Raw genomic sequence first — 224,527 nt, forward strand, 5'->3', positions numbered from 1 at the left:
CACGAACCATGACACCATGCCGGGATTGGCTCCGCAGCAGGAAACGGCGGTGGAACCCAGACCCAGCTTCTTCTTCAGCGCCAGCATTTGCTCGCGCATGGCATAGTTGGTGCGGTCGGCGTTGCTGAGCTTGGGATTGTAGTAGAAGCCCGGCCACGGCTCGATCACCGTGTCGATGTAGAGCGCACCAGTGTCGCGCGCCAGTTGCATGATGTCGAGGCTGCCGACATCCACCGAGAGGTTGACGATCAACGCCTTACCTGTGCCCGCCGTGAGAAGCGGTTTCAGCACATCCTTGTAATTCCTTTTCGTCAGGCCCTGCTGGATGAATTTTACGCCCTGTTGTTCCGCCAGCTGGCTCCACGATGCGTCAGGATCGAGAATGGTGATCTGGTTTTTGTCGCAGGCAATGTGGCGCAAGATCAGGGGCAGGGTGCCCCGGCCGATTGAGCCAAAGCCGATCATCACGATAGGTCCAGTCCATGTCGCATACACGGGCCAAGTGGTCATTTCATCGGAACTCCTGTGAGGGTTGAAAACAGCAGCGGAAATAAAGGATATGACCGCGCAATGACAGGAGAATTTTTAGGCAGCTATTGCACGCGCACGTAGGCGTAGCGCGTGCCGGATGACGAGACGAAGACGGTTCCGGCGCCATCCACCATCACATCATAGCAGGACCAGTGCTCGCTGGGCGGCCATTGCGAACAATAGTGATCGCCGTCCACTTTCCAGAACCCTTGCTGCATCGCGCCGTCCACCGTGTAGTAAGTGACGCCAGCGGCCTGGAAAATCTGCTCGATCTTGCGCGTATCGGAAACACCGCTGAAGGCATGATCCGCAAGCCACGTCTGAATGTCTGCCGCCAAGAGCCTGTGCTCCGCCGCCTGCGCGGGAAGCGAGAGGAGAAAGAGCCATATGATGGCAGGAATTTTATGGCTCCAATGCCATTGTGATGGTGTCGAAAAAGCAGACGGTTATTTGCCAAAGGTCTTATCCAACTGAAGGCATTCCTTGCCATTCTTGGCGCCATTCTTTACCCAGCAACTTGCTGCTGCCGGATTCTTTTCAAATCCAAATTTTCCCTCCGAATAGGCGTAAGACCAGATTTCAGCCAGTCTCCTGTCAGAAATGGCCTGCGCCGTGTGAGGTAATATAGGCGTTTTGTCTTGCTTCCCCCATAGAATCACCGTTGCCTGAACGACAAAAATGCGAAACTGCTCCCTATCATATCCGCAATATTCGCGTTTTTTGCTCAGATGTTCCATCAGTTCATCCAGAAAAACAACGACACCGAGTGGAGCTTTCTGATTTTCGGGAACCGCGATGTCAATTTTCGCATCGATTAAAAGGCTGTCGATTTTCCTGCAGTTTTCGGCGGCGATTGCGGGCGACAAAGAGGCGATAAAAATACAGAGCGCTGCCGCAAGTTGTAGAACGTGCACACGAAATGGTTTCACGCCTTGTGCTCCTCGGCATAGCGCCATGTTTCATAGCGGATGCGCGCGTGCTTGTAGGCGTCGAACACCGCCATCGCGTAGACAAAGATGCCGCCTGCGAACTTTCCCACCAGCGAAACATTTGGGGATGCCGTGATGAGCGTGAAGCCGCCCAGCAGCAGCATGAAGAACACGAAGATCAGCCCCCGCACCGGCTGGCGGTTGATGACCTGCCCGGAGCCCGGAAGAATGATGGCCGAGAGCAGGACGAGAAGAGGCTGTAGCGGGCGCGTCACGGACTGGTTTCTCCGGCATGGGCAATAAGATCATCCCTGATCGCAATCAGCTTGTCGAGAAGCGCCGTCACCGTGGCGGCGGGAATGGCGGCGCTCCCCATGTCGCTGTCGCGGAAGATCAGATAGCGGGTGCGATGCGCTTCTTCCGCCATCCATGTCAGGCGCAGCCCTGCGGGCGCGATCACCAGTTCCTTCACGCGATCATCCTGAAACAGGGCCAGATGCCGCCGCAGCATATGCTCATCAGGCAAATTTCCCGGCGCATCGATGCGGATGGCGCAATCCTCAGGGAAGCCATGGGGCGGCGTCACCTGCACAGGCAGGTCCGAAAAGCCCGAGAAAGGCTCAATGCCGCGCGGGCGCATCATCATGTCAAAGCGCCCTTTGACGGGCACCGGTGCGGCGATCGTGATCAACAGCCACAGCACCGGCAGCTTGCGGAAATTCAGCGCGTCTTTCTCGAAGCGGAGGGAAACGGGGACGCCGCGATAGGTTCCGGCCAGGCGCGGATAGCCGGTCAGATCGATTGTCATCTCTGCTGGTTGAAACGCAGCCTCGCAATGCTCAAGCATCGCCTTGCGCAGGATGCGGGTTTCGCGACTTCTTTGCCAGCTCTGCCACAGGCTCACCAGCAGCGCCAGGCAAGCTGCAGCCGCAAGCGCGGATTTGACCAGCATCTCCATCACTTCCGGGCCCTATGACGGATATGGCCCGCCACGGGGCGGGCCATAAATTCATGCAGGAAGCGCAGCGTCAGTATCCGTTCGGCCTTGGCCACGGCATGGTGAACTGCTTGCCACGGCTCACGAAGCGGTAGCGCCAGAAGTGGAACCACAGCGACACCACGATATAGAATCCCACCATGGCGATCAGCTGCGTGCCGTAGCCCAGGAACACCGCGAAATAGGTGACGGCGCACAGGCACAGCAGCACGATGGCCGGCAGCGGATGGAAAGGGTGCACATAACCGCGCTTGATAGAGTCGAGCGGCCACTTCTTGCGGAACATGATCACGTTGATCGGCATGAACGTATATTCCAGCAGCCCCGACAGGATCGAGAAGGTAACAACCTGATCGAGAGCACCGCCCAGTGCGAAGATGAGCGCGATCGGAACCAGGAACACGATTGACCGGTAGGGCGTGCGAAACTTCGGATGCACAGCGCCGAACCATGCCGGCAGATAATGGTCACGTCCCATGCCGAACCACGCGCGTGACGCATCGTTGATACAGCCGTTGGCTGAGGCCAGCGTCGAGAACATGGTGCCGATGCCCAGCATGAACAGCAGGAACTGCGATCCCGTGAGGCGGCTGGCGTCAAACAGCGGCGCCACCGATCCGTTCACGCCATCGCCGAGGAATTCCCACGGCAGCAGGCCGGAGCACACATACCAGGTAAGTGTCGCGGCAATCAGCAGCGTGATGATGCCGGCCATGGTGCCGAAGGGCAGGGCGCGGGCGGGCGAGCGCACTTCTTCCGCCGCCTGCGTCGTGCCTTCAATGCCCAGATAATACCACAGGCCGAAATGCATCGCCGCCACGACGCCGATGGCGCCATAAGGCAAGGCGGCGCTGCCCGACATCAATTGCGCATGCTTCAATGGCGTTGCAGCACTCCAAGGCGTCACGCCGATGAACAGCAGGATGATGGCAATGAAGGCTATCGCCGTGATGACGAGGTTGAAATTAAGCGTCGCCAGCACGCCGCGGTAATTCAGCCACGCCAGGAACAGGATGGTCAGCACGATGAATGGCGATTGATTAAGCTCGCCTGTATAGCCGGAAAGGGTCGCCACCTGCGAGACGAGATAGCCGAGCGTAATGGCATTCGCCGCCTCGAGCATCGTATAGGCGAACACCAGATAGAGGCCGACGTTGAAGGCCATCAGCGGCCCGATGATGTGTTTGGCCTGGGTGAACTGGCCGCCGGCCGCGGCGACGGTGGAGGTCACCTCGGAATCGATCATGGCCACGCAGGTATAGAGAAGGCCTGCGAACCAGCAGGCGATGAGCGCCGCATAGGCGCCGCCTTTGCCGACGGCGAAATTCCAGCCCATATATTCGCCGACCAGCACGATGCCGACGCCAAGCGCCCAGACATGGGCGGGACCAAGCACGCGCAGCAGGTTGATCTTTTGCGGCGCGGGGGCTGTAGCAGTGGTTGTTGTTTTTGCCATTGTCCCGGCCCTCAGATGTTGTGTTTTTCGGTCAGCGCCTCAAGCTCGCCTTCCTGCGACGAGGTGAGAACGTCTTCCGAATAGCTGGAGTCGGTGCGCAGCCAGTCGACGACGATATAGAGGCCGAAGATCGCCGAGAGGACCCACGCGCCATATTCCATGATGTGCCAGAATTCCATTGCCGCCCCCGCTATTTCTTGCCGCCGAATTTCTCGTCGATCACCTCGCGGTACTCCTTGTCGGAGAAGCGGATGACCATGAAGAAATAGCCGATGACGACGATCACCATGATCGCCAGTTCGATGGAGTTGATGGTGTAGTCGTAGCGCGCGGTGATGATGTTCTGCAGCGCTTCGTTCTTGGGATCGGTGAAGCCCAGCGCGTTCCACGCCGCGATTTTCTCGGGCGTGTCCTGCCCGAGAGACTGCCACGTGGCATTGGCGTCGACGGGCGCTGCAGTCTTGGATCCGCCCGCCAGATCGAACCACAGGGGCAGGCGCAGGGCGCCGATGATCAGGACCAGAAGCACCAGAACGTCGATGATCTGGCCGATCTTGCTTTGCTTCGGCGGCACGTATTTCGCCATCTCAGCCTCCCGCCTTGCGGTTGCGCATTTCGTCGAGATATTTGAGATCGAGCGTGTAGATGAAGTGCTTGTCTTCCTTGTAGTGCTTCACCAGCGCGCCGATCGAGGCGGTGTTGAAAAGAAGCACGGCCACGCCGCCGATGAGCAGGATGATGTGCCACGGGCCTTCGGGGGCCAGCTTCCATGTAGCGATGGCGACGAAGATGACGGCGAACCAGAGCCCGATGACAAACGCCCAGGCGATGATGACATCGCGTTTGTACACCGCCTCAATCCGCTGATTGAGATCGGACATTGTGTTTCCCCTCCGCAGGCCCGCGATTATCCCCGCCGCGTGCTGGCCCGACCCCAATGTTGTTTGCTGCGGGGCAACTTTGTTGTCTGTCAGGAAACAGCGGGTGTGCACAATTGTCAAGCACAATGCCGCGATCAGGGCGGTGAATAGTGGATGAATGGGCGATTCAGCATCGATGCAGCGGCGGGGCTTGTGCTGGCGGTGAGCGTCGGTGTGGCGCGGTCGGAAAAGGTGTGGGCCGAATCGGCGGTCCGGCTTCCGGTTTCCGGCGATGCGATCACCGTGCCGCATCAGGGCTATGAGCCTTTTGATCCTCGCCGCGTGCCGCAGTCCGGCGGCATGGCCAGCCGGCTGCTCGCTGGGATCAGTGTGAAGCACGGCTGATTTGCGGTTTCCCCTTTGCATCGCCATATTGGCAGAAACGATTCGGGAACAATCCGCATGGCCAAATCTGCCAAATCCGCCGACCTCTTCGGCGACCTTCCCGCTGTGCCGAAGGCGAAAGTCTCGGCGAAACAGCGCGGCGAGGAGAGCTACACCGCCGCCGACATCGAGGTGCTGGAGGGGCTTGAGCCGGTGCGCCGCCGCCCCGGCATGTATATCGGCGGCACGGATGAGAAGGCGCTGCACCACCTCTTCGCCGAGGTGCTTGACAATTCCATGGACGAAGCCGTGGCAGGCCACGCCTCATGGATCGAGGTGAATTATTCCGCCGATGGCTATCTGACCGTCACCGACAATGGCCGCGGTATCCCCATCGACCCCCATCCCAAGTTCAAGGATAAATCCGCCCTCGAAGTCATCATGACGACGCTCCATGCGGGCGGCAAGTTTGACTCCGGCGCCTATGAAACCTCGGGCGGCCTGCATGGCGTGGGCGTTTCGGTGGTGAATGCGCTGTCGGACCATGTGATCGTCGAGGTGGCGCGCGGCCAGCAGCTCTACCGGCAGGAATTCCGGCGCGGCAAGCCCACGGTGAAGCTGCAGGAACTGGGCAAGGTCTCGGGCCGCCGCGGCACCAAGGTGTCATTCCACCCCGATGAGCAGATTTTCGGCAAGGGCAACACGGCCTTCTCCGCCGCGCGTCTTTACAAGATGGCGCGCTCCAAATCCTATCTCTTTGGCGGGGTTGAAATCCGCTGGTCCTGCGATCCCTCCCTCATCAGGGACAAGGAGACGCCGGAGAAGGCGACGCTGCATTTCCCCGGCGGACTCAAGGACTTCCTGGCCGAGCGGCTGGACGGCATGACGCGCGTGGTGGACGAGAGTTTCGCAGGCCGCGTCGAGAAGGAAGGAAGCCACGGCACGGTCGAATGGGCGGTGGCCTGGTTCGGCGGCGATGACGGCTTCATGTCTTCCTATTGCAACACCATCCCGACGCCCGAGGGCGGAACCCACGAGCAGGGCTTCCGCACGGCGCTCACCCGCTCGCTCAAGAACTATGCCGAACTCTCCAACAACAAGCGCGCCGCCGTGGTGACGGCTGATGACGTGATGACCTCGTCCGGCGCGCTGCTCTCGGTGTTCATCCGCGAGCCCGAATTCCAGGGCCAGACCAAGGACAAGCTGGCGACGCTCGAAGCCGCGCGCATCGTCGAGAATGCGGTGCGCGATCATTTCGACCACTGGCTGACGGGCCATCCCGCACAGGCCGACAAGCTGCTGGGCTGGATCATCGAGCGCGCCGAGGAACGCATCCGCAGGCGGCAGGAAAAGGAAGTGGGCCGCAAGACGGCTGTCAGGAAGCTCAGGCTTCCCGGCAAGCTGGCCGATTGCTCCGCCACCCAGCATGAAGGCTCGGAACTCTTCATCGTCGAGGGTGACTCGGCGGGCGGCTCCGCCAAGCAGGCGCGGAACCGCGCCACCCAGGCCGTTCTCCCTTTACGCGGCAAGATCCTGAACGTCGCCAGCGCCACCAAGGACAAGCTCTCCGCCAACCAGCAACTGGCCGATCTCATCCAGGCGCTGGGCTGCGGCACGGGGGCCTCCTACCGCGAGGAGGATCTGCGCTACGAGAAGGTGATCGTGATGACCGACGCCGATGTGGATGGCGCCCATATCGCCAGCCTCCTCATCACCTTCTTCTACCGCCAGATGCCGGCGCTGATCGACCAGGGCCATCTCTATCTGGCCGTGCCGCCGCTCTACAAGCTGGCGCAGGGGGCGAAGGTCGCCTATGCGCGCGACGATGCCCACAAGAACGAATTGCTGCGCACCGAACTGACGGGCCGCGGCAAGGTGGAGCTGAGCCGCTTCAAGGGCCTTGGCGAAATGCTGCCCGCCCAGCTCAAGGAAACGACGATGGACCCGGCGCGGCGGCTCCTGCTGCGCGTAAGCCTCGCCGACGCCCAGCGCGCCGCCACCCAGCGCACGGTGGAACAGCTCATGGGTAACAAGCCCGAGGAGCGGTTCAATTTCATCTCCGAACGCGCGGAATTCGTGAGTGAAGAGGGTCTGGATATTTGAGGGGCTGGCAGGCGCGTTTCACGTGGAACATTTTCCTATTTCGGCCTCGCGAGGCAGCGATTTCAAGGCTTTGGCAACACAGGTTTTGATGCATCCGGGGTGAATGCACGCGGTTTTGGTGTGCAAAATACATGCTGTTTGTAGCATTAAGATGCCAAATCCGGCGCGGGGAAATTGACTGAGTCAATTTGTGAAAAGTGGCAATATTCTCAAACCGCTGTTTCTGGACACATGGTAGAATGCGGCTAATGAAGGCGGTATTGACAACGATTCTGGGGACGCGAGGCAGTTCCGACATTTCGCGCCAATTGAACTAGATTAGGTGAAACGAAATGCGCAACGAATTTAGTATGCCGTCCCGCATATTTCAGGTTGCGCCTGAGCCAATAGCAGACTCATATTGGCGCCGCTGCCACCGCGTACTCCACATGCTTGGTGTTCTTCATGGCAAAGGATTTCACGGCCTTCGTATTTTTCCCCACAATTACCCATTGGCATACCGCATTGAGATCTACTCATCTCTCTACATGAGCGCGGACGGCGTAAAATATCGACCCGAAGCGATACCCACGGGTGTGGACAGCCGTATAATCGCGCGCCATTCAGGTGCGGATGGGGCCAGCTTTTTTGGTTGGGATGACGCTCAAGAGGCAAATGCGCAACAGTTGGCATTGCTCTTTATAAGCCGCTTCCCCGATCTTTGCCGTGAATCATACAGGCTCGATTTTGCTTATGCTGGGTGGTTCGCAACACTGTTGGCGCACTGTGACTACGGATTTTTACCTTATTTATTTGCTGAGAATGAAGAAGAGATTGGTGTGTTGCGAATGAATCAGATCGGTGGCGGCGGCCTTGAATACTTTCCGTTGCCTCCTGGAACGAATTTTGGCCAAACCTTTGTTCCTGTACCAAGCGCTAAGTGGCTCAAATGATAATATCGCTTTGCAAAGAGACGGAGTTGAACCTCAATTATCGCTGTGGCGAGTAGGCAAACACGAGGAACGATTATATACAACGGCCATTGGCAGGGGTAATAACGCGAACGTCAATTTGCTGTTTTGCTTGCCAAAACAAAAAAGGCTGGATTTTCATCCAGCCTTTTTCCGCGCCGGGGTGACCGGCATATGTTGTGTAAATCAGGCGGCCTTGCGGCGCTTGCGGGCCATGAGGCCGACGCCGATGAGGCCGGAGGCCAGGAGCGGCAGGGCGCCCGGCACCGGCACGGCGGCCGGGATGGACGGATCACGCGAATAGGCCTGCACGCGCACGGCCAAATCGTCATAATCCTTGTCGCAGTCGCAGGTGTCGTTGAAGAGGATGATCCAGCTCGTCGCCGTTTCCTTGAAGAGGGCGATCGAGTTGAGGTAGACGTTGCTCGTGCCCTGGTTCGAGATGCTGCTGCCCACCGTCGCGTCCTTGAACAGGAAGCTCAACAGGCCAGCCGCCGACTGATAGATCGTCGTGGCGGTGTTGGTGCTCGACGTGTTGTCGAAAATGGTGGTGCCGCCAACGCTGAACTTGAACTCGTTGTGGTTGGAGGCTTCGCTGCCCAGATAGGAGAATGTGAGCCAGCCCGCCGTATCAAGAGCAAGGCCGCCGCCGGTAAGCCGCTTCACCGTGGTGCCGGTAGCAAGGCCGGTTTCACTGGAGAGGCTGAAATTGTTAGGCAGGTTGTAGTTGGCAGAGCTTCCGCTGATGGACAGCGTGATGGCCTGTGCGGCCGATACTGTGCCAAGCAGAGCGCCAGCACAAACGGCGAGCGCTGCAAGAGTGCGTTTCATGGTCGTACCCCGGACTAAACAGACATTGATGCAATTATTTGCACCAATCTTAACTTGAAATTAACTAGTTTTTATGGCGCGTCAATAAGAATCAGCGAATTTTAGTAAAAAAGCAACCTTAACGTGATTGTTGCCGTAACCGTTAGATTTAACGGCGGATTTCGGGGGTCCGGGAGCTGCATATGTTGACGGAAACGTCAAGTTATGCGTGAAAGCAAGACTTGATGACCAGCAAAATAAGCCTCCGGCTGCAGCGCCAGCGTGAATTTGAGGTGCGACAGCCGGATAAACAGGCATGTATTATGCGGGCGCTTCAGCCTGAATCCTCAGCTTGCCGCGCAAACCGCTGGGAGCGGCTGATTTCCGAACCACAGCTCAAACGTGTTGGGCCGCACCTGCTTAGCACCCGCCCAGCGGCCTTCCAGGTTCACAACTTCCGTAGGGAAACCCAGCCCGTTCAGCCAGCCGGCGATGGCCTGGGCCTTGTCCATGTCGGACGTCCGCATAGCGCGGATCTCGTTCACCTTGCCGTCCCACTTGGCGAGGGAAATGGAGGGCACGGTGATCGACGCGCCGTCACTATCCTTGAGCGACGACAGCAGCTTTGAAAAGCAGGCGCGCTGCGGCTCGTTCATCACGCTCACGAAGACGCGCGAGGGCAGGCGGTCTACGGCTTCCGTAAAGACCTTTTCCACCCGCTCGTTCACCTGCGCGGCATTGGAGAGCGCCCGCTCCATGGAATTGAGAAGCTGGGGATCAGACGCGTTGTTGGCATATTCAAGCTGCGCCGCCACGAACTCCACCGGCACCTTGTCGTTCTTGAGCAGGTACTCGAACATGGCGATGCCGTATTTCTGGCGCTCCGCCTTGTCGTCGGAGATGAGATCGATCATCGTCTTCAGGTCGTTCACGTTCTGCTGCCAGCGCGTATAATAAAGACCCATGCCGGCGATGCTGACCGGGATCATGATCGAGGTGGTGATCTGGATGGCGAGGTCACGCAGGTTGCGGCGGCTCTCGCGCCGTTCGGCGGCCTTCTCGGCGGCTTTGTCTGCGGCGGTGGGCATGGCTCAACTCCGGGAATGGGCCCCGGCAGATGACCGGGCTTTGCAGCCAAAACGTGGCCAGCCTGTGCTGTCCCGCATGGATGGAAGCCGTGATACCCGTAAAGACGGGCGATTCTCAATTTCCGGGCCAGGTGCCTGCCTAGCCCGGTTTTGCCAGTGAGCGGGGTCAGGGCACCCGGACAGTCACGCGCAGGAACGATGCCGGGATCACCGTGGTGTCATTGGTGCTGGCCTGGTTCTGGCGGTTGAACAGCAGGTCCAGTTCCTGCTGCAAATCCGAAGCCTTGCCATTTTTGGCCGCCGCGTCGAAGGCATTCATGGTGGGCCCGTAGAAATTGCGGAACTGCTCCAGCAGTTTTGAGGCAGGGGCGGGATAGACGAACCGATAAGTGTCCTTCGTGCAGTTGATGTTGGCGGCGGGGACACCGGCGGCCCCGAACCGCGCGATGACATCTGACTCCGAACCCCAGCTCATCGGGCTGACGAAGCCCTCGGGCGGGGGCGGCGAATACGCCGAACTGATCTTGAGAATCTGCGCCACCAGCGTGGGATCACCCGGGATCCAGTTGCCCATCACGATCTTGCCGCCGGAGCGGGTGACACGCACCATCTCACTCGCGACATCGAACGGCTTCGGCGCGAACATGGCGCCAAAGATGCTGATGGCGAGATCGAAGCTCTTGGCGGCGAGATTGCCGAGCTGGCTGGCGTCGCCTTCCTCGAAGCGGATATTGGAAAGCTGAAGGGCCTTGGCGCGGGCGTTCCCGGCGGCCACAAGATTGCGCGCAATGTCGACGCCCAGCACCTCCGCTCCGGCCTCGGCTGCCGGGATGGCGGTGGTGCCATCGCCGCATCCGAGATCGAGCACCTTCATGCCTTTCGTGATGCCAAGCGATTTGACAAGCGCTTCACCGCTTTCGCGCATCGCTGCCGCGATGCGGGTGAAGTCGCCTTTTTCCCAGAGCGCCCTGTTGGCATTGGGAACGGTGATTGCTGCGGTATTCATGTCTGGTTTCTCCTGAGTTTGAGGAGGCCCAGACATCATGCCGGCGCGGGAGGGGCTAGTGCAGGAAGTGTAGCCGGCCGGTACAGATTGCGGAGCGTCAGGCGACAGCCCTTTGTTCGGCCTGCCTGGCATAGCCACTTGTCACCATCCATTTTTCCAGCCGCATGATCAGCTTCTGGTCGCCCACCAGATTGATGCGGTTGGCGGCGATTTCGGTGCGAAGGCTCGACCATCCCATCCATGCGGCGGTCATCGCCTTCAGATTGGCGCGGATGAAGAGATCGACGTCATGGCCGGGATCGAGCAGGCAAAGATCGACGGGCCTGCCGGGGCGCGCCACCAGCCAGTAGTGGCGCTCTTCCTCGGCGAGTTCGGGATAGGTGAATTGCACGACGCTCGTCTTGCCATGCGGCAGCGCCGAGGTGTCGATCTTGCGGCGGATGTTCCACATCAGCAGACGCGCATCGAGCTTCTTCAGCGAGACTTCCACATCAATGTTGTGATGTGCCCATTTGCCCAGCGCCTGCACCATGGGCGCCAGCCCGTCGGCCAGCGGCGTGGTGGCATAACCCGCCTCCCCGCCCTCAAGTTCGGTACGGCGGACGAGGCCGCGGCGCTCCATGTCCTTCAGGCGTTTTGACAGCAGCGTGGGTGAAATTCCGGGGATGCCGCGGCGGATTTCATTGAAGCGCGTGCTGCCCTGCCAAAGCTCGCACAGCACCAGCAGCGTCCAGCGCGGCTCGATGATCTCGCACGCCTTGGCCACCGGGCAAAAGCTGTTGTAACTGTCATTTGACCTGACTTCAGCCATGGTGATGCTCCAAAAAATTCCATGTGAGGCCGTAAATGGCCGAGAGTCCAGTCCAGAAAGTGTAGCGCTGCGATTGAAAGGGGGCTGGTGCCGGAAGAGGGGATTGACCTCCCGAGCTTCGCTTTACAAAATAGCGGAGCCAATCCGGCGCGGCGGATCAAATAGCGTGCAACTGCTGGTCTTGAGGAACAGGACCGGCATGGCTGCCAACTATCGACGGGCTGGCAGACATGCGATAGGTTCCCGCTCTGCTTAGCAGGTAAGTTTGTCGGGCGAAGCGCACTGACGGCGATTCCGCCTTTATGAAAAGAGGGAGAGTGCTTCCATGCCGCACTGGTTCATCGACAGCAGCAATTCGGTTCGCGACGATACGAGTGGCGGTGGCCAGGGCTATGCTTTTGGCCTGGGGACGAGCGACAGCCTTTACATACTCAATACCGGGTACATCGTGGAAACGGCCGCGAACAGCGACGGACTTCGTGTTACCGACACAGCGATGAATTGCCAGGTTCACATCGACGGGCTGATTGCGGGCACCAGGTACGGGATTCAAAATTTTGGCCTGAGAACCTTCATCGAAATCAGCGGCAGGGTCATCGGCGGTAGCGTTGGCATCTGGGATAAGGGCGGCGCCAGTATCGCGATCGATAGCAGTGGCACCATCCAGGGCGAGCAAGCGCTTGTGCTCGGGCTTGGAAGTTCGCTCTTGAACAATGGGACAATCATCAACACCGGCACTGACTCGGCGGAGGTCAATGGCGGTTCGGTCACCAACAATGGGCTCATCTCTTCGATGAACGCCGAAGCGTTTTCCTTCAAGGGCGGTTCCGCGCAAAATTTCCAGAATACAGGCACGATTCAGGGTGGCATCTCTACGCCTGACCCGACCACATCAAGGATTTCCATCGACAATTCGGGCCTGTGGACGGGCAATTTTGTTTTAACCGACGGCGCCGACAGGGTTATCAATTCCGGCCGCGTCGACGGGAACATCTATCTGAACGGCGGCGGCGACGCGCTGACCAATACCGGCCGCATCAACGGTTCCGTCAATCTCGGCGACGGCGACAACCAGCTGGACTCGCGATACGGCATCATCACCGGCGCGATCATCTGCGGGAATGGCAAAGACTCCATTCAGGCAGGCGCCGGGGACGATATCATCCGCCCGGGAGCCGGCGCCGATAACGTGGATGGCGGAGCAGGCGTCAATACGATCGACTACGGTACCTCGGCCAAGGCGGTGAAGGTCAATCTGCTGAACGGAATTGCGCAGGGAGGCGACGCCCAGGGCGATCATCTTCTCCATATACAGAATGTCACAGGCTCCGCGTTCGACGACATTCTGATCGGCGACGATGGCGACAATACGCTCTATGGCGTGCTGGGGCGTGACCGCATCCACGCCTTGATCGCGGGTAGGTGGATGAAGGGGTGGTCATTGCCGCGGATAATCCAAGCGCAGATCGATAGGAACCCGCAGACAAATGTTCGCACCACCATCCGAAACACGCTGGAGCTGATCGAAAACCAGGTTCGATTCCAGGTGGCTAGGATGTTCGGATGCTACACCAATCTTCTGGTGTACGCGCTGGATCAAGCGGGACACTTGGATCTTGTCGAGAGCATCCCAGGCCTGCCGCTGTTTCTCGAAGTCGGGGCATCGGACCAAACGATGATTAGTTTCATGAGTTCTTGGTCTGTCCCGCGTAACCGCGATGAGGCTGAACGAGGTGGCCTCGGACAAGAACATGGACGTCGCTGCGGCCCGGAGATGGCTGGCGAACCAGCCCATCGAAAACCTGGGCATCTCTCCGCTCCTTCTTCGCGAGGTCGGTCAGGCCCTTTCGGCGCGCGGAGGTGAGAACGCAGATTAACTACCCGGAGAAGACAATCACCGAGAAAATGGTGCCGGGTGAGGGGATCGAACCCCCGACCTTCGGTTTACAAAACCGCTGCACTACCGCTGTGCTAACCCGGCCCTCGGACACCGAAACTCGGTGCCTATTCGGTACTCGCCCGGACCGCGCGCCGCCTAAGCGCATGATCCGACTCGCCTTCTCGCCTCCAGGCCCTCCGATTACAAAACCGCTGCTCTACCGCTGAGCTAATCCGGCGCTGGCCGCGTTCCATAAAGCCTGATGGCGCGCGCCGCAAGGCGTCAGCGGGTCAAGGCGTAGAGCGCCACGGCGCAGGCGTTGGAGACGTTGAGGCTCTTGATCGGCCCGTCGAGATCGAGCCTCACGAATTCGTCGCAGGTGTCGCGCGTCAACTGGCGGAGGCCCTTGCCCTCCGCCCCCAGCACGATGGCCAAGGGCGGCGTGCGGGCCGCTTCGCCAATTAAGGCTGTGGCTTCACTGTCGAGTCCAAGAATATGAAATCCATACTCTTTCAGCTCGTTCATGGCGCGGGCGAGATTGGTGACCTTCACATAGGGCACATGCTCATAGGCGCCCGACGCCGACTTGAAGAGCACGCCCGAGCCTTCCGGGCTGTGCCGCGCGGTGGCGACCAGCGCCGTCACGTTGAAAGCCGCGCAGGTGCGTAGAATGGCGCCGACATTGTGAGGGTCCGTCACCTGGTCGAGCAGCACGACGACGCCCGATTTCTCGATCTGGTCGAGGCGCGGCTGGGCGAGGGCCTTGGCCGCCAGCAGCAGGCCCTGGTGCACGGTGTCGCTGCCAAGCTGCCGGTCGAGATCGCGCGGGTGAACGATCTCCGGCGTGAGCCCCGCGGCGGCGATCTCCCCGGCCAGCCGGTCGGCGGCGTTCTTCGAGGCCTTGAGGGAATAGAATTTGCGCTTCGGGTTCTTCAGCGCCTCCATCACCGGGTGGACGCCATAAATCAGGTCGGGCTGCTCGCTCATGCCGCGCTTCTAGCGCATCGCGGTCTGGATTGGAGCAAAATTCGTGGCTAGGGTGAGGGCGGGGGCCAATGAGGTTATCCATGGCACGTCTGTTCGCTTTCCTTCTTCTCACGCTCTTCATCGCCACGCCGCTTCGGGCGGAAACGCTCCAGCTTCAGGGCAAGGCGCGGTGGATCGCCATCGCCTCCAGCAAGGACCTGGATGAGGCGATCGGCATTGCCCAGCTTTATGCCGATCCGCCGGGCCGCGTCGTCTCCTCGAAAAGCGGCTGGTATGGCGTCGTCATCGGGCCCGTAAAGACGGGCGATCTGGCGGCCTACCGCAAGTCCTATCAGGGCTGGCCGGAGCTGCCGAAGGACGCGCATCTTTCAACCGGCGCCAACTATCTCGAAACCGTGTGGCAGCCGAAGGCGGCGGCGAAGCCGGCCGAACTCGTATTCGGCAAGCCCGTGGAGGCAACCGCCGAAGGCCTGCCGTTCCGCGCCGAGCTCAAGGGCAATGCCGACAGCTCTTCCGTTGAGGTGAGCGCCGCGAGCGCCGGGCACACGCTGTTCACGCTGTCCACCAAGGCCGATCAATATGCCGAAACCGGCAGCACGCTGGCGGCGGCAAGGCTCGATCCCACCGTCTCCCTGCCGCAGGCGATCCTCAGCCGCTTCACCGGCGGCGCGCATTGCTGCGTCGACACCACCTTCTTCACCGAAACCGCCGCGGGCTGGCAGATGGTGAACGGGCTGACGCTGGATGGCGGCGGCTATGGGCTGGAGGATTTTGACGGCGATGGCGCCGATGAGCTGACGAGCGTCGACAATGCCTTTCTCTATGCCTTCGATTCCTATGCCGCGAGCTTCGCGCCCATGCAGATCTGGCAATTGCGCGGCGGCAAGATCGCCAATGTCACCAAGGACGAAAAATTCCGTGCCGCGCTGAGGCGCGATCTGGCGGGCATGGAATTTCAGGTGAAGCTGAACCCGGAGCTTCTGCACGCGCGCGGCTATCTCGCCGCCTGGGTGGCCACGAAAATCGAACTGGGCGAGGGCGATGCAGCGTGGAAGGTGATGCTGGCCAATTATGAGAAGACGTCGGACTTCGAGACCCAAGTTTGCACCACCGGCGGCGACGTGAACGATTGCCCGCAGGACAAGCTGAAGACGGTGCCGTTCCCCGAGGCGCTGGCCGCCTTCCTGAAACAGAACGGCTACACGCCCGTGCCGGGGAATTGAAGAAGAGCCCAAAACTCCTAACATTGCTAAAGACTATGAACGCTCGACAGGATGAAGAAGCAAACCAGTTGCAGGCAATCGCCAGATTGATGCTGGCTTATGCGTTTTGGATTCGAAAGTGGGTGAAAGCATTGATCGCCTGACTATGATGGATAGAATTATTCAGCTATTCCCGGAAAGGCTGCGCTTTTTTTCGGACAAAGATCACGAAATCCCTTTTCCTTTAAGCTATCGCTTCAAACATTTTGTGAAGCTCATAAAGAAGCTGGATTCAAATACAAAATATATATCTAGCCTCATGATGGTACATTCCATTTTTGTCGAAGCCAACAAATTCAGAAATTGTCTTGCGCATTGCTTCTCATATGCAGATCCGATCAATGGTGATCGAACTGTGAGGCATGTCTATGAAACTGATAAGGTGTGGGACGAGCCTACTAAAGAAATAGCTGAATTCGTCACAAACACGGGTGAGATAGAGGCTGTAGCTCAGTTTTTCTCAGCAGCAGCTCATTACGTAAGCGATTGTGCGTATGAGGCCTACATGGAATATGGCACCAATGCTCCGGCGCGAGGAGCCTATCTCTGCGCGTTTAGTGAGATGACCTGGCCAGATAAATTTAGAAATCCGCCCTATCCGTGGAATCTCGGGCGGCCAGCGAAGTGAGCGTCCGAAAAAAACTGTGACTTTCCCTCTTCACGCATCTGCGCCCGGGATTTCCAGGACCGTGCAGCCGGAAATTTTCCAGGTGCCGTCGGGCTGGCGTTCGAAGCTGTAGAGGGCGTCGTAGCTTTTGCCGTCCGGCCCCGTGATCAGCACATGCTGGGCGGGGCGGCCGGCGGTGTCGGGGCCGGATGATCCGAACTTGAAGGTCTGCGGGCGGTAGACGGGCTGGTAGGCCTTGCGCACCATCTGCATGAAAATATCCGACGACGGAAAGATCATCTGCAGCGTGGGCGAGGCGAACGCATAGGCCTTGGGGCCATCATCGGCGCGGAAGGCGTCGATCTGGCCGGTTATGATTTGCTGCATCGCCTGCTTGTCGGCGGTTGAGACATCGCCGGCGAAGGCGGGTGCAATCATCAGGAGAAAGGCCAGGCACAGCGCGCGCATCTTCGCCTCCGGAGCGTGATGAATTTCGATGCATATACGATCCCGCGCCTGAATTGGTTTCAACTGTGCGCCGCACATTCCATCTTGTGCAACGCACAACGCAAGGCCTTGAAAAGAAATGTGCAGTTGCGGCCATAGTGCCGCTTGACCGGGTTGCAAAAACCGGACGACTATGGGGGTGGCGAAGACGAAGTCCCCAGTTGGTTATAGCGATCCTGCGCGCGGCAGGCGCTGCTCTTTTTTGCTGGGGCGATATGGGAGGTCATGTCGATGCCGGCAATCTCAATGAAAGTGAACGGCCAGATGATGAGCGGCGAGGCCGAGCCTCGCACGCTGCTGGTGGAATTCATCCGCAATACGCTTGGGCTGACGGGAACGCATGTGGGCTGCGACACCAGCCAGTGCGGCGCCTGCGTGGTGCATGTGAACGGCAAGGCCATCAAGAGCTGCACGGCGCTTGCCGTCGCCTGCGATGGAGCCGAAGTGACGACCATCGAGGGGCTGGCCAAGAACGGCAAGCTGCATCCGATGCAGGAAGCCTTCCGCGAGCATCACGGCCTTCAGTGCGGCTATTGCACGCCGGGCATGATCATGAGCGCCGTCGACATGGTGAAGCGCAAGGGCAAGAAGCTGGATGAGGAAACCATCCGCGCCGAACTCGACGGCAATATCTGCCGCTGCACCGGCTATCACAACATCGTCGCCGCCGTGAAGGCCGGCGCGGAAGCCATGTAAGGGAGGCGCGAGGACCATGAGCGAGACAGGAATCGGCGCCCGCGTGAAGCGCAAGGAAGATCACCGCTTCATCACCGGCAAGGGCAATTACACCGACGACATCAACCTGCCGAAACAGACCTATGCCTATTTCGTGCGGAGCCCGCACGCCCATGCCACCATCAAGTCCATCAACACCGCCAAGGCAAAGAAGATGCCGGGCGTGGTGGGCGTCTTCACCGGCAGCGATGTGGCGGAAGACAAGATTGGCGGCCTCATCTGCGGCTGGATGATCCACTCCAAGGACGGCTCGCCCATGAAGGCGGGGCCGCATCCCATCCTCGCCGTCGGCAAGGTGCGCTATGTGGGCGACCATGTGGCGGTGGTGGTGGCCGAAACGAAGGACCAGGCGAAGGCTGCGGCGGAAGCGGTTGACGTCAAATATGCGGCCCTCCCGCATGTGATCGACCCGGCGGAGGCCATGAAGAGCAAGGCGCAGATCCATGAGGTGGCCGCAGACAACCGCGTCTTCAACTGGTCGCTCGGCGATGAGGCGGCAACCGACGCGGCCTTCAAGTCAGCCGCCCATGTGACGAAGATCGACCTCGTCAACAACCGGCTGATCCCCAACGCCATGGAGCCGCGCGCGGCGATCGGTTACTACGACACGGGGGCGGACCATTACACGCTCTATACCACCAGCCAGAACCCGCATGTGGCGCGCCTCGTCATCTCGGCGTTCCATGGGCTTGCGCCCGAGCACAAGCTGCGGGTGATCGCGCCCGATGTGGGCGGCGGCTTCGGCTCCAAGATCTTCATCTACGCCGAGGAAGTGGTGTGCGTGTGGGCCTCGAAGCGCATTGGCGGCAGGCCGATCAAATGGACGGCCGAACGGAGCGAGAGCTTCCTCGCCGACGCGCATGGCCGCGACCATGTTAGCCATGCCGAACTGGCGACCGACGCCAATGGCCGGATCACCGGCCTCAAGGTTCACACCACGGCGGCGATGGGGGCCTATCTCTCGACCTTCGCCTCCTGCGTGCCGACCTATCTCTATGCCACGCTGCTGTCGGGCCAGTATGCGATCCCCAACATCTATGCCGAGGTGGATGCGGTCTATACCAACACCGCACCCGTTGACGCCTATCGCGGGGCAGGGCGGCCGGAAGCCACCTATGTGATCGAGCGCATCGTGGAGACGGCGGCGCGCGAACTGAAGATGGACCCGGCGGAATTCCGCCGGAAGAATTTCGTCACCCAGTTCCCGCACCAGACGCCCGTCATCATGTGCTACGACGCGGGCGATTATGCCGCCGCCCTCGACAAGGCGATGGAGATTGCCGAATACAAGGGCTTCCCGGAGCGCAAAGCCGCGGCGGCCAGGAAGGGCAAGATCCGCGGCATCGGCTTCTCCGCCTATATCGAAGCCTGCGGCATCGCACCCTCCGCCGCCATCGGTTCGCTGGGCGCGGGCGTGGGCCTTTGGGAATCCGCCGAGGTGCGGGTGAACCCGGTGGGGACGGTCGAAATCCTCACAGGCTCGCACAGCCACGGGCAGGGGCACGAGACGACCTTCGCGCAGCTGGTGTCGGATCGCCTGGGCGTTGACATCAACAACGTGTCGATCGTCCATGGCGATACCGACAAGGTGCAGTTCGGCATGGGCACCTATGGCTCGCGTTCCGGCGCTGTCGGCATGACGGCCATCTCCAAGGCGCTCGACAAGATCGAGGCCAAGGCGAAGAAGGTGGCGGCGGCTGTCATGGAAGCTTCCGTCGATGACGTGGACTTCAAGGACGGCACCTTCACCATCAAGGGCACCGACAAGAAGATGGCCTTCGGCGAAGTGGCGCTCTCGGCCTATGTGGCGCACAAGTTCAACTCGGCGGAGATCGAGCCGGGCCTGAAGGAAAGCGCCTTCCACGATCCCTCCAACTTCGTCTTTCCGGCGGGCGTTCACATCTGCGAGGTGGAGATCGACCCCGACACCGGCGTGACGGAGGTTGCGAGCTACACCGCCGTGGACGACTTCGGCAATGTCATCAACCCGATGATCGTCGAAGGCCAGGTGCATGGCGGCATCGCCCAGGGGATCGGCCAGGCGCTGACCGAGGGCTGCGTCTATGACAAGGAGTCGGGCCAGCTTCTGACCGGCTCCTACATGGACTATTGCATGCCGCGCGCGGACAACGTGCCGTCGTTCAAGCTGGGCTTCACCTGCACCCCATGCCCCTCGAATCCGCTGGGCATGAAGGGCTGCGGTGAAGCGGGCGCCATCGCGTCTCCCGCCGCCGTCATCAATGCGATGACCGATGCGCTGGGCCTGCGCGACGTGCCGATGCCGGCCACGCCGCAGGTGGTGTGGAATGCCTTGCAGCCCATGAAGAAGGCCGCGGAATAGCGGGAGGACCCAATGGAAAACTTCAATTACGTTCGTCCCGCCAAAGCGGCGGATGCCGTCAAGGCCATGAAGAAGGCCAAGGACGGGAAATACATGTCGGGCGGCATGACGCTGCTTCCCACCCTGAAGCAGGGGCTGGCCGCGCCCTCCGACATCATCGACCTCGGCGGCATGGGAAATTCCGGCATCGCCGTTTCGGCCAAGGCCGTGACGGTGAAGGCCGGCACCACCCATGTGGAGGTCGCCACCAGCAAGGAGGTGAAGAAGGCGATCGCCGCGCTCACCGTGCTGGCGGGCGGCATCGGCGATCCTGCGGTGCGCAATCGCGGCACCATCGGCGGCTCGATCTCCAACAATGATCCGGCGGCGGATTATCCCTCCGCCTGCCTGGGCCTGGGCGCCACCATCGTGACCAGCGACAGGAAGATCGCGGCGGACAAGTTCTTCACCGGCATGTTCTCGACGGCCTTGAAGCCCACCGAGATCGTGACGGCGGTGGAATTCCCGATCCCCGACAAGGCGGGCTACGCCAAGTTCCCCAACCCGGCGTCACGCTATGCGATGGTGGGCGTGTTCGTGGCCAAGATGAAGGATGGTTCGGTACGCGTGGCCGTCACGGGCGCGGGCCCCGGCGTGTTCCGCGTGCCGGAGATGGAAGCGGCACTGGCCAAGAGCTTCAAGTCATCGGCGCTCGATGGCGTTCAGGTGAAGGCGAGGGGCCTCAACAGCGACATGCACGCCTCCGCCGAATACCGCGCGCATCTGATCGGCGTCATGGCCCGCCGGGCGGTCGACGCGGCGAAGTGAGAGTGTGAGCCATTGCACGATTGCGGCCCGCGGGTGACATCGCGGGCCTGCTTGTCAATGGCCGTTAATTCCGTCATGCCAGCGCAGGCTGGCATCCCGCTTCTGTTCCAGCCGCAGCGGGACCCCAGCCTTCGCTGGGGTGACGGGCTTGTGTGAGTGCGCGATGAACCAAGAACTGCCGTCCTCCATCGACGAAACCGCAAGCCTTCTCCGCTCCGCCGGCTATGTGGCCGGGCGCGATGTGGCGGCGGTGGTGTTTCTGGCGCTGCGCATGGGGCGGCCGCTGTTTCTGGAAGGCGAAGCGGGCGTCGGCAAGACGGAGATCGCCAAGGTGCTGGCGGAGGTGCTGGGCCGCAGACTGATCCGGCTGCAATGCTATGAAGGCCTCGACATCGGCTCTGCCGTCTATGAGTGGAACTATTCCGCCCAGATGATCGAGATCAGGCTGGCGGAAGCCGCGGGCGAACTCGACCGGGCGCGCATGGGCGAGGATATTTTCGCCGAGAAGTTTCTCATTAAGCGCCCCTTGCTGCAGGCGCTTGAAGCGCCGGACGGCAAGCCGCCGGTGCTGCTGATCGACGAGCTTGACCGCACCGATGAAGCCTTCGAGGCCTTCCTGCTCGAAGTGCTGTCGGATTTCCAGATCACCATTCCAGAACTCGGCACCATCCGCGCCACGGAGCCGCCCATCGTCATCATCACCTCCAACCGCACGCGCGAGGTGCATGACGCGCTGAAGCGGCGCTGCCTCTATCACTGGGTGGGCTATCCCGACGCGAAGCGCGAGCTGGAGATCGTCAAGGCCAGGCGCCCGCAAGCGTCTGAAGCGCTGGCGCAGGAGGTGGTGCTGTTCGTGCAGGCGCTGCGCGGCATCGATCTCTACAAGTCTCCCGGCGTCGCCGAGACGCTCGACTGGGTGACGGCGCTGCACGAGCTCGACGCGCTGACGCTCGATCCCCAGACGGTGAATGACACGCTCGGCGTGCTCCTGAAATACCAGGACGATATTTCGCGCATGCAGGGCACCGAAGCCAAGCGCATCCTCGACCAGATCAAGGATGAAATCCGGGCGCTGAGCCATGTGTGAGTGCCCGCGCGTCCTCTCCCGCGCGCGGGAGAGGACAGGGGCCCGTTGCAGCGCAACGGGAAAGGTGAGGGGCTGCCGGCAGCGTGGCCCTCACCTCCCCACCGCCTTTGGCGGCGGGTCCTTTCCTCTCCCGCAGGCGGGAGAGGACGCGTGACCCCCCTCTCCGGCAAGCTGGCGGAGAACATCATGCATTTTGGCCGCGTGCTGCGCGAGGCCGGAATCCCCGTGGGGCCGGGGGCGGTTCTGGATGCGCTGGATGCGGCGCAGTCGGGCTCGCTCCGCACGCGCGAGGATTTTTACTGGACGCTGCATGCGGTGTTCGTGAAGCGGCGCGATCAGCGCGAGGTGTTTGACCAGGCGTTCCACGTGTTCTGGAAGAAGCCGAAGATGCTGGAGCAACTCATGCAGCTGTTCTTCGTGCAGGTGGCGCGCGATGTGGGAGAGAAGGCGAAGCAGGCTGGCTTCCGCCGCCTCGCCGAAGCGATGTTCGACAGGCACGAGGCCGAAAGCCGGGAGCGCCAGCGCAAGGACGATCTTGAGATCGACGCAAGCTTCACCGCCTCCGCCGATGAAGTGCTGCGCGCCAAGGACTTCGAGCAGATGACGGTGGCCGAGCAGGCGCAGGCGAAGCAGGCGATTGCAAAACTGCGTTTGCACCGGCCCGAGGTGATGACCAGGCGCTATCGCCCCGCCTTGAACGGAAACCTGATCGACATGCGCCGTACCCTCAAGGGAAGCCTGAGGGCCGGCGGGCATTTCATCGATCTCGAAAAACGCGAACGGCGCTGGCGGGAGCCTCCGCTGGTGGTGCTGTGCGATATTTCCGGCTCATGCTCGAACTACAGCCGCATGTTCCTGCATTTCCTGCATGCGCTCACCAATGACCGTGACCGGGTGACGGTGTTCCTGTTCGGAACGAGGCTCACCAATGTGACGCGCGAGCTGAAGCGCCGCGACATTGACGAGGCGATGGCCAAGGTTTCAGGCGCGGTGAAGGACTGGTCGGGCGGCACGCGCATCGGCACCTCGCTGAAGGAGTTCAACTATCACTGGGCGAGGCGTGTGCTGACGCAAGGCGCGCATGTTTTGCTGATGACCGATGGGCTTGACCGCGAGGATACGGGGCTTCTCTCGCATGAGATGGCGCGCCTGAGGCGTCAGGCCAAACGCATCACCTGGCTGAACCCGCTGCTGCGCTTTGATGGCTTTAAGCCTTTGGCGGGCGGCATCCGGGCGATCATGCCGTATGTCGATGAATTCCGCCCCGTCCACTCGCTCGAACTCGCTGGCTGATCTGGCGGCGGCCCTTGCAGGCCCGCCCGCTGCGGCGCATGATCCAAAGCGCTGGCTTCATTAGGAATATCGGGCATGGCATCGAGTGATCACACGCTTCTGGAACAGGCCTCGGGCTGGCTAAAGGAAGGCCGCAAGGTGGCGATTGCCACGGTGGTTGAAACCTGGGGATCGGCCCCGCAGCCCATCGGCTCGCAACTGGTGATCGACGGAGAAGGGAACTTCCTGGGCTCCGTCTCCGGCGGCTGCGTGGAGGGTGCCGTGGTGACGGAGGCGCTGGACGTGATCGCGGAGGGCAAGCCAAAATTGCTGAACTTCGGTGTCGCCGATGAAACCGCCTGGCGCGTCGGCCTCGCCTGCGGGGGGAAGATCGGCGTTTATGTGGAGCCGGTGACGTGAGGGAGGACGATCCTGGCGCATTTTGTCTTCGCCCCGCGCGAGCGGGGAGAAGAAGGGGACCCATCGCTCTTGCGATGGGGGAGAAGAGGGGCACCCGGTCTCTTTGTGAGAACATCCGTTGGCCCCTCTCCTATCCCACCGCTGTGCGGCGGGCCCCTTTCCTCTCCCCGCTCGCGCGGGGCGAGGACAGGAGCGCAGGATGAAAGCCCAAACCCTCAAGGCCCTTCTCGCGGCGCGGGCCAACAGGCAGGCGGTGGCGCTGGTGACCGATCTGGCATCGGGGGCGGAGCGGATTGTCAGGCGGGCGGACACAAAAAATGATCCGTTGGCGGAGCAACTGGATCAGGCCTTCCGCTTCGACCAGTCGGGCACCCATGAGGGGCAGTTCGTCAACATTCACAATCCGCCGCTTAGGCTTATCATCATCGGGGCCGTGCATATCGCCCAGGCGGTGATCCCCATGGCGGAGCAGGCGGGCTATCAGGTGTCGGTGATCGACCCGCGCGGTGCCTTTGCGACGGGCACGCGCTTTCCCGGCGTCGAACTTCATGCCGATTGGCCGGATGAGGTGATCCCGAAGATCGGGCTTGATGCGCGCACCGCGCTGATCGCGCTAACCCATGATCCCAAGATCGACGATCCGGCGCTCAACGCGGCGCTCAAGTCTGATCTCTTCTATATCGGCGCGCTGGGTTCGAAGAAGACGCAAAGTGCGCGGCAGGAACGGCTGAAGGCGCAAGGGTTTTCCGATGACGCCATCGCGCGCATTCACGGGCCCATCGGCCTCAACATCGGGGCCAAGGGCGCGCCGGAAATCGCCATCTCCATCATGGCCGAAATGACGAAGGCCCTGAGGCTGGGCGGCTGAGATGGAGTTCGGCAAGCTGCCGCTTCACGATGCGGAGGGCGCGATCCTCGCCCATTCCGTGAAGCATGGCGGCGGCGTGTTCAAGAAAGGCCGCGTGCTTTCCGCTGAAGACGTTGAGGCGCTGTCGCAAGCCGATGTGACGGACGTGTTCGCGGCGCGGCTCGGCAATGCCGATGTGCCCGAAGACGAGGCGGCGGACAGGATCGCCCGCGTCATCGGCGGCCAAGGCACCACGGCGCAGGCGCCCTTCACGGGCCGCGCCAATCTTCACGCCATGGCGCGCGGCGTTGCCATCGTGGATGCCGAGCGGGTGCGGGCGGTGAACCGCATTCACGAAAGCCTCACGCTGGCCACCGTGCCGCCCTTCGCGCAGGTGGATGAGCGCGAGATGGTTGCGACGGTGAAGGTGATCCCCTTTGCCGTGCCGCGCGAGGTGCTGGAGGAGGCGCTGGGCGTCATCGGCGACCAGCCATTGCTGCGCGTGGCGGTATTCAAGGGAAAGCGCGCCGGCCTCGTCATCACCACTCTGCCGCAGACCAAGCCTTCGATTGTCGCCAAATCCGAAGAGGCCATCCGCGAGCGGATTGAGGCGCTGGACGGGCACCTCGCCGACGTGCGGGTGGTGGGCCACGCCATCGCGGCGGTGCGCGGCGCGGTGGAAGAATTATCGGCGGAAGGCTGCGACCCGCTGCTGCTGTTCGGCGCCTCGGCGATTGTCGACCGGGGCGACGTGATCCCCGCGGCCCTGGCCGAAGCGGGCGGCGAGGTGATCCATCTGGGCATGCCGGTGGACCCCGGCAATCTGATGATGCTGGGCAGGCTGGGCGAGGTGCCGGTGATCGGCGTTCCCTCCTGCGCGCGCTCGCCCAAGCTCAACGGCTTTGACTGGGTGCTGGCCCGGGTGATGGCGGGCGAAAGCGTGTCCGCGCAGGATATCATGGACATGGGGGCGGGCGGCCTGCTGGCGGAAATCCCGACAAGGCCGTCACCGCGCGAAGGCAAGCCCAAGGTGCAGCGCGCGCCCCGCGTGGCGGGGGTGGTGCTGGCGGCGGGACTTTCCTCGCGCATGGGCGCGAACAAGCTGCTGGCCGACATTGGCGGCGTGCCGATGATCCGCCGCACGGTGGAGGCGCTGGTGCCGGCGGGCCTCGCCTCGCTCACTATCGTCACGGGCCGCGATGCGGATGAGGTGGAGAAGGCGCTGGCGGGATTGCCGGTGACCTTCACGCACAATGCACGCTTTGCGTCGGGCCTCGCGTCATCGCTGGCGCGCGGCATCGCCAGCGTGCCCGATACGTCGGACGCGGTGCTCGTGTGCCTCGGCGACATGCCGCGTGTTGACGCGCAGGCGGTGGCGAAACTGGTGGCGGCTTTCAATCCGGCGGAGCACCGCTCGATCTGCGTGCCGGTGTTCAAGGGCCAGCGCGGCAATCCGGTGCTGTGGGGCAGGCAGCATTTCCTGGCGCTGATGATGATCGACGGCGACAGGGGCGGCCGTGCGCTGATGGACCAGCTTCACGATGATCTGGTGGAGATCGAGATGCCCGATTCAGCCGTGGTGACCGATGCCGATACGCCGGAGGCGCTGGCAAGGCTCAGAGCAGGCCTGTCTGCCTGAAGCTGAGATGGCCCTTGCGGCCCACCACCACATGGTCATGCACGGCGACGCCCAGCCGCTGGCCCGCTTCGATGATCTTCTTCGTCATGTCGAGATCGGCCATCGAGGGCGTGGGATCGCCGGAGGGATGATTGTGGACGAGCACGATGTTTGACGCGCCGAGTTCCAGGGCGCGCTTCACCACCTCGCGCGGATAGACGGGCGTGTGATCCACCGTGCCTTCCTGCTGCACCTCATCGGCGATCAGCTGGTTCTTCTTGTCGAGGAACAGCACGCGAAACTGCTCGATATCGGAAAAGGCCATGGCGGCCCGCACATATTCGAGAATGGCGCTCCAACTGGCGAGCAGCGGGCGGTTGATGACCTTTCCGCGCATCAGCCGCATGGCGGCGGCATGGACGATCTTGAGCTCCGTCGCCACCGCTTCGCCAACGCCTTTCACTTTCATCAGGCGTTCGGGCTCCGCACTCAAAACCTCGGCAAAGGTGCCGAAGCGGGCGAGAAGCTGCTTGGCGATGGGCTTGGTGTCGCCCCGGCGGATGGCGCGGAACAGCACCATCTCGAGCAACTCGTAATCCGGCATGGCATCGGGGCCGCCGGTGGTGAAACGGTCTTTCAGGCGTTCGCGGTGGCCGAGAAAATGCGGCGCAGGAAGTTTGACGCCCGCATCGTCAAACCCCGCCACGGATCAGGCCCGGAGGATCGGGCCGTCGAGGCCCTTGGGCGACAGGGTGAAGATTTCAACGCCGTCCTCGGTGACGCCCACCGTATGCTCGAACTGGGCGGTGAGGGATTTGTCGCGCGTCACCGCCGTCCAGCCGTCGCTCAAAATCTTCACATGCGGCTTGCCGAGGTTGATCATCGGCTCGATGGTGAAGAACATGCCGGGTTTCAGTTCGATGCCTTCGCCCATGCGGCCATAGTGCAGAACGTTGGGGTGATCGTGGAACACGCGGCCCAACCCATGGCCGCAGAAATCGCGCACCACCGAGCAGCGTTCGGCCTCGGCATAGGTCTGGATGGCATAGCCGATGTCGCCCAGATGCGCTCCGGGCCTGACCATGGCGATGCCGCGCATCAGGCATTCGTAAGTGACCTCCACCAGCCGCTCAGCCTTGCGATTCACCTCGCCCACGCAATACATGCGGCTGGAATCGCCATGCCAGCCATCGACGATCAGCGTCACGTCGATGTTGACGATGTCGCCCTCGCGCAGCGGCTTGTCATTGGGGATGCCATGGCAGACGACATGGTTGATCGAGGTGCAGATGGATTTGGGATAGCCCCGGTAGTTGAGGGGGGCCGGAACCGCGTGATGATCGCGCGCGAATTCATTGCATACGCGGTCGAGCGCCTCGGTGGTGACACCGGGCTTCACCAGCGGCACCAGCAGGTCCAGCGCCTCGGCGGTGAGCTGGCCCGCCTTGCGCATGGCGGCGAAATCCTCCGGACCATGCAGCTTGATGCGGGAGGAGCGGGCGGTTTCGGCTTCGGTGTAGGTCATTCAAACTTCCAGATGGCCGCGCGGGATGCGGCCTTGCGTTACGTAACATGCCAGCAATGGCCGAAAGCCTCAACAGGCCTCCGCCGCTTGCGGCGAACTGCCCCGCACATAGGAGGGTTGGGCCTTCTCCGCAAGAAGCCCCAGGGTTTTGACAGGTTTGCGGCGCGGTGGCAGATGAGGCGCATGACAGACCATCCGCTGACCGCCGCCGTGCTCCTGATCGGCGATGAAATCCTCTCCGGCCGCACCAAGGACAAGAACCTGGGCTTCATTGCCGACTATCTGACGGCGCTGGGCATCGACCTCCGCGAGGCACGGCTGGTGCCGGATGTGCAGGAGGAAATCGTCACCGCCGTGAATGCGCTCCGGGCGCGCTATACCTATGTCTTCACCACCGGCGGCATCGGCCCCACCCATGACGACATTACCGCCGACGCCATGGGCGCAGCCTTCGGCGTGCCGGTGGACCATGACCCGGAGGCTGTTGAGATCCTGCTCAAATGGTTCAGGGAGATTGGCCGCGAGCCGAACGAGGCGCGGATGCGCATGGCGCGCGTGCCCAAGGGCGCGGTGCTGATCGACAATCCGGTGAGCAAGGCGCCGGGCTTCCAGATCGGCAATGTGTTCGTGATGGCGGGTGTGCCGAAGATCATGAACGCCATGATGGATTCCCTCGCGCCAAGGCTTTCGCGCGGCGTGGTGATGCAGTCGCGGACGGTTGAGTTCAATGCGGGCGAGGGCGACATCGCCAAGCCGCTGGGCGAAATCCAGGCGCAATATCCGATGGTGGTGATCGGCTCCTATCCCTTCCAGAGCGCCAAAGGCTTCGCCGCCAACATCGTGCTGCGCTCGCGCGATGAAGCAGCACTGGAAGAGGCCTTCACCGCCGTGACAGCGCTGGCGGAACGGCTGGCCCCGAAAGGGTAAGGCAGCTAGCCGCCCTGCCTTTGACGGGCGATGCGCTCGGCGAGACGGGCGTGAAGGGAAATGTTCTCGGCCGACAGCATGTCGCCGATCCTGAAGCACCAGTCGTGGCGAAGGCGCGTCTCGCGGGCGTTGCGCTCGCCGATGGCATGGAGCGCGTGTGTGTCTCCGAGCAGGGCTTCGATCTCTGCAATCGCGGCGGGAACATCCGGGCTCAGATCGATGAGCGCCTTGTCCCAGCCGAGCAGCCTGCCGGTTTCATCGGTCTGTGGCCGGAGGCCCGCCACCACGCATCCCGCCGCCAGGCATTCAAACCATCTTTGGCCGACGATGGAATAGGGGAAGGCCCGTGAGCCGCCCGATTCCCGGACATCATAGGCGAGGGCGATTTTCGACGCCGCCGTGAAGGCCCAGAATTGCCGCCGGTGGGCATCGATATCGGTGATGGCCGAAATGTTCATGTGATCGGTGTGATACATGAGGCGCGGCGATGACGGCGCGTTAAACCGCTCCGAAAGGGCGCGCATCAGGTCCGCAGGCTGCCGCCCATAGGCCATCACATCGATCGTCCTCGCCCGCGCACCATATTGCGTTTTCGCGGTGTCGACGCCGAGCGGAACGAGATGCATGGGCCCCGCGAAATGACGTTTCAGATCGGCCACCGCCTCCGGGAACGGAAGGAACACCACATCGGCAATCTGGTTCAGGTCGAAGCGGGGATAGAGCAGTTTCTTCAGCCCGCTGCGGCGGCCGCTGTAGTAATCCGCGATGCCCCAGCAATCGAACACATAGAGAAAGATTCGCGCCCCGTTCCGCCGCAATTCCAGCAGCGCCGGACGCACGCTTTCGATGGTGTAGATATCGATACTGGCGCAGAACACGACGGCGTTGGCGGGGTTGCTGATGTCTTCCGCGCCGTTCACGAATTTTGCGCCGGTGGTTGCGCCAAGCACGTCCTCGAATTCCGTGACGCAGCACATGGCGGGCACGCGGAGGAGGTTTCGCAGCGACAGGATATAAAGATCAGGGGCAGCCATGTGTCGCCTGTTCATAACATGGAATTGCCGGGAGTGAAGCCGCATGGCTATAGTGCGGCAGGGGCAGGGACAGATCACATGGACGAGAAATGGCAGCACAGTTTTCCGGTGTCGTGGGACCAGTTTCACCGTGACGCGCGGGCGCTGGCATGGCGGTTGAACGGGGCGGGGCCGTTTCGCGCCGTGGTTGGCATCACGCGCGGCGGGCTGGTGCCGGCGGCGGTGGTGGCGCGCGAACTGGGCATCCGGGTGATCGAGACGGTGGGCGTGGCTTCCTATGATTATGACAAGCAGGGCCAGATCACCGTTCTGAAGACCATCAGCAAGGAATTGATGGAGGGCGGCGGCGAGGGCGTGCTGATCGTCGACGATCTTGTGGATACGGGCGGCACCGCGCGGGTGGTGCGGGAGATGCTGCCCAAGGCGCATTTCGCCACCGTCTATGCCAAGCCCGCCGGGCGGCCGCTGGTCGACACCTTCGTGACCGAAGTGAGCCAGGATACGTGGATCTATCTGCCGTGGGACATGGGGCTGCAATTCACGCCGCCCATCGGCGACAAGGGGAAAGCATGACCGAGATCGATGCTGCGCTGAAAGAGGCCGTCGCCAATTTCGTGGCGAAGCATCCGAGGGGCAAGGCGGCGCAGGAGCGCGCGGCCAAAGTGATGCCGGGCGGCAACACGCGCACGGTGCTGTTCACAGCGCCTTTTCCGATCCGCGCCGAGAAGGCTGAAGGTGCGCATATCACCGATGTGGACGGGCATGACTATCTTGATCTGCTCGGCGAATATTCAGCGGGCATCTATGGCCATTCGCATCCGCGCATCCGGAAGGCGGTGACGGAGGCGCTGGCCGCCGGCATCAACATGGGGGCGGCGACAGATCGCGAGGTGGCCTTCGCCGAAGCCGTCACCAAGCGCTTCAACATCGACCTCGTGCGCTTCACCAATTCCGGCACCGAGGCCAATCTGATGGCGCTGTCGGCGGCGCGCTGCTTTACCGGGCGCAAGAAGATCATGCCGATGGAGGGCGGCTATCACGGCGGCGTGCTCTATTTCAGCCATGGCGGCTCGCCGGTGAATGCGCCCTTCGATTGCGTGCTGGCCGATTTCAACGAGGTGGAGAAAACCCGCGCGCTGATCGCCAAACATGGCGATGAGCTGGCGGCGGTGATCCTCGAGCCGATGCTGGGCGGCGGCGGGTGCCTTCCGGCATCGCTTGAATTTCTTACCATGCTGCGGGAAGAAACGAAGACGCGCGGCATCGTGCTGATCTTTGACGAGGTGATGTCCTCGCGCCTGCATCCCGGCGGGCTTTCGGCGCAATTCGGCATCGAGCCTGATTTGAAGACGCTGGGCAAATATATCGGCGGCGGCATGAGCTTCGGCGCATTCGGCGGCAAGCGCGAGATCATGGAGTTGTTCGATCCCACGAAGCCCGACGCGCTGCCGCATGCCGGCACCTTCAACAACAACATGCTGACCATGACGGCGGGCCACGCCGGCATCACCGAAGTTTTCACGCCCGAGGCCTGCGTGGCATTGAATGCGCGCGGCGACCGGCTGCGCAACAGCCTGAATGACCTGTTCATGAAATACCAGGTGCGCATGAAGGCCACCGGCATGGGCTCGATGATCACGCTGCATCCGGTGGGCGGGGAGATTGCGTCTCCCGCCGATCTCGAGAAGGCGGACAAGCGGCTGAAGCGGCTGCTGTTCCTCGACCTGCTCGACCAGGGCATCTACATGGCCGAGCGCGGATTCATGGCGGTGTCGCTGATGGTGAATGACGCCGATTGCGCCCGCGTGGTGGCGGGCGTCGAGCATTTCATCAAGACGAGGCGGGCGCTTTTGGTCTGAGCGCCGGCATGACGATGCGGCTCATGAGGTTCACCGGCATCTTCCACTGATCGGTCCTGTTGTAGTTTCCGGCGAGGATGACCACCACGAGATCAAGGCTGGGGATGACGATGAGGCGCTGCCCGCCATTGCCGAAGCCTGCGTGCCACAGCTTGCCGCTGTCGACGAGCTTGCCGATCCACCATTGATAGCCGTAGCGGATGCCCTGTTCGACAAGCCCGCGCGGTTCAATCGATTGCGCCAGCCAAGGCCTCGGCACGATGCCCTTGCCGCCATCGAGCATGAGCTGCCCGATGCGCGCCAAATCCGATGGCGTCATGCGCAGGCCCGATGCGGCGGCAGGCTGCCCGTCGCTGCCCCTGATCCATTCCACATCGGAAATGCCAAGCGGCACGAACAGCCGTTCGGCGGCAAAGCTGTCGAGCGCTTGGCCGGTGCCTTTCGCAATGAGATGGCCCAGCAGGGCGGTGGCGCCGCCGCAATAGGTCCACACGCTGCCCGGCCGGTGGATCATCGGGCGTTCGAGAATGAAGCGGATGCGGTCTGGCGCTGCCTCCATCAGCCGTTCGGCATTGTCGGGGTCGGCGTAGTTCATGCCTTCATCCCAGGCGATGCCCATGCGCATGGAGAGGATGTGCCCGATGGTCATGCGCCGCCGCAGCGGATCGCCGAACAGCGGGGCATAGTCGGGAAATGCATCATGCGCGGGCGCGGAGGGCGGCGGCACTTTTCCCTGCTCCAGCGCGATCCCGTACAGAAGGCCGACGATGCTCTTGGTGATGGAGCGCAGATCGTGGCGGATATTCAGGCCATGCTGCACCAGCCCAAGCGGCTTTCCCCAGATTTCATCCGGGGCTGCGGCAAAATGCGCAAATGCGATGGCTCCTTTCCGCGCCAGCAGAAGGCCATGAAAACCGGGAAAGGCACCCAAGGAAAGTGCTGAATTCAGCCGTTCTTCAAGATCAGACGCAAGGCCTGCCTCCCGGAGCGTAATCTCCGGCCAGGGTGAACCCGGCAGGCGGGGAGGTGAAGTGATTCCCATGGCGCAGTGTTGCAAGGCTGTGGCACCATGCCAACCCCGCGCCCAGCCGGGCGCAGCAGACAATGGAGAACATCATGTTGCAGCGATCGGGCAACCGTTTCAACGCCCAGGAGCTCTGGCAGAAGGACCACGATCATTTCCTTCATCCCTGGACGCATTTCGATTCTTTCAAGACGGACGGCTCGCTCATTATCACCGAAGGCGAGGGCGCCTACATCACCGACGTGAACGGCAGGCAGTATCTCGATGGCCTTGGCGGCATGTGGTGCGTGAATGTGGGCTATGGCCGCAATGAGCTGGCCGAGGTGATGGCGGAGCAGGGGCGATTGCTCGCCTATGCCAATCCCTTCGTGAACATGACCAACGCGCCCGCCGCCGAACTTTCCGCCAAGCTGGCAGAGATCGCGCCCGGCAGCCTGAACCACGTTGCCTTTTCAACCTCGGGTTCCTGCGCCAATGACACGGCGATTCGCCTGGCGCATTTCTATCACGGGCGGAATGGCGAGCATGGCCGCAAGCACATCATCTCGCGCTTCAACTCCTATCATGGCTCGACCTATCTCGGCATGTCGCTGGGCAACCGTGACGGCGACCGCACGCCGTTCTTCAACTATGTGACGGACTTCATCCATCACCTCTCCGCGCCCTATCCTTACCGGCGGCCCGAAGGCATGACGGAAGATCAGTTCACGGATTTTCTGGTCGATGAATTCAAGGCCAAGGTGAAGGAGCTAGGCAAGGAGAATATCGCCGCCTTCATCGCCGAGCCGATTCAAGGGTCGGGTGGCGTGGTGATGCCGCCCAAGGGATACCTCAAGCGCATGCATGAGGTGGCGAAGGAAAACGGCATTCTCTTCATCGCCGACGAGGTGGTGACGGGCTTCGGCCGCGTCGGCCACTGGTTCGCGTCGCAGGACGTGTTCGGGATCGAGCCGGATATCATCGTGTCGGCCAAGGGCCTCACCTCCGGTTATCAGCCGCTGGGCGCGACGATCTTTTCCGATGCCGTCTATGACGCGATCAGCCAGCCGGGGCCGGACGTGTGGTTCGCGCATGGCTTTACCTATTCGGGCCATCCCGTGGCCTGCGCCGTCGCCAACAAGAACATCGAGATCATCGAACGTGATGGCCTGCTGGAAAATGCGCAAAAGGTCGGCGATCATTTCGAGAAGCGGCTGGGAGAACTGAAAGCCCTGCCGCTGGTGGGCGACGTGCGCGGCAAGCGGCTGATGATGTGCGTGGAATATGTGGCCGACAGGAAGACCAAGGCGCATCTGCCGGACGAGATCAACATCTCCAAGCGCATTTCCAAGCTGTGTGAAAAGCGCGGCCTTCTGGTGCGCCCCATCGGCCATCTGGATGTCATGTCGCCGCCGCTGACGCTCACCATGGCGCAGGCCGATTTTCTGGTGGATACGCTGGGCGAGGCGATCAACGAAGCGACATCTGAACTGAAGAAAGAGGGGCTGCTCGCCGCCTGAACATGAATTGAAACCGGCCGCGGGGGCGTTGCGGCCGGTTTCTTTGGCTGCAAGTTCCGGCAGAGGGGGCGTTGATGACGCCGGAACCCGCAGTTATTCGGAAAGCGTCAGATCAGTAGCAAACCCACTGCTTGGTGAAGTACACCTTGTAGGCGGTGTGGCTGTAGTTCCACTGCTTGTGCTTCACCATCTGCCAGCCGCAGCCGCCGCCGTAGTAAGCGGGCGCGTAACCGTAGCCATAGCCGGGGTAGCCGTAACCATATCCACCGAAGCCGCCGAAGCCGATGCCGACGTTGATGTGGGTCTTGGCTTCCGCCGTGGTGGCGGTGGCGGCCATGCCGGTGGCGAGGGTCGCGGCGGCGGCGAGAGCGATGAGAGACTTGCGGATCATGATGTCGTTCCTTCTGTTGCCTCAGCGGTGGGGATCACCGTTGTTGGATGCGGTTGTAGAGCGCCTGCGCTGAACGCAAACTGAGGGCGGCATTTATCTGCCGTTCATCTTCGGGAGACCGTCAGAGACGGATGGCGAAGATATCCTGCGGGCCGTCTTTCTCATCCACATGGGAGCCGATCTGGACGGCGGACAGCTTGGCGGCGAGGGCGCGGGAGGGCTGATTTTCGGGCGCGATTGACAGGATCGCCAGCCCTGTGCCTTCAGCCTTTGCCCAATCCAGATAGGCGCGCACAGCCTCCTCGCCAATCCCCAGGCGGCGGAAGGGGGCGAAGACGGTGTAGCCAATTTCGATGGCCAGCATCACCTCGTCACCCAGCCGGAAGGGCTTTGGGCGGCCGTGGCTGTTGAGGGTGCCCGCGACCACGCCCGTCTGGCGAATCGTCAGCGCCCGGATGGACCACGGGCCGTAGGCCGGATCATCCGTCCATTGCCTGAGCCTGACATCGAACACCCAGCCTTCGCCAAACCAGTCATCGGGCACCGGGCCCATGAGGCGGTGAACGGTGTCGCGATCACCCTTTGCTGTCGCGGCCAGCGCCGAGAGCGGCACAAGGCGGAGCGCCAGCCTTTCGGACAGAATATCGCTCACAGGGAGGCTTTCAGGGCCTTGGCCAGATTGCCGCTGGCGCCGGCCTCAACGCCCGAAAGGCCCAGCCAGCCCGCCATGCGGTAAAGCTCCTCCGCCATAGCCTGCGCCGTTTCGGCGGGAGAGGCGTGCTCCTCCAGATGGGCGGCGTTGGCGCGCAAAACCCCCGCCTGCCGGTCTGCCTTGAGGCACACCCGGCCCACGAAGCGGTCGCCCATCAGGAAGGGAAGCACGTAATAGCCAAATTTCCGTTTGGGGGCAGGGGTATAGATCTCGATCCTGTAGTGAAATCCGAAGAGTCTTTCCGCCCGCGCCCGTTCCCAGACGAGGGGATCGAAGGGGGAGACGAGCGCCGTTCCGCCCGCTTTCCGGCGAGGCCGCGTGTCCCTGTGGCGGAAGGCTTGCTGCTTCCAGCCATCAACAGAGGTGGCAATGAGGGTTCCGTCTTCGACGAGTTCGGCCAGTGCCTTTTTGGTGTCGAGGACGGGCAGGCGGAAATAGTCGCGGAGGTCGAATTCCGTGCCCACCCCCAGCGCCAAAGCGGAGAGTTCCAAAAGGCGGCGGTGGCTTTCTGCCTCATTGGGCGTGGGCAGGTTCAGAATTTCGGAGGGAATCACCCGCTCCGGCAGGTCATAGATGCGCTCGAAGCTGCGCCGCGTGGCTGTGGTGACGAGGCCCTGATCGAACAGGCATTCGAGCGCCAGCTTGCCCTTGGACCAGCCCCACCAGCCGCCTTCGCCCTTGCCGGCATCGGGAAGATCGCTCACCGCCGTCGGGCCGTTTTTCGTCACGAAATCGAGGACGGAGCGGACATAGGCTTTCTCCTCCAGCCCGAACCGGTCCATCGAGCCATAGGTGCCATTGCCCGCCCGGGCCCTTGCCATGCGCCAGCGCATCAGGGGATGAAGCTCCAGCGGCAGCAGGCTTGCCTCATGCGCCCAGCATTCAAAGAGATCGCGCGTGCGGTTGTGGAAGGCCCGCCGGTCCAGCGTCTCGTGGCTGTAGGAGCCCAGCCTTGAGAACAGCGGCAGATAATGCGAGCGCACCAGAACATTCACGCTGTCGATCTGCAGCAGGTTGATCTGGCGGATGGTGCGGCCGAGCCTTGCCCAGGTGACGGGCCTGTCGCGCTCGGGAAAATCGAAACCCTGCGCGGCCAGCGCCAGGCGGCGGGCTTCGCCGATGGTCAGCGTATCAGGCAGCTTGGTCCTGCCAGACGGCTTCAACAGGTTTGGCGGCGCCGGCATCGAGGGCGGGATTGTATTTGTAGAGCGTCGAGCAATAGGGGCAGACGATCTCACTGTCGCGCCCGATGTCGAGGAACACATGCGGGTGGTCATAGGGCGGCAGCGCGCCGATGCACATGAATTCCCTGGCGCCGATCTCGATCGCGGAGAGACCCATGCTGTTCTGGAAATGCGGTGTTGTGCCGTGCGCCATGTGAAGCCCCGAACAATCTTGAATGGCAGGGCGATTAGCATATGTTTCGCGCCATGCACAGGTTCAATTCCGGCGGCGTGGACATCGCCTATGACATGGCGGGCGAAGGCCCGCCGGTCCTCCTCATCCACGGATTTGCCTCCAACGGGCGGGTGAACTGGGTGGATACCGGCTGGGTGAAAACGCTGGTGGACGCCGGGCACCAGGTCTTCACCATCGACAATCGCGGCCATGGAGAGAGCGGGAAACTCTATGATCCCGCCCTTTATTCCGCCACTGAAATGGCCGAGGATGCACGGCGGCTGCTCGATCATCTGGCAATCACCAAGGCCGATGTGATGGGCTATTCCATGGGCGCCCGCATCACGGCCTTCCTCACCATCCGCCACCCGGATCGGGTGCGGCGTGCGGTCTTCGCGGGGCTTGCCTCACGCATGATCACCGGCGTGGGCGGCAGTATGGAAATTGCCGAAGGGCTGGAAGCCCGGCGATCCGCCGATGTGACGGACCCGGGGGCGCTCGCCTTCCGGCTGTTTGCCGAGCAGACGAAAAGCGATCTCCTGGCGCTGGCCGCCTGCATCCGCTCCTCGCGCGTCAAGATCACCGCGGAGGAACTGGCGGCGATCAGGGTGCCGGTGCTGGTCGTGGCCGGCGAAAAGGACGGCATTGCCGGAGATGTCCAAACGCTTGTGAATGTCATCCCCGGCGCGCAGGGCGTCGTCATCCCCCGCCGCAACCACATGAATGCGGTGGGCGACCGTGTGTACAAGGAGGCGGTGGTCAGCTTCCTGCGGGACGATCAGGGGCAGGTTGTGGGCTTGTAGATTTCCAGATTGGCAAGCTGGCCGCCCAGCGTGAAGTCGCCGTAGTTGAGCACCAGATTGGATGCGACGCCATTGGCGTACATATCGAAGGAAATCTGGTAGGTCGGCTGGTCGGAATCATCGCCATCGTTCTTCAGCGGAAAATAGCTGAGCGACATGGGCCATGAGGCGAAGGCGGAAAGCGGTTTGGCATTCGGGTTGTCATTGTCTTTCGCGTTCTGGCCCGGCTCCTTCTTCTTGCCGATGAAGGTGATGACGCGGAAGGCGTTGGCATCATCCGAGCCGTCGAAGATGACGCTGCTGTCGCGGCTCTCGCCCTTTGCCGCCATGTCCATCAGATGCGCCTGGTGCTGCATCGGAAACAGCGCTCCGGCATCGACCGTGAATGGCTTCGGCGTGTCCTTGCCGCTGGTGCCGGAAATGGGGGAGTTGAGATCGGGGCGTGACGCCTTGATGCGCGTTTCGTCGCCAAGCTGGTTGTTGGTGTATTCCTTCTGGTTGAACTGCATCTCCAGCCCGTCCGGCGTTTCAAACGAGGTGGATTGCGTGTCGATGGTCTTGGCATCGCCGTCGGATGGGCTGTAGCGTGTGGCCATGCGGAAATTGGTGGTCCAGCCGTCGCAGGCCGAGCCCTGGATTTCAAACGCCAGCCGCCCGTCCACGGCCGAAAGATGCGCCTTGTCGGTGGCGTTGAGCATCTTGATGTCGTAGATCGCCCGGTGGGCGGCAATGCTGGCGGCTTCGGCCTGCCAGCCCACCACCGTGAACAGCAGGGCGAGGGTAAGTCTTTTCATGGGGCTTGAAACTCCTTGCGTGCGATGGTCCATTGCCGCTCCCGCAGGCAGACCCTGCACCGGCTCGAGCTTAAGGCATCACCTCTATGACGACAACATTAGGGCGGAAACCGCGTGTCCTTGCAACGCGGAAGATGATGCCGGATGTGGAACAGCGGTTGCAACGGGATTACGAGGCCGTGCTGAACGAATCCGATACGCCCCCCAGCATGGCCGAATGCCTGAAGGCGGCGGAGGGGAAGGATGCCATTGTCATCACCTCCTTCGAGAAGTTCGGGCCGGAGTTCATTCCCGCGCTCTCGCCATCGGTGCGAATCATCGCCACCCATTCGGTGGGCTATGACCATCTGAGCGTGCCGCAGGCGAAGGCGCGGGGGCTGGCGCTTACCAATACGCCGGACGTGCTGACCGATGCGACGGCGGATATTTCCATGCTGCTGCTCCTGGGCGCGGCGCGCGGCGCCTCGTGGGGCGACCGCATGGTGCGCGAAAACCGCTGGGGCACGCCCACGCTGGTTTCACCGCTGGGGTTTGATGTTTCCGGCAAGCGGCTGGGCATCTTCGGCCTTGGCCGTATCGGGCAGGCGGTGGCCAGGCGCGCCAAGGGCTTCGGCATGGAATTGCATTATCATTCGCGCAATCCCGTCGCCGATGATCTGGCATCGGGTGCCCGCTATCATGCATCCTTCGAAGGGATGCTGCCCTTCTGCGATTTCCTCTCCATCAATTCCGCCTCCACACCCGAAACGCGCGGCATCATCAATGAGCGCACCATTGCGCTGCTGCCGCCCAACGCCATCATCGTCAATGCGGCGCGGGGTGACATCGTGGATGATGCGGCGCTGATCGCGGCGCTGAAAAGCGGCAGGCTTGCCGCCGCGGGCCTCGACGTGTTCAAGGGCGAGCCTGAGATAAATCCCGGCTACCGCAGTCTTGAAAACGTCTTTCTGCTGCCGCATCTGGGCAGCGCCACGCCGGGCACGCGGAGCGCCATGGGCCATCGCGCACTCGACAATCTCGACGCCTTTTTCAGGGGCGATCGGCCAAAGGATTTATTGACAGGAGACTGAGATGGGAAAGATCGACGCACGGCTGGCGGAACTGGGCATCACGCTGCCGACGCCCGCCGTTCCGGTGGCCAATTATGTGGGCTGGGTGAAGACCGGCAATCTGGTGTTCACCGCGGGGCAGGTGACGCTGGCCGATGGCAAGTTTCACTATCTCGGCAAGGTCGGCGGCGAGATTTCGGCTGATGACGCCAATGCGGCGGCGCGGCTGTGCGCCATCAACATCCTGTCGCAGATCCGCGAGGCCTGCGGCGGCGATCTCGACCGCGTGGTGCGGATCGTGAAGCTCGTGGGCTTCGTCAACGCTGTGCCGGAGTTCAAGGATCATCCCAAGGTCATCAACGGCGCATCGGACCTGATGGTGCAGGTGTTTGGCGACAAGGGCAAGCATGCGCGCTCGGCCGTTGGCTCGGGCTCGCTGCCGCTGAACGTGGCGGTGGAAGTGGAAGCCATCGCGGAGATCGCATGAGCCTGGACTTTCTCACCCAGCGCCCCATCGCGCATCGCGGCCTCCACGACCGTGCGATGGGGGTGATCGAAAATTCCCGCGAGGCTTTCCAGGCGGCGGTGGCGGGATCATACGCCATCGAATGCGACCTGCAACTCACCTCCGATGGCGCGGCGGTCGTCTTCCATGACGACACGCTGGAACGGCTGACGGCGGAGGCGGGGCCGGTGAAGAACCGCACCCAGGCGCAGCTCACGTCGATCAAGCTGAAGGGCGGCGCCAGCGCCATTCCACGCTTCAAGGACATGCTGTCGCTGGTGGCAGGGGCGGTGCCGCTGGTGATCGAACTCAAATCGCACTGGGACGGCGACACGCGGCTGGCCGCGCGGGCGATCGAGGACTTGCGCGACTATCGCGGCGCTTACTGCCTCATGTCCTTCGACCCCGACATGATCGAGGCTGTGAAGACTCTTTCACCATCCACGGTGCGCGGCATCGTGGCGGACCGCGTGGAGGACGAAGAATATTCGATCCTCTCGCGGGGGAGGCGCATGGAACTGATGACGCTGAGTTACCTCGCGCGCACGCAACCGCAGTTCATCTCCTATTATTTCCGCGACTTGCCGTTTGCGGCCGTGACGGCCATCCGCCAGACAAACCGCCCGGTCATCAGCTGGACAATCCGCTCGCCCGAACAGGCGGAGGAGGCGCTGCGTTACACCGACCAGATCACCTTCGAGGGGTATCGTCCCTGAATGCATGAGGTGGCGGCAAGCGTTCGCGACATCAGGGCCAGCGACTGGGACCGCCTTGCCAATCCGCCGGACCGGCCCTTCAACCCGCTGGTGAGCCATGCCTTCTTCCTGGCGCTTGAACAGTCGGGCTCGGCCATCGCGAAGACCGGCTGGGCTCCGCGCCATGTGATCCTGAAAGATGCGGCGGGCCAGATCACCGGCATCGCGCCCGCTTATCTCAAGAGCCACTCGCAGGGCGAATATGTGTTCGACCATGGCTGGGCCGATGCGTTCCAGCGGGCGGGCGGGCGCTATTATCCGAAGCTGCAGGTGGCGGTGCCGTTTTCGCCCGTGCCGGGCCTACGCCTCTTCGCGGCGGATGATGCAATGCGCGCCGCGCTGGCCAAGGCGCTGATCGACCAGTGCAAGGCCGACCGCGCATCCTCCGTACACGTCACATTCCTGACCGAAGGTGAATGGAACGCGGTGGGCGGCGGTCCGTGGCTCCGGCGCAATGACATCCAGTTCCACTGGCACAATCAGGGCTATGCGAGTTTTGATGATTTCCTCAAGAGCCTGTCGTCGCAGAAACGCAAGAACATCCGCAAGGAACGCGCAGGCGTTGCGGAGCAGGGCATCACGCTGGAGTGCGTGACGGGCAGCGACATCCGCGAGGCGCATTGGGACGCCTTCTTTGAATTCTACATGGACACCGGCGCGCGGAAATGGGGCAGGCCCTATCTCAACCGCACCTTCTTTAGCCTGATCGGCAATACGATGGCCGAACACACGCTGCTGGTGATGGCGAAGCGCAATGGGCGGATGATCGCCGGGGCGCTGAATTTCATTGGCGGTGACGCGCTCTTTGGCCGGAACTGGGGCGCGCTCGAGCATCACCCGTTCCTGCATTTCGAGACGTGCTATTATCAGGCCATCGACTTTGCGATCAGCCGCAAGCTGGCGCGGGTGGAAGCGGGCGCCCAGGGCGACCACAAGCTGGCGCGCGGCTATCTTCCACAGAAGACCTACAGCCTGCATTATCTCGCCCATCCCGGCCTGTCGCGCGCCGTGGCGGAATATCTCGAAGCCGAGCGGGCGGGCGTTGACCATGAACAGGCGGCGCTGGCGGCGCATTCGCCGTTCCGCCATGAACAGGATTTTTGAGGGGCACACGCATGACCTACGACACCAACAACATCTTCGCCAAAATTCTGCGCGGCGAAATTCCGTGTCACAAGATTTATGAAGACGCGCATGTGCTGGCCTTCATGGATGTGATGCCGCAGGTGGATGGCCATGCGCTGGTCATCCCCAAGGCGCCGTCGCGCAATCTGCTGGATGCCGACCCCGCCGTGTTCGCGCCGCTGTTCGCCGCCGTGCAGAAAGTGGCGAATGCCGCCAAACAGGCCTTCGATGCCGAAGGCGTGCTCATCAAGCAATTCAACGAGGCAGCGGCGGGCCAGACGGTCTATCACCTTCACGTGCATGTGCTGCCGCGCAAGGACGGGCAGGAGCTGAAGCCCCATTCCGGCAAGATGGCGGACCACGCGCTGCTGGCGAAACAGGCCGAGGCCTATCGCGCCGCGCTTAAGGTTTGACCGTGATCAAGGCCACTTGTCCGCGCCGGGGCTAATATCCCGGCCATGAAAAGGAGACCTTCATGAATCATCGCCACCGCAAAGTCTTGCACAGTCTGTTCAGCCATCCCCTGCCGAACAACATTCATCTTCGGGAACTGGAAGGCGTGTTCAAGGAACTGGGCGCTGATCTGGACTTTACGGGCCAGGGCCGCCTGAAGGTGACGCTCAACGGCCATTCCGCCGCCTTCCACGGAGCCGATCACGGCCTCTCGCATGAGGAAGTCGTGAGCATCAAGAAATTCGTGGAAACCTGCGGCGTCGATCCGGCGCGCGACTATCCGCTCTGATCAGCGCCCGGTGAACCGGGGTTTGCGCTTGGCGATGAAGGCGGCGCGGCCTTCGGCATAGTCCGAACTGTCAAAGCACGCCGCCGACAGGGCGGCCACCGCATCGGCTTCCACATGGCCGGGGCGGGCGGCGATCATGTCGAGGGCGCGCTTGGCGTGGCGGAGGGTGAGGGGCGCACCCTCCGCGATGGCCGCGGAGATCAGGCGTGTTTCGGCTTCCGCATCGGCAACCGCCCGGTCGATGAGACGCAGCCGCAACGCTTCTTCCGCGCCGAGGCGGTGGGCGGTGAAGATCAGGTCTTTGGCCGCCGCGGGGCCGATGGCCGACACCAGATCGCGCAACCCGTCGAGCGGGTAGGCGAGTCCGAGCCTCGCCGGCGGGATGGCGAAAGAAGCTGTCATGTCAGCCACGCGGAGATCGCAGGCGAGCGCCAGCCCAAGGCCGCCGCCGATGCAATGCCCCTGGATCATGGCGATCACCGGCTTCTGCGCCTGCCGCAGCGCGCCATAGGCCTCCGCATTGCGGGCGGCATAGGTGACGGCGTCGGCGGCATCCTTGCGGCTGCTGTCGAATTCGGAAATATCGGCCCCCGCCGCGAAGGCTTCCGTTCCCGCCCCCCTGACCACGATGGCCTTCACATCAACGTGCTCATCAAGAGATTTGATGAGAGCGGGAATGCCCTCCCACATGGCGGTGTTGAGCGCGTTCCTGCGCTCCGGCCGGTTCAGCACCAGCCAACCGGTTGATCCGTCAATGAAAGCCTGAAGATTGGGGGTGGGCGAGGGAAGCGTGATCATGGCGATCCGCTACACGCCACCATCCGTTAACGCAACCGCCTCGCAGCTTCGCGCAACTCTCCCCATATCTGTGCGTTCCGTGTATAATCGTCCGTTCCGAGGAGATCGCCATGCGCCAGTCCGCCAAGCCCCAATCGGTTGAACGTCTCGACCCCGTCTGGTCGCGCGTCCGCGAGGAAGCGCAGGAGATCGCCCGCATGGAGCCTGCTATGGGAGGCTTCATCTTCGCGCTGATCCTCAACCATGACACCTTCGAGCAGGCACTGATCCACCGCCTGGCGCAGCGCCTCGGCAATGCCGATATCGGCGCCGACCTCGTGGTGCAGGCCTTCGAGGATGCGCTGGAGGCCGACCCCGAAATCGGTTTTGCCGCCCGCGCCGATATTCTCGCCACCTTCGAGCGCGACCCGGCCTGCCACCGCTATGTCGACCCGCTGCTCTATTTCAAGGGCTATCAGGCGCTGCAGACGCACCGCATGGCGCACCAGCTCTGGACAATGGGGCGCAAGGATTTCGCCTATTACCTGCAGAGCCGTTCCTCCATCATCTCCGCCGTCGACATTCATCCCGCCGCCGTCATCGGCAAGGGCATCATGGTGGATCATGGCCATGACATCGTGATCGGCGAGACCACGGTGATCGAGGACAATGTGTCGATCATGCAGGGCGTGACGCTGGGCGGCACCGGCAAGGCGGCGGGCGACCGTCATCCCAAGATCAGGCGTGGCGTGCTGGTGGGCGCGGGGGCGAAAATCCTCGGCAACATCGAGATCGGCCATTGCTCGCGCGTTGCCGCCTGCTCTGTGGTGCTGCATGACGTGCCGCCCAATTCCACGGTGGCGGGCGTTCCGGCCAAGGTGGTGGGCTATGCGGGGTGCAGCGAGCCGGCGCTCGTCATGGACCACAATGTGGAGCCGGTTGCGGCGGAGGCGGAGAGGGGCTAGACGGGCGGGCGATCTCCCCACTCCCTCAAGAGGCTCGCCTTGACGCCGGACGAAATCACCAAGCTGAAGAAGTTTCTGCGCGGCAAGTTTGAATTGCCTGAGCTTGATGTCCGCAAGCGCATGCAGCGCAAGGGCCTGGCCGAAGTGTTCATCGGCGAAGAACAGGTGGGCCAGATCGAGAAGGACGAGGAGGATGGCGAACTCTCCTACAGCTTCTCCATGGATATCGACAATCCGCCCGCCGACGTGACCAAGATGGCCCCGCGCCTGCGCGAGATTTTCGGCCTCGAGACGATCCAGGTGAAGGGCCGCGCCCGCAAGACGGATTCGGCGGAGGTCTTCATCGCCGATGAATTCATCGGCCTCGTCTACCGCGACACCGAGGATGGCGAGGTGCGCTGCAACTTCACCATGAGCATTCTGGATTTCGATCTGGAGTAGGCGTTAACCTTGCATGGTTCCCCAAGGGTTAACGGTCTGTGCCATTGCGGCACAGCCTGTTCGGGGACGGGACATGCAGCTTTATGTCTATGCCTATATTCTGGCCGGGTTGACGGGGCTTGTTTCGGCGGGCCTCGTGGGCAGCGGCTGGGCGCTTGTCTCTGGCGAGCGGCCGAATTTCCGCATGATGGCGCGTTTTGATGTGCTGACGCCGCTCAAGACCTTCGCCCTGTGCGCCTATGCGCCGCTGGGCGTTCTGCGCACCGGGCTGTGGTATTTCGATTTCAACCCCTTCGTGGCGCTGCTGATGCTGGTGCTGGGCTTGGGCTGGAGCTTTCTGCAGGGCGTGTTTATCCTCACCACCTTCCTCGGATACAGCTGACAGGATCGCCCCATGCCACTTTACGCGCTCGACGGCATTTCACCGGAACTGCCGGAGGAGGGGCGCTGCTGGGTGGCGCCCACCGCCGTGCTGATGGGCCGCGTGAAACTCGATTCCATGGCGAGCGTGTGGTGGAACGCCGTGCTGCGCGGCGACAATGAACTGATCCGCGTGGGCGAGAACAGCAATGTGCAGGATGGATGCGTGCTGCACACCGATATGGGCGCACCCCTCACCATCGGGCGCAACTGCACCATCGGCCATTCGGCGATCCTCCATGGCTGCACCATCGGCGATGGCGCGCTGGTCGGCATGGGGGCCACGGTGCTGAACCGTGCGGTGATCGGCAAGGGCTGCCTCATCGGCGCCAACGCGCTGATCCCCGAAGGCAAGGTCATCCCCGATGGATCGCTGGTGATGGGTATGCCCGGCAAGGTCATCAAGACGCTGGATGCGGAGGCGGTGGCGGGGCTGGTGAAATCCGCCGAAAGCTATGTACGCAACTGGCAGCGTTACGCGGCGGGGCTCCGGCAAATCTAGAATTTATGTTTTAGTTGGTTCGGCGGTTTCCTGGCGCGCGGCGATGATATCGTCCGTATCGCCCAGGAGTTCCATCATGGCTTTCCGCGCCGCGGTGGGGTCACCTGCGGCGATGGCGTTCACAACATTCTCGTGCAGGGTGATCGCCGACTCGGGCTTCGGATTGTGCCGCGAGGTGTAGTCGAACAGGTTGGCGAGCGACTGCTCGATCATGATTCCGAACGGCGCGAGGAGCTCGTTATTTGTGCCAGAGAGCAGGGCGCGGTGAAAATCGACGTCGGGCGAAATCATTTCTTCAGCCGAGCGCGCATCCCGCATGCCCTTGAAAGCATATTGCAGTGCAGCAAGCTGGCGGTCTGTGCGCTTCACGGCGGCGAGCGCCGCAATGCCCGGTTCCAGCAGCTTTCTGGCCTCCTGCGTCTTTTCCAGGAAGGCTTCGGGCGGCATGGCGGCGCAGTGCCAGGCGATCACGTCACGGTCGAGCAGGTTCCAGTGCTCGCGCGGCTCGACGGTCGAGCCGACCTTGGTGCGGGAAACGAGAAGGCCCTTTGCATTCAGCGTCTTGATCGCCTCGCGCACGGTGGTGCGGCTGGCCTTGAACATGCGTCCCCATTCCGCCTCGTTGGGCAGCAGCGTGCCCGGCGCATAGACGCCTCTGACGATGCGTTCGCCAATCACATTGGCGAGTTTCGCGTGCAGCTTCGCGGTTGATGTTGCACTGCGAAGACGGCGCGTGCGTTGTGTGCGTTTGCGGTGGGGCATGTAAGCTCCGATGAACTTTTGCAATTGTCATACAAATAATCGTTGAAAGCGAGTTTTTGCTGCACTAAGAGTCCCCGGCATGGCAGCGGGGCGGGCGCAAAAAAAGCCCGCCGCTGTTTTCATGAGGGAGGACTCTTACGTGATCAATCGCAGACATTTCATGCTCTCCACCGCAGGCGTGGCCCTGGTTGCCGGAAGCATTCCCGCTTTCGCCGACAGCAAGGGCCTGATCGGCATTTCCATGCCCACCAAATCCTCGACCCGCTGGATCTCGGACGGCGAGAGCATGGTGAAGGAATTCACCGCCATGGGATATGACACCGATCTTCAGTTTGCCGAAGACGACATTCCCAACCAGCTCGCGCAGATCGAGAACATGGTCACCAAGGGCGCCAAGGCGCTGGTGATCGGCGCCATCGACGGCACAACGCTCTCCGACATTCTCAAGAAGGCCCATGATGCGGGCGCCAAGGTGTTCGCCTATGACCGCCTGATCCGCGGCACGGCCGATGTCGATTACTATGCCACCTTCGACAACTTCAAGGTCGGCGTGCTGCAGGCCACCTCGCTGGTCGACGGCATGAAGCAGCGCTTCCCCAATGTGAAGCCGTGGAACGTGGAGCTGTTCGGCGGCTCGCCCGACGACAACAACGCCTTCTTCTTCTATGATGGCGCGATGAGCGTGCTGCAGCCGCTGATCGACTCGAAGGACATCGTGATCCCCTCGGGCCAGATGGGCATGGACAAGGTTGGCACGCTCCGCTGGGACGGCGCCGTGGCGCAGGCCCGCATGGATAACCTGCTCTCCGCCAACTACACCGACAAGAAGGTCAACGGCGTTCTTTCGCCTTACGATGGTCTGTCGCGCGGCATCATCTCCTCACTCAAGGGCGTGGGCTATGCGCCGGGCGCCGATATGCCGATCGTCACCGGCCAGGATGCAGAGCTGGCTTCCGTGAAGGGCATGGTGGCTGGCGAACAGTATTCGACCGTGTTCAAGGACACGCGCGAACTGGCGAAGACCGCCGCCACGATGGTGGACGCTGCGCTCTCCGGCAAGGACGTTCCGGTGAACGATACCAAGACCTACAACAACGGCGTGAAGGTGGTGCCGTCCAACCTGCTGACGCCCTACGCAGTCGGCAAGGACGACATCAAGAAGTATCTCGTTGACTTCGGGCTACTACACGCAGGCCCAGATCGACGGCTAAGGCCTGAAGCCGCAACACCATCATCCCGGCGGAAGCCGGACCCTTGAGGCCCTTGCGTCACGGGCCATTCGCCCTAAGCTGGCGGAAAAAGGGTTCCGGGTTCTAGCCGGGATGATTCTTGTCAATGGGTGTTTCCTGAATGCAGCCCATCCTTGAAATGAAGGGCATCACCAAGACGTTCCCGGGCGTGAAAGCGCTGACGGACGTGAACCTTGCCGTGATGCCCGGCGAAATCCACGCCGTGGTCGGCGAAAACGGCGCCGGCAAATCCACGCTGATGAAGGTGCTGTCGGGCGTGTACCCTTCAGGCACTTATGATGGCGCCATCGAATTCGAAGGCAAGGAACGCAAGTTCTCTACCATCGCCGATAGCGAGAACACCGGCATCATCATCATTCACCAGGAACTGGCGCTGGTGCCGCTGCTCTCCATTGCCGAAAATATTTTCTTGGGCCACGAGACGGCGAAATACGGCGTCATCAACTGGTTTGAGGCGTTCACGCGCACCCAGGGCCTCTTGAAGAAAGTGGGCCTCAACGAGCATCCCAACACGCTCATCACCAACCTCGGCACCGGCAAGCAGCAGCTTGTGGAAATCGCCAAGGCGCTGAACAAGGATGTGAAGCTGCTGATCCTCGATGAGCCGACATCGAGCCTGAACGAAACGGATTCCAACGCGCTGCTGGCCCTGCTGCAGGAATTCAGGGCGCAAGGCATTTCCTCCATCCTTATCACCCACAAGCTGAACGAGGTGATGAAGGTCGCCGACCGCATCACGGTGATCCGAGATGGCCGCACCGTGGATACGCTAGACACCTCTACCGCGAAGGTGAGCGAGGACCGCATCATCAAGGCCATGGTGGGCCGCGAACTGACGGACCGCTATCCGCCGCGCACCGCCAAGATCGGCGAGCCGGTGTTCGAGGTGAACAACTGGAGCGTCTATCACCCGCTGCACGCCGACCGGCAGGTGATCAAGAATGTGAGCTTCAATGTGAGGCGCGGCGAAGTGGTGGGCATCGCGGGGTTGATGGGGGCAGGGCGCACCGAGCTTGCGATGTCTGTGTTCGGCCATGCCTATGGCCAGAAGATCACCGGCGAGGTGAAGCTCAACGGCAAGGCGATCGACGTCACCTCCATCCCCAGGGCGATGGATGCTGGGCTCGCCTATGCCACCGAAGACCGCAAGACCTATGGCCTCGTGCTGATCGACAACATCAAGCACAATGTGCCGCTGGCCAATCTCGACGGCGTGTCGTCGAAGGGCGTGGTCGATGATGTCGAGGAGCTGCAGGTCGCCAACAAGTTCCGCAAGGATCTGGCGATCCGGAGTTCCAGCGTCTACCAGACGACCCTTAATCTTTCCGGCGGCAACCAGCAGAAGGTGGTGCTGTCGAAATGGCTGTTCTCGGGGCCTGAGGTGCTGATCCTCGACGAGCCGACGCGCGGCATCGACGTGGGCGCCAAATATGAAATCTACGGCATCATCAACCGGCTGGCCGAGCAGGGCAAGGCGGTGGTGGTGATCTCATCCGAAATGCCGGAGCTTCTGGGCATTTCCGACCGCATCTATGTCATGAATGACGGACGCTTCGTGGCGGAGATGGCGGCGAAAGAGGCCACGCAGGAAAAGATCATGCGGGCCATCATGAAATCATGGGAACATTGAGATGAGCGAAGCTGCAAGCCCCGCGCAGGTGAAGCCCGAACTCGGCCGCTTCATCAAGGCCAATATCCGCGACTATGCGCTGCTGCTGTCGCTGCTCGCCATCATGATCTTCTTCCAGTTCACCACCAACGGCACGCTGTTCAAGCCGGTGAACATGACGAACATCATCCTGCAGAACAGCTACATCGTCATCATGGCGCTGGGCATGCTGCTGGTGATCGTGGCGGGCCATATCGACTTGTCGGTGGGCTCGGTATCGGGATTCATCGGCGCCGTGGCTGCCGTGCTGATGGTGAACTGGAAGATTGATCCGTTCCTTTCGGCCGTTGCCTGCATTGCGCTAGGCGCGGCGATTGGCGGATTGCAGGGCTATTTCATCGCCTATTACAAGATACCGGCCTTCATCGTGACGCTGGCCGGCATGCTGGTGTTCAAGGGCCTGGCGCTCACCGTGCTGGGCGGCGCATCGGTGGGGCCGTTCCCGAAGGAATTCCAGCTTTTGAGCTCGGGCTTCATTCCCGATTTCATTGCCACCGCCTTCAACTGGACGGCCATGCTGATCGGCATCGTGGTGACGGCGCTGATCATCTATTTCAATTTCAAGGAGCGGCGCACGCAGGAAGTTCATGGACTGGCTGAAGAGCCGGATGTGATCTTCTATGGCCGCAACCTGCTAATTGCCGTCGCCTTCCTCGGCTTCTCCTATCTGATGGCCAGCTACAAGGGCCTGCCCAACGTGCTGATCGTGATGTTCGCGCTGATTGCGCTGTTCATGTTCATCACCACCCGCACCACCTTCGGCCGCCGCATCTATGCGATGGGCGGCAATGAAAAGGCGGCGAAACTCTCCGGCATCAACACCGAGAAGCTGACCTTCCTGATCTTCACCATCATGGGCGCGCTGGCGGGCCTCGCCGGGCTGATCTTCGCGGCGCGCCTCAACGTGGCGACGCCGAAGGCGGGCCTCGGCTTCGAGCTTGAAGTGATCGCCGCCTGCTTCATCGGCGGCGCGGCGACAACCGGCGGCGTGGGCAAGGTGGTTGGCGCGGTGATCGGCGCCTTCATTATCGGCGTCATGAACAACGGCATGTCGATCATGGGCATCGGCATCGACTGGCAGCAGGTCATCAAGGGCGTGGTGCTGATGCTCGCGGTGTTCCTCGACGTCTACTACAAGGACAAGGGCCGCTGATGTCTCTGACCCTCGCTCACGCGCAGACGATCATCCGCGAAGGTCTGGCGCATGGCCGGAAGGCCGCCATGATGCCGCTCACCATGGTGGTGCTGGATGCGCGCGCGGTGGTGATCGCTTCGGCTTGCGAGGACGGCTCCTCGCGCGGCCGCTTCGACGTGGCGCGCGGCAAGGCCAACGGCGCGCTGGCCTTCAACCGCAATTCGCGCAAGCTCGCCGAGATGGTGAAGGACTATTCGCATTTCCTGTCATCATCCGGTCCCCTGGTGGGCGGGCTGGTGCCGGTGGCGGGCGGCGTCATCATCCGCGATGCAGCCAATGCAGTGATCGGCGCGGTGGGCGTATCGGGCGACAGTTCCGACAATGACGAGGCCTGCGCCATGGCCGGCATCAAGGCCACGGGGCTTAACGCCGAAGGCGGCTGATTCCACTTCCCCAAAAAGGCGAAGCCGGCGCTGGGTGGGACAGCGCCGGCTCCTGAAGCCCGGTCTGGTGGGGGATGGGTGGGGACGCCGACCGGGCCTGTTCGAATTCCTCGTTATTTGCTCTTGCCGCCGGCCACATAGCCATTGGTGACGGGACGGTCCCTGGTGAGCGACACCCAGAGCCGCGGATCGCGGGCCGACTGGCGCTTCAGGAACGTGTAGTCCACGGCATTCCAGCGCAGCACTTCGTTGCGCCGGTTGTCGAGAATATAGTCGCCATCCGCCGTCGTAACGGTGAGCACGGCATGGCCTTCATGCTTCTCGTCCAGCACCACGGTGATCAGCAGCGCATCGGGCGGGAAGCCCAGGCCCAGCAGGTAGCGGCGCTTGAGGAGGACGTAATCCTCGCAGTCGCCCGCATCCGTCGGATAGGCCCAGTATTCCGGCTGGCCGTAGAGTTCCTGGTCCGACACCGGCGCGATCTTGTTGTTCACGTAGGTGTTGACCTGATAGACCAGATTCCAGCGTTCGGGAGACATCGCCAGATCGTCCGGCTTGCCGCCTGTCGGCTTGCAGTCATTCGGCTGGCGTGCGCAGAACTGCACGAAACCGATCGGGGGCAGGGCCTTGCCATATTCCGTGGCGTAGGCGCCTTTCGTTTGGGTCTCGTCCGGCAGTTGCGAGGCCGAAGCGCCCGCCGCTGTCATCAGAAACCCCATGATTGCCGCCCCCACAGCGGACTTGATGTTCATTTTGACGTCCCTGCCTTGTCTTATTCCCGCCACATTACCGACAGGACTTTGAGGCCGGGTTCAGGGCGGTGTCAAAGTTCGAAGCAAAACATCGTTAAATTTTAAACGATTTGTTAACCATAAGGGGGGGGCCGAGGGGCAAGGAAGCCGCCGCCAAACAGGGGTTGCGTAATCGGTAAGCCCCTGTTATTCACCGCGCGCTGCCGGTTCGGCATGCGGCCATGGCGGAATTGGTAGACGCACTAGCTTGAGGTGCTAGCGAGTAACATCGTGGAGGTTCGAGTCCTCTTGGCCGCACCATCTTTTCAAAAAATATACTGTGCTTCGTGGGTTTGGCCTGCCATGCACCATTCCAGACAGTTCTCCTTAAATTTTGCGGATCGGCTTTGACGATCTGTAAAGGTCTTCCACCTAGGAAACGTATTGCCCGGAGAAGCATCCTGCTTCATCTGGTGGAGACCTGTGATGGCCTGGAAGTCCTGCAAACTGTTGACGGCAATGCTGTTCGCCCTGCTTTTCGGCATGACTGGCCTGGCGCGGGCCAATCTCGTCACCAACGGCGGCTTTGAAAGCGGCAGCTTCAGCGGCTGGACGCTGACCGGCGACACCAGCTACACCACGGTGAACAGCGGCAGCAATGCCTATGCCGGCACTTATTATGGGTCGTTCGGTTCCACCAGTGGGCAGGCCTATCTGTCGCAAACCATCGTAACGACGATCGGCGCGAGCTACACTGTCTCGTTCCGGCTTGCCAATGTCGGCAACATCCTGGGCACCACCAGCCCCAATTCCTTCAGCGCCAGCTTCGGATCGTCGCTTGTGTCGATGACCAATTCCAAGGCGTTCGGCTACACGCTCTATACCTATCTGGTGACGGCCACCGCCGCGACGACGACGCTGCAATTCTCCTTCTATAACGTGCCCGGCTACTACCGCCTCGACGCAGTGAACGTGGATGTGGTGGCCGCCGTGCCGCTGCCCGGAAGCCTGCCGCTGTTAAGCGCAGGGTTGATCGGCCTCTGCTACATCGGCCGCCGCCGCGCCCAAAGCCTCAAGCCCCGCATCTGATCAATCGGAACGTCTTGATGCACGGTGCGCCCGCACTGGCGCGTGCGCTGGCCTGCGTGTAGACAAGCTGCCGGTCGCGGGCGTGGCGGAATGGTAGACGCAACGGACTTAAAATCCGTTATTCGCAAGAGTGTGCGGGTTCGAGTCCCGCCGCCCGCACCAACCTTAAAATCGCAGGCATCTAATGCCGCTTCGCGATTGAAATGGCCTCTAGGATTTCGTGATAGCGAGCTTGATCGATGCCGTTCCGCTGTTCATTCGCCAAGCGGCTCTTGTTATCTGGCCCCAAATAGATTGATGGCCGGTTTTTCGGGTCCTCAAACTGAATAAGTACGGGCATTCCCATCGAGTTTGCATACGCGGGTAATTCGTTCGCCAAAGCCCCTTCAACGCGCGGCTCCGCCGATCCATCATTCTCGTATAGTTCAAGATATCGTTGAAAAACCTGCCACGTGACTTCAACCCACGCCCCCCAAGCGAAATCATCAGATGTTCCGATGAACGGAATGGGAAAGAAGCCCCGGATGAAATAGCGCTCTCCGAATTGGCACAAATCTTCCGTGAATTTCGCCTTTTCTGCGCGTTCTTCTTCAGACAATGCCCATACGGCGTCAGGAAGCCTATAAGCGTAGTCAGTCACAAGCCCCAGATGTTCTTTTCCGCAAATTGAGCACATGAATTGATCCGGCAAGTTGGGCCTCATGCGGTTTACCATCATGGCTGATGGCGGCGTGTTAACCCTCAGCCTATTGCGGATACCAGTATTTCGCCACCGGCGCCTCGCGGTCGACGATCACGAACTGGTCGGCGAAGACGCGGTAGGGGTGGCTCCATTCGCCGTCCGGCCATTTGACGCGGATTTCCGCGCGCTCGGCATTGCCCAGCCCGAAATGCGTCCAGCCGATGTGGCCCGAGGCATGGCCGCCGCCCACATAGACCCAGCGGTTCATCGTGCGGTTACCGATCTTGACGTCGATCATCGCGCCGACGGCCATGCGGTTGCCGCCCGGCTGCCGCAATTCGACTTCCATCCAGTTGCCCATCGGGATGACGCGGCCATCGGGAGACTTGGCCCCGGTATTGCGGAAGACGCTGGTGGGCTGCCCGCGGTTGATCACCACGAGGTCAAGCATGCCATCCATGTTGAAGTCTGAGATCAGCGCGCCGCGCCCTTTGGTGGGAAGGCCGATTCCGGCCTCGCCGCCCGCCTCGGCGAAGCGCCCGTCCCATTGGCCGAGCAGCAGGTTGTCGGGATCGTCCTGGGCGAAGTCCTCCATCGCCTCGACGTTGCCCTTGGCGATATAGAGGTCGAGCAGCGTGTCATTGTTGAAGTCGGCGAACTCGCTGTGCCAGCCCGTGGAAGGCTTGAGGTCCTTGCCCATATAGGGCCGGTGCGCCGTGGCGCCGCGGTCGAAGGCGATATCACGGTAAACGGGGCTGAGCGCGTCGGCATCCGTGTCGAGCTTCTGGAGCTTGGTGTCGCCCATCGAGGTGAGCGCGTATTCCGGCGTCCCATCGGAATCGAGGTCGCCCTCGGCAATGCCCATTCCCCAGATCATCACATGGCGCCAGCCGTCGTTGCGGCCATAGAGCTTGGGCGGCTTGTCTTCCGAAACCTTCCACAACTGCTCTTCGCCGTTGCGGTAATATTGCCGGTCATTGGTGATGCGAAGGCTGGGTTCCCCCGATTTGTTCCAGTCGGTGAACAGCATGGAGAGGGCGCAGAAACCGGGCGTCAGTACGCTGGGCTGGCTGTAGGAAGGCTTGTCGCCCGCATCGGGGCGCAGCAGCACATTGTCGGAACAGGTGCCCCAAGGTGAACCTGGCGCGTTGCGGTCCACATAATTGCCGAAGGCCAGCGTGGGGAATGTCTTGCCGTTCTCCCACTCCGCCGAAAAGGCCGTGGTCCACTCATCGCCGCCGTCGAATTTCCAGTCGTCATTGGCCACGGTGAAGGTGCAGTTCGGCCCGCCTTTCAAAAGCACGTTCTTGCCCACGCGCAGCAGCGCCACATCGATGTGGCCATCGCCATCCACATCGAGGGGATAGGCACCGGTCACGTTCTCGGCCAGATTGCCGATGTTGAGGGCTGCCTCATGGAACTTGATGGCGCCGCCGGGCAGGCTGTCGTTCACGTAGAGCTGCGCCGGATTCTTGCCGCCGGCCAGGATCATGTCGGGCTTGCGGTCGCCATTGCAGTCAAAAGCAGCGCCGCCGCCGCCGACGAAAAACTCCCACGGACCGCCATACACATGGTTGACGCCCGCCGCGGCATGTTCCTCGGTCATCGCCGGAATGTCATTGGTGGGTTTGAGAGGCGCGTCATCCGCGGCCGCGGGCAGGGACAGCAGAGGGAGAAGGGCGAACCAGTATTTCATTTCGGGATCACCAGCGTCTTGAGGAAGGCGATGAGGTTCGAGCGCGTATCGTCATCGGCTTTCACGAAGGCGTCGCGCGCCGCGCGGGCCTCGCCACCATGGGCGCGGATCACCCCATCCAGGGTGGTGAAATCGCCGCGGTGGCCATAGGGCGCGGTCGAGCCCACGCCCCACAACACGGTCGTCAGGAAAACGTCGCGCTCCACGAAACGCTGGCTCAACAGTTCATTGCCGAAATCGGCCACGCCTTCGTCCACCACGGTGTGGCGCTTGAGGTCGCTGAACAGCGGGACCAGATATTCGCCCTTGTCATTGCGGGCCAAAGTTTTGGCAAAGGGCAGGGTGGCAAAATCAACGCTGATGGCCTGCGCCTTGTCGCCGGCCCGCAATGTGCCCGCCGCGTCATAAGGGCCGGGGTCCTGGAAGACCAGCGACTTCAGGGGAAGCGTGGGGCGATGACAGGCAGCGCAGCCGATCTCGGAAAACGTTTTTTCACCCTGAGCGGCGGCTGCCTTCCAGTTCTCCGGCAAATCCGTCCGCCGCACCGGCGGCGGCAGCGTGGCCATGAAATAGGTGATGGCGGAAACGTCGCCTTCGTCGACCTCGTTCTTGACGCCGTCGCCGTCAAAGTCGTCCGTTCCCGTCCAGCGTATGCCAAACCGCTCAATGGCTTCCATGCCCTGGTGCGTGTTCAGGGCATTGACGGTGAATTGCCGCAACGACGTCATCACGCCCTTGCGGCTGAACGGCCTGAGCACGAGATCGGTGTCGATGCCGTCGAGCTTGCTCAAGTCAACGCTGCCGTCGGGAGAGATGGTGAGTTCGCCGTAGGAGACGCCCTTACTCTCCAGCTTCACGGTGACGTCCTGGCCGGTGGCGCTCGCCTGCTTCAGCCCTGCAATGCGCTCGGCCTTCAGGTCGGCGGTGATCTCGCGCGCCAGCAGTTCAACGAGCCCGTCTCCGGTGAGCGTCACGGGATTGCGTTCGTTGGAGAACTGCGGGTCGACGGAATCGAAATCGGCAATATCAAAGCCTTCCGAGACGAAGGCGTTGGAGTTGAAATCCGCAGCCGCCCCGATCGAGGGATCGTTGTGGCAGCTTGAGCAGGCGGACGTATCCGGCCCGCTGGTGCGTTCGTGCGATGGCGTTTCGCCGCGCTTGCGCAAAGTGGGAATGATCGCCTGTGTCGCCTTCGGGCGGCCTTGACCGTCGGCGGGCGTGAACTTCGCTGTGAACAGCGTGCGCCCGCGTTCGACAAGCGCCGGAAAGTCCTTCTGCGAAAGCGTCAATGCTTCCGCGAACGACAGGCTGTGCCCGACGACTTTCTCCGACCACGGCGGATCGCCTGCGATGGCCGGTCCGGCCGCCAGTGCAATCAGCACCGGCATCATGAGCCTCGATGACATCTGGGTCCTCCCGGCAGGCATATTGTTGTTTTTCCTTATTCCTAGCGCGCGCGGTGAAGAATGCAATCGCCAGACGGTGTGCATTGCAGCATGTCCCCGGCCTCACCCTGTCCATTCTGCCGCCCAATATTTATCGCAATGCCTTGCGAATTGACTCATGCGGGGGCGCCACATAGCATGTTCGATCAATCATCCTTGCACGGAGAAATTCCATCATGGCCCGCCTTTTGACCGCCCTTGTTTCCGCTGCGGTGCTTTCCACGGCAATTGCCGCTCCGGCGTTGAGCGACACCAGCCAGCCCAAATACACCAAGCTCAAATCTACCTCGGTCCTGAAGAAGAAAGCCGGCTACTGGACGGAATGCAGCTACTCCGCCGTGGGCGAGAACTGCTACACCGTGTATATGCGGCCGCGCACGCCGGAAGGCGGCGTCAAGGGCTTCGCGCCGCTCAAGGCTAACAGCAAGACAGTCTTGAAAAAGAAGCAGGGCTATTACGTGGAATGCAGCTATTCCGGCCTCGGCGAGAATTGCTATTACGTTTATGCCACCACGAAGAAGCCCAAGTAGTTCCCCTTGCGTGATTGAACGCCTCGCCGCCGGCTCGCCGGAGCAGGAGTTCTGCGCACGATGGCGTCACGAGGCGTTCCTCAAGGACGATGGATTTTCCGTCGCCGACAGCTATGACCAGTTGCAGACGCTCGCCACCACGGATGACGCGCTGCAAACGGCGTTGATCGCCCGTGTGGATGGCGCCTGCGCGGGCATCGTGCTTCTGGTGCGCGAGGAGATTGACCCGCTTCACGACGTGTCGCCATGGCTGGCCAGCCTCTATGTCGATCAGGCCCATCGGCGGCGCGGCGTGGCGCGGGCACTCATCGCCGCCGCTGAGGCGCATGCCAAAAGCCACGGCGTGAAGCGGCTTTATCTTTATACCGTTGATGCGCAACCCCTCTATCTCAAATGCGGCTGGACGCTCAGGGACAGCGTAACACAGCACGGCAGCCCGCTGCATCTCATGAGCCGTGATCTCTAACGATTTGCCATGGGGCGCTGCGGAAGCTAAATTTCCGTATGCCTTACATTGAGCTTCTGATCGTTGCGCTTCTGATCCTCCTGAACGCGCTCCTCGCCATGTCGGAAATGGCGCTGGCCTCCTCAAGGCCCGCCAAGCTGCGCGCCTTGGCTGACGATGGCGTTGCGGGGGCGCGCTCGGCGGTGGCGCTGGCGGGTGATCCCGGCCGGTTTCTGGCCACCGTGCAATTCGGCATCACGCTGATCGGCGTGCTGGCAGGCGCCTTTTCCGGCGCCACGCTGGGCGGCCGCGTCAGCACCTGGCTTGCAGGATATGGCATGCCGGAGCGTTTCGCGGAGCCTGTAGGCTTCGGGTTGGTGATCGGCCTCATCACCTATTTTTCGCTGATCGTCGGCGAACTGGTGCCGAAGCAGATGGCGTTGCGGAATCCCGAGCGCATCGCCTGCCTCGTGGCGCACCCCATGTCGTTGCTGGCAAAAATCGCCTCGCCCATCGTCTGGCTGCTCGACCGCTCGGGAAAGCTGGTGCTGGCGCTGCTGAGGCAATCGGGCGGCAAGGACGAAACCGTCACCGATGCCGAAATTCACGCGCTCATCGCCGAAGCGGAAACGGCGGGCGTTCTGGAACCGGAAGAGCGCCAGATGATCACCGGCGTCATGCGGCTGGGTGACCGCTTGGTGCGCGCCGTGATGACGCCGCGTGCCGATGTGGCGATGATCGACATTGATGAAAAGCCTTCCGCCCTTGCAAAACAGATTGCCGACAGTGGCCATTCCCGTTTCGTCGCCTGGCAGGGCACGCCTGACAATGTGGTGGGCGTGCTGCAGGCCAAGGACATCGCCACGGCGCTGCTGAAGCGCCGCGCCCTCAATCTCAAATTGCTGGTGCGCGAGGCGCAGATCATTCCCGACAATCTCGACGCGCTTGATGTCGTAATGCGCCTCAAGGAGTTGGAGGTGCATTTCGGGCTGGTCTATGACGAATACGGCCACTTCGACGGCATCGTCACGGCGGCGGATATTCTGGAAGCGATCGCCGGCGCGTTCCGCCAGGAGGGGACGCCCGAAGATCCCGACATCATCGAGCGCGACGATGGATCGCTGCTGGTCTCAGGCTCCACCAGCATCGAGGCGCTGGCGGCCAAAATCGGCATCAAGGTGCCGGAGCGCAGGGGCTACCAGACCGTCGCGGGCTTCGTGCTGGAAAAAATGGGCCGCATCCCGTTGGCCGGAGAGGCCTTCGAGGCGCAGAGCTACCGCTTCGAGGTGGTCGACCTCGACGGACACCGGATCGACCGCCTCATCGTGTCGAGGCTCGCGCAGCGCCGCCGCGCGGCACGTCCGGCCTGATCACATCCTATTTCGACAGGCGCACCACCGAAAGCGATTTGCCGATTTCTTCAAAGGCGGCCTCCAGCGCTTCCTCATTCCCGGCGTCGAAGTAGTTGTCCGTACTGGTGGCGCAGGCCTGGAGCATGTCCTGCGTCGTCTTGTCGTCGATCTGGAAGGCAATGGTGTAGAGCGTCATGCCCTCGGCCTTCGCCACCTCGCAAGCCTCTGCAAGCAGCTTGTTGGACAGAGTGCCATCCGTGCCATTGTGATAGGGATATTTGGGCGAGCGTGTATTGGCGCCGTCGGTCATCAGCACGATGGCCTTCACCGCCTGCTTGGTCGCCGCATCTGCCTTGGTCATGCCTTCGGAGTAGGGATCGTCATGCGAGAGCGCATACATGCCCCATGTCAGCCCGGTAGCGATATAGGTTTCGCCGGATGCGGTGAGCGCGTTGATGCCTGCCGTGATGGTGGAATAGCTGCTGGTGAGCGCCGTGATGGCGGGCGGGCAGGAGGTGTTGAGCAGGCCCGGAACCTTCGAGGTGTCGAAGCTGCCTTCCCGCAGGCTCAAGGGGTAACTGCGCGAACCCACGCAGCCCGTCCATTTGTAATTGGTCGTCTGGTTGCCACAGCTTTGATAGGGCGTGCCGTAGACATAATCGCAGGTGGTTGATGTGCAGGAATAGGGCACACCGTCATTGTAGCAGGTGGTGGTCTTCTTCACGCAGTTCGACTTGCTGATCACCGGCGTCACGGTGCTGCACACATATTTGGTTGTGGAGTAGTCGTCCTTCACGTCAAGCCACGGCTGGCCGCGCTTGTCGGTGCCCACGTTTACATAATTGGCGAAAGGAACGATGGCCATTTTCGCGGTGCCGGCGGAATTGTCCTTGAGCAGCGTATTGGCAAGATTGGTGGCGGACGTCTTGAGCGTCGCCAGCTTGCTGCCGGACATCGAGCCTGTCACGTCGAGCGCCAGCGCCAGTTCAACAGGCCGCCCCGCGCCGAAGACCGATTGCGCGCGCACATCATGAATCATGGTTTTCTGGCCGAACAGATACATGAATGTCGTCGGCTGAATCCCCTGCAAATCGATACTGAAGGTCTTGCTGCCCGAATCCCCGGTTGTGATGTCGAGATCGACGGACGCGAGATCGATGTCGGACGGCACGTTGCTGTTGATATAATCCTTGGCAATCTTCAGAAGGTCCGCCTTGGTCGAACCGGATACCTCTTTGGCGTGCATGGTGGCAGCCAGCAATGCCCCATCGGTGATCGTTTGCAGCTTGGTCTGGCGAAGATAATAACGCCCGAAGTCGATGGCGGCGCCCGCCGCGGCCATGATCGTCATGATCGAGAGGGCCAAGACAATGGCGATATTGCCGTTCTGTGCCTTGCAAAAACGGGCCACGGATGAAGGCAAACTGTGCATGAAAGCCTCTTGATGTTCCAGACGAAGGAACTCGCTTAAATGCAAACCCTTTCGATAAGCTTGGCCGGAACGGTGAAGCGAAAGTTGCCGGAATGAACGGCATTTGAAATGCATTTACCGTAAAACACACAACAAGGCCTTGCGCACATTCGCAAAATCCGTTTGAGAGGCTGCATGGCTGATCTTCAACAGGACGGGGAAATCCGCGACGAATGGGGCGGCATTGATGCGGCCTACGCGGAAAAAGTGACCGCGGCGCTGGCGTCTTCGGACGCCAAGGCGGCGCGGGCGCTGACGCGCGACCTGCATGCCGCCGACCTCGCCGACCTCATCCAGACGCTGGATCAATCTGATCGCGTGGCGCTGATCGCCGCCCTCGGCCGCAACTTCGATGTGGAAGCTCTGGCCGAACTCGACGAGACGGTGCGCGACGAGTTGATGGAGGTGCTGCCCAACGAGGTGATCGCCTCCGCCATCAAGAAGCTCGACACCGACGACGCGCTCTATCTCATCGAAGACCTCGACGAGTCCGAGCAGCAGGACATTCTGGCCAAGGTGCCGAAGCAGGACCGCGCGGCCCTGTCGCGCGCCCTCGATTATCCGGAAAACACCGCCGGCCGCCTGATGCAGACGGAGTTCGTGGCGGTCGCGCAGTTCTGGACGGTGGGCAAGACCATCGACCACATCCGCGGCGAGAAGGGCATCCCCGATGATTTCGTGGAAGTCTATGCCGTCGATCCCGCCTATCAACTGAAGGGCACGGTGCCGCTGGCGCGCCTGCTGAGGAGCCCCCGCGAGCGCAAGATCGAAGACGTGATGGATGAGGAGCACACCGTCTTCAAGGTCACCGACGAGCAATCCGAGGTGGCCTACAAGTTCGACCAGTATAACCTCGTCTCCGCCGCCGTGGTGGACGAGGCGGGGCGCCTTGTCGGCTCGCTGATGGTCGATGACATCGTGGACGTCATCAAGGAAGAGGCCGAGGGCGACCTGCTTCATTTGGGCGGCGTGGCGGCGCAGGAATCGATTTCCGATACGGTCGTCACCATCACCCGTTCGCGCTTCACCTGGCTCCTGATCAACCTCGCCACCGCCGTTCTTGCTTCATGGGTGATTTCGCTGTTTGACGGCACAATCCAGAAAATGGTGGCGCTGGCGGTGCTCATGCCCATCGTGGCTTCGCAAGGGGGCAATGCGGCCACGCAGACCATGACGGTGGTGGTGCGGGCGCTTGCCACGCGCAATCTGGGGCCATCCAATGCGGTGCGCGTGACATATCGCGAAGTGGCGGTGGGTCTCATTAACGGCTTCATCTTCGCCATTCTCATCGGCACCTTCGCCTGGTGGTGGTTTGGCGCGGAATCGCTGGGTGTCATCATCGGCGCAGCGATGATCATCAATCTGGTGGCCGGCGCGCTGGGCGGGATTCTCATTCCCATCATCATCGACTATTTCGGCATCGACCCCGCCGTGGCCTCCGGCGCCTTCGTAACGACGGTGACCGATGTGGTGGGTTTCCTCGCCTTCCTCGGCCTCGCCTCGATCTGGCTGGTGAAATAGGGTGGGGCAGGAGCCCCTTGATTTGGCCATGGTTTCCGCCTAGAAGCCACGGCAATCCCTTCATATTCCAAGGAGCACACGAGCCTCATGGCGCGCGTCACAGTTGAAGATTGCATCGACAAGCTGCCGAACCGCTTCGAGCTGGTTCTGCTTTCCGCCCACCGCGCCCGCATGGTGTCGCAGGGCGCCCCCATCACGGTTGACCGTGACAACGACAAGAACCCCGTGGTGGCGCTGCGCGAGATCGCCGACGAAACCATCGTGACCGAAGACCTCCGCGAGGAATTCATCCACGCCATGCAGAAGCATGTCGAGGTGGATGAGCCCGAGCCCACCGAAGTGCCGCTCATCCAGCAGTCGGGCGACATGGTGATGGTGAACGACGAATCCGGCGATCAGCCCGATTTCGAGCAGATGACCGAGGAAGAACTGCTGCGCGGCCTCGAAGGCCTGCCGCCCGCCGAAAGCCCGGGCAGCCAGCGCAACGGCTACTAAACCATCCACATTGCAAGAGTTTCAGGCCGGACCACTCGCGTCCGGCCTTTTTTGTCGTAAGTTGCTGCCATTATGATGCGCCAATACGAATTGGTGGAACTGGTCACCAAGTATGACCCTGACGCGAACGAGGACCTCCTCAATCGCGCCTATGTCTATGCCATGAAGGCGCATGGCAACCAGAAGCGGGCCTCCGGCGAGGCCTATTTCAACCATCCCCTCGAAGTGGCGGCCATCCTCACGGAAATGAAGCTGGACGACGCCACCATCGCGGCGGCGCTGCTTCACGATACGGTAGAAGACACCGAAGCCACCCAGCAGGAGATCGAAGAGAAGTTCGGCCCCGAAATCGCGTCGCTGGTCGATGGCCTCACCAAGATTGCCAAGCTCGATCTGGTGACGAAGGAAGCGACTCAGGCGGAAAACCTGCGGAAGCTCCTGCTTGCCATGTCGAAGGATGTGCGCGTCCTGCTGGTGAAGCTGGCCGACCGGCTGCACAACATGCGCACGCTGCACCATGTGAAGCCGGAAAAGCGGCTGCGCATCGCCCAGGAAACCATGGACATCTATGCGCCACTGGCCGGCCGCATGGGCATGCAGACGGTGCGCGACGAACTTGAGGACATCGCCTTCAAGGTGCTGAACCCAGAGGTTGACCGTATCATTACCGAGCGCCTCAAGACGCTGCACGAGGAAAGCGGCGACGTGCTGCGCGAGATCGAGCAGGCGCTCACCGCCAAGCTGGGCGAAAACGGCATCAAGGCGGAAGTCTATGGCCGAGAGAAGCGGCCCTATTCGATCTGGCGCAAGATGGAGCGCAAGCTGCTGTCGCTGGGCCAGCTTTCGGATATTTTTGGCTTTCGGGTGATCGTCGGCACGGTGGACCAGTGCTACCGCTCGCTGGGCATCGTGCATCGCACCTGGCGCGCCGTGCCGGGGCGCTTCAAGGATTATATCTCGACACCCAAGCAGAATGACTACCGCTCCCTCCACACCACTGTGATCGGCCCCCACCACATGCGGGTGGAAATGCAGATCCGCACAAGGCTGATGCATGAAATCGCCGAGCGGGGCGTGGCCGCCCATGCTCTCTACAAGGACGCGCCGGATGCCAAGGAAGCGCTCGACGGCTTCCGCCAGCCCGCCGCGGAATCCAATGCCTACAGATGGTTACGCCATCTTGTTGAAATGTTGCAGGAAGGCGAGAGCCCCAAGGAATTTCTCGAGCACACAAAGCTCGAACTGTTCCACGATCAGGTCTTCTGCTTCACGCCCAAGGGCCAGCTGATCGCTCTTCCCAAGGGCGCCACACCCATCGACTTCGCCTATGCCGTCCACACCTCGGTGGGCGACAGTTGCGTGGGCTGCAAGGTGAATGGCCGCCACGCACCGCTGGTCACCGAGCTGGAAAATGGCGACGAGGTGGAAATCATCCGCTCGGACGCGCAGGTGCCCCCCGCCGCATGGGAGGGATTGGCCGTCACAGGCAAGGCCCGCGCCGCCATCCGCCGCGCCACCCGCGTGGCGGTGCGCAAGCAATATGCCGGGCTCGGCCGCGAGATCGTGGAAAAGCTGCTGGCCAAGCAGGGCATGGATTATGTCGAGAAGGAAGTGGCCGCCGCCATTCCGCGCCTCGGCCACAAGAACCTCGATGACACGCTGGCCGCCGTGGGGCGCGGCGAGCAGACCGGCCTCGACGTACTGCGCGCCATGGGTGTTACGGTCGACGATGCGCAGCTTCGTGAATCGCGCCGCAAGATGGCTTCGCGCAAGACCGAGGGAAATGATGAGCTTTCAATCCCGGTGCGCGGCGTCACCCGCACCACCGCGCTGAAAATCAACCCCGGTACGGGTGCCGTGCCCGGCGAGCGCATCGTCGGCATCGCCACGCCGGGCGAAGGCATCATGATCTATCCGATCTTCGCCAAGGCGCTGGAGCAGTTCGACAACCATCCCGAACGCTGGGTGGACCTGGCATGGGACGCCACCGCCAATGATCAGCTTTTCCCCGCCCGCATTGCCGTCACCATCCTGAACGAGGTGGGGTCGCTGGCGCAGGTGACGCAAGTGATCGGCGAGCAGGGCGGCAACATCGATGCGCTGCGCATGCAGGCCCGCGAGGGCGCGCGCGACTTTTTCGATCTCGACATCACGGTCGAGGTGCACGATCTCAAACATCTGAACCACATCATGGCGGGCTTGCGCACCAAGGCGCTAGTGAGCGACGTCACGCGCGTTACGGGGTAATCCATGCTGACACAGGACCAGATTCTCGCCGAGTTCCGCGATGCCGGGGCCTTGCTGGAGGGGCATTTCATTTTGTCTTCGGGCCTCCACAGCCCCGTGTTCCTGCAGAAGATGTTCATCTTCATGGATCCGCCCCGCACCGAGCGCCTGTGCAAGGCGCTGGCTGAAAAGGCCAAAGCCCGGTTCGGCGAGATCGACTATGTGGTGTCGCCCGCCGTGGGCGGCATCGTGCCGGGCTATGAAACGGCGCAGGCATCTGGGCGCCAAGGCCTTGTTCGTGGAGCGGGAGGAGGGCAAGTTCACGCTCCGCCGCGGCTTCACCATTCCGGAAGGTGCCCGCGTGCTGATGGTGGAGGATATCGTGACCACCGGCCTCTCCTCGCGCGAATGCCTCGCCGCCATCGCCGAGCATCCGGGGAAGATCGTCGGCGCCGCCTGCCTCATCGACCGCTCCAACGGCAAGGCCGATCTGGGCGTGCCGCTGGTGGCGCTGGCGAAGCTCGACATCCCCGCCTATCCCGCCGATGCCCTGCCGCCCGAGCTTGCGGCACTTCCCGCCACCAAGCCCGGCAGCCGGGGCCTCAAGAAATGATCATCGGCCTCGGCAACGATATCGTCGACATAAGGCGGATCGAGAAAACGCTGGAGAAATATGGCCGGCGTTTCATCGACAGGCTTTATACCGAAACCGAGATCCGCAAGTCGGAAACGCGGGCGGCGCGCGCCGCCTCCTATGCAAAGCGGTTCGCCGCCAAGGAGGCGTGTTCCAAGGCGCTCGGCACCGGCTTCCGGCGTGGCGTGTTCTGGAAGGATATGGGCGTCATGAATGAGCCTTCGGGGAGGCCCACCATGGTGCTGACGGGCGGCGCCGCTGCGCAACTGGCGCGCATCACCCCGCAAGGCCATGCCGCCCGTATCCATCTGACAATCACCGATGATTTCCCCTATGCCCAGGCCATCGTGATGATCGAGGCGCTCCCTCTCACCTAGGGGGTGTGTTCCCCGCGCAACAGTCCCCAAGCTTGAAGCTAGCCGCGTTGCAACGCACATAGGGGCCATATATACGGCGAAGAAGTGGATGGCGCAGGCGCGGAGCGGTCCGGCATGCAGAAGAGAGACTATGTGATGGCGGCAAGACCCGACGCACGGCGCAAGCCGGATGAAGGCATTTGGGAAACCGTCAAGGTCATCATCCAGGCGCTGCTGATCGCCTTCTTCGTGCGTACCTTCCTGTACCAGCCGTTCAATATTCCTTCGGGCTCAATGTATCCTACTTTGAAGGTAGGAGATTATCTTTTTGTTTCAAAGCTTTCCTATGGATACGGGAAGTATTCGTTCAACTTCAGCCTGGGTGCCTTCGGGCACGAGGTGAAGTGCTGCTCGTTCATCGATTTTCCCGGCCGCATCATCTTCCAGAGCACCCCAAAGCGTGGCGACATCGCGGTGTTCAAGAAGCCGTCTGATACGGACGTCGATTATATCAAGCGGGTGATTGGTCTGCCTGGTGACCACATTCAGATGCGGGATGGGGTGATTTTCCTGAATGGAGTCGCAGTCAAAAAGGAACGCATACAGGATTACGTGAATCCTGATCCTGAATCTGAACCGTACAATACGCCTACAGGATCGCCGGTGCCGCAGTTTATGGAAACGCTTCCCGAAGGCGTCCAATATCGCGTGCTGGATTTCCGTCCTGACGGTGCGCTCGACAACACGCCTGAGTTTGTTGTCCCGCCCGCGCATTATTTCATGATGGGTGACAACCGGGACAATTCTTCCGACTCCCGCGATCCGTATGGCGGCGTCGGCTATGTGCCCATCGAAAATTTCGTGGGCCGCGCCGATATCATCTTCTTCTCGATTTCTCCCGAGGCGCGGCTTTGGGAAGTGTGGATGTGGCCCTTCGAAATCCGCTGGAGCCGCTTCTTCAACATTCTCTGAGCGTCTGGTGGTCCGGTTTTCCGCCACGCGCTACGACGAGATTGCCCAGCGGCTCGGCTACCGTTTCATCGACAAGGCGCTGCTGCGCCACGCCCTGACGCACGCCAGCACGCGCAATGCATCCGATGACTATGAGCGGCTGGAATTTCTGGGCGACCGCGTGCTGGGGCTGGTGATTGCCGAGGAACTGTTCCGCCTCAATCCCGATCAGCGCGAAGGCCACATGGCGGCGCGCCACAGCCAGCTTGTGCGCGGCGAAACCTGTGCGGAAGCAGGCCGTACGCTGGGCCTTGGCGAATTCCTGGTGATGGGGGCAAGCGAACGCAGCAAGGGCCTAGCGCTTAACGGCACGGTGATGGGCGATGTGGTGGAGGCGCTGATCGGCGGCATCTATCTCGACGGCGGCCTTGAAGCGGCGCGGGGCTTTGTCCTCCGCAACTGGAAGCCGATGATGGAGAAGCCTTCGGGCCATGAAAAAGATGCCAAGACCTTCCTGCAGGAATGGGCGTTGGGCCGCGCGCTGCCCATCCCCGCCTACCGCGTGGTGAAGCGCGAAGGGCCGGAACATGCACCCGTCTTTGACGTGGCTGTGGACGTGGCGGGCCATCTGGCAGCCGAAGGCACGGGCAAGAGCAAGCGCATTGCCGAACAGGAAGCGGCCTCGCACTTCCTGCAACGGGAAAAGATCAGGCAATGACCGATACACTGACCCACGCCGGCTTCTGCGCCATCATCGGCGCGCCCAATGCGGGCAAGTCCACGCTCGTCAATCAATTGACCGGCGCCAAGGTGGCGATCGTCAGCCACAAGGTGCAGACGACGCGCGCCAGGCTCCGCGCCATCGTGATGGAAGGGCAAACCCAGATCGTGCTGGTGGATACGCCCGGCATCTTCAATCCCCGCCGCAAGCTCGACCGCGCCATGGTGGAAAGCGCCTGGGGCGGCGCGGGCGAGGCCGATGCCGTGGTGGTGTTGATCGACGGCCGCACCGGCATCACCGAGGATGTGTCGCGCATTCTCGATGGCCTGAAGGCCGCGAAGGCAAAGGCCGCGCTGGCCATCAACAAGATAGACTTGATCCCGCGCGAAAAACTCCTGGAGATTTCAGCGAAGATCAACGAGGCGTTTCCCTTCGACGCCACCTTCATGGTGAGCGCGCTCAAGGGCTCTGGCACCGATGATCTCCGCCGCTGGATCGCCGCACGCATGCCGGCGGGGCCATTCCTTTATCCCGAAGACCAGGTGGCGGATGTGCAGTTGCGCTTCATGGCCTCCGAGATCACGCGCGAGAAACTCTACAACCGCCTGCATGATGAACTGCCCTATGCCTCAACCGTCGAGACTGAGAACTGGGAAGAGCGCAAGGACGGCTCGGTGAAGATCGATCAGGTGATCTATGTCGAGCGTGACAGCCAGAAGGCCATCGTGCTGGGCAAGGGCGGGCAGACGGTGAAGATCCTCGGCCAGCAGGCGCGCGAAGACATGGAAAAATATTTCGAGCGCCGCGTGCATCTCTTCCTGTTCGTGAAGGTGCGCGAGAACTGGTCTGACGATCCCGAGCGCCTGCGCATGATGGGCCTTGACGTCTAGGGCCATTGCATGGAGTGGCGCGACGAGGCGATCATCCTGTCCGTCCGCCGCCATGGCGAGACGAGCGCCATCGTGGAGGTTCTGACGGCGGATCATGGCCGCGCGCTGGGGCTGGTGCGTGGCGGGCGCTCGCGCGTGCAGCGGCCCATCCTGCAGCCGGGCAATCAGGTCACCGTCAAATGGCGGGCTCGGCTCGAAGAGCACCTGGGCAATTTCACCTTTGAGCCGATTTCGCTCCGCGCCGGGCCGATCATGGAAGAGCCGTTCCGGCTGGCGGGCCTTTCCACGCTCGCCGCCCTGTCGCAGCTACTCCCCGAACGTGAGCCGCATCGCCGCATCTATGATGCGCTGCTGGTGATCCTCTCCGGGATCGAGCAGGACGATGTGTGGCCGGCCCTGCTGGTGCGCTGGGAGATGGGGCTTCTCGATGAATTGGGCTTCGGCCTTGATCTCGCGGCCTGTGCCGCAACCGGCCAGCGCGACGATCTGGTCTATGTCTCGCCGCGCACGGGCAGGGCAGTGAGCCGGGACGCGGGAAGCCCCTATCATGACCGCTTGCTGCCGCTGCCCGCCTTCCTCCGTGCCCCCGCCGCGGCCACCCCTGATGACATTGCCGACGGCCTTCGGCTGACCGGGCATTTTCTGATGCGCCATATCTTCGAGCCGCGCGGGCTGGAACCGCCCGAGCAGCGGCAATGGATCATCCGCGCGCTGGCCGAAAGGCCGCATTGAGTTTTAGAGTGCTTTCCGTCATGCCCCCCGCGTGAAAGGTGAACCATGCTAGGACGATTGAACCATGTGGCGATTGCGGTGCCGAACCTGGCCAAGGCCACGCGCGTCTATCGCGATGTGCTCAGCGCTAGCGTATCCGCGCCGCTCACCTTGCCGGAACATGGCGTGACGGTGGTGTTCGTCGAACTTCCCAACACCAAGATCGAATTGCTGGAGCCTCTGGGCGAGGACTCTCCCATCGCGGCGTTTCTTACCAAGAATCCATCCGGCGGCATGCATCACCTGTGCTACGAGGTGGATGACATCGCGGCGGCGCGCGATCAACTGGTGAAGGAGGGCGCGCGCGTGCTGGGGGATGGCAAACCGAAAATAGGCGCCCACGGCAAGCCGGTGCTGTTTCTTCACCCCAAGGATTTTTGCGGCACGCTGGTGGAACTGGAGCAGGCATGAGCACCGGAAGCATGATCGCCATCTATTTCATCACCTGGTGGCTGTGCCTGTTCGTGACGCTGCCCTTTGGCGTGCGCAATGCCCATGAAGCGGGAGAAACGGTGGGCGAGGGGCACGAGGCGGGGGCGCCCGTAGCGCCCATGATGTGGCGCAAGGTTCTGGCCACCACGCTTCTCTCTTTTGTCGTGTTTGGAATTGTCTATGGCATCGTGGTGAAGCACTGGATCACCTTCGAGGACGTGCCCTTCATCAACACGCTGCCGAAGGTCTGACCGAAACAGAAAAAGCAGAGCCGGTGGCTCTGCTTTTTCCGCTTAGACCTTGGTTTCCTTTCCTCCCGTCCGTTTTCGGATCAGGCGGGGCAGCGGCCATTGCGCGCCCGGAAACTCCTCCCCAGACCTGGGGCCACCTCAAGTGCGGCTCCGTGGTCTTGTTCTTATTGCAGGTGACGCTAGCACAAACCGCAAAGCTGTCGAGTGAAAAATGACACATTGAAGTCACAATTCGCTCCCGGACGTGCGCTTGTGTTCCAATACCGTTTGCTTAAAAGAGCGCGAGTTCAATCGCCGGGGATTCCGATGCGCCTTTCCCAATATTTCATGCCCATTCTCAGAGATGACCCTAAGGAAGCCGAGATCATCTCGCACAAGTTGATGTTACGTACGGGCATGATACGTCAGGAGGCAGCGGGCAGCTATTCGTGGCTGCCAATGGGCTATCGCGTTCTCCGCAAGATCGAGAAAATCGTGCGCGAGGAGCAGGACCGTTCCGGCGCCATCGAAGTGCTGATGCCGACCATCCAGCCCGCCGACCTGTGGCGCAAGTCCGGCCGCTATGATGCCTATGGCAAGGAAATGCTGCGCATTAAGGACCGCCATGACCGCGACATGCTCTATGGTCCCACCAACGAGGAAATGATCACTGACATTTTCCGCCAGGGCGTGCAGAGCTACAAGGACATGCCGCGCAATCTCTATCACATCCAGTGGAAGTTCCGCGACGAGGTGCGCCCGCGCTTCGGCGTGATGCGCGGACGCGAATTCCTGATGAAGGATGCCTACAGCTTCGACGTGTCGCGCGAGGCGGGGCAGCATGCCTACAACAAGATGTTCGTGGCCTATCTCCGCACCTTCGCGCGCATGGGTTTGAAAGCCGTGCCGATGCGCGCCGAGACAGGCCCCATCGGCGGCGATGACAGCCACGAATTCCTTGTGCTGGCGGAGACCGGCGAGAGCGGCGTGTTCTTCGACCGCGCCTTCCTCGACATGGACTGGTCGGCCTTCGACATCGACTATGATGACGTGGCGGCGGTGGCGAAGGTGGTTGACACTTTCACGTCGAAATATGCGGCAACAGACGAAAAGCACGATGCGGCGGAATTCGAGAAGCGCGTGCCGGACGCGGCACGGGTGAGCGGGCGCGGCATTGAAGTTGGGCACATCTTCTTCTTCGGCACAAAATATTCAGCGCCCCTCGGCTGCGAGGTTCAGGGCGCGGATGGCAAGAAAGTGCTGGTACAGTCGGGATCCTATGGCATCGGCGTGTCGCGCCTCGTGGGCGGAATCATCGAGGCGAGCCATGACGATGCCGGCATCATCTGGCCCGAGCCCGTGGCGCCCTTCAAGGTGGGTCTCATCAATCTCAAGGCGGGCGATCCAGAGACGGAAGCGGCCTGCGTTCACATCTACAAGGCGCTGGAGGCGAAGGGCGTTGAGGTTCTCTATGATGACCGCGACGACCGGCCGGGCGCTAAATTTGCTGTCATGGATTTGATCGGCCTGCCGTGGCAGGTGATCATCGGCCCGCGCGGCCTGAAGGACGGCATCGCGGAGGTGAAGAACCGCAAAACCGGCGCGCGTGAAAACGTGGCGCTGGACCAGATCGTGGCGCGGTTCTCCGCGTGAAACGGCTCGCGTCATATTTTCCTTCTCCCCCTGCGGGAGAAGGTGGATCGCGCGTCAGCGCGAGACGGATGAGGGGTCGCGCCGAACTCAACCACCCCCTCATCCGGCGCTTCGCGCCACCTTCCCCCGCGAGGGGGGAAGGGGAAGATTGAAATGACTCCCGCCCTCCCAGACACCAAACCCTTCGCGCCATTTGAATGGATGTTGGCGGCGCGTTATCTCCGTGCACGGAGGAAAGAGGGATTCATCTCCGTGATCTCGCTATTCTCCTTCCTCGGCATCATGCTGGGCGTCGCTACATTGATCGTGGTGATGGCGGTGCTGAACGGCTTTCGCGGCGAGCTGCTGGACAAGATTCTGGGCTTTCAGGGCCACGTCACCATTTTCCGCTCGGATGCCGGGCCGATCGATCCTTATGAAGACATCGAGGCGCGGCTGAAGAAAATTCCCGGCGTCAAGCGCGTGGCGGGGCTGGTGGAAGGGCAGGCGCTGGCCTCCTCGCAGAAAAGCAGCACCGGCGTCCTGATCCGCGGCATTTCGGATGAGGATTTCGCCAGCCTGCCCAGCGTGAACAATGTGGACCTTCACACCGCCATCCAGGTGCCAGGTACGCCCGACGCCACGCCATCGCTGATCGGTTTCGGCAAATCCGGCGGCATCGCTGTGGGAGAGCGCATGGCATGGCAGCACCAGCTCGGGCTCGGCAGCACTCTCACGCTGATTTCGCCCAACGGGCCCGACACCGTGGTGGGCAACACGCCGCTGATCCGCGACTACAAGGTGGTGGCGATCTTCAAGGTCGGCATGTCGGATTATGACGCCAATGTCGCCTATCTGCCTTTGGGCGAGGCGCAGGACTTTTTCGACACCGGTTCCGGCGTCTCGATGATCGAGATGATGGTGGATGATCCCGACAACATCGAGCAATATCTGCCCTCCATCACCGAGGCCGCTGGCCCCGACATGGTGGTGCAGAGCTGGAAAGACCGCAACGTCGCCTTCTTCAATGCGCTGGCCGTCGAGCGCAACGTGATGTTCCTTGTGCTGACGATGATCATTCTCGTCGCCGCCCTCAACATCATTTCCGGTCTCATCATGCTGGTGAAGGACAAGGGGCGCGACATCGCCATCCTGCGCACCATGGGCGCCACGCGCGGCACCATCCAGCGCGTGTTCTTTCTCACGGGTGCCGCCATTGGCACGGCGGGAACTTTTGCCGGATTTCTGCTTGGCCTTGTGATCTGCCTGAATGTGGAGCGCATCCGCGAATTCGTGCAGTGGCTGTCGGGCGTCGATCCGTTCAATGCCGAACTCTATTATCTCTCGCGGCTGCCCGCCCGCATGGAGGTGGACCAGACGGCGCTGATCGTCATCATGTCGCTGGCGCTCTCGTTTCTGGCCACGCTCTATCCATCATGGCGCGCCGCCCGGCTCGATCCCGTCGAAGCGCTGAGGTACGAATGACTGAGGTGGGACCGGCGCTGGAATTGCGGGGCCTCGCGCGGAGCTATGCCGAGGGCAAGGGCAGGCTCGACATTTTCCATGACCTGAACCTGTCGGTGAATGCGGGCGAGATCGTTGCCTTGGTCGGGCAATCCGGCTCCGGCAAATCCTCGCTGCTGCATATCGCCGGACTGCTGGAAGCGCCCACCGCTGGGGATGTGTTCATCGCCGGGCAGAATTGCACGGCACTTGATGATGCCGCGCGCACCCGCATCCGCCGCATCGGCATCGGCTTCGTCTATCAGTTCCATCATCTGCTGCCGGAATTCAGCGCCCGCGAAAACGTGATGATGCCGCAACTGATTGCCGGGGAAACGCGCGAAGGTGCCGCCAAACGCGCCGACGAACTGCTGCTGCGCATGGGGCTCGGGCCCCGCGCCGATCACCGCCCGGCGGAACTTTCCGGCGGCGAGCAGCAGCGTGTCGCCATTGCCCGCGCCATTGCCAATCGTCCGCTGTTGCTGATCGCCGATGAACCCACCGGCAATCTCGATCCGGCCACAGCCGAACACGTGCATCAGGAACTGCTGCGCCTCATCCACGAGGAAGGGCTCGGCGCGCTGGTGGCAACGCATAATCACGATCTGGCGTCGGGCATGAGCCGGGTGGCCAGGCTCGAGCAGGGCCGGATTATCGAGGACTGACATGAAAGCTGTGTTTTCCGCTTTGCAGCTTGGCCATGCGCCCGAACGGTTTTTATCCGGCGGCACCATCGTGCCCTATCCGGAATCGCCTGCCCGGGCTCGGGCGCTTCTCGAAGGTGCCCGGCAGGCGGGTGCTGAGATTTGCGCGGCAAAACGCTTCGATGATTCGATTTACCGCACCATTCACGTCAAAGGCTATGTGGACTTCCTGCGCTCGGCCTTTGGCCGCTGGCAGGAGGTGAAGGGCGCTGGCCCCGAACTGATGCCCAGCCTCAGGCCCACCTTTCCGCCGCTGATCCAGAATGATTATGTGTTGGCGCAGGCGGGGCGCTTTCTCATGGATTTCTCCTGCGCCATTACCGCGAAGACATGGGGCTCCGCCGAAGCCTCGGCCATGACGGCGGTCACGGCGGCGGATATGGTGCTGAAAGGCGCGCCGCATGCCTATGCGCTGTGCCGCCCGCCGGGGCACCATGCCTATGGCAACCGCGCGGCGGGCTTCTGTTATCTCAACAACAGCGCGCTGGCCGCCCAGCACCTGCGCTCTGCCCATGAACGCGTGGCGATCCTCGATGTGGATGTTCACCACGGCAACGGCACGCAGGCGATCTTCTATCGCCGCTCCGACGTGATGACGGTTTCGATCCATGCCGATCCCGCTACCTATTATCCTTTCTATTGGGGTGCCGAGGCGGAGCAGGGCGAAGGCGAGGGCCATGGCTACAATCTGAACCTGCCGCTGCCGCAAGGTTCTGGCGATGATGCGTGGCTGGCGGCGCTGGACCGGGCGCTGGAAGCCATCCACGCCTTCAGTCCCACTGTGCTGGTTCTGGCGCTGGGCCTCGATGCCCATGAGGCCGATCCCTTGAAGGGCGGGGCAGTGACGCAAGGCGGCTTTGCGAAAATCGCCGCCGCCATCGCCGGGCTGTCGCTCCCGACCGTGATCGTGCAGGAAGGTGGCTATCTTACCGAGCATCTGCCGAATAATCTCGCCATGTTCCTCACGTCGTTTGAAGGAGCCCATGCAATTTCCGAACGTGTAAAAGGGAACACATAATCCTTTCACGCGTTAGGCCATCACCCGTTTCAACCCCGCCCGAGGAGACGCTGATGGCCCACACCTTCATTCCCGATATCGACAGCAATGTGCGCAAGTCCATGATTGCGCTGCTGAATCACCGCCTTGCGGATGCGCTTGATCTCAAGCTGGCGGTGAAGCAGGCGCACTGGAACATCAAGGGCAAGACCTTCATCGCGCTGCATCTTCTGCTGGATGACGTGGCGGGCCGCGTGGACGAAAATGCCGACACCATGGCCGAGCGCATCGTGCAGATCGGCGGCACCGCCAAGGGCACGTCCCAGGCCGTCGCCAAGGCCACCAGCCTTCCCGCCTATCCGCTCGACATCACGGCCCAGGACGATCATGTGACGGCGCTGTGCGAGCGCATGTTCTCCTTTGGCAATGCCTGCCGGAAGGACATTGAGGAAGCCGACAAGGCTGGCGATGCCGATACGGCGGACATCCTCACCCAGGTGTCGCGCGCCATCGACAAGGACATATGGTTCCTGCGCTCTCACCTCGAATAGGTTTTGCACAAGCGAAGCGATGAAGGTGTGCTGATCCGGGGCTTGCGCTAGACTGAGCGCATGGCCGCCGAGTCCCTCACCTTCATCCACCTGCGTAACCATTCCGCCTATTCCCTGTCGGAAGGGGCGCTGCCCATCAAGCAACTCGCCGCCCTGGCGAAAGATGCGAAAATGCCGGCGGTGGCGATCACCGACACCGGCAACCTGTTCGGCGCGCTGGAGTTTTCCGAAGCCGCGTCCGAGAAGGGCATCCAGCCGATCATCGGCTGCACCCTGAAGGTGGACTTGCAGCCGCCCTCCGCCGACCCTCTCAACCGGCCACAGACGGGCCTCAGGCGGCTTCCGTCGCTCGCCTTCCTCGCCAAGGATGAGGAGGGCTATGCCAATCTGATGAAGCTCTCCAGCCACGCCTATCTCGACACGGGCAATGGCGCGGAGGCGCATGTGCCGCTGGCGCTGCTGCAAGCCCATGGCGCCGGGCTGATCTGCCTCACTGGCGGCGCGGCGGGGCCCGTGAACGATGCATTGGTGAGCGGCCAGACGCCGCTCGCCCGCGCCCATGTCGAAATGCTCAAAGCCATTTACGGAGACCGCCTCTATATCGAGTTGCAGCGCCACGGGCTTGAGGCCGAACGCCTGGCCGAGCAGGGGCTGATCGACCTTGCCTATGGCCTAGATGTGCCGCTGGTCGCCACCAATGAATGCTATTTTCCGAGGGCTGAGGATTTCGCCGCCCATGATGCGCTGATCTGCATCGCCGAGGGCGAGGTGATCTCCACCGATGACCGGCGGCGGCTGACGCCCGAACATTTCTTCAAGCCGCAAGCTGCGATGGCAGCGCTGTTCGCCGATATTCCCGAGGCAATCGAGAACACCATCGAGATTGCCAGGCGCTGCGCGTTCCGTGTGAACTCCCGAAAGCCCATTCTGCCGCGTTTTGGCGATGGCGATGAGGCGGAGCAACTCCGCACCGAAGCGCGCGCGGGTCTGGAGAAGCGGCTGGCTGTCACAGGCCTCGCACCCGGTTATACGCGCCAGGATTATGACGAGCGGCTGGAGTTCGAGCTCGGCGTCATCGTGAAGATGAAATATCCCGGCTATTTTCTGATCGTCGCCGATTTCATCAAATGGGCCAAGGCGCAGGGTATTCCCGTTGGGCCGGGGCGCGGCTCGGGCGCGGGGTCGCTGGTCGCCTATTCTCTCACTATTACCGATCTCGATCCGCTGCGTTTCAAGCTGCTGTTCGAGCGCTTCCTCAATCCTGACCGCGTGTCGATGCCCGACTTCGACGTGGATTTCTGCCAGGATCGCCGCGACGAGGTAATTACCTACGTGCAGCAGCGCTATGGCAAGGACCGTGTGGCGCAGATCATCACCTTCGGCAAGCTGCAGGCCCGCATGGTGACGCGTGACGTGGGCCGCGTGCTTCAGATGCCATACACGCAAGTGGACCGGCTCTCGAAGATGATCCCCAACAACCCGGCCCATCCGGTTTCCCTGCAGCAGGCTTTGCAGGACGAGCCGCGCCTTGCGGAGGAGCGCGAACGCGATCCCACGGTGCGCACCCTGTTCGAGATCGCCCTGAAGCTCGAAGGGCTTTACCGCAACGCCTCCACCCATGCGGCGGGCATCGTCATCGGCGACCGGCCGCTGGAAGAGCTGGTGCCGCTTTACCGCGACCCGCGCTCCGATATTCCCGCCACCCAGTTCAACATGAAATATGTCGAGAAGGCCGGGCTGGTGAAGTTCGACTTCCTCGGCCTCAAGACACTGACGGTGATCGACAAGGCGCAGAAGCTCATCCGACTGCGCGAGCCTGCTTTCGACGCCAGCGCCATCCCGCTTGACGACAAGCCCACCTACGACATGCTGGCGCAGGGCGACACGGTGGGCGTGTTCCAGCTCGAAAGTGCTGGCATGCGCGATGCCGTGCGCCAGATGCACGCCGACCGCTTCGAGGATCTGATCGCGCTGGTGGCGCTTTACCGCCCAGGCCCCATGGCCAATATTCCCTCCTACTGCAACCGCAAGCTCGGCAAAGAAAGGGTGGAATATCTGCATCCCATCCTTGAGCCGATCCTCAAGGAAACCTTCGGCATCATCACCTATCAGGAGCAGGTGCAGCAGGCGGCCAAGGACATGGCTGGATACACGCTGGCAGAAGCCGATCTCCTGCGCCGCGCCATGGGCAAAAAGATCAAGGCCGAGATGGATGCACAGCGCGAGCGCTTCATCGAGGGCGCGGTGAAGAACAGCATCGCCCGCGACATCGCCATCGCCACCTTCGATGCCTGCGCGAAGTTCGCCGAATACGGCTTCAACAAATCCCACTCGGCGCCTTACGCCTATATTTCCTACCAGACGGCCTTTCTCAAGGCGAACTATCCGGTGGAATTCATCGCCGCCTCGATGACGCTCGATATGGGCAACACCGACAAGCTGATGGTCTTCCGGCAGGAGGCGCAGCGGCTGGGCGTCAGGATCATCCCGCCGTCGATCAATGAGAGCGGCGTTGATTTCGCGGTGAAGAATGGCGCTGTCGTCTATTCCCTCGCGGCGCTGAGGAATGTCGGCGCGGGCGCCATCCAGCATTTGGTCGATGTGCGGGAGGAGGGCGGGCCCTTCACCTCCATCGGCCAGTTCGCGCGCCGTGTCGATGCGCGCATGCTGAACAAGCGGGCGCTGGAAAGCCTCGTCAAGGCGGGTGCGTTCGACACGCTCAACGCCAACCGCGCGCAGCTGCTGGACGCCGTTGAATCCATTCTCGCGCTCGCCAACCGCACCTCATCGGAAGCCGCCGCCGGCCAGAATGATCTCTTCGGCGGCACGCAAGGGGCGGGCGATGATCTCGTGCTGCCGCGCCGCGACAACTGGCTGCCGATGGACCGGCTGGCACAGGAGCTGGAAGCGGTGGGCTTCTATCTCTCCGGCCATCCGCTTGATGACTACATGAAGCCGCTCGCCAAGCTGGGCGTCGACACCTATGCCGCCTTCCGCGAGAAGGCGCTGAGCAAAGGCGCCACCGCCGCCAAGCTCGCCGGCACCATCACCCACAAGCAGGAGCGGCGCTCCAAGTCCGGCAACAAGTTTGCCTTCGTGGGCTTCTCCGATCCCACCGGGCAGTTCGAGGCGATCTGCTTTTCCGACACGCTGGCCGCATCGCGCGATCTGCTGGAGCCGGGCAAGGCCGTGCTGGCCCGCGTCGAAGCCGATGTCGAGGGCGAGGAGGTGAAGCTCAGACTTCAGGGTGTCGAGATTCTGGACAAGGCCACCGCCACCATGGTGAGCGGCATCACCATCTTCGTGCGCGATGCGAAGCCCCTCGACTCGATCGCCCAGCGCCTCACCAACGGCGGCCGCTCGCCGGTGCGGCTGGTGTTCATGATGGACAAGAACCGCGAGGTGGAACTGGCGCTCGGCAACAAATTCACCGTCACCCCCCAGATCAAGGGCGCCATCAAGGCCATCCACGGCGTGGTGGATGTGCAGGATTTGTAATGCTTCAGACGGTTTGGCAGGGCTTCCGCCTCACCGCCGCCAACTGGCGCATTCTGTTCCGCTGCCTGTGGCCAATCGTAATTCCGATTATTCTGTTTGCGGCATTTGTTCTCGTGATCAAATACGGTTTCGGATTGGACGCGGCGGCGATAAAGCAGCCCAACTGGAGTGCCGCTCTGCGCATTGGTTTGTTAGTCGTGCTGATCTGGGTGTATTTTGCTTTGGCCAACGGTGCTGTGCTTTGGCACCGTTTCCTTGTTCTGAAGGAATTGCCGCCTCGCGCCCGGATAGCGCCGGTGAGAGGTGTCTGGCGCTACGCCGCGTTGCTGTTACTGTATTATATCATCGTCGGAATATTCGGAACATCGTGGCAATACGCTCTGGTCGCCAATCTGATCGTGTTTCTCCTCGCACGGAACTGGCTGCTTCTTTTCCCTCACGCGGGAGTCGGACGGTCAATCAAAAGTTACCGGCAGGTGCAGGCGGATTATCAACGCAATGCGAAGCTCGCGATCATGGTTTTTCTCAGCGGTGCGTTGGTGCCCTACGCCCTATTGGGGGTGCTTGATCTTTATGAACCACATGCAAGGCTGCAATATCTTGTGAGCATTGCCATAGGCGCGGTGGTCCTGGCTGTTCAGTTGTTTTGCCAATTCTCGGCGCTGACGATCCTGTCCGTGATCTACGAGGCCGTGGCGCCGGGAGAGGAAGGGGTCGGAAAAAGGTCAGCCATGCGGACCTGATTTGCCATATCGGCGTTATCCGGGTTACTCTGACCTGAATCAGGGGCAAGATTGTTGCCTCAGCGGAAAGAAAGGTTGACATGACGCCATTTGCGATTGCGGGCATCCAGATGTATCTGGGCCACGGCTCGAACATCGATGCCATGCGGCAGCGTATCGACCTCACCATGCATCTCTATCCGTGGGTGCAGATGGTCATGTTCTCCGAACTGGCCGTGCATGGCCCGGTGCTGCATCATGCGCAGCCGCTGCCGGGGCCGGCGGAGGAAGAATTCCTCACCATCGCCCGCCATCACGGCATCTGGCTCGTCAACGGCTCGATGTATGAGCGCCGCGAGGGGGCGCTCTACAACACCACCTCGATCATCAATCCGCAAGGCGAGGTCGTGGGGCGCTATCGCAAGATGTTCCCCTTCACGCCGCTGGAGCAGGGCGTGCAGCCTGGCAACGAGTTCTTCGTGTGGGACATTGAGGGCGTGGGCCGCTTCGGCATCCTCAACTGCTATGACATCTGGTTCCCGGAAACCGCCCGCACCCTCTCGGCCATGGGCGCGGAGGTGATCCTCCATCCGGTGATGACCCACACCATCGACCGCGACATTGATCTCGCCGTCTCCCACGCCACATCTGCCACCATGCAGGCCTATGTCTTCGACATCAACGGGCTGGGCGCGGGCGGCAACGGGCAATCCGCCGTGTTCGATCCCAATGGCCGCAAGCTCCACCAGGCCGATGCGACGGAGCAGATCATCCCCATCGAGATCGACCTCGAGCAGGTGCGCCGTTCGCGTGAGCGCGGCATCAGGGGGCTGGGGCAGATGGCCAAGAGCTTCCGCGACCGCCCGGCGGAATTCCCCGTCTATCAGAAGGGCTTCGACACCAGCTATCTCGACGGCCTGGGGCCGGTGGCCACGCCCCGCCGCGTGGATGAGCCCGCTCCCAAAAACGTCAGCACGTTGCCGGTCCGCCGCAGCTTCGTGGCAAAATAAAAAAAATTCCTGTCACCCCGGCGGAAGCCGGGGCCCATCGTTCAACCGGCCGTTCGCGCGCAAGTCTGGTTTCCGGCCTGCGCCGGAATGACAGGTAGGGGTGAGGTTACTTGCAGGCCTTGGCGACGATTTTCGTAGCGCCCTGAACGGTCTGGTGGCTGTTCTGAACGCTGGCGCGCGAGTCCGGCGTATTCTTGAGGCATTGCGGATTGTTCTGCAGCCAGGCATCCACGCGCTCGGCGGAAAACAGGAGCGCCTTGGCGGCGGCACAGGGATTATCTTTCTTCGCCTTGTCGAAGCGCACCGCCGCCACCCTGTATTGCCCGAAGCGGCTGTTGAGATCGTCAAGGCTGGCCTGTGTGCAGGCGGCTGAAAACGCCGGGCCTGCCAGCGTGAAAAACAAAGCGGATGCAGAAAGAGCGCGAATGAAGAACATGGATGTTTCCCCTGTGATGTGCGTGATGGCTGGGGAAACCGCTCCGCCTGCGCGGAGGTCCTTGGGCTTCTGACATTATGCAAGCTCAAGGCGGGGCGTGCAATACATCCGCCGATGTATCGGCTCTATCGGCACACGCGATTGAGGTCGCGTGCGGCGCTCTGCACATCCCTGTGAAGGGTGCGCAGTTCCGCCCGGTCCCGCGCGGATAGATTGCCGCAATATTTGTGAGCTTGAATCCAATAATCAGCGCGTTTGATCACACTCATGTATTGGCGGCCGGCGGAACAGAAATTCTTGATCTTGGCATTGCGAAACCGGTAATCCGCCGCGTTGATCTGCGATATGAGTTGCGACGCTTCACGATAGTCTTTCATCGTGCATTTCGATGCCGCTTGCACCGATGTGCTTGTCACTGCCGCGATGAGCGCCGCTGCCAGAATTGATTTGATTGCCATGTGCCGTCCTCTGTCCCATGTGCGAGGCTAGCGGCGATGCGGCTCACAGGCAAGTTTTACAAAACAAAACGGGCGAAGGTGATGCCTTCGCCCGCTTCCGCGCGCCGGGATTTATTCAGGGCTTACGAACACCCGCTCGTCGAGCCGCAGGTATCACACTTTAAACAGGTGCCGTTCCGCACCATGGTGAAGTTGCCGCATTCCGAGCAGCTTTCGCCCTCATAGCCTTTCATGCGGGCTTCGGCGCGGCGGTCCACGGTGAGGACGGCGGCCACATCCACCTGCAATGCCGGGGCGGGCGCGGGGCTCACCGCCACCGCAAGCGCCCCCACCGATTCCGCGGCGCGCATTTGCAGCGCGTGGGCGGGCGAGGTGCCGCCCTGCGGCAGCACCACGACATTTGTCGTGGAAAGGCTCTGGCTCCGCACGAAGCCCGAGGAGAGGATGCGCGCGGCGGGAAGGCGCGGCGGCTCCTGCTCGGCGCCAACGCCCTTGCCCAGCGCGTCGAAGCCGATCTCCGCAGGCTCGACATGCGCGAGGTCGTGGCGGCCAAGGTAGGAGACGGCCAGTTCGCGGAACACATAGTCGAGGATCGACGTGGCGTTCTTGATCGAGTCATTGCCCTGCACCATGCCCGCCGGCTCGAACTTGGTGAAGGTGAAGGCGTCCACATATTCCTCCAGCGGCACGCCATATTGCAGGCCCACCGACACGGCGATGGCGAAGTTGTTCATCATGGCGCGGAGGGCGGCACCCTCCTTGTGCATGTCGATGAAGATTTCGCCCAGCTTGCCGTCGTCATATTCGCCGGTGCGGAGATAGACCTTGTGGCCGCCCACCACCGCTTTCTGCGTATAGCCTTTGCGGCGGCCCGGCAGCTTGTCGCGGCCGCGCGCCACCTCGACGATCTTCTCGACGAAGGTTTCGATCTTCTGCACCTGCGGCTTGGCGAGCAGCGCCTCGACCGCATCCTCGGCGTCATCCGCCTCATCGGCGATCAGCTGCGAGGAGAGCGGCTGCGACAGCTTGGAGCCGTCGCGGTAGAGCGCGTTGGCCTTGATGCCGAGTTTCCACGACAGCATGTAGGCGGCGTTGCAATCCTCAACCGAGGCGTCGTTCGGCATGTTGATGGTCTTGGAGATGGCGCCCGAAATGAAGGGCTGGGACGCCGCCATCATGCGGATGTGGCTTTCCACCGACAGGAAGCGCTTGCCGATGCGGCCGCAGGGGTTGGCGCAGTCGAACACCGGCAGATGCTCGTCCTTGAGGCCGGGTGCGCCTTCCAGCGTCATCGCGCCACAGACATGGATGTTCGCCTTGTCGATGTCGGCCTTCGAGAAGCCCAGATGGGCCAGCAGGTCGAAGCCGAAATCATTGAGCTGCGCATCGGTGAGGCCCAGCGTGGCCTTGCAGAATTCCTCGCCCAGCGTCCATTTGTTGAACACGAACTTGATGTCGAAGGCCGAGGCGAGGCCTGCCTCGATCTTCTCGATCTGCTGGTCGCCGAAGCCCTTGGCACGGAGCTGCGCATGGTTCAACGCTGGTGAATCGGCCAGCGAGCCATGGCCCACCGCATAACCGATGATCGCCTCGATCTGCGGCTGGCTGTAGCCCAGCGTGCGCAGCGCTTCCGGCACCGCCTGGTTGATGATCTTGAAATAGCCGCCGCCCGCCAGTTTCTTGAACTTCACCAGCGCGAAATCGGGCTCGATGCCGGTGGTGTCGCAATCCATGACAAGGCCGATGGTGCCGGTGGGGGCCACCACGGTGGCCTGCGCATTGCGATAGCCATGCGCTTCGCCGAGCGACACGGCGAGATCCCACGCCTTGCGGGCGTGGACGATCAGGTCGTGGTCCTTCAGTTCGGTCTCGTCCAGCGGCACGGGGGCAGTGCGCACGGCCTCATAGCCGACCGCTGCGCCAAAGGCGGCGCGGCGGTGATTGCGCATCACCCGCAGCATGTGCTCGCGATTTTTCGCAAAGCCGGGGAAGGGGCCAAGCTCCTTCGCCATTTCAGCCGAGGTCGCATAGGAAATGCCGGTCATGATGGCCGAGAGCGCGCCGCAGATGGCGCGGCCTTCATGGCTGTCATAGGGAATGCCGGCCGTCATCAGCAGGCCGCCGATGTTGGCAAACCCTAAGCCCAGCGTGCGGTATTCATAGGAGAGGCGGGCGATTTCCTTCGACGGAAACTGCGCCATCATCACCGAGATTTCCAGCACCACCGTCCATAGCCGCACCGCATGTTCGTAAGCGGCGATATCGAACTTGCCCGTCCCGGCATTGCGGAACTGCAACAGGTTCAGCGAGGCGAGATTGCACGCCGTATCGTCGAGGAACATATATTCAGAGCATGGGTTGGAGGCGCGGATTTCGCCCGACCCCAGGCAGGTGTGCCAGTCGTTGATGGTGGTGTGGAACTGGATGCCGGGATCGGCAGAGGCCCAGGCGGCGTGGCCGATCTTGTCCCACAGCTCGCGCGCCTTCAGCGTCTTCACCGGCTTGCCGGAAAGGCGTGAAATGAGGTTCCACTCGCCGTTGGTTTCAACCGTGCGCAGGAAGTCGTCGGTCACGCGCACCGAGTTGTTGGAGTTCTGGCCGGAGACGGTGCGATAGGCCTCGCCATCCCAGTCGGTGTCATAGGTGTCGAAGGCGATCTCGGTATAGCCCTGCCTGGCGAACTGGATGACGCGCTTGATGTAATTGTCGGACACCATGGCGCGGCGTGCGTCCTTCACGGCGCGCTTCAAGGCCGGGTTCTTCTCGATCTCGAAGCAATCGCCGCCCGGGCCTTCGCAGTTCACGCAGGCCTTCATGATGGTGGTCAGGTGCTTCTTGACGATCTTGGAACCGGTGACGAGCGCGGCGACCTTCTGCTCCTCGCGCACCTTCCATTCCACATATTCCTCGACATCGGGATGATCGACATCGACCACCACCATCTTGGCGGCGCGGCGCGTGGTGCCGCCCGACTTGATGGCGCCCGCCGCGCGGTCACCGATCTTGAGGAAGCTCATCAGGCCGGAAGACTTGCCGCCGCCCGAGAGCTTCTCGTTCTCGCCGCGAAGGGCCGAGAAGTTGGAGCCGGTGCCCGAGCCATATTTGAACAGGCGGGCTTCCCGCACCCACAGGTCCATGATGCCGCCCTCATTCACGAGGTCATCGGCGACAGACTGGATGAAGCAGGCATGGGGCTGCGGATGCTCATAGGCGGACTTCGACTTGGTGAGCTTGCCCGTCTCGAAATCCACGTAATAGTGGCCCTGGCCGGGGCCATCGATGCCATAGGCCCAGTGCAGGCCGGTATTGAACCACTGCGGCGAATTGGGCGCACATTTCTGCGTGGCCAGCATATAGGCCAGCTCGTCATGGAAGGCGCGGGCGTCTTCCTCGCCGTCGAAATAGCCGCCCTTCCAGCCCCAATAGGTCCAAGTGCCGGCCAGCCGGTCGAACACCTGCTTCGATGATTTCTCGCCCGTCACGCGTGCCTTTTCGGGGAGCGCGGCCAGCGCCTCATCATCGGCAACCGAGCGCCACGGCCACGACGGCATGGAGGTTTCCTCGACGCGCTTCAGCGCCGCCGGAACGCCCGCCTTGCGGAAATATTTCTGCGCCAGAATATCGGTGGCCACCTGGCTCCATGAGGCCGGAACTTCGATGCCTTCGAGGCGGAACACCACGGACCCGTCGGGATTCTTGATTTCGCTCGTCGCCTTGCGGAATTCGATCTCCGCATAAGCATCCTGTCCCTGCTTGGTGAACCGCCGTTCGATCTTCATGGTCTTCTTGCCTCAATCCAAAGTTTTGCCGCTGCAGGGCGCACAAAAACCAATCGCGGGGCCTGCTTCACCCGCGACTGTACTCTCAACGCCACCTGTCCATCGTGCCGGAGCACAAGGGAAATTCGGCTTTTTCTGATCTGGAATTTCCGGAAATCCGGGCCGTCCAGCCCCTCTTTCCTTGCCCCTCAGCCTTGATGACGAAACTATTACGAACCGTTCAGGGCGTCAATGCCTAGTGTGCTAACAAATCCTTACCACAACATCTTGTGTCCACAGAAGGTTGGCCTCTGTGGATAAACTGTAATCCATCCGATTCTCGCCTGAACCTCAAGCCTTTCTGGCAGTTACCCCCGCTATCCCCAGCGCAGGGCTCGAGAGCCCCAAAGGCGGTCAAGTGCCGGAGGCGGCACAGCGCCATTATATTTTTGGTTAACGAGATATTAACGGCGACAGACAGGGCTTGTCCCTTTACGTGTCCTCGCCCTGTGGTTGCGGGTCTGGCGGGCTTTCGGGCACACGAAATCGGCCCCATCACCAGAAGCAGCAGCACCGCCAGCAGCGTGACCCCGGCCAGCATCGCCCAAGCCTCATTGATGGCGAGGGTGACGCTGGCATCCTGTATCGAATCCATGATGGACATGAAGCCCGTGGCATCGTCGGGTGCGGGGATGTCATCGGGGCTCAGGCCCAACAGGGCTGCCGCCTTGGCGGGGTCGGTTTTCAAGAGATCGGTCAGGTCGCTGGCGATATCCGGCCCGCGCGTGAACAGCACCGTGTCGATCAGGGCAATGCCGATGGCCCCGCCCAAATTGCGGCAGAGGTTATAAAGGCCGCTGGCGTCGGCCACCCGGTCCAGCGGCAAAAGCCCCAGCGCGAAGCGGGTGGGCGGCAGGATGCACAGGGCGATGAAGGAGCCCCGCACCACCTGCGGCCAGAACATCTGGTCATAATCGGTGTTCACGGTCTGGCGCGCGCTCATCGCCAGCCCGATGGCAAATCCCGTGAAACCGATGATCGACAAGATGCGGGCCGGGAACTTGCGGTCGATCTGCACCGCGAAGGGAGCGGTGATCAACTGCGCGATGCCTGTCACCAGAATGATCATGCCGATCTCGATCGGCCCGTGCTTGCGCACGAAGGCGAGGAACACCGGCATGAGATAGACCGAGCCGAACAGGCCCATGCCGAGGAAGAAGCTCACGCCGCAGCCGAACGCCAGGTTGCGGTCCTTGAGCAGCGAAAAGTCGACCACGGGGCGCGCGCGCCTGACAGCCAGAAAGCCCGCCACCACGGTGATGGCGAAAAGCCCCAGCACGGTGACGGAAATCCATCCCCGGTTGGGCGCTTCTTTCAGGCCGATCTCGATCGCCGCCAGCGAGACGGCAATGAGCACCAGCGAAATCCAGTCAAGCTGCCGCAGCAGCGCCAGGGCGGGCCGCTGCGGCGTGAGGCAATAGAACGCGATGATCAGCGCGATGGCGCCCGGCAGCACATTGATGAGAAACAGCCAGTGCCAGGAAAAATGCTCGGTGATAAACCCGCCGGTGATCGGCCCCAGGGCAGGGGCCAGCACGGCCAGCACGCCGCCCAGTGTCGTTGCCGCCGTCTGCTGGAAACCCCGCTGGAACAGCAGGAAGATGGCGGAGAAGACGAGCGGGATCAGCACGCCGCCCGCCATGCCCTGAAACACGCGGAAGGTGATGAGGCTGGCAAAGCCCTGGCTGGCGGCACACCCGGCTGAGGCCAGCGTGAACGCCGCAATCGCTCCCATGAACAGCCAGCGCAGGCTGAAGATCCGCGTCAGCAGGCCGGTCAGCGGAATGGCGATCACTTCGGCGATCAGATAGGCCGTCTGCACCCAGCTCATCCGGTCGGCGCCGATTTCAAGCGCCTCCTCGATCACCGGCAGCGAGGTGACGACGATCTGAATGTCGAGAATGGCCATGAACATGCCGAGGCACATGGCGGCAAACCCGAACCACAGGCGGAAGGGCGATGCGTTCGGCAGGGCTTCGGCGGGAATCATTTATACGACTATGGAGGCCGCGGTCGTCATCTCCAAGCCTGCCATGGCATCGACATGTTTCTTATCCCATTTATGCCCATGATTTTGTTCAACCCTGCGCGGGCGGCATGCTATGCGGAGGGGCGTTAACGTTCCCGCAGAGGCACATGGGATAGGCATGACGGCCCCGCGCACAGCAACCGGACCACAGTCGCGCTGATGGAATATATCAAGCCGTATCTCGATTATTTCTCAGCACACCCGGATTGGGCCATCGCCATCATTTTCCTGATCGCGTTCGGCGAGGCGTTGCTGATCATCGGCCTGTTCGTGCCGTCAACCGCGGTTCTCGTGGGAGCGGGCATTCTGGTGGGAACCGGCCACCTGCCGTTCTGGCCGGTGCTGATCGCCACCACCATCGGTGCCATCGCGGGCGATCAGGTTTCATTCTGGGCGGGCCGCCTGTTTGGCGAACGGCTCAAGACCATGTGGCCGCTCAACCGCTACCCGCAACTCGTCGCCAAGGGCGAGGAATATGTGCGCTCGCATGGCGGCAAGAGCATCGCGCTCGGGCGTTTTGTTCCGGGCGTGAAGGCCGTGGTGCCGGGCATCGTCGGCATGTTCGGCATGAGCGAACTGTTTTTCCTGAGCGTCAATGTGGTGTCGGGCACCATCTGGGCGGCCGCCCATGTGTTGCCGGGCATCCTGATCGGGCAGGGCCTCGCCTTCGCGGAGGAACTGAGCGGGCGGCTCGTCGTGGTGCTGCTCATCCTGCTGCTGATTGCCGCCGTGGCCGGCTATCTCATCCGCATGGCGGCAACGCTGCTCTCGCCCTACATGGCGCATGCGCTGGCGCGGATTTCCGTCTGGGCGAGAAGCCATAACAGCCACGTCATGCGACGCTTCGGGCGGGCCATCTCGCCCAGCAATCCGCGCTCCGTGTCGATCGTCCTGTTCGTCGCCATTTTCGTCGCCTGCATGATCGCGCTCATCGAGGTGCTGCTCGGCCAGGTGCGCGCCACGGCCGTCTCCAACGCCGATGTGTCGGTCTTCAATCTCATGCACGAGATGCGGAACGCGCCAGCTGACGAGCTGATGATCATGGTCACCATGCTGGGCGATGCGGTGGTGATGATCCCCGTGGCGCTGGCCATGATTTTCTGGCTGCTGTGGCGGAAATCATATCGCGCCGCCGCCGCCGTGCTGGTTACCATTCTGGTTGGCATGCTGTCGGTGCCCATCATCAAGCATCTGGTGGCGAGGCCAAGGCCTGAAGGGCTTTTCCTCGGAAGCTCGGAAAGTTTCAGCTTCCCGTCGAGCCATGCCGTGTTGGCCGCCTTGGTGCTGGGCGTGCTGGCGGTGCTGGTCAGCCATTCCATGGGGCGGTGGAGCCGCTCGCTTGCCTATGCCACGGCGGGCGCGCTGGCGGTGGTGATCGCCTTTTCGCGCGTCTATCTGGGCGCTCATTGGCTTTCGGATGTGGTGGCGGGGCTGCTGTTCGGCACGGTGATGACTGCCGCCTTCGCGGTGGTGATCGAAACCATCCCGCCCCGCCGCATCCGGCCACTGGGCCTTCTGGCGGTGAGCCTCATCACCTTCGCCGTGGTGGGCGCGCTGAACATCCGCTTGAACTATGATCGCCAGGAAGATTTCTACGTGCCGGCGCTGAAGGTGCAGCGGTCGCGTATCATCGAGTGGGAACAGCAGGGCTGGAAGGCGCTGCCCGCCCGCCGCATCGATCTGGTGGGCAAGGTGGGCGAGACCTTTATCGTGCAATATGCCGGAAGCCTTGATGCCTTGAGACTGGCGCTGGCACCGCATGGCTGGACGGAAACGCCGAAATGGACGTGGAAGGCTGCCATTCCCTATCTCAATCCCAATGCCACGCTGGCCGACCTCACGCCGCGCCCCACGCTGCATGAGGGCCTGAAAGCAAAGCTGACGCTGGTTCATCCCATTGGCCCCGAAGAACGCGAGGTGCTGCGCGTCTACAAGACAGGTTACACCATCGCCATGCGCGACCGGGTGGAGCCGCTCTACATGGTCAGCCTCACGCGCGAGCTTCTGCGCCACGGCATGAACCTCTATGCCATCCCGCGACTCGCGGTGGCGCGGGTGGCCGAGCGCCGCGCCTTCCTGAACGTCATCGAGGACTCGAATTACGTTCATTTGCTGACGGAAAACGAGGTGAACAAGCTGAAACAGGCCCTGATGATCGGCGAATTCTGAGGGTGAGGCGCGCATTTGCGCACTCGACAGGAAACGCCCGTTCCGCCATATTCAGCCGCTCATTTCGAGGCCTTTACGGACGATCACATGCAGTTCCTGAAGCAGATGTTCACCTGGTGGAATGGTCAGACGCTGAACACCCGATTCTACACCTGGCGCAAGGGCGAGCGGGTGGGATCAGACGAGTTCGGCAATGTCTATTACCGCGCACCTTCAGCGCTTCCCGCGTCGATCCCCGAGCGCCGCTGGGTGATTTACAATGGCTATTCCGAAGCCTCGATGATCCCGCCGGGCTGGCATGGCTGGATGCATCACCGCACTGATTCGCCGCCGGGGCCCTACACGCCGCGCGAGTGGCAGAAGCCGCACCTCCCCAACGAGACGGGGACGGCCAATGCCTACCGCCCGCCGGCCTCAATTCTCGCCACCGGCAAGGCCGTAAACACGCCTGACTATCAGGCGTGGAAGCCGGAATAGATCGCCACATTTCGGCTGGGGTTCGCGCCTAGGACTCCGGCCATGGCCGCAGCGCTGCGGCATCGGAGTTGTGCATGAAGAATGCAACGGTTGAAACGCTCATCGGCGCGCTGGTCATCGCGGTCGCGGCGGGCTTTTTCCTTTATGCCTATCAGTTCTCGGGCAAGAGCCAGGCGGGCGGCGGCATGCATTACGTGGCCGAGTTCGATAATGCCGAAGGCATTGCCGTGGGCACCGATGTGCGCATGGCCGGCGTCAAGATCGGCACGGTGACCGACCAGCGGCTCGATCCGGCGAACTTCCAGGCCCGCATCACTATGCAGGTCGACAAAGCGATTTCCCTGACCGACGATGTCACCGCCAAGGTAACGGCTGAAGGCCTCCTCGGCGCCAAATATATTTCGCTGGAGCAGGGCGGGTCTGAAACCAAGCTCGCCGACAATGGCGTCATTCAATACACCCAAGGCGCAGTCGATATGTGGAGCCTCATCAGCCAGGCGATGTTCGATAAGTCGGGCAGCAAGGACAACAAGGGTGGCAGCGGCGACAGCGGCAGCCAGCAGAACTGACAATGCCCAATCAGGCCAGACAGCAGACGTGGTCATCTGATTCTTACGATGCACACGCGCGTTTCGTCTCCGACCTCGCGGGCGGCGTCATGGAATGGCTGCAACCCAAAAAAGGCGAGCGTATTCTCGATCTCGGTTGCGGCGATGGCGTGCTGACCGAAAAGCTGGTCGCCACCGGGGCCGTGGTCACGGGCGTTGACACCTCGGAAGATTTCCTGCGCGCCGCGCGGGCACGGGGCCTAAATGTCTGGAACATCGACGGGCAGGCGCTGACCTTCACATCTTCCTTCGAGGCGGTGTTCTCCAATGCGGCGCTGCACTGGATGACGGATGCGGAAGCGGTCGTCGATGGCGTCTGGCGCGCTCTGGTTCCGGGTGGGCGCTTCGTGGCGGAATTCGGCGGCCATGGCAATGTGGCGGCCATCGTCACCGCCATGAAGGCGGTGGCCCGCATGCGGCGTATCGGCGATACGCAATCGCATCCGTGGTTTTTCCCGACACCCGCCATCTATCAGCGCATGCTGGAAGCCAAAGGCTTCGAGGTGAAGCGCATCGGGCTGTTTCCAAGGCCCACAATCCTGCCCACCGGCATGTCAGAATGGCTCAGGGTGTTCCGCGAGCCGTTCTTCTCGCAGTTTGGCAAGAAGGCAGGCGCTGCGCTGGAGGACACGGTTGAACTGCTGAGGCCCTCGCTCTGCGACAATGACGGCAACTGGACGGCGGATTATGTGCGCCTGCGCGTGGAAGCCGTGAAGCCATGAGGCTGCGCGTAAGCCTTGCCGCCCTGCTGGCCTTGACGGGTGCTGCCCATGCCGACCGCGTGGCCAATCCCATCGCGGTGTTCAACGGCCTCGACAAGATCACCGGCGTCACCACCACCTTCGAGATCGCGGTGGGCGACCAGAAGAAATTCGGCGGCCTTATCGTCAAGCCGGATGTGTGCTACACGCGGCCCGTCACCGAGCAACCCAAGACCACCTCTTTCGTGGAAGTGGACGAGCTTGAAACCGATAGCAGCCGCAAGCGCATTTTCAGCGGCTGGATGTTCGCCGAAAGCCCCGGCCTCAATGCCGTGCAGCATCCGATTTACGATGTGTGGCTGACAGGCTGCCGCGATCCCAACGCACCGCCGCCCGTCGTTGAGACGACGCCCGACACGGGCACCGGCACGGACCAGCCCGACGATCAACCCGACGACTGACGGCGCATCGCCAGCCCAAGCACCTGCTCGGGATCATCGTCGCCCTTGAAGGCGAAGAAATCCGCTTCCGCCTCGAGCGCCGGTTCCAGCAGCGTGTGATAGTCAGCCTTGGGCACGGCGCGCGCCCCCAAAGTCTGCAAATGCGGGTTCACGAATTGCGCATCGAGCAGTCTGAAACCGCCGGCATTCAACCGCGCGACCAGATGCACCAGCGCCACCTTGCTGGCATCGGTGACGCGCGAGAACATGCTTTCGCCGAAGAACACCGCACCAATGCGCACGCCGTAAAGGCCGCCCACCAGCTTTTCGTCCTGCCAGCATTCGATGCTGTGGCAGGCGCCGATTCGGTGAAGCTGCGTGTAAAGGCTCTTGATGCGGCTGTTGATCCACGTCGTCTTGCGGTCCGCCACCTTGGCGGCGCATTCGGCGATCACCGCCGGGAAGGCGGTATCGATCCGTACACTGAACAGCTTGTGGCGCACCGCCTTGCGCAGCGAGCGCGAGACGATCAGCCCGTCGAGCGGAATGATGCCGCGCTCTTCCGGCTCAACCCAATAGAGCGCATTGTCCTCAGCGTTTTCCGCCATGGGAAAAATCCCGGCGGCATAAGCGCGGAGAAGAATTTGCGGCGTGATGGTGCTGCTCATCAGGCATTCCGGGCGAGGAAGTGCTCCAGCCAGTGAATATCGTAATGGCCGTCGATGATGTCTGGCTCGGCCAGCAATTGCTGGAATAGCGGGATCGTCGTCTCAACACCGCTCACCACGAATTCCCCGAGCGCCCGCTTCAGCCGCATCATGCATTCGGTGCGCGTCTTGCCTGATACGATCAGCTTGCCGATCAGGCTGTCGTAATAGGGCGGGATGCGGTAGCCGGCATAAAGCGCCGAATCGACGCGCGTGCCGAGGCCGCCCGGGAAATGCACGCCGTCCACGCGGCCGGGCGAGGGCGCGAAGGTCGTCGGATTTTCCGCATTGATGCGGCACTCGATGGCGTGGCCCGAGAGCGTGATGTCGCTCTGCGCATAGGGAAGTTCCGCACCCGAGGCGACGCGGATTTGCTCCTGCACCAGGTCGAGCCCGGTGATCGCTTCCGTCACCGGATGCTCCACCTGCAGGCGGGTGTTCATCTCGATGAAATAGAACTCGCCATTCTCGTAGAGGAATTCGATGGTGCCCACGCCTTCATAGGCAAGCTCGCGCATGGCGGCAGCCACGCGGTTGCCGATGATGTCGCGCTGCTCGGCGTTGAGCGCAGGTGAGAGCGCTTCCTCCCACACCTTCTGGTGACGGCGTTGCAGCGAGCAGTCACGCTCGCCCAGATGAACGGCGTTGCCCTTGCCGTCGCCCAGCACCTGGATTTCGATGTGGCGCGGCTTCTCCAGATATTTTTCCAGATAGACGTCGCCATTGCCGAAGGCGGCCTTGGCTTCGGTCTGCGCCGTGGCAATTGCCACTTCGAGCTCGGCCTCATTGCGCGCCACCTTCATGCCACGCCCGCCGCCGCCCGCCGTGGCCTTGATGATGACGGGATAGCCGATGTCCCTGGCGATGCGCCGCGCTTCGCCCAGTTCCGACACGCCGCCGTCAGAGCCCGGTACTACCGGAATCCCCAGCGCCTTGGCGGTCAGCTTGGCGGTGATCTTGTCGCCCATGATGCGGATATGCTCGGCCGAGGGGCCGATGAACTTCAGCCCATGCTCGGTGAGGATTTCGGCAAAGCGCGCATTCTCGGACAGGAAACCATAACCAGGATGAACGGCTTCCGCCCCGGTGATCTCGCAGGCCGAGACGATGGCGGGAATGTTGAGATAGCTGTCGCGCGCCGGGGGCGGGCCGATGCACACGCTTTCATCCGCGAGGCGCACATGCATGGCCTCGGCATCGGCGGTGGAATGGACAGCCACCGTCTGGATGCCGAGTTCGCGGCAGGCGCGGAGCACCCGGAGCGCGATCTCGCCGCGATTGGCAATAAGGATTTTATCGAACATGGCCTACTCGATGACCACGAGCGGCTCGCCATATTCAACCGGCGTGCCGTTCTCGACGAAAATCTGCGTCACCTTTCCGGCGCGGGGGGCGGCGATCTGGTTCATCGTCTTCATGGCTTCGATGATGAGCAGCGTCTGGCCTGCCTTCACCTCGGCGCCCACTTCGACGAAGGGCGGATTGCCGGGGGCAGACGCCATGTAGACCGTGCCCACCATCGGCGACTTCACCGTGCCGGGATGATCGCCCACGGGTGCCGCAGGCGTGGCCGCGGCAGCGGCCACAGGCGCCGGCGCATGATGCACGGGTGCTGGCGCGTGAACAGCCGCAGCCACCGTTACGGCGCGTGAGACGCGAAGCCTCGTTCCCTTGCGGTCAAGCTCGATGTCGGAAAGCCCCGTCTCGTTCAGAATCCCGGCCAGTGCGCGGATGAGATCAAGATCACTGTCGGCGGGCGTTGAAACCGGCGGGCGGGCAGGTGCTTTCTTCTTGGCGGGCATTTTTGCTTAACCCTTGTTTGTTGCTGCGATGATGGTGGCAAGCGCCTCGATGGCAAGTTCATAGCCATGGCCGCCGAAGCCGCAGATCGAACCGGTGGCGACGGGGGCCACGAAGCTCTGATGGCGGAAGGCCTCGCGCTTGTAGATGTTGGAGAGATGCACTTCGATCACCGGCAGGCCGCAGGCCCGCAGCGCATCGTGAATGGCAACGGAGGTGTGGGTGTAGGCACCCGCATTAAGAATGATGCCGGAAGCCTTGCCCGCCGCCTGCTGGATCCACGTCACCAGTTCGCCTTCCATGTTGGACTGGCGGAAATCGATGGTGAGGCCCAGCGCTTTGGCGCGCGCCGTCGACCGCGCTTCGATGTCCTTCAGCGTTTCCGCGCCATAGATGCCGGGTTCGCGCGTGCCCAGCATGTTGAGGTTGGGACCGTTGAGGATCAGAAGTGTCGGCATCAACTCAGGCGCGCTCCAGCGGGAAATTTCCCGCTTATAGGGTGAGATTGACGGGCAGGGAAGCGGCGCGGGCGGCCATCAACAGGCGGTGCAGCCGCCAGACGCCCGCACATCCTTGATGGTGGCGGCCAGATCGTCCTTCGGCAGATAGCCGGGGATCACCTTGCGGTCGATGATGAAGGCGGGCGTGCCGTTGATTGCCAGCGCCTGCGCCAGCTTCTGGTTTTCGGTGATGACGGCGGCGATCTTGGGGTCTTCCATGTCGGCATGCAGCTTCTTCATGTCGAGACCCTGCGCTTCCGCAATCTGGTCCACGACCGCCTTGGTCACCTTGCCCTGGTGCCCCAGCATGGCGAGGTGGAAGGGCCAGTATTTGTTCTGCCGGCCCGAGGCCAGCGCGGCGCGCGCGGCATATTCCGAAGTCATCACCGAAAATCGGGAATTCCTTCATCACCAGCCGCAGGTTCTTGTCTTCATCGACCAGGCTCAGCACTTCCGGCAGGCCCTTTTTGCACCAGCCGCAATTATAGTCGAAGAATTCCACCATGGTCACGTCGCCCTTGGGATTGCCCGCCACAAGGTCGTTCTTCGAGTGGAAAATCTCCTTGGCGTTGGAGCTCACAACGCCGTCGCGCTTCTTGTCGTCGGCATCCTGCTGGCGCTTGTCCAGTTCCTTGCTCACCTCGATCAGCACTTCCGGATTCTGGAGCAGATATTCGCGCACGATCTTGCCGATCTCTTCCTTCTGATCGGGCGAAAAGCTGTCGGCATGGGCAGCCACGGGCAGCAGCAGGGTGGAGGAGAGCAGGGCGGCGCGTAAAAGTCTGGTCATCGGAAACCTCTTTGTGTTCGATCCGGGTTGTGCAGCAGTTTCTGGCCCGCGTCCATCTCAGTTGCGGTCCAGTGCGTTCAAAATGTCGTTGGCCTGCACCCATTCGGGCGAGCCCGTCTTGAGGCGGCTCTGGGCGGATTTGGCCTTGGCGATGGCGAGCTTCTTGTCGCCCAGCAGGCTTGCCATGCGCGCCGTCGCCAGTTCGGCGCGGCCAACATCGCCGATATTGCCGTAGGCGATCGCCATGAACTTGAAGACTTCCGGCGTCTGGCCTTCGGTTTTCTGCGCCAGCCGCAGCATGCGCAGCGCCTCCTGCGATTCCGCCTGATCGCCGGTGCCGATCAGCGCCTGCGCCAGCAGGATTTGCAGCAGGCCATTGGGCAGCATCTTCACCGCGCGCTCAAGCGGCTCCACCGCGCCCGCCGGATCGCCGCCTTCCAGAATGGCCTGGCCCTTCAGTTCCCAGAAATAGGGGCTTTGCGGCAGGTCACGGATCAGCGTGTCGATCACCGCCACCGCATTCTTCGTGTCGCCCTGCCGGAACATCGCAATGGCGCGCGCGTAGCGGGCGGGCAGTGAATCATTGGCGGACGGATAGCGCTGGAACACCACGTTCGCCGGTTCGATGAAGCCGACAAGTTTCGCCTGCATGAGTTCGTGCCGCAGAACGAGGGCGGGAGGATCGACGGCATTGTAATAGGGCGAGGCCTTGGCCGCCGTTTCGAGATTGCGGATTCGCTCAAGCGGCATGGGATGGGAAAGCACGTAAGGGTCCACATCCCGGATCTGCGCAATCAATTCCCGCGACAGTTTTGTAAACAGCTCCAGCATGCCCTTGGCCGACTGGTGCGTCTCGTTCAGGAATTTCAGCGCCGCCTGGTCGGCAGAGGATTCCATCGAACGCGCATAGGTGAGGAAACTGCGCTGCGCGAGGCTTTGCGAACCGATCATGATGCCGGTGCCGGCACGGCCCGCGTCGGGATTTTTAGACAGGGCGCCGCCCGCCATGGCGGCCACGCCCAGGAGCATGCCGATGATGGCGGTGGCGCTCGCCTGATCGGCCTCGTTGCCCATGCGCGCCAGATGGCCCCCAGCGATATGGCCGGTTTCGTGGGCGAGAACGCCGATCACCTGGTTGGGCGTATTGGCCTGCATCAGGAGGCCGGTGTTGATGAAAATGCGCTGCCCGCCCGCCACGAAGGCGTTGATGTGATCGTCCTGGATAATATAGACGCGGGCCGAACCGGGATTGATGCCCGCCGCCTTGAAGATGGGCTTGGTGTAAAGCCTGAGCAGCCCTTCGATCTCGGCATCCCTGATGATCGGCAGGCTGTCGCCGCCCGCCTGCTGCGCGCGCGCCGGAAGCGTGGCGTTGGCAAGCAATGCAAACGCTGAAATGATCGCCACGATCGGGCGCGCAAGACGGTCGATCAGCGCGGGCATAACCGCCTCAATCAGCCGTGATTGAGGCGGGTTTGAGGCTCATCGGCCCGTCACTTCTTGCTCCACCAGCCGGCCTTGCGCTCGGTGGCAGCGGCAGGCTGGATGGTCGGCTGCGGCGGCTGCCAGCGGCGGGGTTCGGGCTCAGCGGGAGGCGCAGCCGAAACCACCGCCAGTTCGGGAACATGAACCGGCGCGGGCGGCGGCACATAGGCAGGCGCTTCGTCGCGCGGCTGTTCACTGTCGCTTGATGTGTCGGCGGCCGGGCGCTCCTCACGGGGCCCGCGATTGCGGTCGCGGTTGCGGCCCCAGCGGTCGCGGCGGCCCCGGCGTTCGCGCCGTTCGCCGTTTTCAGATGCCTCTTCTCGCGGTGCTGCGTCAGCGGCTGGCGTTTCGCCATCCTCTGCGCCATTACCAACGGCCATGACATCGGGCTGTTCGCCCAGTCCCGGCACGTCGGACTGCTGATCGCGCTGCGGGCGCTCGTCATCCCGGTCGCGGCCATTGCGGCCGCCCCGGCGTCCGCGCCTGCGGCGGCGGCGTCCGCCATCGCGGCGCTCGCCATCCTCGGACGAGGCCTCGGCGCGATCGCCCTTTTCATCCTCGTCATCAGAGTCGATGGTGGAGACATCGCCTTCGCCAGTTTCCTCGGGCACTTCCTCGGCCACCGGCTCTTCCGTATCCTCGTCTTCCTCCTCCTTGAAGGCGGAGTCGATGCGGACGGGTGCGGCCACCACGCGGCGCGGCGGAATATTGCGTTCGCCAGCCCGCTCGATTACTGCCTGCGAACCCTTCACATCATCGGAAGGCGTGAGGAAGATCGAGATGCCATATTGCGTTTCGATGGAGAGAAGATTGTCGCGCTTCTCGTTGAGGATATAGAAGGCGACTTCCTTGTTGCACTTGACCGTGAGGTTCTCGGCCTTGCGGGCGATCAGATGTTCCTCGATGGCCCTCAGCACGGAGAGGCCGCAGGAGGAAATCGACCGCACGATGCCACGGCCCTCGCAATGCGGGCAGGTGCGCGAGGAACCTTCGAGAAGGCCGGGGCGCAGCCGCTGCCTGGACATTTCCATGAGGCCGAAATGGCTGATGCGGCCCACCTGGATGCGCGCCCGGTCGTTCTTCAGCGCTTCCTTGAGGCGGCGCTCCACCGAGCGGTTGTTGCGCTTCTCCTCCATGTCGATGAAGTCGATGACGATCAGCCCGGCCAAGTCGCGCAGGCGAAGCTGGCGGGCCACCTCGTCGGCGGCTTCCAGATTGGTGCGGAGTGCCGTGTCCTCGATATTGTGTTCGCGCGTCGACTTGCCGGAGTTGATGTCGACCGCCACCAGCGCTTCCGTCTGGTTGATCACCATGTAACCGCCCGAGGGCAGGGTGACGGTGGGCGAATAAAGGCCGTCGAGCTGGCTTTCCACCTGCTGGCGCGAGAACAGCGGGCGCGTGTCCTTGTAGAGCTTCACGTTCTTGGCGTGGCTCGGCATCAGCATCTTCATGAAGTCCTTGGCTTCACGATAGGCTGGCTCGCCTTCCACCTGCACCTCTTCCACGTCACGCGTGTAGAGATCGCGGATGGCCCGCTTGATGAGGCTGCCTTCCTCATAGACGAGCGCCGGGGCGGTGGAGTTGAGGGTGAGATCGCGCACGCTCTCCCACAGGCGGATCAGATAGTCATAGTCACGCTTGATCTCGGGCTTGGTGCGCTGCGCGCCCGCCGTACGGACGATGAGGCCCATGCCTTGCGGAATTTCAATGTCGCGCGCCACTTCCTTAAGACGACGGCGGTCGCCCGCGTCGGTGATCTTGCGCGAAATGCCGCCGCCCCGGGCGGTGTTCGGCATCAGCACGCAATAGCGCCCGGCGAGCGAAAGATAGGTGGTGAGTGCCGCGCCCTTGTTGCCGCGCTCTTCCTTGACGACCTGCACGAGGATCACCTGGCGGCGCTTGATGACTTCCTGAATCTTGTACTGACGCCTGGGTGTGCGCCGCGGCCGTTGCGGCACTTCTTCCAGCGCATCCTCGGCGCCGATCGATTCAACCTTCTGGCTTTCCGGGTCCTCTTCGACAAACTCAACACCATTGCCATGCGCAGCGGGCACGCCCACGTCATTGGCGGGTGCCGCCACATGATCCTCGTGATCGTGGTCATGCTCGCCGTTGCCGGAGTCTTCGGTTTCGTGATCGTCGTCGTCCTGTGAGTCAGCCGGCGCATCCTCGCTCAGGCTGGGTTCAGGCGCGGCGTCGAGCGCCTCGGCGGGTGCGGCCTCAGCTTCAACCGGATGATCCTCGCTCCCGGCCGGGGTTTCGGCCCTGCGGCGCGGCTCATGATGATGGTCGTCATCATCATGTTCGGCATCCTCGGCTTCCTGCTCGGCGATCAGCGCCTGCCGGTCGGCCAGCGGAATCTGGTAATAGTCGGGATGGATTTCCGAGAAGGCGAGGAAGCCGTGGCGGTTGCCGCCATATTCCACGAAGGCCGCCTGGAGCGACGGCTCCACGCGCGTCACCTTGGCAAGATAGATATTGCCCTTCAGCTGGCGGCGCGCGGCGCTTTCAAAATCGAATTCTTCGATGCGGTTTCCACGGACGACAACGACGCGGGTTTCTTCCGCGTGGGTGGCGTCAATGAGCATTTTGCTGCCCATGTCATTTTCCTGGCGCGTCGTGGCGGCACGGCTGCTCCCGTCTCCGGTCCGGTTACGGTCTCTGGAGAGAGTCTGCGGGCCATTCTGCGCGAAAGGGGCACTCCACCATGGGCGACGGCTGTCCGGGCCGGATCGTTCCGGTCTCCGCGACGCGCACTCGCTGCCATGTGGGTCATGCCCAGGATTTTCCCAATGTCCGGGCCTTGCGAGGCCTGAACGGTTCAACTCTTGTACGGCGGGCCTTCCCGCCTTCGATACGGCATCCCGTCCGGAGACACCGCTTCCTGCCGCCATCGAGGGGGCTACACTCTGGTAGCCGGACCCCGCCCGTAGCGAAAATCGACGCCCGCGCCCACGCTTCAACCAAAAAGGCGGCATGCGGGAGACCCTGCCTTAATAGGTGCAGGACGTGGCTTTTGCAAGCGTGTTGACCCAAGGTTGTGGAAACGAACGATTAACCACGGCGGTCCTAACGTCCTTCCTCAGGTTCTGGTCGGGAAAGGGTCTTGGCGCGCCATGGGGCTGTGCGAATCGCCGCGCGGGATGACATGGGCAGATCGCATTCTGCTCCTGATGGCGCTTGCCTTGGCGGTCCTCTTTGCCGCAGCGGCACCCCGCGAGGCCTCCGCCGCCGATGCCACCGCCACTGCGGCCCGTGTTGGGGGTGACGCGCACCGCACCCGCTTCGTGGCCGATCTCGACAAATCCGTGGGCTTCACCGCCTACACGCTGCCCGATCCCTATCGCGTCATCATCGATATGCCCGATGTCAGCTTCACCCTGCCGTCTGGTTCTGGGGCGAAGGGGCGGGGGCTGGTGACGGCCTATCGCTTCGGCCAGGTGGATGATGGCCATTCGCGCATCGTCATGGACACCAAAGGCCCGGTGCGGATCGAAAAATCTTTCGTCGTCGATCCGCAGGCCGGCCAGCCGGCGAGGATCGTGGTGGACCTGTTGCCCACCACCGAAGCGGCATTTCTGAAAAGCTATAAAAAAGACCAGCACTCCCAGACGGTGACGCCGCAGCCCGAACAGCAGGCGGCCAGCGTGCCGGACGATGAGCCTGTCGAAATCCCCGCCGCGAAGGCCGAAGCAGCGCCGCAGCCCAAGGACGGCAAGAAGGTGATCGTGCTTGATCCCGGCCACGGCGGCATTGATCCCGGCGCCATCGGCGTCACCAAACTCCGCGAAAAGGATGTGGTGCTGGCCTACGCGCAGGTGCTGAAAGATACGCTCGAAAAGACCGGCCATTACACCGTCGTGATGACGCGCTCGGACGACACCTTCATCCGCCTAGAGGATCGCGTGCAGATCGCCCGCGACAATCACGCCGACCTGCTGATCGCCCTTCACGCCGATCTGGTGCGCGGCGCCAGCACGCGGGGCGCCACCATTTACACGCTCTCCGCCAAGGCTTCCGACGCAGAGGCGGAAGCTCTGGCACAGAAGGAAAACCGCGCCGACATCATCGGCGGCATGGACCTCGCTACCGAGAACAAGGACGTGACCGACATCCTGATCGATCTGGCGCAGCGGGAATCAAAGGCCCACGCGCTGCTCTTCGCCAAGCGCGCCTTTGGCGAAATGCGGGGCGTCACCAGCTTCACCGGCAAGCCCACGCGCTCGGCCGGATTCGTGGTGCTGAAAGCGCCCGACGTTCCTTCGGTTCTGGTCGAACTCGGCTATCTCTCAAGCAAGCAGGACAGCGCACTCCTCACCAGCGACGCCTGGCGGCGGAGCGTCGCCGCCGCCATGACCCGCGCCGTCGACAACTACTTCGCCACCGAAGTGGCGCAGCGGACGAATTGATAGCATGCCAAATGCTGGCCCGGCGCTTTCGGAATATCTGGAGGCCCGGCAACATCTCTGGAATGTCTATTTCCGCCCCAAGGTTCATGACCTGCGAAATGTGATATTAGACGATTTCGAGCAAATCGATTTTCTGTTGTTCAAGTCAATCGTGTGCAGCGAGCTCGGGATTCTGCTGCCAGACAAATTTGTTCTGGGTCAGGATTGTGTTCCAGACATCAAGGTTATGCCCAAAAGCGCCGTTGATGAAACGCTGGTGATGACAGAAAAAGATTTTAACAACGGAACGCAAACCTGGAATGCGCCCGCTGTTGTTGCCGTGCGTGGATTGAAGCTGAACTTCATCGATTTCTTCCAGTGGGATCATTACGGCGTTTTGTCGATGGCGCATGTCCTGTGCCGGACAAGTCCTTCTTCACAACATCAGATAGCGCCAAACTCGCTGATCGTTGTGGAGAAGAAGGATTTTGATTTCCTAGTTTGATTATTGGCCTGGTTCATTTCGGCGGCGGCCCGTCGGTCGCGTCAACGATGCGGCAGGGGTGCATGCGCAGCGGCTCCGTATAGGGATTTCGCGCCATGTTGCTGGCGCAATAGAAGAGGGCATAGTTCCGCGCCTCCTCCAGATCGGACTGCTGCCAGACATAGGAGTGCGTGCTGCCGTTTTGCGCCCAGGCCTTGGGCCCCGCCACCTGCATATATTGCTTGTAGTCGTTGGAAAGCGTGTCGAACTGCTGGTCGGAGAGATTGAAATTTTCGAGCAGCGGCATAGGCTCACGCTTCAGCAGCGCGGTCACGGCATCGCCAGCACCCGCCCACCATGGCCCCACGATGCCCGTCTTCCCGGCAACCGAGAGCCCGAGCGAGGGGGTAGGGCCGATCACACCCTTGCAGGCATTGCTGAACCCATCGGCGGATTGCGCGGCAGGCACCAGCGGATCTTTTGATCCCGCGATGGTGAGAAAGGGGACGCCATCCGGAACGTCATGGGTGATGGTGGTGCCGAAGCCGCAGGCCGTCGCCGTCGAGATCACCGCCTCGACGGGCATTCCCACCGCCTGCGCCACCCAGCCGCCCTGGCTCATGCCATGCAGGATAATTGGCTCGCCGGGAAAGCGGGCCTGAAGCGACATGATCGTGCGCCGCGTCTGCGCCATCTGCTGTTTGATGATTGTGGTCTGGTCCTCCACGCGGTTGCCGACGGCGCCGCACAGTTCCGGCGGCCTTGGCTCTGCGAAATTATCCGGCAGATACACGCGATATCCCAGCGCATTGTAGAAATCGGCCCAGGCGACGCTCGGCGCATCGGGCGACTGAACGCGATTGCAACTGGCGATGAGGATGACGCTGCCCCTGGCCTTGCCTTCCGGCATCCAGGCGAATCCCTTGTCCAGCGGCAGGTCAGGCCCGGCGGCAATGGCATCCAGTGAAATGCCGATGGTTTCCAGCGGCATTTTGGGAACACCGTCGACATCCAGAAGCGTGCAGCCTTCCGTGATGTCGGGGTAGGCCTTCTTCAGCCCGTCATTGCAGTTCTTGAGAGCGGTCTCTGCTGCTTCCTCGGGTGTCTTGAGCCCCCAGTTTGTCTGCCAATAGTAGTTGGGACCGACCGCCATCGCCTTGTGCATGATGACTTTCGGATATCCATGCCGGTAGAAGAACTCGGCGAACACATCGGCCTTGAAACTCTCCGCCAGGGCAGCGTGGCCGGAGAAGATGGAAGCGATAGCGAGGAATATGATCACCAGTGCGCGCATGATCCCCATGCTGCCGTGTTGCAGGGCTTTCGTCCAGTCTGGTGCGAAAACAACCCGCCCCGCCTTGGCCACATTCAAAGCCTAGCGAAAAGGCTTCCAACCGGGGGCATATATGCTATCTGCCACGCCGGATTTGATCGAGGCAGGGTGAACGCCGTCTGATGTTAAGGTTTCTGGGCTGGCTTTTTGGCGTCTGCTTCATGCTGTTCTGCGCCGCGGCAGTCGGCGTTGCCTATGTCATCTGGGACGTTTCGAAAGACCTGCCCGACTACAAGCAGCTCGCCCAGTATGAACCGCCTGTCATGACGCGCATCCATGCGTCGGACGGTTCGCTTCTGGCCGAATATGCCGAGCAGCGCCGCCTGTTCGTGCCTGTCACGCAGATGCCGCCGCGGGTGATTCAGGCCTTCATCTCGGCTGAGGACAAGACCTTCTTCGAGCACGGCGGGCTTGACTGGCGCGGCATCGCGGCGGCGGCCATCCGTTATGTGCAGGTGAAAATCTCCGGCCACGGAACGATTGTCGGCGCCTCCACCATCACCCAGCAGGTGGCCAAGAACTTTTTGCTCACCAATGAGCGTACCGTCACCCGCAAGTTGAAGGAAGCGCTGCTGGTACAGCGAATCGAACAGACCTTCAGCAAGAACCAGATTCTCGAACTCTACCTCAACGAGATTTTCCTCGGCCTCAATTCCTATGGCGTCGCCGCCGCCTCGCTCAACTATTTCGGTAAGTCGCTGAACGACCTGTCGCTGGAGGAGGCGGCCTATCTCGCCGCCCTTCCCAAGGCCCCCAACAACTATAATCCCTTCCGTGACCATGCCCGCGCGGTGGAGCGCCGCAACTGGGTGCTCGGGCAGATGTATGACAACGGCTACATCACCGAACAGGAGATGAAGGACGCGCAGGCCAAGCCTCTGGTCGTCACGCCCCGTCCGTTCGGCGCGCAGCTCTTCGCCGCCGAATCCTTTGCCGAGGAAGTGCGCCGCGAACTTGTGGGCATATATGGCAAGGACAAGCTGGATACCGGCGGCCTTTCGGTGCGCACCACGCTTGATCCAAAGCTGCAGATCTATGCCCGTCAGGCCCTGGCGCGCGGCCTCATCGCCTTCGACAGGAAGCGCGGCTATCGCGGCCCCATCACAAGCGTTGACGTGACAGGCGATTGGGGTGCTGCCATTGCCGACCGCAAGGTGCCGGCCGATCTAGCGCCCTGGCGTCTCGCGGTGGTGCTGTCCGTCACCGATGATCAGGCGGTCATCGGCCTTCAGCCGAAGCGCGACCAGACCGGAAAACTTCCGGACGAGCGCGAGCAGGGCGTCATTCCGCTGGCGCTGATGCAATGGGCCAGGTCTTACGTCGATGGCACGGCGCTGGGTCCTGAGATCAAGAGTGCCGCCAAGGTGGTGAAGCCGGGTGATGTCGTCTACGTCGCGCCCAGCAAGGATGACGGCAAATATCATCTCGTCCAGATGCCCGAGGTTGAAGGCGCGCTGGTCGCGATGGATCCGCACACTGGCCGCGTGCTGTCGCTGGTCGGCGGCTTCTCCTATGGCGCAAGCCAGTTCAACCGCGCGGTGCAGGCGATGCGCCAGCCCGGCTCCTCCTTCAAGCCCATCGTCTATGCGGCCGCACTTGATAATGGCTACACGCCCTCATCGGTGGTGCTCGATGCGCCCATCGAGTTCAAGATGACAGATGGGCAGATGTGGAAGCCCAAGAATTACGAGAACAAATATTTCGGCCCCGCCACGCTCCGGCGCGGCATCGAACAGTCGCGTAACGTGATGACGGTGCGCCTCGCCAGCGAACTGGGCATGGTGAAGATCGCCGACCTCGCGCAGCGTTTGGGCGTCTATGACAAGCTGCCGCTGCAGCTCGCCATGGCGCTGGGCGCTGGCGAAACCACGCTGCTCAAGATGGTCACCGCCTATTCGATGATCGACAATGGCGGCAAGAAGATCGAGCCGACCTTGATCGACCGCGTGCAGGACCGCTTCGGCAAGACCATCTTTGTGCACGACAAGCGCGACTGCACGGCCTGCAACGAAGATCACTACACACCCGGCATGCCCGAGCCCGAGCTTCTGGATAACCGCGACCAGGTGATGAACCCCTATACCGCCTACCAGATCACTTCGATGATGGAAGGCGTCGTGCAGCGCGGCACCGGCAAAAAACTTTTGGCCGTCGGCAAGCCGGTGGCGGGCAAGACCGGCACCTCCAATGATGAAAAGGATGCCTGGTTCATCGGCTTCACGCCCGATCTCACGGTGGGCGTCTATGTGGGCTACGACAATCCCAAGCCCATGGGCCGCCACCGCACGGGCGGTGAACTGGCCGCCCCCATCGTCGCCGATTTCATGAAGCTGGCGCTGCGCGACAAGCCGGCCACGCCTTTCCGCGTGCCGCGCGCCATCGAGCTTGTTCCCATTGACGTCAAAACCGGCAAGCGCGCCATCTTCGGCACGCCCGGCACCATTCTCGAAGCTTTCAAACCTGGCGATGAGCCGCCCGATTCGACCACGGTGATCGGCGGCGATGTGGCCAATGCCAATGCGCAGCCGGGGCAGGGCGTTGTTCTGGTTCCTGCCCAGCAGGATGGCGGTGCGGGAGTCCAGCAGGATGTTCCCGTGCAGCAGGCGCCCGCCACGACCGGCGGAGGCCAGTTGACGGGCGGCAGCGGCGGCCTCTATTGAGCGCCATCACGGTTTTGAGAGTTAGCTGAATCATGCGCGCTGAAATTTCCACGCTGGTGGAAGAAATGAAGCAGTCCATCGGACTGCTGAGGAGGCATCTTTGACTGGGATGCCGCACAGAGACGCCTCGCCGAACTGAACGCCAAGGCCGAAGACCCTTCCATCTGGGGCGATCCGCAGAAGGCGCAGGAGATCATGCGCAAGCGCAATGATCTCGACGGCCGCATCAAGACGGTGCTCAGGCTGGAACAAACCATTGCCGACAACACCGAGCTGATCGAAATGGGCGAGGCCGATGGCGATCAGGGTATCGTCACCGAGGCCGAGAAGGCGCTCGAGGCGCTACACAAGGATGTGGGCGAGGCCGAGCTTGAAACGCTGCTCTCCGGCGAAGCCGACGCCAATGACAGCTTCCTGCAGATCAATGCCGGGGCCGGCGGCACCGAAAGCCAGGACTGGGCCTCCATGCTGCTCCGCATGTACACGCGCTGGGCCAACCAGTCGGGTTTCAATGTTGAGGTGCTGGACGATCATCCCGGCGAAGAGGCGGGCATCAAGTCCGCAACGCTGCAGATCAAGGGCCATAACGCCTATGGCAAGCTCAAAACCGAATCGGGCGTGCACCGCCTGGTGCGCATCTCGCCCTATGATTCAAACGCCCGCCGCCACACCTCCTTCGCGTCGGTCTGGGCCTATCCGGTGGTGGATGACACCATCAACATCGAGGTGAACGAGAGCGACTGCAAGATCGACACCTACCGCGCCTCGGGCGCCGGCGGCCAGCATATCAACAAGACCGATTCCGCCGTGCGTATCACGCATATCCCGACGGGCATCATCGTTGCCTGCCAGTCCGAGCGTTCGCAGCACAAGAACCGCGCCACCGCGTGGAAGATGCTGAAGGCGCGCCTTTATGAGATGGAACTGCAGAAGCAGCAGGAAAAGATCGACGCCGCCAACGCCAAGAAGACCGACATCGGTTGGGGCCACCAGATCAGGTCTTATGTGCTCCAGCCCTATCAGCTCGTGAAGGACCTGCGCACCGGCCACACCAGCACCAGCCCGTCTGGCGTGCTGGATGGCGGCCTCGATGATTTCATCCAGGCCTCGCTCTCCCACCGCATCAAGGGCGGAGACGAGGTGGTGGAGGATATTGATTAGGGTCGGTTTCGGTTTTCTTGTGTGATAAGTGAGCCCGGCTCTTGGCTGCGAGGGGCATTGATCTTCCGATGACCAGAAAGCCCGCCGCCGCAATCAACACAATACCTGCAATTGTAAGAGTGTCCGGGGGATCTGAAAAAATCACCATGCTCCAGAACGCCGCGAAGATGAGATAGCTATAGTCAAAGGTTGCGATGACTGAAGAGGGGGCTGACTGATACGCTTTCGCCAGCCCTATGCTGATGACGAGCATGAGTGAGGCGAGCAGCGAAACGATTCCCCACTCGCGCGGCCCCATGGCAATCCATTCGCCAAGGAGGAAAGGGGATGCCGCAGAAATTGGCTGGAAGACCGCAATCGCGGTCGTTGCCAGCAGGCCAACGGCAAGAAGCGAAAAGTTCAGGGCCATGGCCAGCGCAATGGGAGCTTCCGCGCGGCATTTGGAACGCGTGATGATGGCCGCGAGCGCGTAAAAGAAAGCGGCGGCAACAGGCACCAGGGCAAAAGCCGTAAATCCTTCGGATGCAGGCCGGAGAATGACAAGAACGCCAGCGAAACCTACGGCTATGCCAGCCCATCTTCGTGGACCGACCGGCTCATTGAGGAGCAGGGCGGAGAGAAGCGTGATGAACAGCGGAGCCGTATAAAGCGAGGCCGCGATGACGGGGAGGCTGAGAACAGGCACGGTCCCATAGATTGCGATGTACATGCCCGTGAGCAGCAATCCGCGTAGAAAAGACCAGGCACTGGGGTGTACGGCTTCTGACCGGCTTTTGAAGATGAGAAACGCCGTAAGTGCCGCGATCACCATCAGGGATCGCACGACGAAGAGTTGCCAGAGCGGTATTGTCGAACTGACATATTTGATCATCGCATCGGCAAACGACATCGCAAACACGGCGCAGACGATAAACGCCACGCCCAGCGGGATATTTTCCTGAGATTTGTGCGTTTTCTCGCTCATCCCTGTTTCTCCGAGTGAACAGGCAAAAGCGTTGGCGCAAATCAGTTGAAAAGTACACTCACTAGTCGGTATACATAGGGATGGCCAAAGACTCGAAAGACACGCGGCAGAGGTTGATCGCTGCGGCAGACAAGCTCTTTTACAGTGAAGGCATCCGGGCGGTTGGGGTCGATGCCGTGGCGCTTGCGGCGAGTGTTACCAAGCGGACGCTTTACTATCACTTCCCGAGCAAGGAGGATTTGATCGCCGCCTATCTCGATGAGCGGGATCAGAAAACGCTGGGCAGCTATCAGAGTGTGGTCTCAGACCCGGACGCTTCCGCCGCCCGGCAAATTCGCGGGATTTTTGAACGCCTGGAGCAAAACGCACAAAACCCGGATTGGAGGGGGTGCAGCTTCGTCAGGGCGGCGGGCGAATTCGCGGCTTTGCCGGGCCACCCGGCGCGCGTCATCGCCTCACGGCACAAGAAACGTTTTGAAGACTGGCTGGTTCAACTGCTACTGGCGGAAGGAGTTGCGGATGCCGGATCGCTCGCAAGACAGATCATGGTTCTGTTTGATGGTGCCGTAACTCAAATCCTCATCCACCGCGATCCCGGATATGCCGGTTCAGCAGCACAGGCAGCGCTTTTGCTGCTGAAATCGCATGGCATCGAAGATGTTGCGCCGCGCAGCGCCTGACAATCTCTTGATCATCATCCAAACATTGCTAGTCTTTCGAAAACGCCGGAGTGCCTGCCATGCTGAATCTCGATCCCGCCCTCTATGTCGATCCCGCCGTGCTGCCGCGTGAGCGGGATACGATCTTCACCCGCACCTGGCAGTTGCTGGGGCCGGTGTCTCAGGTGAAGGATCGCGGGCAATATGTCGCCGCCGATCTGGCGGGGGCCAAGGTCTTCGTGGTGCGGGGCCGCGACGGGCAGTTGCGGGGCTTCCGCAATGTCTGCCGCCACCGCGGCGCCAAGCTGCTGGAGGAGGGCACAGGCCGTTGCGCCACCATCCGATGCCCCTATCATCAATGGGTGTTTGACGACACCGGCCGCCTCGTCACCGCGCCGTGGTTTGGCGATGATCCCGATTTCAACCCGGCGGACTGGCCGCTGGAGCCCATCCATGTGGCGGAATGGCGGGGCCTTCTCTTTGCGGCGATTTCGCCCGAGACCGACCTCACCACCCAGCTTGGCGAATTGATCGCCGAACTCGCCGATGAACCCATCGAAACCTATCAGGCGGCCGCGACCGACCGCGTGGTCTTCGACGCCAACTGGAAGGTCTATACCGACAATTTCGTCGAGGGCTACCACATCCCCGGCGTGCATCACGCCTTCTTCGCGGCGATCGAATTCGAGCAGTTCAAGACCACCGCCCACAAGGGCTTCATCCGCATGACGGCGCCGCCGCGCGACGGGCTGTTCTATCGCGGCAAATGGCTGTGGATGTGGCCGAACTGGACGCTCTCGCTGTTCGAGGGCGGCATGAACACCTCGCGCATCAATCCGCTGGCCTTTGACCGCACCGAGCAGATCTATCATTTCTATTTCGCCGATACGAGCGAGGCCACGGCCTCGAAGCGCGCCAGCACCATCGCCGGAAACCTCGCCGTGGTGCGCGAGGACTATGAAGTGTGCGTCGCCACCCACAAGAACTATATGTCCGGCGGCTATTCCTCCGGCCCCCTGTCGCCCCGCCACGAACAGGGCGTGCATTATTTCCAGAACAAGGTGAAGGAAGCGCTGGCGGTCTAGGCTAACGCGTTCTCTGAATCCATCTGGCAGGTGGCGAGGCAGCAGCGATATAAACCGCCGTGCTGAGCGCGGTGATCCAGAAACTCGTTGGCCAATCTGTGTAGAATGCGAGGATGAGACCGGCCCACGCTTCAAACAGCGCCAGTGCTATCGCCAGCGCTATGCCGGTGAACAGGCCTGACGTGAGCTTTTGGGCCGCTGCGGCAGGCCCAACCATCAGGGCGAAAACCAGAAGCACGCCCACCACCTGCGCGCATTCGGCGGTCGCCAGCGCGGCCACGGCCAGGAACGCCGCCGACAGCAGCCTGAGATTCACACCCTTGGCGTCCGCCAGTTCGGGCTGGAGGCTGGCGAAGAGAAGCGGCCGCGAAATCACCGCCAGCACAAGCAGGCACACGCATCCAAGCCAGAGCAGCTTCCACACCGTTGCGGTGCTCACGGCAAGCACATTGCCGAACAGCAGACTCGTCGCCTGTGTGGCAAAACCGGTAAAGAAATGCAGGAACAGAAGACCGAAACCGAGCGCCAGCGCCAGCACCAGGCCGATCGCCACATCGCGATTGGCAAGCCTGTCGCCTACAAAACCCATTCCCAGTCCTGCGATGACTGTCAAGGCCACCAGCCCGGCGAGGGGCGAAGCGCCGATCAGCACGGCGCCCGTCGCTCCGGTGAAGCCGATATGCGCCAGAGCGTGGCCTGCGAATGTCTGGCCGCGCAGCACCAGGAAATATCCCGTGCTTCCTGCCACCACGGCGACGATTGCCGCCGCCACAAAGGCCGTCCGCATGAATTCATATTCAAGCATGAGAGTGCTCGTGCCGGTGCGCATCGCGTTCGGCTTCATTGAAGCCGGACAGCACGAAAATCCGACCGCCGGTTCTCACGACTTCGATCGGTGTCCCGTAGAGTTTGGAAAGAACAGGCCCGGTGATCACGGCATCAACGGTGCCAATCGCCGCCTGGCTGCTGCCGAGATAGAGAACCCGGTCGATCGCCCCGAGAAGCGGGTTAAGTTCGTGCGAACTGAAAATGACGGGAATGCCGAGTTGCAGTTGCAAATCTTTCACGAGGGCGACAACCGCCTGCTGGCGGCTCGGATCAAGGCTGATCAGGGGTTCATCAAGAAGCAGCAGTTTGGGATTTCCGACCAGCGCCTGCGCCAGCAGAAGCCGCTGCCGCTCGCCCCCGGAGAGCTCCAGAACCGGCCTGGCGGCAAATCCGCTCCCGTTCACGAGATCGAGCACCCGGTCCACCTCACGGCGCGCCGCGCGCGTCATCACGGGAAGGCCATAACGATGGCCGTTCACAACGGCGGCGACAAAATCACGCCCGTTCAGCCGCAGTGCGCCGGCGTCGCTGCGCATCTGCGGCATATAGCCGATCAGGGGATTGCCGCGCGCCGGGGGCGAACCCAGCACGCGCAGCGTGCCCGCGCTCACCCGGGCCAAGCCCATGATGGCGCGCAGCAGCGTCGTCTTGCCCGCCCCATTCGGGCCGAGAAGGCCGATGAATTCCTGCGGGCCGATGGCAAGCGAGACACCGGACAGGATGGTGTGCCCGCCAGCCGCAAGATCGGCTTTGTCGAACTCAACCGAATTCATTGCGTGCTGAGACTGAAAGCCTTGCTCACATCGGCCAGTTCGGCGAGCATCCAGTCCTGATAGCTGATGCCCGGAGGCTGCGTTTCGGTGGCGCCGACGATGGGAATGCCTGCAGCGCCAGCCAGAGCCTTCATCCGGTCTGCAACGGGATCGGTGGCCTGGCTGTTGTAGACCAGCAATTTGATCTTGTGGGTCTTCAGATCGTTTTCAAACGCCACCGTATCGGAAGCGCTGGGCTCCGTGTCGTTCATGACGGACGTCTGAAACGAACCCTCCAGGACCTCCATGCCCATTGCGTCGAACATGTATCCGAAGACGGGTTCTGTGGCTGCCACTGGCGTCCCGCCGAAGCGGGCCTTCAGTGTGGCAATTTGCGTTTCGATGGGCGACAGGCTTGCCTTGAACGTTTCAAGGCGCTTTTCATAGTCCGCCTTGCCTGCGGGGTCGGCCGCGGCCAGGTCCTTGGTCAGCGTCTGCGCCATGCGCAGCACGTTTTGCGGATCATACCACAGATGCGGATTATCCCCCGGTCTTTTTCCCGCCAGCTCGCCCACGGAAATTAGCTTGCGCGCCTGAGAGGGCGACGCATCGAGCAGGGTGTTGATCCATGGATCATAGTCCAGGCCGTTGGCGATCACGATCGCCGCGCCGGAAATGTCGCGCGCCACCGAAGGGCTTGCTTCAAAGAGATGCGGATCTTGGTCGGGGTTGGACAGGATGCTTGTCACCGCCACCCTGTCGCCTCCGATTTGCTTGGCGATGTCGCCATAGAAATTCTCCGCCGCAACGATCTTGATCGGTTCTCCGGCAAAGCATGTGGAAGCCATGGACAGCGAGATCGCAGAGATGGACAGAATGCGTTTCATTTCGTTTCCCCTGTGTCGGTTGATAGGACAGCCGCCGGAATATTATGTAACGTTATAATATAACATTCGTCAAGTTAGCAATTGCTCCACCACGCCAACCTGCGCTTGGCGGCCTCTATCCCACAGGTGTTTTAGCTCAGGAAAATCAGCGCTATGCCGCCAGCAACAGCCGGCTCAGCGCGGGCGCACGGCGACGATGGGGCGATAGTCATCCACAGCACCGCTGTTCCACAGCGGGCTTTCGAGATAGGAGGGCCGCTCGCGCGACGCCGCATCTTCCCGCTCCGCAGCCGCGGGCCTGAAGCGGCTCTGCGTCTCTTCCGCGAAGGGATCGTCATTGTGCCAGATGGCACCGTGGATTTCCGCTCCGCTGTCCACGGTGATCGAGGCATTCACAACGTCGCCTTCGATGCGGGCGCCGGCTTCCACATGCACATGATAGGCGCGCATCGGCCCCACCACGCGGCCGCGCACCACGATTTCATCGGCGATCACGTCGCCTTCCACGAGGCCGTTGAGTTCGATCACGCAATGACGCGCCTGCAGCTTGCCGCGCAGCGTGCCATCCACATGGATATCGCCCTCCGACGACACATCGCCTTCCACCACCATGCCGCGCCCGATGAGAGAAGCCGGAGACGCCGGGGTGGAAACCACCGTGGGCTGATTGTCGTTGGAAGTGGGCTTGGCGCGCTTTCTGAAGAGCATTCGTGGGTTCCGCAGCGATCTTAGAGAATCATTCAAGAATACGCCCCATGAGGGTCACTGTCATGGCGAAAGCTTGGTGGCGCGCGGCGTCAGGCTCAGGCACTCTCATGAGTTGCGGCCACGCTTTGGCCTAGGTTGTTGGGCAAAGGGGCGGCATCCGGCGCAGGCGGAGCCCTTCGCGCGCCCAGACGGGAAAAGGCAACGGAAACGGGACAGCGGTGCGGCGCAGACTCCTGAAAATAACCGCCTTCAGCGTGTTGTCGGTCTGTCTTGCCGTGGCGGCGCTGGTGGGCGCGTTCTATCTGCGCCTGTCGCAAGGCCCGGTATCGCTCAATTTCATGACCGATACCATCCGCACACAGATCAATCGCAACCTCTCCGGCATGGCGGTTGATCTCGATGGCGCGGTGATCGAGCGGGAGGCGGGAAGCGGCATACCGCATTTCCGGCTGCGCAACGTCACGCTCAAGGATGCCAAGGGCAATCTTCTCGCCCGCGCCCCCCGCGCCGCCATCGGCATCGAGGAATCGGCGCTGTTCCGCGGCAGCGTGGTGCCGAAATCGATTGAGCTCATCGGCCCCCGCATCTTCGTGAAGCGCGGACTCGATGGCCGCATCGAACTCGGATTCGGCAATGAGGACGATCAGCATGCAGGCGCCGCCGCGCCAGCCGCCGACCAATCCACGGCGCAGGGGAAGGCGGATTTACCGGCAACCGACGCGGTGCCCGGCCTTGGCAGCGTATCGGGCCGCACGCTGATCGCCATTCTCGCGGGCGGCGGCCAGGCCAATGCGGCGATCAGCACGGTAGAGGATATCCGCGTCACGCAAGCCTCGATCCGCATTTACGATGAAGCCAATGACGCGATCTGGAACGTGCCCGACGCCGAGCTTGCCTTCCGCCGCATGCCCTATGGCTTCGCCGTGGTCACCAATGCGCAGGTCGCCAACGGGCGGCAGGAGGGCCGCTGGCGCGCCGAAGTCTCCGCCAGCTACAAGCGCGATACCGACAGTTTTTCCATCAGTGCACGGATCAGCGACCTCGTGCCCGCCAATATCTCCGACGAGATATTCGCGCTCTCGCAGCTCGCCCGCGTGAAGGTGCCGCTCTCGGGCCATGCCGAGATCGAGGTCACGGGCGACGGACTTGTCAAAAAAGCCTCCGCCGAATTCGCCGCGGCGGCGGGCGAGGTGGCGCTGCCGGATTATTTCGCCGATCCGATCATCGTGGACGAGGGCTCGCTCCGCGCCGATTACGATCCCGGGACCGGCGGAATCATCATCACCGACTCCGTCCTGCTGGTGGGCAATTCACAGGCCGAACTCACCGGCAACATCCTGCCGGTGAGAAGCGCCGATGGGCACCTCACCGCCCTTGCCATCAATCTTTCCGCCCACAATGTGGCCATCGACACGCAGGACCCCAACAAGCAGCCCGTTGCCGTCGACAAGATTGATTTTTCCGGCGTCGCCTCCATCGCCGAAGCAAAACTCGACATCAAGGATCTGGTGGTCATGTCCGGCCAATCGGGTGTGAGGCTTCTGGGCGTGATTACGGGCGGCAGCAAATCGGCGGGCATTCTTCTTTCGGGCCGCATTCGCGATCTCTCCGCCGATCTGCTGAAACGCTTGTGGCCGCCCATCATGTCGCCAGGAACGCGCAAATGGGTGAATCAGAATGTCCACGCAGGCACCGTTACGGATGGATCGTTCCAGATCAACCTGCCCGTCGATGCGCTGGCTGCGGCGCGCGCCAGCAATCAGCTTCCAGACGGGTCGGTCGATCTCCAGTTTGCCATGGAGGGCGTCAACACCAGCTATTTCAAGGGTCTTGCGCCCCTCGCCAATGCCAGCGGCGATGCCCATCTGAAAGACAATGCCTTTGACATGACGATTGACGGCGGCGATGTCACGCTGCCCTCCGGCGCCACCGTGCATGTCGATGCGGGCTCCATGTCGTCAACGGAGCTGCTGGCGCCCATCACGCCCACCGTGTTCCAGCTCAGGGCGAAGTCGAACGCCCAGGGGCTGATCGAATATCTCGACCAGCCCGATCTGGCGCTGATCTCGAACTCCGGCATCGACAGTTCCAAGCTCGGCGGCAATGCCGTCCTTGATGTCACTCTGAACGTCCCGCTGCAGAAAGACATTCCCCCGGGCAGCACCACATTCTCCGCCAAGGCCAAGCTCACCAACGCCTCGCTCAAGGATGCGCTGCCGAAGATCGACATTACCGGCGGCACTTTCGATCTGGCGGCAACCGCAGACAGGATCACCGCGTCCGGCCCCGCCAAGATCAATGGCGTGGACGCGAAAATCTCGTGGGCGAAAGAAGGCAAACAGCAATCCGCCATTCTGGAAGCCACGCTCGACTCGGATGACCGCAAGAAAATGGGGATCGACCTCAGCGGCTTCCTTACCGGCACCATTGGCGTCAAGGCGGTGATCGCCGATCTCGCCGATCCCACAGGCCTGATCGACATTGACGCCAACCTCTCCAAGGCGGCGATGCGCATTGACCCGATCGGATGGTCGCGAGACCCCACCCCCAAGACCACGGCGGATTTCAATTACCTCAGCAAGGGCGATCAGGGCCGCAAGGTTCAGGGGCTGGTGATTAGTGGCCCCGATCTTCTCATCAAGGGCGACATCGCGCTTGCCGACGGCGGCGGCATCGGCGAGGCGAAGCTTTCCACCGTGCAGCTCAGTGACGAGAACCGCTTTGCCCTCACCATCAAAAACAGCGGCAATGGCGGCACCTCCCTTGTTTTGAGTGGTGACAATTTTGACGCCCGCCCGCTGATCAAATCCATGTTCACCTCCTCGAGCGGTTCGCAAGGGCAGGGCGGCGGCGATGCGCCACCCCTCAACATCACCGCCAATGTCGACCGCATCTACGCCAATCGCGGTGAAGTCATCACCGGCGTTTCGGCGAACATCCGCACCTCGGGCGGCCGCGTGCAGGCGGCTGATATATCGGGCACCTTCCTGTCGGGCCAGCCCGTCAATCTCAAGATCACCCCAACCGACGATGGACGCCAGATCAACCTGACGGGCCGCGACGGCGGTGCGGCGCTCAGGGCTGCAAATCTTTATTCCAAGATTGCCGGCGGGCAGATCGAGTTCATTGCCTTCATTGCCAATGATGCCAATTCTTCCGTGCGCCAAGGGCAACTGGTGCTGCGCAATTTCGAGGTGCGGAACGAAGCGGCGCTGGCGCAGCTCGACAGCAAGGGCAAGCCCAAGAAGTCGGGGCCGCGCAATGAAGGCGTAGCCTTCACAAGGCTCAAGCTGCCGTTCACCACCGATGCGCGGTTTGTGCGGATTGGCGATTCCATTCTTTCTGGCAATGATCTCGGCGCCACGGCCAGCGGTCTTATCAGCAAGGTAAATGGCACCATCGACATCACCGGCACCATCATTCCCGCCTATGCGCTCAATTCCGCGCTCAGTAATATTCCGCTGATTGGCGACATTGTCGCTGGCGGCAAGGGGCAGGGGGTGATCGGCTTGACCTTCGCGCTGGGAGGCCAACTGTCCAATCCACAGTTCCAGGTCAATCCGGCCTCGGCGATCGCGCCCGGAATCTTCCGCAAGATTTTCGAGTTCGGCAATGCCGGCGACACGCCGTCCAACACCAAGATCGGCCGCGAAAAGTAAGAAACGTCAGAAGCGGAACTGCTCGCGCAGCACGCGCTCAGCCAGGCTGTGGCCGGGATCGAACAGGATTTTCGCCGAGCGTTTGCGGTCTTCGGCAATCTCCACCGCCCGCACATGGCGCACTTCCAGATGATCGGCCACCGCCGCCACCGGGCGCTTGACCGGCTCGATCACCGTCACCGTCACGCGCGCCTGATGCGGCAGGATGGCGCCCCGCCAGCCGCGCGGCCGGAAGGCGCTGATCGGCGTCAGCGCCAATAGCCGCGAACTCGATGGGAAGAATTGGTCCGTGAGCGGAGAGATTATAGGCGGTGCTGCCGGCGGGCGTGGCCAGCAGCACGCCGTCGCAGATCAGTTCCTCAAGCCTGGGCTTGCCGTCCACGGCAATCTGGAACTTCGCCGCCTGGTAGCGCTGGCGGAGCATCGAGACTTCGTTGAAGGCCAGCGCCTTGTGCACCTTGCCGTTTTCGTCCGTCGCCGTCATGCGCAGCGGATGAATGGTGGTGAGTTCCGCCGCATTGAGCCGCTCGGGCAGATTGGCTTCCTTGTAGTCGTTCATCAGGAAGCCGATGGTGCCCCGGTTCATGCCATAGATTGGAATGTTGGAGGGGAACACGCGGTGGATGGTTTGCAGCATGTGGCCGTCGCCGCCCAGCGCCACGATCACATCAGCTTCGGCGGGGTCGCTGTTGCCGTATTTCCGCGACAGGATTTTCAGCGCCTTGCGGGCATCCGGCGAATCCGAGGCGAGAAAGGCGATGCGGTCGTATGTCATGCCGGTTTTGGTTGCGTTGACAGGCCCGCTCTTTGCCTACATTGAAGCATGGCTTATCCGCAAGCCCCGAAAGGTTTTTCTCAAATCATGCGGTCGATCGTCATGTGCACCACCTGCCGTTTCACCCCGGAAGAAAAAATGGGGCCGGATGGCCGCACCGGCGGCGAAACGCTGATCGCCCACATGCGTGAGGCGCTGGCGGCGCGCGGCCTCGCCACACAGATCGAAACGCAGGCCTGCCTGTGGAATTGCAAGCAGCATTGCAGCGCCATCCTGCGCGATGATCAGCGCTTCAGCTATGTCACCGGGCGCAACCAGCCGACGCGCGAACAGGCCGACGCCATTCTCGACTGGTTTGCGGCGCATGGCGAAACCGAAACAGGCGAGGTGCCGTTCCGACAATGGCCCGATCTCATGCGCGGCCATTTCATCGCCCGCATTCCCCCGGCGCGCCCATGAAGAAGGTCACGCTGGTTCTGGGCGGCGCGCGCTCCGGCAAGAGCCGCCATGCCGAGGCGCTCGGATCAAGCTATGCAGGCCGCCGCATCTATATCGCTACGGCGGAAAACACCGATGCCGAGATGGCGGACCGCATCGCCCGCCACCGCGCCGGGCGCGGCGAAGGATGGGATACGGTGGAAGCGCCGCTTGATCTCGCCTCCGCCATCGCCAGTGCAAAAGCGCCCTTCGTGCTGGTTGATTGCATCACCGTCTGGCTCGGCAATCTCATGCACCACAACCGCGATCTGGCGGCGGAACTGGACGTGCTGTGCCAGATGCTGGCTGCGGTTCAAACGCGCGTGGTCATCGTTTCAAACGAGGTGGGCTTGTCCGTGGTGCCGGAAAACCGCATGGCCCGCGCCTTCCGCGATGCGCAGGGCATCGCCAACCAGAGAATCGCCGAGCTGGCCGATGAGGTGGTCTTCGTGGCGGCAGGCCTGCCGCTGTTGCTTAAAAAAGCCACCACGCGCAGGCGAGCGCCAACAACAGGCTGAGCATCCGCCCGTAAAGGACAAGGCCGCGCCGGATATCGTCACGCGTCAAATCGCTCCGCCCTTCGCCCATCCATGGCAGATCGACCAACTCGCCATGATAGCTGCGCGGGCCGCCGAAGCGGAGGCCAAGGCTCGCGGCGAGTGAAGCCTCGGGCCATCCGGCATTGGGTGACTGGTGCTTCGGCGCATCACGCCACATGGCATGAAACGCCGTCTTCATGCGGCCGGGATTGGAAATCGCGAACAGCGCCCCGCACAGGCGGGAGGCGGGCAGGTTCACCACATCATCCAGCCGCGCCGAGGCCCAGCCGAAATGGAGATAGCGCTCCGACTTGTGGCCGATCATCGAGTCCGCCGTGTTGATGGCCTTGTAGGCCACGATGCCGGGCAGGCCCAGCAGCGCATACCAGAGCGCCGGGGCCACGATGCCGTCCGAGGCATTCTCGCCCAAGCTTTCCAGCGCCGCGCGCGAGACGGCGGATTCATCCAGCGTGGCCGGGTCGCGCCCCACGATCTGGCTCACCGCGCGGCGGCCCTCGGCGAGCGACGTGCCGAGCCCCTCGTAAACCGCCTGCACATGATCGCGCAGGGATTTCTGCGCCAGAAAGCCCGTAGCGATCAGCGGATTGATGATCCACCCAAAGGGCAAATGCGCCACCAGCCGCTCGGCAATCCACGCCGGAATGGCGCAGGCGGCAAGCAGCACGGCCAGCGCCGCCACGCCGCGCAACCGGCCTTCCCATTGCGATGCGGCGGGCACGTTGAACTTGTGGTCCAGCAAGGTGATGAGCCGCCCCATCCACTCCACGGGATGCCCGATCGCTGCGTAAACCGGTTTCGGATAACCGGCGAAACGCTCCACCAGAAGGGCGATGGCGGCGGCGGAACTCACACCGGCTCCGCCAGCGCCAGAATGCGGCTCATGTCGAGATGGGTTTCAAGGTGTTGGGCCAGCGCGTCGAGCGCCGCATCCACCTCATGCTCATAGGCAAGGCCGCTCGTCTCAGCGCCTAGCGCCGCGAGGAAGGCGCTGCGAAATTGATCGGACCCGAAGCAGCCGTGCAGATAGGTGCCCGCCACCCGGCCATTGGCTGATACCGCACCATCACCACGGTTGCCGATCATCGCGAAGGGCCGCGCGCCGTCAGCGCCATCGGTGTGCCCGAGATGAATCTCATAACCGTCCAACTGCGTGCCGCTCGCCACATGGCGGCCCGTCACGCGGGTCAGGGTCTTTTCCGGCAGCAGCGTGGTGTCCACATCGAGCTGCCCCAGGCCTGCGACGCTTCCCGCTGGCCCTTCGAGGCCTTCAGGGTCATGCACCATGCGCCCCAGCATCTGGTAGCCGCCGCACAGGCCCAGCACATGCCCGCCGCGCCGGATATGGGCGGCAAGGTCAATGTCCCAGCCTTCCCGCCGCAGGGCCGCCAGATCGGCCATGGTGGATTTTGAACCGGGAATGACCACCAGCCGCGTATCGGCGGGGATCGCCTCGCCGGGCTGCACCAACCGCACGCTCACCCCCGGCTCCTGCCGCAGCGGGTCGAGATCGTCGAAATTGGCGATGCGCGGCAGCCGCAAGACCGCGACCTTGCACCCGCCCGCAGCACTTGAAAGGGCATCCTCCAGCGCCACCGCGTCCTCGGCGGGAAGCCGGGAGGCTTCGGCAAAATACGGCACGATGCCAAGGCAGGGCGTCTGCGTCTCGCGTTCAAGAAAGGCCTTCCCTTCTGAAAACAGGTCAGGATCGCCATGGAACTTGTTGATGATAAAGCCTTTCAGCCGCGCGCGATCCTCGGGCGGCAGGATGCGGAAGGTGCCAATGATCGAGGCGATCACCCCGCCGCGGTGAATATCGCCCACCAGCAACGCCGGAAGGCCAGCCGCATGGGCAAAGCCCATATTTGCAAGGTCGCCGTTGCGCAGGTTGATTTCGCCGGGGCTTCCCGCCCCCTCGACGATCACCAGATCGGCTTCAGTGGCCACTCTGTGGAAACTGTCGAGGATCGCCGGCATGAACTGCGGCCGGTTTTTGAAATAGTCCCGCGCCGTCATGCTGGCGGCGCGCTGGCCCTGTACGATCACCTGCGCCCCTGTCGCCGTTTCGGGTTTCAGCAGCACCGGGTTCATGTGGACGGAGGCGGGAACGCGCGCCGCCCGCGCCTGCAAGGCCTGCGCCCGGCCGATCTCGCCGCCGTCCTCGGTCACGGCGGCATTGTTCGACATGTTCTGCGGCTTGAACGGCATCACCTTCATTCCGCGATTGGCGAAGGCGCGGCAAAGCCCGGCGGCGATCAGGGATTTCCCCACATCGGAGCCGGTGCCCATCAGCATGATGGCCCACGCCATTATGCGGCCCCTGCGATGACATGGGCGTAGGAGCCCATCACGCGGCCCCGTCTGAGGCCCATGGGAGGAAGCGCGTTCCCCGCCGCATCCTTCGCTTCAAACAGCCGCTCCGCAGCACCTTCGCCTGCGATGGTGGAATAATGGAACTCATGCCCCCGCAGCGGCACGGTCCACGGTGCTCCAGCCAAGGGCTGAAGCTGGCGGTATCCCAGATGAAGTGTCCGCGTCGCGAAGCTGGTGGTGAGCGGCAAAAGCCCCGCCATCGCATGGCGCACGCCCTCCGCGTCGATCAGCGCCCCACCCAGCACCATGAAGCCCCCGCACTCGCCATAGACGAGGCCGGTGGCGGCGCGCAGGCCGTTGAGGAAGGTGGCGTTCGCCGCCAGCCGCCCGGCATGAAGTTCCGGATAGCCGCCGGGCAGGAACACCGCATCCGCTGTGGGGTGGGGTGCCTCATCGGTCAATGGTGAGAAAGGCAAAATCTCCACGCCCGCCCGTCGCCAGTCTTCCAGGAGATGTGGATAGGCAAAGGCAAAGGCCCTGTCGCGCGCCACGGCGATGCGCTGGCCGAACGGCGGCAGCGATTCGCGAATCACTGATTCGTCAGGCACTTGCGTGGCAATGGTTAAGAGATTGTCAAGATTTGTTTCACGTGCAACCGCTGATGCGACTTCTTCAATGAAGACCTCAAGGTGTTGATGTTCCTCGGCTTGTATCAATCCAAGGTGGCGGGATGGCAGTTTCAGTGAAGTCATCCTGCCGCAGCACGCCGAGGACGTTGGCCCCAATTGCCTCGCGCAGGATCGCCTCGTGCCGGGAGCTGGCCACCCGGTTGAGGATCACCCCCGCCACCGGCACATCTGGCCTGAAGGTCGAAAAGCCATGAACCAGCGCCGCCACCGATTGCGACTGGTGCCGCGCATCCACCACCAGCACCACGGGCAGGCCCAGCAGCGCGGCCAGATCGGCGGTCGAGCCTGCCGCCCCCAGCGGCCCGTCGAACAGCCCCATCACCCCTTCGATCACCACCACATCGGCGTCCCGCGCCAGATCGGCTACGAGGCTGCGGATCAGCTCCGGCGGCATTGCCCACGGGTCGAGGTTGAAGCAGTGTCGTCCCGTCGCCGCCTCATGGAAGCGGGGATCAATATAGTCCGGCCCCACCTTGGCGGAGGCCACGCGATGCCCGGCATTGCGCAGCGCCCGCAAGAGGCCGAGCGTCACCAGCGTCTTGCCGCTGCCCGAGGAGGGGGCCGCCACCACGATGGCCTTAGCCAATCGGGTTCTCCCGGAGCGCCGGCGCATACCAGTCGAGCACGGAGCGCCAGTCGGAGGCATGCCCCACCACCACGATCGCCGGGGTCGGCGGCTCTTGTGCCGCCACAAAGGCACCTGCCTGTTCCAGCGTCGTTGACGCCACCTGCTGGTGCGGCATCGAGGCGTTGGAAACGATGGTGACGGGATCATCCGCCTTCCGCCCGCCCGCGATCAGCGCCGCGGCAATCTCGCCCAGATGTTTCACCGCCATGTACATCACGATCACCGGCGAGGCCTTGGCGACCGCCGGCCAGTTCACATTGGCAGGCATTTTTCCGCTGGCGTCATGGCCCGTCAGGAAGATCACCGAATGATTGGTGTCGCGATGGGTGGCGGGCATCCCCGCGTAGGCAAGGCCCCCAACGCCAGCCGTAATGCCTGGCACGATGCGGAAGGGCACGCCAGCGCCCGCGAGGTTCTGGCATTCCTCGCCGCCTCGCCCGAACATGAAGGGGTCGCCGCCCTTGAGCCGCAGGACGCGCTTGCCTGCCTGCGCCAGTTCGATGAGCCGCAAGGTAATGTCGCGCTGGGTGGGAGACGGCTTGCCGCCGCGCTTGCCCGCATATTCGAGTTCGGCTCCCACCTTCACCCAGCGCAGGATGTCGGGGTTCACCAGCGCATCATAAACCACCACGTCGCACTGCTGCATGGCGTGATAACAGAGGAGAGACATCAGGCCGGGCGCGCCGGGCCCAGCCCCCACAAGCCACACCCAGCCGGGCAGGAAATCCGGGAAGGCCTCGGCATCGAGCCTCGCGAAGCCTGTCGTCTCGGCCCAGTCCGCCGCCCTTTTTGTTGGTCCGTTGCTCATGCTGCTCTTATACAGTGGGCCGATGCGATTGGAGAAGCCCGAGGGTGAATTAAGGCGCGGCTGGACCACCGGCGCATGCGCAACCGCGGCTGTCAAGGCGGCGTTTGCGGCATTGCGCACCGGGCGCTTTCCCGATCCCGTCACCATCACGCTGCCGAAGGGCGAGCAGCCCGCCTTCGCGCTGGCGCTGGAGGGCAAGGGTGAGGGCTGGGCGCAGGCCGGCATCATCAAGGATGCGGGCGATGATCCGGACGTGACACACGGCGCCATGGTGATCGCCACCGTGCGCGAGAGAGGTTCGGGCATCACCTTCAAGGCGGGCGAGGGTGTGGGCACCGTCACCAAGCCGGGCCTGCCGCTGGCTATTGGCGAGGCCGCCATCAACCCCGTGCCGCGCCGGATGATCCGCGATGTCATTACCGAGCAGGGCGGCGAAAATGTCGAGATCGAAATCGCCATTCCCGGCGGCGCGAAACTGGCTGAGAAGACGTGGAACCCGCGCCTGGGCATCTTGGGCGGCCTGTCGATCCTCGGCACCACGGGCGTCGTGCATCCCTTTTCCTGCGCGGCATGGATTGCCTCGATACACAGGGGCGTTGATGTGGCGCGCGCCATGGGCCTTCAGCATGTCGCAGGCTGCACCGGCTCGACCTCCGAGGATGCGGTGCGCGTGCATTATGGCCTGCCGCTTGAGGCGATGCTTGATATGGGCGATTTCGCGGGCGGCCTGCTCAAATATCTGCGCGACAATCCGGTGCCCCGCGTCACCATCGGCGGCGGCTTCGGCAAGATGGTAAAGCTGGCGCAGGGCGCCATGGACCTGCATTCAGGGCGCAGCCAGGTGGATACCGCCTTTCTCGCTGACCTCGCGCCGGAAATGCCGCGCAACAGCGTACTCACCGCCAACACCGCGTTGCAGGTTCTGGAAATGGCGGATGGCATTCCGCTGGCCCGGCGCGTGGGGGAGAAGGCGCTCGCCCATGTAAAGTCCATCCTGCGCAATGAAGCCGTTTCGCCCGATGTCATCATCGTCTCGCGACTGGGCCAGATCATCGCCCATGCCCGCTGAGCGCATTCTCATCCTCGGCGGCACAGGGCTTGCGCGTGAGCTTGCGGATCGCCTCGTCGCGGAAAGCTATGACGTTGAAACCTCGCTGGCTGGCGTCACGGAGCATCCCCACCTGCCGCCGGGCCGCATCCGGCGGGGCGGCTTCGGCGGCGTGGAGGGTCTGCGCGAATATCTCAAGGTCCAATCCATCCGTGTACTGATCGACGCCACCCATCCCTTCGCGGCGCAGATGTCGCGCCATGCGGCGGAAGCGGCAGGCGATGTGCCGCTGCTGCGCCTCGAACTGCCGCCATGGCCCGCTGGGCCGGGCTGGATCATCGTTCACAGCATCGCCGAAGCCGTTGTCGCCTTGCCGCCTGCAGCCATCCCGCTCGTCACCATCGGGCGGAAAGAGATTGCAGCCTTTCTCACCCATACAAAAACCGGCGTGGCCCGCATGATCGAGAATCCGGACATGGAATTCCCACCCGGCTGGACGCTGCTGCAGGCCCGCCCGCCCTTCACGGAAAATGATGAGATCGCCCTCATGCGCCAGCACCGCATCACCCATCTCGTCTCCAAGAATTCCGGCGGATCAGCAACGCAGGCCAAAATCACGGCGGCCCGCGCATTACGCCTTCCCGTCATCATGGTGGCAAGGCCAGCCAAGCCCGGTGTTCCCACCTTCGCCACCGCTGAGGAAATCTCAAGCAGCCTCCGCCGGTTGCTTTATTCTTGACCCTTGCGGATTTTCCGGCTTGTCTCTGCAACCAGAGAGGCGCGGATGAAACAGCGCCTCCGGGGAGCAAACAGACGTTAACTGCGGGCAGGGCGGGGCAATCGCATGATCTTCATTCATGTTGGGCCGTTTCCGTTCAAACCGCACAGGTAAGAAGGAAAGAACCGGAATGAAACGCAAAGTTTTCTCATGGATGCTCGGCGCCGCCGTCAGCATGGCCACGGCCGCCACGGCCTCCGCCGGCACGCTTGAAGACGTGAAGGCGAAGGGTTTCGTGCAATGTGGCGTGAGCCAGGGCCTCGCCGGCTTCTCGATTGCCGACAGCAACAACAACTGGACCGGCCTCGACGTTGATTTCTGCAGGGCCGTCGCCGCCGCCATCTTCAACGATCCCACCAAGGTCAAGTTCACCCCGCTCTCCGCCAAGGAGCGCTTCACGGCGCTGCAGTCCGGCGAAGTGGACATTCTCTCGCGCAACTCCACCTGGACGATGAGCCGCGATACCTCGCTCGGCCTCAAGTTCGCGGGCGTCATGTATTATGACGGCCAGGGCTTCATGGTGAAGAAGTCGATGGGCATCGACTCGGCGCTGAAGCTTGATGGCGCCACCGTCTGCACCAACACCGGCACCACCACCGAGTTGAACCTCGCCGACTATTTCAAGGCCAACAACATGAAGTATCAGGTTGTGGCCATCGAGGATTCAAACCAGGTGCGCCAGGCCTATGACGAAGGCCGCTGCGATATCTTCACCACTGACCAGTCCGGCCTCTATGCCGAGCGCCTGGCCCTCAAGAACCCCGACGATCACGTCGTTCTGCCGGAAATCATTTCCAAGGAGCCCCTGGGCCCCGTGGTACGGCAGGGCGATGACGCCTGGTTCAACGTCGTGAAGTGGACGTATTTCGCGCTGCTCACGGCGGAAGAGGATGGCATCACCAAGGCCAATGTGGATGAAATGCTGAAATCCACCAATCCCGAAATCCAGCGCGTGCTGGGCGTGAAGAACGCGGACGGCACCGCCGCCGGCTTCGGCACCGGCATCGGCCTCGACGAGGATTGGGTCGTCCATATCGTCAAGGCGGTGGGCAACTACGGCGAAGTGTTCGAGCGCAACGTCGGCATGAGCACGCCGCTCAAGATCGCCCGCGGCAAGAACGCGCTGTGGAAAGACGGCGGCCTGCAATACGCGCCCCCGATCCGCTGACATCGTTGAAGGGCCCGGCCGCGCGCCGGGCCCTTTTCTGCCTTTAGGCCCAGACCGGAAAACCGGCGGGTTCGGCCACATGGGAGTGGTGCAAGGGGAAGGTTAAGGGGCATGACGATGGCCGCCGGGACGCGCGACGTCCCGAAAGTATCTGTCTGGAATGATCCGAAAGTCCGGGCCGTCTTTTTTCAGGCGGCGCTTCTCGCGGTCCTTCTGTTTCTTCTGTACGAGATTGTCCACAACACGATTGCCAACCTGCACCGGCTGGGCAAGGGCTTCGGCTATGGGTTCCTGTCGCAGACCGCAGGCTTCGACATTATCCAGCGGCTGATCGACTATTCCAGCAGTTCCACCTATGGCCGCGCGCTGGAAGTTGGCCTCCTCAACACCATCCTGATCGCCGTCGTCAGCATCGCCACGGCCACCATCATCGGATTCACGGTCGGCATCATGCGCCTGTCCAGCAACTGGATCGTCTCGCGCGTCGCCACCGTCTATATCGAGTTCTTCCGCAACATACCGCTGCTGCTGCAAATCTTCTTCTGGTACAATTTCGTCGTCATCCAGTCCCTGCCGGAACTGAAACAGGCGGTCAGCGTCGGCGGCCTGTTCTTCCTGTCGAAAAAAGGTTTCATGTTTCCCGCCCCTGTCTTTGGAGAGGGCGGGTGGATGGGCCTTGTGGGGCTGGCGTTGGCGATCGTTGCCATCATCATTATGGTGCCCTGGGCCAAGGCGCGGCTGGTCTCCACCGGCAAGCCATTCCCCGTATTCTGGGCGTCGATCGGTCTTTTGATTCTTTTGCCGCTTCTGGGCCTTGCGCTGGCGGGCTTTCCGGTCACGTGGGACGTGCCGCAGAAGACCGCCTTCAACTTTCGTGGCGGCGCGGCAATGATCCCGGAGATGATGGCGCTCTATCTGGCGCTGTCGATCTATCACGCCACCTACATTGCGGAAGCCGTCCGCGCCGGCGTGCAATCGGTCAACAAGGGACAAACCGAGGCGGCGAATGCGCTCGGTCTCCGCTCCGGCCCCACGCTTCGCCATGTCGTCATTCCGCAGGCCATGCGCGTGGTCATTCCGCCGCTCGCCAGCACCTACATGAACCTCACCAAAAACTCCTCGCTGGCGGTGGGCATCGGCTATCCTGATCTCGTGGCGGTGGGCGGCACCGTGCTGAACCAGACGGGCAAGGCCATCGAGATCGTGTCGATCTGGATGCTGGTCTATGGCTCACTCAGCCTCCTCACCTCGCTGCTGATGAACTGGTTCAATTCCCGCATGAAACTGGTGGAGCGCTGAGATGGCCCGCGCCGAACCGATCGCCTATGTGCGCAGCGAGGATGCGCCGCGCCTGCCGCCGCCCGCGAATATGTCGGGCGTCTACGGATGGATGCGCGCCAACCTGTTTTCAAGCCTGCTCAGTTCCATCCTCACCATTCTGCTCGGTGCCTTCGCGCTGTGGGTGATTTGGGGCCTGCTTGATTTCGCCCTGTTCCGCGCAGTCTGGTCGGGGGCGGATCGCAATGCCTGCCTTGGCGAGCAGCTCGGCGCCTGCTGGCCCATGGCGCGGGACAAGCTGCCGCAATGGATTTACGGCTTTTACCCCATCGACCAGCGCTGGCGGGTGAACCTGTGTTTCCTGGCGCTGGTGGCGGGCGCTGTGCCCATGCTGATCCCTTCCGCGCCCTACAAGGGCCTGAACGCCATCTATTTGTTCATCGTCTTTCCGCTCATCGCGCTGATCCTTCTCACCGGCGGCAATCTCAATTTCGGCCCGCAGGGCTATGTGTCGATGGTGGTGTTCCTGCTTTTCCTCGCATCGCTGGTGCCGCTGATCGCCTTCGGGGTGGAGGACGGGATCTCGCGGAACTTCGTCGGGCTTGGCCTCGCGGCGCTGGCGCTCATCCTGTGGCTGGCCTCTTTCGCCATCGATCCCATCCGCGTCCGGCTCTTTGATTTTGACTATGACGCTATTCCGCTGGCCGTCGAAGTGCTGAGCTGTCTTGCCGGATTGATGTCGCTGGCGGTCACCGTGTTCGGCAAAAAGGGCAGGGGCATGCCCGTGGTGGCGGCTTGGGGGCTGCTGCTGCTTGCGATCATGGCCGCCATGTTCGTGCTCGACATTGATTTCGGGCTGCAGCGCGTGGAGACGCCGCAATGGGGCGGCTTCCTCGTTACCATGGTGGTGGCCATCACCGGCATCGTCACATCGCTCCCGCTCGGCATTCTTCTCGCCCTTGGCCGCCGCTCGCAGATGCCGGTGGTGAAGTTCCTGTCCATCACCTTCATCGAACTGATCCGCGCCGTGCCGCTCATCACCGTGCTGTTCATGTCCAGCGTCATGCTGCCGCTGTTCCTGCCGCCCGGCGTCTCTTTCGACAAATTGCTCCGTGCGCTGATCGGCGTGGCGCTGTTCTCCTCCGCCTATATGGCGGAGACGGTGCGCGGCGGCCTGCAGGCCATCCCCAAGGGGCAATATGAAGGCGCGCAGGCGCTGGGGCTTTCCTACTGGCAGATGATGTACAAGATCGTGCTGCCGCAGGCGCTCAAGATTTCCATTCCCAACATCGTCGGCAATTTCATTTCGCTGTTCAAGGATACGACGCTGGTGCTCATCATCGGCCTGTTCGACCTGTTGGGCATTGTGCAGTCGAGCCTGCGTGACGCCGCATGGGCCACGCCCGTTTCAGCGCCCACGGGCTATCTATCCGTTGCACTCATTTACTGGGTCTGCTGTTTCGGCATGTCGCGCTATGCGGCTTTCACCGAGCGCAGGCTGCAGACCGGACACAAGAGGTAAGACATGGCGAATCCCGCTCCCAAGATGAACGTCAGCGACGAGGTCGCCATCGAAATCCACAACATGAACAAGTGGTATGGCGAGTTTCATGTGCTGCGCGACATCAACCTCACCGTCTACAAGGGCGAGCGCATCGTCATCTGCGGGCCGTCGGGCTCCGGCAAGTCCACGCTCATCCGCTGCATCAACCGCCTTGAGGAGCACCAGAGCGGCGACATCGTCGTCGACGGCACCACCCTCACCAACGATCTCAAGAAGATCGACGAGGTGCGCCGCGAGGTCGGCATGGTGTTCCAGCACTTCAACCTGTTCCCGCATCTGACCATCCTCGAGAACTGCACGCTGGCGCCCATCTGGGTGCGCAAGATGCCGAAGAAGGATGCTGAGGAAATCGCCATGAAATTCCTCAAGCGCGTGAAGATCCCCGAGCAGGCCAACAAATATCCGGGCCAGCTTTCGGGCGGCCAGCAGCAGCGCGTCGCCATCGCCCGCGCACTTTGCATGAACCCCAAGATCATGCTGTTCGATGAGCCGACCTCGGCGCTCGATCCCGAAATGGTGAAGGAGGTGCTCGACACCATGGTGGGCCTCGCCGAGGAGGGCATGACCATGCTTTGCGTCACCCATGAAATGGGCTTCGCGAGGCAGGTGGCGAACCGGGTCATCTTCATGGATCAGGGTCAGATCGTCGAGCAGAACGCGCCGGCCGAATTCTTCTCCAATCCGAAGAGCGAGCGCACCAAGCTGTTCCTCAGCCAGATCCTGCACTGACGCCTTTTCACGCTCCGCCGTCCGGTCTAGCGTCCGGCGTAATCGAAGGGATTCGCGCCATGAGACGGCTTGCCGTGTTTCTTGCATTTCTCCTGTCGGCCTTCTCGCTGGCCCACGCCTCCACGCTGTCCGATGTGAAGGCGCGGGGCAAACTGCTGTGCGGCGTCAATCCGGGCCTCCAGGGTTTCGCGGCACAAGCGGCGGACGGCGCATGGGCGGGCTTCGACGTCGATTTCTGCAAGGCCGTCGCCGCCGCCGTGCTGGGCGATGCGGCGAAGGTGGAGTTCGTGCCGCTCAATGCGGTGGAGCGGTTCGACAAGCTCAAGTCCGGCGCTGTCGACGTGCTGGCCCGCAACACCACATGGACGATGCAGCGCGAAACCGGCGCCGCCATCCGCTTCGCGGGCGTCTCCTATCACGATGGCCAGGGCTTCATCGTCAAGAAGCTGCTGGGCGTCACCTCGGCGCTCAATCTCACGGGCGCGTCGATCTGCTTTCTCTCGGGCACCACGACGAAGGACAATGTGGAGGATTTCTTCCGCGAGAAGCAGATGGCCTTCACGCCGGTGATGTTCGACAACATCACCGACCTGGTGAAGGCCTTCGATGCCGCGAAATGCGACACCTACACCGCCGACATGTCGCAGCTCTATGCGATCCGCCTCAAGCTCACCAATCCCGACGACTCGATCGTGCTGCCCGATGTGATTTCCAAGGAGCCGTTGGGCCCCGCCGTGCGTCAGGGCGACGAGCAATGGTTCAACATCGTGCGCTGGACGCTCTTCGCACTGATCGACGCGGAGGAGATGGGCGTGTCGTCGGCGGGCGTTGACGCGATGAAGACGGAGAGCGCCAAGCCCGATGTCCGGCGGCTCCTCGGCCTCGAAGGCACCTTCGGGGCCGACATGGGCCTCGATCCAGACTGGGCCGCCCGCGCCATCAAGGCGGTTGGCAATTACGGCGAAATCTTCGACCGCAATCTCGGCAAGGCCTCGCCGCTCTTGATCGAGCGCGGCCTCAACGCATTGTGGAACGCCGGCGGCATCCTCTACGCCCCGCCGGTGCGGTAATCATTCTTGTTGACACATTCGTATAATTATACGAATGTGCATACATGAACAAGCCTCTGATCATCCGCAAAGTCGGCAATTCGCTGAGCCTGACGATTTCGGACATCGCCAAGGACCTGGGCCTTGGCGAGGGCGACAAGGTGTTCGTGGCCCGCACGCCGCGCGGCTTCGAGATCACGCCCTATGACGCGAATTTCGACACGGCTGTCGAAACCGCGCGCGCGTTTATGCGCAAATATCCCAACGCCATGAAGAAACTGGCGGAATAGCACCCATCATGATCTGGCTGACAACTGCCATGGTGGAGGCCTTCCACCGTGAATCCCTTGTGCGTTTTGGCGGCGCGGATGGCTTGCGCGACGAGGGCCTGCTGCTCAGCGCCCTGGCGCGCCCGGAAAACATTTTTGCCTATGAGCCGGATGCGGATATTTTCCGCCTCGCCGCCGCCTATTGCGCGGGCGTGGTGAAAAACCATCCCTTCATCGATGGCAACAAGCGCACCGGCACGCTCTGCGCCGTGGTCTTTCTCGGCCTCAATGATGTGGCCGTCGAGTTCGACGAAGCGATGATCGTCACCATGATCTATGGCCTCGCGGCGGGCGAGATCAGCGAAGACGCGCTTGCCGCATGGCTGCGGGAGTTGGCAGTTTAGATCAGGCTCCCACCGCCACCGGCAGGTCCGCCGCCGCGCCCCACTCCGTCCAAGACCCGTCATAGAGCGCATGCGACGGCGCGCCGATCTGCGTGAGCGCCAGCGACAGGATGGCCGCCGTCACGCCGGAACCGCAACTGGTGATGACCGGCTTTGCCACATCCACGCCCGCCGCGGCGAAAACCTTGCGCAGTTCATCCACCTCTTTCAGCGTGCCATCGGCATTCAGCAGCGTGGCGTAATGCACGTTCCTCGCACCCGGCATGTGGCCGGGGCGCACGCCGGGCCGGGGCTCGATTTCTTCGCCGCGAAAGCGCGTCGGCGAACGCGCATCCGCCACTTGCGCGGTGTGGCCGGAAAGTGCCGCCGCCACGTCATCGCGGCTTTTCACCATCGCCCCGTTCAGCCGCGCCGTGAAATGGCGCTCCTGCGGGCGGCTGGCCGGGCCTTCCGCCAGGGCGCGGCCCTCGGCCTTCCACTTCGGCAGGCCGCCATCCAGCACCGCCACCTTGTCATGCCCGAATGCCCTAAACATCCACCACACGCGCGCGGCGGAAAACAGCCCCGCCGAGTTATAGACGATCACCTGCTGCCCGTCGCCCACGCCCAGCTTCCGCACGCGCGAGGAAAACTTCTCTGGCGAAGGCAGCATGTGGGGCAGGGATGAATCCGTATCGGCAATCTCGTCGATGTCGAAGAACTGCGCGCCCGGAATATGGCCGCCCGCGAACTCCGCCTTCGCATCGCGCTTGGTGGCGGGCATGTGCCATGAGGCATCGAGAATGGCGATATCGGGCGATCCCAGATGCTCCGCCAGCCACGCCGTCGAGACGATATCATTGCTCATTGAAACACCAGCCGGATGCGCCTGTTGATCTTGCCCTTGTTCTCGATCTTCGCCACCGCGATGGGGCCGATGGCAGAAGTGGAGGAAAGATGCGTGCCGCCGCAGGGCTGCAAATCGATCCTGCCGTCGTCACCGATCATCACCAGCCGCACGCGCCCCGTGCCGCGCGGCGGCTTGACGGACATGGTGCGGATCAGATGCTGGTTGGCGTCCATCTCCTCATCGCTGATCCAGCGGAAGGAGACGGCATGATCCTCCGTGATCAGACGATTGATGGTGACCGCCAGTTCCGCCTTGTCAGGAATCTGGCCCTCGGGAATGTCAAAGTCGATGCGCCCGCCATCCTCGGTGATGGCGCCGCCCGTCACGGGAAAGGGCACGGAGGCGCAGAGCAGGTGCATCAGCGTGTGGGCGCGCATGTTGCGGTAACGGTTGTCCCAGTCGAGCGCGGCTTTCACATTCGCACCCGCGGGCGGCAGCGGCTGGCCATCGGTTGGCACATGCACCACGTTTTTCGCTTCGTCATAGACGGTCGTGGCGATCACCGCCTCGCCGCCATCCCAACTGATGCAGCCCCTGTCGCCCGGCTGCCCGCCGGCCGTGGCGTAAAACACTGTTTGGTCAAGCACGATCCCGCCCCGCTCATTCACCGAAAGCACGGTGGCATCGCAGTGTCTCAAATATGCGTCATCGCGGAAGAGCAGGGTGGTCATCAAGCACAATCACGCCGGAACCGTCTCGAACACCTCCGGCACATCGGGCTTCTGCTCCAGCCATGCAGGCACCGGCAGGTTCTTCTCGCGCAGGAAGGCGGGGTTAAACATCTTGGAGGCATAGCGCGTGCCATAGTCGCACAGCACCGTCACGATGGTGTGGCCCGGCCCCATCTCCTTCGCCATGCGGATGGCGCCTGCCACGTTCACGCCGGTGGAGCCGCCCATGCACAGCCCTTCATGTTGCAGAAGGTCGAAAGCGATCGCCACCGACTCGGCGTCGGGAATCTGGAAGGCCTCATCCACGATGGCCCCTTCCAGATTGGCGGTGATGCGCCCTTGCCCAATCCCTTCGGTGATGGAGGAGCCTTCGGACTTGAGTTCGCCCGTCTTGTAATAGCTGTAAAGCGCTGCACCCGGCGGGTCGGCCAGCGCCACCTTGATGGTCTTGTTGCGGGCCTTGAGTCCCATGCTGCAGCCGGCCAGCGTGCCGCCGGAGCCGACGGCGGACACGAAGGCATCCACCTTGCCGCCCGTCTGCTCCCAGATTTCAGGCGCCGTTCCCTCGATATGAGCCAGGCGGTTCGCCACATTGTCAAACTGGTTGGCCCATACAGCACCCATGGCCTTGGCCAGGCGGCCCGAATATTTCACGTAATTGTTCGGATTCTTGTAGGCGACGGCGGGCACCTCAACGAGTTCCGCGCCAAGCTGGCGCAGCGCATCCTTCTTCTCCTGGCTCTGCGTCACCGGGATCACGATGACGGAGCGGAAGCCCATGGCATTGGCCACCACTGTCAGGCCGATGCCGGTGTTTCCGGCGGTGCCCTCGACAATGGTGCCGCCCGGTTTCAGCGTGCCCTTGGCAATCGCGTCACGGATGATGAACAGCGCGGCACGGTCCTTCACCGACTGGCCGGGATTCATGAACTCGGCCTTGCCGAGAATGGTGCAGCCCGTCATCTCCGATGCCTTGCGCAGCTTGATGAGCGGGGTGTTGCCGATGGCGGCGATCACGTCTTGCTTGATGTCCATGGGGCTAGACATGCCCCAGCCGCCGCCATCCGTCAAATCCGCGCAAGGGCACAAAGCCGCCTTGATGCTTTCGCAGTTTTAACATTGTCATCGGTCACCTTTCGCCTTGATGACGGCGGCTGGAGTGTTAATCTCCGGCCGGCAGAGGGGGCCTTCTGCACGCGATCCGATGGAGTGTCCGCGATCATGTTGGCGAACCATAGCCTGAGCTGCCTCACCGGCGCAGCCCTGGCCGTCATGCTGGGAACGGGGGCCGCCTTGGCCCATGATCCGTCCGGCAAGGGCGGCATCCCCCCTGAATATGTGAAGCGCATGGTGCCTGCCAACAAGGCCATGCTGGCCATGGATGATTCCGATCAGGCCAAGGGCGTCTATGCCAAGGTCGTGCAATGGCCGCCTGATTTCGCCAAGCTCCGCGTGTGCTTCATGGGCGGCAATGACCAGATCAATTTGAGGATCGCCCAGATCGCCAGCCGCTGGACGGATGATCCCAAGATGGGCATCAGGTTCGCCTTCACCGTCAATGGCAAGCCGCGCAAATGCGATCCGAACGCCAGGGAATTGCAGATCCGCGTGTCTTACGACAAGCCCGGCTACTGGTCGCTGCTCGGCCAGTCCAGCACCATCTATGCCAAGCAGGATGAGGCCTCGCTCAATCTCGAGAATTTCGACAAGGCCTCGGATATGTCGGTGTTCGACAAGCCTGACGTTCAGGGCGTGATCCTGCATGAATTCGGCCACGCGCTGGGCCTCATGCATGAACATCAAAGCCCCGCCGCCGATTGCGTCAACGAGTTCAACTGGGATTATCTCAACAAGCAGCTCGCAGGCCCGCCCAACAACTGGGACAAGCAGACGATTGAAACCAATATGGCCCCCTATGTGGGCGAAGACCTGAAGCTGATGCTGACGGATTTCGATGCCAAGTCGGTGATGCTCTATTATTTCCCGCCCGACTATTATCTCAAGGGCAAGCAGGCCTCCTGCTATATTCCGTCGCCCAACGATGACATCTCGTCCACAGACCGCGAGACCATCGAATTCATGTATCCTGCTGACCAGGGCCAGCGCATCACCAACTTCGCCGACAGCAAGGCCCAGTTCATGAAAATCTGGGACAAGAGCGGCGATGAGGGCACGCGCGATGCCACGCTGAATCTGCCCGCCCTTTATTTCACGGCGGCCGGTGTCAAGGCCGACGATCCCGACTGAGCGTCACGTTAAGCAACCTGCCGCGATTCTTCGCGGCGCTTCCGTTCAATGACACCGATGGAGACATGAGAACCATGACGGCGATGATGAAATCTGTTCTGCTTTCCGGCGCAGCCCTCGCGCTCTGCGTGGGCGCGGCCCAGGCACATGACCCTTCTGGCAAGGGCGGCCTGCCGCCCGAATATGTGAAGCGCATGATCGCCGGCATGAAGGCGCTGGAAGCGGTCGATGATTCCGATCAGGCCAAGGGCATCTACAGCCAGCTCGTCCAGTGGACGCCGGAATATTCCAAGCTCCGCGTGTGTTTCATGGGCGGCTCCGATGAAGTGAACCTCAAGGTGGCGCAGATCGCCAGCAAGTGGACGGACGATCCCAAGATGGGCCTCAAGTTCGCCTTCACCGTGAATGGCAAGCCGCGCAAATGCGATCCCAACGGCAAACCCTCGCAGATTCGCGTCTCCTACGATCAGCCCGGCTACTGGTCGCAGCTCGGCCAGAACGGCGTGGTCTACACGGCCCAGAACGAGGCCACGCTCAATCTCGAAGGCTTCGACAAGGCGACCGACATGTCGGTGTTCGACAAGCCGGACATTCAGGGCGTCATCCTCCATGAATTCGGCCATGCGCTGGGCTTCATGCACGAGCATCAGAGCCCGGTCGCCAATTGCGGCAACGAGTTCAACTGGGACTTCATCGTGAAATACCTGTCCGGCCCGCCCAACAACTGGGACAAGGACACCATCGCCTTCAACATGGCGCCCTATGTGGGCGAGGATCTGAAGCTGATGCTCACCGACTTCGATCCGAAGTCGATCATGCTCTATTATTTCCCCGCCGATTATTACCTCAAGGGCAAGGACAGCTCCTGCTACATCCCCTCCGCCAATGACGTGATCTCGGAGACCGACCGCACGACGGTTGAATACATGTATCCCGCCGATCCGGGCGAGCGTCAGGCGCACTTCCAGCAGCGCGCCGAGGCCTTCACCAAGATATGGGACAAGGGCCAGGCCGACGGCACCACCCGCGACGCGACGATCGATTTCCCCACGCTCTATCTCAAGAGCCCCGGCGTATCTGCCAGCGACGCCGACTGAACCCATATCGCATGAGAAAACCCCGGCTCTGGCCGGGGTTTTCGTTTTCCCCCGTCGAATCCCGATTTTACTTTGCAACAGGCCACGCTAAGGTCAGGCGATGGGGAGATTGTTCGGCATCAAGATGGGGCAGGTGGCGGCGCATCGCGTCAAGACCTTCCTGATCGCCGCCTTCACCGTGCTGGCGATGCTGGCGGGGTTCGGCCAGCGCGTGCTGGATTCTCACAACGGGCTGGGCGATGCCGATCATCTGGTGGCCCTGTCGCTCACCATGTCGGGCGTGCCGAAGGAGGCGCTGCCCGTCACTTTCCTCGATGTCGATGACAGGACACGCAGCCTGTGGGGCGCCACAAGCTCGACGCCGCACGCCGCACTGGCCGAACTCATCAGGATGTCGGAGACCAACAAGGCGGCGGCCATTCTCGTTGATTTCGATTTGTCGCCGTCCATCGAAGGTCAGGCGGCTGATCCGCAGCTTTCCGCGCTTCTCCGCAGCTATCCCGCCGATGCACCGCTTCTGCTTCTGGTGCGCAAGATCGGCTTCACGAAAGCGCAAGGCACCGCCATGGCGGCGGGCGATGGCCCCACGCTCTATGATGCCGATGTGGCGCGCAAGCCCAACATTCGCTGGGTCACGACATTGAACGACATCGGCGGTGACCGTTCGGTGCGCCGCCTCAAGCTGTGGCAAACCGTGTGCGATGGCGCCAATGGCGTTGCCTATCCCGCCGCTGTCCTGGTGATGAGCGCCCTGCCGGTGAAGGGCGTGTCCCATGATGCGGACCTCAAGGCGTTCCTCGATGCGCAGGTGAAAATCGAGTGCGGCCATGAAGAGGCGAAGCTGCCGCCATGGCCGCCCGTCACCTCGGCGGTGGCGCAAATTCCCTTTGTCTTTGCCGATACGGCGGGAGCACCCGCCATGTTCCGCATCACTCGGGATGGCCAGCAGGTGGTGGCGCTCCGCCGCATCAGCGCCGCGCAACTCGTCACGATGACCAACGATGTCGCCGCCCCCGCAGGAGATATTGATGCCGATCCCTTCGCCAATCGCGCGGTGATCCTCGGCGCCAGCCATGCCGACTCCGGCGATATCTACGCAACGCCCTTCGGCAACATGCCGGGCGCGCTGGTTCTCGCCAACAGCGTGGTGCAGGCCAAGGCGATTGTCGAAACCGTGCCGGCCTCGCCCTTCTTCAAGAATGTGCTGGCGGTGATCCTGTTCATCATTCTGGCTTACATCGCCCGCACCTTCATCGGCGCCGTCGCCATCATCGCCTTGAGTCTCGTCACTCTGGCGGCGCTCTTCATCATCTCGCGCTGGTTCAGCTTTGCGACGGGCATTGATGTGGTGTCGGTGGCCGTCCCCGGTTTTGCCCTATTTAAGCTCTTTGACTCCCTTATGGATATCGCCAGTCACGTGCCAAGGAAGGGGTGGCGCGCGATTCTCAGATGAAACCCGGAGTTCCCGCCTTGAAACGTCTGCTGCTCGTCCTTCTCGCCATTCTTCCCTTTCACATTCTCACCGCCCATGCCGCCACAGCGCCCGCGGGCTATATCGTGTCGATGTCGCTGGCCGGTGAAGACGTTTCGGCCAAGACGGCCGTGGTGCGCGCCGGCAAGGAACTGCCGCCCAAGCTGATGATGCCCGTCTATGCCGGAGACGTGGTCTTCCTGCGCGACAAGGCTAGCGCCATCTCGCTGGAGATGGGAGATGGCTCCACCGTCGCCATCGGCGGCACGGTTCTCCGCTACAATGTGCAGGGCGAAATCCCCACCGGCGATGATGCGTGGAGCGTCTTGACTGCCATCGGCACCGTTCTGGCAGGCGGCGAGGAAGTGGCCCCCGTCAACATGGTGTCGAAGGGCGATGGCGATCCGCTGGCCGTGCCGCTCGCCGTGCGCGGCACCAATTTCGTGCCCCAGAATACCAAGCAGCTCTGGCTTCCATGGGCGGGCGGCGCCGGGCCTTTCACCCTCACCATCAAGGTGGGCGAAGCCGAATGGGCCACGCAAACCGTGAAGGACCGCGAGGCCACCTTCGCCATCCCGAAAGACGGTGACGGGCGCTTCTCGGTGGTGATCGCCGACAGCGGCCATGAACGCATGACTGTGCGTTTTCGCGCCCAGAAGGATGTTCCGCAGCTTCCGGCGAAGATCAAGGCATCGGCTCCCGGCAAGACAGCGGGCCTCCTGGTCCACGCCGCATGGCTCGCCGAACAGGCGCGCGGATCATGGCGCGTGACGGCGGCGCAGCAGCTTCACGCCGCGAAGCAGCCCGCTGCCGCCGAGCTTCTGGCAAAGCTCGCGCAGGGCTGGAAGCTGCAATAAGCCTTAAGGCTTCACGTCGAACACGAACAGGCGGCCCGTCATCTTCGGGCCGTCATCCGTTTCGGGCGCGGCACTCACGCCGCGCGTGGCGCCGCCTTCCACATTGCCGATCAGCGAGGCAAGCTTCTGGTTGGCGCTGCGGGTTCCGGCGATCTCGACATCGCGCGTCTGCTGCATGGCCTGCAATGTCGGCTGCGTGAGAGCGCAGAGGCGCGGCGGCTCATGCGCGGCGAGCTTCGGCACCGCCAGCACCACGAAGTTTTCAGCGCCGACGGTGGAAGGCTTGTTGGCCTTCTCGTCCCACGTATCGATCCAGAAGCGGAACTGCAGCGGCTTGTCGGCGCCTGCGGGCAGGGTGCGCACGCAGCCGCGCTTGGCCGTATTGGCGGGGATCGCCGAAACGCCGCCCAGCGCATCCACATAAAACCCGGCGACGTAATAATCGAGATCGCCCTCATTCGTCACGTCGATGTCGACGTAGCTGCAATTGCCCGCCGCTGCGGGAAGCAGCGGCTGAAGATCAACAGGCTTTGCGTCGGCGGGCGCATCAATCCCGGCGCACGCAGCCTTGTCGTCCTGCTTTGGCGAGCGGGCAATCGTGGCCTTGATCTTCAACCCGTCATCCTCGCCGCCATTTGGTTCCATGGCGGAGGTCACGCGCAACAGCTTCGCCGCCCGCGCCAGGCTCCACACGGCGGCTTTCAGCGCCGCGCCGGTTTTCTCTGGCCCATCTCCCAGTGCGATGCTCGGTGTTTCGTTGTAAGCGCCAGCCGCCGTCACCCAGGGCCGGTCGGCGCGCACCACCCACAGCCGGTTGTTCTTCACGCGAAGCATCACGTCCGCATCCGGGTTTCCGGCATCGCCCAGCGAGACGCCGAGAGTCTGCGCATCATCCTTGAACGCCGCGTCGATGGCGGAGGCGGTCTCGGCCTTGGCCGAAGCGTCTGAGAAATCTTCAGCAGGCGGCGGCGCCACCACGAAGCGGAAATTGATGGCAGGCTCGGTGACAACGGCAGCGATGGTGCCATTGCTGATCTGGTCCGCGCCCTGAACCCAGTCGATATTCTCCGCCGTGCTGTCAACCGCCGATGATGTGGCGATCGTCACGTGGCCGATCGGCTTGTCCACCTTGCCCGGCGCATAAAGCGCCAGCTGGGCGCCTTCCTCGAAGCCCTGCAGCGTTCCGGCGGGGAAGGAGATTTTTCCATCCTGCACCAGTCCGCTCACCGAATTGGGCAACCTGTCGCCGGTGCTGCCGGGGATCGGCTCGTCGAGATCGCCGTCGAACACCGGCGGCGGCACCTTGCCTCCCGTGCGGTCGGAGGAAAGCTCCGCCACCACCTGCTGCGCCAGGTCGCGATAGGTCGAGGCCGTGTTCTCGGTCAGCGCGCGATGGATCAAATAGGTGAACACGCCCATGCGCTGCTTCTTGGGATCGTCTCCCACCATTGGCATGTTGTAGCCGGGGAAGGGCCGCTCGATCGCCTGGTCCGAACTTTCAACCGCATAGAAACCGACCAGCCCGCCATCACCCGGAATTTCCACCGCCGCCCGCAGCGTGCCGTCGCGCTCGGTGGAGCGCGTGGCATCAGGGGCAGGGGTCGGCGTATCGGGCACGCCCAGCGTGGCGGGGTCGACGGAACGCACCACCTCTTCGCCGCGCGTCACCGTGCCGGAATGGCAGGCATCCACGATGGCCCACACGAAAGCGCCCTTGTTGCGGATGGCGGTAATCTTGTCGCCCAGCGTGTTGTCGACCAGCGCATTGCGGATGGTCATCTTGATCGGGTCATAGGAGCCCACATCGGCGGGCAGCAGCACCTGGTCCATGCCATCGGCTTCGGGCTCGTCCTGCAAATATTTGGGGTCGGCGGGTTGGCGCGTGCCATGGCCGGAATAATAGAAGATCACCGTGTCGCCGCGCTGCGCCACCTTGGCGAGACGGTCCAGTTCGGCGAGAATATTGGTGCTGATCGGCAGTCCCTTGGCCACCGGATAATCCGGGCTGATTGGCAAATGATCGGTCAGCACCGTCAGGTCATCGGGCGAAGCGCCGCGCGCCTTCAGCGCCCGCCACATGATAGACACGTCGTTCCGGGGCCCGAGCAGGCTGTGGATGCCGGAGGCTTCGTTGTAATCGGCAACGCCCACCAGCAGCGCCATCGTCTTGGCATCGGCATCGGGGCTTCCCCACATGGCCCCGGCAAACACCGCGCCCGCCATCAGGATGGTTTTCAATGCTTTCATGCGCCTGCTCCGAACCACTGATGCCCCGCCGCATTTCTCACAGGAAAAATGTGGCGCAACAACGGAAAAGAAGGGTGCACGCGGAGACTTTGCGTTTCCGTTCGCTAGTTCTCGCTCCCGGACGCGCCGCGTATCGGGTTCAGCGTGTCGACGCCTTCAAAATGCCTGTCATTGTCCGTGACGACAACGCAGCCGTTCACCTCCGCCACCGCAGCGATGATGGTGTCGAGTCCGCTGCGCGGCCGGCCCATTGCGGTGGCCTTTGCCATGAGCCTTCCCCACGCAAGCGCCGCAGGTTCATCAAACGGAAGAACGCGGCCTGAAAAAAGAGCCTGTGGTCCCGTTGGCCCCGTGAACCATGAGTCGAGTTGATCGCGCCGCTTTCCGGCGGGCTTCTGCAAAATGCCGCGATGGATTTCGGCGATGGTGAGCGAGGCGATGAACAGATCGCCGTCCTGCTGTTCAGCCATCCAGGCGATGAGCGTTTCGGAAGGAGCCGGTTTCGCAAAGTTGCTGATGATGTTGGTATCCAGAAGGTACCGCATCAGATGTCAGCCTGCCGTCCTTCTTCATAAGGCCGGGACGTGTCGATATCTGAGCCCATAAGGGGTGACGCCAACAAGGCCCTGAGAATGCCGCCTTTCACAGGTGGCTCACCTGGGATCGTCTGGGTGACGGCGGCGCGCAGCCGGTCGGCGTCAGACCCGCCTTTCGCCAGAAGCCTCGCCACCATCCGGATAAGCTGGCGGTCTTTGTCGCGGCCAACCACTTCAAACCGCGCCATGCCGCGCGCCGTCAGACGGCTCCGGTAATTGTCGATTGCACGGCGCTGGGGGCTTTTTCTCATGGCGGGCCTATCCTGATATTACCGGTAATATAACCAGAATATTTGGAATCTACAAGGATCACTCCCGCATGTCGTCTCGAACATCGGGCGTTTGATGATGTTCACCTACTCTCTCCTTCGGCGGGCGTGACCCGCCGATCCAGACTTTCAACGCGGGAAATGGTTGAGAGTTCGGTTGGCCGGGTCGAGCCCGGCCATGGAGAGGAGGAAGGATCGGCCCGATTTAGCGCCTCACGCGGCTAACCAGCCTTCTTTCCATATTTGCTTCTGATGGCGGCACGGCGGGCCTCATGGGGCATGCCCGAAGCCTCGAAGTGCCTGAACATGCGTTGCATGTCTTTGGAAACAACAAGTCCCTCGACCCGATTCAAGGAGTAGGATGCCTCAAGCCCCAGCTTCAGAGACGTCTTTTTGCGAGGCTTGTTTTCAGGACGCTTGTCGCTCTTGAACATGGATAGAGCATAGCACAACATCGGCAGAAAATCGCTTGTGAAAATTTGGCTCGGCGAGCCGGAGCAAACTGCGAACTTCGCGTTGCCGATTGCCGTCGAACGTACGCCAGAGCTTCCGAAGCGCCGAAAACGTGATCGGGACCGCGAAGAACGCATTCGACTGGCCGGCGGCCCGAAACCCTCGCTGCGAGAAAAAGCATATGCTTTTGCCCGCGGAAGGGCCACCGTGAGAACTTACGATTTCACCGCCATCGGTATCCCAAGGCACTATCTGACCTGGATGTGCGAAGAGGGCTTGCTGGAGAAGGTCGGCTACGGAGTCTATCGCGCTGTCGATCGCGAGGCTGCGTGATCCGGCTCGACCTACAGATCGATGTCGCGCTGAAAAACGCGGTCGCGTGTCAGATCGAGGTCCGCTCCAATCAGCGGCGGTCGCAGAAGCGCGGTGACGATGCCGCCTTTGCAGGCGAGAGCTTCGCCGACTTTGGTTCTGATGCGATCGGCGTCAGAGCCTCCTTGCGCAAGCCTCTCCGCCAAGGATCGGATCATGTCGCGGTCGCTCTCCAATACTGCGACCTCGTATCGAACGATCTTGGGTTGGGATGTCGTGTTCGTGACTGCTCTCCCTTCACATACTAACAATCGGCGTTACCCAAGCTTGCTCGTCGATTGATAGTCGCGACCAACGCCCGCGGGTAAAAGGCCGACCTCAAACCTGCGGGCCAACTGGACTATGCCTTTTCGGACATATCCTCCAGTTGCTTGAGCGGGCCTTCCAGTATCGGACCCCATTTAGCGGGATAGACGATGTCAGGCCCTGCCTCCGAGGTCGAGTATCTCAGCCCTTTGTTGGCCCATGCCTGCAGATCGGAAATCGCATATATGACCCGCCCGCCAATTTTTCGGTAGATGGGGCCAGTTCCATAGGTGCGAGGCTTCTCGAGCGTTCGAGCCGAAAGCGCTAGGAACCGCGCGGCCTCCTTAGTGACAAGAAAACGCGGTGGAATTGTAGGTAAGTAGCTCACGTGTATTTCCCCATTTTTTCCCGTCGCAGATGACGGGTGCCGCGAGGAATCGGCGGAGCGGCCCGGGGCGCAATGGATCGCGCGCCAGCCGCGTCGGCCCACTATCCCGGGGCGCTTGGGAAGCCTATTCGTCAGCCTGAATTTTCGATAGAACGTAATGAGAACTAGAAGGATGGCCGTCGTCGACTGAATCGTGACTGCCGAGGAGAGTTTATGGCGGCGAGCGTGTTCTTTTCATATTCCCACGTTGATGAGGCGCTGCGGGACCAGGTGGAGACGCAGCTTGCCCTGCTGAAGCGTCAGGGGATCATCGAGACTTGGCATGACAGACGGATCGGTGGGGGCGAGGAATTTGCAGGCGCTATCGAGCAGCATGTCGAAACCGACGACATCATTCTGCTGCTCGTCAGCGCCGACTTTATCGCCTCAGACTATTGCTACGATATCGAGATGAAGCGCGCGATGGAGCGGCACGCGGCTGGAGAGGCGATCGTCATCCCGGTGATCTTGCGCGCGTGCGACTGGCATGGGGCTCCGTTCGGCAAGCTCAACGCCACTCCGCCCAACGGCACACCGATTACGCAATATCCAGATCGCGACCAAGCGCTGCTGGAAGTCGCGAAGGCGGTTCGGGGAGCAGTGGCTCGCCTGGCGCCCAAGGTCTCGCCATCCATCGGACCCAGACCCGTCGCCGCAGAAGCTGATGCTCCGCGTTCCTCCCTTCCGGCCGGTCCTCGGTCGAGCAATCTCGCCCTCGCAAAGGCATTTACAGAGCGCGACAAGGACCGCTTCAAGCGGGACAGCTTCGAATATATGGCGCGGTTCTTCGAGAATTCGCTCGGCGAGCTGGCAGCCCGGAACGATGGGATCGAGGGCGATTTTCGCCGTATCGACGCTGATCGGTTCGCGGCCGTCGTCTACAAGCAGGGGCAGGCTGTGTCCCGCTGCACGGTGTTCTTGGGAGACCGCACCTTCGCCGGCGGCATTGCGTACTCGGCGTCAGAGACGTCCGCCAGCAATGGCTACAATGAGCTCCTATCGGTTGAAGCGGACGACCAATCCATGTTTCTGCATAGCATGGGCATGGCGGCGATGAGTGGTAATCGAGACGCCGCAAAGCTAACGCAGGAAGGCGCGGCCGAACTTTACTGGGGGATGCTTATTGAGCGCCTTCAGCCGAGCCGATGGGGGTAAGTATCTTGGACAGGGGAGCGCATTTCTACCGTTGCGATTTTCAGGTGCATACGCCGCGCGATTTGCGCTGGGCGGGGCCGGAGGCTGTTACCGAAGACGAGCGCTTAGCCTACAGCCGGCGCTTTATTGAAGCCTGCCGAGACAAGGGTCTTCAGGCCGTCGCTATCACAGATCATCATTGCATGACCTTCCTGCCGTTTATTCGGCGCGCGGCAGAGGAAGAGCTGGCTGCGGACGGCTCGGAGCTTGCGCCTGAAGATAGGCTGGTCGTGTTCCCGGGCATGGAGCTGACGCTGGGTGTGCCCTGCCAGGCGATCGTAATCTTCGATGCTGACTTTCCCAACGATATGTTTTCGCTGGCAATGACCGCATTGGCGATCACTCAAAATGAAGCCGCGCAATCCAAGGTACGCGATGTCGTGCGGCTTGGGACGATCACGACGTTTTCCGAGTTGAAGGCCAAGCTCGACGCGCACGAATACATCCGTGGCCGCTACATCGTCTTGCCAAATGTCACGGATGAAGGGCAGCATTCTCTTCTGCGCGCGGGGCAAACCGACAAATATATCGAGATGCCTTGCGTCGGCGGCTACAGCGATGGCCGCTACGACGCACTACGCGAGGGCACCAAGAACAAGCTGTCCGGCAAGGACCGCGCGTGGGGCCACAAGCGGATCGCCTGCATCCAGACCTCCGATAGCCGGCGCGACGATCACACGACGCTCGGCATGCCCTCGACCTGGATCAAGTGGGCGACGCCGACCGCGGAAGCGTTGCGGCAGGCCTGTCTCGCGCAAGAATCACGAGTCGCCCATGACGCGCCGCATGTGCCCGAGACCTTCGTTGCTGGCCTGAGCGTCAGCAATTCCAGTTTCCTCGGGCCGCTCGATCTTGACCTCAACCCGCAATACAGCGCGCTGATCGGCGGCCGTGGTACAGGCAAGTCGACGGTTCTTGAATACCTCCGCTGGGCGCTCTGCGATCAGCCGCCAAGCGGCGACGAGGACGAGGCACCGAACTATCAGGCCCGGCGCCGGCGTTTGATCGACGGCACGCTAAAGCCGCACCTTGCGACGGTGGACGTGACCTACGTGCTGAACGGGGTGCCGCACCTGGTGCGGCGCGCCAGTGTCGACGGTAGTGTGCAGATGAAGATCGGTGCGGGCGCACTGCAACCTTGTACCGAGGAAGAGGTAAGGGCGCTGCTCCCGATTCAGGCCTACAGCCAGAAGCAGCTCAGCGACGTGAGCGTGCGGATTGAGGAGCTGACGCGATTCATCACGGCGCCGATCAGAGGCGACCTCGACCGGCTGCAACGGCAAACGCTTGACCGGGCGAACCGCATTCGGGAAGCTTATGCTACTCGCCAGCGGTTCCGCGATCTTACGCGGACGTTGCACAATCGCCAGCTCGAAGAGCGTTCGATCACCCAGCAGGCGAACACGATACGCGCATCGCTGACGGGGCTATCCGACGTCGATCGCGTGCTACTCGATCAGGGGCAGCACTACACCGCCGCAGGTTCTCTTGTCGCCTCGTGGAAGGTCGGCGCGGGTACGATCAGCCAGAAGGCCCGCGAGTTGCACCAGCTTGTCCAGGCGCAGCGAGCGTCATTGCAGCCGGTGCCGGCCGAGCCCGCCTCCATGAAGGAAACGCTCGAGGCAGCGCGCGCTCAATACGACGGACTGCTGGAATCAACCCTCGCATCACTCTCTGAAATCACGGCCGCCGCGGGGATGATCGAAGGCCGGGAGGGGGCGGCAGGCCCGTGGGAGGTCTGGAACGCAGGCCAGGCCGCGTTCCAGACGGAATATGCCGCGGCTATGGAGCGCTCGTCGTCTCATACCGAAAAGCTGCAACAGCTTCGCGCCATGGAAGCTCGCGTGGCAGAGTTGGCGGCCGAGACGACGCGGACCCGCGAGACACTGGCGACCTTAGCAACGGCAGACGAGAATTATTCGACGGCTCGCGATCAATGGCTCGGTGCGCAGGCCGAGCACGACGACCTGGTCGACCGCGAATGTGCGGCATTGACAGCCCGCTCTGGCGGCCTGATCCGCGTGGCCGTCAAGCGATATGCCGACCCTGCGGCCTTCATCGCAAACTTGCGCTCGGCGCTTCAGGGGTCGCGGGTGCAATCGGCGCGGCTTGATGCGTTGGGCGAGGCGATCATCGCCGCGGCCGACCCCAAGGCCGCATGGTTGGCCGCTCTGACGGAGCTCGAAGGCCTCGCGGATTATGACGCCGAGCGCGGCTCGCCTGGCACGCGGCCGGGCTCCGTCGCACTTCTCGGGATGGGGCTGAACGCCGGCGACATCGACCGGATCGCGCAGCACTTCACCCCGGAAAACTGGCTCGTGCTTTCCCTGACGCCGATCGAGTCCGTGCCGGTTTACGAATTCCGGGCGCGAGAAGGGGAGTATATTCCCTTCAAGAACGCGTCGGCCGGGCAACAGGCGACGGCCCTCCTGAAGACGCTGTTGAACCAGCCCGGGCCGCCGCTGCTGATCGACCAGCCAGAAGAGGACCTAGACAACCCGGTCATGCTCGAGATCGTCGAACAGCTCTGGGATGCTAAAAAGCTGCGCCAGATCGTATTCGCCAGCCACAACGCCAACCTCGTCGTCAACGGCGACGCCGAACTTGTGGCCTGGTTCGGCTACCGCACGACTGGCGATCAGTCGCGGGGCACGATCAAGGGCGTCGGAGCGATCGACGTAGAGGATGCGCGCGACGCCATCAAACAAATCATGGAGGGCGGTGAGGCCGCCTTCCGGCTACGCCGCGAGAAATACGGCTTCTGATTGCGAGAGCTTACTGGGCCTGTGCTCTTTACTCAGCCCCCCGGCAGGGAAGACAGTCCCAGTTCCACGAGGAAAGCATTGTGCTTCGCCGTTGCCTCGCGGACCTGCTTTTCGATTTCAACGAGTTCCCGATGGGTCTCGGCTAGCTCAATCTCTTCCTCGCCCACAGCCGTGCTGATGTAGCGAGAGATGTTGAGGTTGAAGCCTTCCTCGGCAATTCGGTCCACGCTTACGCGCTTGGAATAGCGGTCCTCTTCCGTGCGGAATTGGTAAGTGGAGATAATCTTGCCAATATGATCCGGCGTCCCATTCTTGCCATCTCCCAGCTTGTTTTGGCGTTTGTCTTTCAAGAAATGCTCTGCCGCGTTGATGAAGAGCACGTCGTCCGGCTTTTTGCACTTCTTCAGCACAAGGATGCAGACTGGGATCCCTGTGGAATAGAACAGGTTCGCAGGCAGTCCGATGACCGTGTCGATGTGGCCATCTTTCAGCAGCTTGGTCCGGATTCGCTCTTCCGCTCCGCCTCTGAATAGCACCCCGTGGGGGAGAATGATGGCCATCACGCCCTCATCCTTCAGGTAATGGAATCCGTGCAGCAGGAAGGCAAAGTCCGCGGCCGACTTCGGCGCCAGCCCGTAGTTCTTGAACCTCACATCATCGCCCATCGCCTCGGTCGGTTCCCAACGCAAACTGAAGGGCGGGTTGGCCACGATGGCATCGAAGGAAGGCTTCTTGGCCGGATTCAACTCACGCAGGATGTCCCAGTCGTTGGTCAAAGTGTCGCCGTGGTAGATTTCGAACTCCGTGTCCTTCACGCCGTGCAGCAGCATGTTCATGCGCGCGAGGTTGTAGGTGGTGATGTTCTTTTCCTGCCCGTAGATTTTGTCGATGCCGTGCGGCCCCATGCGTTTGCGCACATTGAGTAGAAGCGAACCGGAGCCGCACGCGAAATCTAGCACGCTGGCAAGCCGTTCTTTCTGTCCGGTTGCGGGCTCCTGGCTGTCCAGCGTCACAATTGCTGAAAGGATATCTGAGACCTGTTGGGGGGTATAGAATTCGCCCGCCTTCTTGCCGGAACCGGCGGCGAATTGACCGATGAGATATTCGTAGGCGTCGCCCAGCGCATCAACATCGGTGGAGAAGTCGGCGAGCCCTTTGGCGATCTCGGTGATGATGGTGCAGAGTTTGGCGTTGCGATCAGCGTAGGTCCGTCCGAGCTTTTCAGAGCTAAGATTGATTTCCGAGAAAAGACCGCCGAACGTGCTTTGGAAAGAACTCGTTCTCGATGTATTTGAAGCCCGCCTGCAGAGCGTCCAGTAGTTCGTCGTTCTGAGTGCGCGCCATATGGGCGATGCTGGTCCAGAGGTGTTCCGGCTTTATTAGGTAGTGCGCCTTGAGGCGCATCTGCTTCTCAAAAGCCGCGACATCATCGGGGTTCTCCGCGTACCAAACAGATAGGGGCGAGCGGCCGCCGTTGCCGATAGCGTTGGGATCTGGGTAGTCGCGCCCGAGCTCCTTCTTCGCGGCTTTCTCGTAATTGTCAGAGAGGTAGCGCAGGAAGAGGAACGATAGCATGTAGTCACGAAAATCGTCCGCATTCATCGCACCACGAAGCGTATCGGCGATGTTCCAGAGCGTTTTGCCCAGTTGCTTTTGGTTTTTGTCGTTCATTGTGCAAGTGCTTCCTGAGGAACGGGTGCCGGCGCGATGACTTGTCCAGGAACCATTTCTGGTAGGGCGAACTCAAACCGCGTGATAAACTCGCTCAGTATGCGGCGGAAAAGTGCCTTGTTGTCCTCGCCCATTTCAGTGGGTTCGTGGATCGCATAAGCGCCGTGGCTGAGCAGATTTAGGGCACGGTTGAACAGCGCCCGATCTTCCTCGTTGTCGAGCGCCTTCAGGCAGAACGCCATGCTCGGATGCCCGAAGAATGAAGCCGTTTTCTCCATCACACTGCGCAAGGCATTGAAATGGAAGGTGTAGAGCTTCCCCTTGTCAGGATCAGCGGCACGCTGCAGCTCGGCTAACGTGGCGACGTGATGGAAGAAGGGCGTATCATCGCTCGCCTGAAGCGTGTAGGCGCCGTCGCCGTTTGGGCGGTGCAAGAAATAGCGTTTGTGGGTGATCTTCGGTGTGCCCTCAGTACGCCTGCCCATCTCGTTGCACATGACATTAAAGAACAGCGCGTGGTGCGAAGAGAAGATCACTTTGATAGGAGCGGGCGCACTGTTCGCATCCTTCCGCGTGACCGCCCGGCGGAGAAGCTTGGCAAGATCGCAGGCCACGGAAATCGCGTTGTTGTCATCGAGCGATGAGATCGGATCGTCGACATAGAGGTACTTCTTGCCCTGATAAGACTGATGCCCATCTAGCATACGTTCGCAGATGGCCATGAAGATGCACCATATGAAGATGTTCTGTTCTCCCCGAGAAACCTTAATGTTGGACTGATCGCCCTTTCGAAAGCTCACGAAGTCGGGCTTGGAGATGGTCTCGTTGCCCTGCTGAACATCCTTATAGGTAAAGTCGAATTCGAAGTCGGCGTATCGGGAGAGGTAAAGATCAATCGTCTCTTCCAGCGCGAGTTCCGTCATCGCGTTGAAGAAGGATGATTTTTCGTTTAGTTGGAGGCGGCGCACGCTGTCGCCGTCAAGGTCGTTTTCCCAGACGAACAGGTCCTCAGTAAATGCGTTGAAGTAGAGCGTGTCGGGCGTCCCGGTCGGATTCTTTTTGGTCTTGCGTTTGCCTGCGTCCTTGAACTCCATCGACAGGCGGGTCTTACCTGTGCGGTTATAGGCATATAGCAACACAAGATCGGCGTCGTTCAGATCGTCCCGCAGCCGTGTCACCACTTTGCCCAAGCTCTGATAGGTGCGGACACCGCTCATGGGTCAATCTCCCCGAACCGAGGGAAAAGCTGCTGCATTAGCCCCCTCTTGTGGATCTTAAGCGTGTCGAGCTTTCGGGTCTCGGCGGCGATGAGATCGTCGAGCGAAGTGAGGCAGTCGGCGATCCGCTGTTGTTCGGGGCGGGATGGAATTCTGAAACTAAGGTCGATGAAAAACTGCAGGCCAATCGTCTTAATAGTGCTTCCAGTCGCTGCCCGTTCAAAGAGCGGTTTAGACTTCTGGAGCAGATGATAAAGAAACCAGTTACTTAACTTCCGATCATCGCACGTCCAGACGATGAAGTGCTGGCTGACTGCCATAGGCACAGCCATGATCGCACTCTTCCCGATCCCAGCATCGCGGCTGATCAGGACTGAGCCCGCCTTGTGAAGCACCGCAGACGAGTTTTTGATCCCGGCCGGGGAGATCTCGGTTTCGGTTCCTGAAATCAAACCTTGATCGAGACGTTTTGAGTCGGCGAGTGAAATCCACTTTATTCCGCCATGGTAGTATTCGGGCTTGCTTTTGCTGGGTGTATGCCCGGATCCTCTCTTGGCCAGACTTTCTAAGTGATTAGATTCCCACTCTCCCGCATCCTGAAACTCTGGAAAACGGAAGCGGGGTTGAGTTTCGCCTTCTTGTGGGAAAAGCTGCTGCATCAGGCCCTTCTTGTGGGCTCTTAGCGCCTCCACCTTCCGCCCCTGCGCGGCAATCAGCGCGTCCAACGAGGCCAGACAGTCGGCGATCTTTTGCTGTTCGGGCAGGCCTGGTGTGGGGATTTCGACGCCGAAAAACGTCTCCTTGCTAATATTCAGCAGACCGTTGCTGCGCGCGCCGCTGGTGATGTGCCTTTTGAGCTGCTTTCCGTGCTGGTTTTGCTCAAAGCAATTCTGAAAGAACCCGTTCGAATATTCATCCTTAAGACGGAAGGCGATGAATACGTTAGGTGCAGCTACCTCACCCCAGCCTTGCAAGAGATAGATGCACCCCTGCGGAAACTTCAGAGAATTGCCTTTGTTAAAGACAAAGTCGCCATCTCGAACCAAGGTGTAGAGCTGATACTGGTTCCCCGAGATATCGCGCCCGAACTTCTCGGCTTGGGGCACGAATCCGATGCCGGCCGAAATACTGACTGGAGTGAGCCTTCTTTCGCCGACACGCCTATCAACCGGAACGGATGCTTTTCGCAGGCTTACCGGTTCCCATGCTGCAGAGTCCCGAAACTCCGGAAAGCGCAGCTCTGGCACCAAAGCAGCCTCACCGCGCGTCGCGGAATCTGATTTCACCTTACTGATCATAAGCGCTCAGCCCTGAAATCTCGCGGCCACCAGCTCGCTTCAGCAGAAGCGGCATCAGGTCAGCCATCAGTTCCAGCTCCTTCACCCGGCGCGTTTTCCAGTTCAGGCCGAGGGGCTCCATCAAATCGGTTAGCGTCTCGCCATCAAAGATCATCCGTTGCAGGATGCCGTCGACGAAGACATGAAGCGTCTCGGCAGCAAGACCGTGCTTGCCTGCAATACCCGCCAGCTCAGCCGCATTCTTCTCGGCCTTGAAGCGGCTATAGCCCTCGCGGATGGCCTTCTCGCTCAACCCCTCACCCGCCTTGAGCGTGGCGATGTAGGCGGCGATATCCTCACGCTCGTCCATGAACTTGGCATCGGACTGGATCAGGCCGATCAGCTCCTCGCGGCTCATCTTCTGCTTGCCGGGCGTGGCCTCGGAGTAGCGGGCGATCAGGCCCATGATATAATCATAGTCAATGACGGCCGAGGCGAAGAGAACAAACTCGAAATCCAACTGGTCGGCTTCGGACGTCGGCTTGTCCGCGCCCTTGCCCTGTTGAGCCCGAAGGCGCTGTGCGGTTTCCAGATAGGCCCCGCGAAAGCCGAGTAGGTTATCGCGCGGCAGGATCTGTTCGATCCTTGCCGCGTTTTCGGGGGTCAAGTCAGTGTATTGGTCAAGCTGGGTCTTGAGCCGCTGGACCTCCTTGAAATGCTCAATGAAGGCCGCGCGGGCGGCATCGCCCTTGAGATTGGCCACGGCGTCGGGGGCGCATTCGAGGCCCTGCGACTTCATGAAGGTGTCAAGTTTCTGGACAGCGGTTTCCAGCTTCTGGACCACCACGGGGGCCTTGTCGACCAGCCAGATTTCGCGAGCCTTTTCGGCGGCCGCCTCGCCGGAGAAGAGGGCGATAGCGGCATCGACCGCATCCTGCTGCTGGCGGAAGTCGAGGATGTTGCCATAGGGCTTGGTGGCGTTCAGCACGCGGTTGGTCCGCGAGAAGGCTTGGATCAGGCCGTGATGCTTGAGGTTCTTGTCGACGTAGAGGGTGTTCAGGAACTTGGAGTCGAAGCCTGTCAGCAACATGTCGACGACAATCGTGATGTCGATCTTGTGGTGCGGTACATCGGGATAGGCTTTCCGTAGGTCAGCTTCGGGCCATTGCTGGTCTTTGATGCGCTTTTGCACGTCCTGATAATACAGGTCGAACTCGCCGATCTTGTGGTTTGTACCGTAGTTGGCGTTGTAGTCTGCGAGGATGGCCTTCAGGGCCTCCTTCTTTTTCTCTGGCTCAACCGCGTTGTCGTCCTTCTCCGTCGGCAGGTCTTCCTGAATCTGCCTTACGTCAGGATCGCCTTCGGCAGGCGGAGAGAAAACGCAGGCAATATTCAGCGGCTGGAAGCTGGGATCGGCGGCCTGCTTCTCAGCCTGCATGGTCTTGAAAAGCCCGTGATATTCGATGGCGTCGTTGATTGATGACGTGGCGAGCAACGCGTTGAACCGGCGCTGACCGGTGGCCGCCTCGTGCTTTGACAGGATTGCCTCGATAACCGCCCGCTTTGCAAGCGGTTCGCCCGGCTTGGGCAGCGTCTTGCCCTGCGGCTTGAAGTAGTCGACATGGAACCGAAGGACGTTTCCGTCCTCAATGGCGTGGGTGATCGTGTAAGTGTGAAGACGCTTCTGGAAGAGGTCTTCCGTCGTCTTCATACTGGCCTGTGCGTCTTCGATCCTCTGCTGTGCAGCATTCTGATCGAAGATGGGCGTTCCGGTGAAACCGAAGAGCTGGGCACGCGGGAAGAATTCCTTGATGGCCTTATGGTTCTCGCCGAACTGCGACCGATGGCATTCGTCAAAGATGAAGGCGATGCGCTTGTCGCGCAGGGGTTCGAGCTGTTCCTTGAAGGTCTTTTTGCCGTCCTTCTTCTGCTGCTTGTTGCGCTTGCTGTTTTCATCCAGCGCAAGGCCAAGCTTCTGAATCGTGCAGACGATGACCTTGTCTGCATAGTCGTCGGATAGAAGGCGCCGGACGAGGGAGGCGGTGTTGGTGTTCTCCTCCACGCAACCTTCCTGAAATTTATTGAACTCCTCGCGCGTCTGCCGATCGAGGTCCTTGCGGTCCACGACAAAGAGGCATTTTTCGATGTCGGGATTGTCCTTCAGCAGCGTTGATGCTTTGAAGGAGGTGAGTGTCTTGCCGCTGCCCGTGGTGTGCCAGATGTAGCCATTGCCGCAGTCCTGAGCGATGGAATCGACAATCGCCTTTACCGCGTAGACCTGGTACGGCCGCATCATCAGGAGTTTCTGCTCACTTGCCACGAGAACCATGTAGCGGCTGATTGTCTGGCCGAGGGTGCATTTGACTAGGAAAGTCTCGGCAAAGCTATCGAGGTGGACAATCTTCTTGTTGTCTATGTCAGCAAACTCGTAAACCGGCAGAAAACGCTCCTCGGCATTGAAGGCGAAATGGCGCGCATTGTTGTTCGCAAAATAAAACGTTCGATCCCGGTTGCTGACGATAAAGAGCTGAATAAAGCACAAGATCGTCTTGGCATACCCGTTTCCGGCGTCGTTTTTGTATTCGACGATCTGTTCCATGGCGCGACGCGGGCTTACGCCGAGTGTCTTTAGTTCAATCTGAACAACCGGAACGCCATTAATCAACAGAATGACGTCGTACCGATGATGGCTATTGTTTGTGTTAATGCGGAGCTGGCTAACCACCTCAAACGAGTTTTTGCACCAGTCTCGGATGTTGACTAGGGTGTAGTTGAGCGGCGTGCCATCGTCACGGGTAAAGGTATTCCGCTCGCGGAGGATACGGGCAGCGATAAAGACGTCCGGCGAAACGATCTCGTCGAGTAGGCGAGTAAATTCGGAATCAGTGAGGCTTACGCGATTAAGCGCCTCGAACTTCGCACGAAAGTTTTGCTCAAGAGTTGCTCGGTCGCGAATGTCCGAACGATATTCATACTTCAGATCGCGTAACTTGTTGACCAAATTCGCTTCTAGATCGCGTTCGGGGGTTACTATTGCCATCGATGCTGCTCAGTTCTTTTCAATGACAGTTGGGTGGACCGTCTCGCTTTTGGTCAAATTACTGTCCTCGCCACTCACGTCACCAACCTTCAATCTCTCGTATTCCTCCACTGCCATCACCACCACCACCGGCCGACCATGCTTAGCGACCAACACCGGTTCGGCGCGTGCTAGGTCGATAAGCCGGCCGAAACCGTACTTCGCGTCTTTAGCGCTCAGGATTTTCATAGTGCGACTCCGAGCATTCAGTCAGCAATTTTGGCCATTTTGGCCGATAGCGCAATGGGGTCTGCTTCGCAATGAGGTTGATTTCGGAGGGGCGAAAATGCCTGCTGCGGCCTCTCTCCACCTGAAGCGATGCCATCAGTCATCCAACTTCAGCATAAACCACCATGGCTTGCGCATCGGACGAAGTAATATCGTGTCTGACGATCGAGGCAGTCATCGTGTTCTCCTTTGCCTTAAGTGCAAGGAGAAGTTATCGTTTCCATGACGATCCACTAGTCACTGAATTTGGACGATATGTCTCGCTGGTGGGACAGTGACGTTCGGCATAGCTTTAGTCGCGACCTCACTGGACGGGCGCCGGTCGCTGCACCTTATGATGTCGCCTGTACTGAAGCACGAGGGAGAAGATCGTAAGGGTGTGCCCAGCCTGGCAGGGCCTTGATCCGCTCGATCCAGGCCATCATTCTGGGAAAGCGCGTGAAATCTATTCCGGTATCTTCGTCGTAGTAGCGATAGCCGACCATCGAAATATCCGCGATCGTCGGTCGATCGCCGACCAGGAAAGGCTGTCGATTGAGGTGGTCCTCAACGACCGCAAAGCTCGCGAGAGCTTGGGTGCGCAGAAATTCAGTGACCGGCGTTTCTCCGGTTTTGCGCAAGCCAACCATGAAGCGGAGCGTTGCGAAATAACTTGAGAACCTGTGATTGTCGAACAAGATCCAGCGGAGAATCTCCAGACGTTCTTCCGCGTTCCGTCCTGCGAACGAGCCGGTACGATCGGCCAGATAACTAAGGATAACGCCAGTTTGGGAAAGGCGCATGTCGCCATGCTCGAGAACAGGAATCTCCCCCAGCTCGTTGACGTCGGTTCGAAATGCCGCCTTCGTCTCATCCGTAAAAAATCCGACAAGTTTCGGCTTCCAATGAAGAGCACACAAATTGAGCATCAGCGCTGCCTTGTAGGAATTCCCCGACTCGCCTCTGCCATAGAGGATATACGATCCCATAAGTCGTACCTTTCAGCGCTTGTCGAATCGCTCTCCTAAGTCTTTGCGCGATCACCAACTCAGCCGTTGCTCGTGTTTCAGGGATGAAGCTTTGCGCCCTTAATAGCCTTTTCCACATCCTTCTTCGGGCCGCGTATTGCGATACCGACCAAGGCTGGCTCCTCCGCCGGTTCGGACGCGAAAGCCTCTCGGTTGGCCGCATCGTGCCCGGTTGTGAACATCGCCTCGATATAGGCGGCGCAGGCAAGCCCTCGCGTCAACGCTTGGTTTCGTGATCGAAGCAGTGTGCTCCGGTCGGCGGCGAAGATCATCATGGGCTGACCCAGCAACGCCGCATAGCCCCTCCCAGCGGCATCGACATAGGGTTCACCCATTGCGTCAGGGGCGCCCCCGGCGATTCCGGTCGCCAGGAACGCGGTGACATTCAGCTTCTGCCATGTCTGCAGATCGTCGAGGACGACGATAGCCACCTTTGTATCAAACATTTCTTGAAGCTCTCCATGTTCTGAAACACCGCCGCCGCGGACTTGACTGCCGCAAGTCGCGTCGCATGCTAAAAATGGGCGAAGTGCTTGGTGGTCGCCGCCTCCTGCCGCTCGGCCGCGTCGGGCGACAGGAAGGATGCGATCGCGGCCTCGGCAATCAGCGAGCGGGACTGGTCCCGGCGCGCGGCATGGGCCGCGAGCGCCTTCATCACGTCGGGTTCGAGATAGACGGACAGGCGCTGCTTCTTCGGCGGTTTGGACATCGGCTCCTCACAGGTCCATGCCGTCATTGGGATCGAGCGAGACCTGACGCGCGACACCCTGCATGATCTGGTTGGTGCGGCTGATGCGGGCGGCGTCGTCATCGACATCGTTATCGAAGCCGCCGTCGAACTCGTTCTCGATCGGCGCCTTCTTCTCGACCGGCGCGGGACGCTCCAGTTCGGGCTGGTGCCGGCGCTCCGAGCCGGTCGGATCTTCGTCGCCGCCCTCGGCCGCGACGGCGCCCTGGGCGGCGAATGCGACGGGCGACGCCGGAAGTGGCAGCTTGCTCCAGTCGTCGGCGCTCGGCTGTGCCGGTCTAGTCAGCGCCGGCGGCGGCATGATCCGCTCCTTGAAACGCCGGTCCTCGAAATAGCGCGCCTTCTTCGCCCGGATCGGCGGGGTGCCGGCGACCATGACGATCTCGTCGGTCGGCGGAAGCTGCATGATCTCGCCCGGCGTCATGAGCGGCCTGGCCGTCTCCGAGCGCGAGACCATCAGGTGACCGAGCCAGGGCGACAGCCGATGGCCGGCATAGTTGCGCATGGCGCGCATCTCGGTCGCGGTGCCCAGCGCGTCCGACACGCGCTTGGCGGTGCGTTCGTCATTTGTCGCGAAGCTGACCCGGACATGGCAGTTGTCGAGGATCGAGTTGTTCGGGCCATAGGCCTTCTCGATCTGGTTCAGCGACTGCGCGATCAGGAAGCTCTTCAGGCCGTAGCCGGCCATGAAGGCGAGCGCGGATTCGAAGAAGTCGAGCCGTCCGAGCGCCGGGAATTCGTCGAGCATGAGGAGCAGCCGATGACGGTTGCCCTTCGCGTGAAGGTCCTCGGTTAGGCGCCGCCCGATCTGGTTGAGGATGAGGCGGATGAGCGGCTTGGTCCGGGCAATGTCGGACGGCGGCACGACCAGGTAGAGACTTGTTGGATGGCGAGCGCCGACGATGTCGGCGATGCGCCAGTCGCAGCGCCGCGTCACCTCCGCGACGACGGGATCGCGATAGAGGCCGAGGAACGACATCGCGGTCGACAACACGCCCGACCGTTCATTGTCGGATTTGTTCAATAGCTCGCGCGCCGCCGAGGCGATGACGGGGTGCGGACCGGCGTCCCCGAGATGCGAGGTCTTCATCATCGCCGCGAGCGTCGACTCGATCGGCCGCTTCGGATCGGAGAGGAAGGCGGCGACGCCGGCGAGCGTCTTGTCCCCCTCGGCATAGAGGACGTGGAGGATGGCTCCAACCAGGAGCGCGTGGCTGGTTTTCTCCCAGTGGTTCCGCTTCTCCAGCGATCCTTCCGGGTCGACCAGGATGTCGGCGATGTTCTGCACGTCGCGGACTTCCCATTCGCCGCGGCGGACCTCGAGCAGCGGATTGTAGGCAGCCGACTTCGCATTGGTCGGATCGAAAAGGAGAACCCGCCCGTGGCGGGCGCGAAAGCCCGCGGTCAACGTCCAGTTCTCGCCCTTGATGTCGTGGACGATCGCGCTGCCCGGCCAGGTCAGTAACGACGGCACGACCAAGCCGACGCCTTTGCCCGACCGTGTCGGCGCGAAGCACAGGACATGTTCGGGCCCGTCATGCCGCAGATACGCGTGGTCGTACTTGCCGAGCACGACGCCATCCTCGCCGAGCAGGCTCGCGCCGCGCACCTCGTCGGCACGCGCCCAGCGCGCCGAGCCGAACGTCTCGGCATTCTTCGCCTCGCGGGCACGCCACACCGACATGCCGATCGCCACCGCAATCGAGACGAAGCCGCCCGACGCCGCGATATAGGCGCCCTCGACGAAGATCGGCGGCGCATAGGCGTCGTAGAAGTACCACCACGGAAAGAAGGACCAGGGATAATAGATCGGCCAGTGCCCAAGCATGAACCAGGGCGGCCCGAGCTGGGGCTGGAAGCCGAGCTTCCAGGCGGTCCATTGGGTCGCGGCCCAGGTCGTCAGGATGACGATGGTGAAGACGGTGAGGATTTGTCCCCAGAGGATCTTGGTGGCCGACATGGCGGGGTCCTTTCGAGCAGGATGGTGGTCACAGGCCGATCCCCCGTTGCCGGCCGAAGCTCCAGTCGATGCCGCCGTCGCCACGGGCGACGCCCGAGACGTGGCGGCCGAGCTGCTTTTCGAGTGAAGGCGTCCAGGGCACGAGGCTGAATCCGAGCCCGTCATCGATCATGGCGAAGCGGCCGGTCGCGAGCGTCAGGCGCCGCTGATAGGTGCCGGTGACATATTCGCCGGACTCCGGCTTGACCTGCGGCCGCCCGGTTTCGGCGGCGATCCGCTCCGCCACCGCGTCCAGCTCGCGCCGGCGCAGCGTGTCGACCAGCCCGGGCTGGAAGCTGACGCCGCGCTTCTGGCGTTCGGCGAGACCCTGGCCGACCAGATGCTCGGCGCGGCGATCCATGGCGACGCGCACCTCGGCGCCGAAGCCGCCGCCGAGCGCCACCGGCTCGCGGGCGATGGCCTGCCGGTCAAGCCAGGTTGCCCCGGTCGCGGTGACTTGCCGCTGGATGTCGAGATCGGAGCGCACCGCGATCGCCACGCGCCGCTGGCCGCGGGCGTCGTCGAACTTGCGCAGCTCGACGATCGAGCCCGGCGCGCTGTCGCCGGCCGCGTCGAGGTCCGGCAGCTTGATGTGATGAGTGCGTCCGTCGATCCCATCGACGATGGCGAAGGCCGTGCCTTTCAGCTCGTCGTCGAGGCCGCGGGCGACCAGGCGGCCGACGACTGGGTCGCTGAGGCTCTCCGACGCGAGCACATAGCTCGACGCGCCACGATCGATCCCGCGCTCCGCCAAGCCGTGATGGATGCGTTTGATGATGTCGCCGCGCTCGCCGAGTTCGCGCAGCGTCGCCTCGGCCTTGTCGGACAGTGTCCATTGGCCGGGTCCGATCTCGTCGGCGAGGCCGAGGCCTTCAAGCTTGCGCAGGCGCCCGACCTTCAGCGCATGGTATTCATCCGGCTGGCGATCGGCATGCGGCGCGAGATCGATGACGCCGGTGCGGTAGGCATCGCGCGCGAGCTGGCGATCGAGATTGGTCCAGCGGTCCGCATCGATCTGTCGCTCCAGCGTGCGACGGATTTCCTGGTCGGTGCGCGGGCCGAGCTCCTGGGTGATCAGGTCGCGCGCCCGGTCCCGCATGCCCTCTTTTATATAGTCGCGCGAGATGACGAGGTTCTCGCCGTCATCGCGCACGCCGCGCACGATCAGGTGGACGTGCGGATGCTCGGTGTTCCAATGATCGGCGGCGACCCATTCCAATCGCGTGCCGAGGTCCTTTTCCATCTGACCGACGAGCTCGCGGGTGAAGCCCTTGAGGTCGGACATCTCCAGTGCGTCGTCCGGCGAGACGATGAAGCGGAAATGATGGCGGTCGTCCTCGGCGCGCGCCGCGAAATCCTTGGCGTCGGCACCGTCACCGCCGAGGCCGAACAGACGGGCCTTCTCCCCGTCTCGGGTGACGCCGTCGCGCTGGAGATAATTGAGATGGGTCACGAGCGGCGCCGAGCGGCCGCCGTGACGAACGACGCGCGCCTTGATGACCGCGCCGCGCGAGCGCGCGGTGATCAGGCGATTGGCCTGGATCGAGGCGCGCTGGCCGCGCCCGAACCGAGACCGCGCGCCCGGTCCGATCTTCCCCTGCCGGGAGACGCTGCCGCCGGCTCTCTGCGCGGCGGCGAGCGCCTGCGCGATGAAGGGCCGCGCCCGCTGCGCGCTGGTCGAGCGGATGCGGCCTGGCCGGATGCGGAATTCGCGCTCGTCGCTCATGGCCGAGGCTCCGCACATCGCGCAAAGCCGATGATTTTCCTGAAGAAAGCGCCAGAGCGCAGGCTGCGCCGATCAGGAGCGCCTCGCGAAAGCGCGGTATAACCTATTGAAAAAGCACAACCGACACGAAGCGCACATCGCGCCCCTTTATCCTGCCATCGTGCGGTTGTGCTTGCGTCTTCTCCTCCCAACGCCCTCCAAGATGCGCTGGGGTTCGCCATGCTGCGATGGATGAATGAACGCCTCATCGGGGTCCTGCCGTCTCCCGCCGGGAGACGAAGAGCCCGCCCGTCGGGTTCGCATCGGCCGAAACATCGCGCGGCCGGACAGCGGGATCGCTGTCGCCGGGCTGCGCATCGGCCGGCGCTGTCGCTGCGGTCGAAACGCGCTCGGGAGCGCCGATGAACAACGGTGCCCGCGTCCATGCCAGCGGGTCGGCGGCGGCGACATTGACGACGGCCGGCGATGGCGAACCGCCGACAAGGGGTGCGAGCTGTGCGACATAGGCGCGCGTCTCGGCCGGTAGAGCGCGGCCGCCCGCGAGGAATTCGTCGTAGCGTCCGGGACCGGCATTGTAGGCCGACAGAAAGCCCGGCGATCCGTAGCGATCATAGAGTTCGCGCATATAGGCCGTGCCCGCGATGATGTTGTCGTGCGGGTCGAACGGGTCGCTGCCGAGCCGATACCGGGCGCGCAGATAGGCCCAGGTATCGGGCATGAGCTGCATCAGACCCTGCGCGCCCTTTGGTGAGATCGCGCGGATGTCGTTGGCGCTCTCGACGCGCATGAGCGCCCGAATCCAGGCGACCGGAATGCCGAAGCGCTGCGAGGCCTCCGCGACGAATTCCGCGAACGGTGCGCCGGTCTCCGCTACCGCCGGGGCCGCCGTCTGCGCGTGTACCGGCGCGACCTCGACGCCCGACAAGGACAGGCCGGTAAGGAGAAGGAGGAGCAGCCGGCGTGCGGCGCGAGGGTTGGTCGCGCCGCTCCGGTGCCGCTGCGATCGATGCAGGGCGCGCACCGATCAGTCCTCCTTGCGCGGCTTGGCGGGCCGCGACCAATGCAGGCCCCAGGTGGAATTGTCGTCGCCGGAACGGAAGAGATTGGCGCGCAGCGGTCGCGGGAACAGCGGGCTGTCGAGCTGCACGGAGACGTAGTCGCCGGCACGCTCGCCGACATGCTTCCAGCCGGCGCCGACCTCACTGCCTTCCTCGCCGCCGAGCAGGACACGGTAGTCCGGCGCGTTCTCGGCATCGGAGGCCTCGGCCGGAACGATGGCGAGTTCCGCGTCGATGCCGAGCGCGGTGAGCCGCCCGGAATAGCCGGATTTGGAGCGGGTGAATTGGCCGATCTGCGTCATGGTCGTCTCCTTCGGTTGGGGTTTGGAAGCGGCAGGTCAGTGGGTCGGCGCGCGCCAGACGTAGCGGCCGTCGCCGTCTTCATCGGTCCAGAGCGGGGTTGCCCGGCCGATCACGGTGCTTGTCGGCAGCGGGCCGAAGTAGCGGCCGTCGAGGCTGTCGCGGACCGACCAGTTCATCAGGAAAAGCTCGTCCTCGCCGATGCGGCGGCAGCCCTGCCAGACGGGCAGCGGACGGCCGAGATGGTCGCGGTCGAGCGCATCGCCCATCGGCACGCCATCAACCGTGATGGTGTGATCGCGGCGGCAAACCTGTTGTCCCGGCAGGCCCGCGACGCGCTTCATCAGCGGCACGCCACGACCGATATAGCCGCGCTCGACCATGAGGTCGGCGAGCCGCTCGGGCGTACGGACGGCGACCAGGTCGGTGACTTTGAGATGGCGCGCGGGCGCGATGCTGTAGAGGCCGATCGGCGTGCTGGCCGACGCGTTCCAGATGAGCTTTTTGGGGAAGTCAACGAACGCTGCGATCGCCACCCCCATGGTCATCACGTAGGTGACCATCACGTAGCCGAAGCGGCTCATGCGCCGACCCTCCGCCGCAGGAGGAAGGCTCTGTGGTGGCCGATCGTGTACGGGCGTGGCGGCTGGCCGGCGGTCATGCGGTTGTGGACGTGTCGCCAATGATCGGGCGAGACGTCGGCCGCATCGATGCCGGCCGCCTCGATGACGTCGATCATCTGCAGCACGCGCTCGACCTTCGGCCAGCCCTCGACCTTGAGGAGGATGTCGCCGCCGGGGCGCACGAAGGGCACGGTCTGCTGCGGTTCGGTGGGCAGCGCCGCGCGCAGCACGTCGAGATGCGAGGCGATGGTGCCGTGATCGTTCGCGGCCCAGCGGACGAAACCGAACACGCTGCCCGGCCCGAAGCGCAGCACGCGGCGACGACGGTCGAGAATCTGTTCACCGACCTCGCGGCCGAACCTGATCCAGTTCTCGATGCGCTTTTCGATCCAGGTGAGTTCGACCTCGGTCAGGTGAATTGGCGGCGGCGCGGCCGGACCTGGTGCGCCGCGCGCATGGATGGCGCCGGCGCCGGTCATGTCGCGTCTCCGTTGCTTGAGGGGAATTCGCGAGCGAGCAGCTCGCGCAGCATGTCGGCCACCGTGATGCCGCGGCCGAAGGCGGCGATTTTGATCCGGGCGCGCTGGTCGGGCGTGACGTCGATGGTCAGGCGTGCCGAATAGATGGCAGCATCGGCGGCCCGCGCAGTCGGCGCATCGGCCGCCTTGATCCAGTTCTCCGGATCGCCCGGCCGCGTGGCGAAGCCGCGTTTCGGAGGCGTCGCGCTCATGGTGCGATCCTCGCGATCTCGGTGGCGAGCGCCGCGATTTCGCGCGCGGCGGGACTGTCGCCGTCCAACTCGCCGACGAGACGGCCGCTCTGCGCGGTGTCGGCGAAGGCGACGCGTTGGCCGATCGTGGCGGCGAGCAGCGGCGGATCGTGGTCGGCCAGCGTCTCGGCCGTCTCGCGGGCGATGACGGTGCGCGTGGCGCAGCGGTTGAGGACGAAGCGCGCTGCGAGCTGCGGCCGGTAGATGCGGGCCTCGCCGAGCAGCGACAGCATCTCGGCCGATGCCCAGCCGTCGAAGGGTGACGGCTGCACGGGGATCAGCACCAGGTCGGCGGCGAGCAGCGCCGATCGCATCAGGCCGGCGACACGCGGCGGTCCGTCGATGATTACGTGGTCGACGTCGCGCGCGATCTCGGGCGCCTCACGATGCAGGGTGTCGCGCGCCAGGCCGACGACGCCGAAGAGCCGCGGCAGGCTTTCGCACGCCCGCTGCTGCGACCAGTCGAGCGCCGAGCCCTGCGGGTCGGCGTCGATCAGAGTGACCCGGTGGCCTCGCTGAGCCCATTCGCCGGCGAGAGCCGAGCCGATACGGTCGTCCCAGACCTGCGCGGCGCGCTGATAAGGCGTCTCGGGTTCGGGGGCTTTTCCGTAGTGCGTAGAGGGTCGTCGAAACATCAGCGGTCGCCTTCAGAAAGGTTGATGGAGGAGCCGCCGCCATGGCTGTCGCCGCTGCGCACGGCGTGGACCGTGGTCGACACGGCGTGGCTCATTTGTTGAGAGCGCTTCATCCGGCGCGCCCAGGCCGGCGGCTGGTCGCCGCCGGCAGTCGGGCTCGGCGCCGCGTCATTGGCGGCTTCGCCGACAGTGTCCATGGTCGAGGAACCGCCCGTGGACTCGAACGCAGCGCGGGCGCCGCTGGCGAAACTGGAGCGCATGCTCTCGGCCGAGCGTTCGGCTGCGCGGCGCAGGGGTGACGTTGCTGCCGAGCCAGCGGCGCGAGCGACGCCGCCCAAACCACTAGCGACACCCGAGGCGCCCGTCTGGCCAGCGGCGCCTAGGCTGTAGGCTGTTGACGCGCCACCTGCGAGGGCCGCGCCGCCACGGGCAGCGGCGGCTGCGCCGCCGGCGAGCGCCGCACCGCCCGATGCAACGGCGCCGACCGTAGCTGCGCCGGCAGCGACCATGCCGCCTGCCGCAAGGCCGGTGCCGACGGCCGCGCCGGCGCCGAGCTGCGGTCCGCCCGACACGAGGCCGTTGGCGATGCCAGGACCGAAGATACCGAGGCCGAGCAGCGTCAGCGCCGCGAGCACGATGGCCATGGCCTGGTCGATGGAGGGGGTCGCACCTCCGAAGCCGGCAGTGAACTCGGAAAACAGGCTCGATCCGATGCCGATGATGACGCCTAGGACCAGCACCTTGATGCCGGAGGAAATGACGTTGCCGAGGACGCGCTCGGCCATGAATGCGCTCTTGCCGAACAAGCCGAACGGGATGAGGACGAAGCCAGCGAGCGTCGTCAGCTTGAACTCGACGAGCGTCACGAAAAGCTGGATGGCGAGGATGAAGAAGGCGAGCAGAACCAGCGCCCAAGCGAGCAGCATCACCGCGATCTGGATGAAGTTTTCGAAGAAACTCCAGTAACCCATCAGGCCGGATACGGAATCGAGCAATGGGCGCCCGGCATCGAGACCCGTCTGCGCGACACGGCCCGGCCGCATCATGTCCGCGACGGTGAACCCGGTGCCCGAGGCTTTCAGGCCAAGTCCCGCGAAGCTCTCGAAGATGATGCGCGCGAGGTTGTTCCAGTTGCCGATGAGGTAGGCGAACACGCCGACGAACAGCGTCTTCTTGACCAGGCGCGCCATGATGTCGTCGTCGGCGCCCCAGCTCCAGAACAGCGCGGCGAGCGTCACGTCGATCACAATCAGGGTGGTGGCGATGAACGCCACCTCGCCGCTGAGCAGGCCGAAACCGCTATCGATGTAGCGGGTGAAGACCTCCAGGAAATGGTCGATGACGCCCGTGCCGCCCATGGTTCAACGTGCCTCGTTCCAGTGGGAATCTGTCGCCGGCGCTGGATCGGTGATGACCGGATCACGCACGGCCGGCGGGTTCTGTGGCTGGCCCTGCGGCCCTAGCGCCTGCGGCGCCGGTGGCGGCTGCAAGGCCTGCGACGGCTTCAGGAAGCGGTCGCGATTATCCGCCCAGGCCTGGAGGCAGGCAGGATCGCGGGGGCCGGCTTCGCCGAGCTGCTGGCAGCGCCGCAGCTCGGTCCTGAGCGGGTCCGTGCCCGTTTCGGTCGATGCGGCGACGTTGCGATAAAGCGGCGGTTCGTCCTTGCGGGAGAGTTCGATGGCCGTCGCCGTGATCGCGAAGGTCACGAAGCCGATGGCGCCGATGCGTGCGAGAGTCTTTCCGTCCATCGCCGCGCCCTCAGTTGCTGCCGGGGAACATCTGCGCGTTGCCGGGCTGGTAGCCGGTGCCCGGCGTCAGGAAGCGGCGACGCTGTTCGCGGCCCTGTTCGGCGGCGGCGGATCGCTCGGCCTCGGCGAGCGCCTGCGCCCGGCCGTTGGCGGAGACCACGGCCGTGAGATCGGCGAGTTGCTGGGCCTGCAAGGCCAGAAGTTGGTTGCCGGCCTGGGTGGCCTGCAATGCGCCCGTCGCGCCCTGGCTTTGGCCGACCAGCGCCGACATCTGCGTGCGGTTGGTGTCGATGTTGCCGACGACGCCGGCTTGGACGCGCATGGCGTCCTGCAGGCCGGAGACGGTGTTGTTCCAGCGCTCCGTCGCCTGCGCGATGAGCTGCTGGTCGGAGGCGGACATCGAGGCGCTTCCGGCGCCGTAATTAGTGCGAAACGCCTGATCGATGTTCTGGACGTTGTAGGCGATGCCCTGAGCCTGCTGGAGGAGCTGCTGGGTCCGCTGGACTGACTGCTGGAGCTGCTGGAGCGAGGAATACGGCAGGCTCGCTAGGTTGCGCGCCTGATTGATCAGGGACTGCGCCTGGTTCTGCAGCGAGGTGATCTGATTGTTAATCTGCTGGAGTGCGCGAGCGGCCTGCAGGACGTTCTGGGCGTAATTGGTAGGATCGTAGACGATCCATTGGGCCGAGGCCGGGGCGATCATCACCGGCGACACCGACAGCGGTGCGGCGAGGATGGCGGCGGCGAGTGCCGCGCGGGGAACACGCAGTTTCATGGCTGACTCTCCAGGTTGGTGAGGTTGGGGATGAGATCCGCAGCCCAGTCGACGCCGCGATGGCGCAGCCAGGCGGGGAGGAAGCCGTCGCGCCCGTGCTCGGAGACGATGCGGTCGATGGCCGCCTGGTCGGTCTTGGAGGATGCGGCGCAGAGCGCCAGCGCGACGTCCGAAAGGCCGAGCTCGAAGAGCCTGTTGCCGCGACGCGACTGGCAGTAATAGTCGCGCTTCGGCATGGCCCGCGCGAGGATCTCGATCTGGCGGTCGTTCAGGCCGAAGCGTCGGTAGATCGCCGTGATCTGTGGCTCGATCGCCCGCTCGTTCGGCAGGAGCAGCCGCGTCTGGCAACTTTCGATGATGGCCGGCGCGATCGCCGAGCCGTCGATGTCGGAGAGCGACTGCGTGGCGAACACGACGCTGGCGTTCTTCTTGCGCAGCGTCTTCAGCCATTCCCGGAGCTGGCCGGCGAAACCTTCGTCGTCGAGGGCAAGCCAGCCTTCGTCGACGATGATGAGCGTCGGCTCGCCGTTCAGCCGGTCCTCGATGCGATGGAATAGATAGGCCAGAACGGCAGGCGCTGCAGCCGTGCCGATCAGGCCCTCGGTTTCGAAGGCCTGGACGGTCGCGACGCCGAGATGTTCGCTCTCGGCGTCGAGCAGCCGGCCATAGGATCCACCGACGCAATAAGGGCGCAGCGCCTGCTTCAGGTCGTTGGACTGGAGCAGCACCGACAGGCCGGTCATCGTCCGCTCGCCCATCGGCGCGCTGGCGAGCGACGACAACGCCGTCCAGATCAGCTCCTTTACCTCCGGCGTGATCTGGACGCTCTCGCGCATGAGGATCGCGGCGATCCAGTCCGCTGCCCAGGCGCGCTCGGCGGCTTCGTCGATCCGCGACAGTGGCTGCAGCGCGACGCTATCGGCCGAACCCTCGGTCAGGCCGCCGCCGAGATCGTGCCAGTCTCCGGACATCGCGATCGCGGCGGCGCGGATCGACCCGCCGAAATCGAAAGCGAACACCTGGGCTTGGGCGTAGCGACGGAACTGCAGCGCCATCAGCGCCAGCAGGACGGACTTGCCGGCGCCGGTCGGGCCGACCACCAGGGTGTGGCCGACGTCGCCGACGTGAATGGAGAACCGGAACGGGGTGGACCCTTCGGTCTTGCCGTAGAGCAAGGGGGGTGCACTGAAGTGCTCATCCCGTTCCGGCCCCGCCCACACCGCGCTTAGGGGGATCATGTGGGCGAGATTGAGCGTCGAGATCGGCGGTTGCCGGACGTTGGCGTAGACATGACCAGGCAGCGAGCCGAGCCAGGCGTCTGCGGCATTGATCGTCTCGGGCATGGCCGTGAAGTCGCGGCCCTGAACCACCTTCTCGACGAGACGGAGCTTTTCGGACGCCACGCGCGGGTCGGCGTCCCAAACCGCGATCGTGGCGGTGACATAGGCCTGGCCGGCATAGTCGGCGCCCAGCTCCTGGAGCGCCAGGTCCGCGTCGGCGGCTTTGTTGGCGGCGTCGGTATCGACGAGGACACTTGCCTCGTTGGTCATCACCTCCTTGAGGATCGCGGCGATCGACTTGCGCTTGGAAAACCACTGCCGCCGGATCTTGGTGAGCAGCTTGGTCGCGTCCGTCTTGTCGAGCAGGATCGCGCGTGTGGCCCAGCGATACGGAAAGGCAAGCCGGTTCAGCTCGTCGAGGATGCCAGGCGTCGTGGCGGTCGGGAATCCGACGATCGTCAGGATGCGCAGATGCGCTTCGCCGAGGCGCGGCTCCAGACCGCCGGTGAGCGGCTGATCGGCGACCAGCGCGTCGAGATACATGGGAGTTTCAGGAACGCGGACGCGGTAGCGTCTGGTCGAGACGGTGGTGTGCAGAAACGTCAGCGTCTCGACGTCGTCGAGCCATGCGCATTCCGGCATGAAGGCTTCGACGAGCTGCAGGATGCGGTCGGTCCGATCGATGAAGCCACGCAACGCCTCCCAGGCGTCGACGCCGCGATCGGCCTTGCCCTCATAGAGCCAGCTCTCGGCGCGCGCGGCGTCCTCGGCGGGCGGCAGGAAGGCAAAGGTCAGGAAGTAGCTGGACTCGTAGTGCGCGGCGTCTTCCTCGAAGTCGGCCTTGCGCTCGGCGTCGACCATCGCCGATGCGGGATCGGGAAAGCTGCTCGCCGGATAGGCGCCGACCGGGTGGCGCTGCGCCTCGACGAAGATCGCCCAGCCACTGCCAAGCCGGCGAAACGCACTGTTGAGGCGGCCGGCGACAGCGATAAGTTCGGCCTGCACGGCGGAGTCGAGATCGGGCCCACGGAAGCGCGCGCTGCGCTGGAAGCTGCCGTCCTTGTTGAGCACGACCCCGGGCGCGACGAGCGCCGCCCAGGGCAAGAAGTCTGCGAGACGGGTCGAGGACCGACGATATTCGGCGAGATTCATCATGGCCGGCTTCAAACTCCGAGATGACCGGGGATGCGCAGATGCCGGCGCCCGACATCGACGAACTGCGGATCGCGTTTGGCTGCCCAGACCGCGGCGAAATGGCCGATGGCCCAGATGAAGATGCCGACGAGCCAGAGGCGCAGGCCCAGACCGAGAGCGGCGGCCAGCGTGCCGTTGAGGATGGCGATGCTCCGCGGCGCGCCCCCGAGCAGGATGTGCTCGGTGAGCGCCCGGTGGACCGGGACGCTGTAGCCCGGGACCTCGCCGCCGTTCTCGGTAAGGCCGGCCATCAGATGAGCGCTCCGCCGCCGAACGAGAAGAACGACAGGAAGAAGCTCGACGCGGCGAAGGCGATCGACAGGCCGAAGACGATCTGGATAAGCCGGCGGAAGCCGCCCGACGTGTCGCCGAAGGCGAGCGTCAGGCCGGTGACGATGATGATGATCACCGCGATGATCTTGGCGACGGGGCCTTCGATCGATTCCAGGATCGACTGCAGCGGCGCTTCCCACGGCATTGAGGAGCCGGAGGCATGGGCTGCGGGCGCCAGCATGACGCTGGCGATCATGACGGATGCGGCGGTCGCGATATGGCGACGGAAATGCAGGGCACGGCGGATCATGCGGGGTCTCCTTCGGGGGGCTGGATTGCGGGGCGGACGCGGTAGTCGCCGTCGGCGTTGAGGCCCTCGACGCGGCCGAGTTCGGCCAGGCGTCGGATGGCGCCACGGCCGGAGAGCACGGCGACGAGATCGATCGTCTCGGCGATCAGCGCGCGCGGGACGGTGACGACGGCTTCCTGGATGAGTTGCTCGAGGCGGCGCAGCGCGCCGAGCGCCGTGCCGGCGTGGATCGTGCCGATCCCGCCGGGATGGCCGGTGCCCCAGGCCTTGAGCAGGTCGAGCGCCTCGGCGCCGCGCACCTCGCCGATCGGAATCCGGTCCGGACGAAGGCGTAGCGACGAGCGGACGAGATCGGAAAGCGACGCGACGCCATCCTTGGTCCGCATGGCGACGAGGTTCGGCGCGGCGCATTGAAGCTCGCGCGTGTCTTCGATCAGCACGACGCGGTCGGAAGTCTTTGAGACCTCGGCAAGCAGAGCGTTGGTGAGCGTGGTCTTGCCGGTCGACGTTCCGCCGGCAACGAGGATGTTGCGGCGATCGGCGACCGCCTGGCGCAGGATCTCGGCCTGGTCGGCCGACATGATGCCGCCCTCGACATAGTCTTGCAGGGTGAACACCGCGACGGCGGGCTTGCGGATCGCGAAGGCCGGCGCGGCGACGACGGGCGGCAGGAGGCCCTCGAATCGCTCCCCCGTTTCCGGCAGCTCGGCCGAGACGCGTGGATTTCCGGCATGAACCTCGGCGCCGACATGGTGCGCCACGAGGCGCACGATGCGTTCGCCATCGGCGGCCGAAAGCCGCTCGCCGGTGTCGGACAAGCCCTCGGACAGACGGTCGATCCAGAGGCGGCCGTCGGGGTTGAGCATCACCTCGACTACGCTGGCGTCCCCGAGAAACCCGGCGATGGCGGGGCCGAGAGCGGTCCGCAGCATGCGAGCCCCTCGAAGTATCGCCTCAGATTTTTCGGAAGGAGCCGCCACGTTGTCCCCGTTCTTTGCGGGACCGCGTCAGGCCGTCCCTGGATCGGGGATGATTAAGAGAACCGGAAACCGCGCTTGGGCAACAGGTCTCAGGGCGTAGTAGTAGCGTGGCGCAGAAAGACAGGTGTTCGGCGGTATCGACGAATACTTGAGTTGCCGTATTCGATGCTTATTACGCGTCGCGCGAGGACTCGATGTCCTCGGAAATCTCCTGGCGCAGCTTCGGACCCTTGGCCAGACGCCGGCCGAGCGCGGCGACGAAGGCGTCATAGCGTTCGCCTGCCTGGGCGCGCGCCGCGGCTTGTGCCGGCTCAGGCAGCGGCGGGTTCGTGGTGAGCCAGAAGCGCACGAAGACGGCGAGCATTTCGACCGAGATGCCCAGATCGCGCTCCATGCGCGTCATGCGCCGGTCGAGCTGGTCGAGGCGTTTGAGGACGTTTCTCAAGCAGACGTTCATGTATCCCTTCCATTGGGTCTTCACGAACAGCGTCAGCGGCAGCTTCAAAAAGCTATTCTTCGCTCGGAAGGTGTAGGTCCATTTGACGTTGGTTCCCCCCTTCGCCGGCGCGAACCAGAACTGCCCGCGTGCGCCATCCATGAGATGTTTTAACGCGAAGCTCGGATCGCTTACCCGGTAGGAGAAATAGGAAGGACGATCGTACTCCGTGACGCCCTCGTTGACTGTGCTGCCATCGGCGAGATGCACGACGCGGTGTGAGCCGGGCTGATCCCAGGGACCTGAAATGTCGGAGGTCGATGCGACACCGGGCACAAGCCCGTAGCCCGTCAAGATCTTGGGGAGCACATCCTCCGCGGCAAGGAAATCGAAGACCTCGTCGATCGGGGCATCAATAAAGATTTCCCGTGTGACTGCGACATCGAGGCGCGTCGGGCGCCTAGCATCAGCATTGCTTGTCATAAGACTTCCCCTGCGCGTGTTGCTTGACAGGCCCAGAAGGCTAATCATTGCCCATACCGGGCGGAAGTCGCCGAATCTGGACACCGCGTCTCGGTGCTGAGACGGCCTAATCGCGTAGGGAAACTTGCAGCATTCGAGCAGGCACCGAGTGCGCTTCAGACCTACTTGCCGATATAGGCTGCCAATTCGTCGGGCGTCCCCATGGGAAAAGCCTTTTTCAGGTAATCGAGGAACGCGGCTACGCGGGCGCTCAGCAGGCGCCGTGACGGATATAGCGTCCACAGAGCGATCTCCGGCCCGTCGATGTCTCCCCAAAGCACGAGCGTGCCGTCGGCCAGATCGTGGCTGACCAGCGAGATTGGCAGCCGTCCGGCGCCGACGCCTGCTCGGACGGCATCACGGACCATGATCATGGAGGACAGAGCCAGAACCGGCTCGACCAAGATCTTTTCGACGCCGTCCGGAGTCTTTACTACCCATGTCTGTCGGTCGCCCGTCGAGCGTACCACCGCACGCGCGGCTTCGTTCGCGGCGGGTCGCGCGAGAGCGGGGCTGGACACGACCACCAGTCGATCGCGCAGGAAAATCCGTCCGACCAAGCTTTCGTCCGGGCTCGGGTTCACCCGGATCACCAAGTCGAAGCCTTCCTCGATCATGTCGACGGCGCGGTCTTCCGTCGAAACCTCCAGTCTCACCTCGGGATACTTCAGAGAGAATTCGCCGGCGATCTTTCCCATCGCGGTCTGCGAGAACAGCAAGGGAGCGCTGATGCGCAGCCGCCCTCGCGGACGCTCTCCTCCCGATGCGATCGCCGCGGCCGTCTCTTCTAGTTCTGTCAGCAGGTGGCCGGCGCGCTCGAACAACGCGCGCCCTTCCTCGGTCAGCTTGAGGGCTCGCGCGCCACGTTCAAGCAGACGGATGCCGAGGCTCGCCTCCAACTCGGCTACGCGCCGGGACAAGGTTGCCTTGGGGCGCCCGGCTGCGCGAGCGGCCTTGCCGAAACCTCCGTGGCGGGCGACGAGATTGAAATCGGCAAGCGCTAGCAAATCCATGGGCGTTCCATCGTTGGGACAATTTAGGGCACTATAGCGCATTTTGCGGAAAATGTGGATCGGCCTTCGGCCAACTGGCCGGGTTGCACATTGGTCGCTGTTCCACATGTGAGACGGACTGTCTAGATTTGGCGTCTATTGGATCGGATGTGGGTCGATAATATTCCGGGTGTCAAGCAACCCAACCCGGAGATATTTCCATGACCATTCTCGTTACAGGCGCTACCGGCCGCGTCGGCCGCCATGTCGTCGACCAACTCGTCCAGCGCGGCGCCAAGGTCCGTGTGCTCACCCGCGATCCCTCGAAGGCTAGCTTCCCGGCCGGCGTCGACGTCGTGCAGGGCGAACTGCTGGACATCGAAGCGCTGCGCAGCGCCTTCAACGGCGTCAGCACCCTGTTCTTGCTGAACGCGGTGACGGGCGACGAATTCACCCAGGCCATCATCACCCTCAACATAGCCCGGGAGTCCGGCGTCGAGCGGGTGGTTTACCTGTCGGTGTTCGGCGCCGACCACGCCGTAAACGTGCCGCACTTCGCGGTGAAGTCCGGCGCTGAGCGCATGCTGGAGCAGATGGGCTTCTCCGCCACGATCCTGCGCCCGTCCTACTTCATCGACAACGAGGTCATGATCAAGGACGTCATCTTCAACTATGGCGTCTATCCGATGCCGATCGGCGGCAAGGGCATCGCCATGGTCGATGCCCGCGACATCGCCGAGGTGGCGGCGATCGAGCTTATCCGCCGCGACCAGGCGCCGGGCAAGCTGCCGATCGAGACCATCAACCTGGTCGGCCCCGACACGCTGACGGGTTCGGGCGTGGCCGCGATCTGGTCGGAAATCCTCGGCCGCCCGATCGCCTATGGCGGCGATGACCCGAGCGGCTTCGAGCAGAACATGGCGACCTTCATGCCGAAGTGGACGGCCTATGAGATGCGCCTGATGGCCGAGCGCTATGTCACCGACGGCATGATCCCGCGAGACGGCGACGTCGAGCGGCTGACCCGGATCCTGGGCCGCCCGCTGCACAGCTATCGCGATTTCGCAGTGGCGCTCGCCGCGCAGCAGAATCCGACGGCCTGAGCGCCGTCGCCCATACTCGACCGCAATCTCAAAGGAATCCGACATGATCTTCTCGACCGCCACCGTTCCGGTGAATGCGGAAGGCGAGACCAGGCTGTCCCGGGCGCAAGCCTGGGCCGGTCTGGAACTCAAGGCCCGTGACGCCCGACTGTTTCTGCCGCCCGGCCTCTGCACACGATGCGAGGTCGTCGAGGAAAGCACGACCCATTTCGTGCGCGAAGCCACGATCGCCGGCTCCGATCTGCGCGAGATCATCACCCTCGAACCGCAGAGCAAGGTCACCTTCTTCCAGGCGACCGGCCCGCGCGAGGGGGCGATCGTCAACGAGATTTTCGAGGACGATACCGGCGCCCTTCAGCTTCGCTTCTACTGCTATCTCGGCCTGCGCGGCAACACTTCTCGCCGATTGAGCCTCCCCTCCAGCACAATTCAAGGATCAGACCATGAAGAACGACAATCGCATCGCCCTCGTCACGGGCGCCAATAAAGGCATCGGCCTTGAGATCGCCCGCCAGCTTGCGCAAACCGGAATCCATGTCCTGGTCGGCGCGCGAGATCCCGGTCGAGGCAGCGCGGCGGTCGCCGAGCTTTCCGCCGCCGGGCTTCGGTCGCAGTTCGTGCGGCTCGACCTGACCGACCGTGACACCATCGCGGCGGCGGTCGAAGCCATCGCGGCCGAGCATGGCCGGCTCGACATTCTCGTCAACAACGCGGGGATCCTCGAAGCCGAGGATGGTCCGCCGAGTTCGGGCTCGCCGGAGGCTGCGCGCCGCATCATGGACACCAACTTCGTCGGCACGCTGGCGGTGACCCAGGCGATGCTGCCGCTGCTGCGCCAATCGCCCGCCGGACGGATCGTCAACCTGTCGAGCTCGCTGGGCTCCCTCACGCTCAATGGCGATCCGTCATCGACTTACTATGCCGTGAGATTGATCGGTTACAACGCATCGAAGGCGGCGCTGAACATGCTGACGGTGACACTGGCCGAGGAGCTGCGCGGCACCTCCGTGGTCGTTAACTCCGTCAGCCCAGGCTTTGTGAAGACCGATCTCAACGGAAACACCGGCATCATGACCCCGGAAGAGGGAGCAAGGCTGCCCGTCAAATATGCGCTGCTCGGCGAGGGCGCCGTCTCTGGCTCCTTCGTCGAACCGGACGGCAATACGCCCTGGTAGATGGCGCGACGACCGCGCGACGGTTTCAATCTCGGCCTCACGCGGTCGCCAAAATGCCCGCTCTCGGGCCTCCGCGAGACGATCATTGATCGGCTTTTTACATCGCAACCTGGATGGGGAGACAAGCGATATGCCAGACCTCGCCTTTGATCTCCGCCATCTGAAGTATGCCATGCTCGTAGCAGAGCACGGGAGCTTTCGGCGGGCAGCAGATGCAACGAATATACCGCAATCCACAATTACGAGGCGCATTCAGCTCTTGGAGGCGCAGCTTGGCGTCGCGCTGTTTGAACGCAGCAGAACGGGAGCCCGCCCAACATATTCCGGAGAGCGCTTTATTCGGGAGGCAACGTTTGGTGCCGAACATCTGTCTCGTGCGGTCACCGACCTACGCCATGTTCGTTCGGCACACAGTGGAATTCTGCGTGTTGGAATAGTCGGGTCGTTGGCCAGCGGCTTTTTGGCAGACCTGCTTAACCGCTTTCATCGGAAGCACAAAACCATCGATGTCGTGGTTGAGGAGAGCAGCTCTCAATCGATTGCCGCGGGGGTTTCGCAGGGGAGGCTCGATGTAGCCTTCGTTTGCGGATCACCGCGGTTAGCAGGTTGCCAGATTCGTCCTTTGTGGCGTGAACGAATTTTGCTTGCGGTTCCCGCAACGCACGCCCTCGCTTCAAACGAGAGCGTCAATCTGGAGGATGCTCGGAATGAGGTCTTCATCGTGCGCGCCCAAGGATCTGGTCCTGAAATCGAAGACTACCTCGTGCGACAACTGTCCGGGCCAAGCTTTCGACCTCGCATCGTGGCGCACAATGTAGGGGCCGAGAACCTGCTCAACATGGTCGCGAGAGGATTTGGGCTGACGCTCTCGAGTGAATCCGCGCTTGGAACGAGCTATTCGGGCGTAAGTTTCGTTCACCTAAGCAATTCGCAAGAGTTGGTAGAATTCAGCATTCTGTGGCGAACGACGACTGAAAACCCCGCAATGCGTGCTTTATTACAGCTATGCGCAGATGGAACACCAAGTTTTGTGCTCTAGCCATCAGAGTAAATTATCGGTCAAATATACGTTGCTTGGGAAGATGTTATTCCGAGTGGCCGTTCCCTATCAGGACATGGCCTCTCTTCTTTGGGATCGACGAAATCTATAAGCCGCCGATGCTCTACGCGCGATTATCCAGCGAACCCGCGAGGTCGAAATGAGCCCCGATCCTCTGCGGGTCGCGCGGAATTTTGGGAAAGGTTATTGGAACGGCTCCCGTCCGCCGTTCGGCTACAAGATCGTTGCCGCCGAAATGCGGGGAGCGCGGACCAAGAAGAAGATCGAGCCCGATCCCATCCATATCGAGACCGTGCGGCTGATCTTTCGCCTGGCCCGCGTCGGCGACGGGGACGGCTCCTTGGGCGTCCGGCAAATCGCGGGCTACCTGAACGAACGCGGGCTCCGGACGCAGACGGGCGGCCGTTGGGGTCTGGGGGCAGTCCACGAACTACTGACACGCACGACCTACATCGGGGTTCACCGTTTCAACGTCAGCGGCAAGCGCAAGGGCACCAAAAAGAACCCTGAGGACATTGTCGAGGTAGAGGTTCCTGCGATCATCGAGCCCGAGGAATTCGAGGCCGTTCAGGAACTGCTCAAGTCGCGGGCTCCGCAGCTCAAGGCGCCACGCTTCGTCAATTCACCGACCCTCCTGGGAGGGGTAGTCTATTGCGCCGACTGCGGCGGAGCTATGACCCTGCGAACGTCCGGCAAGGGTGAGGAATACCGTTACTACACCTGCTGCACCGCAGCCCGGCAGGGCAAGACGGGCTGTAAGGGTCGGACCATCCCAATGGCGGAGCTGGATTCGATCGTCGTCGAGCATATCGAGACGCGGCTGCTCGCGCCGGGGCGTCTGGAAACCATGCTGGGGGCGCTTGTGGAGCGCCGGTCGGACCACGCCGAGAAGGAAAAGGAGCGGATCACCGCCCTAAAACATCAAGCTGCCGACGCCGAGGAAAAATTGACCCGGCTTTATCGGGCCATCGAAAACGGTTTGGCCGACCTCGACGATCCGAACCTGAAAGGGAGGATCGGGGAACTGAAGCGGGTCAGAGATTCGGCTAGGGCCGACGTCGAGCGCGCGGAAAGCCGGGATGCCCGGAGCGCTACCATAACGATGGAATCGATCAACGAGTTCGCCCGGATGGCGCGCCTGCGGCTGCGCAGGGAGGACGGAACCTTCCGGAGGAGCCACATTCAAAGTCTCGTACAGCGGGCTGAGGTGGGATCGGACCAGATTGTGATCCGTGGTTCGGCCCTCAAGCTCCTCCAGACCCTCACCGAGGTGTCTGGAGGAAAGCCTGGAGTGGAAACTGCGGGGTTTGGCGTTCGCAGTTTCGTACCGAAATGGCTCCCCGACCTGGACTCGAACCAGGGACCATTCGATTAACAGTCGAATGCTCTACCAACTGAGCTATCGGGGAATGGCCGCCCTATAGCAGACCCGCTTGCCGGGGCAAAGGATTTTATCGGGGCAGGGCGGAGTGGAATTGCAACGCGTGCCCCCTATATTCCCGCCATGGGCAAAATGAAAATCGCCGGCCGCACCATTCCGCTCCCGGGCCACCCGGTGGCGCGGGCCACGCTGGGCATTGCCCTTGTCTCCGGCGGCCTGCTGGGCTTCCTGCCCATTCTCGGCTTCTGGATGATCCCGGTGGGGCTGGCAGTACTGGCGGTTGATTTTCCCATGGCCCGCCGCGCCCACCGCAGGCTCACCGTCAAGATGGGCGCCTTCCTGCACCGCAAGGCGCCGCGCCATGCCCATCTGTTCGGCTTCGGTGCGCCCCGTCCGGGCAAGCATTGAAAAAAGGAAATTGGAGGCCTCGCCCGGAATCGAACCGGGGTGCAAGGATTTGCAGTCCTCTGCGTAACCACTCCGCCACGAGGCCAACCGGGGAGCCGTATAGTCGAAGGCCCCCGGTGAAACAACAGCCATTCCTTCCCACTCACCGGTTAATAACCGGTGACCGCAGGTGGACTTGAAAGGTCAGTTTGGGTAACACCGGAAGTCACCCTTGCATGTTTGAGTCACAGGAATTTGCGTTATGAATTTTGCTGCAGCCCGCGAAAACATGATCGAATTGCAAGTGCGGCCGAATGGCGTCACCGACCATCGAATCATCGATGCGATGGCGGGCCTCGCGCGTGAAGATTTCGTGCCAGAGGCGCGCCGCGCCGTCGCCTATGCCGATGAAGACATTCCGCTTTCTTCAGGTCTTGAGCCGCGCTGCCTGATCGATGCCATGTCCTTCGCCAAGCTCATCCAGCTGGCCGCCATCACCCCGGAAGACAAGGTGCTGCATGTCGGTGCAGCCACCGGCTACGGCACGCTGGTGCTGGCTCGGATGGCAAAGTCGGTGGTGGCGCTGGAAAGTGATTCGGCCCTGCTGGGCGGCATCCGCAAGGCGCTCGCCGGGCAGGCGAACGTCAAGATCGCCGAAGGCGCGCTGAGTGAAGGTGTCAAGGCTGACGCGCCTTACAATGTCATCGTGGTCGAGGGCCGCGTGGCGGAAATCCCACAAAGCCTGATTAGTCAGCTTGCCGATGGCGGGCGTCTTGTCGCCGTGGTGGGCGAAGCCGATATGGCGAAGGCCTGCGTGCTCACCGTCAGCGGCAGCACCGTGGCGCGCCGCAAGGCCTTTGATGCGTCGATCGCGGCGCTGCCGGGGTTCCAGAAGAAGAAGCCTGCGTTTGTATTCTGAGGGACTGGCCAGAAGAGCCAGCCCGGTTGCGTTGGGGAGCGGGAAGTCGGGGACGTCAGACAAAAGTGAGTGGTCGATGAAGAGCAGTTTGGTTCGGCGGATATTGGGTCTTGCAATGGCGGCGGCGGTGATGGCCCCGGCCTCTGCCTTTGCGGACACGGTGGCGGATGCCATGGCGCAGGCCTATCTCGGCAACCCCACGCTGAGAGGCGCGCGCGCCGGACAGCGGGCTACTGACGAGCAGGTGCCGCAAGCCCTGTCCGGCTGGCGTCCCACGGTCACCGTCCAGACCGAGGTCGAGGCGGTTGGCGGCAAAACCAAGTCTTACATCACCAACAACAGCGCCAAGATCAAGGAAGTGCCGGGCTCGGTCAGCATCACGCTCACCCAGCCGATTTATAATGGCGGCAGGACAACGGCGTCGGTCGCCCAGGCCGAGGCCAATGTGAAGGCGGGCCAGCAGAACCTCCTCGCCACCGAGCAGAGCGTGCTCTACAACGCAGTGTCCGCCTATATCAACGTCTATGCCGACCGCCAGCTCGTCGCCCTCCAGCAGGAAAACGTGCGGGTGCTGCAGGCCCAGCTCGGTGCCTCGGACGAACGCTTCAAGGTTGGTGAAATCACCCGCACCGATGTGGCGCAGGCCCGCGCCAGCCTGTCGGGCGCCAAGGGATCCTTGGCCAATCAGCAGGCCATCCTTGCCGGCGACGTCGCCAAATATCTGCAGATCATTGGCAAGCAGCCGGGCAAGCTCACCTATCCCGAACTCCGCCGCATGCCGCCCAGCGTGGAGATCGCGCTCGCCAAGGCGGCTCAGCTCAATCCCAATATTCTCGCCGCCGCCTTCGTCGAGGATGCCTCGCTGCACCAGATCGACGTGCAGCGTTCGGCCCTCCTGCCGCAGATTTCGCTGCAGGGGCAGGCGGCCTATCTCAACGATTTTGACCATAATTCCGGCAGCAAGCAGCACACCTATTCGGTGGCGGGCGTCCTGTCCGTTCCGCTCTATGAGGGCGGCTCCGCCTACGCCAGCATCCGTGAGGCGAAGCAGCTGGCCAGCCAGCAGCGCATCGCGGTGATCGAGGTGGCGCGCTCGGTGCGCCAGGCCGTGTCGGCGTCGTGGAGCGCGCTCGCCGCCTCGCGTGAGATCATCGCCGCGGCGAAGGATCAGGTCTCGGCCTCGCAGCTGGCGCTGGATGGCGTCCGGCAGGAATATCAGGCCGGCACCCGCACCACGCTGGATGTGCTGAACGCCCAGGCCGATGTGGTGACCGCCAAGACCACGCTGGTGAACGCCCAGCGCAGCCAGATCCTCGCCGGTTACCAGCTTCTCGCCGCCGTCGGAGAACTCACCGCCCGCGACCAGCACCTGAACGTGCCCTATTACGATCCGCAGGAAAATTACAACGCCACCCGCGGCAAATGGATCGGCACCGGCGTCGAAACGGTGGAATAGCCTTCAGCCCTGTTGACAAGACGTGCCCCGCATCTGGCCCGGCCATGGCGCGGGTTTTAAGATGGAGGCCGAATCACTCATCCGTCACCGGAGAAGGGCCCCGCCGTGTCCGCCGAACCGAAAATGGAAGATCTGCTCGCCTCGATCCGCAAGGCGATCCACGAGGACATTGGCGAAGTGCCCGCCGCGCGCTCGGCCCCGCCGGCCCTGGTCCGCCATTTGCGCGAAGTGCCGAAGCCCGTTGAGACCCGCAGCGTTGAAACCCGCAGCGCCGCCGAACAGGAAATCCAGGACCTGCGCGACCGCATCAACCGCTCGCGCGTCACCGAGACGGCGGCGCAACTGCGCACCGGCCCCGCCACCCGCGTGCCGTCCTTCGCGGGCACAGCCCCCATCCGCCAGCAGCCCTCCTACCGCCAGATGGAAAGCCGCGCGCCGTCCCTCCGCGGCACCATTGACGACTATGATCCCCAGCAGACCTTCCACGCCGCGCGCCAGGCCGCCGTCGCCGAAGCCGCATGGGAGCCGGAGCCGGAAGAGGTTGAACCGCCTCCGCCGCCGCCAAAGCCGCAGCCCTTGCTCTCCCATGATGCGTCTCAGGCGACCGGTGCCGCCTTCGACAGGCTGGCCGACAATCTCCTCAGCCGCGCCACCGCCAACCGCTCGCTCGAGGCGATGACCACCGATCTTCTGCGCGGCATGCTCAAGAGCTGGCTCGACGACAACCTGCCGCAACTGGTGGAGCGGCTGGTGCGCGAAGAAATCGAGCGCGTCGCCCGCCGCGGCCGCTAGCCGCCACCAAGGGTTGTCGTTACCACATTATAAACAATCATAAGTAGTGTTCCGGAAGGCCGCACCCGGCCTGGTGGAATCTATGGAACAGCCGAACAAGCGCGGAGCGCCCCGCCAGCGTGTGCTGAAGGAGGGCAAGATCGTCACCATGGACAAGTGGTCGGTCTTCGATTGCACCATCCGCGACATTTCGGAATTGGGTGCGAGGCTCCGCTGCGCCGATCCGGCCTCGGTGCCCACGGATTTCCGCCTGCTCATCCGCTCCACCAATTCCATCCAGCCCGCCCATGTGGTGTGGCGGCGGGAGGACCAGCTGGGCGTCATGTTCACCGGCCCCGCCAAAACCGCTCCACCGCGCAAATTTTAGGCACAGCGGCTTCACCGGTTATAAACCCTTTGCCGCCTAGCATTGCTCCGTTCACGGAAAGAGTGTGCGCGATGGCGCAGCCTATGGATCATCCCGAATTGCGCGCCGCCCGCCGGATGCGGGTGCTGAAGATGGGCAAGATCATCCACAGCAACAATGCCTCGACCGTCGATTGCAAGATCAGGGATATTTCCGACACCGGCGCGAAACTCATATGCGGCGAGCAGATGGCGGTGCCCAGCACCTTCCGCTTTGTCACCCAGGGCGACAATATCGAGCGCGACGCAAAAGTCATGTGGCGTAAGGGCAATGAGGTGGGCATCACCTTCACAAGCCCGCCAAGGCCCTCGAGCCTCCGCAAGGTCTGACCTCGGGTTGCATGTGCGGGCGGGCTGGTGTTTATAGCCCGCCAACGCCAACCCATGCAGAATCCCCGATGCTCGAGAAGACCTTTACGCCTGCCGAAATGGAAGCCCGCCTCTATGCCGAATGGGAGAAGCGCGGCTTCTTCAAGGCCGGCCGCAAGCCAAAAGCGGAAGCCTTCACCATTGTCATCCCGCCGCCCAATGTCACGGGCTCGCTGCACATGGGGCACGCGCTCAACAACACCATTCAGGATATTCTCTGCCGCTTCGAGCGCATGCGCGGCAAGGATGTGCTCTGGCAGCCCGGCACCGATCACGCCGGCATCGCCACCCAGATGGTGGTGGAGCGCCTTCTCGCGCAGGAGAACAAGACAGACCGCCGCACCATGGGGCGTGAGGCTTTCCTCAAGCGCGTGTGGGAATGGAAAGAGGAATCGGGCGGCACGATCATCAACCAGTTGAAGCGCCTGGGTGCGTCGTGCGACTGGAGCCGCGAGCGCTTCACCATGGACGAAGGCCTGTCGCGCGCCGTTCTCAAGGTCTTCGTGCAGCTTTACCGCGAAGGCCTGATCTACAAGGACCAGCGCCTCGTCAACTGGGACCCGGTGTTCCAGACCGCCATTTCCGATCTCGAGGTTGAAACGCGCGAGACCAAGGGCAGCATGTGGTCCTTCGCCTATCCCCTCGTTGATGGCGAGATTGACGGCATTTCGGAAATCGTCATCTCAACCACGCGCCCTGAGACGATGCTGGGCGATGGTGCGGTGGCCGTTCACCCCTCGGATGAGCGGTATAAAAACCTCATCGGCAAGCTGGTGCGCCTGCCAATTGCCGAGCGGTTGATCCCCATCATTGCGGACGAATATCCCGACCCGGAATTCGGCACCGGCGCCGTCAAGATCACCGGCGCGCATGATTTCAACGACTTTGAAGTGGCCCGCCGCCACGACATTCCGCTCTTGAAGCTCATGGACACACAGGCGCGCATGATCTCGACGCCCGAGAACCATGTGCCCGAGCGTTACAACGGCAAGGACCGTTTTGAAGCCCGCAAGATGGTGCTGGAAGAGATCGAGGCGCTGGGATTCTATCGCGGCAAGGAAGACAAGGTCATCGCCCAGCCCTTCGGTGACCGTTCCAATGTCGTCATCGAGCCGATGCTCACCGAGCAGTGGTATGTGAATGCCGGTGAACTGGCGAAGCCCGCCATCCGGGCGGTGGAGCAGGGCGATACCGCCTTCATCCCGAAGAACTGGGACAAAACCTACTTTGAATGGATGAACAACATCCAGCCCTGGTGCATCTCGCGCCAGCTCTGGTGGGGCCACCAGATTCCTGCGTGGTATGCGCCCGATGGCATGATCTTCGTCGCCGAAAGCGAGGCGGAAGCGAAAGCCGATGCCGCGAAACATTTCGGCCATGAAATTGAACTGAAGCGCGACGAGGACGTGCTCGACACCTGGTTCTCTTCCGCGCTCTGGCCGTTCTCCACGCTGGGCTGGCCGGATGAAACGCCGGAGCTCAAGCGCCATTACAAGACCGACGTTCTCGTCACCGGCTTCGACATCATCTTCTTCTGGGTCGCCCGCATGATGATGATGGGCCTTCACTTCATGAAGGAGGTGCCGTTCCACACCGTCTATATCCACGCGCTGGTCCGCGACGAGAAGGGCCAGAAAATGTCGAAGTCGAAAGGCAACGTCATTGATCCATTGGAGCTGATCGACGCTTATGGTGCCGATGCGCTGCGCTTCACGCTGGCCGCCATGGCGGCACAGGGGCGAGACATCAAGCTGGCGAAATCGCGCGTCGAAGGCTACCGCAACTTCGGCACCAAGCTGTGGAACGCCGCCCGCTTCGCCGAGATGAATGGCGTGAAGCGCGATGAAAATTATGATCCGCTGGCCGCCCGCGTCACCGTCAACCGCTGGATCGCCGGTGAAGCCGCCCGCACCGAACGCGCGGTGAAGCAGGCGCTTCAAGACTACAAGTTCAATGAAGCCGCAGGCGCCCTTTATCAGTTCGTCTGGAATGTCTTCTGCGACTGGTATCTGGAACTCATCAAGCCAATTCTTCTGGGCACGGACGAAGCGGCGAAAGCCGAAACCCGCGCCACCGCCGCCTGGGTGATGGACCAGATCCTGCTGCTGCTCCATCCCTTCATGCCCTTCGTCACCGAGGAACTCTGGCAGCAGACGGCGGAGCGCAAGACATGGCTCATCGATTCCCCATGGCCAGCGTACAAGGGGCTGGGCGACCGGGAGGCCGATGCCGAAATCGAATGGGCGATCCGCTTCATTTCCGATGTGCGCTCGGTGCGCGCCGAAATGAACGTGCCCGCCGGCGCCAGGATCAGCGCCGTCATCGTCTCCGCCAATGCCGAAACCCGCCGGAGGGCTGCCGCATGGGAAAACGAAATCATGCGCCTGGCAAGGCTCTCCGCCATCACCTTCGAGGATCAGGTGCCCAAGGCTGCGGCCCAGATCGTGCTCGATGAAGCCACCGTCGCGCTGCCCCTCGAAGGCGTCATCGACTTCGCCGCCGAACGCCAGAGGCTTGCAAAGGAACTCGAAAAGATCGCCAGGGACATGGCCGGCATCGACGGCCGCCTCAATAATCCCGGCTTCGTCGCCAAAGCCCCGCCCGAAGTGCTGGAAGAAAGCCGCGACCGCAAAGCCGAACTCGAAGCCCGCAAGGCCAAAGTCAACGAGGCGCTGGGAAGGCTGGGGTAGCCAGGCCGCTGTGCTTCAATTTACGGTTGGTCTCTCCCTTTCGTCATTCCTGCGAAAGCAGGAATCCCGCTTTGGATTTAAACAGTTAGCGGAACCGTCGTGACGGATTGGGGTGAGCGTGACGATCTGGCCCTCTCTGGTAAAAAGCCCTCGCGCTTCCAAAAACGCCCCCGTTGACCCATAGCCTTTTTTGTAATGCGGATACTCGTTAAGAAGAGCTTGTCCAAGTTGTCCCGCGTGAGCCGTGATGCCATCCTTTGAAACGGTACGAAAGATTCGCAGCAATTCAGTGTCGCTGACTATTGCCTCGGGCGGTTCGGGAACGGTTTTGAAATCGTCAAAACTATTCCGAAAAGACTGATCAGTTTTATTTTCCCCGACTCCCGTGATTGCTTTCCCGTGCTGGCGAAGATGAATGGCCAGCAACGAAAAATCTGCATCGCTCGACGCGATTACCGCATGATCAAATCGATCGCCGTGCAGGAGAGCCACCGCATCAATGGTGAGAGCAAAGTCACTCGCGTTTTCCTTGAGGTGCTGCGGCGTCTGCATCGGCACCATGTGATGCGCCTTGATCGCGGACTCCCAATCTTTCAGCTTGTCTGCCTTTGCATAGCAATTGCGGATGATCAAATTGCCCAATGCTGAAGCATGCGTGACAATCTGCGATGCCAGCGTGTGCGATATATTCTCTGCATCGATAAAGAGCGCGACGCGCGGTTTGGCGGCTATCGGCGGCGTGACCATCATGATCCGTCAAAATGAATCTGACGGAAGTGTAATGTCTCTTGCTTATCGCCTCGGAAACATTTTCAATAAAGTTTTCGGATTGACGGGCAAGCGGGCGCAGTCGAAAACGCTTTCATGCCTCCCATCCTCCACGACCGCATCTCCACCCCCTTGGGCCCCATGGCCCTCATGGCGCGGGATGGGGTGTTGCTGGCGCTGGAGTTTGACGAGGAGGAGACCTGCATCGCCCGCGAGATGCGGCGGCGGTTTCCGGGAGAAAACGCTCAGCACACGGATAATCCCTTCGGCTTCACGGCGCTGATCGGATCCTATTTTGCGGGCGACCTCTCGGCCATTGACGGCATCCCCGCCGATGGCGGCGGCACGGAGTTCGAGCGGCAGGTGTGGGCGGAGCTGCGGCGCATCCCCTGCGGGGAAACGCAATCCTATGGCGAGGTCGCAAGGCGGCTGGGCGACCCCAACCTGTCGCGCGCCGTGGGGATCGCCAATTCCCGCAATCACAATGCCATCGTCGTGCCCTGCCACCGGGTGATCGGCAGCGACGGCACGCTCACCGGCTATGCGGGCGGCCTCCACCGCAAGCAGTGGCTGCTCCGCCACGAGCACGCGCCAGCCGTTGCGCAGGGCGATCTGTTTTCAATCTGAGCGGGAAACCGGGCACCGGCGGGAAATTGACAGAGTCAATTTCGCGCCCATGATTTTGGCATCCCGGCAGCTCCAAAAACCAACGAAAAAACATGTAATTTCCGGCGATTTTGCAGCGAAAAGCATCAAAAACCGCAATGAAAACGGTCCTAGGAAATGTTTCACATGAAACATCATCGGCCCAAATTTTTGAAGTCAAACCCTAGCTGCGGGCGATCCGCGTCAGGAAATAGCTGCCCATCTGGCGGGTGGATTTGCGCAAGGCCTCGCTCGGCGGCTTTTCCAGATATTTGGCCAGCGCCGCCTCCATCGCCTCGCCCAGCGTGCCGCGCGAGGTGGTGGTGGAAAGCACCGCCATGGAGGTGCGGCTGATGATATAGGCCTTCTGGCCCTCCGCCGCCCGCACGATGCCTTCCAGCCGGATCCAGTCCTCGGTGCGGTTGGCGAATTTGGAGGCATCGGTATCTTCCATGCCCTCCGTCAGCACGCGCAGCATGGCGCGGTCGAACATCGTGCCGGGCAGTGGCATGCGGGTGTAGAGATTGGCGAGGCACAGCACCAGCGCCTCGAGAAACCGCTCGCGGGTGCTTGGGCCCTCGCCGGGCGCGGGGCCTTTGCGCGGCTCCAGCACGGTTTTCACAAGGTTTTCAACGGCAGGCTGTTCAGTCACGGCTCAGGCTCCGGAAGGCGCCAGAAGCCTAGCCGGGATTGGTTAAGAGACCGCCTTCACCGTTTTGCGGTTTCGCAGCACATGCTCATGCGCGGCATCATAAAGCGCGCTGTCGCGGAAATGCTGCGCATCCAGCACCGGACCCACCAAAATCAGCGCCGTGCGGGTGAGCTTCGCCGCCCGGACCTTCTTGGCAATCGTTGAAAGGGTGCCGCGGATGATCTGCTGGTCCGGCCATGTTACCCGGTAAACCACGACAACAGGGCAATCAGCGCCGTAATAGGGCGTGAGCGCCCGCTCGATATAGCCGAGATTGCGGATGGAAAGATGGATGGCCAGCGTCGCCTTGGAGCGTCCAAGTTCCTCCAGCGTCTCGCCCTCGGGCATCGGCGAGGCCTGCATGGTGGTGCGGGTGAGGATCACCGTCTGGGCGATTTCGGGCAGCGTGAATTCGGTGTTGAGCACTGCCGCCGCAGCGGCAAAGGCGGGAACGCCGGGTGTCACGTCATAGGGAATGCCCAGCGCATCGAGGCGGCGCATCTGCTCGGCAATCGCCCCATAGATCGAAGGGTCGCCGGAATGAACGCGGGCCACGTCATGGCCCCTGGCCTGCGCCGCTTCGATCTCGGCAATGATTTCATCGAGATGCAGCGGCGCGGTATCGACCACCCGCGCCTCCGGAGGCGCCGCCTTGACGATCTCCTCCGGCACCAGCGATCCCGCATAAAGGCAGACCGGGCAGGACTGGATGAGTTTCAGGCCGCGCAGCGTGATGAGATCCGGCGCGCCGGGACCTGCGCCGATGAAATGGACAGTCATTCGGCGGCCTCTCGCTTCCTGGCATAACCGCGCGGCGTATAGGCATAGGTCTCGCCATTGCCGCGCTTGAAGGATTTCGATTGCGAGGAGCCGACCATGACAAGCGTCAGCATGTCCACATCCCCGGGGTTAAAGTCTGAGAAGGGCACGATCTTCACCTTTTCTTCCGGGCGGCCCAGGTTCGAGGCGATGATGACGGGCGTCTCCGGCGGCCGGTGCTTGGCCAGAATGGCAAAGGCCCGCTCAAGCTGGTCGCGCCGTTTCAGCGAGCGGGGATTATAGAAGGATATCACGAAATCGCCTTCCGCCGCCGCCTTGACGCGCCGCTCGATTATGTCCCAAGGCGTCAATAGATCGGACAGCGAAATGCAGCAGAAATCATGGCCGATCATCGCCCCGGCCTTTGCCGCCGCCGCCTGAAACGCCGAGATTCCGGGGATCACCTCAACCCGGATGCGGCAGGGCTCCAAATCGAGAATCTCATACACCAGCGCCGCCATGGCATAGATGCCGGCGTCGCCCGAACACACCAGCGCCACGGTGCGCCCCTGTTTCGCCAGCGCAATCGCATGGCGCACACGCTCTTCCTCGCCGCCCAGCGGAAAGCGGTGTTCTGTCTGATCCGTTTTCACCCGCTGGACCAGATCGAGATAGAGGCCGTAACCAACCCAGTCACTGGCAATGCTGAGAGCGGTGGTGGCTTGCGGGCTTCGCATGTACCAACCGCCCGGGCCGATCCCGACCACTTTCAGGATGCCCAACTCGCGGCCTCGTGATTCAATAACCGGTGACGGCGAACGGGCTACGGCGCAGGTTGCGCGGTTGCTCTTGGTCTTCGGCACAATGATCGCCCCATCGGGATTTGCCAGCGCCAGCGCCGCCGCTTCCGAGACCGAGGGTGTGCCAGTTGCCACAGCAACAGTAGCGGACGGCTGAGGAACCCGGCCAGCTACCGCGTTCAGTTCGTCAGCCGTGAAAAACCTGATCTCTGGCCAGAAGTCTTCCGCAATCGCTGGCTCATCTTCTTTCAGATCAAGCGTGCCGTAGTTGCTGACCGACCACTCGGCCAGCCCATGCGCGAGCAATGTCGCATTCACAAGGTCGCGAACATGATTATCTGGCGTGCCCCGCTCGCAACCCACTCCGACCGTGAGGGTTTGCGGGTGATAGACCAGATGGTCTGGCGCGCCCTCCATTTCCAGTTCGGTGATGGTGATGCTGAGCGTTGCGTCAGCAGATTGCGGAAGGGCCGAAAGCCACGGCGCATCACCGTGAATTTTCACCTTTTCGCCGCCCAACAGCCTTGCCGCGAAGGCTTTCATGTCATCACGGTTTCGCAGGGCGTATCCCGGCGGGCAATCGTCTAGTGCAATGCCGAACGCGACATCGCTGGCCGTGGTGATGGCGGCATGGCCGCCCGTGATCTCCGCGATGCGCCGCGCGAGGGCATTGGCGCCATGGTGGCCTCCCAGCAGCGGAACGACGCTCGATCCATCCTCGGCAACGGCGATCACCGGCGGTTCTGAAAACTTGTCGTTGAGATGGGGCGCAAGCGCGCGGATCAGGATGCCGCTGGCGCACAGGCCGATGATCGGGCGCTGCTCCTGGAACAGCCTGGCCAGATGCGCCGTGGCCTTGGGATAGTGAACATCGCCGCCTGCCACGCAGTCCGGCGTGTGGATTTCGCCATCGAACGCCGCCTTCAGCGTTTGCGCCACCGGCAATGCCGACGCGCCGAGCACGAAAATGACAGGCCTTACCATGGCTCGCGCCCCGTATAGACGAGGATCGTTGTGAAATAGGGCAGGACATCGCCCTCCACATCGGCGAGCGGCGTGATTTTCTCCTCATCCCGCGTGGCCTTTTCGATCACCACGCTTTTCGAGGTGAGATCGAGAAGGCCCAGAATATTGCGCAATTTCGGCAGGTGGCGGCCCACCTTGATGATGGTGGCGCTCTCGCAAGCCTGTAGCTCCTCACGCAGCCTGTCCTCGGCCAGCGTGGCCGGGAGAACCTTCAGCACCTCGTTCCGGGCCGCGAGCGGGCGTCCAATGGCGGCGGCGGAGGCGGTGATCGAGGAGACGCCCGGCACCACGACCGTCTCAAATTTCCCCGCCAGCCTTGCAAAGAGATACATGAAGCTGCCGTAGAAAAAGGGATCGCCTTCGCACAGCATCACCACATCGCGGCCTGCTTCCAGATGCGCCGCGATCTGCGCCGCACCGGCATCATAGGCCTTTTCGCCATGCTCGCGCTCGATCCGCATGGGCATGTCGATGGCAAGTTCCGTGGCATCGTCAGGGAAGAAGGTGCGGGCAATGTCGCGCGCCGTCGATTCCCCACCATTGGCCGAGAGATAGGCGATGACGCGCGCGGTGGAGACGAGCCGCCATGCCTTCACCGTCATCAGTTCCGGGTCGCCGGGGCCGACGCCCACACCGTAAAGAGTGCCCTGTGTCATGGTTTCCGTGTCTGCCATTGGGTGACGGCCATGCGGGGCTTGAGCGCGCGAAGCGGGCCGATGCGGGTGAGGCGGGAGATTTCGAGGCGTGTCAGGTCGCCGCCGTATTTCTCATGAAGATCATAGAGATGCAATTCGCCCTCGATGGTGACGACATTCACCACCATTGCGCCGCCGGGCTTCAAAGCCTCCCACGCGGTTTCAAAAATGCCAGGGATTCCTAGCCCCCCGCCGATGAAAACGGCATCGGGGGCCGGCTGGCCTTTCATGGTGTGAAGGGCATCGCCGGGAACCAGTTTCAGGCGCGGGGTGCCCAGCGCATCGGCATTGGCGGCAATCATCTTCAGCCGTTCCGGATCGCTTTCAAAGGCAATGGCTTCGCAGCCGCGCGTGGCGCGCATCCATTCAATGGCGATGGAACCGCACCCCGCGCCCACATCCCACAGAAGCTGATCGGGGGCAGGCGAAAGCGCTGCGATCGTCGTGGCGCGCACCTCGCGCTTGGTGAGCTGGCCATCGTGCTGGAAGGCATCATCCGGCAGGCCCGCTGCGCGGGACAGGATTTTGGCTTGCGGACCAGCGATGCAGGAAATGGCGAGCGTATTCAGGGGAGAGAAGTCCCGCGCCGGAACAGCGGAGGCGGCAAACGAAGATTGATGTTCGCGCGGGCCGCCCATGTTTTCCAGAACGGTGATCACGCTTTCACCGAACCCGCGCGCCACAAGACGGCGCGCCACTTCGGGAATGGTAGAGGCATCAGCGGTCAGCACCAGCAGTTTCGCGCCCGGCTGGATGAAGGGTTCGAGCGTGGCGGCATCGCGCCCGTGCAGGCTCAGCGTATCGCAGTCCGGCAGCGACCAGCCGAGACGCGCGGTGGCCAGTGTGAAGGCGGAGAGATGCGGGATGATCTCGGCCTCTTCGATCGGAATAAAACTCAGAAGCTTCCGCGCCACGCCATAATTCATGGGGTCGCCGGTGGCGAGGATCACTGTCCTGCGTCCGCGCAATGGCTTGATGCGATCCACAACGGCGGAGAAAGGCTGCGGCCACACGTGGCGCTCCGCCTTACTTGCGGGAATGAGCGCCAGCATGCGCTCGGAGCCGACAATCACCTTGGCATCGGCCAGTTTCGCGCGCGCCTGGGCGGAGAGGCCGCCTTGGCCATCCTCGCCCATGCCGATGATGGTGAGCCACTTGCTCATTCTTCGCCTCTTGTGAGTGCGTTGACAGCGGCTGACGCCATGGCAGAGCCGCCCCGGCGGCCCAGAAGCGTGGCATAGGGAATGCCGCGCGGGTTTGCCACCAGTTCCGCCTTTGATTCCGCAGCACCCACGAAGCCCACGGGAAACGCCACGATGGCCGCCGGGCGGGGAGCGCCAGAGCCGATCAGTTCCAGAAGTGCAAAAAGGGCCGTCGGCGCGTTGCCGATGACAACGAGCGCGCCCGCCAGATGCGGCGCCCACAATTCCACGGCGGCGGCGGAGCGCGTGGTGCCCTTGGCAGTGCCAAGGGCGCGCGCTTCCGGGTCGTTCAGCGTGCAGATGATGTTGATGTTCTTGCCGATGATGCCGTGCTTCACCATCTCGGCATCGACAAAGACCGGTTTATGCGCGTCGAGCGCCGCCTTCGCGGCATCATAAAAATCGGCGGTAATGCGCAAGTCCTGGGCAATTTCCGGCATGCCGCAGGCGTGGATGATGCGGCGGGCGATGCCATGGGCGCTTTGGGGCAGATGCGCAACATCAGCCTCCGCCCGGATCAGCGCGAAGGAGCGGGCATAGATCGCCTTGGGATCGCGGATATAATCGATCACGGCTTCTTCATGCTGTTGGGGCCGAGCGGATGATCGGCGTGCGGGTAGGGGGCATGCGTATGGTCATGATCGCCATGATGATGATGGTGATGGCCGCCTTTCACAATCGCATCGGGATCGAACGTGAATAGTGGGGCTGAGCCGGTGCCGATGCCTTCCACATGATGGTGTTGGCTTTCCTGCGCCGCGCCTACATCCGCCTCAAATCCCAGCACCTGCGTGCGGTATTTGCACATCTGGCAATTCATCGCGTTGTCGCCCGAGAGAATCTGCTCCACCCGCTCGATGAAGGTGTCGAGCACCAGCGGGTGATCGTTGAGATAGGGCACCTTGACGAATGAAATCTCCGGATGGCGCGCCGCCACCGCGTCCGTGGCATCATAAATCCGCTGCACCAGAATGCCGGTGAAGAGGAAATAGGGGAACACCAGAATGCGGCGGTAGCCAAGCTTTGCCGCATGTTTGAGGGCGGGTTCAACCAGCGGAAAGGTGACGCCGGAATAGGCCGTTTCAGCCCAGCCGAAACCGAAGCCCTCCCACAACAGGCGGGTAACTTTCGAGACGTTGGAGTTGGCATCAGGATCGGACGCGCCGCGGCCGACGACGACCAGCAAGGTCTCATGGCGCGGCACATCATTTCCGGCGGCATCAAGGGCCTGCTGCACCCGGTCGCCGGCGGCCCGCATCATCTTGGGATCGATGCCGAGTTCCTTGCCATAGTCGATGCGGAGGCCGTTTTGCGCGGCATAGGTGTTGAGAACGGAAGGGATGTCATTCTTGGCGTGGCCCGCCGCGAAGAGCATGCCCGGCACCGCCAGCACGCGGGTGACGCCCTGAGCCTTCAGGTTGTCGAGCCCGTTGCGGATGATTGGCGTGGCGAACTCGAGATAGCCATATTCGACAGGGTATTGCGGCAGCCGCTGCTTGAGATGACGGGATAGGACGGCAAACTCCGTCACCGCATCCTGATCGCGGCTTCCGTGGCCGCACAGCATCACACCCAGTCTATCTGCCATTTCAATGCGCCTTCCAAATCACCGCGCGGCCGGAAACCGGCTGGGAAGGCAGCTCCGGAGTTGGCCCCTCATTGGGTCAGCCGCACCGGAATCGCTCTCAGTCCCTTGGCGGGAACGCTGCGTGTGTGAGGTCGTAGGGGGCCAAGGAGAATTCGTCAAGGAAGCCAGCGACATGGCCTTGTGCAAATGCGCCGCCTGCCATAAAGGCAGCGCACCATGCGCAGATTTGCCTTTCTTTTCCTGATGATCGCCCCCGCCCTTGCCGCCGGATGGATGCATTATGACAATGCCCGCTTCGGCGTGGGCCTCGATATTCCACCCGGCTTCGTGAACGATGTGGACCCGCCGGATAATGGCGACGGCTTGACCTTCCATTCCGCCAACGGCACGGCGGAACTGCTCGTATGGGGCTCCAATCTGGTGGATGAAAGCTTTGCTGGTGACGGCCAATCGCGGGTGGAGCATGCGAAGGCTGAAGGATGGACCGTCAGCTATGACCGCTCATCGCCCAAGGGATGGCATGTGTTTTCCGGCAGCAGGAATGGCGTGGTGCTGTACGAAAAATCGATCGTGAGCTGCAACGGCACGCAGGCGTTGGCCTTCCGCATCACCTATCCGGAGGAAGAACTGCAGGCCTATAACGACATCGTCGCGCGGCTGGCCCTGTCGCTGAAAGCTGGGCCAGCGGCCTATTGCTCTTGAAGCCGCTTTAGGCTGGCTTCACCAACACATGTTTCTTCTTGCCCATCGATAGCTTGATTGATCCGTCATTGCCCAACTGGGCACTCGTCAGGACCATCTTGTCATCCGAGACCTGCGCGTCATTCACGCGGATGGCGCCGCCCTGAATATGACGGCGCGCTTCGCCGTTCGATGAGGCAAAGCCCGCTGCGACAAGCGCCTGCAACAGGCCGGCGCCTGCGTTCAGATCGAGCGAGATGGTGGGAAGGCCGGCGGCACTTTGACCTTCCTCAAACGTGCGGCGGGCGGTTTCGGCTGCGGCTTCCGCTGCGGCGCGGCCATGCAGAAGTGCCGTCGCTTCGTTGGCCAGCACCTTCTTTGCGTCATTGATTTCCGACCCGCCAAGCGCCGCGAGTTTTGCAATCTCGTCCAGCGGCAGCTCGGTGTAGAGCTTGAGGAAGCGGCCCACATCCGCGTCCTCGGCGTTGCGCCAGTATTGCCAGTAGTCATAAGGCGAAAGCAGATCGGCGTTGAGCCAGACGGCTCCCGACATGGTCTTGCCCATCTTGGCGCCGGAAGAGGTGGTAAGCAGCGGGGACGTCAGTGCGAAAAGCTGCTTCTGGTCGCAGCGGCGGCCCAGCTCGATGCCATTGACGATATTGCCCCACTGGTCCGATCCGCCCATTTGCAGGATGCAATTCTGGCGGCGCGACAGTTCGAGGAAGTCATAGGCCTGCAGGATCATGTAGTTGAATTCGAGGAAGGTGAGGGGTTGCTCGCGGTCGAGGCGCAGCTTCACCGAATCGAAGGCCAACATCTTGTTGATGGTGAAATGCACGCCATAATCGCGCAGGAAATCAATGTAGTTGAGGTGATCCAGCCAGTCCGCATTGTTCACCATCACGGCGTCTTTGGCGCCGCTGCCGAAGGCGAGGAATTTGGCGAAGACCTGCTTGATGCCGTCGAGGTTCGTGGCAATCTGCTCAACCGTGAGGAGCTTGCGCGATTCATCCTTGAAGGATGGATCGCCGATCTTGGTGGTGCCGCCGCCCATGAGCGCGATGGGCCGATGCCCTGTCTTCTGCATCCAGCGCAGCATCATGATCTGCACCAGTGACCCGGCATGCAGGCTGGTGGCCGTTGCGTCAAAACCGATATAGCCCGAAATGGAGCCTTTCATGCAGGCCGCATCAAGTCCTTCCGGATCGGAAATCTGATGCACGAATCCGCGTGCTGAAAGAGTATGAAGGAATTCGGATTTGAACTGGGACATGCCGGTTTGCTTCGTTTCTGGAGTGGCGGGCTCTTAGCACGGGATATTGATGTGTCAAAACCGCTGACCGCGTTGGGGCTGATGTCCGGCACCTCGCTCGACGGGATCGACGTGGCGTTGATACGGACGGACGGAGAGGCGCTGGTGGAGCGCGGCCCCTCTCATACCTATGGGTATGACGCCGCGTTTCAGGCCATGCTGAAGCAGGCGATCGCCGATGCGGCTGATATGACGGGCCGCGCCGCGCGCCCAGGTTCGCTTGCCTATGCGGAGCGGTGGATTACCGAGCGCCATGCAACGGCGGTTCGAGCGTATTGCCGGGACAAGAGCATCAGCATTTCAGATATCGATGTGATCGGATTTCATGGACAGACGGTGGTTCACCGGCCCGAGATCAAACTCACGGTGCAGTTGGGAGATGGACGGGAACTTGCGAAGGCATTGGGGCGGCCTGTGATCCATGACCTGCGCGCGGCCGATGTGGCGGCTGGCGGGCAGGGCGCGCCATTGGTGCCTGTCTATCACCGTGCCCTCGCCGCCGGCTTGCCCGAGCGGCCCATCGCTTTTGTGAATATCGGCGGCGTCGCCAATGTCACCTGGATCGGACGCGACGGCGAATTGCTCGCCTTCGATACAGGGCCCGGCAATGCGCTCATCAACGATTGGTGCAAGGCCAGAACGGGCGCTGATTATGATGAAGGCGGGACGCTCGCCGCCCAAGGCAAAGTGGACCACGCCGCGCTGGCGCAGCTGATGGGACATCCCTATTTCGAGGAGCCGCCACCCAAGTCTCTCGACCGCAACAGTTTTGCAGGATTGCAGCTCGATCATCTCTCGGATGCGGATGGTGCCGCCACATTGCTGCGTTTTACAGCAGACAGCATTCGCCATGCAGTGGAATGGCTTCCAGAAGGGCCGCAACGATGGATTGTGTGCGGCGGAGGCCGGAAGAATTTGGCGCTGATGGCAGCACTTGAGCCAGGGTTTGAAACATCGGAGCACGCCGGGTTCGACGGCGATTCGATGGAGGCGGAAGCGTGGGGCTATCTGGCCGTGCGCTCCCTCAAAGGTCTGCCCATCACCTTCCCGGGCACGACGCGGGCGCCGGAGCCGATGTCAGGCGGCGTTCTTGCCGAGCCGTGAGCGCTTCAGAAGCCTTCCGTCAAAAACGATGAGCGCGGCGCCGATGAGCAGTGTGCCGATGATCTCGCGCCATGCCAGCGCTTCACCGAGAAACGCGTGGCCCAATATGATTGCCGAAATCGGAACCAGCATCGTCACCAGCAGCACATTGGCGGCGCCCGAGCGCGCCAGGATCTGGAAGAACACGATATAGGCCAGGGCCGTGGAGAAAACCGCCATGGCAATGATGGCGGCCCATGCGGCAGATGACGCGCCGAACAAGGCTGCAGGCTGGTCGAACGCGAAAGCGAGGGCGATCATGAGAACGGTGGAGCAGAGCAACTGTCCCGTCGCCATGGTGAGCGGCTGAATGCCTGTCATCATGCGCTTGGCCCAGAGGCCTGAGAGGCCATAGCTCGCGGCAGCCGCCAAGCACATGAGAATTCCGAGCGTCTGGCCGTTCAGGGTTGTGAAATCGGCACCTTTCAGCAGAGCGACGCCCGCCAGCCCGATCAGCAGCGCCACGATCTTGCGCCTGATCAGCGGTTCAACGCCGCCAGCCGCCAAAGCCAACGCGCCGAACATCGGCGTCGTGGCGTTGATGACCGAGGCAAGCCCGCTGGCGATCATCGTCTGCCCGCCGACGATCAGCGAGAACGGGATGACATTGTTCAGAACTGCCATGCCGGCGAAGCCGATCCAGCTGGCGCGGTCCCGCGGCAGTTTGCCGATCATTGCCCAATGAAGGGGCAGGAGCACGGCGGCGGCGATTGTGACCCGCGCCATGACGATGACGAAGGGCGGCAGCTCTTTCACCGCCACGCCAATGAAGAAGAATGACCCGCCCCATAAAATCGAAAGGAAGACGAGAAGGCTCCAGTCGCGGAGTGACATTGGTGAGGAGCTGGGAGTCATGCGGCGAGACTGCCCGCGAAAGGACGGCTATGCCACCCGAAAAGGGAGATGCTCAGGCCTGACCTTCGCGCGCCATGCGCTTGTCGAGATAGGTGGCGCAGACCTTGGTCAGTTCCTCGATCTTGTCCTGGAAGAAATGGTTGGCACCGGGAATCACCTTGTGCTCGATGACAATGCCCTTCTGCGTTTTGAGCTTGGAAACAAGGCTGTGCACGGCCTCGGGCGCCGTCACGGTGTCCTTCTCGCCGTTCACGAACAATCCTGAGGCCGGGCAGGGCGCGAGGAACGAGAAGTCATAATGCTTGGCCAGCGGCGCAATGGAAATGAAGCCTGAAATTTCGGGGCGGCGCATCAGCAGCTGCATGGAAATCCACGCGCCAAAGGACACGCCGGCAATCCAGCACACCTTCGATTCGCGGTTGAAGGACTGAAGCCAATCGAGGGCCGAGGCCGCATCCGCCAGTTCGCCGGCGCCGTTTTCAAACAGGCCCTGGCTGCGGCCCACGCCACGGAAATTGAATCGCAGCACAGAGAAGCCACGGCTTTGATACATCTGGTAGAGGGAATGCACGATCGGGTTGTTCATCGTGCCGCCAAAGCTCGGATGCGGATGCAGGATGATGGCGATTGGCGAACCGGGAGCCTTGTTGTGGTGGTAACGGGCCTCGATCCGGCCGGCAGGACCGTTGAAAATCACCTCAGGCATGGGGCGTGGCTTCCTTTTGAGAATTCCCCGAAAATTTTACACGAGAGCCGATGAATAGTTGACTCCACAAGTCGGGTATTCTATATCCAGTTTAGAATTGTTCAAGACAGGGCGGGCGCGTAAGGTCCGTCCGGGGCCTCGCCTTTAGCACGGGTCGAGGGTTGAAAAGCAAGCTTTTCGTGCGCCGGGATATGGGATTGCCGCGATGAAGATGAGCACCAAGGGCCGCTATGCCGTCATGGCGATGATCGACATCGCCACCCATTCGCATGGCGCGCCGGTTTCGCTGGCCGAAATTGCCGAGCGACAGGATATCAGCCAGGAGTACCTGGAGCAGCTGTTCGGCAAGCTGCGGAAAGCCAAGCTGGTTGAAAGCGCCCGCGGCCCCGGCGGCGGCTACCGGTTGGCGCGCCCTGTGGCCGATATTCCCATTTCCGATGTGATTCTGGCGGTTGACGAGGAATTGCGGGTTACCCGCTGCGGTGGTGATGCGGTGGATGGCTGCGTGCTGGGCGAGCGGTGCAACGCTCACGACCTCTGGTCGTCGCTTGGGCGGCAGATGATGTATTTCCTCTCCTCCATTTCGTTGGAGGATGTGGTGGAAAAGCGCAACCTGGCGTTGGCTGCCACCATCAAGCAGACGACAGACCGCCACGCGAGAGCCGCGCGGTGAGGACTTACCTCGACCATAATGCGACGTCGCCCCTCCGGCCTGAAGCGAAGGCCGCGATGCTGCGCGCGATGGAGATGGGCGGCAACGCCTCCTCGATCCATGCCGAAGGCCGGGCGGCCAAGGCATTGCTGGAAGACTCGCGCGATGCGGTGGCGCGGGCGCTGGGGGTGATCGCCCCTATGGTGGTGTTCACCAGCGGCGGTAGCGAAGCGAACAATCAGACACTCAAGGGTGCGCCGGTGGAGCGGCTGCTGATCTCGGCCATCGAGCACCCGTCGGTGATCGAGGCCGCCAAGGCATCCGGCAAGCCTGTCGAGCTTCTTCCGGTGACGCCTGATGGTGTGATCGATCTTGATGCCCTGCGGCGGCTTCTGCCGGGGCCGAAAGCGCTTGTCAGCGTGATGCTGGCAAATAACGAGACGGGAGTTATTCAACCGCTGCGTGACGTTGTGGCGCTGGCGCAGGCGCATGGCGCACTGGTCCACACGGATGCCGTGCAGGCGTTCGGCAAGATGCCGGTGAATTTCGGCCTGCTGGGGGTCGATGCCATGACTGTGTCGGCCCACAAGCTGGGCGGGCCTGTCGGTGCAGGGGCGCTGATCCTGCGCGATGGGCTGGCGATCGGACCGCTAATCCATGGCGGCGGGCAGGAGCTGCGGCGGCGGGCTGGCACCGAAAATCTCCCGGCGATTGCCGGATTTGGCGCTGCCACGAAATCAAGAATTGCACCATATATCAACGTATTGCGGGATAAGCTTGAAACCATTTTTGAAGGCGCCGTGATCTTCGGGAAGGGCATGCCGCGCCTGCCCAATACCACCTGTTTCGCCATGCCCGGCATGAGCGCCGAAATCTTGCTGATGGCTTTTGACCTCGAGGGGATCGCCGTATCTTCCGGGTCTGCCTGTTCGTCCGGCAAGGTCACGCGCTCGCATGTGCTGGCCGCCATGGGCCATGCGCCTAAACTCGCCTCGGCGGCGATCCGCGTGTCGCTTGGCTGGGACACCACCGCCGAACATATCGATCATTTCCGTGCCGTGTGGCTGAGGCTTCTTGCCCGCCGCAAGGCGCGCGCCGCCGCATAGGATTTGCCATGCCTGACAGTGAAACAATCGATCTCGTCCGCGACATTGATGTCGACAAATACAAATATGGTTTCACCACCGAAATCGAAACCGAGAAGGCTCCCAAGGGCCTGAGCGAAGATATTGTCGCCTTCATCTCGAAGAAGAAGAACGAGCCCCAGTGGATGCTGGACTGGCGGCTTGAAGCCTATCGCCACTGGCTGCAGATGGAAGAGCCCACCTGGGCGCGCGTCCATTATCCGAAGATCGATTTTCAGGATCTCTACTACTACGCCGCGCCCAAAAGCATGTCGGCGCCCAAAAGCCTGGACGAGATCGATCCCAAGCTGCTCGAAACCTATGCCAAGCTCGGCATTCCGCTGAAGGAGCAGGAAATTCTCGCCGGCGTGCGCAAGCAGGGCGAGAAGAGTGATCTTGATACGGAAGGCGGCGGCGATGCCGGCACAGGCCGCGTGGCGATTGATGCGGTGTTCAATTCCGTCTCCGTCGTGACCACCTTCAAGGATGAGCTGAAGAAGGCAGGCGTGATTTTCTGCTCGATCTCCGAAGCCTTGCGTGAGCATCCGGAACTGGTGAAGAAATATCTGGGCTCGGTGGTGCCGCAGGGCGACAATTTCTACGCCGCGCTCAATGCTGCCGTGTTCTCCGATGGCTCCTTCGTTTATGTGCCGCCCAACACGCGCTGCCCGATGGAGCTTTCCACCTATTTCCGCATCAACGAGAAAAACACCGGCCAGTTCGAGCGCACGCTGATCATCGCCGACAAGGGTTCTTACGTTTCCTATCTCGAAGGCTGCACCGCGCCCTCGCGCGATGAGAACCAGCTTCATGCGGCGGTGGTGGAACTGATCGCGCTCGATGATGCCGAAATCAAATATTCGACAGTGCAGAACTGGTATCCCGGCGACAAGGACGGCAAGGGCGGCGTCTATAATTTCGTGACCAAGCGCGGCGATTGCCGGGGACCGCGCTCCAAGATTTCCTGGACGCAGGTCGAGACGGGTTCGGCCATCACCTGGAAATATCCGAGCTGCATTCTGCGTGGCGATGACTCGAGCGGCGAATTTTATTCCATCGCCATTTCCAACGGCCGCCAGCAGGTCGATTCCGGCACCAAGATGATTCATCTCGGCAAGAACACGTCGAGCCGCATCATTTCCAAGGGCATCGCCGCAGGGCGGAGCGACAACACCTATCGCGGCCTCGTTTCGGCGCACCGGAAGGCGCTGAACGCGCGGAATTTCACGCAATGCAACTCGCTGCTGATCGGCGACAAATGCGGCGCGCATACCGTGCCCTATATCGAAGCCAAGACCTCGACGGCACAGTTCGAGCATGAAGCCACAACGTCGAAAATTTCCGACGACCAGATGTTCTACTGCATGTCGCGCGGGCTTTCGGAAGAGGAGGCGGTGGCGCTGATCGTCAACGGCTTCGTGCGCGACGTGCTGCAGCACCTGCCGATGGAGTTCATGGCCGAGACGCAGAAGCTCATCGGCATCTCGCTGGAAGGGAGCGTGGGATGAGCAATATCCCTGTTCTTTGGGTGGAAGAGTTTGAGGAACTGCGGAAAGACGAAAGCTCGTTCTTTGGAAGTCATTTTCGGCGAGGAATAGACTGGTCCATGGACAGCTTGAAGCTGATCGACAGCTATCTCGAAGAACTTCACAATGGTTTTGCCCGAAGTGGCGGGATATTTGGGCGGCTGTTTCGGAAGCCGCCGCTTAATGGACCGCAAGTTGAAATGGTCGTCCACCTCACGGGTGCTTACGTTGGCGAAGTTATTCGCAAACACTGCATGGCGGGCTATAACTGGTATCCTTTTGAAGATTGGATCAGCAAGAATCCCTCGCATGTAGAATATCTTGGGACTACCGCTGAACTAGGCACCGTATTCGTTCTTGGCAACGCTGATGGCGACATGTGCCTGCCGTTTGCCAAGGTCGTGAAATTTCTCCACAACGGACGCGAAGACAGCGTTTATTTCTTCGCTCAGGCTATGGCAGCCGATAACCAGAAAATAAAACAATAGTGAAAAATCATGCTTGATATCAACAATCTCCATGTGAAGCTGGCAGACGAGAACCGCGAAATCCTCCGTGGGCTGACGTTGCATGTCAATCCGGGAGAAGTGCACGCCATCATGGGGCCGAACGGCTCGGGCAAGTCGACCCTGTCCTATATCCTGTCGGGCCGCGAAGGCTATGAGGTGACGGAAGGCTCCGTCACCTACAAGGGCGAAGATTTGTTGGCCATGGAACCGGACCAGCGCGCCGCGAAAGGCGTGTTTCTGGCCTTCCAGTATCCGATTGAGATTCCGGGCGTCGCTACCATGCAATTCCTGAAGGTGGCGCTGAACGCGCAGCGGAAAGCGCGCGGCGAGAAAGAGCTTTCGACGCCGGATTTCATGCGGCTGGTGAAAGACCGTGCTGCCAAGCTGAACGTGACGGCGGAAATGCTGAAGCGGCCGGTGAATGTGGGCTTTTCGGGCGGCGAAAAGAAGCGCGCCGAAATCCTGCAGATGGCCGTGCTGGAGCCATCGCTGTGCATTCTCGATGAAACCGATTCAGGCCTCGACATTGATGCGCTCCGCGTGGTGGCGGACGGCGTCAACGCGCTGCGCTCGCCCGACCGGGCGATGATCGTCATCACCCATTATCAACGCCTCCTCGATTATATCGTGCCAGACGTCGTGCATGTGCTGTCGAAGGGACGCATCGTCAAATCCGGCGACAAGCATCTGGCGCTCGAGCTTGAGGAAAAGGGCTACGGCGAATTCACGCAGGATGCGGCATGAACATGGCGCTGACCAGAACGCCCGCCGAGACGGCGCTCGGCATGGCCCTGCCGCACCGGCGCATGGAAGACTGGCGCTGGACCGATTTGCGCGCGCTGGTGGACCGGCCTTATCCGCCACATGTCGAAGTGAAGGCGAAGGCTGCGGATGTCGAGAGGCTGCTGAAATCTTCCCCGTTTTCGCGCGTTGCGGCCACCCGTATGGTGTTTGTGAATGGACTGTATGATGCAGCACGGTCACAACTGGGAAATGGCCGCGTTGTGACCGCAGTTCTGCGAGAGGACCCGATTCTCGAGCTAAATGCGCTTGCAGCGATGGATGGCGCGCGGCTGACGCTCTCGGGCGAAACGGATACGCCAGTTGAACTGCTTTTTATATCAACGGATGCCGAGGCGCGCACCACCGCCATCCGCAATGTGATCGAAGTAGCGCCGGGCAGTACGACCACGTTGATCGAAACGCATTTGGGCGAAGGCAGCTATCTCGCAAACCCGATAACCGAACTGCGGATCGGCGCGGGTGCCCGTGTTGACCGTGTGAAGGTGGAACTGGAGTCCAAAGACGCGCTTCATCTTGCCCACTTTCAGGTCACGCTGGAAAAAGATGCGCGGTTCAACGATTTCACGCTCACGTCGGGCGCGCGGGTAAACCGGCAGAACGGGAACTGCCTTTTCATCGGTCAGAATGCGCAAGCCCATATGGGCGGCGCCTATCTCCTGTCCGGCCGACAGCATGCCGATACGCGGCTTGTCGTGGATCACGCCGTTCCGCATTGCACCAGCCGCGAACTCTTCAAATGTGTGATGGACGATTATGCGCGCGGCATTTTTCAGGGCAAGGTGGTGGTCCGGAAGGACGCCCAAAAAACCGACGGCAAGCAATCGAGCCATGCTCTTCTTCTGAGCGAGACGGCCGAGTTCGACGCCAAGCCGGAACTGGAAATCTTCGCCGATGACGTGGTGTGCGGCCATGGCGCGACGAGCGGCGACCTGAATCATGATCATCTTTTCTACCTGAAATCGCGCGGCATCCCGGAAGGCGCGGCACGGAAGCTGCTGGTCGCCGCCTTCGTGTCGGAAGCCTTCGACACCGTGCAGCATGACGGCTTGCGCGAAGCCCTGGTCGCCCTGGTGGAGGCACGGTTCGGATGAGTTTTGACGTTGCCCGCATTCGCGCCGATTTTCCCATCCTCTCGCGCGAGGTTTATGGAAAACCGCTCGTCTATCTTGACAATGCCGCCTCGGCGCAGAAGCCGAAGCAGGTGCTCGACGCGATGATGAAGGCCTACACGGAAGAGTACGCGAACGTGCATCGCGGGCTGCATTTCCTGTCAAACGCGGCGACGCAGGCCTTCGAGGACGCGCGCGAAAGCGTGAGGCGCTTTCTCAACGCGCCGTCCAAGGACCAGATCATTTTCACGCGCAACGCCACCGAGGCGATCAACCTCGTGGCGCAGAGCTTCGGCGGGCTGGTGATCGGGGAGGGCGATGAGATCGTTCTCTCCATTCTCGAACACCATTCCAATATCGTGCCGTGGCATTTCCACCGCGAGCGCAAGGGCGCGGTCATCAAGTGGGCGCCGGTGGATGATGACGGAAATTTCCTGATCGAAGAATTCGAAAAGCTGCTGGGGCCGCGCACCAAAATCGTCGCCATCACCCAGATGTCGAATGCGCTGGGAACCGTCGTGCCGGTGAAGGAAGTCATCCGGATCGCGCATGCCAGGGGTATTCCGGTGCTGGTGGATGGCAGCCAGGCAGCGGTTCATCTGCCCGTCGACGTGCAGGACCTTGATGCCGATTTCTATGCCTTCACCGGCCACAAGACCTATGGGCCGACGGGCATCGGCGTTCTCTATGGCAAGGCGGAATTGCTGAAGAAGATGCCGCCCTATCAGGGTGGCGGCGAAATGATCAACGAGGTGACGACAGAAGGCATCACCTACAATGATCCGCCGCACCGCTTCGAGGCGGGAACGCCGGCCATCGTGCAGGCCATTGGCTTGGGCGCTGCGCTCGATTACATGCGCGGCATCGGGATCGAGAAGATCAGCGCTCATGAGGCGTCTCTCCGCGACTATGCCACGGAACGTCTCTCCGCCATCAATTCCCTGCGCATCTTCGGCCGCGCCAGGGAGAAGGGCGCCATCCTCTCCTTCAACATGAACGGCGCGCATGCCCATGATGTGGCGACGGTGATCGACCGGGCCGGCGTGGCGGTGCGCGCGGGAACCCATTGCACGCAGCCGCTTCTGCAGCGCTTCGGCGTCACTTCCACATGCCGGGCGTCCTTCGCCATGTACAACACCCGCGAAGAGGTGGATGCGCTGGCCGATGCGCTTCTTTCAGCACAAAGGATTTTCCTGTGAGCGAAACTGTCACGGAAGCCCCGGCGCCCGCGCCGAACAACGACAATGCGCCCGACATGTCGGCCATTCCGCAGGAAGAACTGGCGCGGATGACCGATGACATCGTGGCGGCGCTCAAGACCGTCTATGATCCGGAAATCCCGGTCGATATTTATGAGCTGGGCCTCATCTACAAGGTGGACATTGACGACGAGCGCAACGTGTCGATCGAGATGACTCTCACCGCGCCGGGCTGCCCGGTTGCGGGCGACATGCCCGGCTGGGTGGAAAATGCCGTTTCCACGGTCGCGGGCGTCAAGGCGGTGAACGTCAATATCGTGTTCGATCCGCCGTGGGATCACAGCCGCATGAGCGAGGAAGCGCGCGTGGCGCTGAACATGTGGTGAGACTCCCTGCGGCGATTTTGGGAGTTCTGATGGTGGCTGCTACGTCCGGGCACGCGGCTGAATGCGGAGAACCGGATTTTGGAGACTCTGGCAGTTACGTCACCGCGATCATCAAGGCGGTGGGCAAGACGAAGTTCACGGATGATGCCGGAAAGGCCATGTCCGCATATTTGCTGAGGGGCGACGAGGTGGTGGTCATGTCGCATGATGGCTCGAAAAGCTGCGTCGCCTATGAAAACCGGAAGTTCGACGTGACGACGGGCTGGATCTCCTCAGCGTCCCTTGGCGCGGCGATGTCGGCTGTTTCTGCGCCAAAGGGCTGGCAAGGGGCCTTTACCGCCGACAATTACGGCACCCAGATCAGGCTGAAGCCCCTCAAGAACGGGCAGGTTTCAGCGGACGGAGAAGCCTATTGGGCCAACAGTCCCGAGGCGGCTCAAAACGGCGGCCTGCATGACGGGGCCATGTCGGGCGAAGGAATTGTCAAGGACGGTGCGCTACATATCAATTCCTCGTCGGATGGCGCGCCCTGCAAGGTGGACATGCGGCGGCTGGGGCGCACCTACCTGATAGCCGAGGACAATATTGTGGAGCAGGATGGCGGCCCGGCGTGTGGGGGTGCAAATGTGTCCTTCACCGGCCTATATGTGCTAGGAACGAAATAGAGGTTGAACCGATGGCCACCGTCCGCCCGCTTCCCAAGGCAATGACCCTCACCGACGCCGCCGCGGCGCGCGTGCGGGAGATCATGGCCAAATCGGAGAAGCCCGTGCTGGGCCTGCGGATCGGCATCAAGAAGGGCGGCTGTGCTGGCATGGAATATACCATGGACTGGGCCAGCAAGGCTGAGCCCTTCGACGAGCGGATCGACGACAAGGGCGCCACGGTATTCATCAATTCCAAGGCCGTGCTGTTCCTGCTCGGCACCGAGATGGACTATCAGACGTCAACGCTGAAATCGGGTTTTGTCTTCAACAACCCCAACCAGACCTCGGCTTGCGGCTGCGGGGAAAGCGTGCAGCTTCAGGCGGCGCAACCCGCCATTTAGCCTTGAAGGCTGGGATATCTCCATGAATTTGCTCATCGCGCTGGTCATCGTCGTTGGTGGCTGGATGGTCTTGCGCAAGCTTGGCAATTCAAAACCGCCGCAGGTGCGGGCGCTGATACGTCAGGTTTCCGGATGGGCCTTGGTGGCCGCGGGCGCGGTTCTGTCGATGCGAGGGGCTCTGAATATCGGCGCTCCGCTGGCCATGCTCGGACTGGGGCTGGTAGGGGAGAACTCGTTGTTCGCGAAGAACATTCCCGGCGCGCGCCGCCCGCAGGCTCCGCCGCCTGGGCAGAAGCAGCAAACGCCACCGCCGCGAGGCCGCATCACCATGTCGGCCAAGGAGGCTTATTCGGTGCTGGGGCTCAAGGAAGGGTCAGGCGCGGATGACGTACGGAGTGCCCACCGGCGGCTGATGAAGGATTTCCATCCCGACAAGGGCGGCACGGACTATCTTGCAGCCAAGATCAATGAAGCCAAGGACGTGTTGCTTCAGGAACTGGGCGCCACCACGTAGCAGGCCATGTTCTTGCGCGCGAGTTCCTCGCATGTGCTGCGGGCTTCTTTTTCGGTGAACCCTGAGAAGCGTGCGCGGTAGCTTGTTTCAGTCCCCTTCTGAACCGTGACCGTGAAAGCCGGCTTGTCGCGCAGTTCCGAAGGGCCATTGGCGCGCAGGCGCGTCAGGCGGTCGGCGGCCTCTTTCTTTGTTTGATAGGAGCCGATCTGCACGTGCCAGCCGCTATCGGTGGCAAGTGAAGCTATGGTCTGCGGCTTGGCGGGCGCGCCGTCCTGCGGCTGCAAGGCGGCCAGCGATGCGTCCACATCGGCCTGTGAGGCTTCCGGCTTGACGGCAAACGGCAGCTTGGCAGGAAGCGCGGGCGCGCCAACATCAGCCTCGATCACTTTGGGGGCTGCGGGAGCTGAAGACTTGGCAGGTTTTGCAACAGCCACCTTTGCCTTGCTGGGCTTGACGGTTTTTGGGGCGGGCGCTGCGGCCGTCGCATCATCATCCCCGCTGTCGCCCTCGTCCATTGAAGAGGCATCGTCGGAGGCTTGGGCAAGGGCTGCGCTGTCATCGGGAGACGGCTGGGTTCCGGCATCATCGGGCGCAGTAGAGGCCTCCGCCACGGCGATGGCGCCTTTCGTAGAACCAGCCATTGCGGCAATCGTTTTGCCGCTCACACACGCCGGGAACGCCGTTTCGAGCATGCGCTTCATGTAGGCATCGCGCGCGCCGCCGCTGATGCCGCCCATGACGGTGCCGACAATGCGGCGCTGCCCGCGCTTGGCGGAACTTACGAGGTTAAAGCCGGACGCAGCAACATAGCCCGTCTTGATTCCGTCGGCGCCGTCAAACTTGCCGAGCAGGCGGTTATGTGTGCGCACGGTGCGGCCCGCATAGGTGAAGCTCATGGTCTTGAAGTAAGGATAATACTGCGGGAAATCGCGTTGCAGCCTGAGGCCGAGAGTGGCCATGTCGCGCGCCGTGGTCCACTGGTTCGGATTGGGCAGGCCCGAGGCATTGTAGAAGGTCGTGCGGCTCATGCCGATGGAGCGGGCCGTCTTGGTCATGCGGGCGGCGAAAGCGGCTTCGGTTCCGCCCAGCGTTTCCGCGACGCCTGCGGCAACGTCATTGGCGGAGATGACAACCAGCGCCCGTATGGCCTGGTCCACAGTGATGGATGTGCCGGGCCGGGCACCCAGCTTGGAGGGCGACATCGATGCCGCGCGGGCCGAAATCCGGATGGGCGAATTGAGCTTGACCTTGCCCGACTTCAAATCCTGAAACAGCACATAGAGGGTCATCATCTTGGTGAGAGAGGCGGGATGGCGGAATCCATCGGGATCGACGGCGGAAATAACCTTGCCGGTGCGCGCATCGACCGAAATGGATGAAAAGGGAGCGCGGGCTTCCGCCGGCAAAACAGATGCAAATGAGAACAGGGCGACAATAGCGAATATACGGGCAAACAGCCGCCAGGATACCGAGTCCGCTTTTCGCGCTGCACCAACCAAAATCATGCTTGTACCACCACGCCCGAGCAACTCGCCCGGCATTCTAAACATGGAATAAAGGCCGCCACAGCCATTTTTGACCAGGACGCCCGATTTATCCAACCCCGCTGCAGTTTTGCATGAGGGTTCGTTACCGGATCGTAAATGTCTGCAATTCCTGTAGCAAATAGAACTCATGTTGCAATGCAAAAAATGATTGACATTTTTGCTGCGCTGCATATATTTCGGGCATTAGCGAATTCCCGCTGTGGAGGAAAACCCAATGATCAAGTCGTTTGAAGATTTCCAGTCGTTCGGCAAAACCGGCTTCGAGGCCTACGTTGCGTCCGCAAATGCCTTCACCAAGGGCGTGCAGGCCATTGCGCAGGAAACCGCCGATTTTTCGCGCAAGTCCTTTGAAAAGGGCACCGCCGTTGTCGAACAGGTAAGCGCCGCCAAGTCTTTCGAGAAGGCGTTCGAGGTTCAGCAGGGCTATGCCAAGGAAGCCTATGAAGCACTGGTCGGCCAGATGACCAAGATCGGCGAAATGTATGCCACCACCGCCAAGGAGGCTTACAAGCCCTTCGAATCGAGCTTTGCCGCGTTCGGCATCAAGCCAGTTTCCAAGTAAATCTGTCCGGGTTGAGTTGAGGCCCGCTGTGCCAAGCACGGCGGGCCTTTTTTGTTCAGGCGAGGGTGATGACCACGGGCACGTGGTCGGATGGCTTTTCCCAGCCCCGCACATGCTTGTCGATCCGCACGGCTTTCAGGTGATCGGCCGCCTGCGGTGAAAGAAGAAGATGATCAATGCGGATGCCGTTGTTCTTCTGCCAGGCTCCGGCCTGATAATCCCAGAAGGTGTAAAGGCCGGGCTGATCGCCGGCCATGGCGCGCACGGCTTCCGTGAAACCCAGTGTTTGCAGTTCGCGGAATTTGGCGCGTGATTCCGGCTGGAACAGCGCATCGTTTACCCAGGCCTCTGGGTGCCTGGCATCGATGGGCTTCGGGATGACGTTGTAGTCGCCCGCCATCACCAGCGGTTCTTCGAGCTTCAGAAGCCTCTTTGCATGCGCATGTAGCCGGTCCATCCAGCCGAGCTTGTACGGGAATTTTTCGGTGCCGAGCGGATTGCCATTGGGGAGATAGATGGACGCCACCCGCACTATCCGCTTGCCGAAAGGAAACAGGGCTTCGATGTAGCGCGATTGCGTATCGGATACATCGCCCGGCAGCCCGCGCCGCACGTCCTCCGGCGGCGATTTTGAGAGAAGCGCCACGCCATTATAGGTCTTCTGGCCGTGGATGGTACAGGTATAACCCAGTTCTTCAAAGGCAGTAGCGGGAAAGGCGTCCGTCTCGCATTTGAGTTCCTGCAGGCACAGCACGTCGGGTTTGGCCTCGCGCACCCATGCAAGGGCTGTCTCAAGCCGCGCCTTGATCGAGTTGATATTCCATGTGGCGATGATCATCCGCTCAGCTTGGAACGGCGCGGCTGTCGGTTCAAGGGCTCAGATCGAGAAGCTGGTGCCGCAGCCGCAGGAGGAAGTGGCGTTGGGATTGCTGATCTTGAAGGATTGGCCGATCAGATCATCCACGAAATCGATTTCGGCACCGGCCATGTAAATCTGCGACACCGAATCGACCAGCGCCACGGCGCCATCTCGCTCGATCACCAGATCATCAGCATCCGGAGCCTCGGCCAGTTCGAAATCATACTGGAAGCCCGAACAGCCGCCGCCATTCACGGCGATGCGCAGCGCGGTCTTGCCCACCTCGGCGGCAGTGATTTCGCGGATGCGCGCAGCAGCGCGGTCTGTAAGGGTTATGGTGGCCATGGCAATCCTGTGTATGTTGGAGCGAACAGCGGTCTTGTCAATGGATACTCTTTATGCAGCGGCTTGAGGCCCCCTATACGTCGAGGCCGGAAGAGAGCAGGGGCCGCTTTGTGGCGGAGCCCGAAAGCCCGCCGCGCAGCCCCTTCGCGCGGGACAGGGACCGCATCATCCATTCCTCCGCCTTCCGGCGGCTGAAACACAAGACGCAGGTTTTCGTCTATCACGATGGCGATCACTACCGGACCCGGCTGACCCATACGATCGAGGTGGCGCAAATTGCCCGCTCCATCGCCCGCGCGCTGGGGCTGGACGAAGATCTGGCCGAGGCGCTGGCGCTGGCGCATGACCTGGGCCACACGCCCTTCGGCCATGCCGGGGAGCGAGAGCTGGACCAACTGATGAAGCCTCATGGCGGCTTTGACCACAACGCCCAGTCCCTTCGCATCGTCACTAGGCTCGAAAGAAGATATGCGGCATTCGATGGATTGAACCTCACTTGGGAAACGCTGGAAGGGCTGGTCAAGCACAATGGGCCCTTGGTCGACGGCGAAGGCAATCCGGTGGGCCGCTACCGCGAACATGGGCTTCCCGAAGCCATCATCGAATATGCCGAAGCCCATGATCTGGCCCTCTCGACCTTTGCTTCGGCTGAGGCGCAGGTGGCGGCGATTTCCGACGACATTGCCTATAATGCCCATGACATCGATGACGGCTTGCGGGCCGGATTGTTCAGCCTGATCGACCTGGGCGATGTTCCACTGGCGGGGGAAATGCTGGCGGAGGTTTTGAAGGCTTATCCCGATATCGGCATGCAGCGCACGGTTCATGAAACCGTCCGGCGGGTTCTCTCGGCGCAAGTCGCCGATGTCCTAGCGGAAACCAAAAGGCGGGCCACCAAGCATCACCCGCATTCCGCACAGGATGTGCGCCTGCTGGGACGGCCGCTGGTGAGCTTCAGCACCCAGTTGCAGGAGAAAAACCGCGTGCTGCAACAATTTCTCGCGCAGCGCATGTATCACCACGACCGGGTGTCCGAAATCATGGCGCGGGCCCGCCGCGTGGTGCGCGATCTCTTTGAGGCTTATCTCGGTGATCCCGCTCTCTTGCCGCAGACATGGCGCGAAGACAGCTTTACCGACGATACCAGCCGCTTTGCCCGCCAGGTCTGCGATTTCATTGCCGGCATGACGGATCGCTATGCACTGGACCAGCACAAGCGGCTGTTTGACCTTGACCCGCTTTTCCGTTAGTCCCGCCATCAACTGAACAGAATTCAATGGCTTAGACACCGACATGAACCTTTTTTCTCATTTCTTGGAGGCCATCCGGACGGACGTGGCTGCACTTGCGGCAGAGGCTGGAATTGCCACTCCTGACCTGTCGAAAATCACCGCAGAACCGCCGCGTGACGCGGCGCATGGGGATATTTCGACCAATGCCGCCATGGTGCTGGCCAAGAGTTTCGGCAAGCCGCCGCGCGCGCTGGCCGAATCCCTGTCGGAAAAGCTCAAATCCCATCCCGATATTGCGGAGGTGGAGATCGCGGGGCCGGGTTTCATCAATCTCCGTGTGAAGGATGCCATCTGGCCGCGCGTGCTTGAGTCTGCCCTGGCGCTGGGAAATGCCTATGGCCGTTCGGCCATGGGCGGCGGCCTAAAGGCGAATGTGGAATATGTGTCCGCCAACCCGACCGGCCCGCTGCATGTCGGCCATTGCCGGGGCGCGGTGTTCGGCGATGCACTGGCCCAGCTTCTCGTGGAAACCGGCTATGATGTAACGCGCGAATACTACATCAACGACGCGGGCACGCAGGTTGATACCGTGGCGCGCTCTGCTTTCCTCCGTTACCGCGAGGCACTTGGGGAAGACATCGGTGAAATTCCGGCCGGTCTTTATCCGGGAACTTATTTAGTACCTGTGGGGCAAGCGCTGGCGAAGGAATATGGGCAGAAGCTTCTCGCCATGGCGGAACCGGAGTGGATGCCGCTTGTCCGTGCACGGACGATGCAGATGATGATGGACATGATCCGTGATGATCTTGCGGCGCTCAACATCCGGCAGGAGGTGTTTTTCTCAGAGAAATCGCTGCATGACAGCGGCGAGGTGAAGGAGACGGTGCAGCAGCTCCGCGATGCCGGGCACATTTATGAAGGCCGCCTGCCGCCACCCAAGGGCGAATTGCCGGAAGATTGGGAAGACCGTGAGCAGACGCTGTTCCGCGCCACAGCGTTCGGCGATGACATCGATAGGCCGCTGCTCAAATCAGACGGTTCTTATACTTACTTTGCATCCGATGTCGCCTACAGCCGCAACAAGATCCGGCGCGGATACAGGGAGCTGATCTATGTGCTGGGCGCCGACCACGGCGGCTATGTGAAGCGTCTTGAAGCGGTGGCGGCGGCACTTGCCGGTGATCAACAGGTGCAGGTGATTGTCAGGCTCTGCCAGCTCGTGAAGCTCTACCGGGCGGGCGAACCGGTGCGCATGTCGAAGCGGGCCGGCGAATTCGTCACCTTGCGCGATGTGGTGGATGAGGTGGGCGCGGACGTCGTGCGCTTCATGATGCTCTACCGCAAGAACGAAGCGCCGCTCGATTTCGATTTTGCCAAGGTGACCGAGCAGTCCAAGGACAACCCCGTCTTCTACGTGCAATATGCCCATGCGCGCACGTGTTCCGTGTTAAGGAATGCGGCGGAGGACGGAATCGCAGAGGGTGCGGCAGACTTCCGTATACTGACGGATGAGGCCGAAAAATCGCTGATCCGCCGCATTGCCGAGTATCCGCGCCAGGTGGAAGCCGCTGCCGCTGCTCACGAACCCCATCGAATCGCCTTCTATCTCTTTGAACTGGCAGGAGAATTCCATTCTTTATGGAACAAGGGCAAAGAATCGCCGCAATTGCGGTTCATCATCAAGGAGGATGTGAACACGACAATAACGCGGCTCGCCTTCCTGCGCGTTATTCGCTATGTTTTAGCAAATGGCCTTCGGATCCTCGGCGTGAGGCCCGCCGACGAGATGTGAGAGCGAAAACCGGCAGATGGACCAGAACTCCACCAACGGCACGGGAAGCGACAAGCGTAACTGGCGGGACCGCCTGGGAATTGGCACGAGGGACATGCCGAAGATTTCTGACGAATTCAAACAGGATACTCCTGCGGCGAAACCTGCGCCGCGCGCGCCGCAGCCTGTAACCAAGCCAGCGCCCATGGCACCGCGCGTGCCGTCATCCAAATCGCCGGCACAGCCAACCGTGTCCCGCAGTTCACGGGCCGAAGCGCCAGAGCAGCGCCGGGTCGAACCGACGATCAGCGATCCATTGGCCGAACGGCTGAAGGCGCAACGCGCGGCCGCCGAACGCCTGGCGGAACAGCGCGTGTCCGCTGCACGTGAACGCGCCGAGTCGCGCATCGCTGCAACCACGCCCAAACAGGAGCCGCCACCAGCAAGGGCGGACGTGAAGCCTGCTGCCGTGCCGCCTGCTGCGGCAAAAACGAACGGTGATGCGTCAGGGCGTCCAAAATTCACATTTGCCGATGATGCTGGAACACTGCGGCGCGAGCCGCCCGCACCCAATGGCGGATCGCGTGCCACGCCATCCTCGCCGCTGCTGCCGCCACGCCCGGCGCTGGCCGGGGAACGTCAGCCTTCGCTGCTGCGGCCCTCCACCTATCGCAGCGATCCGCCGCAACCGGCTTATCGCCCGATCGATCCTGCTACGGGATATACCACGCCCCGCCAGCCCTCACTGGGGACGCCGCGGGGCTACGCTCAGGACGCGGCAGCCTATGAAGCCGGCCGCAGCCTTACGCGCAAGGCTTCAGGTTATGATGCCTATCGCGGCCTTGAAGGCGAGGAGCCGCCGCGCGGCGATCCCCGCCTTGGCCGTTCCGTAACGGCGCGGTCCCGGTTGCCAGAACCGGAAGGCGATGACGTGTTCGAGGACGAGGCACCGCAACCGCCGCGCCGCCGCGCCAGCGCCACGGAATATCATTCTGCCTACCGCGAGGCTGAGGAAGAGTTTGATGATCGCCGCCGCTCCAGTGGTCCGTGGCTGATCCTGCTGGCTTTGCTTCTATGTGCGGCCGCCGTGGCGGGCGGTTTCTACTATTATAACACGCACATGAAGCAGCAGACGGCCACCACCGGGACAACGGGCACCGGCGATGGCGTTCCCGTGATCGCGGCGCCGGAAACCCCGGCCAAGACCGAAGCGCAGCAACCCGCCGCAACCGGCGGCGACACGGCGGCGGTCAACAAGAAGCAAATTTACGATCGTATCGTTGGCGACCAGGAAGTCACGGCGGGCAGCAAGGTGGTTCCCACCGAAGTGACGCCGATCCAGCCCGATACCACCACGACGACCGATCAGTCGGCCCAGCCGGACACCACGAATTCCACTGGCCAAAGCGGCACCGATGATACGGCCCCGCTGCCCTTGCCGCCCGCACCTGGCACCGGCGATGGCAAGCAGGGCGCCATCGACCAGACGAACGGCAACGTGGTGGCGACCGCCGCCACGCCGCCGACCGCAATTCCCGAGCCGATCAAGGTGCCCGGCGATACCGGCGGCACGGCGGCGCCATCGGGCTCCGAAAATACCGCGGCTTTGCTGCCCGATACGGGAACTACAGATGGAGGATCGGCTGACACGTCGCAGGCACAGCCATCTACCGCCAAAGCGCCTGCCGCCGCCAAGCCAGACACCACAGCCGCGAGCACGGATGACAGTGCTACCGCAGGCACCGAAGCCATTTCAGATTCCGCTCCTGCCGCCACGGCGCCCAAGAAGGCGACGGCGGAGAAGCATGCCGCCTCAACTTCGACAACCAAGAAGAAGATCGCCGCCGCCGCCAAGACAGGCGAGCCTGTCGTGCTGGTGCCGCAGGCAACGGACACGGCGGCATCCACAGTTTCTCCCTCTCAGACAGGCGGAACGGATGTGGCCGCTGCTCCCGCCCTGACTGAAACCGCCGCCCCCGTTGATGCGCAGCCGAAGAAAAAGAAGACCCTTCTCGATCTGTTCAATGGCAGCAACTCATCGTCATCACAGGAGAAGACGGTCGCGGTAGAGCCCGTTCCGGATGCGCCTGCCGCAACCGCCAAGACACAGCAGGTTGCTACCATCCAGGACACGCAGACGACGGCAAGCACAACGGGTGCTGGCTATATCGTGAAGCTCTCGTCTTTCCGCAGCATGTCCGAGGCGCAATCTGAATATAACAGACTGCGCAGCAAGTATTCGACCGTGAGCGGGCTGTCTTCGAACATTTCGCAATCCTCGCTGGCGGGCAGCACTCGCTACCGCCTGGCGCTGGGGCCGGTACAAAGCCGTGACGCGGCAGCGCAGGTTTGCAACCAGCTGATTGCCGGCGGCGAGCGTGACTGCATCGTCAGTCATCAATAAGTTCTGACATGGCCGGGATCGGCGCTTTTATATCCGGCTGCGCAGGGCTGTCGCTGACGCCGGAAGAAATCTCTTTCTTCAGCGCGCGCAATCCATGGGGCCTTATCCTCTTCAAGCGGAATTGCGAGTCGCCTGAGCAGCTTCGCGCCTTGACGTCTTCTTTCCGTGCCGCGGTAAGCCGCAAGAATGCCCCGGTGCTGATCGATCAGGAGGGCGGCCGTGTGCAGCGCATGGGGCCGCCGGTGTGGCGAAAATATCCTGCCGCGCGCGCCTTTGGCGATCTCTACGCGCGTGATCCGCTGGCCGCCCTGCGGAGCGTCCGCAATGCGGGCCGCCTGATGGCGGAGGAATTGTTCGAGGCGGGCATCACCGTTGATTGCGTGCCGGTGCTGGACGTGCCGGGCGAGGGGATGACGGAGGCGATCGGCAGCCGCGCATATGGCCCCACGATCGAGATCATCATGGCGCTGGCCCGCGCCCATGCGGCGGGCTTTTTGCAGGGTGGCGTCCTGCCTGTCATCAAACATATTCCGGGCCATGGCCGTGCCACCGTGGACAGCCATTTCTCGCTTCCAATTGTGAGCGCTTCTGCGAAGGAATTGCGGGCCACGGACTTTGCGGCCTTCGCGGGTTTTGCCGATGCACCCATGGGCATGACGGCGCATCTCGTTTACACCGCGCTCGACAGAGATAACCCTGCAACACTTTCTGCCAAGATCATCAAAAGGATTATCCGCGGCGAGATTGGCTTCAATGGCCTGCTGATGACCGATGATCTTTCGATGAAAGCGCTGGGCGGCAGCTTCACGGAGAAGGTCGAGCTGGCGCTGACAGCGGGCTGCGATATGATGCTCCACTGCAGCGGCGTGATGGATGAAATGGAAGAGGTGGCAAAAGCAGCCGGTCCACTCAAAGGCAAGGCCTTGCGGCGGGCCAAGGCGGCACTCAAGGCGGCGCAGAAGCCGCAGCCCTTTGACCGCAAGGCGGCGCTGAAAGACCTGGCGTCTCTCGTCAGCGCCTGAAACTGGGGATAACCTTGGGCATTGCGTCGAATCAGGGGCGCGCAATTGGTAGACCTGACGCATGACGGAACATGACACAGAGATGGCAGGATGGCCGGACGGCGAAGCGCCACCGCGTGCGCCCGCGCCAATGGCAGAAGACGGGGCGCTGATCGTTGATGTCGGCGGTTTTGAAGGCCCGCTTGACCTGCTGCTGGAATTGGCCCGCCATCACAAGATCGACCTCGCAAAAATTTCCATATTGGCGCTGGCCGAGCAATACCTTGTCTTCATTGAGAAGGCCCGACGCCTGCAACTCGAACTGGCAGCGGACTATCTGGTGATGGCGGCGTGGCTTGCCTACCTCAAGTCGCGCCTGTTGATTCCCGTGCCGGCGGGCAGTGAGGAATCAGAGCCTGAAGACATGGCGGCGATGCTGGCCTTCCGCCTGCAGCGCCTTCAGGCCATGCGTGATGCCTCGGCCAAGCTGATGGCGCGCAATCTCTTGGGGCGCGATGTTCATCCGCGCGGCGCGCCGGAGCCCCTGGTGTTCGACACGAAGCGCGAATATGCCGACAACCTGATTGACCTTCTCAAGGCCTATGCCGAACGTCGGCAGCGCAAGATGCGGCACCAAACCTATACGGTGCGGAAGCTTCCGACCTGGTCGATCGTGGAGGCGCGCGGCGCCTTGCAGCGCCTTGTGGGCGTGATGAATGACTGGGGCCCGATGGACGATTGGCTGGCAGAATACCTTGCAGATCCGGTGATGAAACGCTCGGTGCGCGCCTCGAGCTTTACCGCCAGCCTTGAGCTTGCCCGCGAGGGCGTTCTCGAAATCCGTCAGGAAGAGGCGTTCCGGACGATATACATGCGCCGTAAGGCCGCCGCCGCGTGAGCGGAGTGAAGGAGTAGACGATGCAGAGTGCGATCCCGATGGTTGACGAAACGGACGGCTTGCCGGAACAGGAGTCTCCACGCGAAGACTCTGCCGTGGTGACGCTGCATCCGCGCGCCGACCGCAACCAGCATCTGCGCATTGTCGAAGCCGTATTGTTTGCTGCGGCTGAACCTGTGCCGGTTGAAAAGATCATCAGCTTCCTGCCGGAAGGCGCGGATGTGCAGGTGCTGCTGGCCGACCTCAAGGCGAATTATGCCAATCGCGGCGTGAACCTGGTGGAGACGGCCGGCAAATGGGCGCTGCGCACGGCGGAGGATCTGGGCTTCATTCTCCGGCGCGAGCAGGTGGAGCAGAAGCGCCTCTCCAAGGCGGCGCTCGAGACGCTGGCCATCGTTGCCTATCACCAGCCGGTGACGCGCGCCGACATAGAGGATATCCGCGGTGTGGCCATTTCCAAGGGCACGCTGGATGCCCTGATGGAAATCGGCTGGGTGAAAATGCGCGGCCGCCGCCGCACGCCAGGGCGGCCTGTGACTTACGGCACCACGGAAGCCTTCCTGGTGCATTTCGGGCTCAACGAGGTGACGGACCTGCCGGGCCTTCAGGAGCTGAAGGGCGCGGGGCTTCTTGAAGCCAGCCTGCCGCCCGGATTCGACATCCCCATTCCGCGCGGGGCGGACGAATTGACGGCGGAGGAAGACCCGCTGGACGGCACGGAAACCGAATTGCCGCTGGAGATGCATCTACCGGAGCAGCCGGCCGAAGAGCCGCCGTCCACCTGAGCATCAACCAAAAATTTACTATAATTCCGCAAGATCATCTTTAACCGCTGATTAATCCTAGCGTTCTGGGCGCGCGGCTGGTAAATTTTATCTTGAAACGAACACCTCCCGCGCTTCTCCATTTGCGCCGGGCGGGAACTCCAGCGGAGCAGCCGGGACAGCACCCCGGCCTGCTCCGCAAGCACTTCTGGCACCCCTCAAACGCAAAAAGCACCGCCGGAGCGGTGCCTTTGAATTCGATATACGGCGAAGGCTACTTGATTTTCGTTTCCTTGAACTCGACGTGCTTGCGCGCCACCGGGTCATATTTTTTCAGCGACATCTTCTCGGTCTTGGTGCGCGAGTTCTTCTTTGTGACATAGAAATATCCGGTGTCGGCAGTCGACGCCAATTTGATCTTGATAACGTTGCCCTTGGCCATGATGCTCTCTCAATACGGGATTTGAGGGCGATAGACCCGAATTGGGGCCGAAAGTCAAGCAGACCGGGCGAAAATGGGGGACATTCGGGCGTGATGATTTTGCAGACGGAACGGCTGGTGCTCAGCCCCTGCACCCCGGCGGACAAGGCCGATTTCATGGCCCTTGAGCGCGATCCGGAGGTGATGCTGTTCCTGAACGGCGGCCATCCGGTGGACAGCGAACAGGGGGATCCAAACTCCCTGTTTCTGATGCCCCGTGGAGCCGAGGACCATCTCTGGACAGCGCGGCGGAAAGACAATGGAGCCTTTGTGGGGTGGTTCTATTTCGGGCCGGAGCAGGAGGAGCGGGAAGCGGAACTCGGCTACCGCCTGCGGCGGGCGGAATGGGGACAGGGATTTGCCTCCGAGGCGGCGCTGGAATTGGTCAACTGGGGTTTTCGCAGCAGGCGCTACGACCGGGCCGTCGCCTGCACGATGGCCGCAAACGCAGGCTCCCGCCGCGTGCTGGAAAAGATTGGCTTTCGCCATGTTCGGACGGATTTCGTGGATTGGGCCGATTACATCCCCGGCGGCGACGAGGGCGAAGTCTGGTATGAGCTGCTGCGGACGGAGTGGGCCGGTTAGGAAGCGCTATCGATCCTCTGCTTGCAGTCCATCAAGCTTTGACAGCGCTAATTGAAAATTCCATTCGTCCGCTTCAGAAGCTCTTGAAGACCCTTCCTCCAGCAAGGCGCGCGTTGCTGGATTATTCAACCAGTCAAGAATCCGATGTTGAATGGCTTCCGAAAAATCTCCGATACCCTCGCGGTCGCCCGGAGAAGGGCAATACCAATTGACGGTGGCCGCAAACTGCAGAAGGGACGGCATCGGATCGCCGCGCCTCCACACGGCAAGGTAAGGCTCCGGATTTTCTTCAAGAAGCATGAGACCCGTAAGCCATTCATGCGCTTCCGGAACCTCATGCGGATCACGATGCGCAGCGGACATAAAGGCGGAGCTAAAAACATCAAGGATGGCAGCCCGTTTCTCTGCAGGCCATAAATCCCAATTGGCATAGATCAGTTTATGAACGATCAGCCATGGCTGAAATCCATTTTCACCTGCTTCTTGCGTTGCGATATCCAGAATGCGGGGAAGAAAATATCGAAAATCACGGCTGTCGCCGATTGTGGTCATGGCCGAAGCAAAGTAGTAGCCAAGATCATCACCTGTCAGTTTTTTCAAGCTCATCGGCATGAGAATTTTGTCTATCAAGGCCCGATTTTTGACAGGCGAAGCGTCCATTGTGACAGGACGCCGAACATCCGAGAACGCAGAATAAACGGCATTGATCGCATCTTGAAGAGATGGTGTAGCCTTCAAATCTCATCCTCCACCCAGCGGTTGCGGCGCCAGTATTGGAAGCTGACGGGCGAGGCGGGTGGGGGCAGGGTGCCTGAGGCGAGGAAGGGTGACAAGCGCTCCAGCGCGGTCTGGGTGATCGACGGCAGTTCCAGCGCGCGGATTTCACTGAGCGTGAACCAGCGGAGCGTGAGCAATTCGTCGGAACCCGTATTGTGCGGCCGGTCGAGATTGCTCACAAGCGCCGCGTCGGCCACGAAGAAACGAGAATCGAACCGCCGGGTGCGGCCGGGCGGGGTGATGGCGCGCATGAAAAGGACGAGGCCCGAAAGATCGGGCGCATCCTCCAGGCTGCGGCAGCCATAGAGCAAGCCTGCCTCCTCGAAGGTTTCACGCACCGCCGCAAAGGCTATGCCCCTTGCGCGAGATGGCGATGCTTTGCCGCGCATGCGCGTGGTGAGTTTCACCAGGGTTGCCGGATCGAGGTCCCGCACGGGCCTCACGCGGCTATCTGACGGATCAAGCCTGCCGCCGGGAAAAACATATTTGTTGGGCATGAAGGCATGGCCGGCGCCACGCTGGCCCATGAGAATGCGCGGGGCCGCGCCATCCCGGCGCACCAGCACCAGCGTGGCGGAATCCTTCGGCGTCAGAACCTTCGCGTGCTGCCGCGATTGCGCCAGTTCGGGGTCGCTGTAGCTCATTCCCCGTCCCGGGGTGGGGCGGATGTGTCGAAGCCGTGCATGCGCAGCGCCCATTGCAGGCCGACGATTGCCCCCTTGACCGAAGGCATGAGTCCGAACGTCAATCCGAGCGTCGCCAGCGTCCACAGCACGAAGTGGATGGCGAGTGCCGGATGCCAGAGCCTTTCGACGATCAGCATGGCGGGCACGACGATATGGCCGACGATCATCATGGTGAAATAGGGCGGCGCGTCATCGGCGCGCTGGTGGTGCAGGTCCTCGCCGCAGCAGGAGCAGGCGGGCGCCACCTTGAGATAGGCCGTGAACAGCGGGCCCTTGCCGCAGTTGGGGCAGCGCAGCAGGAAACCGCGGGCCATGGCCTGCTTCCAGGAGCGTGGTTCCGTGTGGGTGAGAGTGAGCGTCATGGGGCCAGAGCATGGCGCAAGCGGGAGGCCCCGGTCAAAGGTTCCTCCCGCCGCGCGACGGACTGCCGCAATCAGAGGATGAAATCGGCAGCCGTCAGCGTCTGCTGGCCAGTAAGAAGGATCTGGAAGTCCGCCACGCCATCGCCGTTCACATCGCCGGACAGGATGGTGTTGGCGCCGCTCGCCTCGGTGTGAAGCTGGCCAGCGATGTGGCTGAAGGCCAGATCGCCGATGAAGCTGAAGGCGTTGTCGCCGGATGCGTTGGCATTGGCGTCTATGCCGCTCAGGTCAATCCTGTCCTGGCCGGACACGAAATCGGTGATCGTATCGCGGGTAGTGGCAGTCGTCCCGGAGTCGGTGAGTGCCGAGAAGACGAAGGTATCGTTGCCGGTGCTGCCGGTCAGGATGTCGCGTCCCTCACCGCCGTTCAGGATGTCGTTGCCTGCGCCGCCATTCAGCCTGTCGGCGCCTGTTTCGCCGAACAGCGTGTCAACACCGGCTCGGCCTGCGAGCACATCCTGGTTCATGCCGCCATGGATGATGTTGTTGCCAGCATCGCCGCTGATCGTATCATCAAAGGCGGTACCGTTCACGTTCTCGAAATTGAAGACCTGCGTGCCGTCCACGCCGAGGCCCGAAGCGGTATGCGCCGCGAGATCGACGGTGACGCCCGGGCCTTCCGGTCCGACGCCGCCAAAGCCCGGCGAGAAGTCCAGCGTATCGATGCCCGCGCCGCCGTCGAGATAATTGGCGCCTTCGCCGCCGTTGATGAAATCGATGCCGTCGCCACCCTGGATATTGTCGTTGCCGGCGCCGCCATAAAGCGCGTCATCCCCGCCATTGCCATTGATGACGTCATTGCCGCCATTGCCCCAGATGATGTTGCCGACGCCGTTGCCGATGAGCACGTCACCGCTGTCGATGTTAGAGCCCTGGATGTTTTCGATCTCGTAGTAATGGTCGCCAAAGGCATCGCCAAGCGTGCCGACCCCGGCCGAAAGGTTCACGCCGACCGAGTTGGTGGCGTTGTAGAAGCTCACGGTGTCAACGCCGGTGCCGCCGACGATGGTATCAGCGCCCGCGCCGCCATCGATCGTGTCATTGCCGTCACCGCCGGAGAGAAAATCAGCTCCGCCCGCGCCGGTGATCGAATCGTCGCCGGAGAGGCCGACGATGCGGTTTGCGCCATCATCGCCGGTAAGCCGGTCAGCGTAATAGGAGCCGGTGATGTTCTCGATGCTGTTGAGATAGTCGGTATCGACGGGCGCGTTATAGACATTCACCTGCGCGCTGCCCGTGGCCAGATTTACGTTCATGCCCTGATAGGCATAGGTGTAGTCGGCGGTGTCGATGCCGTTGCCGCCATAGAGCGTGTCGTTGTCGAAGCCGCCGCTCAGCGTATCGTTGCCTTCGCCGCCCACCAGCACGTCATTGCCGAAGCCGCCGATCAGATTGTCATTGCCGCCCCAACCGCTGATGTAATCATTGCCGGCGACGCCGTCGATGACATTCACGCCTTCATCGCCCTGCAGCAGGTCGGCGTAGAAGGAACCGGTGATGTTCTGGAAATTGATGAAGGTGTCGTTGTCGGCAGGACCAGCGCCATAAGTGGAGGAAGTGCCGAAGGCTAGATTGGCATTAACGCCGTGATTGGTGTTGAAGAAGCTCAGCGTATTGTTGCCGGTGCCGCCATCCAGATAATCGTTGCCGCCGCCGCCTTCCATGCGGTCGTTGCCGTCATAACCCTTCATATAATTGCTTTCGCTGCCGCCGCGCAGATAGTCGTCGCCGGAAGTGCCGTAGATCGCGCCCGGCGGATCTTCGAGTTCGGCGTAGAAGATATCGTCGAGAAAATCCCAAAATGACATGGCTGCCTCCCGTGAATGTGTTGAACGTGAGGCGAATATGCGGCGGGACGTTTGAACCCGGCTTGAAGCCGCTGTTCATTTTCAGTTCATAGAAAAATCAGCGGCGGCGTAGTTTTTTCGGCGTCTGGCGGGACAGGCGGGCCTTGCGGCGGGGGGCTGGCTTTTCCGTGCGCGGTTCAGAAACGATCTCGAACCGCAAGCCTCCTGATACGGGCGTTGCTTCGACGAGCTTTACCTCCACATGATCGCCGAGCTGGTAGACAGCGCCCGTGCGTTCGCCGGTCAGCGCGTGGCGGGTCTGGTCATAGACGAAGTAGTCCGTGCCAAGGGAGCGCACCGGCACAAAGCCATCGGCGCCCGATCCGTCCAGTTTCACGAACAGCCCTGCGCTCACCACGCCGCCGATGCGGCCCCGGAAGATGGAGCCGGTCTCGCTGGCCAGATGCGCGGCGATCAGGCGGTCGATGGTTTCACGCTCCGCCGCCATGGCGCGGCGTTCGGCGGCGGAGATGAGATCGGCGGTGTCCTTGAGATTGGCGATATCTTCGGCGGACAGACCATCCTCGCCAAACCCCAATGCACTGACGAGCGCGCGGTGCACGATCAGATCGGCATAGCGCCGGATCGGCGAAGTGAAATGAGCGTAGCGGCGGAGGGAGAGGCCGAAGTGCCCCTTGTTCTCCGGCGTGTAGACAGCCTGCGCCTGCGTCCGGAGCACCACTTCATTGACGAGGTGCTGATAATCCTTGCCCTGAACATCGCTGAGAATGCGGTTGAAGTGTTTGGGCTGCATCACCTGGCCCATCGGCAGGTTCATGTTCACCGTGCGGAGAAATTCGGCAAGCGCCCTGATCTTTTCATCGCTCGGTGGTTCGTGGGCACGGTAGAGCAGAGGCGTCTTGCGTTTTTCCAGTTCTTCCGCCGCTGCCACATTGGCCTGGATCATGAATTCTTCGATGAGCTTGTGGGCGTCAAGCCGCAGCGGCGTCACCACGCGCTCGATCAGGCCATGCGCGTCCAGCACCAGCTTGCGCTCGGGCAGATCAAGCTCAAGCGGCTCGCGTGCATCGCGGCCCTTCATCAGAATGCGATAGGCATGCCACAGCGGCTTCAGCACGCCATCGAGAAGCGTATCCGTCTTAGCATTCGTCCGTCCGTCAATGGCGGCCTGCGCCTCCTCGTAGGACAGCTTGGCGGCGGAACGCATGATGATGCGCTCGAAGCGGTGCTTCGTCTTGCGGCCCGCTTTGTCGAAATGCATGAAGCAGGCGAGCGCCGGGCGGTCTTCTTTTTCCCGCAGCGAGCAGAGATCGTTGGAGATGCGCTCAGGCAGCATGGGCACGACGCGATCAGGGAAATAGACGGAGTTGCCGCGGATGCGCGCCTCACGGTCCAGCGCCGTGCCGGGCCGAACGTAGGCCGCCACATCGGCAATCGCCACAATGATGTTGACGCCGCCCGTGGCGGGGTCGGCTTCCGCCCACACCGCATCGTCATGATCGCGGGCGTCTGGCGGATCGATGGTGATGAGCGGAACGGTGCGCAGGTCCGTGCGGCCCTGTTGCGAGAAGGGCTTGAGCGCCTGCGCCTCCGCCATCACACGGGCGGGAAATTCAATGGGAATGCCATGCTGGTGAATGGCGATCAGTGAAATGTTTTTCTGGCTAGTCAGGTCGCCTAGCCGCTCACGCACCCGCGCCATGGGCAGGCCACGGCCGCGCCCGCCGGAGATTTCCGCTTCCACCAATTCGCCATTCTCGGCCCCGCCGTCACCGCCTGGCAGCACCTGCAACTCGCTCTTGGCCTTCTTGTCGACGGGAATGATGCGGGCGCCCAACCCGCGCGCAACGCGATAGATGCCGAGCATGCGCTTCGATGAATCCGACAGTGTACGGATCACTTTGGCGCGGAAACGGTAGCGGCCATCGCGCTGCGTTTCGATCTTCGCCAGCACGCGGTCGCCCTTCTTCGCGGCCTCGCCGCCGATGATGATGACGCGCGGCGGCTTGCCGCCCGCGCGCTCGTCCCATTCGACAGGCTCGCCATAGGCATCGCCATCGCTGTCGATCCCCAGGATTTCGATGACCGTAACGGGGGGCAGGGTCGATGTGTCTATCAGCTTGCGGGCGCGCTTAGCCAGCTTGCCGTCATTGGCGAGCTTGGCGAGCAGCGCCTTGAGGGCGATCTTTTCATTACCCTTGATGCCGAAAGCGCGCGCGATCTCGCGCTTTCCGGCGAGGCCGGGCGAGGACTGAATGAACTCGAGCACCGCCTCCTCGCTGGGAAGGCCTGCCTTGGGCTTCGCGGGTTTCGCCATGCAATTGGCATAGCCGCACCCTATCTTTGATGGAAGCGTTCTCATCGAGAATCAGGCAAAGTGCATGCCGTGACGACGGCGAAGAAATCCGCGAAGAAGGCGACCAAGCAGGCAAAGCGCGGCGGCCATGCGCGGCAGCATGCGGCGCTGCCGTGGCGTGATCGCGGCGGGCTTGAAATTCTTCTCATCTCATCGCGTGATACCAAGCGCTGGGTGATCCCAAAGGGCTGGCCGATGGCCGGGCTTAATGCCAGTGAGACGGCGGAGCGCGAGGCGTTCGAAGAATCGGGCCTTCGCGGGTTGATTGCGCCAACGCCGGTTGGCATTTTCCATTATGTAAAAAGGCTGGCAGGTGGTGTTCACCGCAACATGACGGTGGATGTCTATCCGCTGGAGGTGCGGGTTCAGACCTCCGCCTGGCCAGAGATGCACCAGCGCACGCTGAAATGGATGACGCCGGACGAAGCCGCTGCCGCGGTGCAGGAGCCGGAACTCTCCGCGCTCATCCGCAGCTTCGCCAGGCTGAAGTCTGGGGTCTGATTAGGCGGCAGGCTTCGCTTTCTTCGCAGCCTTTTTGGCAGGAGCCTTTTTCGCGGCGGCTTTCTTCGCAGGCGCTTTCTTGCGCGCCGAAGCCTTTTTCGCCGGAGACTTGCCGGCGCGCGCCGCGATCAGGGCCACCGCGTCATCCATGGTGAGCGCCTGCGGGTCGGTGTCGCGGGGCAGGGTGGCGTTCACGCTGCCATATTTCACGTAAGGCCCATAGCGGCCGGACATCACCTGCACATTGCCGCCGCCATCGGGGTGAGGCCCCAAATCTTTCAGCGCATTGGCCTTAGGGCGCTGGAAGCCCTTGGCCTTCTTTTCCGCCAGCACGTCAACGGCGCGGTTGATGCCGATGGTATAAACATCCTCAGGGCTTTCGAGGCTGGCATAACTGCCGTCATGCAGCACGAAAGGCCCGAAGCGGCCAAAGTTCGCCACGATGGGCTTGCCGGTTTCAGGATGAAGGCCAACCTCGCGCGGCAGCGACAGGAGCTTGAGCGCGGCTTCGAGGTCGATGCTTGCCGGGTCGGTTCCCTTGGGGATGGACGCGCGGCGCGGCTTTTCGCCCTCCACCGTCTCACCCAGTTGCAGATAGGGCCCAAAGCGCCCTTGGCGGCGGGTGACTTTCTCGCCCGTCTCGGGATCGGCGCCCAGTTCAATGCCTTCAGAGGGCACCATGGCGGCAGAGTCATTGCCCGCCGTCATCGGCCGGGTGAACTTGCACTCCGGATAATTCGAGCAGCCGACAAATGAACCGAAGCGGCCGAGTTTCAGCGAAAGCTGGCCATTGCCG

General features: G+C 62.1%; 224 protein-coding genes, 5 tRNA genes and 8 pseudogenes (2 of these 237 cut by a window edge). 123 read left to right on the forward strand and 114 right to left on the reverse strand.

Features of this window, described 5'->3' with window-relative positions; all coding sequences use genetic code 11:
* From QM694_RS02295 to QM694_RS02335, 9 genes are all read right to left on the reverse strand, one after another.
* A protein-coding gene (locus QM694_RS02295; RefSeq protein ID WP_415005334.1) for a homospermidine synthase crosses the window boundary here: on the reverse strand, positions 1–510 show its beginning. It extends 921 nt beyond the left edge of the window; 510 of the gene's 1,431 nt are visible here — the first part of the coding sequence; its start codon is at positions 508–510; its stop codon lies beyond the left edge, outside the window.
* 83 nt (positions 511–593) lie between these two features.
* Positions 594–869: a hypothetical protein gene (locus QM694_RS02300; protein ID WP_415005335.1), complete on the reverse strand. Its 276-nt coding sequence runs from the start codon at positions 867–869 to the stop codon at positions 594–596.
* Positions 870–977: 108 nt separating this feature from the next.
* Positions 978–1,460 carry a hypothetical protein gene (locus QM694_RS02305; RefSeq protein WP_415005336.1) on the reverse strand — a complete coding sequence of 161 codons (483 nt, stop codon included), beginning with the start codon at positions 1,458–1,460 and terminating at the stop codon, positions 978–980.
* A complete protein-coding gene (locus QM694_RS02310; RefSeq protein WP_415005337.1) occupies positions 1,457–1,735 on the reverse strand; it encodes a hypothetical protein in 279 nt (92 codons plus the stop codon). Before QM694_RS02310 ends, QM694_RS02305 begins: the two co-directional genes overlap by 4 nt.
* Positions 1,732–2,412: a hypothetical protein gene (locus tag QM694_RS02315; protein ID WP_415005338.1), complete on the reverse strand. Its 681-nt coding sequence runs from the start codon at positions 2,410–2,412 to the stop codon at positions 1,732–1,734. Before QM694_RS02315 ends, QM694_RS02310 begins: the two co-directional genes overlap by 4 nt.
* Positions 2,413–2,488: 76 nt before the next feature.
* A complete protein-coding gene (locus QM694_RS02320) occupies positions 2,489–3,913 on the reverse strand; it encodes an APC family permease (protein WP_415005339.1) in 1,425 nt (474 codons plus the stop codon).
* 11 nt (positions 3,914–3,924) lie between these two features.
* Positions 3,925–4,092, reverse strand: coding sequence for a hypothetical protein (locus QM694_RS02325; RefSeq protein ID WP_415005340.1), 168 nt, complete (start codon positions 4,090–4,092; stop codon positions 3,925–3,927).
* A gap of 11 nt (positions 4,093–4,103) precedes the next feature.
* Entirely contained in the window at positions 4,104–4,499 is a 396-nt protein-coding gene (locus QM694_RS02330) for a hypothetical protein (protein WP_415005341.1), read from the reverse strand.
* A 1-nt stretch (position 4,500) separates the two neighbouring features.
* Positions 4,501–4,794 (reverse strand): hypothetical protein, encoded by a 294-nt coding sequence (locus QM694_RS02335; protein WP_415005342.1) that lies wholly within the window; start codon positions 4,792–4,794, stop codon positions 4,501–4,503.
* 153 nt (positions 4,795–4,947) lie between these two features.
* On the opposite strand from QM694_RS02335, the gene QM694_RS02340 reads away from it, so the two are divergent.
* The 3 genes from QM694_RS02340 (at position 4,948) to QM694_RS02350 (ending at position 8,192) form a co-directional block, all read left to right on the forward strand.
* Positions 4,948–5,178, forward strand: a complete 231-nt coding sequence (locus tag QM694_RS02340; protein WP_415005343.1) for a hypothetical protein — start codon at positions 4,948–4,950, stop codon at positions 5,176–5,178.
* Positions 5,179–5,235: 57 nt separating this feature from the next.
* On the forward strand, positions 5,236–7,260 hold the full coding sequence (gene parE, locus QM694_RS02345; protein ID WP_415005344.1) for a DNA topoisomerase IV subunit B: 2,025 nt from the start codon (positions 5,236–5,238) through the stop codon (positions 7,258–7,260).
* 332 nt (positions 7,261–7,592) lie between these two features.
* Positions 7,593–8,192 carry a hypothetical protein gene (locus QM694_RS02350; protein WP_415005345.1) on the forward strand — a complete coding sequence of 200 codons (600 nt, stop codon included), beginning with the start codon at positions 7,593–7,595 and terminating at the stop codon, positions 8,190–8,192.
* Between the two features lie 204 nt (positions 8,193–8,396).
* On the opposite strand, the gene QM694_RS02355 is transcribed toward QM694_RS02350, so the two are convergent.
* The 4 genes from QM694_RS02355 to QM694_RS02370 form a co-directional block, all read right to left on the reverse strand.
* Positions 8,397–9,041: a hypothetical protein gene (locus QM694_RS02355; protein WP_415005346.1), complete on the reverse strand. Its 645-nt coding sequence runs from the start codon at positions 9,039–9,041 to the stop codon at positions 8,397–8,399.
* Positions 9,042–9,367: 326 nt separating this feature from the next.
* A complete protein-coding gene (locus tag QM694_RS02360) occupies positions 9,368–10,108 on the reverse strand; it encodes a hypothetical protein (protein WP_415005347.1) in 741 nt (246 codons plus the stop codon).
* A gap of 166 nt (positions 10,109–10,274) precedes the next feature.
* Positions 10,275–11,114 (reverse strand): class I SAM-dependent methyltransferase, encoded by an 840-nt coding sequence (locus QM694_RS02365; RefSeq protein ID WP_415005348.1) that lies wholly within the window; start codon positions 11,112–11,114, stop codon positions 10,275–10,277.
* 97 nt (positions 11,115–11,211) lie between these two features.
* Positions 11,212–11,925, reverse strand: a complete 714-nt coding sequence (locus QM694_RS02370; RefSeq protein ID WP_415005349.1) for a winged helix-turn-helix transcriptional regulator — start codon at positions 11,923–11,925, stop codon at positions 11,212–11,214.
* Positions 11,926–12,250: 325 nt separating this feature from the next.
* On the opposite strand from QM694_RS02370, the gene QM694_RS02375 reads away from it, so the two are divergent.
* Complete coding sequence (locus QM694_RS02375; protein ID WP_415005350.1) at positions 12,251–13,789, forward strand: hypothetical protein; 1,539 nt, start codon at positions 12,251–12,253, stop codon at positions 13,787–13,789.
* 42 nt (positions 13,790–13,831) lie between these two features.
* Here the strand turns inward: QM694_RS02375 and QM694_RS02380 are convergent.
* Positions 13,832–13,906 (reverse strand) — tRNA-Thr (locus QM694_RS02380).
* 180 nt (positions 13,907–14,086) lie between these two features.
* A complete protein-coding gene (gene rlmB / locus QM694_RS02385) occupies positions 14,087–14,791 on the reverse strand; it encodes a 23S rRNA (guanosine(2251)-2'-O)-methyltransferase RlmB (protein WP_415005351.1) in 705 nt (234 codons plus the stop codon).
* Positions 14,792–14,871: 80 nt separating this feature from the next.
* Between rlmB and QM694_RS02390 the strand changes: the two genes are divergently transcribed.
* A complete protein-coding gene (locus QM694_RS02390; protein WP_415005352.1) occupies positions 14,872–16,014 on the forward strand; it encodes a hypothetical protein in 1,143 nt (380 codons plus the stop codon).
* A 118-nt stretch (positions 16,015–16,132) separates the two neighbouring features.
* Positions 16,133–16,681 carry a hypothetical protein gene (locus QM694_RS02395; RefSeq protein WP_415005353.1) on the forward strand — a complete coding sequence of 183 codons (549 nt, stop codon included), beginning with the start codon at positions 16,133–16,135 and terminating at the stop codon, positions 16,679–16,681.
* 30 nt (positions 16,682–16,711) lie between these two features.
* On the opposite strand, the gene QM694_RS02400 is transcribed toward QM694_RS02395, so the two are convergent.
* Entirely contained in the window at positions 16,712–17,128 is a 417-nt protein-coding gene (locus QM694_RS02400) for a DUF4864 domain-containing protein (RefSeq protein WP_415005354.1), read from the reverse strand.
* 270 nt (positions 17,129–17,398) lie between these two features.
* Between QM694_RS02400 and QM694_RS02405 the strand changes: the two genes are divergently transcribed.
* The 8 genes from QM694_RS02405 (at position 17,399) to QM694_RS02440 (ending at position 26,315) form a co-directional block, all read left to right on the forward strand.
* Positions 17,399–17,863 carry a (2Fe-2S)-binding protein gene (locus tag QM694_RS02405; protein ID WP_415005355.1) on the forward strand — a complete coding sequence of 155 codons (465 nt, stop codon included), beginning with the start codon at positions 17,399–17,401 and terminating at the stop codon, positions 17,861–17,863.
* 16 nt (positions 17,864–17,879) lie between these two features.
* Positions 17,880–20,243, forward strand: coding sequence for a xanthine dehydrogenase family protein molybdopterin-binding subunit (locus tag QM694_RS02410; protein WP_415005356.1), 2,364 nt, complete (start codon positions 17,880–17,882; stop codon positions 20,241–20,243).
* 12 nt (positions 20,244–20,255) lie between these two features.
* Positions 20,256–21,050, forward strand: a complete 795-nt coding sequence (locus QM694_RS02415; protein WP_415005357.1) for an FAD binding domain-containing protein — start codon at positions 20,256–20,258, stop codon at positions 21,048–21,050.
* 163 nt (positions 21,051–21,213) lie between these two features.
* On the forward strand, positions 21,214–22,137 hold the full coding sequence (locus tag QM694_RS02420; RefSeq protein WP_415005358.1) for an AAA family ATPase: 924 nt from the start codon (positions 21,214–21,216) through the stop codon (positions 22,135–22,137).
* Between the two features lie 150 nt (positions 22,138–22,287).
* Entirely contained in the window at positions 22,288–23,430 is a 1,143-nt protein-coding gene (locus QM694_RS02425; RefSeq protein ID WP_415005359.1) for a vWA domain-containing protein, read from the forward strand.
* Positions 23,431–23,505: 75 nt separating this feature from the next.
* Positions 23,506–23,829: an XdhC family protein gene (locus QM694_RS02430; protein ID WP_415005360.1), complete on the forward strand. Its 324-nt coding sequence runs from the start codon at positions 23,506–23,508 to the stop codon at positions 23,827–23,829.
* A 199-nt stretch (positions 23,830–24,028) separates the two neighbouring features.
* A complete protein-coding gene (locus QM694_RS02435; protein WP_415005361.1) occupies positions 24,029–24,697 on the forward strand; it encodes an XdhC family protein in 669 nt (222 codons plus the stop codon).
* A gap of 1 nt (position 24,698) precedes the next feature.
* Entirely contained in the window at positions 24,699–26,315 is a 1,617-nt protein-coding gene (locus tag QM694_RS02440; protein ID WP_415005362.1) for an NTP transferase domain-containing protein, read from the forward strand.
* Here the strand turns inward: QM694_RS02440 and radC are convergent.
* A complete protein-coding gene (gene radC, locus QM694_RS02445) occupies positions 26,293–27,000 on the reverse strand; it encodes a RadC family protein (protein WP_415005363.1) in 708 nt (235 codons plus the stop codon). The two genes, QM694_RS02440 and radC, sit on opposite strands and share 23 nt — an antisense overlap.
* A gap of 3 nt (positions 27,001–27,003) precedes the next feature.
* Positions 27,004–27,819 (reverse strand): type I methionyl aminopeptidase, encoded by an 816-nt coding sequence (map, locus tag QM694_RS02450; protein WP_415005364.1) that lies wholly within the window; start codon positions 27,817–27,819, stop codon positions 27,004–27,006.
* A gap of 183 nt (positions 27,820–28,002) precedes the next feature.
* Between map and QM694_RS02455 the strand changes: the two genes are divergently transcribed.
* Entirely contained in the window at positions 28,003–28,746 is a 744-nt protein-coding gene (locus QM694_RS02455; protein WP_415005365.1) for a competence/damage-inducible protein A, read from the forward strand.
* A 5-nt stretch (positions 28,747–28,751) separates the two neighbouring features.
* On the opposite strand, the gene QM694_RS02460 is transcribed toward QM694_RS02455, so the two are convergent.
* Positions 28,752–29,780: a glycosyltransferase gene (locus tag QM694_RS02460; RefSeq protein WP_415005366.1), complete on the reverse strand. Its 1,029-nt coding sequence runs from the start codon at positions 29,778–29,780 to the stop codon at positions 28,752–28,754.
* A 78-nt stretch (positions 29,781–29,858) separates the two neighbouring features.
* Between QM694_RS02460 and gpt the strand changes: the two genes are divergently transcribed.
* Both gpt and QM694_RS02470 read left to right on the forward strand, forming a co-directional pair.
* Positions 29,859–30,353, forward strand: coding sequence for a xanthine phosphoribosyltransferase (gpt, locus tag QM694_RS02465; RefSeq protein WP_415005367.1), 495 nt, complete (start codon positions 29,859–29,861; stop codon positions 30,351–30,353).
* Complete coding sequence (locus tag QM694_RS02470; RefSeq protein ID WP_415005368.1) at positions 30,350–31,639, forward strand: aspartate aminotransferase family protein; 1,290 nt, start codon at positions 30,350–30,352, stop codon at positions 31,637–31,639. The genes gpt and QM694_RS02470 overlap by 4 nt, the downstream gene beginning before the upstream one ends.
* On the opposite strand, the gene QM694_RS02475 is transcribed toward QM694_RS02470, so the two are convergent.
* Positions 31,611–32,681, reverse strand: coding sequence for a serine hydrolase domain-containing protein (locus QM694_RS02475; protein ID WP_415005369.1), 1,071 nt, complete (start codon positions 32,679–32,681; stop codon positions 31,611–31,613). The two genes, QM694_RS02470 and QM694_RS02475, sit on opposite strands and share 29 nt — an antisense overlap.
* Before the next feature lie 74 nt (positions 32,682–32,755).
* Between QM694_RS02475 and QM694_RS02480 the strand changes: the two genes are divergently transcribed.
* Complete coding sequence (locus QM694_RS02480; protein ID WP_415005370.1) at positions 32,756–34,162, forward strand: aminotransferase; 1,407 nt, start codon at positions 32,756–32,758, stop codon at positions 34,160–34,162.
* A 112-nt stretch (positions 34,163–34,274) separates the two neighbouring features.
* On the opposite strand, the gene QM694_RS02485 is transcribed toward QM694_RS02480, so the two are convergent.
* The 4 genes from QM694_RS02485 to QM694_RS02500 form a co-directional block, all read right to left on the reverse strand.
* A complete protein-coding gene (locus tag QM694_RS02485) occupies positions 34,275–34,553 on the reverse strand; it encodes a hypothetical protein (protein WP_415005371.1) in 279 nt (92 codons plus the stop codon).
* A gap of 121 nt (positions 34,554–34,674) precedes the next feature.
* Positions 34,675–35,205 (reverse strand): GNAT family N-acetyltransferase, encoded by a 531-nt coding sequence (locus QM694_RS02490; protein WP_415005372.1) that lies wholly within the window; start codon positions 35,203–35,205, stop codon positions 34,675–34,677.
* Positions 35,202–36,404 (reverse strand): winged helix-turn-helix domain-containing protein, encoded by a 1,203-nt coding sequence (locus tag QM694_RS02495; RefSeq protein WP_415005754.1) that lies wholly within the window; start codon positions 36,402–36,404, stop codon positions 35,202–35,204. Before QM694_RS02495 ends, QM694_RS02490 begins: the two co-directional genes overlap by 4 nt.
* Positions 36,397–36,642, reverse strand: coding sequence for a zinc-finger domain-containing protein (locus QM694_RS02500; RefSeq protein ID WP_415005373.1), 246 nt, complete (start codon positions 36,640–36,642; stop codon positions 36,397–36,399). Before QM694_RS02500 ends, QM694_RS02495 begins: the two co-directional genes overlap by 8 nt.
* A 53-nt stretch (positions 36,643–36,695) precedes the next feature.
* On the opposite strand from QM694_RS02500, the gene QM694_RS02505 reads away from it, so the two are divergent.
* Positions 36,696–37,466: an alpha/beta fold hydrolase gene (locus tag QM694_RS02505; protein ID WP_415005755.1), complete on the forward strand. Its 771-nt coding sequence runs from the start codon at positions 36,696–36,698 to the stop codon at positions 37,464–37,466.
* On the opposite strand, the gene QM694_RS02510 is transcribed toward QM694_RS02505, so the two are convergent.
* On the reverse strand, positions 37,442–38,260 hold the full coding sequence (locus QM694_RS02510; RefSeq protein ID WP_415005374.1) for an EipB family protein: 819 nt from the start codon (positions 38,258–38,260) through the stop codon (positions 37,442–37,444). The genes QM694_RS02505 and QM694_RS02510 overlap by 25 nt on opposite strands.
* 86 nt (positions 38,261–38,346) lie before the next feature.
* Here QM694_RS02510 and QM694_RS02515 point away from each other — a divergent pair, with 86 nt between their 5' ends.
* The 6 genes from QM694_RS02515 to QM694_RS02540 all read left to right on the forward strand — a co-directional run bounded on the left by QM694_RS02515 (position 38,347) and on the right by QM694_RS02540 (position 42,436).
* Entirely contained in the window at positions 38,347–39,330 is a 984-nt protein-coding gene (locus QM694_RS02515; RefSeq protein ID WP_415005375.1) for a 2-hydroxyacid dehydrogenase, read from the forward strand.
* Between the two features lies 1 nt (position 39,331).
* On the forward strand, positions 39,332–39,796 hold the full coding sequence (locus tag QM694_RS02520; protein WP_415005376.1) for a RidA family protein: 465 nt from the start codon (positions 39,332–39,334) through the stop codon (positions 39,794–39,796).
* Complete coding sequence (locus QM694_RS02525) at positions 39,793–40,530, forward strand: glycerophosphodiester phosphodiesterase family protein (protein ID WP_415005377.1); 738 nt, start codon at positions 39,793–39,795, stop codon at positions 40,528–40,530. Before QM694_RS02520 ends, QM694_RS02525 begins: the two co-directional genes overlap by 4 nt.
* A complete protein-coding gene (locus QM694_RS02530; RefSeq protein ID WP_415005378.1) occupies positions 40,531–41,673 on the forward strand; it encodes a GNAT family N-acetyltransferase in 1,143 nt (380 codons plus the stop codon).
* 11 nt (positions 41,674–41,684) lie between these two features.
* Entirely contained in the window at positions 41,685–42,107 is a 423-nt protein-coding gene (locus tag QM694_RS02535; protein WP_415005379.1) for an HIT family protein, read from the forward strand.
* Positions 42,108–42,169: 62 nt separating this feature from the next.
* Positions 42,170–42,436: a hypothetical protein gene (locus tag QM694_RS02540; RefSeq protein ID WP_415005380.1), complete on the forward strand. Its 267-nt coding sequence runs from the start codon at positions 42,170–42,172 to the stop codon at positions 42,434–42,436.
* On the opposite strand, the gene QM694_RS02545 is transcribed toward QM694_RS02540, so the two are convergent.
* Positions 42,437–43,234, reverse strand: a complete 798-nt coding sequence (locus tag QM694_RS02545; RefSeq protein WP_415005381.1) for an enoyl-CoA hydratase — start codon at positions 43,232–43,234, stop codon at positions 42,437–42,439.
* A 110-nt stretch (positions 43,235–43,344) separates the two neighbouring features.
* Between QM694_RS02545 and cysE the strand changes: the two genes are divergently transcribed.
* The 4 genes from cysE to QM694_RS02565 all read left to right on the forward strand — a co-directional run bounded on the left by cysE (position 43,345) and on the right by QM694_RS02565 (position 45,541).
* On the forward strand, positions 43,345–44,178 hold the full coding sequence (gene cysE / locus QM694_RS02550; protein ID WP_415005382.1) for a serine O-acetyltransferase: 834 nt from the start codon (positions 43,345–43,347) through the stop codon (positions 44,176–44,178).
* A 39-nt stretch (positions 44,179–44,217) separates the two neighbouring features.
* A complete protein-coding gene (locus tag QM694_RS02555; protein WP_415005383.1) occupies positions 44,218–44,619 on the forward strand; it encodes a DUF3126 family protein in 402 nt (133 codons plus the stop codon).
* A gap of 73 nt (positions 44,620–44,692) precedes the next feature.
* Positions 44,693–45,001 carry a DUF6949 family protein gene (locus QM694_RS02560; RefSeq protein ID WP_415005384.1) on the forward strand — a complete coding sequence of 103 codons (309 nt, stop codon included), beginning with the start codon at positions 44,693–44,695 and terminating at the stop codon, positions 44,999–45,001.
* A 12-nt stretch (positions 45,002–45,013) separates the two neighbouring features.
* Positions 45,014–45,541, forward strand: coding sequence for a gamma carbonic anhydrase family protein (locus QM694_RS02565; protein WP_415005385.1), 528 nt, complete (start codon positions 45,014–45,016; stop codon positions 45,539–45,541).
* 3 nt (positions 45,542–45,544) lie between these two features.
* Here the strand turns inward: QM694_RS02565 and QM694_RS02570 are convergent, their stop codons facing one another.
* Entirely contained in the window at positions 45,545–46,303 is a 759-nt protein-coding gene (locus QM694_RS02570) for a FadR/GntR family transcriptional regulator (RefSeq protein WP_415005386.1), read from the reverse strand.
* 160 nt (positions 46,304–46,463) lie between these two features.
* Here QM694_RS02570 and chvE point away from each other — a divergent pair.
* From chvE to QM694_RS02590, 4 genes and pseudogenes are all read left to right on the forward strand, one after another.
* Positions 46,464–47,514 (forward strand): annotated as a pseudogene (gene chvE, locus QM694_RS02575) (multiple monosaccharide ABC transporter substrate-binding protein).
* A 148-nt stretch (positions 47,515–47,662) separates the two neighbouring features.
* Positions 47,663–49,183: a multiple monosaccharide ABC transporter ATP-binding protein gene (gene mmsA, locus QM694_RS02580; RefSeq protein WP_415005756.1), complete on the forward strand. Its 1,521-nt coding sequence runs from the start codon at positions 47,663–47,665 to the stop codon at positions 49,181–49,183.
* Between the two features lies 1 nt (position 49,184).
* Positions 49,185–50,375 carry a multiple monosaccharide ABC transporter permease gene (mmsB, locus tag QM694_RS02585; protein ID WP_415005387.1) on the forward strand — a complete coding sequence of 397 codons (1,191 nt, stop codon included), beginning with the start codon at positions 49,185–49,187 and terminating at the stop codon, positions 50,373–50,375.
* On the forward strand, positions 50,375–50,800 hold the full coding sequence (locus QM694_RS02590; RefSeq protein WP_415005388.1) for a GlcG/HbpS family heme-binding protein: 426 nt from the start codon (positions 50,375–50,377) through the stop codon (positions 50,798–50,800). The genes mmsB and QM694_RS02590 overlap by 1 nt, the downstream gene beginning before the upstream one ends.
* A gap of 113 nt (positions 50,801–50,913) precedes the next feature.
* On the opposite strand, the gene QM694_RS02595 is transcribed toward QM694_RS02590, so the two are convergent.
* Positions 50,914–51,552: a transglutaminase-like cysteine peptidase gene (locus QM694_RS02595; protein ID WP_415005389.1), complete on the reverse strand. Its 639-nt coding sequence runs from the start codon at positions 51,550–51,552 to the stop codon at positions 50,914–50,916.
* Between the two features lie 215 nt (positions 51,553–51,767).
* Between QM694_RS02595 and QM694_RS02600 the strand changes: the two genes are divergently transcribed.
* The 3 genes from QM694_RS02600 to QM694_RS02610 all read left to right on the forward strand — a co-directional run bounded on the left by QM694_RS02600 (position 51,768) and on the right by QM694_RS02610 (position 52,782).
* A tRNA-Leu gene (locus QM694_RS02600) sits at positions 51,768–51,852 on the forward strand.
* A gap of 165 nt (positions 51,853–52,017) precedes the next feature.
* The gene (locus QM694_RS02605) at positions 52,018–52,620 is read left to right on the forward strand and encodes a hypothetical protein (protein ID WP_415005390.1); all 603 of its coding nucleotides are present in this window, start codon (positions 52,018–52,020) and stop codon (positions 52,618–52,620) included.
* A 76-nt stretch (positions 52,621–52,696) separates the two neighbouring features.
* Positions 52,697–52,782, forward strand: a tRNA-Leu gene (locus tag QM694_RS02610).
* Between the two features lie 19 nt (positions 52,783–52,801).
* Here the strand turns inward: QM694_RS02610 and QM694_RS02615 are convergent.
* The 3 genes from QM694_RS02615 to QM694_RS02625 are packed head-to-tail and all read right to left on the reverse strand — an operon-like array spanning position 52,802 to position 56,404.
* Positions 52,802–53,311 (reverse strand): DUF2199 domain-containing protein, encoded by a 510-nt coding sequence (locus QM694_RS02615; protein WP_415005391.1) that lies wholly within the window; start codon positions 53,309–53,311, stop codon positions 52,802–52,804.
* A gap of 55 nt (positions 53,312–53,366) precedes the next feature.
* On the reverse strand, positions 53,367–54,998 hold the full coding sequence (locus tag QM694_RS02620) for a CRTAC1 family protein (protein ID WP_415005392.1): 1,632 nt from the start codon (positions 54,996–54,998) through the stop codon (positions 53,367–53,369).
* On the reverse strand, positions 54,995–56,404 hold the full coding sequence (locus QM694_RS02625) for a di-heme oxidoredictase family protein (RefSeq protein WP_415005393.1): 1,410 nt from the start codon (positions 56,402–56,404) through the stop codon (positions 54,995–54,997). The genes QM694_RS02620 and QM694_RS02625 overlap by 4 nt, the downstream gene beginning before the upstream one ends.
* A gap of 215 nt (positions 56,405–56,619) precedes the next feature.
* Here QM694_RS02625 and QM694_RS02630 point away from each other — a divergent pair, with 215 nt between their 5' ends.
* Genes QM694_RS02630 through QM694_RS02640 form a run of 3 tightly spaced genes read left to right on the forward strand, consistent with a single transcriptional unit; the run spans position 56,620 to position 58,788 of the window.
* Entirely contained in the window at positions 56,620–56,973 is a 354-nt protein-coding gene (locus tag QM694_RS02630; RefSeq protein WP_415005394.1) for a hypothetical protein, read from the forward strand.
* Positions 56,974–56,983: 10 nt separating this feature from the next.
* Entirely contained in the window at positions 56,984–57,439 is a 456-nt protein-coding gene (locus tag QM694_RS02635) for a GNAT family N-acetyltransferase (RefSeq protein WP_415005395.1), read from the forward strand.
* Between the two features lie 38 nt (positions 57,440–57,477).
* Positions 57,478–58,788, forward strand: coding sequence for a hemolysin family protein (locus QM694_RS02640; RefSeq protein WP_415005396.1), 1,311 nt, complete (start codon positions 57,478–57,480; stop codon positions 58,786–58,788).
* A gap of 7 nt (positions 58,789–58,795) precedes the next feature.
* On the opposite strand, the gene QM694_RS02645 is transcribed toward QM694_RS02640, so the two are convergent.
* The gene (locus QM694_RS02645; protein ID WP_415005397.1) at positions 58,796–60,202 is read right to left on the reverse strand and encodes a pilus assembly protein TadG-related protein; all 1,407 of its coding nucleotides are present in this window, start codon (positions 60,200–60,202) and stop codon (positions 58,796–58,798) included.
* Positions 60,203–60,376: 174 nt separating this feature from the next.
* Between QM694_RS02645 and mgtE the strand changes: the two genes are divergently transcribed.
* The 19 genes and pseudogenes from mgtE to QM694_RS02740 all read left to right on the forward strand — a co-directional run bounded on the left by mgtE (position 60,377) and on the right by QM694_RS02740 (position 80,085).
* Complete coding sequence (gene mgtE, locus QM694_RS02650) at positions 60,377–61,762, forward strand: magnesium transporter (protein WP_415005398.1); 1,386 nt, start codon at positions 60,377–60,379, stop codon at positions 61,760–61,762.
* Positions 61,763–61,849: 87 nt separating this feature from the next.
* Positions 61,850–62,257: a DNA-directed RNA polymerase subunit omega gene (rpoZ, locus tag QM694_RS02655; protein WP_415005399.1), complete on the forward strand. Its 408-nt coding sequence runs from the start codon at positions 61,850–61,852 to the stop codon at positions 62,255–62,257.
* A gap of 72 nt (positions 62,258–62,329) precedes the next feature.
* Positions 62,330–64,504, forward strand: a complete 2,175-nt coding sequence (locus tag QM694_RS02660) for a RelA/SpoT family protein (RefSeq protein WP_415005400.1) — start codon at positions 62,330–62,332, stop codon at positions 64,502–64,504.
* Positions 64,505–64,510: 6 nt separating this feature from the next.
* Positions 64,511–65,096, forward strand: a pseudogene (pyrE, locus tag QM694_RS02665) (orotate phosphoribosyltransferase).
* Positions 65,093–65,494 carry a holo-ACP synthase gene (gene acpS / locus QM694_RS02670; protein WP_415005401.1) on the forward strand — a complete coding sequence of 134 codons (402 nt, stop codon included), beginning with the start codon at positions 65,093–65,095 and terminating at the stop codon, positions 65,492–65,494. Before pyrE ends, acpS begins: the two are co-directional and overlap by 4 nt.
* 114 nt (positions 65,495–65,608) lie before the next feature.
* Positions 65,609–66,445 (forward strand): signal peptidase I, encoded by an 837-nt coding sequence (gene lepB, locus QM694_RS02675; RefSeq protein ID WP_415005402.1) that lies wholly within the window; start codon positions 65,609–65,611, stop codon positions 66,443–66,445.
* A 7-nt stretch (positions 66,446–66,452) separates the two neighbouring features.
* Complete coding sequence (gene rnc / locus QM694_RS02680) at positions 66,453–67,142, forward strand: ribonuclease III (RefSeq protein WP_415005403.1); 690 nt, start codon at positions 66,453–66,455, stop codon at positions 67,140–67,142.
* A complete protein-coding gene (gene era, locus QM694_RS02685) occupies positions 67,139–68,035 on the forward strand; it encodes a GTPase Era (protein WP_415005404.1) in 897 nt (298 codons plus the stop codon). Before rnc ends, era begins: the two co-directional genes overlap by 4 nt.
* A 9-nt stretch (positions 68,036–68,044) precedes the next feature.
* Positions 68,045–68,767 carry a DNA repair protein RecO gene (gene recO, locus QM694_RS02690; protein WP_415005405.1) on the forward strand — a complete coding sequence of 241 codons (723 nt, stop codon included), beginning with the start codon at positions 68,045–68,047 and terminating at the stop codon, positions 68,765–68,767.
* Positions 68,768–68,812: 45 nt separating this feature from the next.
* Positions 68,813–69,217, forward strand: coding sequence for a methylmalonyl-CoA epimerase (mce, locus tag QM694_RS02695; protein WP_415005406.1), 405 nt, complete (start codon positions 68,813–68,815; stop codon positions 69,215–69,217).
* On the forward strand, positions 69,214–69,489 hold the full coding sequence (locus QM694_RS02700) for a DUF1467 family protein (protein WP_415005407.1): 276 nt from the start codon (positions 69,214–69,216) through the stop codon (positions 69,487–69,489). Before mce ends, QM694_RS02700 begins: the two co-directional genes overlap by 4 nt.
* Before the next feature lie 306 nt (positions 69,490–69,795).
* Entirely contained in the window at positions 69,796–71,121 is a 1,326-nt protein-coding gene (gene proS, locus QM694_RS02705; RefSeq protein ID WP_415005408.1) for a proline--tRNA ligase, read from the forward strand.
* Positions 71,122–71,274: 153 nt separating this feature from the next.
* Entirely contained in the window at positions 71,275–72,585 is a 1,311-nt protein-coding gene (locus tag QM694_RS02710; protein ID WP_415005409.1) for a lipoprotein-releasing ABC transporter permease subunit, read from the forward strand.
* A complete protein-coding gene (locus tag QM694_RS02715; protein WP_415005410.1) occupies positions 72,582–73,268 on the forward strand; it encodes an ABC transporter ATP-binding protein in 687 nt (228 codons plus the stop codon). The genes QM694_RS02710 and QM694_RS02715 overlap by 4 nt, the downstream gene beginning before the upstream one ends.
* A 1-nt stretch (position 73,269) precedes the next feature.
* Positions 73,270–74,325, forward strand: coding sequence for a histone deacetylase family protein (locus tag QM694_RS02720; RefSeq protein ID WP_415005411.1), 1,056 nt, complete (start codon positions 73,270–73,272; stop codon positions 74,323–74,325).
* A gap of 53 nt (positions 74,326–74,378) precedes the next feature.
* A complete protein-coding gene (gene dps, locus QM694_RS02725) occupies positions 74,379–74,855 on the forward strand; it encodes a DNA starvation/stationary phase protection protein Dps (RefSeq protein ID WP_415005412.1) in 477 nt (158 codons plus the stop codon).
* Between the two features lie 60 nt (positions 74,856–74,915).
* On the forward strand, positions 74,916–78,353 hold the full coding sequence (gene dnaE / locus QM694_RS02730) for a DNA polymerase III subunit alpha (protein ID WP_415005413.1): 3,438 nt from the start codon (positions 74,916–74,918) through the stop codon (positions 78,351–78,353).
* Entirely contained in the window at positions 78,353–79,096 is a 744-nt protein-coding gene (locus QM694_RS02735) for a hypothetical protein (protein ID WP_415005414.1), read from the forward strand. The genes dnaE and QM694_RS02735 overlap by 1 nt, the downstream gene beginning before the upstream one ends.
* A gap of 80 nt (positions 79,097–79,176) precedes the next feature.
* Positions 79,177–80,085: a carbon-nitrogen hydrolase family protein gene (locus QM694_RS02740; protein WP_415005415.1), complete on the forward strand. Its 909-nt coding sequence runs from the start codon at positions 79,177–79,179 to the stop codon at positions 80,083–80,085.
* Positions 80,086–80,191: 106 nt separating this feature from the next.
* On the opposite strand, the gene QM694_RS02745 is transcribed toward QM694_RS02740, so the two are convergent.
* The 4 genes from QM694_RS02745 to QM694_RS02760 all read right to left on the reverse strand — a co-directional run bounded on the left by QM694_RS02745 (position 80,192) and on the right by QM694_RS02760 (position 86,787).
* The gene (locus QM694_RS02745) at positions 80,192–80,521 is read right to left on the reverse strand and encodes a hypothetical protein (RefSeq protein ID WP_415005416.1); all 330 of its coding nucleotides are present in this window, start codon (positions 80,519–80,521) and stop codon (positions 80,192–80,194) included.
* A gap of 125 nt (positions 80,522–80,646) precedes the next feature.
* Complete coding sequence (locus QM694_RS02750; RefSeq protein WP_415005417.1) at positions 80,647–80,979, reverse strand: hypothetical protein; 333 nt, start codon at positions 80,977–80,979, stop codon at positions 80,647–80,649.
* Between the two features lie 122 nt (positions 80,980–81,101).
* On the reverse strand, positions 81,102–84,758 hold the full coding sequence (locus QM694_RS02755) for a vitamin B12-dependent ribonucleotide reductase (protein WP_415005418.1): 3,657 nt from the start codon (positions 84,756–84,758) through the stop codon (positions 81,102–81,104).
* 235 nt (positions 84,759–84,993) lie between these two features.
* Entirely contained in the window at positions 84,994–86,787 is a 1,794-nt protein-coding gene (locus QM694_RS02760) for a DHA2 family efflux MFS transporter permease subunit (RefSeq protein ID WP_415005419.1), read from the reverse strand.
* A 198-nt stretch (positions 86,788–86,985) separates the two neighbouring features.
* Here QM694_RS02760 and QM694_RS02765 point away from each other — a divergent pair, with 198 nt between their 5' ends.
* The 5 genes from QM694_RS02765 (at position 86,986) to QM694_RS02785 (ending at position 91,242) form a co-directional block, all read left to right on the forward strand.
* Positions 86,986–88,995: a VTT domain-containing protein gene (locus QM694_RS02765; RefSeq protein WP_415005420.1), complete on the forward strand. Its 2,010-nt coding sequence runs from the start codon at positions 86,986–86,988 to the stop codon at positions 88,993–88,995.
* A gap of 87 nt (positions 88,996–89,082) precedes the next feature.
* Positions 89,083–89,472, forward strand: coding sequence for an NADH:ubiquinone oxidoreductase subunit NDUFA12 (locus QM694_RS02770; protein ID WP_415005421.1), 390 nt, complete (start codon positions 89,083–89,085; stop codon positions 89,470–89,472).
* Positions 89,473–89,546: 74 nt separating this feature from the next.
* On the forward strand, positions 89,547–90,041 hold the full coding sequence (gene mlaD / locus QM694_RS02775) for an outer membrane lipid asymmetry maintenance protein MlaD (RefSeq protein ID WP_415005422.1): 495 nt from the start codon (positions 89,547–89,549) through the stop codon (positions 90,039–90,041).
* A gap of 2 nt (positions 90,042–90,043) precedes the next feature.
* Positions 90,044–90,802: a class I SAM-dependent methyltransferase gene (locus QM694_RS02780; RefSeq protein WP_415005423.1), complete on the forward strand. Its 759-nt coding sequence runs from the start codon at positions 90,044–90,046 to the stop codon at positions 90,800–90,802.
* The gene (locus tag QM694_RS02785; RefSeq protein WP_415005424.1) at positions 90,799–91,242 is read left to right on the forward strand and encodes a DUF2155 domain-containing protein; all 444 of its coding nucleotides are present in this window, start codon (positions 90,799–90,801) and stop codon (positions 91,240–91,242) included. Before QM694_RS02780 ends, QM694_RS02785 begins: the two co-directional genes overlap by 4 nt.
* Here QM694_RS02785 and aat read toward each other — a convergent pair.
* The 8 genes and pseudogenes from aat to QM694_RS02825 all read right to left on the reverse strand — a co-directional run bounded on the left by aat (position 91,227) and on the right by QM694_RS02825 (position 99,103).
* The gene (gene aat / locus QM694_RS02790) at positions 91,227–91,889 is read right to left on the reverse strand and encodes a leucyl/phenylalanyl-tRNA--protein transferase (protein ID WP_415005425.1); all 663 of its coding nucleotides are present in this window, start codon (positions 91,887–91,889) and stop codon (positions 91,227–91,229) included. The two genes, QM694_RS02785 and aat, sit on opposite strands and share 16 nt — an antisense overlap.
* Entirely contained in the window at positions 91,889–93,232 is a 1,344-nt protein-coding gene (gene accC / locus QM694_RS02795) for an acetyl-CoA carboxylase biotin carboxylase subunit (RefSeq protein ID WP_415005426.1), read from the reverse strand. The genes aat and accC overlap by 1 nt, the downstream gene beginning before the upstream one ends.
* Positions 93,233–93,235: 3 nt before the next feature.
* Positions 93,236–93,730 carry an acetyl-CoA carboxylase biotin carboxyl carrier protein gene (gene accB, locus QM694_RS02800; protein WP_415005427.1) on the reverse strand — a complete coding sequence of 165 codons (495 nt, stop codon included), beginning with the start codon at positions 93,728–93,730 and terminating at the stop codon, positions 93,236–93,238.
* 6 nt (positions 93,731–93,736) lie between these two features.
* Complete coding sequence (gene aroQ, locus QM694_RS02805) at positions 93,737–94,186, reverse strand: type II 3-dehydroquinate dehydratase (RefSeq protein ID WP_415005428.1); 450 nt, start codon at positions 94,184–94,186, stop codon at positions 93,737–93,739.
* A gap of 78 nt (positions 94,187–94,264) precedes the next feature.
* Positions 94,265–94,612 (reverse strand): DsbA family protein, encoded by a 348-nt coding sequence (locus QM694_RS02810; protein ID WP_415005757.1) that lies wholly within the window; start codon positions 94,610–94,612, stop codon positions 94,265–94,267.
* A 55-nt stretch (positions 94,613–94,667) separates the two neighbouring features.
* Positions 94,668–95,018: pseudogene (locus QM694_RS02815) on the reverse strand (DsbA family protein); the annotation flags it as partial.
* Between the two features lie 57 nt (positions 95,019–95,075).
* Positions 95,076–96,461 carry a M48 family metalloprotease gene (locus QM694_RS02820; RefSeq protein WP_415005429.1) on the reverse strand — a complete coding sequence of 462 codons (1,386 nt, stop codon included), beginning with the start codon at positions 96,459–96,461 and terminating at the stop codon, positions 95,076–95,078.
* Between the two features lie 50 nt (positions 96,462–96,511).
* The gene (locus QM694_RS02825) at positions 96,512–99,103 is read right to left on the reverse strand and encodes an Rne/Rng family ribonuclease (RefSeq protein ID WP_415005430.1); all 2,592 of its coding nucleotides are present in this window, start codon (positions 99,101–99,103) and stop codon (positions 96,512–96,514) included.
* Between the two features lie 543 nt (positions 99,104–99,646).
* Between QM694_RS02825 and QM694_RS02830 the strand changes: the two genes are divergently transcribed.
* Together QM694_RS02830 and QM694_RS02835 are read left to right on the forward strand one after the other, a co-directional pair.
* Complete coding sequence (locus QM694_RS02830) at positions 99,647–100,912, forward strand: N-acetylmuramoyl-L-alanine amidase (protein ID WP_415005431.1); 1,266 nt, start codon at positions 99,647–99,649, stop codon at positions 100,910–100,912.
* A gap of 4 nt (positions 100,913–100,916) precedes the next feature.
* The gene (locus tag QM694_RS02835; RefSeq protein WP_415005432.1) at positions 100,917–101,396 is read left to right on the forward strand and encodes a hypothetical protein; all 480 of its coding nucleotides are present in this window, start codon (positions 100,917–100,919) and stop codon (positions 101,394–101,396) included.
* Between the two features lie 13 nt (positions 101,397–101,409).
* On the opposite strand, the gene QM694_RS02840 is transcribed toward QM694_RS02835, so the two are convergent.
* Positions 101,410–102,669: an alpha/beta hydrolase gene (locus QM694_RS02840; RefSeq protein ID WP_415005433.1), complete on the reverse strand. Its 1,260-nt coding sequence runs from the start codon at positions 102,667–102,669 to the stop codon at positions 101,410–101,412.
* A gap of 161 nt (positions 102,670–102,830) precedes the next feature.
* Here QM694_RS02840 and QM694_RS02845 point away from each other — a divergent pair, with 161 nt between their 5' ends.
* On the forward strand, positions 102,831–105,368 hold the full coding sequence (locus QM694_RS02845; RefSeq protein WP_415005434.1) for a penicillin-binding protein 1A: 2,538 nt from the start codon (positions 102,831–102,833) through the stop codon (positions 105,366–105,368).
* Positions 105,369–105,400: 32 nt separating this feature from the next.
* Positions 105,401–106,529 (forward strand): peptide chain release factor 2 gene (gene prfB, locus QM694_RS02850; protein ID WP_415005435.1). Its coding sequence is split into 2 segments (ribosomal slippage): positions 105,401–105,469 and positions 105,471–106,529, totalling 1,128 coding nucleotides; the frame shifts between segments, so codons are not numbered across the junction.
* Here prfB and QM694_RS02855 read toward each other — a convergent pair.
* Positions 106,492–107,493, reverse strand: coding sequence for a DMT family transporter (locus QM694_RS02855; RefSeq protein ID WP_415005436.1), 1,002 nt, complete (start codon positions 107,491–107,493; stop codon positions 106,492–106,494). The genes prfB and QM694_RS02855 overlap by 38 nt on opposite strands.
* Before the next feature lie 80 nt (positions 107,494–107,573).
* On the opposite strand from QM694_RS02855, the gene QM694_RS02860 reads away from it, so the two are divergent.
* Both QM694_RS02860 and QM694_RS02865 read left to right on the forward strand, forming a co-directional pair.
* Positions 107,574–108,173 (forward strand): TetR/AcrR family transcriptional regulator, encoded by a 600-nt coding sequence (locus tag QM694_RS02860; RefSeq protein ID WP_415005437.1) that lies wholly within the window; start codon positions 107,574–107,576, stop codon positions 108,171–108,173.
* Between the two features lie 59 nt (positions 108,174–108,232).
* Complete coding sequence (locus QM694_RS02865; RefSeq protein ID WP_415005438.1) at positions 108,233–109,237, forward strand: aromatic ring-hydroxylating oxygenase subunit alpha; 1,005 nt, start codon at positions 108,233–108,235, stop codon at positions 109,235–109,237.
* Between the two features lies 1 nt (position 109,238).
* Here QM694_RS02865 and QM694_RS02870 read toward each other — a convergent pair whose 3' ends face one another.
* The 4 genes from QM694_RS02870 to QM694_RS02885 all read right to left on the reverse strand — a co-directional run bounded on the left by QM694_RS02870 (position 109,239) and on the right by QM694_RS02885 (position 112,412).
* Positions 109,239–110,042 carry a metal ABC transporter permease gene (locus QM694_RS02870; protein ID WP_415005439.1) on the reverse strand — a complete coding sequence of 268 codons (804 nt, stop codon included), beginning with the start codon at positions 110,040–110,042 and terminating at the stop codon, positions 109,239–109,241.
* Positions 110,035–110,838, reverse strand: coding sequence for a metal ABC transporter ATP-binding protein (locus QM694_RS02875; protein WP_415005440.1), 804 nt, complete (start codon positions 110,836–110,838; stop codon positions 110,035–110,037). The genes QM694_RS02870 and QM694_RS02875 overlap by 8 nt, the downstream gene beginning before the upstream one ends.
* Entirely contained in the window at positions 110,835–111,704 is an 870-nt protein-coding gene (locus QM694_RS02880; RefSeq protein ID WP_415005441.1) for a metal ABC transporter solute-binding protein, Zn/Mn family, read from the reverse strand. The genes QM694_RS02875 and QM694_RS02880 overlap by 4 nt, the downstream gene beginning before the upstream one ends.
* Positions 111,705–111,878: 174 nt before the next feature.
* Complete coding sequence (locus tag QM694_RS02885) at positions 111,879–112,412, reverse strand: bactofilin family protein (RefSeq protein ID WP_415005442.1); 534 nt, start codon at positions 112,410–112,412, stop codon at positions 111,879–111,881.
* A 218-nt stretch (positions 112,413–112,630) separates the two neighbouring features.
* On the opposite strand from QM694_RS02885, the gene QM694_RS02890 reads away from it, so the two are divergent.
* On the forward strand, positions 112,631–116,071 hold the full coding sequence (locus QM694_RS02890; RefSeq protein WP_415005443.1) for an AsmA-like C-terminal domain-containing protein: 3,441 nt from the start codon (positions 112,631–112,633) through the stop codon (positions 116,069–116,071).
* A gap of 6 nt (positions 116,072–116,077) precedes the next feature.
* Here the strand turns inward: QM694_RS02890 and QM694_RS02895 are convergent.
* Positions 116,078–116,846 (reverse strand): annotated as a pseudogene (locus tag QM694_RS02895) (NAD kinase).
* 87 nt (positions 116,847–116,933) lie between these two features.
* Here QM694_RS02895 and QM694_RS02900 point away from each other — a divergent pair.
* Together QM694_RS02900 and cobU are read left to right on the forward strand one after the other, a co-directional pair.
* Positions 116,934–117,305, forward strand: coding sequence for a DUF1636 family protein (locus QM694_RS02900; RefSeq protein ID WP_415005444.1), 372 nt, complete (start codon positions 116,934–116,936; stop codon positions 117,303–117,305).
* Complete coding sequence (cobU, locus tag QM694_RS02905) at positions 117,302–117,841, forward strand: bifunctional adenosylcobinamide kinase/adenosylcobinamide-phosphate guanylyltransferase (RefSeq protein WP_415005445.1); 540 nt, start codon at positions 117,302–117,304, stop codon at positions 117,839–117,841. The genes QM694_RS02900 and cobU overlap by 4 nt, the downstream gene beginning before the upstream one ends.
* Here cobU and cbiB read toward each other — a convergent pair.
* The 4 genes and pseudogenes from cbiB to cobA all read right to left on the reverse strand — a co-directional run bounded on the left by cbiB (position 117,798) and on the right by cobA (position 122,318).
* Positions 117,798–118,733, reverse strand: coding sequence for an adenosylcobinamide-phosphate synthase CbiB (gene cbiB / locus QM694_RS02910; protein ID WP_415005446.1), 936 nt, complete (start codon positions 118,731–118,733; stop codon positions 117,798–117,800). The genes cobU and cbiB overlap by 44 nt on opposite strands.
* On the reverse strand, positions 118,730–120,190 hold the full coding sequence (locus QM694_RS02915; protein ID WP_415005447.1) for a cobyric acid synthase: 1,461 nt from the start codon (positions 120,188–120,190) through the stop codon (positions 118,730–118,732). The genes cbiB and QM694_RS02915 overlap by 4 nt, the downstream gene beginning before the upstream one ends.
* A pseudogene (locus QM694_RS02920) lies at positions 120,190–121,495 on the reverse strand (cobyrinate a,c-diamide synthase). Before QM694_RS02920 ends, QM694_RS02915 begins: the two are co-directional and overlap by 1 nt.
* A complete protein-coding gene (gene cobA, locus QM694_RS02925) occupies positions 121,461–122,318 on the reverse strand; it encodes a uroporphyrinogen-III C-methyltransferase (RefSeq protein ID WP_415005448.1) in 858 nt (285 codons plus the stop codon). The pseudogene QM694_RS02920 and the gene cobA overlap by 35 nt, the downstream one beginning before the upstream one ends.
* On the opposite strand from cobA, the gene QM694_RS02930 reads away from it, so the two are divergent.
* The 9 genes from QM694_RS02930 (at position 122,317) to QM694_RS02970 (ending at position 130,605) form a co-directional block, all read left to right on the forward strand.
* Entirely contained in the window at positions 122,317–123,387 is a 1,071-nt protein-coding gene (locus tag QM694_RS02930; RefSeq protein ID WP_415005449.1) for a cobalt-precorrin-5B (C(1))-methyltransferase, read from the forward strand. The genes cobA and QM694_RS02930 overlap by 2 nt on opposite strands.
* Positions 123,377–124,105, forward strand: coding sequence for a cobalt-precorrin-6A reductase (locus tag QM694_RS02935; RefSeq protein ID WP_415005450.1), 729 nt, complete (start codon positions 123,377–123,379; stop codon positions 124,103–124,105). The genes QM694_RS02930 and QM694_RS02935 overlap by 11 nt, the downstream gene beginning before the upstream one ends.
* Positions 124,106–124,274: 169 nt before the next feature.
* Positions 124,275–125,312 (forward strand): amino acid ABC transporter substrate-binding protein, encoded by a 1,038-nt coding sequence (locus QM694_RS02940; RefSeq protein WP_415005451.1) that lies wholly within the window; start codon positions 124,275–124,277, stop codon positions 125,310–125,312.
* 117 nt (positions 125,313–125,429) lie between these two features.
* Positions 125,430–126,611 carry an amino acid ABC transporter permease gene (locus QM694_RS02945; protein ID WP_415005758.1) on the forward strand — a complete coding sequence of 394 codons (1,182 nt, stop codon included), beginning with the start codon at positions 125,430–125,432 and terminating at the stop codon, positions 126,609–126,611.
* A gap of 1 nt (position 126,612) precedes the next feature.
* The gene (locus QM694_RS02950; protein WP_415005452.1) at positions 126,613–128,112 is read left to right on the forward strand and encodes an amino acid ABC transporter permease; all 1,500 of its coding nucleotides are present in this window, start codon (positions 126,613–126,615) and stop codon (positions 128,110–128,112) included.
* Positions 128,113–128,115: 3 nt separating this feature from the next.
* Complete coding sequence (locus QM694_RS02955) at positions 128,116–128,883, forward strand: amino acid ABC transporter ATP-binding protein (RefSeq protein WP_415005453.1); 768 nt, start codon at positions 128,116–128,118, stop codon at positions 128,881–128,883.
* 59 nt (positions 128,884–128,942) lie between these two features.
* On the forward strand, positions 128,943–129,953 hold the full coding sequence (locus QM694_RS02960) for an amino acid ABC transporter substrate-binding protein (protein ID WP_415005454.1): 1,011 nt from the start codon (positions 128,943–128,945) through the stop codon (positions 129,951–129,953).
* Between the two features lie 44 nt (positions 129,954–129,997).
* The gene (locus QM694_RS02965) at positions 129,998–130,222 is read left to right on the forward strand and encodes an AbrB/MazE/SpoVT family DNA-binding domain-containing protein (protein WP_415005455.1); all 225 of its coding nucleotides are present in this window, start codon (positions 129,998–130,000) and stop codon (positions 130,220–130,222) included.
* A gap of 8 nt (positions 130,223–130,230) precedes the next feature.
* Positions 130,231–130,605: a type II toxin-antitoxin system death-on-curing family toxin gene (locus tag QM694_RS02970; protein ID WP_415005456.1), complete on the forward strand. Its 375-nt coding sequence runs from the start codon at positions 130,231–130,233 to the stop codon at positions 130,603–130,605.
* A gap of 1 nt (position 130,606) precedes the next feature.
* Here the strand turns inward: QM694_RS02970 and sseA are convergent, their stop codons facing one another.
* The 3 genes from sseA to QM694_RS02985 are packed head-to-tail and all read right to left on the reverse strand — an operon-like array spanning position 130,607 to position 133,200.
* Complete coding sequence (gene sseA / locus QM694_RS02975) at positions 130,607–131,452, reverse strand: 3-mercaptopyruvate sulfurtransferase (RefSeq protein ID WP_415005457.1); 846 nt, start codon at positions 131,450–131,452, stop codon at positions 130,607–130,609.
* Complete coding sequence (locus QM694_RS02980; RefSeq protein ID WP_415005458.1) at positions 131,449–132,165, reverse strand: alanyl-tRNA editing protein; 717 nt, start codon at positions 132,163–132,165, stop codon at positions 131,449–131,451. Before QM694_RS02980 ends, sseA begins: the two co-directional genes overlap by 4 nt.
* Positions 132,166–132,174: 9 nt before the next feature.
* Entirely contained in the window at positions 132,175–133,200 is a 1,026-nt protein-coding gene (locus QM694_RS02985) for a cysteine synthase A (RefSeq protein WP_415005459.1), read from the reverse strand.
* 186 nt (positions 133,201–133,386) lie between these two features.
* Here QM694_RS02985 and QM694_RS02990 point away from each other — a divergent pair, with 186 nt between their 5' ends.
* The 4 genes from QM694_RS02990 to QM694_RS03005 all read left to right on the forward strand — a co-directional run bounded on the left by QM694_RS02990 (position 133,387) and on the right by QM694_RS03005 (position 137,837).
* A complete protein-coding gene (locus tag QM694_RS02990; protein ID WP_415005460.1) occupies positions 133,387–134,412 on the forward strand; it encodes a M12 family metallopeptidase in 1,026 nt (341 codons plus the stop codon).
* 65 nt (positions 134,413–134,477) lie between these two features.
* On the forward strand, positions 134,478–135,509 hold the full coding sequence (locus tag QM694_RS02995; protein ID WP_415005461.1) for a M12 family metallopeptidase: 1,032 nt from the start codon (positions 134,478–134,480) through the stop codon (positions 135,507–135,509).
* Positions 135,510–135,618: 109 nt separating this feature from the next.
* A complete protein-coding gene (locus tag QM694_RS03000) occupies positions 135,619–136,962 on the forward strand; it encodes a CHASE2 domain-containing protein (protein WP_415005462.1) in 1,344 nt (447 codons plus the stop codon).
* 17 nt (positions 136,963–136,979) lie between these two features.
* Entirely contained in the window at positions 136,980–137,837 is an 858-nt protein-coding gene (locus tag QM694_RS03005) for a hypothetical protein (protein WP_415005463.1), read from the forward strand.
* A 3-nt stretch (positions 137,838–137,840) separates the two neighbouring features.
* Here the strand turns inward: QM694_RS03005 and QM694_RS03010 are convergent, their stop codons facing one another.
* From QM694_RS03010 to QM694_RS03025, 4 genes are all read right to left on the reverse strand, one after another.
* On the reverse strand, positions 137,841–140,084 hold the full coding sequence (locus tag QM694_RS03010; RefSeq protein WP_415005464.1) for a caspase family protein: 2,244 nt from the start codon (positions 140,082–140,084) through the stop codon (positions 137,841–137,843).
* A gap of 104 nt (positions 140,085–140,188) precedes the next feature.
* Positions 140,189–140,629, reverse strand: coding sequence for a type II toxin-antitoxin system VapC family toxin (locus QM694_RS03015; protein WP_415005465.1), 441 nt, complete (start codon positions 140,627–140,629; stop codon positions 140,189–140,191).
* A complete protein-coding gene (locus tag QM694_RS03020; protein WP_415005466.1) occupies positions 140,629–140,931 on the reverse strand; it encodes a hypothetical protein in 303 nt (100 codons plus the stop codon). Before QM694_RS03020 ends, QM694_RS03015 begins: the two co-directional genes overlap by 1 nt.
* A 239-nt stretch (positions 140,932–141,170) precedes the next feature.
* Positions 141,171–141,383 carry a hypothetical protein gene (locus tag QM694_RS03025; RefSeq protein WP_415005467.1) on the reverse strand — a complete coding sequence of 71 codons (213 nt, stop codon included), beginning with the start codon at positions 141,381–141,383 and terminating at the stop codon, positions 141,171–141,173.
* A gap of 37 nt (positions 141,384–141,420) precedes the next feature.
* On the opposite strand from QM694_RS03025, the gene QM694_RS03030 reads away from it, so the two are divergent.
* Positions 141,421–141,735 (forward strand): type IV toxin-antitoxin system AbiEi family antitoxin domain-containing protein, encoded by a 315-nt coding sequence (locus QM694_RS03030; RefSeq protein ID WP_415005468.1) that lies wholly within the window; start codon positions 141,421–141,423, stop codon positions 141,733–141,735.
* A gap of 11 nt (positions 141,736–141,746) precedes the next feature.
* Here QM694_RS03030 and QM694_RS03035 read toward each other — a convergent pair whose 3' ends face one another.
* Together QM694_RS03035 and QM694_RS03040 are read right to left on the reverse strand one after the other, a co-directional pair.
* Positions 141,747–141,932 carry a hypothetical protein gene (locus QM694_RS03035; protein WP_415005469.1) on the reverse strand — a complete coding sequence of 62 codons (186 nt, stop codon included), beginning with the start codon at positions 141,930–141,932 and terminating at the stop codon, positions 141,747–141,749.
* 182 nt (positions 141,933–142,114) lie between these two features.
* A complete protein-coding gene (locus tag QM694_RS03040) occupies positions 142,115–142,408 on the reverse strand; it encodes a helix-turn-helix transcriptional regulator (protein WP_415005470.1) in 294 nt (97 codons plus the stop codon).
* Positions 142,409–142,621: 213 nt separating this feature from the next.
* Between QM694_RS03040 and QM694_RS03045 the strand changes: the two genes are divergently transcribed.
* Complete coding sequence (locus QM694_RS03045; RefSeq protein WP_415005471.1) at positions 142,622–143,602, forward strand: toll/interleukin-1 receptor domain-containing protein; 981 nt, start codon at positions 142,622–142,624, stop codon at positions 143,600–143,602.
* Positions 143,603–143,607: 5 nt separating this feature from the next.
* Positions 143,608–146,406 carry a TrlF family AAA-like ATPase gene (locus tag QM694_RS03050; RefSeq protein WP_415005472.1) on the forward strand — a complete coding sequence of 933 codons (2,799 nt, stop codon included), beginning with the start codon at positions 143,608–143,610 and terminating at the stop codon, positions 146,404–146,406.
* Between the two features lie 32 nt (positions 146,407–146,438).
* On the opposite strand, the gene QM694_RS03055 is transcribed toward QM694_RS03050, so the two are convergent.
* The 27 genes and pseudogenes from QM694_RS03055 to QM694_RS03185 all read right to left on the reverse strand — a co-directional run bounded on the left by QM694_RS03055 (position 146,439) and on the right by QM694_RS03185 (position 171,274).
* Complete coding sequence (locus QM694_RS03055) at positions 146,439–147,752, reverse strand: type I restriction-modification system subunit M (protein ID WP_415005759.1); 1,314 nt, start codon at positions 147,750–147,752, stop codon at positions 146,439–146,441.
* Positions 147,634–148,077, reverse strand: coding sequence for a type I restriction-modification system subunit M N-terminal domain-containing protein (locus QM694_RS03060; protein WP_415005473.1), 444 nt, complete (start codon positions 148,075–148,077; stop codon positions 147,634–147,636). The genes QM694_RS03055 and QM694_RS03060 overlap by 119 nt, the downstream gene beginning before the upstream one ends.
* The gene (locus QM694_RS03065; RefSeq protein ID WP_415005474.1) at positions 148,074–149,294 is read right to left on the reverse strand and encodes an AAA family ATPase; all 1,221 of its coding nucleotides are present in this window, start codon (positions 149,292–149,294) and stop codon (positions 148,074–148,076) included. Before QM694_RS03065 ends, QM694_RS03060 begins: the two co-directional genes overlap by 4 nt.
* The gene (locus QM694_RS03070; RefSeq protein ID WP_415005475.1) at positions 149,291–150,592 is read right to left on the reverse strand and encodes a restriction endonuclease subunit S; all 1,302 of its coding nucleotides are present in this window, start codon (positions 150,590–150,592) and stop codon (positions 149,291–149,293) included. The genes QM694_RS03065 and QM694_RS03070 overlap by 4 nt, the downstream gene beginning before the upstream one ends.
* Entirely contained in the window at positions 150,582–153,611 is a 3,030-nt protein-coding gene (locus QM694_RS03075) for a type I restriction endonuclease subunit R (RefSeq protein ID WP_415005476.1), read from the reverse strand. The genes QM694_RS03070 and QM694_RS03075 overlap by 11 nt, the downstream gene beginning before the upstream one ends.
* Positions 153,612–153,620: 9 nt before the next feature.
* Positions 153,621–153,839 carry a type II toxin-antitoxin system Phd/YefM family antitoxin gene (locus QM694_RS03080; RefSeq protein ID WP_415005477.1) on the reverse strand — a complete coding sequence of 73 codons (219 nt, stop codon included), beginning with the start codon at positions 153,837–153,839 and terminating at the stop codon, positions 153,621–153,623.
* 371 nt (positions 153,840–154,210) lie between these two features.
* A complete protein-coding gene (locus QM694_RS03085; RefSeq protein ID WP_415005478.1) occupies positions 154,211–154,846 on the reverse strand; it encodes a glutathione S-transferase family protein in 636 nt (211 codons plus the stop codon).
* A gap of 77 nt (positions 154,847–154,923) precedes the next feature.
* The gene (locus QM694_RS03090) at positions 154,924–155,331 is read right to left on the reverse strand and encodes a DUF2000 family protein (protein WP_415005479.1); all 408 of its coding nucleotides are present in this window, start codon (positions 155,329–155,331) and stop codon (positions 154,924–154,926) included.
* 86 nt (positions 155,332–155,417) lie between these two features.
* Positions 155,418–155,594: pseudogene (locus QM694_RS03095) on the reverse strand (ribbon-helix-helix domain-containing protein); the annotation flags it as partial.
* A gap of 7 nt (positions 155,595–155,601) precedes the next feature.
* The gene (locus tag QM694_RS03100) at positions 155,602–157,593 is read right to left on the reverse strand and encodes a conjugal transfer protein TraG (protein ID WP_415005480.1); all 1,992 of its coding nucleotides are present in this window, start codon (positions 157,591–157,593) and stop codon (positions 155,602–155,604) included.
* A gap of 28 nt (positions 157,594–157,621) precedes the next feature.
* Positions 157,622–159,358, reverse strand: a complete 1,737-nt coding sequence (locus QM694_RS03105; RefSeq protein ID WP_415005481.1) for a relaxase/mobilization nuclease domain-containing protein — start codon at positions 159,356–159,358, stop codon at positions 157,622–157,624.
* Positions 159,359–159,602: 244 nt separating this feature from the next.
* Positions 159,603–160,379, reverse strand: a complete 777-nt coding sequence (locus tag QM694_RS03110) for a lytic transglycosylase domain-containing protein (RefSeq protein ID WP_415005482.1) — start codon at positions 160,377–160,379, stop codon at positions 159,603–159,605.
* Positions 160,380–160,382: 3 nt separating this feature from the next.
* Positions 160,383–160,718 (reverse strand): DUF736 domain-containing protein, encoded by a 336-nt coding sequence (locus tag QM694_RS03115; RefSeq protein ID WP_415005483.1) that lies wholly within the window; start codon positions 160,716–160,718, stop codon positions 160,383–160,385.
* A gap of 36 nt (positions 160,719–160,754) precedes the next feature.
* Positions 160,755–161,300, reverse strand: a complete 546-nt coding sequence (locus QM694_RS03120; protein WP_415005484.1) for a S26 family signal peptidase — start codon at positions 161,298–161,300, stop codon at positions 160,755–160,757.
* A complete protein-coding gene (locus tag QM694_RS03125) occupies positions 161,297–161,818 on the reverse strand; it encodes a DUF2840 domain-containing protein (RefSeq protein WP_415005485.1) in 522 nt (173 codons plus the stop codon). The genes QM694_RS03120 and QM694_RS03125 overlap by 4 nt, the downstream gene beginning before the upstream one ends.
* Positions 161,815–162,069 carry a hypothetical protein gene (locus QM694_RS03130; protein WP_415005486.1) on the reverse strand — a complete coding sequence of 85 codons (255 nt, stop codon included), beginning with the start codon at positions 162,067–162,069 and terminating at the stop codon, positions 161,815–161,817. The genes QM694_RS03125 and QM694_RS03130 overlap by 4 nt, the downstream gene beginning before the upstream one ends.
* Positions 162,066–162,743 carry a ParA family partition ATPase gene (gene parA / locus QM694_RS03135; protein WP_415005487.1) on the reverse strand — a complete coding sequence of 226 codons (678 nt, stop codon included), beginning with the start codon at positions 162,741–162,743 and terminating at the stop codon, positions 162,066–162,068. Before parA ends, QM694_RS03130 begins: the two co-directional genes overlap by 4 nt.
* Entirely contained in the window at positions 162,743–164,101 is a 1,359-nt protein-coding gene (trbL, locus tag QM694_RS03140; protein ID WP_415005488.1) for a P-type conjugative transfer protein TrbL, read from the reverse strand. Before trbL ends, parA begins: the two co-directional genes overlap by 1 nt.
* A 3-nt stretch (positions 164,102–164,104) precedes the next feature.
* The gene (gene trbK-alt, locus QM694_RS03145; RefSeq protein ID WP_415005489.1) at positions 164,105–164,491 is read right to left on the reverse strand and encodes a putative entry exclusion protein TrbK-alt; all 387 of its coding nucleotides are present in this window, start codon (positions 164,489–164,491) and stop codon (positions 164,105–164,107) included.
* Positions 164,492–164,501: 10 nt separating this feature from the next.
* The gene (gene trbJ, locus QM694_RS03150) at positions 164,502–165,266 is read right to left on the reverse strand and encodes a P-type conjugative transfer protein TrbJ (protein WP_415005490.1); all 765 of its coding nucleotides are present in this window, start codon (positions 165,264–165,266) and stop codon (positions 164,502–164,504) included.
* The gene (trbE, locus tag QM694_RS03155) at positions 165,263–167,701 is read right to left on the reverse strand and encodes a conjugal transfer protein TrbE (RefSeq protein WP_415005491.1); all 2,439 of its coding nucleotides are present in this window, start codon (positions 167,699–167,701) and stop codon (positions 165,263–165,265) included. The genes trbJ and trbE overlap by 4 nt, the downstream gene beginning before the upstream one ends.
* Before the next feature lie 8 nt (positions 167,702–167,709).
* Complete coding sequence (locus QM694_RS03160; protein ID WP_415005492.1) at positions 167,710–167,991, reverse strand: VirB3 family type IV secretion system protein; 282 nt, start codon at positions 167,989–167,991, stop codon at positions 167,710–167,712.
* Entirely contained in the window at positions 167,991–168,323 is a 333-nt protein-coding gene (locus QM694_RS03165; protein ID WP_415005493.1) for a TrbC/VirB2 family protein, read from the reverse strand. The genes QM694_RS03160 and QM694_RS03165 overlap by 1 nt, the downstream gene beginning before the upstream one ends.
* Entirely contained in the window at positions 168,320–169,303 is a 984-nt protein-coding gene (gene trbB, locus QM694_RS03170; RefSeq protein ID WP_415005494.1) for a P-type conjugative transfer ATPase TrbB, read from the reverse strand. The genes QM694_RS03165 and trbB overlap by 4 nt, the downstream gene beginning before the upstream one ends.
* Before the next feature lie 172 nt (positions 169,304–169,475).
* A pseudogene (locus QM694_RS03175) lies at positions 169,476–169,733 on the reverse strand (CopG family transcriptional regulator); the annotation flags it as partial.
* 9 nt (positions 169,734–169,742) lie between these two features.
* Positions 169,743–170,270: pseudogene (locus QM694_RS03180) on the reverse strand (SRPBCC family protein); the annotation flags it as partial.
* A 113-nt stretch (positions 170,271–170,383) separates the two neighbouring features.
* The gene (locus QM694_RS03185) at positions 170,384–171,274 is read right to left on the reverse strand and encodes a LysR family transcriptional regulator (protein WP_415005495.1); all 891 of its coding nucleotides are present in this window, start codon (positions 171,272–171,274) and stop codon (positions 170,384–170,386) included.
* 200 nt (positions 171,275–171,474) lie between these two features.
* Here QM694_RS03185 and QM694_RS03190 point away from each other — a divergent pair, with 200 nt between their 5' ends.
* The 5 genes from QM694_RS03190 (at position 171,475) to QM694_RS03210 (ending at position 175,966) form a co-directional block, all read left to right on the forward strand.
* On the forward strand, positions 171,475–172,356 hold the full coding sequence (locus tag QM694_RS03190; RefSeq protein ID WP_415005496.1) for an SDR family oxidoreductase: 882 nt from the start codon (positions 171,475–171,477) through the stop codon (positions 172,354–172,356).
* 43 nt (positions 172,357–172,399) lie between these two features.
* Positions 172,400–172,843, forward strand: a complete 444-nt coding sequence (locus QM694_RS03195) for an AtaL-like protein (protein WP_415005497.1) — start codon at positions 172,400–172,402, stop codon at positions 172,841–172,843.
* Positions 172,800–173,531 (forward strand): SDR family oxidoreductase, encoded by a 732-nt coding sequence (locus QM694_RS03200; RefSeq protein ID WP_415005498.1) that lies wholly within the window; start codon positions 172,800–172,802, stop codon positions 173,529–173,531. The genes QM694_RS03195 and QM694_RS03200 overlap by 44 nt, the downstream gene beginning before the upstream one ends.
* A gap of 130 nt (positions 173,532–173,661) precedes the next feature.
* Positions 173,662–174,570 (forward strand): LysR family transcriptional regulator, encoded by a 909-nt coding sequence (locus QM694_RS03205; protein WP_415005499.1) that lies wholly within the window; start codon positions 173,662–173,664, stop codon positions 174,568–174,570.
* A gap of 256 nt (positions 174,571–174,826) precedes the next feature.
* On the forward strand, positions 174,827–175,966 hold the full coding sequence (locus QM694_RS03210) for a recombinase family protein (protein WP_415005760.1): 1,140 nt from the start codon (positions 174,827–174,829) through the stop codon (positions 175,964–175,966).
* On the opposite strand, the gene QM694_RS03215 is transcribed toward QM694_RS03210, so the two are convergent.
* A tRNA-Asn gene (locus QM694_RS03215) sits at positions 175,925–176,000 on the reverse strand. The genes QM694_RS03210 and QM694_RS03215 overlap by 42 nt on opposite strands.
* Positions 176,001–176,104: 104 nt before the next feature.
* On the opposite strand from QM694_RS03215, the gene QM694_RS03220 reads away from it, so the two are divergent.
* A complete protein-coding gene (locus tag QM694_RS03220) occupies positions 176,105–176,380 on the forward strand; it encodes a PGPGW domain-containing protein (protein WP_415005500.1) in 276 nt (91 codons plus the stop codon).
* A gap of 11 nt (positions 176,381–176,391) precedes the next feature.
* On the opposite strand, the gene QM694_RS03225 is transcribed toward QM694_RS03220, so the two are convergent.
* Positions 176,392–176,465 (reverse strand) — tRNA-Cys (locus tag QM694_RS03225).
* A 156-nt stretch (positions 176,466–176,621) separates the two neighbouring features.
* Between QM694_RS03225 and QM694_RS03230 the strand changes: the two genes are divergently transcribed.
* From QM694_RS03230 to QM694_RS03255, 6 genes are all read left to right on the forward strand, one after another.
* Positions 176,622–177,278 carry a protein-L-isoaspartate O-methyltransferase family protein gene (locus tag QM694_RS03230; RefSeq protein ID WP_415005501.1) on the forward strand — a complete coding sequence of 219 codons (657 nt, stop codon included), beginning with the start codon at positions 176,622–176,624 and terminating at the stop codon, positions 177,276–177,278.
* A 76-nt stretch (positions 177,279–177,354) separates the two neighbouring features.
* On the forward strand, positions 177,355–178,734 hold the full coding sequence (locus QM694_RS03235) for a TolC family outer membrane protein (RefSeq protein ID WP_415005502.1): 1,380 nt from the start codon (positions 177,355–177,357) through the stop codon (positions 178,732–178,734).
* 105 nt (positions 178,735–178,839) lie between these two features.
* Positions 178,840–179,526 carry a PopZ family protein gene (locus tag QM694_RS03240; protein ID WP_415005503.1) on the forward strand — a complete coding sequence of 229 codons (687 nt, stop codon included), beginning with the start codon at positions 178,840–178,842 and terminating at the stop codon, positions 179,524–179,526.
* A gap of 82 nt (positions 179,527–179,608) precedes the next feature.
* Positions 179,609–179,893, forward strand: coding sequence for a PilZ domain-containing protein (locus QM694_RS03245; RefSeq protein ID WP_415005504.1), 285 nt, complete (start codon positions 179,609–179,611; stop codon positions 179,891–179,893).
* Positions 179,894–179,964: 71 nt separating this feature from the next.
* On the forward strand, positions 179,965–180,261 hold the full coding sequence (locus tag QM694_RS03250) for a PilZ domain-containing protein (protein ID WP_415005505.1): 297 nt from the start codon (positions 179,965–179,967) through the stop codon (positions 180,259–180,261).
* 68 nt (positions 180,262–180,329) lie between these two features.
* Positions 180,330–182,990: a valine--tRNA ligase gene (locus tag QM694_RS03255; protein WP_415005506.1), complete on the forward strand. Its 2,661-nt coding sequence runs from the start codon at positions 180,330–180,332 to the stop codon at positions 182,988–182,990.
* Between the two features lie 15 nt (positions 182,991–183,005).
* Here QM694_RS03255 and QM694_RS03260 read toward each other — a convergent pair whose 3' ends face one another.
* Positions 183,006–183,740 (reverse strand): NYN domain-containing protein, encoded by a 735-nt coding sequence (locus QM694_RS03260; RefSeq protein WP_415005507.1) that lies wholly within the window; start codon positions 183,738–183,740, stop codon positions 183,006–183,008.
* Between the two features lie 114 nt (positions 183,741–183,854).
* On the opposite strand from QM694_RS03260, the gene QM694_RS03265 reads away from it, so the two are divergent.
* Entirely contained in the window at positions 183,855–184,385 is a 531-nt protein-coding gene (locus QM694_RS03265; RefSeq protein ID WP_415005508.1) for a methylated-DNA--[protein]-cysteine S-methyltransferase, read from the forward strand.
* 202 nt (positions 184,386–184,587) lie between these two features.
* On the opposite strand, the gene QM694_RS03270 is transcribed toward QM694_RS03265, so the two are convergent.
* The 7 genes from QM694_RS03270 to QM694_RS03300 are packed head-to-tail and all read right to left on the reverse strand — an operon-like array spanning position 184,588 to position 191,164.
* Complete coding sequence (locus QM694_RS03270; RefSeq protein ID WP_415005509.1) at positions 184,588–185,055, reverse strand: hypothetical protein; 468 nt, start codon at positions 185,053–185,055, stop codon at positions 184,588–184,590.
* A gap of 42 nt (positions 185,056–185,097) precedes the next feature.
* Positions 185,098–185,874: a precorrin-4 C(11)-methyltransferase gene (gene cobM, locus QM694_RS03275; protein ID WP_415005510.1), complete on the reverse strand. Its 777-nt coding sequence runs from the start codon at positions 185,872–185,874 to the stop codon at positions 185,098–185,100.
* Entirely contained in the window at positions 185,871–187,637 is a 1,767-nt protein-coding gene (gene cobJ, locus QM694_RS03280; RefSeq protein ID WP_415005511.1) for a precorrin-3B C(17)-methyltransferase, read from the reverse strand. The genes cobM and cobJ overlap by 4 nt, the downstream gene beginning before the upstream one ends.
* Positions 187,631–188,335 (reverse strand): precorrin-2 C(20)-methyltransferase, encoded by a 705-nt coding sequence (gene cobI / locus QM694_RS03285; RefSeq protein WP_415005512.1) that lies wholly within the window; start codon positions 188,333–188,335, stop codon positions 187,631–187,633. The genes cobJ and cobI overlap by 7 nt, the downstream gene beginning before the upstream one ends.
* Entirely contained in the window at positions 188,332–189,537 is a 1,206-nt protein-coding gene (cbiE, locus tag QM694_RS03290) for a precorrin-6y C5,15-methyltransferase (decarboxylating) subunit CbiE (protein WP_415005513.1), read from the reverse strand. Before cbiE ends, cobI begins: the two co-directional genes overlap by 4 nt.
* Positions 189,534–190,148 carry a precorrin-8X methylmutase gene (locus tag QM694_RS03295; protein WP_415005514.1) on the reverse strand — a complete coding sequence of 205 codons (615 nt, stop codon included), beginning with the start codon at positions 190,146–190,148 and terminating at the stop codon, positions 189,534–189,536. Before QM694_RS03295 ends, cbiE begins: the two co-directional genes overlap by 4 nt.
* The gene (locus QM694_RS03300) at positions 190,145–191,164 is read right to left on the reverse strand and encodes a sirohydrochlorin chelatase (protein ID WP_415005515.1); all 1,020 of its coding nucleotides are present in this window, start codon (positions 191,162–191,164) and stop codon (positions 190,145–190,147) included. Before QM694_RS03300 ends, QM694_RS03295 begins: the two co-directional genes overlap by 4 nt.
* Before the next feature lie 216 nt (positions 191,165–191,380).
* Here QM694_RS03300 and QM694_RS03305 point away from each other — a divergent pair, with 216 nt between their 5' ends.
* The gene (locus tag QM694_RS03305; protein WP_415005516.1) at positions 191,381–191,866 is read left to right on the forward strand and encodes a hypothetical protein; all 486 of its coding nucleotides are present in this window, start codon (positions 191,381–191,383) and stop codon (positions 191,864–191,866) included.
* A 7-nt stretch (positions 191,867–191,873) separates the two neighbouring features.
* Here QM694_RS03305 and tyrS read toward each other — a convergent pair whose 3' ends face one another.
* Positions 191,874–193,118: a tyrosine--tRNA ligase gene (gene tyrS, locus QM694_RS03310; RefSeq protein ID WP_415005517.1), complete on the reverse strand. Its 1,245-nt coding sequence runs from the start codon at positions 193,116–193,118 to the stop codon at positions 191,874–191,876.
* A gap of 81 nt (positions 193,119–193,199) precedes the next feature.
* Between tyrS and QM694_RS03315 the strand changes: the two genes are divergently transcribed.
* Complete coding sequence (locus QM694_RS03315; RefSeq protein ID WP_415005761.1) at positions 193,200–194,261, forward strand: anhydro-N-acetylmuramic acid kinase; 1,062 nt, start codon at positions 193,200–193,202, stop codon at positions 194,259–194,261.
* On the opposite strand, the gene QM694_RS03320 is transcribed toward QM694_RS03315, so the two are convergent.
* The gene (locus QM694_RS03320; RefSeq protein WP_415005518.1) at positions 194,235–195,155 is read right to left on the reverse strand and encodes a DMT family transporter; all 921 of its coding nucleotides are present in this window, start codon (positions 195,153–195,155) and stop codon (positions 194,235–194,237) included. The two genes, QM694_RS03315 and QM694_RS03320, sit on opposite strands and share 27 nt — an antisense overlap.
* 52 nt (positions 195,156–195,207) lie before the next feature.
* Positions 195,208–195,861: an alpha/beta hydrolase gene (locus QM694_RS03325; protein ID WP_415005519.1), complete on the reverse strand. Its 654-nt coding sequence runs from the start codon at positions 195,859–195,861 to the stop codon at positions 195,208–195,210.
* A gap of 205 nt (positions 195,862–196,066) precedes the next feature.
* Here QM694_RS03325 and QM694_RS03330 point away from each other — a divergent pair, with 205 nt between their 5' ends.
* From QM694_RS03330 to QM694_RS03380, 11 genes are read left to right on the forward strand one after another with little or no spacing between them, the layout of a single operon-like run.
* Positions 196,067–196,534: an Rrf2 family transcriptional regulator gene (locus QM694_RS03330; RefSeq protein WP_415005520.1), complete on the forward strand. Its 468-nt coding sequence runs from the start codon at positions 196,067–196,069 to the stop codon at positions 196,532–196,534.
* A gap of 56 nt (positions 196,535–196,590) precedes the next feature.
* On the forward strand, positions 196,591–197,619 hold the full coding sequence (locus QM694_RS03335; protein WP_415005521.1) for a cysteine desulfurase family protein: 1,029 nt from the start codon (positions 196,591–196,593) through the stop codon (positions 197,617–197,619).
* A gap of 8 nt (positions 197,620–197,627) precedes the next feature.
* Positions 197,628–199,145, forward strand: a complete 1,518-nt coding sequence (sufB, locus tag QM694_RS03340) for a Fe-S cluster assembly protein SufB (RefSeq protein WP_415005522.1) — start codon at positions 197,628–197,630, stop codon at positions 199,143–199,145.
* Positions 199,142–199,651, forward strand: coding sequence for a hypothetical protein (locus QM694_RS03345; RefSeq protein ID WP_415005523.1), 510 nt, complete (start codon positions 199,142–199,144; stop codon positions 199,649–199,651). Before sufB ends, QM694_RS03345 begins: the two co-directional genes overlap by 4 nt.
* Before the next feature lie 9 nt (positions 199,652–199,660).
* Complete coding sequence (gene sufC / locus QM694_RS03350; protein WP_415005524.1) at positions 199,661–200,416, forward strand: Fe-S cluster assembly ATPase SufC; 756 nt, start codon at positions 199,661–199,663, stop codon at positions 200,414–200,416.
* 2 nt (positions 200,417–200,418) lie between these two features.
* The gene (sufD, locus tag QM694_RS03355) at positions 200,419–201,567 is read left to right on the forward strand and encodes a Fe-S cluster assembly protein SufD (RefSeq protein ID WP_415005525.1); all 1,149 of its coding nucleotides are present in this window, start codon (positions 200,419–200,421) and stop codon (positions 201,565–201,567) included.
* Positions 201,564–202,784, forward strand: coding sequence for a cysteine desulfurase (locus QM694_RS03360; protein WP_415005526.1), 1,221 nt, complete (start codon positions 201,564–201,566; stop codon positions 202,782–202,784). The genes sufD and QM694_RS03360 overlap by 4 nt, the downstream gene beginning before the upstream one ends.
* Positions 202,785–202,840: 56 nt before the next feature.
* Positions 202,841–203,170 (forward strand): SUF system Fe-S cluster assembly protein, encoded by a 330-nt coding sequence (locus tag QM694_RS03365; protein ID WP_415005762.1) that lies wholly within the window; start codon positions 202,841–202,843, stop codon positions 203,168–203,170.
* A gap of 29 nt (positions 203,171–203,199) precedes the next feature.
* On the forward strand, positions 203,200–203,835 hold the full coding sequence (locus QM694_RS03370) for a hypothetical protein (protein WP_415005527.1): 636 nt from the start codon (positions 203,200–203,202) through the stop codon (positions 203,833–203,835).
* Positions 203,836–203,846: 11 nt separating this feature from the next.
* Positions 203,847–204,218: a Fe-S cluster assembly scaffold SufA gene (gene sufA, locus QM694_RS03375; RefSeq protein WP_415005528.1), complete on the forward strand. Its 372-nt coding sequence runs from the start codon at positions 203,847–203,849 to the stop codon at positions 204,216–204,218.
* Between the two features lie 22 nt (positions 204,219–204,240).
* The gene (locus QM694_RS03380) at positions 204,241–204,732 is read left to right on the forward strand and encodes a DnaJ domain-containing protein (protein ID WP_415005529.1); all 492 of its coding nucleotides are present in this window, start codon (positions 204,241–204,243) and stop codon (positions 204,730–204,732) included.
* Here QM694_RS03380 and QM694_RS03385 read toward each other — a convergent pair.
* Complete coding sequence (locus tag QM694_RS03385) at positions 204,708–206,138, reverse strand: SPOR domain-containing protein (RefSeq protein WP_415005530.1); 1,431 nt, start codon at positions 206,136–206,138, stop codon at positions 204,708–204,710. The genes QM694_RS03380 and QM694_RS03385 overlap by 25 nt on opposite strands.
* A 355-nt stretch (positions 206,139–206,493) precedes the next feature.
* On the opposite strand from QM694_RS03385, the gene QM694_RS03390 reads away from it, so the two are divergent.
* Positions 206,494–206,841, forward strand: coding sequence for a phasin family protein (locus QM694_RS03390; RefSeq protein WP_415005531.1), 348 nt, complete (start codon positions 206,494–206,496; stop codon positions 206,839–206,841).
* Between the two features lie 55 nt (positions 206,842–206,896).
* Here the strand turns inward: QM694_RS03390 and xth are convergent, their stop codons facing one another.
* Both xth and erpA read right to left on the reverse strand, forming a co-directional pair.
* Positions 206,897–207,679: an exodeoxyribonuclease III gene (gene xth / locus QM694_RS03395; protein ID WP_415005532.1), complete on the reverse strand. Its 783-nt coding sequence runs from the start codon at positions 207,677–207,679 to the stop codon at positions 206,897–206,899.
* A 39-nt stretch (positions 207,680–207,718) separates the two neighbouring features.
* Complete coding sequence (gene erpA / locus QM694_RS03400) at positions 207,719–208,045, reverse strand: iron-sulfur cluster insertion protein ErpA (RefSeq protein WP_415005533.1); 327 nt, start codon at positions 208,043–208,045, stop codon at positions 207,719–207,721.
* Positions 208,046–208,098: 53 nt separating this feature from the next.
* Between erpA and QM694_RS03405 the strand changes: the two genes are divergently transcribed.
* From QM694_RS03405 to scpB, 6 genes are all read left to right on the forward strand, one after another.
* A complete protein-coding gene (locus QM694_RS03405) occupies positions 208,099–209,295 on the forward strand; it encodes a deoxyguanosinetriphosphate triphosphohydrolase (protein WP_415005534.1) in 1,197 nt (398 codons plus the stop codon).
* Between the two features lie 43 nt (positions 209,296–209,338).
* Entirely contained in the window at positions 209,339–211,069 is a 1,731-nt protein-coding gene (argS, locus tag QM694_RS03410) for an arginine--tRNA ligase (RefSeq protein WP_415005535.1), read from the forward strand.
* Between the two features lie 16 nt (positions 211,070–211,085).
* Entirely contained in the window at positions 211,086–213,452 is a 2,367-nt protein-coding gene (locus QM694_RS03415; protein ID WP_415005536.1) for an SPOR domain-containing protein, read from the forward strand.
* Positions 213,453–213,460: 8 nt separating this feature from the next.
* Positions 213,461–214,474 (forward strand): beta-N-acetylhexosaminidase, encoded by a 1,014-nt coding sequence (gene nagZ / locus QM694_RS03420; RefSeq protein WP_415005537.1) that lies wholly within the window; start codon positions 213,461–213,463, stop codon positions 214,472–214,474.
* Between the two features lie 82 nt (positions 214,475–214,556).
* Positions 214,557–215,351 (forward strand): segregation and condensation protein A, encoded by a 795-nt coding sequence (locus QM694_RS03425; RefSeq protein WP_415005538.1) that lies wholly within the window; start codon positions 214,557–214,559, stop codon positions 215,349–215,351.
* Between the two features lie 20 nt (positions 215,352–215,371).
* A complete protein-coding gene (gene scpB / locus QM694_RS03430; RefSeq protein ID WP_415005539.1) occupies positions 215,372–216,136 on the forward strand; it encodes an SMC-Scp complex subunit ScpB in 765 nt (254 codons plus the stop codon).
* A gap of 253 nt (positions 216,137–216,389) precedes the next feature.
* On the opposite strand, the gene rpmG is transcribed toward scpB, so the two are convergent.
* A complete protein-coding gene (gene rpmG, locus QM694_RS03435; RefSeq protein ID WP_415005540.1) occupies positions 216,390–216,557 on the reverse strand; it encodes a 50S ribosomal protein L33 in 168 nt (55 codons plus the stop codon).
* A 93-nt stretch (positions 216,558–216,650) separates the two neighbouring features.
* On the opposite strand from rpmG, the gene QM694_RS03440 reads away from it, so the two are divergent.
* Positions 216,651–217,181: a GNAT family N-acetyltransferase gene (locus QM694_RS03440; RefSeq protein WP_415005541.1), complete on the forward strand. Its 531-nt coding sequence runs from the start codon at positions 216,651–216,653 to the stop codon at positions 217,179–217,181.
* 6 nt (positions 217,182–217,187) lie between these two features.
* Here QM694_RS03440 and QM694_RS03445 read toward each other — a convergent pair whose 3' ends face one another.
* From QM694_RS03445 to rnr, 5 genes are all read right to left on the reverse strand, one after another.
* On the reverse strand, positions 217,188–217,919 hold the full coding sequence (locus tag QM694_RS03445; protein ID WP_415005542.1) for a hypothetical protein: 732 nt from the start codon (positions 217,917–217,919) through the stop codon (positions 217,188–217,190).
* Positions 217,916–218,602 carry an NUDIX hydrolase gene (locus QM694_RS03450; protein WP_415005543.1) on the reverse strand — a complete coding sequence of 229 codons (687 nt, stop codon included), beginning with the start codon at positions 218,600–218,602 and terminating at the stop codon, positions 217,916–217,918. Before QM694_RS03450 ends, QM694_RS03445 begins: the two co-directional genes overlap by 4 nt.
* Positions 218,599–218,958, reverse strand: a complete 360-nt coding sequence (locus QM694_RS03455) for a DUF983 domain-containing protein (protein WP_415005544.1) — start codon at positions 218,956–218,958, stop codon at positions 218,599–218,601. Before QM694_RS03455 ends, QM694_RS03450 begins: the two co-directional genes overlap by 4 nt.
* Before the next feature lie 119 nt (positions 218,959–219,077).
* Positions 219,078–220,874: a calcium-binding protein gene (locus tag QM694_RS03460; protein ID WP_415005545.1), complete on the reverse strand. Its 1,797-nt coding sequence runs from the start codon at positions 220,872–220,874 to the stop codon at positions 219,078–219,080.
* A 97-nt stretch (positions 220,875–220,971) separates the two neighbouring features.
* Positions 220,972–223,191 (reverse strand): ribonuclease R, encoded by a 2,220-nt coding sequence (gene rnr, locus QM694_RS03465; RefSeq protein WP_415005546.1) that lies wholly within the window; start codon positions 223,189–223,191, stop codon positions 220,972–220,974.
* Positions 223,192–223,260: 69 nt separating this feature from the next.
* Here rnr and QM694_RS03470 point away from each other — a divergent pair, with 69 nt between their 5' ends.
* Positions 223,261–223,731, forward strand: a complete 471-nt coding sequence (locus QM694_RS03470; RefSeq protein ID WP_415005547.1) for an NUDIX hydrolase — start codon at positions 223,261–223,263, stop codon at positions 223,729–223,731.
* Here the strand turns inward: QM694_RS03470 and topA are convergent, their stop codons facing one another.
* A protein-coding gene (topA, locus tag QM694_RS03475; RefSeq protein ID WP_415005548.1) for a type I DNA topoisomerase crosses the window boundary here: on the reverse strand, positions 223,732–224,527 show its final stretch. Its footprint extends 1,823 nt past the window's final position; only the last 796 of its 2,619 coding nucleotides appear in the window; the start codon falls outside the window, past its right edge — the gene reads right to left on this strand; the stop codon is at positions 223,732–223,734.

It is taken from the genome of Aestuariivirga sp. (genome assembly GCF_047602625.1).
In the GTDB taxonomy this organism is placed as follows: Bacteria; Pseudomonadota; Alphaproteobacteria; order Rhizobiales; family Aestuariivirgaceae; genus Aestuariivirga.

Bases quoted from the DNA above. Each gene is read 5' to 3' on its own strand.
- QM694_RS02315 (WP_415005338.1), bottom strand. From the start codon at position 2,412: ATGCTGGTCAAATCCGCGCTTGCGGCTGCAGCTTGCCTGGCGCTGCTG.
- QM694_RS02320 (WP_415005339.1), bottom strand. From the start codon at position 3,913: ATGGCAAAAACAACAACCACTGCTACAGCCCCCGCGCCGCAAAAGATC.
- QM694_RS02325 (WP_415005340.1), bottom strand. From the start codon at position 4,092: ATGGAATTCTGGCACATCATGGAATATGGCGCGTGGGTCCTCTCGGCG.
- QM694_RS02330 (WP_415005341.1), bottom strand. From the start codon at position 4,499: ATGGCGAAATACGTGCCGCCGAAGCAAAGCAAGATCGGCCAGATCATC.
- QM694_RS02335 (WP_415005342.1), bottom strand. From the start codon at position 4,794: ATGTCCGATCTCAATCAGCGGATTGAGGCGGTGTACAAACGCGATGTC.
- QM694_RS02340 (WP_415005343.1), top strand. From the start codon at position 4,948: ATGAATGGGCGATTCAGCATCGATGCAGCGGCGGGGCTTGTGCTGGCG.
- parE (WP_415005344.1), top strand. From the start codon at position 5,236: ATGGCCAAATCTGCCAAATCCGCCGACCTCTTCGGCGACCTTCCCGCT.
- QM694_RS02350 (WP_415005345.1), top strand. From the start codon at position 7,593: ATGCGCAACGAATTTAGTATGCCGTCCCGCATATTTCAGGTTGCGCCT.
- QM694_RS02355 (WP_415005346.1), bottom strand. From the start codon at position 9,041: ATGAAACGCACTCTTGCAGCGCTCGCCGTTTGTGCTGGCGCTCTGCTT.
- QM694_RS02360 (WP_415005347.1), bottom strand. From the start codon at position 10,108: ATGCCCACCGCCGCAGACAAAGCCGCCGAGAAGGCCGCCGAACGGCGC.
- QM694_RS02365 (WP_415005348.1), bottom strand. From the start codon at position 11,114: ATGAATACCGCAGCAATCACCGTTCCCAATGCCAACAGGGCGCTCTGG.
- QM694_RS02370 (WP_415005349.1), bottom strand. From the start codon at position 11,925: ATGGCTGAAGTCAGGTCAAATGACAGTTACAACAGCTTTTGCCCGGTG.
- QM694_RS02375 (WP_415005350.1), top strand. From the start codon at position 12,251: ATGCCGCACTGGTTCATCGACAGCAGCAATTCGGTTCGCGACGATACG.
- rlmB (WP_415005351.1), bottom strand. From the start codon at position 14,791: ATGAGCGAGCAGCCCGACCTGATTTATGGCGTCCACCCGGTGATGGAG.
- QM694_RS02390 (WP_415005352.1), top strand. From the start codon at position 14,872: ATGGCACGTCTGTTCGCTTTCCTTCTTCTCACGCTCTTCATCGCCACG.
- QM694_RS02400 (WP_415005354.1), bottom strand. From the start codon at position 17,128: ATGCGCGCGCTGTGCCTGGCCTTTCTCCTGATGATTGCACCCGCCTTC.
- QM694_RS02405 (WP_415005355.1), top strand. From the start codon at position 17,399: ATGCCGGCAATCTCAATGAAAGTGAACGGCCAGATGATGAGCGGCGAG.
- QM694_RS02410 (WP_415005356.1), top strand. From the start codon at position 17,880: ATGAGCGAGACAGGAATCGGCGCCCGCGTGAAGCGCAAGGAAGATCAC.
- QM694_RS02415 (WP_415005357.1), top strand. From the start codon at position 20,256: ATGGAAAACTTCAATTACGTTCGTCCCGCCAAAGCGGCGGATGCCGTC.
- QM694_RS02420 (WP_415005358.1), top strand. From the start codon at position 21,214: ATGAACCAAGAACTGCCGTCCTCCATCGACGAAACCGCAAGCCTTCTC.
- QM694_RS02430 (WP_415005360.1), top strand. From the start codon at position 23,506: ATGGCATCGAGTGATCACACGCTTCTGGAACAGGCCTCGGGCTGGCTA.
- QM694_RS02435 (WP_415005361.1), top strand. From the start codon at position 24,029: ATGAAAGCCCAAACCCTCAAGGCCCTTCTCGCGGCGCGGGCCAACAGG.
- QM694_RS02440 (WP_415005362.1), top strand. From the start codon at position 24,699: ATGGAGTTCGGCAAGCTGCCGCTTCACGATGCGGAGGGCGCGATCCTC.
- map (WP_415005364.1), bottom strand. From the start codon at position 27,819: ATGACCTACACCGAAGCCGAAACCGCCCGCTCCTCCCGCATCAAGCTG.
- QM694_RS02455 (WP_415005365.1), top strand. From the start codon at position 28,003: ATGACAGACCATCCGCTGACCGCCGCCGTGCTCCTGATCGGCGATGAA.
- QM694_RS02460 (WP_415005366.1), bottom strand. From the start codon at position 29,780: ATGGCTGCCCCTGATCTTTATATCCTGTCGCTGCGAAACCTCCTCCGC.
- gpt (WP_415005367.1), top strand. From the start codon at position 29,859: ATGGACGAGAAATGGCAGCACAGTTTTCCGGTGTCGTGGGACCAGTTT.
- QM694_RS02470 (WP_415005368.1), top strand. From the start codon at position 30,350: ATGACCGAGATCGATGCTGCGCTGAAAGAGGCCGTCGCCAATTTCGTG.
- QM694_RS02475 (WP_415005369.1), bottom strand. From the start codon at position 32,681: ATGGGAATCACTTCACCTCCCCGCCTGCCGGGTTCACCCTGGCCGGAG.
- QM694_RS02480 (WP_415005370.1), top strand. From the start codon at position 32,756: ATGTTGCAGCGATCGGGCAACCGTTTCAACGCCCAGGAGCTCTGGCAG.
- QM694_RS02485 (WP_415005371.1), bottom strand. From the start codon at position 34,553: ATGATCCGCAAGTCTCTCATCGCTCTCGCCGCCGCCGCGACCCTCGCC.
- QM694_RS02500 (WP_415005373.1), bottom strand. From the start codon at position 36,642: ATGGCGCACGGCACAACACCGCATTTCCAGAACAGCATGGGTCTCTCC.
- QM694_RS02505 (WP_415005755.1), top strand. From the start codon at position 36,696: ATGCACAGGTTCAATTCCGGCGGCGTGGACATCGCCTATGACATGGCG.
- QM694_RS02510 (WP_415005374.1), bottom strand. From the start codon at position 38,260: ATGAAAAGACTTACCCTCGCCCTGCTGTTCACGGTGGTGGGCTGGCAG.
- QM694_RS02515 (WP_415005375.1), top strand. From the start codon at position 38,347: ATGACGACAACATTAGGGCGGAAACCGCGTGTCCTTGCAACGCGGAAG.
- QM694_RS02520 (WP_415005376.1), top strand. From the start codon at position 39,332: ATGGGAAAGATCGACGCACGGCTGGCGGAACTGGGCATCACGCTGCCG.
- QM694_RS02525 (WP_415005377.1), top strand. From the start codon at position 39,793: ATGAGCCTGGACTTTCTCACCCAGCGCCCCATCGCGCATCGCGGCCTC.
- QM694_RS02530 (WP_415005378.1), top strand. From the start codon at position 40,531: ATGCATGAGGTGGCGGCAAGCGTTCGCGACATCAGGGCCAGCGACTGG.
- QM694_RS02535 (WP_415005379.1), top strand. From the start codon at position 41,685: ATGACCTACGACACCAACAACATCTTCGCCAAAATTCTGCGCGGCGAA.
- QM694_RS02540 (WP_415005380.1), top strand. From the start codon at position 42,170: ATGAATCATCGCCACCGCAAAGTCTTGCACAGTCTGTTCAGCCATCCC.
- QM694_RS02545 (WP_415005381.1), bottom strand. From the start codon at position 43,234: ATGATCACGCTTCCCTCGCCCACCCCCAATCTTCAGGCTTTCATTGAC.
- cysE (WP_415005382.1), top strand. From the start codon at position 43,345: ATGCGCCAGTCCGCCAAGCCCCAATCGGTTGAACGTCTCGACCCCGTC.
- QM694_RS02560 (WP_415005384.1), top strand. From the start codon at position 44,693: ATGCAGCTTTATGTCTATGCCTATATTCTGGCCGGGTTGACGGGGCTT.
- QM694_RS02565 (WP_415005385.1), top strand. From the start codon at position 45,014: ATGCCACTTTACGCGCTCGACGGCATTTCACCGGAACTGCCGGAGGAG.
- QM694_RS02570 (WP_415005386.1), bottom strand. From the start codon at position 46,303: ATGCCCCACCGCAAACGCACACAACGCACGCGCCGTCTTCGCAGTGCA.
- mmsB (WP_415005387.1), top strand. From the start codon at position 49,185: ATGAGCGAAGCTGCAAGCCCCGCGCAGGTGAAGCCCGAACTCGGCCGC.
- QM694_RS02590 (WP_415005388.1), top strand. From the start codon at position 50,375: ATGTCTCTGACCCTCGCTCACGCGCAGACGATCATCCGCGAAGGTCTG.
- QM694_RS02595 (WP_415005389.1), bottom strand. From the start codon at position 51,552: ATGAACATCAAGTCCGCTGTGGGGGCGGCAATCATGGGGTTTCTGATG.
- QM694_RS02605 (WP_415005390.1), top strand. From the start codon at position 52,018: ATGGCCTGGAAGTCCTGCAAACTGTTGACGGCAATGCTGTTCGCCCTG.
- QM694_RS02620 (WP_415005392.1), bottom strand. From the start codon at position 54,998: ATGAAATACTGGTTCGCCCTTCTCCCTCTGCTGTCCCTGCCCGCGGCC.
- QM694_RS02625 (WP_415005393.1), bottom strand. From the start codon at position 56,404: ATGTCATCGAGGCTCATGATGCCGGTGCTGATTGCACTGGCGGCCGGA.
- QM694_RS02630 (WP_415005394.1), top strand. From the start codon at position 56,620: ATGGCCCGCCTTTTGACCGCCCTTGTTTCCGCTGCGGTGCTTTCCACG.
- QM694_RS02640 (WP_415005396.1), top strand. From the start codon at position 57,478: ATGCCTTACATTGAGCTTCTGATCGTTGCGCTTCTGATCCTCCTGAAC.
- QM694_RS02645 (WP_415005397.1), bottom strand. From the start codon at position 60,202: ATGCACAGTTTGCCTTCATCCGTGGCCCGTTTTTGCAAGGCACAGAAC.
- mgtE (WP_415005398.1), top strand. From the start codon at position 60,377: ATGGCTGATCTTCAACAGGACGGGGAAATCCGCGACGAATGGGGCGGC.
- rpoZ (WP_415005399.1), top strand. From the start codon at position 61,850: ATGGCGCGCGTCACAGTTGAAGATTGCATCGACAAGCTGCCGAACCGC.
- QM694_RS02660 (WP_415005400.1), top strand. From the start codon at position 62,330: ATGATGCGCCAATACGAATTGGTGGAACTGGTCACCAAGTATGACCCT.
- acpS (WP_415005401.1), top strand. From the start codon at position 65,093: ATGATCATCGGCCTCGGCAACGATATCGTCGACATAAGGCGGATCGAG.
- lepB (WP_415005402.1), top strand. From the start codon at position 65,609: ATGCAGAAGAGAGACTATGTGATGGCGGCAAGACCCGACGCACGGCGC.
- era (WP_415005404.1), top strand. From the start codon at position 67,139: ATGACCGATACACTGACCCACGCCGGCTTCTGCGCCATCATCGGCGCG.
- recO (WP_415005405.1), top strand. From the start codon at position 68,045: ATGGAGTGGCGCGACGAGGCGATCATCCTGTCCGTCCGCCGCCATGGC.
- mce (WP_415005406.1), top strand. From the start codon at position 68,813: ATGCTAGGACGATTGAACCATGTGGCGATTGCGGTGCCGAACCTGGCC.
- QM694_RS02700 (WP_415005407.1), top strand. From the start codon at position 69,214: ATGAGCACCGGAAGCATGATCGCCATCTATTTCATCACCTGGTGGCTG.
- proS (WP_415005408.1), top strand. From the start codon at position 69,796: ATGCGCCTTTCCCAATATTTCATGCCCATTCTCAGAGATGACCCTAAG.
- QM694_RS02710 (WP_415005409.1), top strand. From the start codon at position 71,275: ATGACTCCCGCCCTCCCAGACACCAAACCCTTCGCGCCATTTGAATGG.
- QM694_RS02715 (WP_415005410.1), top strand. From the start codon at position 72,582: ATGACTGAGGTGGGACCGGCGCTGGAATTGCGGGGCCTCGCGCGGAGC.
- QM694_RS02720 (WP_415005411.1), top strand. From the start codon at position 73,270: ATGAAAGCTGTGTTTTCCGCTTTGCAGCTTGGCCATGCGCCCGAACGG.
- dps (WP_415005412.1), top strand. From the start codon at position 74,379: ATGGCCCACACCTTCATTCCCGATATCGACAGCAATGTGCGCAAGTCC.
- dnaE (WP_415005413.1), top strand. From the start codon at position 74,916: ATGGCCGCCGAGTCCCTCACCTTCATCCACCTGCGTAACCATTCCGCC.
- QM694_RS02735 (WP_415005414.1), top strand. From the start codon at position 78,353: ATGCTTCAGACGGTTTGGCAGGGCTTCCGCCTCACCGCCGCCAACTGG.
- QM694_RS02740 (WP_415005415.1), top strand. From the start codon at position 79,177: ATGACGCCATTTGCGATTGCGGGCATCCAGATGTATCTGGGCCACGGC.
- QM694_RS02745 (WP_415005416.1), bottom strand. From the start codon at position 80,521: ATGTTCTTCATTCGCGCTCTTTCTGCATCCGCTTTGTTTTTCACGCTG.
- QM694_RS02750 (WP_415005417.1), bottom strand. From the start codon at position 80,979: ATGGCAATCAAATCAATTCTGGCAGCGGCGCTCATCGCGGCAGTGACA.
- QM694_RS02755 (WP_415005418.1), bottom strand. From the start codon at position 84,758: ATGAAGATCGAACGGCGGTTCACCAAGCAGGGACAGGATGCTTATGCG.
- QM694_RS02760 (WP_415005419.1), bottom strand. From the start codon at position 86,787: ATGATTCCCGCCGAAGCCCTGCCGAACGCATCGCCCTTCCGCCTGTGG.
- QM694_RS02765 (WP_415005420.1), top strand. From the start codon at position 86,986: ATGGAATATATCAAGCCGTATCTCGATTATTTCTCAGCACACCCGGAT.
- QM694_RS02770 (WP_415005421.1), top strand. From the start codon at position 89,083: ATGCAGTTCCTGAAGCAGATGTTCACCTGGTGGAATGGTCAGACGCTG.
- mlaD (WP_415005422.1), top strand. From the start codon at position 89,547: ATGAAGAATGCAACGGTTGAAACGCTCATCGGCGCGCTGGTCATCGCG.
- QM694_RS02780 (WP_415005423.1), top strand. From the start codon at position 90,044: ATGCCCAATCAGGCCAGACAGCAGACGTGGTCATCTGATTCTTACGAT.
- QM694_RS02785 (WP_415005424.1), top strand. From the start codon at position 90,799: ATGAGGCTGCGCGTAAGCCTTGCCGCCCTGCTGGCCTTGACGGGTGCT.
- aat (WP_415005425.1), bottom strand. From the start codon at position 91,889: ATGAGCAGCACCATCACGCCGCAAATTCTTCTCCGCGCTTATGCCGCC.
- accC (WP_415005426.1), bottom strand. From the start codon at position 93,232: ATGTTCGATAAAATCCTTATTGCCAATCGCGGCGAGATCGCGCTCCGG.
- accB (WP_415005427.1), bottom strand. From the start codon at position 93,730: ATGCCCGCCAAGAAGAAAGCACCTGCCCGCCCGCCGGTTTCAACGCCC.
- aroQ (WP_415005428.1), bottom strand. From the start codon at position 94,186: ATGCCGACACTTCTGATCCTCAACGGTCCCAACCTCAACATGCTGGGC.
- QM694_RS02810 (WP_415005757.1), bottom strand. From the start codon at position 94,612: ATGACTTCGGAATATGCCGCGCGCGCCGCGCTGGCCTCGGGCCGGCAG.
- QM694_RS02820 (WP_415005429.1), bottom strand. From the start codon at position 96,461: ATGCCCGCGCTGATCGACCGTCTTGCGCGCCCGATCGTGGCGATCATT.
- QM694_RS02825 (WP_415005430.1), bottom strand. From the start codon at position 99,103: ATGGGCAGCAAAATGCTCATTGACGCCACCCACGCGGAAGAAACCCGC.
- QM694_RS02830 (WP_415005431.1), top strand. From the start codon at position 99,647: ATGACATGGGCAGATCGCATTCTGCTCCTGATGGCGCTTGCCTTGGCG.
- QM694_RS02835 (WP_415005432.1), top strand. From the start codon at position 100,917: ATGCCAAATGCTGGCCCGGCGCTTTCGGAATATCTGGAGGCCCGGCAA.
- QM694_RS02840 (WP_415005433.1), bottom strand. From the start codon at position 102,669: ATGCGCGCACTGGTGATCATATTCCTCGCTATCGCTTCCATCTTCTCC.
- QM694_RS02845 (WP_415005434.1), top strand. From the start codon at position 102,831: ATGTTAAGGTTTCTGGGCTGGCTTTTTGGCGTCTGCTTCATGCTGTTC.
- QM694_RS02855 (WP_415005436.1), bottom strand. From the start codon at position 107,493: ATGAGCGAGAAAACGCACAAATCTCAGGAAAATATCCCGCTGGGCGTG.
- QM694_RS02860 (WP_415005437.1), top strand. From the start codon at position 107,574: ATGGCCAAAGACTCGAAAGACACGCGGCAGAGGTTGATCGCTGCGGCA.
- QM694_RS02865 (WP_415005438.1), top strand. From the start codon at position 108,233: ATGCTGAATCTCGATCCCGCCCTCTATGTCGATCCCGCCGTGCTGCCG.
- QM694_RS02870 (WP_415005439.1), bottom strand. From the start codon at position 110,042: ATGCTTGAATATGAATTCATGCGGACGGCCTTTGTGGCGGCGGCAATC.
- QM694_RS02875 (WP_415005440.1), bottom strand. From the start codon at position 110,838: ATGAATTCGGTTGAGTTCGACAAAGCCGATCTTGCGGCTGGCGGGCAC.
- QM694_RS02880 (WP_415005441.1), bottom strand. From the start codon at position 111,704: ATGAAACGCATTCTGTCCATCTCTGCGATCTCGCTGTCCATGGCTTCC.
- QM694_RS02885 (WP_415005442.1), bottom strand. From the start codon at position 112,412: ATGCTCTTCAGAAAGCGCGCCAAGCCCACTTCCAACGACAATCAGCCC.
- QM694_RS02900 (WP_415005444.1), top strand. From the start codon at position 116,934: ATGCGGTCGATCGTCATGTGCACCACCTGCCGTTTCACCCCGGAAGAA.
- cobU (WP_415005445.1), top strand. From the start codon at position 117,302: ATGAAGAAGGTCACGCTGGTTCTGGGCGGCGCGCGCTCCGGCAAGAGC.
- QM694_RS02915 (WP_415005447.1), bottom strand. From the start codon at position 120,190: ATGGCGTGGGCCATCATGCTGATGGGCACCGGCTCCGATGTGGGGAAA.
- QM694_RS02930 (WP_415005449.1), top strand. From the start codon at position 122,317: ATGCTGCTCTTATACAGTGGGCCGATGCGATTGGAGAAGCCCGAGGGT.
- cobA (WP_415005448.1), bottom strand. From the start codon at position 122,318: ATGAGCAACGGACCAACAAAAAGGGCGGCGGACTGGGCCGAGACGACA.
- QM694_RS02935 (WP_415005450.1), top strand. From the start codon at position 123,377: ATGCCCGCTGAGCGCATTCTCATCCTCGGCGGCACAGGGCTTGCGCGT.
- QM694_RS02940 (WP_415005451.1), top strand. From the start codon at position 124,275: ATGAAACGCAAAGTTTTCTCATGGATGCTCGGCGCCGCCGTCAGCATG.
- QM694_RS02945 (WP_415005758.1), top strand. From the start codon at position 125,430: ATGGCCGCCGGGACGCGCGACGTCCCGAAAGTATCTGTCTGGAATGAT.
- QM694_RS02950 (WP_415005452.1), top strand. From the start codon at position 126,613: ATGGCCCGCGCCGAACCGATCGCCTATGTGCGCAGCGAGGATGCGCCG.
- QM694_RS02955 (WP_415005453.1), top strand. From the start codon at position 128,116: ATGGCGAATCCCGCTCCCAAGATGAACGTCAGCGACGAGGTCGCCATC.
- QM694_RS02960 (WP_415005454.1), top strand. From the start codon at position 128,943: ATGAGACGGCTTGCCGTGTTTCTTGCATTTCTCCTGTCGGCCTTCTCG.
- QM694_RS02965 (WP_415005455.1), top strand. From the start codon at position 129,998: ATGAACAAGCCTCTGATCATCCGCAAAGTCGGCAATTCGCTGAGCCTG.
- QM694_RS02970 (WP_415005456.1), top strand. From the start codon at position 130,231: ATGATCTGGCTGACAACTGCCATGGTGGAGGCCTTCCACCGTGAATCC.
- sseA (WP_415005457.1), bottom strand. From the start codon at position 131,452: ATGAGCAATGATATCGTCTCGACGGCGTGGCTGGCGGAGCATCTGGGA.
- QM694_RS02980 (WP_415005458.1), bottom strand. From the start codon at position 132,165: ATGACCACCCTGCTCTTCCGCGATGACGCATATTTGAGACACTGCGAT.
- QM694_RS02985 (WP_415005459.1), bottom strand. From the start codon at position 133,200: ATGGACATCAAGCAAGACGTGATCGCCGCCATCGGCAACACCCCGCTC.
- QM694_RS02990 (WP_415005460.1), top strand. From the start codon at position 133,387: ATGTTGGCGAACCATAGCCTGAGCTGCCTCACCGGCGCAGCCCTGGCC.
- QM694_RS02995 (WP_415005461.1), top strand. From the start codon at position 134,478: ATGAGAACCATGACGGCGATGATGAAATCTGTTCTGCTTTCCGGCGCA.
- QM694_RS03010 (WP_415005464.1), bottom strand. From the start codon at position 140,084: ATGAAAGCATTGAAAACCATCCTGATGGCGGGCGCGGTGTTTGCCGGG.
- QM694_RS03015 (WP_415005465.1), bottom strand. From the start codon at position 140,629: ATGCGGTACCTTCTGGATACCAACATCATCAGCAACTTTGCGAAACCG.
- QM694_RS03020 (WP_415005466.1), bottom strand. From the start codon at position 140,931: ATGAGAAAAAGCCCCCAGCGCCGTGCAATCGACAATTACCGGAGCCGT.
- QM694_RS03025 (WP_415005467.1), bottom strand. From the start codon at position 141,383: ATGTTCAAGAGCGACAAGCGTCCTGAAAACAAGCCTCGCAAAAAGACG.
- QM694_RS03035 (WP_415005469.1), bottom strand. From the start codon at position 141,932: ATGATCCGATCCTTGGCGGAGAGGCTTGCGCAAGGAGGCTCTGACGCC.
- QM694_RS03045 (WP_415005471.1), top strand. From the start codon at position 142,622: ATGGCGGCGAGCGTGTTCTTTTCATATTCCCACGTTGATGAGGCGCTG.
- QM694_RS03060 (WP_415005473.1), bottom strand. From the start codon at position 148,077: ATGAACGACAAAAACCAAAAGCAACTGGGCAAAACGCTCTGGAACATC.
- QM694_RS03065 (WP_415005474.1), bottom strand. From the start codon at position 149,294: ATGAGCGGTGTCCGCACCTATCAGAGCTTGGGCAAAGTGGTGACACGG.
- QM694_RS03070 (WP_415005475.1), bottom strand. From the start codon at position 150,592: ATGATCAGTAAGGTGAAATCAGATTCCGCGACGCGCGGTGAGGCTGCT.
- QM694_RS03075 (WP_415005476.1), bottom strand. From the start codon at position 153,611: ATGGCAATAGTAACCCCCGAACGCGATCTAGAAGCGAATTTGGTCAAC.
- QM694_RS03080 (WP_415005477.1), bottom strand. From the start codon at position 153,839: ATGAAAATCCTGAGCGCTAAAGACGCGAAGTACGGTTTCGGCCGGCTT.
- QM694_RS03085 (WP_415005478.1), bottom strand. From the start codon at position 154,846: ATGGGATCGTATATCCTCTATGGCAGAGGCGAGTCGGGGAATTCCTAC.
- QM694_RS03090 (WP_415005479.1), bottom strand. From the start codon at position 155,331: ATGTTTGATACAAAGGTGGCTATCGTCGTCCTCGACGATCTGCAGACA.
- QM694_RS03100 (WP_415005480.1), bottom strand. From the start codon at position 157,593: ATGTCGGCCACCAAGATCCTCTGGGGACAAATCCTCACCGTCTTCACC.
- QM694_RS03105 (WP_415005481.1), bottom strand. From the start codon at position 159,358: ATGAGCGACGAGCGCGAATTCCGCATCCGGCCAGGCCGCATCCGCTCG.
- QM694_RS03115 (WP_415005483.1), bottom strand. From the start codon at position 160,718: ATGACGCAGATCGGCCAATTCACCCGCTCCAAATCCGGCTATTCCGGG.
- QM694_RS03120 (WP_415005484.1), bottom strand. From the start codon at position 161,300: ATGAGCCGCTTCGGCTACGTGATGGTCACCTACGTGATGACCATGGGG.
- QM694_RS03125 (WP_415005485.1), bottom strand. From the start codon at position 161,818: ATGACCGGCGCCGGCGCCATCCATGCGCGCGGCGCACCAGGTCCGGCC.
- QM694_RS03130 (WP_415005486.1), bottom strand. From the start codon at position 162,069: ATGAGCGCGACGCCTCCGAAACGCGGCTTCGCCACGCGGCCGGGCGAT.
- parA (WP_415005487.1), bottom strand. From the start codon at position 162,743: ATGTTTCGACGACCCTCTACGCACTACGGAAAAGCCCCCGAACCCGAG.
- trbL (WP_415005488.1), bottom strand. From the start codon at position 164,101: ATGGGCGGCACGGGCGTCATCGACCATTTCCTGGAGGTCTTCACCCGC.
- trbK-alt (WP_415005489.1), bottom strand. From the start codon at position 164,491: ATGGACGGAAAGACTCTCGCACGCATCGGCGCCATCGGCTTCGTGACC.
- trbJ (WP_415005490.1), bottom strand. From the start codon at position 165,266: ATGAAACTGCGTGTTCCCCGCGCGGCACTCGCCGCCGCCATCCTCGCC.
- trbE (WP_415005491.1), bottom strand. From the start codon at position 167,701: ATGATGAATCTCGCCGAATATCGTCGGTCCTCGACCCGTCTCGCAGAC.
- QM694_RS03160 (WP_415005492.1), bottom strand. From the start codon at position 167,991: ATGGCCGGCCTTACCGAGAACGGCGGCGAGGTCCCGGGCTACAGCGTC.
- QM694_RS03165 (WP_415005493.1), bottom strand. From the start codon at position 168,323: ATGATCCGCCGTGCCCTGCATTTCCGTCGCCATATCGCGACCGCCGCA.
- QM694_RS03185 (WP_415005495.1), bottom strand. From the start codon at position 171,274: ATGGATTTGCTAGCGCTTGCCGATTTCAATCTCGTCGCCCGCCACGGA.
- QM694_RS03190 (WP_415005496.1), top strand. From the start codon at position 171,475: ATGACCATTCTCGTTACAGGCGCTACCGGCCGCGTCGGCCGCCATGTC.
- QM694_RS03195 (WP_415005497.1), top strand. From the start codon at position 172,400: ATGATCTTCTCGACCGCCACCGTTCCGGTGAATGCGGAAGGCGAGACC.
- QM694_RS03200 (WP_415005498.1), top strand. From the start codon at position 172,800: ATGAAGAACGACAATCGCATCGCCCTCGTCACGGGCGCCAATAAAGGC.
- QM694_RS03205 (WP_415005499.1), top strand. From the start codon at position 173,662: ATGCCAGACCTCGCCTTTGATCTCCGCCATCTGAAGTATGCCATGCTC.
- QM694_RS03210 (WP_415005760.1), top strand. From the start codon at position 174,827: ATGCGGGGAGCGCGGACCAAGAAGAAGATCGAGCCCGATCCCATCCAT.
- QM694_RS03220 (WP_415005500.1), top strand. From the start codon at position 176,105: ATGAAAATCGCCGGCCGCACCATTCCGCTCCCGGGCCACCCGGTGGCG.
- QM694_RS03230 (WP_415005501.1), top strand. From the start codon at position 176,622: ATGAATTTTGCTGCAGCCCGCGAAAACATGATCGAATTGCAAGTGCGG.
- QM694_RS03235 (WP_415005502.1), top strand. From the start codon at position 177,355: ATGAAGAGCAGTTTGGTTCGGCGGATATTGGGTCTTGCAATGGCGGCG.
- QM694_RS03245 (WP_415005504.1), top strand. From the start codon at position 179,609: ATGGAACAGCCGAACAAGCGCGGAGCGCCCCGCCAGCGTGTGCTGAAG.
- QM694_RS03250 (WP_415005505.1), top strand. From the start codon at position 179,965: ATGGCGCAGCCTATGGATCATCCCGAATTGCGCGCCGCCCGCCGGATG.
- QM694_RS03255 (WP_415005506.1), top strand. From the start codon at position 180,330: ATGCTCGAGAAGACCTTTACGCCTGCCGAAATGGAAGCCCGCCTCTAT.
- QM694_RS03260 (WP_415005507.1), bottom strand. From the start codon at position 183,740: ATGATGGTCACGCCGCCGATAGCCGCCAAACCGCGCGTCGCGCTCTTT.
- QM694_RS03265 (WP_415005508.1), top strand. From the start codon at position 183,855: ATGCCTCCCATCCTCCACGACCGCATCTCCACCCCCTTGGGCCCCATG.
- cobM (WP_415005510.1), bottom strand. From the start codon at position 185,874: ATGACTGTCCATTTCATCGGCGCAGGTCCCGGCGCGCCGGATCTCATC.
- cobJ (WP_415005511.1), bottom strand. From the start codon at position 187,637: ATGGTAAGGCCTGTCATTTTCGTGCTCGGCGCGTCGGCATTGCCGGTG.
- cobI (WP_415005512.1), bottom strand. From the start codon at position 188,335: ATGACACAGGGCACTCTTTACGGTGTGGGCGTCGGCCCCGGCGACCCG.
- cbiE (WP_415005513.1), bottom strand. From the start codon at position 189,537: ATGAGCAAGTGGCTCACCATCATCGGCATGGGCGAGGATGGCCAAGGC.
- QM694_RS03300 (WP_415005515.1), bottom strand. From the start codon at position 191,164: ATGGCAGATAGACTGGGTGTGATGCTGTGCGGCCACGGAAGCCGCGAT.
- QM694_RS03305 (WP_415005516.1), top strand. From the start codon at position 191,381: ATGCGCAGATTTGCCTTTCTTTTCCTGATGATCGCCCCCGCCCTTGCC.
- tyrS (WP_415005517.1), bottom strand. From the start codon at position 193,118: ATGTCCCAGTTCAAATCCGAATTCCTTCATACTCTTTCAGCACGCGGA.
- QM694_RS03315 (WP_415005761.1), top strand. From the start codon at position 193,200: ATGTCCGGCACCTCGCTCGACGGGATCGACGTGGCGTTGATACGGACG.
- QM694_RS03320 (WP_415005518.1), bottom strand. From the start codon at position 195,155: ATGACTCCCAGCTCCTCACCAATGTCACTCCGCGACTGGAGCCTTCTC.
- QM694_RS03325 (WP_415005519.1), bottom strand. From the start codon at position 195,861: ATGCCTGAGGTGATTTTCAACGGTCCTGCCGGCCGGATCGAGGCCCGT.
- QM694_RS03330 (WP_415005520.1), top strand. From the start codon at position 196,067: ATGAAGATGAGCACCAAGGGCCGCTATGCCGTCATGGCGATGATCGAC.
- QM694_RS03335 (WP_415005521.1), top strand. From the start codon at position 196,591: ATGCTGCGCGCGATGGAGATGGGCGGCAACGCCTCCTCGATCCATGCC.
- sufB (WP_415005522.1), top strand. From the start codon at position 197,628: ATGCCTGACAGTGAAACAATCGATCTCGTCCGCGACATTGATGTCGAC.
- QM694_RS03345 (WP_415005523.1), top strand. From the start codon at position 199,142: ATGAGCAATATCCCTGTTCTTTGGGTGGAAGAGTTTGAGGAACTGCGG.
- sufC (WP_415005524.1), top strand. From the start codon at position 199,661: ATGCTTGATATCAACAATCTCCATGTGAAGCTGGCAGACGAGAACCGC.
- sufD (WP_415005525.1), top strand. From the start codon at position 200,419: ATGGCGCTGACCAGAACGCCCGCCGAGACGGCGCTCGGCATGGCCCTG.
- QM694_RS03360 (WP_415005526.1), top strand. From the start codon at position 201,564: ATGAGTTTTGACGTTGCCCGCATTCGCGCCGATTTTCCCATCCTCTCG.
- QM694_RS03365 (WP_415005762.1), top strand. From the start codon at position 202,841: ATGTCGGCCATTCCGCAGGAAGAACTGGCGCGGATGACCGATGACATC.
- QM694_RS03370 (WP_415005527.1), top strand. From the start codon at position 203,200: ATGGTGGCTGCTACGTCCGGGCACGCGGCTGAATGCGGAGAACCGGAT.
- sufA (WP_415005528.1), top strand. From the start codon at position 203,847: ATGGCCACCGTCCGCCCGCTTCCCAAGGCAATGACCCTCACCGACGCC.
- QM694_RS03380 (WP_415005529.1), top strand. From the start codon at position 204,241: ATGAATTTGCTCATCGCGCTGGTCATCGTCGTTGGTGGCTGGATGGTC.
- QM694_RS03390 (WP_415005531.1), top strand. From the start codon at position 206,494: ATGATCAAGTCGTTTGAAGATTTCCAGTCGTTCGGCAAAACCGGCTTC.
- xth (WP_415005532.1), bottom strand. From the start codon at position 207,679: ATGATCATCGCCACATGGAATATCAACTCGATCAAGGCGCGGCTTGAG.
- erpA (WP_415005533.1), bottom strand. From the start codon at position 208,045: ATGGCCACCATAACCCTTACAGACCGCGCTGCTGCGCGCATCCGCGAA.
- QM694_RS03405 (WP_415005534.1), top strand. From the start codon at position 208,099: ATGCAGCGGCTTGAGGCCCCCTATACGTCGAGGCCGGAAGAGAGCAGG.
- argS (WP_415005535.1), top strand. From the start codon at position 209,339: ATGAACCTTTTTTCTCATTTCTTGGAGGCCATCCGGACGGACGTGGCT.
- QM694_RS03415 (WP_415005536.1), top strand. From the start codon at position 211,086: ATGGACCAGAACTCCACCAACGGCACGGGAAGCGACAAGCGTAACTGG.
- nagZ (WP_415005537.1), top strand. From the start codon at position 213,461: ATGGCCGGGATCGGCGCTTTTATATCCGGCTGCGCAGGGCTGTCGCTG.
- QM694_RS03425 (WP_415005538.1), top strand. From the start codon at position 214,557: ATGGCAGGATGGCCGGACGGCGAAGCGCCACCGCGTGCGCCCGCGCCA.
- scpB (WP_415005539.1), top strand. From the start codon at position 215,372: ATGCAGAGTGCGATCCCGATGGTTGACGAAACGGACGGCTTGCCGGAA.
- rpmG (WP_415005540.1), bottom strand. From the start codon at position 216,557: ATGGCCAAGGGCAACGTTATCAAGATCAAATTGGCGTCGACTGCCGAC.
- QM694_RS03440 (WP_415005541.1), top strand. From the start codon at position 216,651: ATGATTTTGCAGACGGAACGGCTGGTGCTCAGCCCCTGCACCCCGGCG.
- QM694_RS03450 (WP_415005543.1), bottom strand. From the start codon at position 218,602: ATGAGCTACAGCGACCCCGAACTGGCGCAATCGCGGCAGCACGCGAAG.
- QM694_RS03455 (WP_415005544.1), bottom strand. From the start codon at position 218,958: ATGGCCCGCGGTTTCCTGCTGCGCTGCCCCAACTGCGGCAAGGGCCCG.
- QM694_RS03460 (WP_415005545.1), bottom strand. From the start codon at position 220,874: ATGTCATTTTGGGATTTTCTCGACGATATCTTCTACGCCGAACTCGAA.
- rnr (WP_415005546.1), bottom strand. From the start codon at position 223,191: ATGGCGAAACCCGCGAAGCCCAAGGCAGGCCTTCCCAGCGAGGAGGCG.